The following is a 191494-nucleotide window of genomic DNA, read 5'->3' as shown; positions in this document are numbered from 1 at the left end:
GCAAAAGAGAGTAATAGATCAGAATGGCCGATCGCCGTCAAGCTTTGAAAAAGCCAAAATTAGGTGCGGAATGACGGCTGAAAATATAGAGCATTCTTTTAGAGATGTGATTGGACGCTTAGATGGTGCATTCGCATCAGATATTTTTGACTCAGAGAAAAAGAGTGGATTTTTATACAAATTAAATCAATTGATGTTAAATCTTGAACCGAGAGATGATTTGTCTTTGAGGTTTTCAGCACTTCACGATTTCAAAGGAAAGCTATTTAATTTTAATTCCGGAGATATTCTTGGTGAGAAAGTTGGAAAGCGCTTTATTGACTTTATGGCTCAGCAGCAACCACAGAAATTTGATGAACTAAACTTGTGGTTCCCTGATGATAAGTTAACAATAAAGTTCTTCGATGGGAAAAGATATAAAGATGTATCTCAAGGATCCGCCGGTCAAAAAGCATCTGCTATTCTTTCATTTCTTCTTTCATATGGAACTGAGCCTCTCATTTTGGATCAACCTGAAGATGACTTAGATAATGGTTTAATTACAAATCTGATAGTGTCGAAGCTACATGAAAGCAAATCAAAACGTCAAATAATAGTTGTAACTCACAATCCAAACATTGTTGTGAATGGTGATTCAGAATATGTCATCGCTTTAGCGGATAAGGGCCAGATAATACAAACTGCATCTGGCGCGCTGCAAGAAATTAATGTTAGGAAAAATGTATGTGAAATTATGGAAGGTGGAGAGTTAGCACTTCAAAAAAGATATAAAAGAATGCTAACTATCTAAAAATAAAAATATAATCGCAAGGTGCTATAGAAAATATTGCACCTTGCATTTCACATCGAGACACCCACATAAAGCATTGCACCTCTTGCCTCTTTTAATACTTGATGCAATTCACTTCGTTCATTGCATCATACCCTTTTCTCCTTTAGGAAATAAAGACTCCATTGATACCCAACCCTCTCCCCTTTGCCATCCTGCCAGCAATTAATTAGCGATTACTTTATCGTCTATTTATTATCCGTTTTGGAAAAAGATTTTAGCCAAACCACTTCGCTAGATAAAACAAACAGTTGCCTGCATTATCGCGTTATATTTCAATCGCCGGATAATTAATTCCCTTACTCAAATTGAACTTTTGATTATTTATAACTGAGCATAGTCCCGCAGAGTGTGTGTCATTATAAGCTTAATGACAGATGAACAGACTGTGTTCCATGACAAGCAGATCACTATTCCGTTAGCGCCCTTTCCCATCGCAATCCATTAATTCTCTCCCGATTAAATATCACGACTTTCCTGGTAGGTCGGGCAGCTGTGCGTTGGCAAACGTGTAAACATCAAACTGACAAGATGAACTCATGAACTGTGATAAACAACAAGCCACTCCCGGCATCATGCTGGCGGCGATTGGCGTAGTCTATGGCGATATCGGCACCAGCCCGCTCTATACCTTGCGCGAGTGCCTGTCAGGTCAATTCGGGTTCGGCGTCGAGCCGGCCTCCATTCTCGGCTTTCTCTCGCTGATCTTCTGGCTGCTGATCCTGGTGGTGTCGGTCAAGTATCTCTCCTTTGTGATGCGGGCCGACAACGCCGGCGAGGGTGGCATTCTCACCCTGATGTCGCTGGCGACCCGCAACGCCTCCACCCGCTGGACGCCGCTGCTGATCATCCTCGGCCTGATTGGCGGCAGCTTCTTCTATGGCGAGGTGGTGATCACCCCGGCGATGTCGGTGATGTCGGCCATCGAGGGTCTGAGCATTCTCACCCCCACCCTCGACCCCTATATCGTCACCCTCTCGGTGCTGGTGCTGACCCTGCTGTTCGCCATCCAGAAACATGGCACCGCCATGGTGGGCAAGCTGTTTGCCCCCATCATGCTGATCTGGTTTATGACGCTGGCGGTGCTGGGGCTGCGCGGCATCATCCATAACCCCGAGGTGCTGGGAGCGCTTAACCCCATCTGGGCGGTGCGCTTCTTTATCCAGTATCAGACTACCTCCTTCTTTGCCCTCGGCGCCGTGGTGCTGGCCATCACAGGGGTGGAGGCGCTCTACGCGGATATGGGCCACTTTGGCAAGAATCCAATTCGCCTCGCCTGGTTTATCGTGGTGTTGCCCTCTCTGGTGCTCAACTACTTCGGTCAGGGTGCGCTGCTGCTAAGCAATCCGGCAGCCATTGCCAACCCCTTCTTCCTGCTCGCCCCGAAATGGGCGCTGGTGCCGCTGCTGCTCTTGGCGACCATGGCGACGGTGATCGCCTCGCAGGCGGTGATCTCCGGGGTCTTTTCACTGACCCGTCAGGCAGTGCGGCTCGGTTATCTCTCACCCATTCGCATCGTTCACACCTCCGAGCAGGAGTCTGGCCAGATCTATATTCCGGTCATCAACTGGATGCTCTATATCTCGGTGGTGATCGTCATCATGAGCTTCGAGCACTCCAGCAATCTGGCGGCGGCCTACGGCATCGCGGTGACCGGCACCATGGTGCTCACCTCCATCCTCTCCTGCTCGGTGGCCAAGAACAGCTGGCACTGGAACAAGTATCTGGTGGCCATCCTGTTTGCCGCGCTGCTCTGTATCGACGTGCCGCTGTTTGCCGCCAACCTCGCCAAGATCTTCTCCGGCGGCTGGCTGCCGCTCACCCTGGGCGCGGTGATGTTCACCGTGATGACCAGCTGGAAGAGCGAGCGTTTCCAGCTTATTCGTCGCCTGAACGAGCACGGCAACTCCCTTGAGCCGATGATCGCCTCGCTGGAGAAATCCCCGCCGACCCGGGTGGCTGGCACCGCCGTCTATATGTCGCGGGTGGTCAATGTGATCCCCCATGCGCTGCTGCACAACCTCAAGCACAACAAGGTGCTGCACGAGCGGATCATCCTGCTCACCCTGCGGGTGGAAGAGGTGCCCTACGTCCACAATGTGCGCCGGGTCTGCATCGAGCAGCTCTCCCCCACCTTCTGGCGGGTGGTGGCAAGCTACGGCTGGCGCGAGACCCCGAACGTGGAGGAGATCTTCCACCGCTGCAACGCCGAGGGGCTCAGCTGCCGGATGATGGAAACCTCGTTCTTTATGGCCCACGAGTCGCTCATCATGAAAGACCGCCCCTGGTATCTCTATCTGCGCGGCAAGCTCTTTATGCTGCTGCAGCGCAACGCCCTGCGGGCGCCGGATCAGTTCGAGATCCCGCCCAACCGGGTTATCGAGCTGGGATCCCAGGTGGATATCTGATGGCGGGTTGATGGCCTCTTAAAGGCATAGAAAACCTCAGCAAGAGAGAGGGAGGCATTGGCCTCCCTCTGTTGTTTGCATTACCCCCGATTACCTCCCCCCTCATCCCCAGCCCTTCTCCCGCGAGGGGAGAAGGGGGCAAACCACCGTGGCCATATGCTGCAAACGGTGCAATTCACTGCGTTCTTTGCACCCTGCTCCCGGCATGCTGCCGATATATTTGCGTTCTCGTGCGTCCGATTACGCTTCGCTAATCGAACCTACGGTTTCAAGACAGGCGGTCTCTATCCGAACAGGCCACCACCGTAGGGTGCAACAAGCGCAGCGCCGTGCACCGCGAAAATATGTTGGAGAGCGGTGCAATTCACTGCGTTCATTGCACCCTACTCATACTGCTTTTTCCATGGTGACGAACCCACTTGGCGGCTTCGTCACAAGTGACGAACGTCACAGTTCGACAGCCACATCAGCGCGTTCATCCAACCACACGAATATTTTTATTTATTTAAAAACAGCCACTTAAAACCAATTTCGCTGCAAAAACCATTCTGGCCCGTATCTTGCCAACCTGCCCCTACTTTCTCCGTTCGCGACACGACAAGGTAGGCTATGAACCGCTTCGTTATCGCTGACCCCAAGCTTTGTATCGGCTGTGGCACCTGTATGGCGGCCTGCAGCGAGGTACACAAGGCGCAAGGTTTGCAGCAAGCTCCCCGTTTAACCGTTATGCGACACGAGCAGGCGACCATGCCGGTTCAGTGCCGTCACTGTGACGATGCCCCCTGCATCAAGGTGTGCCCGGTCGAGGCAATTGCCCAGACCGGCGATTGTGTGCAACTAAACGAGTCGCTCTGCATCGGCTGCAATCTCTGCGCCGTGGCTTGCCCGTTTGGCGCCATCCAGAGCGGCGGTAGCCGTCCCGTGGCCGTGGCCACCAGTTACGACACCTATATCCCCTGCTCCATCCGCTCCAGCAACCCCTCTACCTCCGCTGGCCTGCGCTGCTTTGGCGAGGATCTGCTGAGCTGGGAGCCGGGGGTGCGCAGCATCGCGGTCAAGTGCGATCTGTGCGAGTTTCGCGCCGATGGCCCGGCCTGTGTCGGTGCCTGCCCCTCCCAGGCACTGAAGCTGGTCAATGACGGCGACACCGAACGCGCCGCCCGTATCCGTCGCCAGCAAGCGGCCGACACCAACCCGCAAGGGGCCTCTGCCTTCTCGGCGCCTGCCACGGCGATCCCTGCATCCGATTTATCTACCACAGAGGGAGTTCGCTGATGTTGTCCCCCCTTGTTATGGCCACGCTCCTGCTCTTTTTGCTGGGCGCTGCCGCCGGTTTGCTGCTGCAAAAGCTGCCCGCACTGGCCAACCGCCTCAACAGCGGCCTTGCCCTGCTGGGCTCGCTCGCGGGCCTGGTTGCCGCCATCCAGATCTTTGCCCAAGGCGCCCCCGTCGATGGCCTGCTCTGGCTGCTGGGCTCGGTGCACCTCGACATGCTCTCCGCGCTGATGCTGCTGGTGATTAGCACCGTCGGCGTCGCCGTCGCCCTCTACTCCTTTGCCTATATCCGCGAATATCAGGGCAAGGGCGATGTAGCCATCGGCGCGCTGATGAACCTCTTCCTCTTTGCCATGGTGGGCATGGTGCTGGCCGACAACGCGCTCGGTTTCTTGCTCTGCTACGAGCTGGTGACCCTCACCACCTACTGGCTGGTCAAGACCAACCCGGATGCCGCCAAACAGAGCCGGCTTTACTTGGTGATGAACCATATCGGCATGGCGCTGGTGCTGATCGCCTTCTGGCTGCTCTGCCGTGAAAGCGGCTCGCTGGAGTTCGCTGCGCTGCGCGAGCACCATCTGGCGGGCGGTTTGGCCTCGCTAGTGTTTCTGCTCAGCTTCTGCGGCTTTGGCCTGCGCGCCGGTTTCGTGCCGCTGCACGGCTGGCTGCCGGTGGCCGAGCCCGTTGCACCTTCCCATATCTCGGCGCTGATGTCCGGCGTCATGGTAAAGCTCGGTCTCTTTGGCATCTTGCGGGTCAGCATCGATTTTCTCGGCGCCAGCCAGCTCTGGTGGGGCTATGTGGTGCTGATCTTCGGTGCCTGCTCGGCGGTGCTCGGGGTGCTGTTTGCGCTGGCCGAGCACGATCTCAAGCGGCTGCTCGCCTACCACACGGTCGAGAACATCGGCATCATCCTGATGGGGATGGGCATCGGCATGATCGGCATCGCCAACCAGCAACCGGCACTGGTGGTGCTGGGGCTGCTCGGTGCGCTTTATCACCTGCTCAACCACGCCATCTTCAAGAGCCTGCTCTTTATGGGTACCGGCTCTGTGATGTTCCGCCTGCACACCCGTGACATGGACAAGATGGGTGGTCTTGCCAAGCTGATGCCCTGGACTGCGCTGGCGTTCCTCATCGGTGCCATGGCCATCTCGGCGCTGCCGCCGCTGAACGGCTTTGTCAGCGAGTGGTTTATCTACCAATCCCTGCTCTCCATGACCAAACTCGGCACCTCCGTCGTCGCGCCGCTCGCGGTAGTGATGCTGGCGGTAACCGGCGCCATGGCGGTGATGTGTTTCGTCAAGGTGTATGGCATCTGCTTCTGCGGCGCACCGCACAGCGAGAAAGCGAGCCACGCCCGCGAAGTGCCGGGGGCCATGGTGGCAGGCACCCTGCTGCTGGCTGCGGTCTGTCTGGTGCTGGGTCTGGGTGCCCCCTGGATTGCCCCCCATATCGCCAGCTATGGTCAGGCACTCGTTTCCAGCCAGATGAGTGTCGCCACCGGCGCCACCCTGCTGCCACTCGATAGCAGCCAGGCGATCCTCTCCCCGCCCGTTATCGCCATCACCTTGCTGGGGCTGTTCCTCATTCCGCTGCTGGTACTGGCCATCTTCAAGGGCCCCAAGCTGGGTCGTCGTCACGCTGGCACTCCGTGGGCCTGTGGTTACGCCTATGAGGAGCGCATGAGCCTCACCTCTGGCGGTGTCACCCACACCTTGCGCCAGCTCTGCGCGCCGCTCTATCGCAAGCAGCCGCAGCTCGATCTGGCCAGCGCCCTGCACGGGGTGAGCAATACCAGCGGGACGACCGGCTGGTTGCTGCATGGCGTTGTGCTGGCGCTCTTTATCCTGATGGCAGTAGGAGTCTGATATGCCTGTTCTTGAAATGCCGAGCTGGGGCATGGTTGCCCTCGCCCTGACCCAGGCCATCGCCATGCTGGCGCTGGCGCCGCTCGCCACCGGTTTCAACCGGGTGCTGCGGGCCAAGATGCACTCCCGCCAAGGGCCGGGCCTGCTGCAGGATTACCGAGATATCGCCAAGCTCCTTCGCCGTCAGGAGGTGACCCCCGAGCCTGCCGGCATCATCTTCAACCTGATGCCTGCGCTGCTGATCGCCGCCCTCTTGCTGGTGGGGATGGCGCTGCCGACCCTGACTCATGAGTCCCCCTTCCCTATCGCCGGGGATCTCATCACCGACATCTATCTGTTCGCCATCTTCCGCTTCTTCTTTTCGCTGGCTGGGCTCGACAGCGGCAGCATGTTTGCAGGGATCGGTGCCCGCCGCGAGTTGACGCTGGGCATTCTGGTGGAGCCCATTCTGGTGCTCGCCTGCTTCATCATGGCGATGATGGTGGGCAGCTCGGATCTGGGCAATATCAGCAGCTATGTAGCGACCCAGCCGCTGGCCGCGCCGGTTGCCACCCTGCTGGCTGGCGCCGCCTGCGCCTTCGCGGTGTTTGTCGAGATGGGCAAGCTGCCCTTTGACTGCGCCGAAGCCGAGCAGGAGCTGCAGGAGGGGCCGCTCACCGAGTACTCCGGTGCGGGCCTGGCCCTGCTCAAGCTCTCCATCGGCCTCAAGCAGCTGGTGGTGGTGCAGCTCTTTCTGGTGATTTTCCTGCCCTTCGGCAAGGCGGCCAACTGGAGTCTGCCTGCGCTCATCGGCGCAGCGCTGATCCTCGCCTGCAAGCTGCTGGTGGCCTTTTTGCTGGCCGGCATCATCGAAAACGCCATGGCCCGTACTCAGTTCGTGCGCACCCACAAGCTCACCCGCTACGGCTTGGGGCTGGCCCTGCTGGCGCTGCTCGCCTATCTGGTCGGGATCTGAATCATGCCCGCCAGCACAGCAACTTTTTCCGATTTCATCATTTGTGAATGCTCATTCCCGAACATTAAAGTGAGAACTGCATGACCATCGCCATTTCGGATCGCATCGGCTGCGACTACATCCAGCAGGTGCGAGCACAACTGCCCCACGCCATCGTCGACGAGGAGTGGCAAACCGCCGATCAGGCCACCATCACCGTCAAACCTACCAGTCTGGTCGAGACCGCCAGCCTGATCTTCCATCAGCTGGGGGGCTGGCTTCCTCTCTCCTTTGCCAATGACGAGCGCAGCCTCAACGGCCACTTCGCCGTCTACCACGTCTTCTCCATGGAGGGCGACACCAAGTGCTGGATCACCGTCAAGGTGCTGGTAGATGCCGATACCCAGGAGTACCCCTCCATCACCCCGACCATTCCGGCGGCGGTGTGGGGCGAGCGGGAGATCCGCGACATGTACGGCCTGCGCGCCATCGGTCTGCCGGATGAACGCCGTCTGGTGCTGCCGGACGACTGGCCGGAGGATATCCATCCCCTGCGCAAGGACGCCATGGATTATCGCCAGCGCCCGATGCCCACCACTGACACCGAGACCTACCCCTTCGTCAACGAGCTGGGCAGTGATGCCAACCGCATCGTGCCGGTCGGCCCGCTGCACATCACCTCGGACGAGCCGGGCCACTTTCGTCTGTTCGTCGATGGCGAAGACATCATCGATGCCGACTACCGCCTCTTCTATGTCCATCGCGGCATGGAGAAGCTGGCGGAAACCCGCATGGGCTACAACGAAGTGGCGTTTCTGACCGACCGGGTCTGCGGCATCTGCGGCTTTACCCACAGCGTCGCCTACACCACCTCGGTGGAGAACGCCATGGGCATTCCGGTGCCGGAGCGGGCCAAGATGATCCGCGCCGTGCTACTGGAGGTGGAGCGTCTGCACAGCCATATCCTCAACATCGGCCTGTCGAGCCACTTCACCGGTTTCGACACCGGCTTTATGCAGTTCTTCCGGGTGCGGGAAAAATCCATGACCCTGGCCGAGCTGCTGACCGGCGCACGCAAGACCTACGGTCTCAACCTGATTGGCGGAGTACGCCGCGACATCTTCAAAGAAGATCGCATCAAGGGTGCCCAGCTGGTGCGGGAGCTCCGTGATGAGCTCAAACCGCTGGTGGCCATGCTGCTTGATACCGCCAATATCTCCTCCCGCCTCATCGGCATCGGCAAGCTCGACCCGCAAATTGCCCGCGATTTCAGCTGCGTCGGCCCCATGGTGCGGGCGAGCGGCTTCAAGCGCGACGTGCGCCGGGTCCACGACTTTGCCGGCTACCGCGAGCTGCCGATGGAGATCCAGACCAAGGCGGGTTGCGACGTGCAATCCCGGGTGCTGGTGCGCATCCACGAGCTCTACGACTCCCTCGACATGATTGAGTTTGGTCTTGAGCATCTGCCGGAAGGGCCGCTTTTGACCGAAGGGTTCACCTACCAGCCGGGCAAGTTTGCACTGGGCTTTACCGAAGCGCCCCGCGGCGAGAACGTCCACTGGAGCATGACCGGAGATAACCAGAAGCTGTTCCGCTGGCGCTGCCGCGCCGCCACCTACGCTAACTGGCCCGCCCTGCGCTACATGCTGCGCGGCAATACCGTGGCGGATGCACCGCTCATCATCGGCAGTCTGGATCCCTGCTACTCCTGTACCGACCGGGTCACCCTGGTCGACCCCAAGAAGGGCAAATCCACCGTGGTCTCCTACAAGGAGATCGAGCGCTACGGCATCGATCGCAAAAACTCTCCGCTGAAATAAGGGGTCATCATGATCAAGCTGTTCAAGACCATCCTCAAGGCTGGCACCCCGACCGCCAAGTACCCCTTCGCCCCTTACGAGGTGAACCGGGATTTTCGCGGCAAACCGAAATATCAGGCGGATCAGTGCATCGCCTGCGCCGCCTGCACCAAGGCCTGCCCGGCCAATGCGCTGGTGATGGAAGTGGACATGGAGACCGGCGAACGGCGCTGGGAGATCTCCATGGCACGCTGCATCTTCTGCGGCCGCTGCGAGGAGGTCTGCCCGACTCGCGCCATCGCCCTCTCCCCCGAGTTCGAGCTGGCGGTGACCAACAAGGCGGATCTCTATGAGGAGGCCCGCTTCGCGCTGGCCCCCTGCACCCTTTGCGGCACCTACTTTGCCCCGAGCAAGCTGGTGGCGCTGGTGGAGGACACCTTGGTACAAGCGGGCACACCACTCGCGACCCCGGAGCGGCTGCACCACTGCCCCGACTGCAAACGAAAACAGAGCATGCTGAGCCAGCCTGACTCGGCCCTGATCACACCGATAGCCACACCGATGGCCGCACAAAAGGAGTGGATGTGATGAGCAAGATCAAAGGCATAGAACCGGTTGTCGGCCATGCCCATACCCGCGCCGTGCCGCTGGCACAGGATCCCGAGATCACCAAACTCAAGAAGACCCTGCTCAAAGACATTCGCCGCTCGGCCTATGTCTACCGGGTCGATTGCGGCGGCTGCAACGCCTGCGAAATCGAGATCTTCGCCACCATCACCCCGCTGTTCGATGCCGAGCGTTTCGGCATCAAGGTGGTCGCCTCCCCCCGCCACGCCGACATCCTGCTCTTTACCGGCGCGGTGACCCGGGCGATGCGGGTGCCGGCCCTGCGCGCCTACGAGGCGGCGCCCGATCCCAAGATCTGCATCGCCTACGGCGCCTGCGGCTGTGACGGCGGCATCTTCCACGACCTCTACTGCGTCTGGGGCGGCACCGACAAGATCGTACCGGTGGATGTCTATATTCCCGGCTGCCCCCCCACACCGGCGGCCACCATCTACGGCTTTGCCGTGGCGCTCGGTCTGCTTGAGCAGAAACTCAAAGCCACCAGCCACGAGGTGCAACCGGGTGAACGGGTCGAGCTGCGCCACACCGGCATCCCCAATGAAATCCGGGTGATGATCGAACGCGAAGCGCGCCGCATGGCCGGTTATCGTCAGGGGCGGATCATCGCCGACGAGTTCATGGCCCTGCTCGAAGGGGCGACCCAGCAGGATGTGGATCTGCGCATCCAGAGCTACCTCGATCAGCACGACGATCCGCGCCTCTCGGAGATCGTCAACAACCTCGCAAACGCCTGCCTCAACCGGGCAGCCGGCAAGGGAGAGGCGGTACATGGCTGACGAGGTTTTTTTCTACCGCCTCTCGCGCAAGTTCGTCGACGAGCAATTCGACGTGCCGGAAGAGGCCAGGGAGGTGATGTACTACAGCCTCGCCATCGGCCATCACCTCGGCATTGTCGATTGCCTGCGAGCAGACCTGGTCTGCTCGCTGATCGGTTATCGCGACTGGGTAGCCAAGCTGCCAGAGGGGAGCGAAGCGCGCCGCAAGATGGAGGGATTTCTCACCTTTGGCGAGATCACCATCTATCGCGAGCACTGCCATATGCTGGCCTGCGCCTTCGACCGACTGCTCAAAGCCGACAATCTACTCGATGAGCAGGAGCTGGGCTGGACCAACACCTTTATGGATCAGCTCACCGCCCTCTTTAACGACCCCCATATGTACCTGATGGTAAGGAGCCGCTGATGGGCTGTAATCTCGTGTTGACCGTGGGCAATGCCATGATGGGGGACGACGGTGCCGGCCCCTATCTTGCCGACAAGCTGCAGGCCGCCCCCCTGCCCTGCTGGATCCATATCGACGGCGGCATCGCGCCGGAAAATGTGGTCTACAAGGTGCGGGAGTTGCAACCGGAGCGGGTGGTGCTGGTGGATGCCGCCGAGATCGGCGAGAAGGCGGGAACCCTGCAGGTGATCCACCCTGAGACCATCGCCGAGATGTTTATCTTCTCGACCCACAATATGCCGCTCAATTTCCTGATCGACGAGCTCAAGACCTTTGTCCCCGAGGTGATCTTTGTCGGGGTACAACCGGCCATCGTGGCGTTCTCCTTCCCGATGACCGAGATGGTGAGCGAGGCGATGGATTATCTTTATCAGCATCTTGATGCAGCCAAAGATACCGACTTGTTAATAGAGAAACTGGAGCAGTGGAATATTAACAACGCCAACGGGTGATTATTTAGCGAGTTGTTAACGACCGTTATTGACCGACGGTTCCGACAATGTGATCGAGGCCCGATGTTAAATTAAAAACATCGGGCTAATTGTGCTGAACTTGATATAAAACAAGGTTCTTTGATTTTTTAAAAAATCGCTAACTCTCGCTTTTTTATGACAAAAAAAGCGTTGCCAGTCACAGAAATTTGCCACAAAATGGCGACCGTTATGGAAGTTGATGGGGTCTGGTGGCCTCCTCGGTCTTCAAAACCGATGTGAGCCGAGAAGGCTTTGGCAGGTTCGATTCCTGCCTCTTCCGCCAAATTCATCTATTGAACAAATACTCTCTCGCTGAATTTTTCGGCCTGGATGTTATTTCCATTGTTTGTTCAATATGTTTGAAGTAATACCTTAAAAAAGGTGCTTGCCGCTTGCCAATATAATCCGAACTCAGGTTATCTCGCTGGCCAAAAATTAATTTATCAGCATCGATGCAGCATTAATTTATACCCGCTCATTGATGCACCCAGTTTGCAGTCATCCGCAAATCGCCAGCAGTGCCATAACCCGTCAGCTCGGCCTCTCTATCGGCAAACCGGTGCGCATCCCGAACCCACGCACTGCACTGGTAATCCCATGCCGAACTCGTCTCACGCACCAGCCATCCTCCACCGCCAGCCCGCATCAGGTACGGCTGCCGACGATTCACTGCCAGATTCTCAGCAACAGCCCGGCCAGCAACCAACCCGCCGTCTGCCCCAAGTGGAACAACTGCTGCAGCAACCCTTTCTCGCCGGGTTTATCGAGGCGCTGAGCCGCCCGCTGGTGACCCAGGCGGTGCGCGACACCCTGAGTGAGCTGCGCCAGAGCGAAGATTTTCGCCAGCATGGCGTCGCCCCCTGGCAGATCGAGGCGCTGATTGCCAAACGCTGCCAACAGCAGTTGCGCCAGCGTCAAACCCGGGTGATCAACGCCACCGGCACCCTGGTGCATACCAATTTGGGGCGTTCGCCGTTAAGTGCCGATCTGTGGGACGAGGTGCGTGACCTCAACACCGGCTACAACAATCTGGAGCTGGATCTCGCCACCGGCAAACGCGGCGGGCGCAAGGGGCTGATCGCCCCCCTGCTCCGTTGCCTCACCCAGGCCGAGGATTCGCTGGTGGTCAACAACAACGCCGCCTCGCTCTTTTTGCTGCTGCAGGAGGTGGCCAAGGGGCGCGAGGTGATCGTCTCGCGCGGTGAGCAGATCCAGATTGGCGGCGGCTTTCGCATCCCCGACATTCTGGCCCTCTCCGGCGCCAAACTGGTGGAGGTGGGCACCACCAATATCACTACCGCCAAAGATTACCTCGATGCCATCACCGATCAGACCGCGCTGGTGCTGATGGTGCACAGATCCAATTTCGCCATTCGCGGCTTTACCGAATCACCCGATATCAACGAGGTGGCCCGCGCCCTGCCCGAACATGTAGTGCTGGCGGTGGATCAGGGCTCGGGCTTGACATGCGAAGAGTTTGCGCCGGATGAAACCTCGGTGCGCCAGTACATCAAGGCGGGGGCAGATCTGGTCTGCTACTCCGGCGACAAGCTCTTGGGGGGCCCGCAATCGGGCATCATCAGCGGCCGCAGCGACCTTATCAAGCGGCTGGAAAAACACCCCATGATGCGCACCTTCCGCCCGAGCCGCATCGTCTACTCCCTGCTCGAACGGCTGCTCATCCACAAGCTCAACAAGTCACCCATCGGCGAGGGCATCGCCCAGCGCACCTTGAGCAACCCGGCCGCCATGGAGGCGAGAGCCTCCCGGCTGATGGCCGCCCTGCCCGGCTGCTTTGTGCCGGTCCCCGCCCAGCTGGTGGTGGGCGGTGGCACCTTACCGGACGAGTTCTACCCGGCACCGGCGCTCGAATGCACCGACCCGCGTCCGGCCCAGCAGTTGCTAGATGCCCTGCGGGAACTGCCGGTGCCGGTCATCGCCACCGTGCGCCAGCAGAAGGTGCTGCTCAATATGGCGACCCTGCTGCCGACCGAGATGGAACTGCTGATTGCCCAACTCAGGGAGTTGCTGCTGCCCGCCCCGTTCAATGCAGCAAATGCGACCGAGGAGCCCTGATCCCATGACCCCCTATCGCGCCGTTATAGGTCTTGCCGGCCACGTGGATCACGGCAAGACCCTGCTGATCAAGGCCCTCACCGGCATCACCACGGCCCGCGCCCACGAGCAGGCCATCGGCATGACCCAGGATCTCGGCTTTGCCCACTTTGACGACGGTCAGGGCAACACCATAGGCGTCATCGACGTCCCCGGCCACGAGCGCTATATCCGCAACATGGTGGCGGGGCTCTGGAGTCTGGATCTGGTGCTGCTGGTGATTGCCGCCGACGAGGGGTGGATGCCGATGACCGGCGATCACCTGCGCCTGCTCAAGGCGATGGGGGTGCCGCGCCTCCTGGTCTGCATCAACAAGTGCGATCTGGTCTCCCCTGACGAGCTTTTGCTGTTGGAAGAGAGCCTGCTGGAGCGGGTGATGGACGAGAGCGGCATGGTGCCCGATATCGTCAGCGTCAGCGCAAAAACCGGCGAGAATATGACTGCCCTGCACACCGCCATCGTCTGCCAGCTGGGAGATATGGCTGAGCATCATGCTCCCCGCGAACAGGCCTCCCCGCGACTGTATGTAGACAGAGTCTTTACCGCCAACGGCACCGGTACCGTGCTCACCGGCACCTTGCAACAGGGCTGCCTCAAGGTGGGGGACAAGCTGCGCCTCTACCCCGCCGGTCGGGAGGTGCAGGTGCGATCCCTGCAGGCCTATCACCAGAGCGTCGACGAGATCGGCGCCGTCTGTAGGGTGGCGGTGGGCCTTAAAAAAGTGCCCCACAAGGAGGTGGCACGCGGCCACTGCCTTACCAGCGCCGCTGGCCAGTGCGAGGCGGCAACCCACCTTATCGTGCGACTCAACGCCGAGAGCCTGAGTAGCAAGACACTGCGCACGCAGGAGATCGAGGTGGCCCTTGGCAGCTGGCATGGCCGGGCCCGTTTTGTTCCCATCAAGGATACCCGGCTGGCGCGGCTGATCTTTGCCAGCCCCATTCCCTGCTTCTTTGGTCAGCCGCTCGCCATTATTCGCCACGGCAGCAGCGAACTGCTGCACGGCGCCCGCATCGTCTGGTGCGGCGACATCCATCCCGCCAGACGCAAGGCACTGCACACCCTGCTGGGCGAGCTGCCAGATGAGCTCGAGCACTACAACCCGGCCACCCTGCAACTGGGGCTCAACGGCTATGTGCTGGCCAGCCGCTTTGACCAGCAGCCAGAGCAGGTCACCCCCCTCGGTGACTGGCTGCTGGACAACCACTGGCTGGCCCAGAGCCGCGACCAGCTGCTCGCTACATTGGCCAGCGAACCGCTTAGCGCCGCAGAGCTTGCAACCCGCTTTGGCATCGCCCTGCCGGTCACTCAGGCCCTGCTCCAGCAGCTCAAGAGCGAGCAGCTTGTTCGCCTGCACCATGACAAGTGGCAGCAGGGCAGCGGCGAGTCGGAAGATGATCTGGGGGAAGAGGCACAGCTGGTGCTCAAGGTGGTGCGAGATCAAGGCAAGGAGGGTTACGAGCCCGGTAAACTGGGCCCCGGCGGCGTAGAGCTGGATCCCTTTATCACCCGCCAGCTGCCCGCCGCCCTGCAGCAGGGCTTACAGCAAAAAGGCGCGTTGCAAAAGCAGCTGCGCAATCTGGCACGACTCAAGTATCTGGTGCAGCTCGATGGCCCCATCTACTACGACGCCGAGCTTTACAACCAGATGGTCGCCGCCGTGCTGGCGGGCCAGCAGGTGGGAGATCTGATCGACATGGCATCCCTCAAGGAGATCACCGGCTTGTCGCGCAAATACGCCATTCCGTTCTGCCTGCGCATGGAGATGGATGGCTGGGTGCGGCGCGAGGAGAACGAGCGCCGGGTACTGCGTTTGCCGCAGACTCAAGATGAGATGGAGCCGGCATGAGCGCCACCATCGCCCCCTCTGTCTCTGCCAATCCGGTCGCCAACCGGCTGCGCCGCGAATTTCATATCGACGGCATCGTGCAGGGGGTCGGCTTTCGCCCCTTCGTTTATGGGCTGGCACTGCGCCACGGCCTTGCCGGCTATGTACTGAACGATGCCAACGGCGTCACCATCGGCGCCGAAGGATCGCCCGAGCAGCTGGCCAGCTTTGCCCGCGAACTGCGGGAACTGGCGCCGCCCTTAAGCCGAATCGATCATTTCAGCGAGCGGGAACTGCCCCTCGCTCATGATCCCGACTTCGATGGCCAATTTCATGGCCAGTTTCGAATTAAAGCGAGCCAGCAGCAGAGCGCGGCCACGGTCGCCATCTCGCCGGATCAGGGGATGTGCGAGGCGTGTGCCACGGATGTGGCCAACCCCAACGATCGCCACCACCACTACCCCTTTACCAACTGCACCCACTGCGGCCCGCGCTACACCATCATCCGCAGCCTCCCCTACGACCGCCCCCACACCGCCATGGCCGACTTTGCCATGTGCCCGCGCTGTGCGGCGGCCTATGAAAACCCGCTGGACAGACGCTACCACGCCCAGCCGGTGAGCTGCCCCGAGTGCGGGCCCCATCTCAGCTGGCGCAGCGGCTATGGCGATGCGCTGGCCGAGCGCGAGGATGCCCTGCAGGCCGCTGCAAGCGCCCTGCAAGCGGGGGCGCTGATTGCGGTCAAGGGGATGGGGGGTTATCACCTGATGTGTGATGCCCGCAATGAACAGAGTGTGGCCAGATTACGAATGCTCAAACGGCGCGCGCGCAAACCACTGGCGGTGATGATGGGCTCCCTTGCCGAGGCCAAATTGCATGTCACCGGCTGCGAGGCAGAGTGGACGCTGCTCACCTCTCAGGCCAGACCCATCACCTTGCTGCGCAAGCGCAAAAACGATGATCGGCACTCAGAATCCCTACTGACAACCGCGCCGCTGGCCGAGGGGATCGCCCCCGGCATCCCCTACCTTGGCGTCATGCTCCCCTATACCCCGCTCCATCAGCTGCTGTTGGATGCCTGCGCCATGCCGCTGGTGGCCACCAGCGCCAATGGTCGCGGCAGCCCAATCCTTATCGAGTGTGAGGCGGTGGTCAGGGAACTCGGCAGCGAGATTGACGGCATCCTGGATCACAACCGCCCAATCCTGCACCCGTGCGACGACAGTCTGGTGCAGTGGGCAGGCGGGCGACGCCAGACGTTGCGGCTGGCCCGGGGCTATGCCCCCTGCACTCCCAGCCTGAAAGAGGCGGTAAAGGTACCGCTCTTGGCTGTCGGGGCGCAACAGAAGAACCAGCTGGCGCTCGCCTTCGGCCGCCAGCGCATCTACAGCCCCTATATCGGCGATCTGCACAGCCTGCCGATGCAGGAGCACTTCGAGCAGACCCTGGCGACCTTTCGCGATCTCTACAATCTCAAACCCGAAGTTCTGGTCTCGGATCGCCACCCAGGCTACCTCAGCCACCAGTGGGCCAGGGACTACTGCCGCGATCAGGATGCAACCCATCTCGAGGTACAGCACCATCACGCCCACCTGCTGGCAGTGATGGCCGAACATGACATCACGGGCCCGGTACTGGGTGTTGCCTTCGATGGCACCGGCCTTGGCGATGACGGCACCCTCTGGGGTGGCGAGCTGCTGCTGGCCGATGTGAAGGACTTTACGCGGGTTGCCCACCTCCAGCCTTTCAAGCTGATCGGCGGCGAAGCGGCCATCCGCGAGCCGGTACGTCAGCTGCTGGGGCTGCTGTTTGAATCGCATAGCCCTGAGCAGATCAGCGCCCTCGATATTCCGTTGATCAAGCAACTGCCCCTTGAGCGGATCAGCAATCTGCACCAGCTCTGGCAGCTGGGTCGCAACACTCCCGACACCAGTTCCATCGGCCGGCTGTTCGATGCGGTGGCGGCGCTCTTGGGGGTGATCGATACCCCGGATTATGAGGGCGAGACCGGACTCTTGCTGGAGGCAGCCGCCTTGCAGCTGGCCCCCGATGAACAGCCCTTCCCCCTCGCCTTTGATCTCAGCCAATCAACAGAGGGGCCACTGCATATCGAGTGGGCCAAGCTGATCCATACCCTTGTCAGCGAGCGGCGCCAAGGCACCGCCACTGCCAGCCTGGCTGCCGGTTTTATCCGCGCCATCAGCAATCTGATCATCGCCCTTGCCGAGCGCTTCCCCGGCTATCCGGTGGCGCTCGGGGGCGGTGTCTTTCAAAACCGGGTGCTGATGGATCAGCTGGTTCCCGCGCTCGAAGCGGCCGGTCGGCAGGTATTGACCTGCGAAACCCTGCCACTCAATGACGGTGGCATCGCCGCCGGTCAGCTATGGTTTGCCATCCACCATCTTGCCACGCATCAGCCTGTCACCACCGGTTGTGCCACCTTGTCGGAGTCCTGAAATCCATGTGTCTATCCATCCCCTCTCAGGTGGTGCAGCTGCACCCCGAAGATAACTGCGTCACCGTCGATACCCTGGGGGTGCAACGGCGCGTCAGCTGCATGCTGCTCGAGGAGCCCCTCCAGGTGGGCGACTATGTGCTGCTCCATATCGGCTTTGTGATGAGCAAGATTGACGAAGAGGAGGCGCAGGCCAGCCTCGAGAGCTTCCGCCAGATGGTGGCCCTGATGCCCAAACAGGATATCTTGCCATGCTGACCTTGAATGATCTGTTTCAGGGCTTTCGCCAGCCCGAGGTGATCCGCGCCCTCGCCGCCCAGATCACCGAACTGGCCAAATTACTCCCCGAACCGCTGCGGGTGATGGAGGTGTGCGGTGGCCATACCCATACCATCATGAAGTACGGCCTGCACCAGTTGCTGCCGGCCAGCATCGAGTTCGTTCACGGCCCCGGCTGCCCGGTCTGCATCATGCCCAAAGAGCGCATCGATCAGGCCATCGAGCTGGCCCGCCAGCCCAGCGTCATTCTGGTCACCCTGGGGGACATGATCCGGGTACCGGGCTCCAAAGGCACGTTAGCCCAGCAACGGGCCAAGGGGAGCGATATCCGCCCGGTTTATGACCCCCTCGACGCCCTGCGTATCGCCCGTGAGAACCCTGAGAAAACCGTGGTCTTCTTCGCCATCGGTTTCGAGACCTCTACCCCGATGACAGCGGCGCTGCTGGCTGCCGCTGAAGAACAAGGGGCCCTGAACCTGCTGTTTCATATCAACCATGTGCTGGTGCCCCCCGCCATTCATGCGGTGATGGCCGACGGGGTGGCCAAGGTGAACGCCTTTATCGGCCCCTCCCACGTCAGCGTCATCACCGGCGCCGATATCTACCTGCCCATCGTCGATCGTTATCAGGTGCCTGTGGTGGTGAGTGGCTTCGAACCGGTGGATGTGATGGAGGCGCTCTTGATGATGGTGCGCCAGAAGGTGGAGGGTCGCTACGCGCTGGAGGTGCAGTACAGCCGCGCCGTCACCGCCAGCGGCAATAAAGCCGCCCAGCGGCTGGTTGAGCGCTTTTTCGAAACCCGCGAGCACTTTCGCTGGCGAGGCCTCGGCGATATCAACGCCTCCGCCCTGCGCCTGCGCGATGCGTTTGCCAAACGCGATGCAGAGCGTCACTTTGCGCTCAATCAGACTCCCATCGATGACCACAAGGCGTGCCAGTGCGCCGATATCCTGCGCGGCCTGGCCAAGCCAAACCAGTGCAAGGTCTTTGGCCGGGGCTGCACCCCGACCCAGCCCATGGGCAGCTGCATGGTCAGCTCCGAAGGGGCCTGCAATGCCTACTACCGATATATGGGGATCCAATGAGAGAAATTCAGTTAAGCCACGGCGGTCGGGTGATGAGGAGAGATGAACCAGCCTGTTTCTGCAATCTTGTGGAGAACCAGACCCTATGAGAGAAATCCAACTTAGCCACGGCGGCGGCGGTGTCGAGATGAACCAGCTGATCAACCAGCTCTTCTTTCGCCACTTTGGCAACGAGATCCTGCTGCGCGGTGAAGATGCTGCCCTGCTGCCGGTAGAGGGCCCCGTCGCCTTCACCACCGACAGCTTTACCGTCTCGCCGCTCTTCTTCGAGGGGGGGGATATCGGCAAGCTGGCCATCGCCGGCACGGTCAACGATCTGGCCATGATGGGGGCCAAACCCGAGTATCTGAGCTGCAGCTTTATCATCGAGGAGGGCTTCCCCTACGCAGATCTGACCCGCATCGTCGAGTCGATGGCCGCGGAACTTGCCAAGAGCGGCGCCCGCATCGTCTGCGGCGACACCAAGGTGGTGCCCAAGGGGGCGGCCGATAAGATCTTTATCAACACCAGCGGGGTCGGCACATTCCCGCTGCCTGAACAGAGCCGGGACATCTCGGTACGCAACCTCAAGGCCGGTGACGCCATTCTGGTGTCGCGGGATATCGGCAGCCACGGCGCCTGCATCCTAATGGCCCGTGACGCCCTGCAGCTGGGATCTGATCTCAAGAGCGACTGCACCACCCTCTGGCCACAGGTAGAAGCACTGCTAAAAGCGGGTATTACCCCTCACGCCCTGCGCGATGCCACTCGCGGTGGCCTTGCCGCCGTGCTCAACGAGTGGAGCTGCGCCTCCGGCGTTGCCATCGAGCTGGAGGAGTCCGCCATTCCGGTGTGCGATCCGGTGCGTGGCCTGTGCGAGCTCTACGGTTTCGAGCCCCATGATCTCGCCAACGAGGGGACCATGGTGCTGGCCCTGCCTGCCGAACAGGCGCAGGACGCGCTGGGCATCTTGCGGCAATTCAACCTCGCGGCAAGCCAGATCGGCGTGGTGCAGGCGAGCGATCGCCACAAGGTGATCCTGAACAACCCCTGGGGTAGCCGCCGCTATCTGGAGCTGCCGCAGGGGGAGCTGCTACCGCGGATCTGTTGAGCGGCCATGCCGTCTAGTCAATTACAGGGAGGAGTCACTGCTCCTCCCCATATCGGTTAAGGAGCCTCCATGCACGAAATGTCTCTGGCCATGGCCGCCATCGATCTGGCGGCCGAACAGGCCACCCAGCGGGGCTTTAGCAAGGTGACCGCCCTCTGGCTCGAGGTCGGCAGTTTCTCCTGCGTCGACCCGGACACCATTGCCTTCTGTTTCGAGGCGGCCGCCAAAGGCACCGCCGTCGAAGGGGCCCAGCTGCACTTTCAGCGCCAGGAGGCAGAGGCCTGGTGTTACGACTGCAACCAGACGGTCACCCTCACCGAGCGCGGGCAGGCCTGCCCCGGGTGTGGTGGGTACAAATTACGAGTCGCGCAGGGTGATAGCCTGCGCATCACCGACATCGAGGTAAGTTGATATGTGTAGCGTATGCGGATGCGGCCAGGCGCGGATCGCTGGCCATGAGCACGATCATGAGCATCATCACGAACATGAACATCACCATGAACATGGTCATGAACACGGTCATGAACACGACCATCATCATGCTCATGACGCCCATCACCATCATGATCACGAGCAGAGCGCGCCGCGCACCCTGATCATTCACCACCACTATCACCATCAGGGGGATGTCCATCACCACTACCACGGGGTACGGGCTCCCATAAGCCATGAGGGGCATGATCAGCCCTATGAGCACCACCATGATCATCCCCGCGACCATCATCATGCCCAATCTCATGAGCACGGCCATTCCCACACGCATCCCCATGATCACTGCCATGACCATGACCATGACCATGACCATGACCATGACCATGACCATGACCATGACCATCAGCAGGGTGATCTGCACTATGGCAAAGGGGAAGCGGGATTGTCGGTGCCCGGTATGGGGCAGCGCCAGCTGATCGCCATCGAGATGGATGTGCTGGCCAAGAACAACGCGCTGGCGGCCCACAACCGCGAACACTTCACTGCCGCAGACCAGCTGGTGCTTAACCTGGTCTCTAGCCCGGGTTCAGGCAAAACCACTTTGCTTTGCGAAACTCTGCGCCAACTGGCCGACAAACGCCCCTGCGCGGTGATCGAAGGGGATCAGCAGACCAGCGCCGATGCGGATCGCATCCGTGCCACCGGTGTCCCTGCCGTGCAGATCAACACCGGCAAGGGCTGCCATCTGGACGCCAAAATGGTTCACGACGCCTGTCACCAGCTACCCGCCAATGAAGGGGGCATCCTCTTTATCGAGAACGTCGGCAATCTGGTCTGCCCCGCCAGCTTCGATCTCGGCGAGAAGTACAAGGTGGCGATCCTCTCTGTCACCGAGGGGGAAGAGAAGCCGCTGAAATACCCGGACATGTTTGCCGCCGCCCAGCTGATGGTGATCAACAAGATCGATCTGCTGCCCTACGTCAGCTTTGACGTGGCCCGCTGCATCGAGAACGCCAAACGGGTCAACCCCTATATTCAGGTGATCCAGGTCAGCGCCACTACCGGTGAAGGGATGGATGCCTGGCTCAACTGGCTGGCCAGTGCTTGAAATCAACCGGTTAAACGCCGCTGATAACGGTAGAAAACAAAAGAGGGAGGCTGATGCCTCCCTCTCTTTTATCTGCGCGCCTTGCCAACGGTTCTCTCTGTACAGAATGGCCAGCGACTCATACTCACGTCCCCTCACCCTGGCCCTCTCCCCAGGGAGAGGGAATCGGTTTGTGGATGCCGCGACTATACGACGCCCTCAAACCCCTCAGGGGAGCTTCGAGCATAACAACCAGCCATATTTTCAAGCCCCAAGGTTCTCCAAACCCTAAACCCCGAGCCTGGCGAAATGGCGCCTTCTGCTCCCTTCTCCCCTTGCGGGAGAAGGGCTGGGGATGAGGGGGAACTAACCTTCAAGCCGCGCTTTCGGTCAGCGCCCCAGATTCGGGCTGCACCTCACCAAAGCGCAGCACCCGATGGCAGATCTGGCGCAGCAGCGCCTGTTGGTGACTAAAAATCAGGGTGCCAAGCCCGCGCTGCTCGCATTCAACCATCAACTCCCGCCAGAGATGACGCTGAATCTGCGGATCCAGCTGGGCGGTCACCTCATCGGCAATCAGCAGACGAGTGCGAGGATCGAGGGCGCGCAGCAGCGCGATGCGGGCCAACTCGCCACCGGAGAGCTGACCCGGCTTGCGACTTAGCCACTCGGGCTTGACCATAAAGCGGGCCAGCATGGCCTCATCGGGGCGCCATACATCCCACAGCGCCTGCCCGGTGGTACGATAGGGATTGAAGGTGAGCTCCGGATGCTGGGGCACCAGCTGGATGGGGTTATAACCTTTTACCTGTTCAGACATCGGCTGCCCATCCAGCAGGATCTGCCCGCCAACCCGAACCGGTTGCCAACCGGCCAATACCCGCCCCAGCGTGGTCTTGCCATAACCGCTCGGGGCAGAGATGCCGAGCCGCTCGCCCGCTTTGACTGCCAGCGATAGCCCCTGCCACAGAGAGCGTTCCCCCTTGGCGATAGTAAGATTTCGTACTTCCAACATCAGGAAACCTCCGGCACAGAGAAGAGCGCGTTGAACTCCGGCAGCGCCTGCCAGTGGGCGCGGAGCATCTCGCTCCCCTGCCCCTGGCGCAGATGGTGGCTGCTCAAGGTATCGCTCACCTGGCCCTGATGAAGGGCCACGATGCGATCGGCAAAGCGGGCCGCCAGCGCCAGATCGTGGGTCACCCAGAGGATACCGCTACCCTGATTGGCCAATTCACGCAACTGGCCGAGCAGCAGACAGGCCAGCTCCTCGTCGAGCCAGGCGGTGATCTCGTCTGCCAGAATGTAGCGGGCACAGCCGAGCGCCGCGGTGCAGGCCAGAATGCGCTTGGCCATGCCGCCGGAGAGCTGGCGCGGATAGCGATCCAGGGTGGCAGCAGGCAACTGGTAGCGCAGCAACTGCTCGCCGAGCCGCTCGCGAGAACCGTTCTGGCCACACAGACGTGCCGCCCGCCCCAGCTGGCGCTCCACCGTCAGCAGCGGATTGAGGGCGCTTACCCCCTGCGGCACATAGCAGAGGGTGTGGCCGCGCAGGCTGGCCCGGCTGGCATCGCACAGTGGCGTGCCATCGAGGGAGATGGTGCCGCGCATTCGCAGATTGTCCGGCAGAAGGGTCAGGGCGCTTTGCAGCAGCAGGCTCTTGCCCTCGCCGCTCCCCCCCACCAGCGCCACGATTTCCCCCGGCGCCAGTTGCAGGCTGATATCGGTCAGCAAAGGCTGCCAACTGCGTCGCCCCAGCCAGGAGTAGTGGGCTGCCTCTATGGTCACATGGTCAAAACTCAGCATGGTTCACTCCTGTGCCACAACAGCTGTTGCAAGGCGCGGGTAGCCTGATCAAACAGCAGAACCAGCAGCAGCAACATCAGCCCCGGGAAGAGGGCCAGCCACCAACCGCCACCGGCCAGATAACGCAGGGCATCGGCCAGCAGCAGACCCAGCGAGGCCTCGTGGGCCGCCAGACCAAAGCCGAGAAAGCTCAAGGCCGCGCTGTGCAGTACCGCATGGGGAAACATCAGCAGAGTGCCGATAAACCACTGGGGCAACAGGCCCGGTAGCAGGTGGGTGCGCCAGCGACGCAGCGCCCCCATCCCCTGACAGCGGGCCAGCACCACATAGTCGCTGCAGGCGATCCGCCGCGCTTCTGCGCAGAGAATGAGCGCCAGCTTGGGCCAGTGGGTGAGCGCCACCGCCAGGATCACCCCGCGCATGCCGCCCCCCGCAGTAAAGCAGATCAGTATCAAGAGCAGCATATGGGGCAGCGCCAGCATGGCGTCGATCACCATTCGTACCGCCGCATCACATCTGGGGTGAATGAGCGACACGCTTGCCGCCACCATGGCCAGCAGGCCACTGCAGAGCGCCGTGCTGATGCCGAGCTCCAGACTGGTGAGGGTACCCTGAAAGGCGCGCAACCAGAGATCCCGCCCCATCTGATCGGTGCCGAACCAGTGGGCCAGCGAGGGGGGTTGCTGGCGCGCCAGCAGATCCATCGGCACATCCTGATGAGAGAGGCTCCAGCCGTAAGCAGCCAGCAGCGTCAATCCGAGCAGGGCAAAACCCAGCCGCAGGATGGAGGGTAACGGATTAAACAGCATGCTCACCCTCCCAGCCACGATTGATGCGCGCCAGCAGCAAACTGGCCACCGTGTTGCCAATAAAGACCAGCAGAGTGCAAAAGAGCACTATGCCCATCAGCAAGGGAATATCGCCCCGCAGCCCTGCATCCACGGTGGCCTGGCCGAGCCCCGGATAGGAGAAGACCTTTTCGGCCAAGAGCGATCCGCCAATCAGCTCACCAAGGGAGGCAAACTGCAGGCAGAGCGCCGGGGTCAGGGCGTGGCGCAGCACATGAAAACGCAACATGGGCCAGCCGCCATCCCCCTGAGCGCGGGCGTAGCGGATAAAGTCGCTCTCCAGCACCTCGGCCACCCGCCCCCGGGTATGCAGGGCAATATTGCCCAGCCCCAGCAGGGCGAGCGTGGTGACCGGCAGCAACAGATGGCGTGCTCGCATAACCCAATCTGCCTCATCGGCAGCAAGCCCCGGCGTCCAGGCGCAGCAGACCGGCAGTAGCGGCCAGTGCACCGCAAACAGGGCGAGCAGCAACAGGCCGACCCAGAAGGTGGGCAGGGAGGCAAGCAGGTAGGCAAAGCGGCAAATAAAGCGATCGGGCCAGCGGTTGAGATAGCGACCGGCGCACAGCCCCAGCAAAATCCCGAAAAAGCCGGAGAGCAGCCAGGCGCCCGCCAGCAGCAGGAAGGAGGCGGCAAAGCGCTGGCCTATGACTTCACCCACAGGCGCGTTGTAGAGCATGGAGTAACCGAGATTCCCCTGCAGCACCTGAGTAAACCAGTGCCAGTAGCGCAGCCAGAGCGGTTGATCCAGCCCCCAGCGGGCGGCGATGCGGGCGTACTGCTCCGGCGGCACATGGAGCAGATCGTTTCCGATATAGGCCTTGATGGGGTCGATGGGGGAGTAACTCAGCAGCACAAAGGTGGCGACAGAGACCAGACATAACAGCCCTGCCAGACGCAGCAGGGCTTTTAGCAACAGATAACCTGAATGACTCAAGGGCGAACTTAACGGCACGTCCACCGCCAATCCTGCAGGTTGTTGAGGAGAGACCAGCTACCGTGGACTTCCGGCGCCCCCTTGCCAAGATCGATGCAACGGTTGGCGAGATAGGTGTGCTGCACATTGAGCAGCCAGGCCCAGGCGGCATCCCCCTGCACTCCGGCACCGGTCTTGCCATCCCACTCCACCTGCTGCCAGAACGGCACGGCCGCCTGCCAGTTCGGGGCATCCAGCGCCTGCTTGAGGTGGCCATCCACCACAGGGTTGCTGTAGTAGCCCGGGTTGTAGAACTCCACGCCACCGGAGCCGCTCTGGTAGTGGTGATAGAGCTCCATGGGATCCAGACTCCCCCACCCCATCAGCACCGGATTGGCATGCATCTCCCGCTCCACCTGCTCCCAGCTGCCGGACTTGAGGCTCACCTCAAGACCGATGGGTTTGAGCATGGCCCGCACCGCTTCCGCCAGATCCCGGCGGGTGCTGTCGCCACTGGTGTACCAGAGGGTAAAGGCGCCTCTCAGGTCGCCCTTGTGGCGAATACCGTCACTGCCCATCTTCCAACCCGCCTCGTCGAGCAGGGCGTTGGCGTGGGCCGCATCGCCATCCTTGAAGGCGGTGTCTTTGTTCAGCCAGGGCAAGCCTTCTACCGCGCTGTAGGCGGGGATGGCGTGCCCTTCCAGCAGCTGGTCGGCCAGCAACTTGCGGTCAATGGCGTAGTTGATGGCGCGGCGCACCGCTACATCCGAGGTCACGTCGTTGCCGATGGGATAGCCCTTGGCATCCTTGCCGCCCGCAGGCGGAATGGGGAAGACGATGCCGCGGTTCTCGACACTCGGCCGCACCCACAGCTTGAGGGAAGCAGGCACGGTAGGCGCCAGCGACGGGGCGATACGCACCACATCGAGCTGGCTGCTCTGGGCCGCGGCATAGGCGCTCTCTTCATCGATAAAGACAAAGACCAGCCGTTTGAAGTCATTGTTGCCACCGGCGTAATAGGGGTTCGCCTCCACCACCAGCTGTTGACCGGGCAGGAAGCTCACCAGCCGGTAAGGGCCGGCACCGACCGGCTTTTGGGCATATTCTTTTGCGTCGTAATCCTTCTTCGACACTATCCCCAAGGATCCCAGCACGTTGACGAAGGTGCTCTGGGGGGCACTCAAGGTAATGGCCACCTCAGTGGGCGAGAGCACCTTGGCCGAGACAAAGTTGCCCATGTCGATCTTGCCGCCACCCTTGGCCGCGCTGTTGAAGGTAAAGGCCACATCCTCGGCGGTGAGCGGCGCGCCATTGGAGAATTTCAGGTCAGGCTTGAGGGTAATAAGCCACCCCTTGCCATCCTTGCTCGGGGTCACCGCTTGGGTGAGCAGATCCTGCCAGCTGAGATCGGCGTTTTGCTTGAGCAGCGGGCTGTGCAGCAGCAGATAGCTGCCGTGGCTCCAGCCAAGCAGAGGGTCAAACCCTTCGGTGGGTTCGGCTCCGATGGCGAGCTTGAGCTCGGCAGGCACAGGTTGGGCTGCGGCCAGCGCCGCGTGAGAGGCAGAGCCCAGCAGCAGAGTCAACAGAGCGGCAGCACTGGTGCCACAGTAATGGCGAAGGGAATTGCGCGGAACAGTCATGGGGATCCTTCTTGTTTTGTACCACTCACGGATCATCACTCAAAAAAGAGGTGGAATGCGTGTCTGAACATGGGAGTGAGGGGCCAAAATGGCCCCCTATTCTAAACTTGATTTCGCGTGAAACCTAGCGACTATACCGGCTGACCGCGCCGGGCACCGAATAGCCGTCTGCGGCCCAGATCCACGCCGCCAGCCCCTTGCTGCACCGGCAAGGAGAGCAGCATCTTGAGGGTGCTGCTCACCAGTGAGCGCCCCTCCCCGGCACCGAGATGGGGATCGAGCGGCGACATCAGGGAGCAGGCCAGCAGCTGACCACTTTCGGGCAATTCACCCACCATAAAGGTCATGTTGCCGCAAGGGAGCTGCAGGGCGAGCCGATCGCTGCTGCTGCGCACCGGCCAGAGTTGATCTGGCCCCGGCAGCACCACCACGCTCAACATCCAGGGGGTGAGCACGCAGCCGAGCCACTGGTCTTCAAACAACGTGCACTCCGCCACTATGGGCATGGTGGCGTGATAGAAGGGCAACGCCTGCATCTCTTCGCGAGCGATCCGCTCATACTGGGCTACCAGCAGAGGAGCGGGATTGATGGCAAAACCGGCAAACTCCTGTGCCGTCTCCGGTACTCTCTCCAGCACTCTCTCAGCCTCGCTTAAATGGGACTGCGCCATAGGCCCTCCCGCGCTTGTTCAGCTTTCTCCTGCTCAGAGAGCGGGATGGCGGGGGCACCGACACTGGCCAACAGGGTCAAAATCCGATCCGTCGCCTCCCCCATGGCCGCCGCCACCACAGGGGTAAGGCCGATACGCGGTTCGAGGGATTCGGGCTCGACCCCGATCAGGGTGAGCCGCTTGGGCGACTCCCCCGTCATATGCAGCGCCGAGAGCACATCCGCCAGCCCCAGCTGATGGGGGGAGATCTTGCGGCCAAACAGGGTCGGGATCTCCTCATCTTTCAGAGTCACTACGGTGCCCGGCGGATTACCGCTGCTCACCGCATCCGCCAAAATGATGTGATCGCGACTGGCCATCGCTTCGAGCAATTCCATGCCGGCTGTACCGCCGTCGAGCAGCTCGATGCCGGGGGCGAAACGGTAGTTGCGCCCCAGCGCCTCGACGATGCGAACCCCCACCGCCTCATCGCTCAAGAGCAGGTTGCCCACGCCCAGGATCAGGATGTTCATCACAACACCTTCACCTGAGTCGTTTCGCCATTTTGGGTATCCACCACGTGCACCGCGCAGGACATGCAGGGGTCGAACGAGTGGACGGTGCGCACCACTTCCAGCGGCTTGGCGGGATCCGCCACCGGGGTGCCCACCAGCGATTGCTCGTAGGGGCCGGGTTCATCGTTGAAGTTGCGCGGGCCCGAGTTCCAGGTCGATGGCACCACCGCCTGATAGTTCTCGATCTTGCCATCCTTGATGACGATCCAGTGGGAGAGCATGCCACGCGGTGCCTCTTCAAAGCCCACTCCGCGAAACTCTTTATCCGCCGGGATCTCCGCCTTGATGTAGGCGGTAGTGTCCCCCTTGCCGATGTTGTCCACCAGGGCCTTCCACTGGTGCGCCAGGGTATCTTTCAGCACGCAGCAGCGCACCGCGCGGCCGATGATGCGGCCCATGGTGGAGTGCAGCTGCTCGGTCTTGATGGCAGAGCCGGTGAGCGCCTTGTAGATGCCATTCAGCTGATCGAAGTGCGCTACCGTCTCCGGATGTTTGGCGGCCAGTTTCACCAAGAGGTCTGCGAGCGGCCCCACCTCTACCACCTTGCCGTAGAAGGTGGGGGATTTGACCCAGGAGTACTTGCCGTCATCCTGCCAGCCGGTGTAGTTGGGCTCGGTCTTGCCCTCCCAGGGTTTGAGAGGCTCGTCATCCTTGTACCAGGCGTGCTTGTTGCTCTCGGCGATGCCATCCATCAGCCAGCCATCCTGATGGCTCTCGATGGGGCGATAACCCGCCAGATTGCCATTCTCGATATAGCCGCCCGGCATCAGGAAGCTGCCACCGTTGGCGTCGGTGGGGAGCTCCGGCACGCTCAGGTAGTGCTTGGCACCCTGCCCCAGGTTCAGCCACTCGGGGTAGTGTGCGGCGATGATGGCGGCATCCACCTTGTAGACCTGCTCGATAAACTCGCCGAGCCGGTCGATAAAGCTCTTCACATAGAGCAGCCGCTCCAGGTTGAGCACGCTAGGTGCATCCAGATTGATGGGGTTGGCCACGCCGCCCACCGCCAGATTCTGGATGTGCGGGCTCTTGCCGCCGAGAATGGCGACTATGCGGTTGGCATCGCGCTGGCACTCCAGCGCCTGCAGGTAGTGGGCCACGGCGATGAGGTTCACCTCCGGGCTCAGTTTCATCGCCTTGTGGCCCCAATAGCCGTTGGCAAAGATGCCGAGCTGGCCGCTCGCCACCAGGGCGCGGATCTTCTCCTGCACCTTGGTCAGCTCGTCGGCGCTGTTGAGGGACCAGGTCGATACCCCCTTGAGCATGTCGGCCGCCTTCTGCGGGTTGGCCTCAAGGGCCGCCGTGATGTCCACCCAGTCCAGCGCGGAGAGCTGATAGAAGTGGACGATGTGATCGTGGATGTTATGAGCCGCGATGATGAGGTTGCGGATGTACTGGGCGTTGACCGGCACCTTGGCGCCGATGGCGTTCTCCACCGCCCGCACCGAGGCGATGGCGTGAATGGAGGTACATACCCCGCAGATGCGCTGCACTATCATCCAGGCATCGCGCGGGTCGTTGCCCTTGACGATCTCCTCCATGCCACGCCACATGGTGCCGGACGACCAGGCTTTGGTCACTTTTCCGCCTTCGATTTCGCAGTCGATACGCAGGTGCCCCTCAATGCGGGTGATGGGGTCTATGGTGATACGTTGGCTCATACGTTGGCTTTCCCTCGGGCCTGATAATCTTGGTGAACACGTTCAAGTGATGGCAGTACCGGCAGCAGCCGGATCAACAGCAAATAGGCACACACCTCGATGGCAACAAAGCCCAGAGAGATCAGCACCTCCTCCGCGGAGGGGAAGTAGTGGTAGCCATTGCCGGGGTTGAAGGCGAGCAGGGAGTAATCCAGTCGCCAGAGGGCGGCGCCCAGCAGCATGCTGAGGGCCCCCAGGAACAACATGCGCGAATCCCGGCGGCTCTTGTCCCAGTGGAACACCAGCAGCGGGAAGATCATCAGCGCAATCTCGCTCCAGAACATGATGGAGAAGCGATTGAACTCGGAGAGATACTCCGACTTGTCATGGATGACGATCTCGGCAAAGCGCAGCGCCACAAACAGGATCAGGAAGATATCGATCACCTGGGTCAGTTTGTAGAAGAGCGACTTCTCGTTGGGGCCCCGCCCCGCCAGTCCCGCCTGCACCAGAGATCCCTCGAACACCACGATGGAAAAACCCATGATAAAAGCGGTCAGCAGCGAAAAGACCGGCAGCAGCTCGTAGCTTTGCCAGAGCGGATGGATCTTCTCCCCCGCCACTATCATCAAGGATCCCATGGAGGATTGGTGCATAGTGGGCAACAGAGCCCCCAGCGCCAGCACGAAGAACATGATCTTGTTGAGGCGAATGAGTGACGCCTTCCAGCCGAACTTCTCCAGCAGCACGGGCGCAAACTCCAGCGCCATCACCCCGATATAGATGGTCATGCAGACCGCCGTCTCGAACAGCACCGAGGAGGTGTTGAAGTGACCGGGCAGGTAGAAGTACGGCAGGTTCCAGTAACGCCCCACGTCGATGGTGATGGAGAGGCCGCCCAGCGAGTAGCCAAACAGGCTCGCCAGCAGGGCCGGTCGCACCAGCGGGTGATACTCGCCCCGGTTAAACACATAGACAGCCCAGGCCAGCGCCCAGCCGCCACAGGCGAAACCGGTGCCGATCAAGAGATCGAACGAGATCCAGAGTCCCCAGGGATAACCGCCATTCAGATCGGTGACCGAGCCCAGCCCGAAGACGAGGCGTTTTAAAATCAACATGCCGCACAGCACGGCAAAGGGGGCCAGCACCAGCACCGGCCAGCTGACCAGCTTGCCGCCGAGGGGATACGCCTTGTGGTTACTCATGATCCTTGCCTCCCTTTGTGGTGCCCTGATCCTTGATCTGCGTACTCACCTGATCATGGCCATCATCATGATGGTGATCGTGACCATGCTTGGTGTTGCGGCGAATGAGCACCGAGAGGCCGGTCAGTACCACCATGGGCAGCACCATCCCCTTGTAGAGGGTGTGCTGGATATGCTCGGAGCGGGCACCAGAGGAGAGCTCCGGCAAGGCGGGCATGTCGAGCTTGGTATAGGGCACCCCGGCCAGCACCAGCACCTGGGTGCCGCCCCCCTCCTTCTCGCCATAGACGTATGGCTGGTAGCTGGGCACCTCGTGCAGGTAAGGGTCGTTGGCAGAGAGGGTCTGGCGCGGATAGGCATATTCACTGCCAGGGGTCGCCAGCAGACGACGCTTGGCCTCGGCCATCAGCTCCTCGCGGGTGCCGAAAATGACGGCGCCGGTAGGGCACACCTCGACACAGCCGGGCAACTTGCCCTGATCGATCCGCTCAAGCCCCTGCTGGTTGCAGAGCTCGCACTTGTGGATCGCCCCCAGCGGGTTGTCATAGTCATATTTGGGCACATCGAACGGGCAGCCCACCATGCAGTAGCGACAGCCGGTGCAGACGCTCGGGTCGTAGTGAACGATGCCGGTCTTGGGATCTTTTTTAAGAGCCTGCACCGGACAGACCGAGACGCAGTTGGGATCGACACAGTGCATGCACTGCTTCTTGATGTAGGCGTAGCCATCCACCAGCTGATCCTTGTGCTCGCCAGTGCCGCTCTTCCACACCTGAATGATGTTGTTGGTGTAAGGGGTCAGCTTGTCGTTGTTGGACCAGGTTTGCGCCCCGGCTGGGTTGGTCGGGTTGCCGTTGAGGCGCTGACACTCCGCCACACAGGCCTGACAGCCGACGCAAAGGGTAGAGTCATACAACATACCGAGCGCGCCGGGAATGGGCGGCTTGTTCTTGGCCGCCGCCAGTGCGGTGCCGGGTACGGCTGTGCCCGCCGCCAGTGCACCGACGGAGGCAAATTTGAGGAAGTTTCGTCTGTTCACGGTTACTCCTCCCGTGATGGGTGCTGCCCGGCTTCGTGGCGTTTTTGCTGGCGACCGAGTTCACGCACCGTCATCAGACTCACCCCTACCAGCACCCCGAGGGCACCACCGATAAGGCCGGTCGCGGTGGGCGAGGTATAGCCCCCCTCCTGGATCTTCACATCTGGTTTATCCACCCTCGGAGTCGGGTTCTCTACCTTGGCAAGCTGGAAGATCCCCTTGCTAAAACCGACCCCCTGCTCGTTGCAGCCATAACAGGGGTGACCGATGCCGACCGGCCAGATGCCGCCGCCCACATCGCAGAACTCCAGAGTTGAACAGTTGCCATAGGTCTCCGGCCCTTTGCAGCCAAGATGGTAGAGACACCAACCCTGACGGTGACCCTCATCACCAAACTCCTTGGCAAAACGCCCTGCGTCGAAGTGCGGACGACGCTCGCAGTTCTCGTGGATCAGCCGCTCATAGGCAAACAGCGGACGCTTCTTGCTATCCAGCGCCGGCAGCTTGCCGTAGGTGATGTAGTAGGCAACCGTGGTGAGGAAGTTGTGGGGATTGGGCGGGCAGCCCGGGATATTGATGATGGGAGTGCCGATATTGCCGAGCGCCTCTTCCAGGCTGACCGCGCCGGTCGGGTTGCCACCGCTGGCAGGCACACCGCCCCAGGCGGCGCAGGAGCCGATGGCGATCACCGCAGCCGCGTCGGCGGCAGCACGGCGAATATGGTCGACGATGGGCTCACCTGCCACCATGCAGTAGACGCCGCCATCCTTGAGCGGAATGGAGCCATCCACCACCAGCACATACTTACCTTTATAACGCTTGATGGCGTTGTGCTTGTTCTCTTCCGCCTGATGACCAAAGGCAGCCGAGAGTACCTCGTGGTACTCCAGCGAAATGGTATTGAGGATCAGGTTCTCGATGGTGGGGTGCGTGGCGCGCAGCAGCGATTCGGTACAACCGGTGCACTCCTGCGCCCCAATCCAGATCACCGGCGGCCGTTCGGGGCTGGTGAGCGCAGTGGCCATCTTGGCGACGGCATGCTGACTTAATCCCAGGGTTGCGGCCATCCCGGCACACAATTTCATAAAATCACGGCGATTAATCCCATGAGCCGATAAAAAATTATCCTCGACCATTCTACTTATTCCCGTAGTGAGCACTTGTTTGATAAATGCTTAATAGCGGAAATGCTAAGGACTCACCCACCCTGCAGTATTGATCTCTATCAATTTCGACCGGCTTACCCCTATTTTCATAGCGAGCCACATCACAAATGAAATTAATTACCCCCAAAGAGATATTTAGCATTCCCGTAAATTTTATGAACTTAATTGGATATTAAATAATTAATCGCGGTATATCCTCTCTTTCACTGTGAGCCAAATTAACATGATTGAAATCTTGGCTATACCGCTCATTTCACAATACAGATGCCCACCAATAAATGATCCATTGAATATATCTTTACTCATTCCATTGCATATTCCATACAGTCATCCACGGGACAACCTCCTGACTTGCCTCCCCACACCAGAACGGTCTCACGGCCAGCTGCCACCGGTAGCAAGCACGGCACGATTTACCTGCATGTCGCTTGGTTTCAGTTTGCATTTTACCTGCGCTTCAGTGCGACACGTTCTACTGCGAGCCCACACAGCACAACCCCGCTTGGCCTCCCTGCCGTTTAACACCGCTTAATGAAAAGATGCCGCCGAGGTATGCATATCAATACGCTCCCCCCACTCTTTATTGTCTTGGATGCTGGTGAGTAAATATCGCACTCACGGATATGTTTACGCATCATCGTGAATCTGCATTCAAATTAATGGAGAGAGAAAAGGCAAGGTGGAAGGCTGCCTTCAACATAGTGATCATATTTAACTCGCGATACATTCGCTCATCCGGTTACAGATGTTACCGCACGCATTCACACTATTTACCTTCACGTCACCCTGCGTAATTAACCATAGCGTAAATATCCATATCTATCGATATAGATGATAATTATTCTTGTTCAATGGCAACCCTAAAAAATGAGTTGGGATGACGATGAACATGACAAGCGATAAGGGTGTTAACCATCACCCAAGCAGTGGTGCCAGCAACTGCAGCGCCTTATCGAACTCGAACTCGTTGACCGCCCGGCTCACCTCTTGAAATGCAGCACGCAGCGGCAATGCACTGCCAGCCAGATCAGCCTCAATCTGCTGACAAAGCGCCAACGCCTGGGCATCGCTCTGTGCCAGCAAGGCCCCCAACTGCTGGAGTTGCGCCGCCAGCATCCCGGCATCGATGCCTCGGGAAGCGCCCATCGTCACAGGGGACACTGCCAGCGCGGCTTCCAGCCCAGACAGCAGGGGCTTCAGCTCGGCCATCAGGGATGGCAAGCGGGTTGCGACCCCTGCATCATCCCCCTCTTCACAGGCTTGCTCGAGCAGCGCCGCCTGATCCGCCACACCGGTCGCCCCTATGGTGCTGGCACTGCCCTTGAGGGTGTGAGCCAGACGTCGGGCCGTGACGTTGTCATCCGATACCCACACCGAGTGGAAACTGGCTTCAAACCCCTGCTGCCCGTTACAGAAGCGCTGCAACATATTGCGGTAGAGCGCACTGTCGCCCCCCATCACGGCCATGCCCCGCTGCACGTCAAGGCCGGGCACGCCTTGCCAAGGGGTCGCATCGTCAGTCACCTGCAACTTGCTGGCGGCAGCCAGAGGTCTGGCGGGTGTGATCCAGTGCGAGAGGGTCGCCAGCAACAGCGGCATATTCAAGGGTTTGGCGATGTGGTCATTCATGCCTGCCGCCAGCGCCTTCTCTTTATCCCCGACCATGGTGCTGGCTGTCATGGCGATAATGGGGATCCGGGCCAGCGCCGGATCGGCGCGGATCAACCGGGTCGCGGTGTACCCGTCCATCACCGGCATCTGGCAATCCATCAGGATGCCGTCAAACCCGCGATCTTGCGCCAACAGGGCGAGCGCCTGTGCCCCATCGCCAGCACAGACCAGGGAAATCTGCTCCTTGCCCAGCAGGGCCAGCGCCACCTCCCGGTTCATGTCGTTATCATCCACCAACAGCAGACGAGCCCCCGCCAACCCATGAGCGGGCAGCGCAACCTGATGATGGGGGCTTGCATCCGATAACGCCTCTCGTCCCACGGCATCGCCCCCCTGCGCCTTACACAATGCCTGACACAGTGCCTGCGGGGTAAACGGATGGGCCAGCACATCACACGGCGCCAACCCCAGCGCAGCAACATTGCTGGCAAGCGGTGCGGGATCGCCCGAGGTGATCAGCAAGATCGCGGGCGGCGCTGCCAGCGTGCCAACCTCCTGCAGCACCTCTGACAACCAGCTCTCCCCCTCCTGCCAGCCCAGCACAACTCGATCACAGGGTTTGCCCGCCGCGATGCCTTGATGCAGCAGTGCCAGCAGCGCGGCGGGCTCGTCCGCGCAGACAAGCTCAACAGGCAGCGCCGCCAGCTGGTGGATAATGGCTACACGCGAAGCTGGGTGAGGTTCCAGCAACAGCAGACGCTGCGGCGCCAGCGGCATGGCCACACGTTGCTCTTTCTCCTTACCCTGATCCGCCAGGGTGGCGAGACAGATACGGAAGTGGAACTCGCTGCCCTGCCCCGGGGCGCTCTCCACCCGGATCTCACCGTCCATCAGTTGCACCAGATTGTGCGTGATGGCCAAACCAAGACCGGTGCCACCATATTTGCGGGTGGTCGAGCTGTCAGCCTGTTCAAAAGAGTGGAAGAGACGCTGGCACTGCTCGGCTGTCATCCCGATACCGCTATCCTGCACACTGCCCTGCAGCCAGATCTTGCCATCTCGCTCGTTACTGCGTGCCAGCCGGACAATCACCTCTCCCTGCTCGGTGAACTTGATGGCATTGCTGGTCAGGTTGAGCAGGATCTGGCCAAGCCGCAGGGGATCGCCGCACAAACGGTCAGGCAGATCAGCGGCCAGATCGAACAGCAGCGCCAGCCCCTTTTCCCGCGCCCGAAACGCCGTAAGGTCCGCCAGCCACTCGAACACCTCGTTGAGCTGGAAATCCACCTTCTCCAGTTGCAGCTTGCCCGCCTCCATCTTGGAGAAGTCAAGGATGTCGTTGAGGATCCCGAGCAGGTTGTTCGCCGCTCTGTCTATCTTGCTCACATAGTTGTGCTGCTCGGGGGAGAGGTTGGTTTGCAGCACCAGATGGGCCATGCCGATGATGGCATTCATTGGCGTGCGGATCTCATGGCTCATGTTGGCCAAAAATTCGCTCTTGGTTCGGGTGGCATCTTCGGCGATCTGCCTAGCTTCTAGCATGGCGGCCTCAGCCTGCTTACGGTCGCTGAAATCGAAGATGATTCCGTCCAGATAGATGGCCTTACCCTCGGCATCATAGGTGGCGAGTCCGATGGAGTAGACCCAGCGGAGCTGACCCCAGCGATCGAAGATGCGATACTCGTTGATGTATTGCCGATGTTCGGCAATGGCATCGATGGTGTTGCGGTTGCTCAGTTCGAGGTCATCAGGATGGATCAAGTCACCAAAATCGCGGCTGTTATCGACAAAATCGCTGGCGGGATAGCCGGTTAATTTTTCCGCCTCGTCGCTGACGAACAACATGGTCCAGGGATGATGAGGCAAGCAGCGATAGACCATACCCGGTACGTTGCGCACCATGGACTGGATCCGCTGCTCGCTCTCGTGCAGCCGCTGGCGATCTGCCGCTATCCGGTCATGAGCCTCCCGCATGGCCTGCTCGGCGGCACGGATCGGGGTGATGTCGACCAAGCTGCCGACCGCACCGCTTCGCTCGCTCTCGGCAAGCTCGATCCCCGAGAGAAAATAGAGCATGTCCAGAGGACGGCCATCCGGCGAAAACAGGCGCACCTCATGCTGCGTTCTGGCCTGGCTGCCAGCCACCCTCAACAAGGTGTTGTCCTCATCCGCCGAGTCCAACCCGGCAAGTTGGGGCAACTCCGCCAACCGCTTGCCCTCGAGCGGGCGGGCACCACCAAATGAGCTGGTAAAGGCGCGATTTACCCCCAGCAGGCGACCCTGATTATCGGTATAGAAGAGAGGATGTGGCAGGGTATCGATCAATGCCTGCTGGAAGGCAAACTGCTCGTTGCGCTCGCGGATACTGCGGCGACGCAACATCCGCCCCTGCCAGAGCAGGGCCGAGCTCAGACATATCAACAGGGCGGTGCCGAACAAGGCCACTCGCCGCCATCCTGACACGGCCTGTTCCACATTGCCCAACAGCAGCAGCGTCCACTGCCCTTTGGCATCGTGCCACTCGATAGGCATGCGGCTCACCAGATAGCTATCTTTCCCTATCCGAACTTCACTGCCATCGAGTGCAGGCAGGATCACCGGTTTGCGATCCGGGGCAAAGTAGTGTCCATATAGGCGAGAGGCAAAGAGCTGCTGTTGCCTGGCGGCAGAGTTCGGTCCCACCACCGCCATTTGCCAGTCGCTCTTGTTGCTGGCCATCACCACTCCATCTGGCGAGACCAGCAAACCGATGGTATCGCCCCACCCGGCCAGAAAGGTATCGAGCAGCGCCATCTCGTAGCGCGCTACCACCACCCCGGTAATGTCGCTTCCTTGCGCCCGATCGTGAGAGACTGGCGCCGCCACATAGATCATCCGCTTGCCGGTATTGAGGCTAACCCCGGCATCTACTGTTTCCAGCCCCTTGAGCCCTTGCCTGAAGTAGGAGCGAAACGACACATCCTGCCCGACGACATGGCGGCCAAGCGCATCCCAATCACGGACAATCACCCCTGCTTTATTGGTAACAAAGGCATGATTGGCCTTCACCCCCTGCGCCAACACCTGCAGAGCTTCGCTCGGGCTCAGCTCCCCCCGCTCGAGCAGTGACGATTGCTGGATCTCGCGGTTGAGGCGGCCAGCCAGTTGCACCGCCCCCATCCCCTTGCTTGAGAGGGTCAGTTGCTGCAGATTGTCGCCCTCGCGCTGAATGCGGGTATCCAGCGACTGGCGATACTCCTGCCGCTCCAGCTCCAGATAGAAGGCGTCGACCAGCGTGGCCAACATCAGGGAGAGCAACAGCACGGCAGCAATGTGCCAGAGACGCGATTTCATGGTTGACAGCATGCTCCATCGTTCTGCCTGGCCATCATCAGCACCGCCTCACAGGAGAAGACGTGCAATAAAAGGCACTCACCGAGCAGCGCATTCATCAACTTGTGGCAGCCACTCTTATCATCAACCAGCAGCACCATAGGATGAGCCGCGCTCGGGGCAAGATGTTCCATATCTCGTGATTCTCCCTGCCAAGATGGAGGATGGCGACCCCTGCCAACCTTTCTCACACCATAACGGATCCCCCGACAGGCAGCCATGACAACCCGGTTGAAATGTGCGCACAACCCGACAGGAGCCAGCAACTCACAAGGGATAAATCGGATACAAGAAAAAAGTGGATATGGGGTAATGGCGGTTGTACACCATCAGAAGATGGGTCAGCACCAACGGTATGATGATATCGGATTGCTCTCTTTATCACGTTGGGTGATGAGCCAGCTTGCAGATTTATATTTCCAGCGCAAGGTTGCAGAGGTATCGGTTGACCGGGGTCATGCACCCTATATTATCATGCTCAAAATGAGCTGGCAGGATACAGCGACAGATGGGCACATCAGATAGCCATATGGACATAGCAAAAATAATTTCCGGGCCCACGCTGGTACTGGAAAAAGATAATGTGCACAGCGATGCGCTATGCAATCAGTTACGAGCCATTGGCATAAGCCAGATTACGGTGGTGGAGAGTGTCGAGGCGCTGGAACGTTGCGTGGCTGATGGCCCTGCCGCCATGATCATCTGCAATATCGATCTCGATTCGGCAAACTTGCTCACGCTGCTGAAAAATATTCGCAGTAGGGCACCTCATCACACACTGCCATTTTTGACCCTGACCTCAGGGACAGATCGCCCATTGATCGAACAATTTGTCCAGGCGAAAGTCTCTGACATTATCTTGACCCCGCTCAAGCCCGATACCCTTAAAACCAGGATCACTCGGCTGCTGTTGGCAACCAGCCAGTCGCAGCCCCCACTTTCACAATTTGAATTCGGTCGTTTGCACCGTTTTTCCAACAGCGATCTGGTCGCCAGCAATCAGGATAGTCCAACCATTCTGGTGGTTGACGATGTTCCAGATAATTTGATGCTGATCACCTCGGTATTTCGCAAAGAGTTTCATCTCAAGTTGGTCAAGGATGGCGAAAAAGCGATCAGGATCTGCCAATCGGATAATCCACCCGATCTGGTGCTGCTCGATATCATGATGCCCAACCTGAACGGATTCGATGTCGCCAGAATTTTGCGTGAACATCCCCACTCTGAGCACATCCCCATCGTCTTTATGACGGCACTGGATGATATCTATTCCCGTAAACGGGCGATGAAACTGGGGGCCGTCGATTTTATCACCAAGCCGATCGACATCGAGATGCTGCGTTTTCGCATTGCCAATCTGATGCGGCTGGTGCATGCCAGAAGAGATCTGCAAAAAGAGTTCGATCAGATGCTTGAGCTCAATGCGCTCAAAGAGAGCCTCGAGTTCAATATCCGCTATGAAATTCGGGAGCCCCTGCTCAACGCGCTACACCTGCTGGAAGAGCTAGCGGCCGACTCATCGCTCAACATGCTCCAAAAAACCCAGCTATCCATCACCAGAAAATCTGTAGGCGATGCACTGGCATTGACCCGGCTGGCCAGCGAGATTTACCAGATTGAAACCGGCACCTTTGTTTTGAAAGCGGGTAAAGTCCAGCTCTTTAATATTTTCAACCGGCTTTCGGTGCAATTCAAAAATCTCTATGCCGGGAAAAAGCTCGATATCAAGCTGACCAAACCCAAAAATTACCTCTATGACGAGCTATTCATCGCAGGTGACGAATTTCTCTGTTATTCCGCGTTTCAAATATTGACACGGCTCGCTTGTGAGCATGCGACGCCCTCCTCCTGCGTGGAAATTGTATGTCTGAAATATCCCGACAGCATTATTTTAAATATTGATAGCTCGACCTTGCTGGATATCAACAATGTCCTCTCTCTGTTCGACAGATTCCCATCATCTAATAACAACAAAGAAGCACACAGTCACAATGGCTATCATGGCAAAATCATGCTGGAAGCTCATGGCGCCACCGTTACTGTGTCGCTGGATGAAGAAACCAGGCTGCTGAATATCTCGGCGTCCTTCCCGCAAAAAGAGGGTTTCAATCCATCTCCAGAGTGAAAAGAATCACGATCACAGAACTCTGCGGTAACATCGCCGTGGATCATTTTTGGCTACTGCGATGGGTGAATAAACAAAAGGATTTATCACCCCTTTCCATTTATCGTCATCTGGTGGTTTACGCAACGGGGTCTCTTTAATGCAAGCAGCAAGGGCGAACACCATGAAGCTACCTATTATCCTGTTGGGCTATCTCATTTATACCCCACTCAACAAACCCATCCATTTACGGAGATAACATGAATCTCATTCGCCGCGTTATCCCCTTGTATGTTCATATTGCCCATCTGTTTCTGGGTTTATTGCTGGTGTTTGCCTTGATCACTCTTGGTCACCAATATCGGCAAACCAAAACCATGCTGATGAAAGAGGCTGAAGAGAGATTCACCCTGATTGGCCAAATCACCACTCAGGCTTTAGAAGGGCTGTTCAGCACCTCAGCTTTAAGCGTCAATCTGCTCGCCCAACAGCGCCTGACCGAAGCCAAGACCCTGTCAGAGCGAATGGCCAGCCTTCCCTACATGACAACCCTGCTCAAAGGACAACCTTCTGCCAACGCGGTGTATGCCGGTTACAACAACGGCGATCTATTCTGGCTCATGCGCTGGCCTGCCGACACCGAGGTACAACACCTAACGCCGCCCGCCAATACCCGCTGGATCGTGAAGAGCATCCGGCATCAAGAGGCAACCACTCTTACGGAGACCTTCGCGCTGGCCGACAATCTCACCATCATTGAACGGCAAGAGGAATCAGGACAATTTTTTGATCCAATAGAGCATCCATGGTTTATTCAGGCCAAGCAGAGTGGACAGCTGGTGCAATCTCCTCTCTATATCTCGCACGATACTCAGGAGATGTACCTGAGTTTTGCCGAACCAATGCAAAATGGGGCTGGCGTCATAGGGATGAGCCTGAACCTCCGAGCTATCGAGCGCCTGCTCAAATCCGCCAAGATAACCCCCAATATGCGTCTAGCCATCGTCAATGAGCAGGGCGAGCTAATGACAAGTCATAAAGGTGGGATGGTGATTCATGAAAATGGCGCTTATCGACTTGCAAGAGTGACCGAAGCCGACCTGCCTATGATCCAACACTTGATGAATGCTAGTCAGAATCAGAAGGCAGATAGTCTTTCCTTTAAATCAGAGGGCAATGATTGGCAAGGAATGCGTATCACTTTACCGGAAGCCGATGGGTCAAAATTAACCCTCTGGATTGCAGCACCTGTCGATGAGTTGCTGGCCACCGCCTTCACCATTCGCAATCAGACCTTCCTTCTGTCGGGCATCTTCCTGATCTTTGCCCTGTTCGCGGCCATCAAGCTGGCCAGAACCGCCGCCAGGCCCCTTGATGACCTGACTCAAGAAGCAGGAAAAATCGCCCACTTCGACTTCAACGATCCGATCCGAGTCAACTCCTATATTGCTGAAATCATCGATCTCTCCCAGGCCATGGGCGACATGAAATCGACCATCCAGCGCTTTTTGCAGCTTTCCACCTCCCTCTCCAGCGAGACCAGTTTCCCCCGCTTGCTGGTGCGGCTGCTCACCGAAATGCAGCAACTGACCGGTGCAACAGGCTGCATGCTCTACCTCTCCGATAGCGGCAACAAGAAGCTGGATCTGGCAGGGTTGTGCTGGAATGGCGAGGTGCAGGAGCAAACGCCGATCCACAGTATCGGAACCCTCAATCAGCCAAAACATCCACTGTTCCAGAGCTTGCAAGGAGTAGAACTGGAACCCGTTGCGTTGGTCACCAGCGAATTGCAGATCCTGTTTCCCTACATTGAGGAGAGCGACACGCCGCTGACCTTCTGGCCGATTGCCCTGAAAAACCGTGATGGCCAACTGCTCGGCACCCTGGTGTTTCTGATCGATGAACGGAAGAAGTCCCTGACCCCGCAGCGGATGGCATTTGTCAACGCGCTCTCTTCCACCGCCGCCGTGGCACTCACCACCCAGCGGCTGCTGGAGGAGCAGCGCAATCTGCTGGAAGCCTTTATCCAGCTCATCGCAGGGGCCATCGATGCCAAGAGCCCCTATACCGGTGGCCACTGTCAACGAGTCCCCGAACTGACCAAGATGCTGGCAGAAGCGGCATGTGAGGCCAAGGAGGGCCCCTTCCAACACTTCTCGCTCGATGAAAAACAGTGGGAAGCAATACATATCGCGGCTTGGCTGCACGACTGCGGCAAAGTCACCACTCCGGAGTTTGTGGTCGACAAGGCTACCAAGCTGGAAACCCTGTGCGATCGCATTCACGAGGTCAGGATGCGCTTTGAAGTGCTGAAACGGGATGCCGAGATTGCCTACTGGCAGGCACGTCTCCATGGGGGTGATGAGGCCACGTTACAGGCCACGCTGCAACAGCAGTGGCAACAGCTGGATGAGGAGTTTGCCTTTATCGCCCGTTGCAACGAAGGGGGCGAATTTATGGCCACAGAGGATATTGCAAGGCTGCAGCAGATCGCGGGCCGCACCTGGCAGCGCACGCTCTCCGATCGGATTGGGATCTCTCAGGATGAACTGGCGCGCAAACAGCGGGCCGCGGAGTCACCGCTGCCGGTCACCGAACCCTTGTTGGCCGATCGCCCGGATCACCTCTTCACCCGCAGCAACCGCGACCGCCTTGCCCCTGACAACCCTTGGGGATTTCAGGTCAACACCCCTGAATACCTCTATAACCGCGGCGAGCTCTACAATCTCGCCATCCGCCGGGGCACCCTCACAGATGAGGAGCGCTACAAGATCAACGAGCACATGATCCAGACCATCATCATGCTCGAAAAACTCCCCTTCCCCGCCAACCTGAAACAGGTGCCGGAAATCGCAGGGGGACACCATGAGAAGATGGATGGCACTGGTTATCCCAAGCGGCTGAAACGGGACGAGATGAGCATCCCTGCCCGGATGATGGCCATCGCCGATATCTTCGAGGCGCTGACCGCCGGCGATCGCCCCTACAAGAAAGCCAAATCTCTTTCGGAGGCCATCCGCATCATGGGATTCATGCAACAGGATCACCATATCGACCCCGAGCTGTTTGCGCTCTTTCTCCGCTCTGGCGTCTACCTGCGCTATGCCAAGCGTTACATGAGCCCGGAGCTCATTGACGAGGTGGATATCAGCCCCTATCTCGCCAGCCATTGATCGCCGCGAGGCACTCTGGGTTACCTGATGCCTGCAGTCTGGGGATCTGCATGCAGACCCGCCGTCTTGTCACCGGTGGTCACCCCGATGCGTAATAGAGATGGGGAGGATATGCACCGGACAGCCATGCTAATCCTCTCCATGGCACCTTGTTCTGACTGACCTTACGGACACTTGCCAATAACGGTAATCGAACAAAAAAACGATAAAAATCAAGATAGATAGCCAATTAAAACGACATAATTGACTATAGTTCAATCGAACGTTTTAAAAACGTGACCACTTCACATGGGCCCAGCGCAATGACCACTGAACGGGAACCGTTGATCCGCTCACTGTTTGATGAGTACATCGAGATGTATTCATCACGGGATGATCGGCTCACCACGCGGTTTAGCGACAATTTCAGCGGTTTTGCCGGCAGCAGTGATGTTCTGGTTACCGATAAAGATGAGTGGGTCCGGATAACCCGCCGCGATTTTACCCAGATCCCGGGCAGGATCCGCCTGGAAATACTCGATGTGACCCTGCAAGATCTGGCCGCGGATGTGGTGGCTGTCACCGCCTTCTTCCATATCCATCTACCGAAATCCGAACCTATCCTCTCCCGCAGAACCGCTAGGCTGGTGCTGATTTTTCGACACGAAGCCATGGCGTGGAAAATTGCTCACAGCAGTATCTCCATCCCTTACAGTGCGGCTCGGGAAAGCGAAATTTACCCGATGACCAGTCTGGAGGAGCGCCAACATGAGCTGGAGCTCATTATCGAGATCAGAACCAGGGAGCTGGCGGAAGCGAACCGGAAACTGGAAGCGCTCAGCAATACCGACGGGCTAACCAATATCGGCAACCGTCGTCTGTTCGACAACTCATTGAACCAGGCCTGGGAGCACTGTATTCAGACAGAGATGCCGATTGCGCTCATCATGCTCGACATCGATCATTTCAAGCAGTTCAACGACCTCTATGGCCACGTTGCCGGTGACGAGTGCCTTCGATTGCTGGCCCATACCCTGGCGCTATCCGGGCGCCGCTCGGGGGAGTTGGTGGCTCGCTACGGTGGAGAGGAATTTGTCATCCTGTTGCCACATGTCGAGCGTCAATCCGCCTATGAAATTGCCCAACATATCCAGCGGCTGATTTTTGCACTCGCGCAGCCACACGCACAAAATGCCACCGGTCTGGTGACCGTTAGCATGGGTGTTGCCTGCCTCAGACCATCGAGTTACTGGCAGCCCTCTGAACTGGTCAAACTGGCTGATGCTGCGCTCTACACCGCCAAATCATCCGGCCGTAACTGCATCAGAGTGGCGGAGTCACCCAGCCTCCCGCAACCAGTCTGCCCATAAGTCCCTCATCCCCCCCCATCCTCCCCACGGGGAACCACTGCGCGCTAACCATGCACGGCAAGGCTCAACGCATCCCATCGCAACATACTTTCCCACTGATCCACTGTGCTTTGATAGGTATCTGCCGCGTTGTAATGGACCATGGCATGCAGGCGGGCATGATGGCCAAGTCGCTTGACCACGTCGGGCATGGCATTGAGGCTGGCCAGCACCCGCGCCAGATCGCCGGGATCGTTTGGCTGATATTTGCGGCAATTCACGTCATCGATGAGGTGTCGATCCCACCAGGCGCCATCGGCCGGGATCACTACGCATAATCCCGCCGCCATGGCCTCCAGAATGGAGAGACCAAACGGTTCCTGATGGCTGGTGGAGACAAAAATGCCGCATCGAGATCGGATCTCGTCAAGATTGGCGGGGTTGGCATACCAATAGGTGTCTGGCAGTTGTGGCTGGGGCTGGCTGCAGGGTTGCAGCGTGCCCTTGGGCTGCAGATAGCACACCATCAGCTCGGGGCGAGCGTCAGGGATCAGTTGATGGGCGGCCAGCATGGTCTCCAGCCCCTTCCAGCGTAGCAACGAGGCCGCCCACAAAATACGAGGCCCCCCCAGGGTCGCTTTGGGCCAATCAATCTCGCTCAAGCCGTTGGTAAATGGCTGCCAGTGTGACGGGAACTCGGTCTCGCCAAGCCGGGCCAGCAATGCCGCCAGGGAGCTGCGGGTTGATTCGAGATAAAACACAAAATTCGCCCGTTGCAAGGCCCTGGCAGAGAGCCCCGAGCACCCCACAGGGCCATGGATCAGCTGAACCACCCGGCACCGCAACCAGCGGGCCGCCCAGTAACAGCAGAGATCCACCCCCGGCCCGGACGCCGCCACCAGGCACTTCACCTGCCCCAAGCGCAGCACAAGCCAGAGGATCAGCAGGGTCTGCCACCCCTGTTTGAGCAGATAGCCGATGCCGGACTCCCGCCCCTTCAATATGTGGGGCAGCCAAAGAGGATGATGCTGACAACGGGGCCAGGAGTCGGGATCCTGGGTCAACACATGGCATGTGAGCCCGGGCATCCGTTTGGCCAACTCATCGAGCAGCACTTCGGTCGCAACCTTGGAGCCACCGCGAAACGGGATAGGATCCACAACGATGACCTTTCCGAACACCGGCTCAGTTTGCATGCTCATCTTGCTGCTCCCTTACTCTGGCACCTTGCGGCGGCCAAACCCCAGTTGCACTCTTTGCGCCACTCTTGCCATCCCACTCGCCAGCATATTGCGCCCTCTGGCAAGGAGTCGTTGCCCCGCCCAGTGAATGAATGGTCGGAAGGGTGTGGAGGCCGTGGCGTGCCAACGACCAGCCAGTGCGGCGTCCCACACCGCCGTGACCCCGTCGACATAGCGCGCCACCGTAAACAACTGTGCGGCACGCAGCTGAGCAGCCCGCCCCATTTCACATCGGCGCTGCGGATTGCTCAATTGCCGCCAGTGATCAGCCATCTCGGCCCAATCCCCCGGGGTTGCCAGCAAACCGGTCACCCCCTCCTCCACCACTTCGGGGATGCCGCCCACTCGGTAGGCACTGACCGGGAGCCCCAACATGCCCGCCTCCGCCAACGTCAGACCAAACACCTCCTCACGGGCGCCGGAGACCAGCAGATCCACCCCGCCCCGCAAGATAGCCGCGCTGTCCGGTCGCTCGCCGAGAAAGTGGACCCGCTCGGCCACCCCGAGCTCGACAGCCAACGCCATCAATGCTTCCCGCTCCGGACCGCTGCCAATAATCAGCAACTGGGCCTCCTCCCCCGATGCCATCAGGGCAGCCAGCGAGCGGATCAGCAGATCAATCCCCTTGCGTTTGATCAGGGAGCCAACGGTTGCGATGATCATATCCCCCGGGGGCAAGCCCAGCATGCCGACGACCGGCCAGTGAGCTCCGCCATTCAGGCGAGCGGCATCCACCCCGTTGGGTACCCGGATCAACCGCTCGGCCGCGCAGCCATCCTGGCGCCAACCGGTCAACACCGGCTCGCTCACCCCGATCAGCACGCTTGCCTGATGAACCCGCAGGCTGAATCTGTCTCTTGGCTGGTAACGGGCATGGAGGTGGCACACCAGCGGTACCTGCAACGCCCGACAGACCCCCGCCAGCCACTGACAAGGAGCCGCGCTGTTGGCGTGCACCAGCCCAATCTGCCGTTCGGTGATGAGCTCTCTGGCTCGCCGGGAGAGGCGCCGATGGGCCGCAAGATCAAAACGGGGCGCCTGCCATCCCAGCAGCAGGCTGAACGGCTCGACCATGGTTTCTACCCCGAGGGTGGCCACCTCTGCCGCCAGCGTCGGGCTATTGCACCAGAGCAACGGCGTAAAGCGGCTGCGATCGAGGTGGGCCAGCAGATCCAGCAGGCAGCGTTCGCTGCCGCGGATCCAGTCCTCTCCGTAGTGAACCAGCAAAACAGGGGTTGCGTTCATCCTCTTGCTCCCTTTGGTGGCACTGCCGGCAACCGGGTTGCCTCCTGATGCTCCTCAGCGGTGGCCTTCACCTCTGTGGCCGCCTGCTGCACGTACTTGATGGCGGCGACGGCCAGCGCCAATTCCAGATAGATGGGCCAGGTAAACCCCTGGGTCAGGAAGGATCCCGAAATCACAAACCCTACCATGCTGGCCATCACCCCCTGCATCGCCGTGATCACTGCAGGAGGCATGCCAGCAAGCTGACAACGCCAGCAACTGCGCAGGGTCACCGTCACCATGCCGATAAACAGCGCCAACCCGACAAAGCCGGTTTCAGCCAGCACCCCGAACCAGGTGGAGTGCACCGCATGATTAAGCCCATCCCAATGGGGGCTGTAGAAGAAGTAGTTGTAATAGAAATTGGACAAGCCCACCCCCACCAGCGGGTGGCCCAGCGCCATCCCCCAGGCCGCTTGCCAGGTGTAGATCCGCCCCATGGCCGAGGCATCGACCCCGCTCTCGGCGGCGCCGCCAGATGCCCGGTCGCTGATCCCGGCGGCGGCAAACAGCACCACCAGCGCGACCATCCCCAGCGAGATCAACAGGGTTTTCGACTTCACCCGCTGCCAGGCAAACAGGCCACCAACGGCGCAGATACCCAGCAGACCACCCCGGCTCTGGGTGGCGATAATGGCGGCCGCAGTCAGCGCAAAGCCAAGCCCCCCCAGCAAACGCCCCCCCACCCCATTGCCCTGATTGAGCAGCAAGCTCAGCGAAAAGCCGGCAGGAAAGAGCAGCACCAGCGCCAGATCGTTGGGATCCCCCAGCACAGAGCCCAGCTCGCGCCCTATGGTCACCCGGGTCCCCTCCACCAGCCCAATTCCGCTCGCCTTGTTGTAGAGGGCCACCAGCGCCACCAGACAGCCCGCCACCACAAAGGTGCGCACCGCCAGCGCAAAATCCCCCGGGGTGCGCACCAGCCAGGCGGTGGCCAGGGTCATCAGATAGATCTTGCTGTAGCTGCCGGTCCAGGTGGCGATCGCCTCGCCCCGGTTGCTGGCAAACAGCACACCGATGGAGACCATCACAAAGAAGGCCGTCAGCCAGCTCAGGGCTGGACTCCAGTAGGGCTTGATCCGGCCGGTCAGCAAAATGTGCCAGACCAGCGCACCGATGGCGGCCAGCGAGAAGAGCAGCGGGATCTTGAGGGGATAGAGCTGAGGGAATACCTCATGCAGCCGGAAAAAGGAGAAAGTGACAAACCCCAGCACCATCAAGAAGGGCCAGCGCAGGGCAAACCAGATGGCGGGAATGGCAAGGCCGAGCACCGGCAGCAGCAAGGGATGGGGCAGCCGCCACCAGAGCAGAGCCAGCACCAGACAGATGGTGCTTGCCCAGATGGCCGACGTTAGACGAGCCATGATCCTGCCCACCATTGGCCGAGCCAGACCATCGCCAGCGCCCCGAGGGAACTGGCCCAGAGGGTGGAGAGGCGATACGGCAGCGGCAGCAACCGCTGGCTCACCAGATAAAAGGCCAGCGCCCGCACCAGATAGACCAGCAGTAGGGTCCAGATCACCCCGGCGACCCCGAAGGGGGGGATGGCGAGCAGAAAGCCTGCGACCCCAAGGGCGCTGCAGCCCAGATTGATCACCATCTGGGCATTGCTCTTCTCGCCGCTAAAGCAGCCGACATTGAGCAAGTCCGAAACATTGCGCACCGCCATGCCCAGCACCAGCAGCGGAATATAGGCGATCGCCCCGTGATAGCTCTCCGGGGTCAGCCAGCGAATAAGCAAGGGGGCGGTAAGCCCGACAATCCCCGCGGTGACAAACCCCAGTACCGACCCCATCACGCTGTAGTGGGCATTGAGTCGCAGTCCATCCGGCTCGCGCAGCAGCATGAAACGACGGGGATACCACCAGAGGGCAAAGGGTTGCAGCAACAACCCCACCGCCAGCGCGAGCTTGCCCGCTACGGCGTAGTAGGCAAGCAGCGCCTCCCCCACCACATCGGCCAGCAGCCAGCGATCCAGTCCGCTCAGGGCAAAACCTGCCAACCCGCTCACCACCAGGGGCAATCCATAGCGCAGCAGCGGCCGGTAGTGTTGCCAGTCAAAGCGGATCCCGCTATCTCGCCACTGCCAGAGGCTCAGCAGCAGCGCCAGTGCAACGCAGGTCAGGGTGCCGGAGGCCAGCACCCCGCTTACTCCCCAACCGAGCCAGAGCCACCAGCCGGTCAGCACCGACTGGATCACCGCCTTGCCTGCGGTCGCCACGAAAAAGAGCCGCGCCTGATTGCGCATCCGCAGCCATGCCAGCGGCACGCCGATCACCCCTTCAAACGGCAGGGCGCAGAGCACCCAGCGCACATCCGCAAGGCGGGTTTCAACTGGCAGCCAGGCTTGCACCACAGGCGCCAGCAGCCAGAGCAGCACCAGACTGGCCAGGGCGATCAGCCAGACCAGACCAAACATGCGGGCCACCACCTGCTGGCGCTCCTGCTCATCTTTCGCCAATCCGGCAAAGCGGTAGAGGGCATCCACCAGCCCGAAGCCCAAAATAAGGGAACCCAGATTGATGAGAGTCAGCAGCACCTCCAGCTGGCCGTATTCACGAGGCAGCAGCTGATGGGTCAACACCGGAAGCATCAGCAGGGAGATCCCCTTCATCAGGAGCAAGCCGCCGGCGTAATAGAGCATGGCAATCTGGTTTACACCAAGTTTCATAGGGCCTCCCAGCCACCCGACGCATCCTGCTCCGGGTCAGCTACCGCTAATGCAAAGCCCACGCCACTCACTCCAGCCCTGAAGCGATAGCCCCTCTGTGCGGCTGAACCGGCCTGAACAAGCCCAGAATGAGACTAGCATTTGCGTTTTGCACAACGCTGGCTGCAAATTGCACCGACCGGCGCAATCTGCCCCTCCTCTTAGCCCCATTTGGCCCGATCTAGCTGGGGCCGTCCTGTTGGCCCGATCCCTGCTTTCTGCTTAGCGAGCAACGGACTGCACCAGAGGGAGAGGTCGCCATGAATACCATCAACCTGCACCGGATGAAAAGCTGGGCCAAACAGGGGGAAACGCCACTGGCTCGCCGGGTATGGCGACTGGCCAAAAGTGCCCGCCACTGGTCATTCCCCGTGATCCCACCCCTGCATCGGCTGCTTTATCGGCTCTATCTGCTGGGCAGCAACGCGCTGGAAACCCTGACCCGCACCCTCTGGTGGACCCCCTTGTTTCAATCTCGCCTCACAGCCCCCGCGCCACGCCTCTATCTCTATGGCGGCATCCCCTATATCAGCGGTCCGGTCACCATCGAAATTGGTGCCGACTGCCGCCTCAGCGCCGCCATGACCATCAGCGGCCGGGCATCGAGCCAGACGCCAAAGCTGGTGATTGGCCGCAATGTCGGCATTGGCTGGCAGACCACCCTGGCGGTGGGTAGCAAGATAGTGCTGGGGGATAACGTCCGGATTGCAGGGCGTGCCTTTCTGGCGGGCTACCCGGGGCACCCGGTCAACGCCCGCGATCGCGCCCGGGGCCTGCCGGATCGCGATGAACAGGTGGGGGCCATTGTGCTGGAGCAGGATGTCTGGCTTGGCACCGGGGTGATGGTGATGGCCGGTGTCACCATAGGCGCGGGCACCATTGTCGCCGCTGGCAGCATCGTCACCCGGGATCTGCCCGCTGGCGTGCTGGCAGCGGGTGTACCGGCCACCGTACTGCGCCCCTTGCTGCCACAGGATCACAGCGACCTCGCACACGCTTCGGAGACCTTGGCATGAAACCACACTCACTGCCGCAACTGGTGGTGCTGGGCGAGGATTGGGGCCAGCACCCCTCCAGCACCCAGCACCTGATCAAGCGTCTGTTGCCCGATTATCAAGTGCTCTGGGTCAACTCCATCGGCATGCGTTGCCCCCGCTTTACCCTTCATGATCTCACCCGCATCGTCCGCAAACTGGGGGCGGTGCTGCGCGGCGCGCGCCATGCTGGCAGCCAGTCGGTTGCGCCAATCGACGCCAGCAGCCCCCGGGTTCTGCCGCCGCTCGCCTTGCCGCTGCCGGGCAGTCGGCTGGCGGGCAAGATCAATGGCCACTGGCTGGCGGCGCAGATCCGGCGCCAGTTGCCCGAGCTGGATCGCCCCTTGCTCTGGATCTCCCTGCCCAGCGCCGTCGATCTGATTGGCAAGCTCGAAGAGCGGGCGGTGATCTACTACTGCGGCGATGACTTCTCGGCGCTGGCGGGGGTGGATCATCAGGCCATCGCTCACTGCGAAGCCCGACTGGTGGAAAAAGCGGATCTCATTCTGGCCGCCAGCCCCGCACTGGCCAGCCGCTTCCCCCCCCATAAAACCCGGCTCCTCAGCCACGGGGTGGATCTCGAGCTGTTTATGCCCCCCAGAGAGCGGCCGGCGGATCTTCCCTCCGGCCGCCCCATTGCCGGATTTTACGGCAGCCTGAGCGACTGGATTGATATCCCCCTGCTGGCAGAGACGGCGGCCGCCCTGCCCCACTGGGATCTGGTGCTGATTGGCCCGGTCCAGACCGATATCTCCCCCCTCAAGGGGCTCCCCAATATCCATCTGCTGGGGCCCCGACCCCACCACACGCTGGCGGCCTATGCCCAGCACTGGCAGGTGAGTTTGCTGCCCTTTGTCGACAACGCCCAGATCCGTGCCTGCAATCCATTGAAATTGCGCGAGTATCTGGCCGCAGGGCGCCCCATCGTCAGCACCGATTTTCCGGCTCTCGATGGCTATCGGGATCAGATCCAGCTCCCCCACGATGGTGAGAGCCTGGCCCAGGCCATCAACCGGGCCGCCTTTGATCAACCCAATCCGGGCTGGTTTCAGGAGAGTGGCTGGGAGGGGCTCACCCGCAGCGAAGGGCGCCACACACGCCAACAGCAGGTGGCCCTGCAAAGCTGGGATCACAAGGCTGCCGAGCTGAACAACTGGTTGAAGGGGCTGGCCGGATGAGCAGAGGGCTTTGGCTGGTTATCCTGCTCTGCGCCAATGCAGCGATGGGCGCTACCCGGCTGGAGGGGCTGACCCCGCTGCCCCTGACAGGCAACCAGACACCCCAGCGGCTCGATCTGAGCACCCACAGCTGGCCAATAGGCAGCGATGATGAACTGGTGATCGAGGGCCATAATCCCAGCGCCCACCCGCAAACCCTGATCCTGCGTATCGACGATGAGGCCTCGGTCAACTACCGAAGCCGGGTCAATCTGGAGCGGATTGTCGCACCCGGCCCCTTCACCCAGCGCTTTGCCTTGAGTGAGTGGCGCACCAGCCAACCCAGAGCGCTGGCGCTGGACAAACTCACCAAGCTCTATCTCTTTATGGCCGATAACGCCCCCTCGCTGACCATTCACCGCTGGTACTGGGTGCCCGGTCTGACCCTGCCTGAGGGCACCATTGCGCTGGATCTGGGGGCGGCGGCTGCGCCCCGCTTTACCGGCTTTGAGGCCCTGAGCCCGGGGGATCCCCGGCTGATTGGCCACCCCACCGCCATCTTGCGCCCCTCCGGCGATGCCCTGGTGCGCGATGGGCTGCGCAATCTCGACGGAGTGCGACTGGACTTGGCCAAAGGGCGCTACCAGCTCACCCTCTGGCTCGATGATCCCGGTGAATGGGAGTATCTGCCCCACCCCTTCGAGCGCAGCGTGCTGGTCAATGGCGAGCCCATCTGGGCCGAACAGTGGCAACCGCAGGAGTGGCTAACGCAGCGCTATCTGGCGGGACAATCCCGCGAGGCACTGCCAAATCCGGATCCCTGGCAGCTGTTCGGGGCTCGTCAAGGCGGCCCGGTCCATGTCACCCTGAACCACCCCGGCGGCCCGCTCACTATTACACTGGTGGGCCACTCACCGGATGCCAAATACCTGGCAGGGCTGCTGCTTGCCCCCTATCCGGCCAGCACCAGCAAAGAGGCTCTCCCGAATAGCGGAAAAGATCGCGCCGTATTGGCTGACGCTACCGCAAGCGTGCTGACCAAGCAGCGCCAGCTGTTTTTGGAGAAGTGGACTCTGGCCCCCTATTCCCCAACCCCAGCCCCAGCTTCGCAGCAGCTCAGCCTCACGCCGATTACGGATGCCGCCCCAACCCTGCAGATCGCCCCGGCATCTGCGGCCGATGCGTTGCAGCAGGCTTCACAACCCGTGCTGGCCGCCCGTGGCAGCCAGCTGTTGCTGGAGTTTGCCATCCACGCTGCCACCGACGATCCGGCCCCCTTGCTGGTGATCCAGCCCCCCGAACAGGCAGGATCACCGCTGGCGCTGACCCACTATTACGGCAAGTGGCATCTGGTTCGCCCGCAGGCGAGCGGCACCCTGTTGGCCCCCTCGGATCAGGAGCTGGTCGAGGGGATCGCCGGGCTCACCCTGCTGGCAGGCGTACCTCGGCGTCTGGTGCTGCAGATCACCGTCCCTCGCGATGCGCCTGCCGGTCGCTATCTGGGCAATATTCAGCTGCTGAGCCAACAACAACTGGTGCAATTGCCGCTAACTATCGAGGTGCTGCCGCTGACCCTGCCCGCAGCCAGCAAGCCGGTCGGCATCTATGTCGAAGCACCCCCTTATCTGAATTGGCTGAGCCCCAATCCCGAGGCGTTAAAAGAGCAGATCGCCGCGGCCAGTCGCTGCGATCTGGCGCGGCTCGCCAAACTCGGGATCAGCGGCCTCTCGCCCGCCCTGCCACAGGATGAAGCGGGGATGCGGGAGATCATGGGAGAGGCGGCCGGGCTCGGCTTTGTGCCGCCCCTGCTGGCCTATACCCCGCTCAAACGCTGGGGGGGAGACCCTGCCAGCCAGCTTGATCAGTGGCAGGCCCGGCAACAGGGGCTGACCGCCAGCGGCTTGCCCCCGCTGGCATGGAGCCTCTTTGATGAGCCCGATCTTGCCACCCTGCCCGCCATCACCACCCTGGCGCGGGAGATGAAACGGCTGGATCCGGCGGTGATCCGTGCGGGTCACTTCAATCATCCGGGTCAGGTTGGTCTGCTGGCAGAGGTGGAGATTGCCCTGATCAACGCAGGCTTTGGCGCCGACAAGAGCGATGTGGCGCGAGTGCGCCAGCACAAGGTCACCCCCTGGTTTTACAATCTGGGCACCCCGAGAGCCGCCGGGTTTTACCTGTGGCAAAGCGGCGCCGAAGGCTATTTGCAGTGGCATGGCCGCATGCCGACCGCCCTGCCTTATGACCCCACCGACGGGCGGGAGAGCGACTTTATGCTGCTCGGCCCGCAAGCCTGCGAGGCGCACCGCCTCTCCCACGATCTGCTGCTGTTGCAGCAAGCCATCGAAGATCTGCGCTGGCTTGCCTGGCTAGAACAGGAGGCCCGCTATCAAGTAGAGGCCGCCGTGCTGCTGGAGCGCCTGCGGGATCAGCTGCCGACCCGCTGGCAGGTGGCAGAGCAACTGCCCTCTGCCGCCTGGATCCAGTGGCGCCGCGAAATTGAACAACTGGCCAAGGGATTGAAAACATTGCAAACTGGTGCCCACTCATCCTCCTGAAGTGACTGCGTATGGCCAACCAGACTCCCCGCTCCACAGCCAAAGACAGCGCCCTGCGCCGCCTGTTGCCCCTGATGCTGCCGTTGCTGATCCTCACCGGTTGCGCCCGTCAGGAGCCGGTCAATGAGACCCTGCCAATCCTCAACCAGTTGCGGGAACAGCAGCTGGCCGAACAGCCCCAATTGCAACTGCAGTACCAGAAAGCGGAGACGCAACTTGCGGCGGATCAGGAGCAGCAGTTGCATCAGTTTTTGGGACGCAAGGATCCGGCCCGGATTGCGCTGATAAGCGGCCCCGGGCTGCAAACCGACATGCTGGAGAGTGCGCGGATGGCGAGCGTGCGCCTGACCGCCCTCACCCGCTTGCTGGGAGCTCGCGCCATTGAGCTGGAGCCCCGCTATGACCCCATGCTGGCCCCCAATACCTTGCTGATCCGCATTCTGCCAAACGGCGAATCGGGGGCGGTCACGCCAGCGGCGGCGCAATAAGGCCGAGGCAGGTGGTCGGCAAGGCCACCCGATAGAGGGGATAAGGGGCCAGCCCCCACAATTTGCGCCAACCCTGGGTAAGACGGTACGAGAGCAGCGGCGGGCTCTGGTGTAGCTCGCCTAAAAACATCACCCCCTGACTCATCCCTTCACCCGCCAGCGTCACTGACATCGCCTCCCGATCCGGCGCCACCAGCATGGCCTGCAGCAGACCATCACAACGAGGATGGGCCAGCTGATAGCTGACATAGGTGCCGCCCAGTACCGGCGTAGCCACCCGCAAGCGCCATCCCAGCTGGACCAGCTCCATCAGCATGGGCTTGGCCCCCTCATTGATCGTCCGGTTCTGATAACGCCAGCCCATGGCGGCAGCACTGCTCAGCGCCACCAGCAACAGCAGCAGATATCCCCTAGATAGACGCATCATGGCGCCCCCTTAGAAACAGGATGGTCATCACCAGCAACATGATGGCCCACTGGTAGAGCTGGGCCAGCGAGCCGGTATGCAGCCAGCCATACCAGCGCAGATCCAGGCTCATCAGCACCAACCGCAGCTGATTGGCCCCGATATAGAGCAGGCAGACCAGCAGCAACATGGGCCACTGCCGGTAGAGGGGGCGCTCCGGCGCCAGCCAGCAGCAGGAGACCAGCCAGGAGAGCACCACCAGATAGAGTTGAGAAAACGAGGAGCACCCCTTGAGCACAATCAGGGCATGGCCCCCCAACCGCTCGATGCGATTGCCATCAAGGCGAGTCTCCCAGCCCAGCAGCTGCAACCACTGGCCTACCCCCCAGGCATCGAGGGCCAGCACAGGGCCAGAGAGCAGGGCAAACACCTGCTGCCCCCACAACACCGCCACGGTAAAGGCGAGCACAATCTGCAACACCGCCCGCTCATCGCCACTCTGATGACGGCGCCATAGCGAGGCCACCAGCAACAGACAGGCCAGCGCCTTGCAACTGGCGCTGGGGATCAGGATCAGCAGGATAAACAGGGCGAGCGCCAGTGGATGCGGGCGCCAGCTCGGCGCAACCCGCGATGCAATTTGCCACCAGATAGCAATCAGCAACACCACCAGCAAGTTGAAGTGGCCCATATTGAGCCACACCATGCCCCACTGATTGGCCAAACCAAGTAGCAGCCAGTTGGGTGCCCACTGCCAGGGACGGATCTCCATCGCAACTCCTGCCGGTTATCAGCGCTTTTGAGTGCTGTCGCAAGTTCCATGCCTGCCCGGCCTCACCCGGATCAAGCCAAGTCAGAGGATGCAACAAAGCTGGCACGCTTTATTCATTCCCCCTGCTGGCACTAGCGCCAGGGAGAAGGAGTGAGCAATGAAACTCAAACCGTTGGTAGGGCTGCTGGGGATGTTGTTGGTAACCTCCCCCGCATACGCCTTGACCGAAGTCGATACCGAACTGCAACTGCTGATGGATGTGTCGGGCAGCGTCAGTTCATCGGAATTCAATTTGCAGTTACAGGGCTATGTGGACGCCTTTTACAGTCAGGATGTACAGAGCGCCATCCTCGACACCAGCGGCGGCAAACTCGGGTCCATCGCCGTACAGATGATCATGTGGAGCAGCAGCAACCAGCAAAGTCTGATGACCGACTGGTTCCACCTCTACGACATGACCTCCATCAACAACTTCGCCGCCACCCTGGATGCCCTGGTGCGTCCCTATGCGGGGATGACGGCCCCCGGTTCGGCCATGGCCTTTGGTGCCCAGCAGTTTGATACCAACAACTTCACCGCTGCCCGCCAGGTGATGGATGTGTCGGGTGACGGCATCCAGAACAACGGGCTGGATACCTCTACCGTGCGGGATCAACTGCTCGCCTCCGGCATCGATACCATCAACGGCATCACCATAGGTCAGGACTACGCCGATGGGGTGCTGCAAGAGTGGTATGTGGAGAACGTGGCGGGAGGTCAGGATGCGTTTGTGATCAATGCCACCACCTTCGCCGACTTTGGCAATGCGCTGGAGCTCAAACTGGCAGCCGAAATTGAGGGGGGCATTATCCCGGAAGGGGCACTGGCCGCCCCCATCGAGGAGATCCCGCTGGCCGCCCAGCTGCTGCTCGGTATGCCGCTACTGCTGGCCTGGCGCTATCAGCGCCGATCTCAAGGCCGTCCGCAGCAAGCCAACTGGCAACAAACGCCAGCTATCGGCTAGCTAATCATCCCGTGTGTCGCGATTAGGGAGCCATGGCTCCCTGATTTTTTTGTGGCGGTGATGACCTGAATACAGCGCGAAAAGGCTAGTCGCCCTGACGAAATTCGCCCGATTGACCAATATGCCAAGTCTGACCATATGGATGATGCGCCGCTTGTTTTTCTGAGGGCAACAACGATAACGCCTTCAGAGTGGATGCGATAAGTTCACTCTTGCCAAGAGCCTGGCGTAGAGAGAGCGCCTCTGACAGCACGGCGCGAGCGTTATCATAGGCGCCGGTCTGTACGAGAGCCTTGCCAAGATGATGCAGTGCGAAATGCCGCATAAGGGATTTTGGTTGCAACCGACAAACTACTTGGGTGGCCAAGCTGACAGCTTCATCTGCACGATCGAGCCGCTGCAAAACCTGTACCAGGCGTAGTTCTGAGCTAACGCGAGCAGCATCGTCCTCTGAAACCATCTGCGCGGAGATCACCTCTCGGAGAATGGCTTCTGCCTGCGCGGCTCGCCCCACACATAGCAACATAAAGGCGGCAGCGCTCCGAGCTCTTGAAGCATCTTTTGATAATGCAGCACAGGGATGTAGGTCTAGGGACTGATTGGCAACAGCCAGCATGGCTACTGGGTCTACCGCTTCGGGGAGCAGAAAAGGAGCGCACAAGCGGTATTCCGTACCGGTGCCTGCGACGCAAAACGTGTAGCCATCAGTGAGCGCCATGGGTTGATTCATCGATCCTCACGTTTGAAATAAGCTGCCTTGCAGCATTCGATACTTGCAGCAAGCAAGGGCTGTAGGTTCGATTAGCACAGCGTAATCGGACGTTCGCGGCCTTTCTGCAATATTTCTATTCAACTCGCTAAAACCCTCCCATCTTGCCACTTCTCCCCTCCCACCAAAAATCACCCTCGAACTGGCACCAGTTGGGACGTTATTGCCACATTGACGTGAAGTTTCACTGCGAGCGTCCGATTACGTTTCGCTAATCGAACCTACGAGCTACTTAAACCAATCAGACCGGCCGTAATCCCAAAAACAAACCGAACGAAAAGTGGCACATGTTTTTGTCCCATTGAGCAGATTGTTAGGCTTATGTCCAACATATACTCATAAAATCATTAAGCTCTCTAACATGTTCAGGGGATACATAGATAGAAATTTTTTCAGATCCTATAGCTTTAGCCACAGCGTAGCGGTGATGTCCACCTTGAAAAATCACTTCGTTATTCTCGACAGGTTTAATGATTGGTGGAGTAATGGGATTACCCTCAGATAAATACACGATCATCTCAGCTAGTTTCGATTGACAGCCCAGCTCCCATAATTCATCACCATCTCGTCGACTATAATGACACAAATGTTTATCGAATTCCAATAAAGGCATGTGGCCAAGAACAAGTCCTTTAGGGTACATTTTTTCAAAATCAGTTTGTGTTACACCATCAAAGCAAAACCTTTGAGATTTCAACCGGTAGTCCCAGTTGAATTCGATTGCTGGCCACTCTTCCGGTGGTTTATTGTAGAATTCTTTTGATTTGTTAGAAATCCGCTCATTTTCATCGACTTCACGTCTATAGTGTTGAGCACTGTCATATCCCAATATTTGAGCTAATTCATCATGAATTTTGTTCATATGCTCCTCTGATAATCCTAACAGCAATTACATGGAATGCGTTATTGACATGTTGACAACTTGTTCCACCTAACTGTATCCACCACTCGTAATTATAATCAAAAAATCATTTTAAAATGATTTTACACTAACACCTCACACCTACTTCACGCCCACTCAACTTGTACTTCCGAGTAAAACCACCGTCAAGAATCGTAAACAGAAAATGAAGCCTATCTCCTCTTTTATTGGCTTGCCGCGATGTTTACTCCACCATCCGTACAATATAAAAAAGGCCTTATCACAAGGCCTTTTCAGAAATATCCAGATTCAGACTGGCAGCCCGCTTTTACGGCTATCAACCCGGTTCCGGTGACAAGGGCAACACCTGCCCATCCAGCGCATGATCACTATTGGATGGATAGTCCGGCACTGGCTCGCAGTAGGGAATGCGGCTTAGCACCGGCGCCTTGACCAGGGCGGCCAGTTGATCGGAGCGGCGCAGGCTGGCATCCGCCAATTCGGCCACCAGCGCCAGACCGCAGCCCAGCCCCAACCCGCCAACAATGCCCGCCAGCAGAAACAGCCAGAGCGGGTAGTTGCTCGGCTTGCTGGGGGCAAAGGGTTTGTCGATCACCTTGATCCGCTCCCCCTGCTCGAAGTTGCCCAGATCGCCGGTCACCTTGGCCTTCTCATAGCGCAGCAGCAAATCCTGATAGAGGGTGCGCTTGACCGCCAGATCCCGCTCCAGCTCGGCGAGCTGGCGCTCGGTATCTCCCTGGGAGTCGACCACCTTGTCCAGTCCATCCAGCTGGCTCTTCAGGCCGGCGGCGTTTTGCTCCGCCTCCGTCAACTGCGTCTGGGCCAACTGCCACTCGGGCCCGCGCGCCATATCCGGTTGGGATTTGAGCTGCTCGAACTCCTGCTGCAACTGGTCAATCTGATAGCGCAGACTCTGTACCTTGCTGTGCTCGTCGCTGTAGCGGGCCCGCAGCAACACCAGCTCGGTGCGCATCAGCTGCAGCTTCTCATCCAGCTGGCGGGCCAGCTGGCTCTCCTGCCCCAGCGATAGCTGATCGACCCGGGCCTTGGCCTGCTGCAAGGTGATCAGGCTCTCGGCGTAACGCTCCTGCAAGCCATAGAGACGGGCGACGTTGGTACTCTGCTGCTGGGGCAAGGCGCTGGCATGCTCCCGTTTAAAATCGGCGAGCAGCTGCTCGGCCGCTTGCAGTTCGCTGCGGCGGCTGTCGAGCTGGCTTTGCAGGAAACGTTCGGACGATTCCGCCGACTCACGCCCCTTGCTGAGCAGGTTGAAGAAAAAGCGCCGCGAAATGGCTTCGAGCAAACCGGCGCTGTTGGCCGCCGAATCCGCTTTTACCTTTATCTCGATCACCTCATCGCCGATCAGCCGCAAAGAGACGGCACTCGAGAGCCAGTCCATGATGGCATCGCGCTGAGCTGGCGGGGTCTCGTCATTGACCAGACCGCGATCCCGCGCCACCCCGTCCAGCACATAACGGCTGCGCAGCAGGGCTTCGAGCACCGCAAAGCGATCCTTGAGACTCTCCTGAGTGATCAGATCCTTGAGGGTCGGGGTCTGGTTGGCATCTTGCGGCACCATAAAGGTGGTGCGGCTCTCATACTCCTTGGGGGTGAGCAGGCCGACCGTCACACCCACCAGCGGCATCACCAGCACCGGGATAACCAGCAGATAGCGACGGCGCCAGGCGGCAAAGAGAATGATGTAGAGGTTGTAATAGAACTGGACAGGCATGGCATCACTCCCTGAGAAAAGCCCTCCCCCCGTACGATGCAAAGGCAGTGCCACCAGAGGTGGCTGATCCCCTCTGTGAGCAGATCGCAAGAGTGGTACAAGATTCGCATTCTCCCGCTATCCGGGGTGTCACCCCTTCCCTTGCCGGAGCGCGAACCATGTTGTCATCAACCCCGTCGCACAGACCCCATCCCCGCGGGAGCGCCAGCGCCCAGCCCGTCGTACAACCTGTTCTGCAACCTGTCGTTCAAATCGTGCAGCACCTGCAGCCCGGCGGGCTGGAGACCATGGTGCTCAACCTCACGCAGGCGAGCCCTGCCGAGCAGCCGGTGCATATCATCTCCCTCGAAGGGCGCAAAGGGGATGTGCTAAGGGCATGGCCCGCCCTGCATCCCTTTGCTGGCAATATTCACTGTCTGGAAAAGCCCGCAGGCTGGTCGCTGGCAACCCTCTGGCGGCTCACCCGACTGCTGCGCCAACTCAAGCCAGCCGCGGTACATACCCACCATCTTGGGCCCATGCTCTATGGCGGCCTCGCCAGTCGGCTGGCCCGGGTGCCCACCCTGGTACACACAGAGCACGATGCCTGGTATCTCGATGATCCCCATCAGCGCACGCTGGCCCTCTGGGGACTGCGCGCCTTCAAACCCATTCTGGTGGCCGATGCCACGCCAGTGGCCAACCAGCTGCTGGTCAAGCTGGGCCAGCTGTCGCCAACCGTGATCCCCAACGGCATCGATGAGCTGCGCTTTGCCCCGGGCGTCGCCGCCCTCGCCCGTCAGGAGATGGGGCTGCCGCAAGGGGTCAAGTTGATTGGCTGCGCCGCTCGCCTTGAGTCGGTCAAGGGACATACCTTGCTGCTGGAGGCGATCCGCGCCCTGCCACAGGAGGTGCATCTTGCGTTGGCTGGGGTCGGCAGTTTGCAAAATGCGTTGCAACAACAGTGTCAGCAACTGGGGATCGCCCATCGGGTCCATTTTCTGGGGCTGGTCGAAAACATGCCGCGCTTCTATCAGGGGCTGGATCTCTTCTGCCTTCCCTCGCTGGCGGAGGGGATGCCGCTTTGTGTGCTGGAAGCACAGGCGTGCGGGGTGCCGGTGGTGATGAGCGACGTGGGGGCGGCCAGAGAGATCGTCTGTCAGGCCAGCGGCCATATCCTGTCGGAGCGGGATCCCGGCCGCCTTGCCCAGCTTCTGGCACAAGGGTTGCTGCAGTGCCATAGCCTGCGTGCCGTCACCCGTGAGTTTGTGTGCCAGCAAAGCAGCTTGAGCCGGATGGCTCAGGCCTATCAGCAGCTTTACAGCCGCTGATCAAGCGACCCGATGACCAGAGGAGCATCCCATGGAATGGATCATGATCGTGTTCTGGCTGTGCGCTGTACTGGTGGTCTACCACCATGTCGGCTATCCCCTGCTGCTCAAATTTGGTGGTCGGCAGGCGCGCAAGGTAGCCAATCCACCCCGCCCTCTGGATCGGGGATTCAAAACAGAGGCCGCCGATGAGGCGCTGCCGACCATCACCCTGCTGATGCCGGTCTACAACGAGGCGGCGACCATCGCGGCCAAGCTGCAAAACCTCGCCAGCCTCGATTACCCCGCCGACAAGCTGTGGGTGCATGTGCATTTCGACGGCTGCAGCGACAACAGCTACCCCATTGCGCTCAGCCAGCTCGGTGATCCCGCCCTGCAGCAGTTGCAGATCAGGCTGTTTGATCACCCCCGCAATCGCGGCAAGGTCGCCGTGCTCAACGAGGCCATGACCCGGGTGCACAGCGATCTGGTGGCCCTCACCGATGTCTCGGCCCTGCTGCCCATCGACAGCCTGCTGCTGGCGGTCGCCCATTTTGCCGATCCCAAGGTAGGGGTGGTCGGGGAAGCGTACCGCTTCTGGCAACCGGGCTCACAGGGCGAGGAGAGTTACTGGCACTATCAAAGCCAGATCAAGCTCTGCGAATCGGCCCTTGGCGGCATGCTGGGAGCCCACGGGGCCTTTTACATGATGCGCCGGGAGTGCCTCACCCCGCTGGCTGCCGATACCATCAACGACGATTTCATCCTGCCGATGCAGGCCATCGCCAAGGGGTATCGGGCTGTCTATGACAATCGCTGCGCCGCACTGGAGCTGGAAGTTTCCAATGCCGCGCTGGAGGCAACACGGCGCAAGCGGATCGGGGCCGGCAACACCCAGCAGCTGCTGCGGTTGCTGCCCCTGCTGCACCCCAAGTTCGGCTGGGTTGCCTTCAACTTTGCCAGTGGCAAGGGGCTGCGAGTATTGATGCCGCTCTGCCTGACCCTGCTGTGGCTCTGCGCCATCCCGCTGGCCACCCAATCCCTGCTGTTTCAGCTGTTGCTGGGGCTGCAACTGCTGGGGTATCTGCTGGTCATCCTGATCCAGCTGACCCCTGTGCACCCCTGGCCCAATCTGTTTCGCAAGATCCACTATCTGGTACTCGGACACTGGTACAACGGCATGGGCACCCTGCGCTACTGCCTGCGCGCCCCCATACGTTTCATGTCACAGGAGAAAGCCGTATGACACACCCCATTCCAAGATTGACCCTGGTGGTCAAACGCAGCATGGATCTGCTCGGTGCCACTCTTGGCCTGCTGCTGACGCTGCCACTGTGGCCGCTGATCATGCTGGCCATCCGGCTCGATAGCCCGGGGCCTGTGTTCTTTCGTCAGTTGCGGATCGGGCGCAGCCATGCCACCCATACCGAGCTCTTTTTCATGATCAAGTTTCGCACCATGCGCGCCGACGCCGAGGCGGCCACCGGGCCGGTCTGGTGTGGCAAGGGGGACAGCCGGATCACCCGCAGCGGCGACTTTCTGCGCAAAACCCGGCTCGATGAGCTGCCGCAGTTTATCAATGTGCTCAAGGGGGAGATGTCGCTGATCGGCCCCCGTCCGGAGCGACCCGGGATCGCCAACCGGCTGGAAGATGCGGTGCCGTACTTTATCGAACGCACCTATGAAGTGGCCCCCGGCATTACCGGTCTGGCACAGGTCAATCAGGGTTACGACGAGTCGCTCGATGATGTGCGCAGCAAGCTGGCGTTCGATCTGGCCTACTCGGTTGCCCTGCTCCACCCCTGGCGCTGGCTGGTGCAGGATGTGCATATCATCGGCAAGACGATCGCCATCATGGTTGGCAAGAAGGGGCGCTAATTCTGCCAATCTCAGCAACGCCTCAACCCCACAAGGCCATTGCTACTGCAATGGCCTTTTTTATGGCGCATCCTTGTGGCACGTCCGCGGTGATCACCGAGAAGTCAGCGACCTGATCGCCATCATCTGGCCCCATCCACAGGCCTGATGTCCGCTTGCCCCACCGCAGAAATCCTAGCGTTGCGTGATCACCGAAGCAATCCGCCCCCTGCAACCCCTAACACCGGCACATAAAAAAACGAGTGGCCAGCGGCCACTCGTTTTTGGCGGGTTTCCCCTTGGGGATTCAGGCGCCGTAGACAGCCAGAATATCGGTCACTCTGTTGCTCACGCTGTACCCGCGGGCGATGGTGTTGCGGGCCGCCTGACTCATTTTGCTGCGCACCACCCCATCGCTGCGCAGCCAGTAGTTGACCAGCTCCGCCATATCCCGCACATGGCCGGGCTCCACCAGCCAGCCATTGGATTTATGGTCGATCAGATTGACCAGCCCCCCCACCGCAAAGGTACAGACAGGTATGCCGTGAGCCATCGCCTCCAGGGCCACCAGCGGCAACCCTTCAAAGCGGGAAGTGATGCAGAGCAGGTCGATGTTGTGCCACTCATTGGCCATGTTCTGGAAACCATGAAGCTGGACGCGATCACCATACTGCTGCAACAAGGCGCTTTTCATGGGACCATCCCCGTAGAGATGAAACGCCCCGTCCGGGCAGAAGGCGGCCAGCTGGCAGAACACCTCCGGCCCCTTTTCCGGCGAGAGGCGGCCGACAAAGGCAATCCGGTTGCCAGTTACCGATGCCGGTGTCGCAGGCATGGGGACAAAGTTGCTGATCACCGTGCTTGGCACAGGCAATTTGCGAGCGATGGGCTCGCTTACTGCAATACACTTCGCAAAACGCGCTGTGGTGCGATCCAGCCAGCTGTAAAACTTCAGCAACCCTTCCCCGTCATCCCCACTGTGAAAAGTCGAGACCACCGATTTACCGGTAAACCAGGCTGTAAGCCGCCCCAGCACCCCGGCCTTGTAGCCGTGGGTATGGATCAGCACAGAAGCCGGCTGGCGGGCCAGACGGCGCATAAAGTCGCGGCTGTTGTGGCACACCTCGTAGGGCAAGCCCTGTTGTTTGAGCAGGGTCGTAAAGGGGGTCATACCGTGGTTGCTCACCAGCACTATGGTGGGGCGAAATCCTCTGGCCAGCAGATCGTTGGCCAAGTGGATAATGTGAACTTCTATTCCACCGACCTGACGCGCATCGATGGCCAGCCAGATCTGCTGCATGGGTAACATAAGGCCCTCCTCCCGTGGCTCCATGCCACCTGAAATGAGGCGCTGCATAGAGCGGGCCAGTCAGGCAAAGAGGGGCAGGATCAGGCGCCGGGACAGGCGACCAGCAGGAGGGTCATGTCATCGAGGGCGGCATCATTGATGCGTTCATCAAACCAGCGGGCAATGCGATGAGCCAGTTGCTCAAGACCGGGCCCCGAAGTCAGGCAGATCTCTTTTAGCTGCGACTCCCAGCGCTGGCGCTCTTCTGCGTCACGGCTATCGAGCAGGCCGTCGGTCCAGAACAGCAGGATCTCGCCGGGCTTGAGCTGACGCTCATTGGTCACGAAGTGGGGATCTGGGCGCAAACCGGGCAAGGGGCCGGTCACGCCGACCTGACGAATGGTGCCGGGCCCGACCAGCCAGGGCGCCGGGTGGCCCGCGCTGGCCCACTGCACCCGCCCCTCGTTGCCGAGCTCAATACAGAGGGTGGTGAGCAGGGTAGCCCCGAGGAGCGGATCACTGTGAACCGCATTGGACAAGATGGTCAGCAAGCGGGCGGGGGCGCGCTCCAGATCGTGGGCGGTCAGCAAACCGCGCAGATAACCGGCATAGGCATGGGCGAAGAACTTGGCTTCCGCATCGTGGCCCATCACATCCCCGAGCCACAGCACCCGATCCTTGACCAGCAGAAAGTCCCCGCCCCCCACGGTGGCCGCGCGGGTTTGCAACGCCAGCTGGTATCCCCCTATGGAGGTGGCGGGCAATAACGGGCGCAGCGCCGAGGTCATGCGCTGATCCAGCTGTTCGCCCCATTGCGACTTGAGCTGCTCCGAGCGTTGCAGCACCCGCGAAACCGCCAGCAACAGGTCCTGCTTGGTGATGGGCTTGACCAGAAAGTCATCGATCCCCAGCGCCCCCGCCCGACTCTGGGTCCACTGATCCTGATGCCCGGTCAGGAAGATAAAGGGCACCCCCTTCATCTTGGGATCCTTCATCAACTGCTGGCGCAGCCCAAAGCCATCGATCCCCTCCATCTCGATATCGGAGAGCACCAGCGCGGGAGGTTGCTTCCCGAGCGCCAGCAGGGCGGCATGGGAGTCGGCATAACTTTCAACCCGGTAGTGCTCATGGAGATAGGCGGTGAGCAGGGCACGCATCACCTTGTCATCGTCGATCACCGCGATCACCGGCTGTTGGTTGACCGGGCCCTGCTGGCGAAGGGTCACACGATTGCGCTCACCGTCGCGAGAGAAGTGCACCTCGGCAAACAGCTGGTGCACCAGCGCCAGCCCGTATCCCCCCTCCTGCAGTTCATCGGGTAACGGCGCACTGGCAAGACCGGGTTGCGGGCCGCCATCATCCTCCAGTATCAGACTCAAGCCGGTTTCATCCTCTTTCAGCGTGAGCCAGAGCCGGGTCGCGGGAGGAGCTGTGTGTTTGACGCTATTGGTGGCCAGCTCACTGAAACAGAGCAGCCAGTTGGCTTGATCCTTTGGGGAGACCTGAAACAGGGAGAGTCCCTGCGCCAGCCGGTTGCGCAGTTCGCGCACCGCCTGCAGGGTTGCCGGAGCAGATCGCAACCAGTCATCCATATCGGGCCTCCATCAGCGGGCGATCAGATCCGGAAATTGAGCAAGGCACTGCGCCGGCACCAGCGCTTGAGCCATTCGGTCACCCGGTTACTGGGCAGCCGGTTGAGTTCGCGCAGGATCTCGCTGGCCAGCCCCGGGTTGAGTTTGTCGTTATAGACAGCGCCAATCAGATTGGCCTCGGCACGGGTCAGTTTATCCACCGCACTTTGTACCACGGTCGTCGGCGTCACTCCCGCCAGCACCACCAGCAGCGCCCCTTCACAGGCCCCACAGACCTGATCGGCCGGAATATTGCCCCGATTGAGAGCAGTGAGCGGTGAGCGGTGAGGTATCGAAGATCACCACATCGTAATGCTCCAGCCAGCGAACCAGCAGTTGACGCAAGGTATCCTTGTTGCGAAAAGCCATCAGATCCTTGCCCGGCGCCGGGAGCAAGGACAAGGAGCGGCCAGTGGCCACTGGCTCGGGCACATCATTGGGCCCCCAGGCAACCGCCGTGGCGCGGCCGGGATGATAGAGGTTGAGATCCACCAGCAGGGTGCGCTGCCCATCCGCCTCCGAGCGCCTTGCCAGCGCATCGCAGATGGAGCTCACCCCCTCTCTCCCTTCTGACGAGGTGACAGCCAGCGAGCGGATCCCGCGGGCGACCGTCGCCGCGTAGAGGGATTCGAGCTCCAGATATTGAATGGGGATGCTCATATCAAAGCGTCCCGACCAGGGCCACCACCGAGATCGTGGTCAAAATGTCGCGCATGCCATCCATGAAGATGGCCCAGTTGCTGCTTTTGCTATCAGGGATAAAGACGGTGTCCCCTGCACGCAGCACCGGCAACTGGCTAAAGTCGGGCTCTTTGGCAAAGCCGTCGAGATCGAAGCTGCGGGCCTGATCCCCCTGACCACTGGTAGCCATGTTGATCACCACAATCTTCTTGATATAGGCGCTGCTGGTCGGGCCCCCCGCCTCTGCCAGCAGATCCAGCAGGGTCATGGAGGAGTCAAAGCGGTAGCGACCGGGACGGGCAATCGCCCCCAACACCCGAATGGTGTTCTCCTTGGGCTCGTCGAGCCAAGGGCGATTCTTCTCCGGCAGGTAGATGGAGTCGCCGGGCAGCACCTTGGGCAGCAAGGTTTCATCGCCAGTTTCAAAGTAGAGGGCAAGGTCGAGCTTGCTGACCCGCGCCGTGCTGCCACTGCGATGGGCGATACGCACATTGCGCAGATCCGCCGCCGCAGTCGGACCATCGGCGGCCGACAGGATGTCGATAAAGCCCATCTGCTCATTGAAGGCATAGCGACCGGGGGCCCCGACCTGACCGAAGATATAGATGGAACTGTCCGGTGACTGGCGCACCCACTGGGACTTGTTGTCACTGGGATCGGTGGGCAACTCGGGGATCATGATGGTGAATCCGGCCCGGATCTTCGGCAGGCTGGCCAGCGCCCCCCCCTGATGAAGGAACTTGTCGAGATCAAACAGGGTTGGCGTGGCCTGCCCCCCTTCGGCGGTCAGGATCTGCACCTTGGCGATATCGGCCCGCTCGTTGGGGCCACCGGCGTGGGCGATCAGATCCAGCAACGACATTTCGTCAGACCATTCATAGCGGCCCGGGATCCGCACCGCCCCCATCACCATCACCGCCCGCCCGGGGGCCACCTTCAACCAGGACTTCTCGTTGATATCGGTCTTTTCCGGCACAAAGATGGCATCACCGGGTTTGACTTGGGGCAGCGCCTTTTGCATCCCCTCGGTATAGGCCTGCAAGTCGATGGGTTCGATCGTGCCATCGGTGCGCAGCAAACGGATCTGGCGACTCTCGGCATAGCGGGTCGGGCCACCGGCATTGGCCAGAATATCGAGGAAGGAGTCCCCTTCCCGCCCCTCATAGGCGCCGGGTTTGAACACCTCGCCCATGATGTAGATGGTGCGCGCTCCCCGTTTTATCTGCTCTTCATCCTTGGGCACGAAGATGGTGGCGCCCGGCGCCAGATTGGGCAGCAGCTTGTTGTTGCCGGAGTCGAGATAGGCTTTGAGATCGAACAGTTCGGGGGCATCACCATTGATCACCCGGATCCGCTCCACCCCGGCAAAGCGGGTCACCCCACCGGCCCGCATCAGCAGATCCACGATGGAGTTGCCGCTCTTGAAACTGAAGGCGCCGGGGCTGTTGACCTCGCCAAATACCTTGATCGCCTTGCCGGTATCGCCATCCCCGCCTGCCGCCAGGGTTGCCGCATCAAAATCTATTTGCACGTTGCCGATCAGCGGAGAGGCGGGTACGAACACCACATCAAGGGATTGCAATGGCGGCAACACGCTGGCATCGCCGGTATCGAGATAACGCTTATAGTCGAAGCTCGAGACCGTGCTGCCACGCCGCACCTGCATATTGTTGAGCTGGGCACCGGGCACCAGACCGCCAGCGGCATCGAGGGCCATCTGCACGTTGCCATCGGGCGCCAGATCATAACTGCCGGGTTTTTTGACATAGCCCATCACGCTGATCAGCAGCCGCTTCTCCAACAAGGTGACGGTCAATTGAGAGAGGTTGTTGTAGACAGGTTTGAGGGCGGTGCGGATCAGTTCATCCGCCTGTTGCAGGGTCTTCCCCCCCACCACGACGTTGCCGACCTCAGGCAATGCAATCTCCCCCTGCTTGTTGATCTGGAAAGGCTGATCAAAAGCAGGCTCACCAGGTTGCACTATGGCCAACCGATCACCGGGAGCCAACAAGGTGGAGGCCAATAACGGGCAGGTGAACAACAGCAAGAGAACACAGATCAATCCTTCGAGAGCGCCCCGTTTCATAGACATCCTTTTCGTCTGTTACGTCTGCCCCCATTGGCGTAAGGGGAGCCCTGACCAATCAGCACGACAGCCATCCGCTGTTGTCTGTTGCAGCCGCAAACGTACTTGTTGTAGTGATTGTGCCAACACGGTCTGACGCCAGGCTACATCCGACCAGAGCCGTCCGTGCATATCCCGTTCGATATCAATACGTTGAGATTGTAGTCGTTTCAACTCGGCAGGCATACACCCCTGCAGACTCGCTTGCTTTAATTCCGTCAGCTGCAAGTCGAGTTCCTTCTGACGCTCATCATAACGAGACCAGACCCGCCGTTCATCCTCATTGACCGGAATACGGGTGGGTCTTGCCTCGGCCATGCCACCATATCCCTCCGGCGGCCACTGCGCGCAACCCGACAGCAGAATGGACGATAGCAGGATACCAAAGCGTTTCATGATGCAGCGGCCATCATGCCACGGGAACGCATATAGGCCTTGATGCTCTCATGGCAGGGGATCACCCGGTCGATATGCAGCATCTCCAGCAGATCATGAGGTTGACCGGGTCCGCAGACAAGGGCCATCTGATGCCCGTTCATAATCAATCTTTTATAGAGAAATACCAAGGCTCCGATCCCCGACGAGTCGATAAAATGAACATCGCTGATATCGGCCAGGATATCTCCCGGGTGGGTCGAGAGGGTTTCAAACAACGGGCGGAGCTCACTGACGGCCATCGCGTCAAACTCATTTTCCAGTACCACTACCTGGATATCATTAAGGGTGTAAGTCATGCTTTCCATCGCTAGCTCCTTGTCGATTCTAAGACTATTTGCTGTCACGGCATTCAGCACGCTGCAAATGTTATGCCGGGCAGTGCCACGGCACTTGTTCTCCAAATGATACTCTTTGCGCCTTATTCGCCGACACCCACTCCTCGTTTTGATTGCCAAATTGCAATTAACCTCCCCCGCACGTTGCAAACTGCAATTCACCTTGGCCGAGATCGCCTGATAACAGGCTAAATGGCTGATAATTCAAGCCCATTAGACTGGGCCCGATTATTGCTTGCCTTTGCACACAGCTCACAAGCCACCGTTGGCTCGGCCCCCATGTCGCCATATTCCAGGAAGGAGAGATCATGAAAGCAGGCCTTTACATCGCACCACTGTTGGCAGCCCTTTGCGGCACCGCATACGCAGCCCCCTCCCCTGACAGCGCCGTGTTGAAGGTTGAAGGCGCCATCAGCAGCCCCACTCATCAGTCTCTGGCCCTGTGGGACAGCGCCATGCTGGATCAACTACCGGTACACGAAATCAAAACCCATACCCCCTGGTATGACGAAGCCAAGACCTTTCGCGGCCCGCTGCTGCAAGATGTATTGGCCAAGGTCGGGGCAACCGGCAAACAGCTCACCATTACCGCGCTCAATGACTACTCGGTACAGGTGCCGACAAGCGATGCCGAGCAGTATCGGGTCATCCTCGCCCGCACGATCAATGGCAAGCCACTGTCGGTGCGTGACAAAGGGCCGCTGTTCCTTGTCTATCCGTTTGATCAATATCCCGAACTGCAAAACAAGCTCTATTACGGTCGGGCTATCTGGCAGATCAGCGCGATAAAAGTGGAGTAGATCCCATCATGCGTTCCATGGCGGCCAGTCAACGTTTCTTGTTTGTGGTGCTTTGTGTGCTGCTCCTTGCCTTTGCCGGTACTGGTACCATCCAGTACCGGCAATTTCAGGATCTGCAGCGCAGTACCAGCCAGGGCGAAGACAACGTGATGTGGAACTATTTCCAGCTCTATAACGAAGCGCTGCGTTTTCAAAGCTCGCTGCTCCATGAGTCGCAACCGACCTTCCAGCTCAGATACGATATTCTGGTCAGCCGCATGGATCTGGTGTTGGAGAGCAAGGATCGCAGCCTGCTTCAGCAAACAGAGATCTACCAGCAGGCAAGCAAAGCCATTCGATCCTACATCTCTCTGGCGGATATCTGGCTCGGCCCGGAAGCCACCAAGCCGCTCGACAATCTTGCCCATCAGGAGCTGCGCCAACAGCTTGCCTCCCTGCTTCCCCTGCTCCATCAGCTGACTCTGGAGGTGAACCAGCAGGCGACCCTGTTTGATGTGGCACGTCGCGACAGCGTGAGGGAGCAGATCATCACGACGACACTCATCGCAACCCTGCAATTTGCGCTGCTCTTTGTGCTCGCCCTGCTGATCTGGCGGCAAATGAATATCTCGTTTCTGCAGCACAAACTGATGCAGCAGCTCAATGACAAACTGCTGCGGGCAAATCAGGCGGCAGAGGCCGGCACAAGAGCCAAAAGCAGCTTTTTGGCCAACATGAGCCATGAAATTCGCACCCCCATGAATGGTATTCTCGGCATGCTCTCACTGCTGGCCGACCGGGATATGGATCCGAGGGAGCGAGACTATCTGGAGACGGCGCGCGAATCGGCAAACCATCTGCTCGGTCTGCTTAACGACATTCTGGATGTATCCAAGCTGGAAGAGGGCAAGATCGAGCTGCAACTGGCCCCCCATCACTTGCCCCAGCTGCTGGAGGATATCCGGGCTCTGATGCAGAGCAACTGCGATGCAAAAGGGATCAAGCTGACCCTGACTGTTGCCCCCGATACGCCGGAGTGGTTGATGATCGACCCGCTGAGAGTGCGCCAGATCCTCTTCAATCTGGTGAGCAATGCCATCAAGTTCACCCATCAGGGGGAAGTAAAGATCCACGTTGATAGCACCCTGTTGGAGCAGGATCGCCACTCGATACGTATCTCGATCCAGGACACCGGGATCGGCATGAGCAAAAGTCAGTTAAAGAACCTGTTTCAACGTTTCGCTCAGGCGGATGTCTCGATCACCCGCCAATATGGCGGATCGGGCCTGGGACTTGAAATATCCCGTAACCTCGCACGCCTGATGGGCGGCGATATCTCGGTAGAGAGCAGCGAGGGGCATGGCAGTACTTTTACCTATATCTGGCCCGCCAGAGCCACGACCCCCTCGATTGTTTGCCTGCCGTCCAAGCCGCTGGATCAGGAGAGCTATCGCATCTTGCTGGTTGATGACAATGCCACCAACCGCAAGGTGATCGGCGCCATGCTCGACTCCGTGGGCCATCAGGTCACATTGGCCGTTCAGGGAGAAGAGGCGCTGGAGAAACTGGGTCACACCGAATTTGATCTGGTGTTGATGGATGTCCAGATGCCAGTGATGGATGGCCTGGTGGCCACCACCCGGATCCGCACCTCCCAGATGCCTTGGGCAGATATCCCCATCATCGCCCTGACGGCGGATGCGATGCCGGAATCCAAGCAATACTATCTTTCCCATGGCATGAACGGGTATATCACCAAGCCCATCAATAAAGAGACGCTACTGAGCGAGATAAACAGACATATTTCCCATGGTCGGCTCAAATACAACGCCACCCTGCGTGTCACCAAGCAATAAACCCCCCTCCCTGATTCCGGGCTACTGATTGCTCATGTGGGGCAACATTGACCTCTGCAGGCAACTGAATGGGCTTGGGTCTGGAACCCACGCAGGCAAGCCGCTTCGCAACAGCAGCACGGGCCGTCGGCTTGTCTCGGGTATGCAGGGATTTTTTGATCTGTACAGATCTAGTAATCCCCTCCCTACAACGTCCAGACCAGAGTGAATGACTATATTTATGTTTTTAATGCATCAATAACCACTCTTAATGCGGGTGAAACATTCCGGTGGGGATAATAGAGGTACAGACCAGCCAAACGGTGACTATAGGGTTTCAATACCTGGATTAAGATGCCGCGCTCAAGTTCATCGCTCACCAATTCCTCTGGCACATAGGCCAGTCCCAGCCCCATTTTGGCAGCAGCCGCCTCCATATAACTGTCAGAGAAGACCCACTGCCCCTGTGGTCGATGCTTAATCGCCTTCCCCTCTTGCCACAGTTCCCATTGATAGAGGTTGCCATCGGCAAATTGGTAAGCGATACAGGGATGTCCCGCCAGATCGGCAGGCGCCTGGGGAAATCCGTATTGAAGAAAATGATCTGGTGTGGCTACCATCACCATCTCCAGATCGGGCGTAATGCGCACGGCCACCATCCCCTCATCCACCTCGTCACCCAGCCGCACGCCAGCATCAAAGCGCTCATCGATGATGTTCACGAAGCGGCTTTCACTGATGAGTTCCAGCCGAATATCGGGATAACGCTGCCTGAAGATGGTCAGCTTGGGAAGCAGCACCTTGTCGATGGCATGTTGGCTGGCGTTGATCCGTACCGTGCCTGAAGGGGTATCACGATAGTGGGCGAGCGTGGCCAGACCCGCATCAAGGGACTGAAAACAGCCCTGCGCCGTGCGGTACAACTGCTCACCCGCTTGGGTTAAGGAGAGGCTGCGGGTAGTGCGCATCAGAAGCTGCACCCCGAGCCGGGCCTCGAGATCCCGAATCGTTCGGCTGACCCCGGACTGGGCAAGCCCCAACCTAGCTGCGGCCTTGGTAAAACTCCCTTCCCGAGCGACCAGCATAAAGACATGGAGATCGTTGTAATTCTCGCGGCCTGTCATTTTGTTCACCCCCTATGTTCCTGTCCGCCACGACCTGAGTCAGGTGCGCGTCAGACGTCTTAATTTAGAACAAATAAGCATTAATGTTATCAAAAAACCGCCACTAATCATCACTATTCGTTCTAACTAGACTGTGTGTCGTGGTTCACAAAACCAGCCCTCCACCACCAGGACCACGCATCAGAAATCCGATTTCGAGGAACTTTGCCATGAATGTTCTCCCCAAGAAACTGACAGCTATCGCGTCTACCCTGCTGCTGGGCGCCGCATTAACCGGAGTCTCTACATTGAGTCATGCCCAAACAACCAACCCCACTGAACCTGTCTCCATGGTCACCCAATGGGACAAGACCTTCACCCAAAGCGACAAGGTCGATCATCGCAAGGTCACCTTCAAGAACCGTTACGGCATCACTCTCGTGGCTGACCTCTATCTGCCGAAAAACCGGGGAGACGCCAAGCTGGCGGCCATTGCTCTGAGCGGCCCATTTGGTGCCGTAAAAGAGCAGTCGAGCGGCCTCTATGCCCAGACCCTGGCTGAGCGTGGTTTTGTCACGCTGGCGTTTGACCCCTCTTACACCGGTGAGAGTGGCGGCCAGCCACGTGATGTGGCCTCGCCAGACATCAACACCGAAGATTTCAGCGCCGCCGTCGATTTTCTCGGCCTGCAAAAAGAGGTCGACCGCAACCGTATCGGTCTACTGGGGATTTGCGGCTGGGGTGGCATGGCCCTCAATGCCGCCGCTGGCGACACCCGCATCAAGGCGGTGGCAACCAGCGTGATGTATGACATGAGCCGGGCCATGGGGCATGGGGTGGGCGATGGCAAGGATCGATTTTCCACCGCCGATCGCCGCGCCGTGCTGGCATACCTGAATGAACAACGCTGGAAAGATGCGGAAAGTGGCACCTATGCCCATAGCAATCACGACCTCTATGTCGATGACAAGGGAAATGTCACCGCTGCCGCCCGCACCCTGCCAGAGGTTCTGCCGGAAAACCCGCACCCGGTACTCAAGGAGTTCTTCGATTACTACCGTGTACCGCGTGGTTTCCATGCCCGTTCTGTCAACGCCAACGGGGCCTGGACCACTACCATGCCGCTGTCATTCATGAATATGCCGCTGCTGAGCTATGCAAGCGAAATATCCATTCCCACCCTGATCGTGACCGGTGAGCAGGCTCACTCTCGTTACTTTGCCGAAGATGCCTTCAAGGCCGTTGGCAGCAAGCAAAAAGAGCTGGTCGTTGTGCCTGGCGCCAATCATGTCGACCTGTATGACAACCAGGCTGGCAAGATCCCGTTCGCCAAGTTCGAGCAGTTCTTCAAGACCAACATGAAGTAAACGTCGAAAACGCGGCGGCCTCTTCGCCGCGTTTTCTCACTGGTTTCGACGCCACCTTTCACGCCGCATTGGGAAAAGAACAATGACCAGAGGAGTGTTTGTCAGCGCGATGGCTCTGTTGCTGGGGGTGACCAGCACAGCAACCGCTACAAGTGCTAAGGCTCAGAACAAGGCAGATAGTATGAACATCACGATGACGATAGCCAGCCAGATCATCACGGCCACCCTGGAAGATAGTCACAGCGCCCGGGACTTTTTTGCCATGCTCCCCCTGACACTGCCCCTCGAGGATTACGCCGACACCGAGAAGATTGCTTATCTGCCCCGCAAATTGACCACACAGGGCGCCCCAAAAGGCATTGACCCGAACGTGGGGGATCTCACCTATTACGCCCCGTGGGGCAATCTGGCGATCTTCTATCGGGACTTTGGCTATTCGACCGGACTGATTAAGTTAGGGCGCATTGAATCGGGTCTCTCCCACCTGACCACAACCTCGGCCGCCAGCATCACGATCGAAGCAATCGAATAAGCCCATATTTCACTTTCAGGTCATGCCATGAACGTAACATCGTTATCATCACATACACCCGCTGTCGTCAACGAACACTGGTCTGCGGTTGCTGCCATGTCCCTGTGTGTGGCACTGCTCATTGCCGCCGAGTTTATGCCGGTCAGCCTGCTGACGCCGATCGCCACCGATCTAGGTGCCAGCAATGGCATGGCCGGTCTTGCTATTGCCATCTCCGGCCTGTTTGCCGTCCCGACCAGTTTGCTGATCGCACCTCTATCTCACAGGCTGGACCGACGTCATGTGCTCATGGGGCTAGCCGTCGTGATGCTGACCTCTTTAATCGTGATCGCCCTAAGCCCCAACTTTACCGTGCTGATGGTGGCACGCGCTCTGCTCGGGATCGTTATCGGCGGTTTTTGGGCGCTGGCAACCGCCACCATCATGCGGTTGGTCTCCAGCCAATCCGTCCCCAAAGCGTTGGGCATCCTGTATACCGGCAATGCGGTCGCGACCGCCTTTGCGGCCCCCATTGGCAGTTACTTGGGTGGACTGATCGGCTGGCGAGGCGTGTTCTGGCTGCTGGTACCATTGGTAGTGATCAACCTGCTGTGGATGGTACTTTGCCTGCCTTCCATGCACTCCCAAGCACGCCCGCGCAGCGCATTTCGCCTGATGCGCAGACCCAACGTCGCCATTGCCATCATGGGCGTGACGCTGACCTTTGCCGGCGCCTTCAGTGCCTTTACCTATTTTCGTCCCTTCCTGGAGACACGCACCCAGGTCGACCTGCCACAACTCTCGGCGCTGCTGCTGGCTTTGGGGCTGGCCGGTTTTGTTGGCACCACAGCGGTAAGCATGCTGCTGCGCCATCATCTTTACCGGATGCTGCGCTGGTTGCCACTGGTGCTCGGCGTTATCACCCTGGCGCTGCTGGCGGTGGAGCATCACTTCTGGAGTGTGGCCCTGATGCTGATCCTCTGGGGCGCCCTTAACTCCGCCATTCCGGTCGCCTGGTCAGCCTGGATCACCCAGGGCATCTCAGATTCACCCGAGAGCGGTGGAGGCCTGATGGTGGCAGCTATTCAGCTGGCGATCACGTTGGGGGCTGCCGTGGGGGGTGGTTACTGGATTCCCTCTCTATCAGGGCCACCTTTATGGGCAGTGCCCTGTTACTGACCGCCGCCTCCATGGTGGTCGGCAATGGCAGCCGACTAAGGCCCGTCACGCTTGACCAGTAAGTTGACCCATCCGTTAGCAAATCCATTCGCCATCGCACAGTGCAATTTCACCCAGCGCCTTGATGAAGCAGCCGATGTAGTTCTTCTGGTTGCTGAGCTCTTTCGGTGCCCAGGAGAAGGCCTTCTCTTTTTGATAGCGGTCACACGAGACCGACAACAGCGGAGCAAGCGGTTTGGCCGCCAGAACAGCAGGCTTGATATTCGGCTGAGGTTGAGGGTTATCTGGCTCGCTTGTGGGTTGCAGAACTGGCTTAGCTTTAGAACGCACACAGGCAAACCGCTTCGCAACAGTTGCACGGGTCGTCAGCTTGTCTCGGGTATGCAGGGATTTTTTGATCTCTTTACGACGACCACAGGGGAGCGTGGTGACTTTCCGGTAATACCAGATGCCGTGGGGACTGAGCCAGAGATTCATCGATGAGCTCCTCGTCGTCCACACAAAGTGGATGACCAAGGGCTTTAGGAAGCTAACTTATTGAATTGCAGAAACAAGTGGTGGCCCTACCAGCCACATCCCGGCACTCGAGTCCCCCGCCTTGGCTGCTACCTTCCGGTCCTGACCAGGTCGACGGGTTATCAATGCGAGAGGACCAATAGGACCACCGGCGAGGAGAATAGGCAAACTGGGCGTTCAATGCAACGGCTTTCTACCCTCCAACAGATCGTTTGCCTTATTTTTCAACAATCTGCCGAATGAATCAGCTAAACAGCATAAATTTCGCCCCCACCAGCAGCATCAGCAGGGCAAAGGCCTGCTTGAGGCGTGTGGGTGACAGGCGGTGTGCCAGCTTGGCGCCAAGGCGTGCGAACTGGGTACTGGTCAGCACAATGCCCAGCAGGGCGGGCAGATAGATGTAGCCCACACTCCACTCGGGCAGATCGGCATGACCCCAACCCGCATAGAGGTAGCTGAGGCTCCCCGCCAGCGCGATGGGCATGCTGCAGGCTGCAGAGGCCGCTACCGCATTGCGCATTGGCACCGAGTTCCAGCTCAGATAAGGGACGGTCAGCGAGCCACCGCCAATACCAAACAGGGCTGACATCCAGCCAATGATGGTACCGGCAATGCCTGTGCCGAGCGGCCCCGGCATATGGCGCTCCGCTTTGGGTTTAAGGTTAAGCCCCATCTGTAGCGCCATGCTCCAGGCGAAACAACCGATGATGATATTGAGGGTGCTGGTGCTGAGCAGATTGGCGGTCATGCCGCCAAGCCAGCCCCCGATCAGCATGCCGGCGCCGAGTCGGCGGATCATCACCCAATCGACGGCGCCCGCCTCCCGGTGGGCCCGCAGCGAACTGAATCCGGTAAAGATCATGGTGGGCAACGAGGTGCCGAGGGCCAGATGGGTAATGATTTCAGGGTCGATGCCCTGGGCGCGAAAGGTCATGACCAGCACGGGGACAATGATAAGACCGCCGCCGATCCCGAACAGTCCCGCCAGCATACCGGCAAAGGCGCCCAGCAGGAGGTAACCCATAAACAGCATAAAAATTCCTGTGTTAAACAAAAACTGGCCAACACGGCCGGGCAACAGTGGATATCTGCATGAAAAAAAAGAGATGGCGCGAGGGCCATCTCTTCATTGTGCCGGTTAGTGCAGTGGAATGGTACCGTCCATCACCTTGTAGAAGGCCAGCACGGCACAGCCGAGCAGGGCCGCCGTCATCCCCTGCTCCAACCGGTTAAGGCCGCGCAGACCGTGATGCTGACGCGCCTTCCAGTAGATGAAGATGCCCGGGCTGTAGAGCAGCGCCACCAGCAACAGGTACTCCACACCGGCTGCGTAGACCAGCCAGCAGCCGTAAACCGTCGCCACCAGGGCCAGCAGCAGGTCACGTTTGCGCTGATGGGGTTGACCCTGATAGGTCTCCCCTTTCAATGCCAGCTTCAGGCCATAAGCGCCCGAAAAGACGTAAGGCACCAGCGCCGCCGAGGTTGCGATGTTGACCAGCGCCAGATAGGTGCTGCTCTGGAAGTAGATGATGATCAGGAAGATCTGCACCAGACAGGTGGAGCACCAGAGGGACACCTGCGGCGAGCCGTTCTTGTTCTCCTTGGCAAACCAGCCCGGGAACACGCCGGTCTTGCCTGCGATGTAGGGCACTTCAGCGGCCAGCACGGTCCAGCTGAGCAGCGCCCCCATCACCGACACCACCAGACCGATGTTGATAAGCCAGGCGCCCCAGGGGCCGACTACGGCTTCGAGGATCATGGCGGTCGAAGGGTTCTTGAGCGCCGCCAGTTGCGGCTGGCTCATGACACCCAGCGAGAACAGGGTCACCATCACGTAAAGCGTCAGGGCGCCGAGCAACGCCAGCACGGTAGCTCGGCCCACATCCTTGCGATGACGGGCACGGGCAGAGACCACCACGGCCCCTTCAATCCCGATAAAGACCCAGAGGGTCACCTTCATGGTGGACTTGACCTGATCCATCACGGAGCCCAGCTCCATGTTGTTCTGGCCCCAGATATCCAGAGTGAAGGTATCCATGTTGAAGGCCAGCAGGATCGCGACACAGAAGACGATGAGCGGCACCATCTTGGCGATGGTAGTGACGATATTCACCAGTGCAGCAACTTGTACCCCGCGCAGCACCAGCGCATGCACCGACCAGATCAGGATGGAGGCCAGCGTGATAGCCACCGGCGTATTGCCGTCACCGAAGATGACGTTGTCAGGTGTATCGAAGAAGTAGCTCAGGGCGCTAAACACTACGATGGCGTAGGAGACGTTGGCCAGCAGTTGGCAGAGCCAGTAACCCCACGCGGCGTTGAAGCCGATGAAATCGCCGAAACCGGCTTTGGCATAGCTGAAGATACCGCCATCGAGATCGGGGCGGCGCATGGAGAGGTTCTGATAAACCAGCGCGAGACAGATCATGCCCAGACCGGTGATGGCCCAACCCAGGGCGACCGCCCCGGCACTGGCATGCGCAGCAATGTTTTGTGGCAGACTGAAGACCCCGGCGCCGACCATGGAGCCGATCACCAGCGAAATGAGGGCGCCCAGCCCTAGTTTCTTGTCCATTTCAATCCTGTTTATTTAGGCGGCGGCAGAGCGTCCGTATTCATACTGCGCGCAATATGGGAGGGGCTGGGAATCCTGACCCCGTGAAAAAGGCGGCAACTATATTGCATGACTATTCCGACCGCAATCCCTCGTCCCGTCAATCATGCACCGCCTTGACCGCGCGCAATTTTACAGCACTGACCCATATGGCCTGTGAGCTGGCTCAAATTAACCAAGACCCATTGATATTTCTCATTTTTCTGCCAACACAACCTGACTCGCATGGTTCCTATGCATCGCCATTCAGGCACTCTCTGTATAAATAATCTGCATAAAAAAGCCCCGGTGGAAACACCGGGGCCCATTATGTAAATCCCTATAAACGCAAACCGCCATCCAGTTCTATCATCCTTCCCGACAGATAGTCGTTGGCAAAAATAAAGCTCACCGTCTCGGCCAGCTGTTGCGCCTCGCCAAGGGTGCCGACCGGAATGGCCTGCTGCATCCGCGCCATCGCCTCCGGCTTCATCGCCGCCGTCATGTCGGTGGCAAACACCCCGGGGGCAATCCCCATCACCCGAATGCCATGGCGCGCCAACTCCCGCGCCCAGGTCACCACCAGCGAGGCAACCCCCGCCTTGCTGGCGGCATAGTTGCTCTGGCCAATATTGCCAGCGCGGGCGATGGAGGAGATGTTGATGATGACGCCCCCCTGCCCCCCTTGGGCCATCAGCGCCGCCCCTTCGCGACCACAGAGGAAGGTACCGGTGAGGTTGACGTCAATCACGCTCTGCCACTGGGCCAGCGTCATCTTCTCCACCAGCTCACCCTCTTTCACCTTGATCAGCATGCCATCGCGCAAAATGCCGGCGCAGTTGATAAGACCGTGCAGCACGCCAAAACGCTCCTTGATGCCAGCAAAAACCGACTCAACCTCGGCTTCGCTCGCCACATTGCAGACAAACAGCTCGCACTGACTATCTTGATCGCACTGATCATTCTGACTGCGCACCAGGGCTGCGGTCGCCTCCAGATCGGCGCGATTGATGTCGAGCAGCGCCAGCGTCGCCCCCTGTGCGCCCAGGGCCAGCGCAATGGCCCGTCCCAAGCCACGTCCAGCGCCGGTAATAACGATGACCTTATCTTTGATATCCATCAATGCTCCTTGTAGCTGGTCGAAGAGAGATGCCTTAAAGAGAGGTGGCCCGTCAGGCGGGATCCTGTTTATCCAGATAGAGTTCGACGATGCTGGAGAAATCGCGGCTCCCCTGCCCCTGAGCGGCATGCAGGTTGAACAGGTTGCGGGCCAGCGCCCCCATCGGCACAGCGCTGTGGCCATGCTCGGCCAGCGCCATGGCCAATCCCAAATCTTTCACCATCAAACGGGTCATAAAGCCCCCCTGATAGTTGCGGGCGGCTGGGACATTCTCCATCACCCCGGGCCAAGGGTTGTAGCGCTCCAGACTCCAGTTGTTGCCCGAGCACTTGCCCATGATGGTGGAGAGCACAGCGGGATCCAGTCCCTCCTTCACCCCGAGGGCCAGCGCCTCGGCAGTGCCCGCCATATGGATCGCAAGCAGCATGTTGTTGCACATCTTGGCGATCTGCCCAGCACCCAGCGCCCCGGCGTGAAACAGATTCTGCCCCATGCAGGCGAGCAGGGGTTTCGCCGCCTCGAAATCCGCCGCGTCGCCGCCAACGATAAAGGTGAGCGTCCCGGCGGCCGCACCGGCGACACCGCCCGATACGGGGGCATCGATAAAGCGCAAACCGCGTGCGCGGGCCGCCTCCCCGACCTGACGGGCAGAGTCGACATCGATAGTTGAGCAGTCGATCACCAGTGCGCCAACCGGCAGGGCTGCCAGCAGATCCTGCCCCTCAGACAACCAAAGATCGCGCACATGCTCCCCCGCAGGGAGCATGCTGATCACCACCTCGCAGCCGGTCACCGCCTCACGGGCATCCCCAGCTGCGATGCAGCCAGCGGCGATAGCGTGCTCAATGTTTTGGGCAACCAGATCAAACACCTGCACCGTCTGCCCGGCCCTGGCCAATTTGGCCGCCATGGGGCCGCCCATGTTGCCGAGCCCGATAAACCCTATCCTTGTCATCCCGCTTGCTCCTTGCGTTGCTGATGGCGGCGTCCGCCGGTTGCCAACCTGTTATTCCTTGCAGGCCAACGGATTGCGCCCCTGCGGCCAGCGATAGAACTCGTCCAGCCACTCCCCCTCCGGTGGCAACAGTTGCCAGCGGGGATCTTTATCCTTGTCGATCAGCAGTGCCCGTACCCCTTCCACAAAATCCCCCTTCAGCACGCAGTTGACCGAGAGGGTCAGCTCCTCGGCAAATACCTCTGCCAGTGAGTTGCGGCGAGCCTGCCAATATTGGCGCCACAAAATGGCACGGCTGATGGGGCTGCCGGTGCGGCAGAGCTGCTGCGCCTGCTGGAGTACCGCCTCCTGTTCATCGAACTGAGCCTCGAACAACCGCGCCAATACCCCTTGCAGCGTGCGCCCCGCCAGCAGGGCATCGATCCTCTGTTGATGGGGCAACAATACTGGCGCAGGCAAGCGGGCCGCCACCTCACCATGCAACCCCGTGAGCAGCAGATCGATCTGCTCACGGGGCTCACCACTGCCAGCCCAGTCGAGCACGGCGAGGCGTGACAACAGCGCACTGCGCTCGCCACTGGCGATGGCGTGATCCGCCAGCCCAAGACCGATGGCATCACTCCCGTTGAAGCGGGCACCTGTCAGACCGAGCCAGAGCCCGAGTCGCCCCGGCATCCGGCTTAAAAACCAGCTCGCCCCCACGTCGGGGTAGAGGCCGATGGTCACCTCCGGCATGGCGAACAGGCTTCTTTCGGTCACCACCCGAAAATCGGCTCCGGCAAACAGGCCAATACCGCCCCCCATGCAGATACCGTCCGCCACGCAGATAAGGGGCTTGCGGTAAGAGTGGATGTGGTGGTCGAGCCGGTACTCCTGCTCGAAAAAGTCGCGGGCATATTCGAACAGTTCCGATCCGCTTGCCTCCTGTTTGCGGTAGTAGAAGGAGCGGATATCGCCACCGGCACAAAATGCCTTCTCACCCGCCCCCTGCAGCAGTACACAGACGATGGCGGGATCCTGCTCCCAACGGGTCAGCGTCTGTTGCAGGATCTGGATCATCGGCAGGCTCAATGCGTTGAGAGACGCAGGGCTGTCGAGGGTCAACACCCCGATCTGATGGCCATCTTCGGTGGGATAACAGCTAACCTTGACCGGCTCACTCATAAACGGCTCCGTATGGATTTATTCTGTTGGGCCATATTGCCAGCGCGGTAAGCGTTTCTCCAGGAAGGCGGCCACCCCTTCACGCTGATTGGCATCGCTAAAGAGATCGAGAAACAGCGACCGCTCAAGGGGCAAGGCGGCATCCCGCGGGCCACTGCGGCCCTGATTGATCAGGGTTTTGCAGGCGCGCAGGGCGCTCGGGCTCTGGCGCTCCACCAGATGGGCCATCTGGTGCGCCGCCTCCCATGCCTGACCGGTTTTCACCACCTCCTCCACCAGCCCCATCTCGTAGGCCAGCGAGGCACTCACCTTCTCGCCGCAGAGGATCATCCGCTTGGCCCAGCCCGGCCCCACCAGCTCGGTCAGACGCTGGGTACCACCGGCACAGGGAAGCAAGCCCACCGAGGCTTCCGGCAGTCCCAGCAACGCCTGCTGCTCGGCGATGCGGATATCACAGGCCAGCGCCACTTCCAGGCCACCACCCATGGCATAACCATTGATGGCGGCGATACTGACGCCGTGAAAACGGGCCAGCGCCTCGAAGGCCTTGCCAAAGGCCTCGGCTACTTCGCGGGCCAGCTCGACATTCCCCTCGACAAACATATTGAGGTCGGCACCGGCGCAGAAAAATTTGTCGCCCGCACCACGGATCACCAGCGCCACCACATCGGGACGACTGTCGAGCTCCACCATCATCTGCAAAAAGGCCTGCAGGCTGGCGAGGGTCCAGGTGTTGGCAGGGGGATGGTCGAGGGTGATATAGGCCACATGGCCATGATATTCGAGTCTGATCCTTGTCATAACATTGTCCTTGTCGATGAAGCTGCCGCCATGATGACAGGCTTGAATGACACCAACCTGTGGCTGGCTCACAAAGCCGAAACCGGCATGGTGCAATCGGGTGGCAGGCAACACACCCTTGATGCGACCACCGGTTAGCCCAGCGACAAACCGGGATCGGCCAGCAGGCGGCGCGCGATGATGAGTCGCATCACCTCGTTGGTGCCCTCCAGAATGCGGTGTACCCGGGTATCGCGCAGATAGCGCTCGAGCGGATACTCGCGGATATAACCATAGCCGCCAAAGAGTTGCAGAGCCTCATCACAGATTCGATAACCCACATCGGTAGCAAACCGTTTGGCCATAGCACACCAGGCACTCTTGTCCGGTGCCCCGCGCTCCAGCTTGTCGGCGGCCTGACGCACCAGCAAACGGGCTGCAGCCAGCTCGGTCGCCATATCGGCCAGGCGAAACTGCACGCTCTGGAATTCGCTGATCGGGTGACCAAATTGCTGGCGCTGCTGCACATAAGCTAGCGCATCGTCCAGCGCCTGCTGGGCGGTGCCCACCGAACAGGTGGCAATATTGATGCGCCCCCCATCGAGGGCCTGCATGGCGAACTTGAATCCTTCCCCCTCTTCGCCCAGCCGGTAGCAGGCAGGAATGCGAACCCCGTTGAAAACAACCTCCCGAGTCGGCTGGCTGTTCCAGCCCATCTTCTCTTCTGCCTTGCCATAGCTCACGCCGGGGGCATTAGCCGGCACCATAAAGGCAGAGATCCCCTTCGCACCTTCACCACCGGTACGGGCCATCACCACCAGCACATCGCTGCTGCCTGCTCCCGAGATAAAGACCTTGGTCCCCTCGATGAGGTAGCTGTCACCCTCGCGCACCGCCCGGGTCTTGAGTGCCGCCGCATCGGAACCCGCCCCCGGCTCGGTGAGGCAATAGGAGCCCAGCAATTCGCCGCTAGCCAGTTTGGGCACCCACTCCTTGGCAACCTCGGTGGGCAACCAGCTACCCAGCATCCAGCTCACCATGTTGTGGATAGTCAGATACGCCGTGGTCGAGGTACAGCCCATGGCGAGGCGCTCGAAGATGAGGCTCGCATCGAGGCGAGGCAATCCCAATCCGCCAAACTGCTCCGGGGTATAGAGACCGCAAAAACCTAGCCCGGCCGCCTGCTTGATGGTCGGGATCGGAAACTCATGCTCCTTGTCCCAGCGCGCGGCATGGGGTTTGAGCGCCTCATCGGCAAAGGCGGCGGCCGCCTCCACATACGCCTGTTGATCATCTGTCAGGGTAAAATCCATCTCGTCTTTCTCTCCCTTGTTGCCCCGCGCTTATTTTCCTGAGTTAGCGCTTTATGACGCGGCGCCCACACACTGGTCATTCGGATCTGCCACTATGGCGCTGTTGTCGTGGTAGCTGCTGACTCTTTCACTACCACCGCTTTATCGACACACAACAGATTAACAATTGATTTACGTTTACGCTAACGTAAACTTGTGGCAAAAGTGAAGTACAAAAATGGACCGACCACTACCAGCCGTAACGCCGAGTCAGCCGGTCGAGCCAACCTTCCTACCCGACTGTCATATCCGCAAGGAGAGCATGGATGCAGATGGATGAGACCCTGAATGCCCTGACCGAACAGGTTGCGGCCTTCTGCCAGAAAGTGATCGCCCCGCGCGCCAGCGAGATCGATCAGAGCAACGCCTTTCCCCGTGATCTCTGGCCCCGGATGGGTGAACTGGGGCTGCACGGCATCACGGTGGTGGAGGAGTATGACGGGGTGAATCTCGGCTATCTGGCCCACGTGCTGGTGATGGAACAGATAAGCCGCGCCAGCGCCTCGGTCGGCCTCTCCTACGGCGCCCACTCCAATCTCTGTATCAATCAGATCCACCGCCACGGCACGGCGGAGCAAAAAGCACGCTATCTCCCCCCGCTGGTGAGCGGCGAGCATGTGGGGGCGCTGGCCATGAGCGAACCGGGAGCCGGGTCCGATGTGGTCAGCATGCGCCTCACCGCGGAGCGCGAGGGCGATCACTTCGTGCTGAACGGCAACAAGATGTGGATAACCAACGGACCCGATGCCGACACCTTCGTCATCTATGCCAAGACAGATACCAGTGCGGGCCCCAAAGGGATTTCTGCCTTTATCGTTGAAGCCGGCACTCCCGGTTTTTCTACCGCCCAGAAGCTCGACAAGCTCGGGATGCGCGGCTCCAGCACCTGCGAGCTGGTGTTCGACAACTGCCGAGTGCCGCAGGAAAACCTGCTGGGCCCCCTGCACGGCGGGGTCAAGGTGCTGATGAGCGGGCTCGATTACGAGCGGGTGGTGCTGGCTGCGGGCCCCCTTGGCATCATGCAGGCCTGCATGGATGTAGTGCTGCCCTATGTGCGTGAGCGCAAGCAGTTTGGTCAAGCCATCGGCGAGTTCCAGCTGGTGCAGGGCAAGCTCGCCGACATGTATACCCGCCTCGCCAGCAGCCGGGCGCTGGTCTACTCGGTGGCGAGCGCCTGCGATCAGGGGCGCACCAGCCGTAAAGATTGCGCCGCAGCCATCCTGTTTGCCGCCGAAAACGCCACCCAGATGGCCCTCGACGCTATCCAGCTGCTCGGCGGCAACGGTTACATCAACGAATACCCCACTGGCCGCCTACTGCGGGACGCCAAACTCTACGAGATCGGCGCCGGCACCTCGGAGATCCGCCGCTGGCTCATCGGCCGCGAGCTGATGGGAGAAAATGCATGAGTCGTATCCACTCCCGCCTCGACACGGCGAGCCCGGAATATGCGGCCAATCGGGCCGCCATGCAGGGGCTGGTCGACGATCTCCACGCCCGCATTGCCGAGATCGCGCTAGGGGGCGGCGCGGCCAACAACGCCCGCCATCAGGCCCGTGGCAAGCTGCTGCCCCGCGAGCGCATCAATCAGCTGCTGGACCCGGGCTCCCCGTTTCTCGAACTGTCGGCGCTGGCTGGCTGGCAGGTCTATGACGAGCCGGTACCCGCCGCCGGTATCATCACCGGCATCGGCCGGGTCTCGGGCAGGCTCTGCATGCTGGTGGTGAACGACGCCACCGTGAAGGGTGGTACCTACTACCCGCTCACCGTGAAAAAACACCTGCGTGCCCAGACCATCGCTGAGCGGCTGCGTCTCCCCTGCCTCTATCTGGTGGATTCCGGCGGCGCCTTTCTGCCGATGCAGGATGAGGTGTTCCCCGACCGGGATCACTTTGGTCGCATCTTCTACAACCAGGCCCGCATGTCGGCCCAGAATATCCCGCAGCTGGCGGTGGTGATGGGGCTCTGCACCGCAGGCGGCGCCTACGTGCCTGCCATGGCGGATGAATCCATCATGGTCAGGGAGCAGGCCACCATCTTTCTGGCGGGTCCGCCGCTGGTCAAGGCCGCCACCGGCGAGGAGATCAGCGCCGAGGCCCTGGGCGGCGCTGAAGTGCACTGTGCCCACTCCGGCGTTGCTGATCATATGGCCCGTGACGATGCCCATGCGCTGGCCATCGCCCGCACGCTGGTTACTCATCTGGGTAACGAGCCGATAGAGAGCAGCCCCGGCTACGAGCCCCCCTGCTACCCGATCGAGGAGCTCTACGGTCTGGTGGGCACCAGTCTCAAACGCCCTTACGACGCCCGCGAACTGATTGCCCGACTGGTGGATGGCTCTGACTTTGACGAGTTCAAGGCGCTGTTCGGCACCACACTGGTGACCGGCTTTGCCCGTATTTGCGGCATGGAAGTGGGTATCCTCGCCAACAACGGCGTGCTGCACAGCGACAGTGCCCAGAAGGGGGCCCACTTTATCCAACTCTGTAACCGGCGTGCCATCCCGCTGCTCTTTTTGCAGAACATCACCGGCTTTATGGTGGGGAGTAGCGCAGAAAAAGAGGGGATCGCCAAGCACGGCGCCAAGCTGGTCACCGCAGTAGCCTGCAGCCGGGTGCCCAAGATCACCCTGATCGTCGGCGGCAGCTTTGGCGCTGGCAACTACGGCATGTGCGGCCGCGCTTATGAGCCCGATTTTCTCTTTAGCTGGCCCAACAGCCGTATCTCTGTCATGGGTGGCGAACAAGCTGCCGGAGTGCTGGTGCAGGTGCGTCGCGACAAGCTGACTGCCGAGGGCAAAGATTTGAGCGAGCAGGAAGCGGCCGCCATCCGTGCCCCGGTGATCGAACAGTATGAGCGCCAGGGTCACCCCTACTACGCCAGCGCCCGCCTGTGGGATGATGGCGTCATTGACCCGGCCCAGAGCCGCACCGTGCTGGCGCTGGCGCTCGCCGCCTGTCAGGGTGCCCACATTGAACCCGAGCAGTACGGCATCTTTCGGATGTAAGGAGCAAACCCATGTCAGATCCACTTACTTCCTCAGCACTTGGCTCTTCAACACAGGGCCCGTTTCGGCTGGAGCGGCACGGCCCGCTGGCCGAGCTGGTGCTGTCGCGCCCGGCCCGCCACAACGCCTTTGATGCCGACCTGATGCTGGGGCTACTCGACTGCCTCGATGATCTGGCCCATCTCCATGGTCACTCACTTGCCGAACGCCCCCACGCCCTGCTGCTGCGGGCAGAGGGCAAACACTTTTGCGCGGGCGCCGACCTCAACTGGATGCGCAATCTGGCCCACGCCGATTTCGAGCACAATCGCGAAGACGCCCGGGTACTGGCGCGGCTGATGCAGACCCTCGACGAGCTCCCCTTCCCCACGGTAGCGCTGGTGCAAGGGGCCGCCTACGGCGGGGCGCTGGGGCTGATCTGTGCCTGCGATCTGGTGCTGGCCAGCGATGATGCCCGCTTCTGTCTCTCCGAGGTGAGCCTGGGCCTGGTACCTGCGGTGATCAGCCCTTACGTGGTGCGTTCCATGGGAATGCGTCAGGCGCGCCGCTACATGCTCACTGCCGAGCCGTTCGATGCCATCACCGCTTGTCGGCTCAACGTGGCACATCAACTCTGCAAGCAGGATCAACTGCTGGCGGAGGGACGGGCGCAGGCCCTTCGTCTGTGCCGCAACGGGCCGGAGGCAATGAAAGAGACCAAACGACTGCTGGCGGCGATAGAAGCCCATCCTTCCCGCCTGCACGAAGAGAAAACCGTCGAGACCATCGCCCGGGTTCGGGTGGGGCTCGAAGCCCAGGAGGGGATGCAAGCCTTCTTCGACAAACGTCCTCCCGCCTGGCGTCCCCGTTTCAAGGATGAGACATGACCCATCACACTCAGATTAAGCGCCTGCTGATTGCCAATCGTGGCGAGATTGCCGTGCGCATCATCAAGACGGCGAAACGCCTCGGCATTCACACCATCGCCCTCTACTCCGATGCCGACGCCCACGCCATGCACACCCGTCTGGCCGATGAGGCCTGGCATCTGGGGCCCGCACCGGCCAGAGAGAGCTATCTCGACACCGGCAAGGTGCTGAAGATTGCCAAAGAGGCGCGCGCCGATGCCATCCATCCCGGTTACGGCTTTCTGTCGGAAAACAGCGATTTTGCCACCGCCTGCGAACAGCGCGGCCTGCGCTTTGTCGGCCCAAGCGGCGCCGCCATTCTCGCCATGGGCGACAAATCGGGCGCCAAGGCGCTGATGCAGTCCGCCGGCGTACCTGTACTGCCTGGCTATCACGGCACGGATCAACGACCGGACTTCTTGCGCGATCAGGCGAGCCAGATTGGCTTCCCGCTACTTATCAAGGCGGCCAGCGGCGGCGGTGGCAAGGGGATGCGCCGGGTCGATCAGCTGGCCGACTTTGACGAGTCGCTGGCGGCAGTCAAACGGGAAGCCAAGGCCGCCTTTGGCGACGATCTGGTGCTGCTGGAGCGCTATCTGCCCCAGGCTCGCCATGTGGAAGTACAGGTCTTTGCCGATAGCCTCGGCAACGCCATCTATCTGGGGGACAGGGACTGCTCCTTGCAGCGACGCCACCAGAAGGTGATCGAAGAGGCGCCCGCCCCCGACATCCCTCCGGCTCTGCGCCGCGCCATGGGGGAGGCAGCCGTGGCCGCAGCCAAAGCCATCCATTATCAGGGGGCTGGCACCATCGAGTTCCTGCTCTGCAAAGATGAGTTCTTCTTTATGGAGATGAACACCCGGCTGCAGGTGGAGCATCCGGTCACCGAAGCGGTGACCGGGCAGGATCTGGTGGCCTGGCAACTGGCCGTGGCAGAAGGCAAGCCGCTGCCACTCACTCAGGAGGAAGTTGTGCTGCGCGGCCATGCGGTGGAAGCGCGCCTCTACGCCGAGGATGTGGCGGCCGGTTTTCTGCCTGCCAGCGGGCCTATCCACTGGCTCCACTGGCCCGTTGGCGTGCGCATCGACACCGGCGTCACCGCTGGCGATGAGGTGAGCCCCTATTACGATCCCATGATCGCCAAGCTGATCGCCCACGGCCAGAGCCGCACCGAGGCGTTCGCCAAACTGGCCGATGCGCTGGCGGCACTGGATCTCGGCCCGCTGGTACACAACGGCACGCTCTTGCTGCGCCTTTGTGAAGAGCCTGACGTCCTGGCCATGGGCCACCATACCCAGTGGCCCATACCCACCACAGCACGGCCCATTCCTGAGCTCGCCTGGCCGCTGGCCACCCTCTGGCTGGCGAGCCGCCCTGCGGGCACCTCCCCCTGGCAGCAAGCCTGCGGATTTCGGCTGGGGCCGGATCGCTGCTGGAAAGCGGCGGTGCGCATCGGTGATGAGCACCGGGTATTGACCCTTAACGATCATGGCGGCCAGTTTGAGTGGCAAGGGGAGACTCATTGCTACCAGAGAGGTGACGATAATATCCGGCTGCAGCAGGGTGGCTGCTGGCAACAGATCCCCATTCAGACGGTCACAGGCCCGGAGGCAACCTTCATCATGACCCTGGCGGGCCAGCGCATCCGTTTCGCGGCCGATGATCGGCAGCACAGCCACCATCATGATCAGACAAACGAGAAGGCGCAGGGCGCCATCGCCCCCATGCACGGCATAGTGGTAGCCGTGCTGATCGAGCAGGGGCAAACAGTCAGCAAGGGGCAACCCCTGCTGGTGCTGGAGGCGATGAAGATGGAACACCAGTTGCGTGCAGAGCGTGACGGGGTAATTGAAGCCCTGCAGTGCAAACAGGGCGAGCAGGTAAGCCAGGGAACCGTGCTGGTGCGCTTTGCCGAAGAGATTGCCACACAGGAGGATCACCCATGAACCGATCACAGGACGTCCGTGACGACAGGGTCAGTCTGGTGGAGATGGGGCCGCGAGATGGCCTGCAAAATGAAGCTGCGCCCCTCTCCCTGGTACAGCGGCTGGAGCTGATCCAGCGCCTTACCGACAGCGGCCTGCAACGCATCGAGGTGGGTGCCTTTGTATCGCCCAAAAAAGTGCCGCAGATGGCGGACTCCGCTGCGCTGTTCGAGGCACTGCCGCGCAAGGGCTCAACCCGTTACGGCGCTCTGGTGCCCAATCTGCAAGGCTTGCAGGCAGCCATTGCCGCCCGCGCCGATGAGATTGGCCTCTTCACCGCCTGCTCCGACGGTTTTACCCGCGCCAATATCGGCATCAGCGTGGAGGAGTCGCTGGTGCGCTTCGCCCCGCTGGTGCAGGAGGCACGCCGCCTCGGCATCAAGGTGCGCGGCTACCTCTCCACCGTCATCGCCTGCCCGTTCGATGGCCCGACCAGCCCGAAACGGGTCGCTGCCATGGCCGAGCAACTGCTGGATCTCGGTTGCCACGAAATTTCGCTGGGGGACACCATAGGCGTCGGCACTCCGGGCACCGTGGCCCCCATGCTGGATGCGGTACTGCACGAGATCCCGGCGGGGCGACTCGCGGTCCATTTTCACGACACCTACGGCCAGGGGTTGGCCAACCTGCTACCCGCGCTGGAGCGCGGCATTCGCACCATCGACTGCTCGGTGGCGGGGCTTGGCGGCTGCCCCTATGCGCCGGGCGCCTCCGGCAATGTGGCGTCAGAAGAGGTGGTCTACCTGCTGCACGGCCTTGGCATGACGACGGGGGTGGATCTCGACAAACTGGCGGCCACCGGCCAGTGGGTGAGCGAGCAGCTCGCTCGCCCCAACGGCTCGCGGGTCGGTCAGGCCCTGCACGCCAATGCCGAGCGGCTGCGTGCCCGCCTCTGCCAGCCACACGCCCAGCAACAGGAGTCATGACCATGTCCCGTTCCCTGCCCGGCAAGGAGATCACCTACAGCATTTCGGAGCTGGCCCACGAGTTCGATGTCACGCCGCGCACCATCCGCTACTACGAGGATGAGGGGCTGCTCACCCCGCTGCGGGAGGGGCAAACCCGCATCTACAGCCATCGGGACAAGATCCGGCTCAAGTTGACCCTGCGCGGCAAACGGCTGGGGTTTAGCCTGGCCGAGATCCGCGAGCTGTTCGATATGTACGACACCGACAAATCGAGCAAAACCCAGCTCCACTCCATGATCCAGCTGATCGAGGCAAAACGCGGCGCCCTGCGCCAGCAACTGGAGGATATCCAGATGGTGATGGCCGAGCTGGAAGCCGCCGAACAGCGCTGTGTTAATTCCCTTAACAGCTTGAAAACTGGCGCAGATTAACCGAATCTGGGAGCATGCTTTTGCCTTGGGGATCCCATGAGATATTGGTGCTGGTTTTTGCTCTTGTTCAGCCTCTCTGGCTGGAGCCATCCCCTCATCAAGGTTGGTGGATACCCCTATGCCCCCTTTGTGGTCAAACTCCCCGATTCCCGCTATGAAGGGCTGACTCTGGAGCTTATCGACCAGCTCAATGCCGTGCAGAAAGAGGTGACCTTCGTCTTTGTTCCCACCTCGGCCGCCAACCGTTACAAGGCGCTCGATCTGGGCCGTTTCTCGCTGATGCTGTTTGAAGACACCAAGTGGGGCTGGGACACCGATAAATTCAAGATGACAACCCCCTTCCTCGGTGGTGGCGAGGTCTATGTGGCCCTGAACAAAGCGGGCCGGGATCAGCGCTTTTTTGACGATCCTGCCAGCCATCACCTCATCGGGGTGACCGGCTATCACTACGGTGTCGGCCAGTTCAATGCCGATCCCCTCTACCTGCAGCGCAAGCTCAATATCACCCTGGTCAAAGACAACGTCAGCGCCCTGCAAGCGCTACTCAAAGGGCGCGGCGAGGTAGCCATTCTCAACGTTTCGTACCTTAACCAGTATCTGCAGGCCAATCCCGACACAGCCGACCAGCTGCTGATCTCGCAAAAATGGGATCAACAGTATCAACACCGCGCCATCCTTCACCCTGCGGCCCCCATTACCCCTGCCCAGCTGGAACAGTGGCTGGCAGTGCTACAACAAAAGGGTGAACTGGATCGCCTTTGGACAAAGTACGGCGTACAACAGCACGCAACCCCATGATTACTATCCAGCTTTTCTGTACCATGGCGGGAACCAAATGGGAGTGCACCAAATGAACACCACCGAGCCCGCGTCCCCCAAGCTCCGCTTGCTGCGCTACCTTGCCTACGCTTTCCTGCTGTTTCTTATCCTGATCACTCTGCTGCTGTGGCAAACCCCCCGTCTAGTCCAGCGCTATCTGCCCGGCTGGCTGGCTGAGCACTATGGCCTGCAACTGACGCTGGGGGAGATTGACGTAGGAGTCCGCACCCCATCTCTCACCCTCGGCGCGACTACCCTGCTCGATGCCAAACAGCAGCCTATCGTCCGTTTTGAGCAGCTCTTTATCACCCCCGACCTGCAAGCCAGCTGGCAGCAGAAAGGGGTCGTGCTTTCCGCCGTCACCCTGACCAAACCCGTGGTGCTGCTGCAACGGCTGGCAGACAAAAAGGGGGAGGTTCGACTCAATCTGACCGATGCGCTGGCGACCCTGCTCGCCCCTTCGCCCTCCCCCGAGCCCGAAACAGCCAGAGCCCCGCTGCTGGTCGACATTGCAAGTGTCAATGTCACTGACGGGCATGTGCGCTATCAGGATCAGCGCAAGGAGAGCGAACCCGGCTGGTTGCCGCTCCTCAATCTGGAGAAAGTGACCCTCAAGCTCGATAACCTGCGCACCGAGGCAAATCACCCGACCGCCTATCAGCTGAACGCCGCCATCAACGGCAAAAGCAGCCTCGCCGCTCACGGCAAACTCGATGTGATGAGCGGCATGGGTCAGGGCAAGGTGAGCCTCAAGCAGGTCGAGCTGAAACCCTTCGCCCCGCTCTGGGCACCCTATCTCAAGCTGGATCTGGCCAAGGGCCACGCCAATGCAGAGGTGGAGTACCAGCTTAAAGAGGGCAAGCAAGGAGTGCTGTGGCAATTGTCCAAAGGCAAGCTGACGCTAGACAACTGGCAGCTTAAAAAACACAAGGGCGACGAATTTGCCCGCTTCGGCCAGTTGGCCCTTAGCGAGCTGGCAGTCGATGGCCAGAAACAGTCGCTCCAGATCGGCAAGGTGACCCTGCAACAGCCCCTGCTCAAGGCCACCCTCAACCCACAGCAGGAGCTGGATCTGGCTGACTTGCTGATTGAACAGGCCCCCGCCAAGCCCGTCAAAGGGGCCCACGCCGCAAACGAGGTGGCCAACAATGCGGCGCCCAAGTCGGCACAACAAGCAAAGACAGCCGGTAACGGCAAGAAGCATGCGCCAGACAAACCCTGGCAGTGGCAGATCAAGCAGATCCTTATCGACAAGGGCGATCTCACCCTCACCGAATCGAGCAGCGGCAAACCGCAGGCACGCCAGCTCTCCGGCCTCAAGCTGGCGTTGGGGCCACTGGGCAGCAAGGGGGAGCAACCGAGCAAACTGACTCTGGCCACCCAGTTCAACCAGAGCAGCCCCCTCGCCTTTGATGGCCAACTGACCCTGACTCCTTTCACCTTAAGTGGCGACATCAACCAGCAGGGGCTGCCCCTGACGCTGGCACAGCCCTATCTAGCCGATCTGGTACGCATTAAGGTGCAAAACGGGCTGCTGAGCAGCAAGACCCGCCTTGATCTCGCCACCACCGCCCAGGGAGATCTGAGCAAGCTGACCCTGCAAGGGGGGCTCGATATCAACGGGCTCAAAGTAGTCGATCGGGCAGACAATCAGCGGCTGCTGGAGTTCAACACCCTGGCTCTCACCGGTCTGACGTACGACGGCATCAGCCAGCAGATGCGGATCAAGGACATTGCTCTGAACAAGCCCTTCGCCCGCATCGAGATCAACGAAGATGGCACCACCAACCTGCAACAGCTGCTGTTGCCGCAACCAGCGGCAGCAAAAAGTACTGAAGCAAAGGCAGGCAGCAAGGCTCCCGACTTTCGTTTCACCATCGACCAGCTGCGCACCGAGCAGGGCAACCTGCGCTTTGCCGATCGCAGCCTGAGCCAAGATTTTGTGGCCGATATCGCCTCGCTGGGCGGCCAAAGTCGCCATATCAGCAATATTCCGGGGCAACGCTCCGATCTCGCCTTCAACGGCAAGGTGGATCGCTATGCGCCAGTGACCATTCGCGGCGGTACCAACCTGCTGGTGGCCAACCCGATCCTCGACATCGCGGTCGCTTTCCACAATCTGGAGCTCACCACCTTCACCCCCTATTCGGGCACCTATGCCGGTTATGCCATCGACAAGGGGCAGCTCTCCATGAAGCTGCACTACAAGCTGGAGGGCAATCGGCTGGAGGGGGATAACGACATCACCATCAAGAAGCTGCAACTGGGCGAGAAGATCAAGAGCGATCAGGCCAAGGATCTGCCGCTGGGGCTAGCCATCGCCCTGCTAAGCGATGCCAACGGGGTGATACAGATGAACCTCAAGGTGAAGGGCGATCTCGATCAACCGGACTTCAGCATCGGCAATATCTTCTGGGATGTGCTGGGCAACACCCTGAGCAAGGCGATCACCTCCCCCTTCTCCCTGCTCGCCTCGCTGGCCGATGGCACCGAAGATCTCGACGAACTTCCCTTCCTGCCGGGGGATCCCGATCTCACCCCCACCCAGCAGGAGAAACTGGTCAAGCTGGCGCAGGCCCTTAAGGATAGACCCAAGCTCAGCATGAACATTCGCGGCAAGGTCAACTTCAACGAGGAGCGCCCCATCCTGCAACGGCAAAAGCTGGAGCGGGTACTGGCCAAGCTCACCGGCAATCAGGCGGATCTCGACCTGCTGGAGCAGGACTCAGCCCTGCAAGAGGCGCTGGCCCAGGCCTATGAAGAGCGCTTTGGCGAAGATCTGGATGATCTGGCGGACCGCCTCCATCTGGATGAAGAGAGCGCGGCACTGCGGGCCCAGGCGGTGATCCTGCTGCGGGATCAGCAGCTCATCACCGCCAAATCCCTGCGCAATCTCGCCATGCGCCGGGCGCAAAATACCAAGGAGTTTCTGGTCGACAGCCAGGGGATCGCCCCGGAGCGGCTGTTCGTGCTCGACAGCCAGGTCAAGGAAGAGGACAAGGAAGCCAAAGTGATCCTGACACTGGATCAGTGACGCCGCCGCACTTCGTAAAAGCGTAATAAAAATACAACCCCTCAACTATTTTGACACTTTTTGCTCACCAAACAGCCTGCCTTGGTGAGCATTTGGCCTCTGATGCAAATAATCACGTAGTTTTTTTACGATTTATCCCCCTTGCCCCCTTGCGGGCGCGCCGCAGCCTGCCTAAAATCGCGCGTCTTTTGTTAACCCCCACCTCTATTTTTGGAGAACGCCACGTGAGCGAAAAATTGGCCAACCCTGCCCCTCTGGGTCTGATGGGTTTCGGTATGACCACCATCCTGCTGAACATCCATAACGCAGGTTTCTTCCCCATCAGCGCCATGATCCTGGCCATGGGCCTGTGCTACGGCGGCATCGCCCAGATCATCGCTGGCATCATGGAGTACAAGCGTGGCAACACCTTCGGTGTGACCGCGTTCACCTCCTACGGCCTGTTCTGGCTGAGCCTGGTGTTCCTGCTGATCATGCCGACCATGGGTCTGGCCGAAGCCACTCCGCACGCCTACATGGGTTGGTATCTGCTGATGTGGGGCATGTTCACCCTGTTCATGCTGGTTGGTACCATCAACTACCCGCGCGCCAAGCAGTTCGTGTTCGCCTCCCTGACCGTGCTGTTCTTCCTGCTGGCCGCCCGTGACTTCACCGGCAGCACCCTGATCGGCACCATCGCCGGTTTCGAAGGCATCATCTGTGGCGCCAGCGCCATCTACCTGGCCATGGCCACCGTGATCAACGAGCAGTTCGGCCGCACCGTGATGCCAATCGGCGATCACAAGAAAGCCGCCGCAGTACAGCTGAAAGCCGCTGCCTGATAGGCAAGCCACTCAGATTGTGAAAAAGGCACCCTCGGGTGCCTTTTTGCTATTTCGCAAAGCTGACGTTCCTGCGCACACATTTTCCCTTTTCAGCCCTACATCCGGATATCCGTCTCTAGCTATTCGGCACTCCTGACACACCCATTTGTGGATATATCCATCAACTAAATAAGGCTCTCACGGGCCACCACAAGGGATGCAGTTTGTTATTCGGTATGAAGCCGTATGACCACTCCCTTTTGTTGGCAACTGTCAGGTGAATACCATCTCCATACAAGTAATTTAAATCAAAGTGCCGACCAAGTTATCGGTACTTTTATCTCCCTATGTAAGTTAAAAATTCACTGCGGCGTTAAATCTAATATCCCAGAGGTCAAGGTCCTGACGCCCGATACTGTAATAACCGGTGATAACTTCAAAACGCTGATGACGCTGAGGGGCTACCGCCAGTGCAATCCGTACAGATCCACTCCACGGAGTCGTACTTTCCATTGTCAGATTTTCATTCAGGATCTGACCATCATTGGGACGCTCAATATCATAACGAACCCCAAGACGCAGGGCCGGTATAATTTGAACACCATCGGTTGTGGTGAAAATACGACTGATATCCCCTGATGCTTCACTGGTGGCATATTCAAAAGAGTTTTCATTAACCCGCAATGTCACGTTATAAATCTGGTTTGCATAAGGCAATGAGCCTGTGTAATCAAACGCATCGGATTTATTGTGACTGTAAAAGAGGGCAAGCTTGGGCCGCAGCAGATATTCACCAACATCGTAGCCACCGGTCAGGTTGGCTGAGATCAACCCGGTCGTTGTCTTGAAACTCCCTTTAAGGACATCGAGTTCGGTATCGTTATCAGTTCGTCCCCATGCAGCCCAGCCATCCAGCAGCCAGTGCGTATCTAGCCTATAGCCGCCATATGGCCCAACAAAGAAGCTGTCCCCCTCATTTCGTACCGAACTGCCAAACGTGCCAAGAGAGGTTTTGCTATTGGCAAATGCAATACCGCCCAGCCCGTCTTTACCAAGGGATCTGTGTATACCGATCAAAAAGCTGTTGGCATGTCCGGATGTGTCTATCTCGTTACGATCATCGGAGACTCCGGTATGGCGTACATCAGTCCATACCTGCCACAACCCCTTTTGACCGGCAATATCTTCAAATTGGTCAAGCCCGACAACGACACGATCTGAAATACTGAGGGAGCCGCTCAAATAGCCCATCAAGGCATCTGCACTGATACTGGTCACAATATTGCGGATCGGGTCACTCCCACCACCGGTGCCACCACCACTACCACCATTGCTGCCATCCCCCCCGCCGGTTCCGCCACCAGTTCCACCATTGCCGCCATCCCCACCTCCAGTTCCGCCACCAGTGCCACCGTTACTATCTCCCCCATCGATCGGGGGAATATTTGGAAATACCGGATTGTTCTGGTTTCTCGAATCGAGGAAGCAGTTGAAAGAACCATCCGCATTGAGGAGATCCAGTTTGTGAGTCCCGTTAAGGTCATCAAGTACTACAGGTGAGACACTCAGGTGCAACGACGAGCGGTTTGCATTCCAACTATCGATTTCAGATACCCCGGGAGCAGAGAGGCGAAAATTACCCCCGGAACCTGGACTTGAAAGCCATAGTGATACCGAATTGTCAGCCGAACGCCCAAGAAACTCTAGATGCTGCCCCGGTTGCCTGTTCGGGCAATCCGCCGCCCATGCTGTTGGCAAGCAGATACTGGTAAGGCAGCCAATTCCCAAAATACGTGAAATCATTATGTCCTCCTGACACTACGTTATCTCACTGACATCCTTGCATAACTTTTAGCATTACCCACTAACAGGTCACTCGATGCAATGGGTAAAGGAACAAATCAATCTGACAAGTTCAAATCGCAGACTATTTTAGTATCCACACTGTTTCTGATCTCCTGTAATAAAATTTGTTTAGCGCCTGAATCGCGATGATTGATTAAATCAAACCACTTTAAAACCCATAAAAAATGCCGCCCATCGGGCGGCACTTTTATTAGAGATAACGGGCTAACAGGAATTACCAGCCGGTTACTTCGCGCAGGGCCTTGCCGATATCGGCCAGGGAGCGGACGGTTTTCACGCCAGCATCTTCCAGCGCGGCAAACTTCTCGGCGGCGGTACCCTTGCCACCGGAGATGATGGCGCCAGCGTGGCCCATCCGCTTGCCGGGAGGGGCAGTAACACCCGCGATATAGGAGACCACCGGCTTGGTGACGTGGGCCTTGATATAGGCGGCCGCGTCTTCCTCGGCGTTGCCGCCGATCTCGCCGATCATCACGATCGCTTCGGTCTGCGGGTCGTTCTGGAACATCTCCAGAATGTCGATAAAATTGGAGCCCGGGATGGGGTCGCCACCGATACCGACACAGGTGGACTGGCCAAAGCCCTCGTCAGTGGTCTGCTTGACCGCTTCGTAGGTCAGGGTGCCGGAGCGGGAGACGATGCCCACCTTGCCCGGCTTGTGAATGTGGCCCGGCATGATGCCGATCTTGCATTCACCTGGGGTGATAACGCCCGGGCAGTTGGGGCCGATCATCCGCACGCCGGTCTCTTGCAGCTTCACTTTGACATCCAGCATATCCAGCGTCGGGATGCCTTCGGTGATGGTGACGATGAGCTTGATACCCGCGTCGATCGCTTCCAGGATGGCATCCTTGCAGAACGGCGCCGGCACATAGATGACGGAGGCGGTGGCGCCGGTAGCTTCGACCGCGTCACGGACGGTGTTGAACACCGGCAGGCCCAGATGGGTGGTGCCGCCCTTACCCGGAGAGACGCCGCCCACCAGCTGGGTGCCATAGGAGAGCGCCTGCTCGGAGTGGAAAGTACCCTGACCGCCGGTAAAGCCCTGGCAGATGACTCGGGTGTCCTTGTTGATCAGTACGCTCATCAGTTGGCCTCCGCTGCTTTGACGACTTGCTGCGCGGCATCGGTCAGACTCTTGGCCGCAATGATGTTGAGGCCGCTCTCGGCCAGCTTGATACCACCCAGCTCGGCGTTGTTGCCTTCCAGACGGACCACGACGGGCACCTTGACCCCCACTTCCTTGACCGCACCTATGATGCCTTCCGCGATCATGTCGCAGCGCACGATGCCGCCAAAGATGTTGACCAGCACCGCTTTGACGTTGCTGTCGGAGAGGATGATCTTGAACGCCTCGGTTACGCGTTCCTTGGTGGCGCCACCGCCGACGTCAAGGAAGTTGGCCGGCTTGCCGCCGTGCAGGTTGACGATGTCCATGGTGCCCATGGCCAGACCCGCGCCGTTGACCATGCAGCCGATGTTGCCATCGAGGGCCACATAGTTGAGCTCCCACTGGGCGGCGTGCGCTTCGCGGGGGTCATCTTGTGACGGGTCGTGCATCTCGCGCAGCTTGGGCTGACGATACAGTGCGTTGGCATCGATATTGATCTTGCCATCCAGGCAGTGCAGGTTGCCCTGCGCGGTGATCACCAGCGGGTTGATCTCCAGCAGCGCGAAATCGCAATCCAGGAACATCTGGCCCAGACCCATGAAGATCTTGGTGAACTGTTTGATCTGATCGCCGACCAGACCCAGTTTGAAGGCCAGTTCGCGGGCCTGATAGGCCTGCGGACCCACCAACGGATCAATGGCCGCCTTGTGGATCAGATGGGGGGTTTCGTGGGCGATCTTCTCGATGTCCACGCCACCTTCAGTCGAGGCCATGAAGACCACGCGGCGCGAACCACGGTCAACCACGGCGCCCAGGTAGAGCTCTTTGGCGATGTCGGTGCAAGATTCCACCAGGATCTTGGTGACCGGCTGGCCGTTGGCATCGGTCTGGTAGGTCACCAGATTTTTGCCAAGCCAGTTCTGGGCAAAAGCACGGATCTCATCCTTGCTCTTGGCCACTTTCACGCCGCCCGCTTTACCGCGGCCACCGGCGTGTACCTGGCATTTGACGACCCAGGTATTGCCGCCAATCTTGTCGGCCGCTTCGGCTGCTTCTTGTGGGGTAGCACAGGCATAACCTTCGGAGACCGGCAGGCCATACTCGGCAAACAGCTGTTTTGCCTGATATTCATGCAGATTCATAGATGCTCTATCCGTGTTGTAGGTATTTCCGTCCGGGGCTGGTGTTTCTCAATCCCCTGTGAATGGGGGCCTGGGCGGCCCCTCGTTATCTTTCAATCGCTCGGGTATTACTCAAACGTCCAGCAGCACATTCGGCTCGGGGCGCAAACCCCTTGCCCGGGTGCCACGGGCTTAGACGTCCAGCAACAGACGGGTCGGATCTTCCAGCAGCTCCTTGACGGAGACCAGGAAGCCTACCGATTCGCGTCCGTCGATGAGACGGTGATCGTAGGAGAGCGCCAGATACATCATCGGCAGGATCTCGACCTTGCCGTCAACGGCCATCGGGCGATCCTGGATCTTGTGCATCCCCAGAATGGCGCTCTGGGGCGGGTTGATGATCGGGGTGGACATCAGGGAGCCGAACACGCCACCGTTGGTGATGGTGAAGTTGCCGCCTGTCAGTTCATCCACGGTCAGCTTGCCGTCACGGCCCTTGCCCGCCAGATCCTTGATGGCCTTCTCGATGTCCGCCAGGCTCATGTTGTCGCAGTCGCGCAGCACCGGCGTCACCAGACCACGGGGGGTAGAGACGGCGATGCTGACGTCGAAGTAGTTGTGGTAAACCACGTCATCGCCATCGAGCGCCGCGTTCACTTCCGGATAGCGCTTGAGGGACTCCACCACCGCCTTCACGTAGAAGGACATAAAGCCGAGCTTGATGCCGTGCTTCTTCTCGAAGATCTCGCCGTACTGCTTGCGCAGATCCATGATGGGCTTCATGTTGACCTCGTTGAAGGTGGTCAGCATGGCGGTGGTGTTTTTCGCTTCCAGCAGACGCTCGGCAATGCGCTTGCGCAGACGGGTCATCGGTACCCGCTTGTCGGTACGACCACCCAGCGGGGCAACCTTGGCTGCCGGGGCTGCAGTTGCGACCGGTGCGGCTGCCGCAGGCTGGCTCTTGGCCTTGATGAAGGCTTCCACATCATCCTTGGTGATGCGACCGCCCTTGCCGGTACCGGTCAGCTTGGTCACGTCGATGTCGTGCTCGCCAATCAGGCGGCGCACCGAGGGGCTCAAGCCATCGGCACCATCATCGGCCACCGCTTCAGCGGGTTTCTCTTTGGTCTCTTCACCGGCCACCGGGGCGGCGGTGAGGATGGCAATCAGTTGACGGGACAACACGGTCGCCCCTTCCCCTTGCAGAATATCCCCCAGCACACCGGCTTGCGGTGCCGGCACTTCCAGCACCACCTTGTCGGTCTCGATGTCGACCAGCACTTCGTCACGGGCGACCAGATCGCCCGGTTTTTTGTGCCAGGTGGCGATAGTGGCATCGGCCACTGATTCCGGCAGATCCGGTACCTTGATTTCGATAGTCATCCAATCAGTTCCTTTTTACTTCTATGCCAGAGGCTTTACAGGGTAAGGGCATCTTCCACCAAGGCTTTTTGCTGCTTGGCGTGGACAGACATGTAACCGACGGCCGGTGAGGCGGACGCCGGACGACCGGCATAACGCAGGGTGGCTCCGGCTGGCAGCACGCCATCGTAGTGGTGACGGGTGCAGTACCAGGCGCCCTGGTTCTGCGGCTCTTCCTGACACCAGACAAAGTCGGTGACATGGCTGTACTCGGCCAGAATGGCGCGCACTTCCTCTTCCGGGAAGGGGTAGAGCTGCTCAATTCGCACCAGTGCCACATCTTGCTGCTCGGCCTTGCGACGGGCATCGAGCAGGTCGTAGTAGACCTTGCCGGAGCAGAAGACCACCCGCTTGACCGCTTTCGGATCCAGCGCATCGATCTCGCCGATGGCGTTCTGGAAGGTACCTTCCGCCAGCTCTTCAAGCTTGCTCACCGCCAGCGGATGGCGCAGCAGGGATTTGGGCGTCATGACGATGAGCGGACGGCGCATCGGGCGCACAACCTGACGACGCAGCATATGGAACACCTGCGCCGGGGTTGAGGGCACGCACACCTGCATGTTGTGCTGGGCGCACATCTGCAGATAACGCTCCAGACGGGCGGAGGAGTGCTCCGGGCCCTGCCCTTCGTAACCGTGCGGCAGCAGCATGGTCAGGCCGCACATCCGGCCCCACTTCTGCTCGCCTGAGGAGAGGAACTGGTCGACCACAACCTGGGCACAGTTGGCGAAGTCGCCGAACTGGGCTTCCCAGATGGTGAGGCCAGCCGGCTCGGCGCTGGCGTAACCATATTCAAAGGCCAGTACCGCGTTCTCGGTCAGCACAGAGTCATACACCTCGAACGGGCCCTGCTCATCGTGCAGGTTGCACAGCGGTGTATAGGTGCTGGCATCGGTCTGGCTGTGCAGCACGGCGTGGCGGTGGAAGAAGGTGCCACGGCCGGAGTCTTCACCGGTAAAGCGGATGCGGGACCCCTTGTCCACCAGAGTGGCGTAGGCCAGGGTCTCGGCAAAGCCCCAATCCACCAGCTTCTCGCCAGCGGCCATCAGACGTCGGTCTTCGTAAATCTTCTCGACCTGACGCTGCAGCACGTGGGTCGCCGGATACTGGCTCACCCGTTCGCCGAGGCTCTTGAGGTGATCCATCGGCACGGCACTCTCATAGGCCATGTTCCAGTCGTGGCCCAGATAAGGGGTCCAGTCGACGGAGTGCAGCTCCATCGGCCGCCACTCCTTGCTCACCCGCTCGCCGCGATCCAGCGCTTCACGATACTCGTTGACCAGTTCGGTCGCCCGCTCCTGAGCGAGGCTCCCCTCGGCCACCAGCTGATCGGCGTAGATCTTGCGCGGGGTCGGGTGCTGCTTGATCTTCTGGTACATCAGCGGCTGGGTGGCGCTCGGCTCGTCCGCTTCGTTGTGACCGTGACGACGGTAGCAGACCAGTTCGATCACCACGTCGCGTTTGAAGGTGTTGCGGTAATCCAGTGCAATCTGGGTCACCAGCACCACAGCCTCCGGATCATCCCCGTTGACGTGCAGCACCGGCGCCTGCACCGCCTTGGCGATGTCGGTGCAATATTCGGTAGAACGCAGGTCACGAATATAGGAGGTGGTGAAACCAACCTGGTTGTTGATGACGATGCGCACCGTCCCGCCGACACCATAGGCGCGGGTCTGGGACATGTTGAAGGTCTCGGCCACCACGCCCTGACCGGCCATGGCCGAGTCACCGTGAATGGTGATGGGCAGCACGCTGGAGCCATCCTTGTCACCGCGACGATCCATACGGGCACGGACCGAGCCGATGACCACAGGGTTGACGATCTCGAGGTGGGAGGGGTTGAAGGCGAGCGCCAGATGGACGTTGCCACCCGGGGTGGCGAAGTCGGAGGAGAAGCCCATGTGGTACTTCACATCACCGGTACCCCAGGATTCGCCATGCTTGCCGGCAAACTCGTCGAACAGATCCTGAGCGCGCTTGCCCAGTACGTTGATCAGCACGTTGAGACGACCGCGGTGGGCCATACCGATAACGGCCTCTTTGCAGCCCTGCTCACCGGCGCGACGGATCAACTCCTTGAGCATGGGGATCATGGCGTCGCCACCTTCCAGCGAGAAGCGCTTGGCTCCCGGGAACTTGGCGCCCAGATATTTCTCCAGCCCTTCGGCGGCAGTCAGGCTCTCGAGGAAACGGGTCTTCTCTTCGAGGGTGTAGCTCCCCTTCCCCTCAATGGATTCGAGACGCTGTTGCAGCCAGCGCTTCTCTTCCGTGGAGGTGAGGTGCATGTAGTCGGCGCCGATGGAGCCGCAGTAGGTCTTCTTCAGCGAGGCGTAGAGGTCGGAGAGCACCATGGTCTCGCGACCGATGGCGTAGGAGCCCACATTGAAGGTGGCCTCCATGTCTGCGCCCTGCAGGTTGTGGAACGCAGGATCCAGTTCGGCAACGGTTTCACGCTGCCACAGGCCCAGCGGGTCCAGATTGGCATTCTGGTGACCACGGAAACGGAAGGCGTTGATCAGCTGCAATACCCGCACCTGCTTGGCATCCACTTGCGGATCAGAGACGGGGGCACTGTAGCGAGAGGGATCCTTGGCCAGACGACGGAAATAATCGCGGACCTGGGAGTGGGGTTGTTCAACCGCATGGCCATTGACCTGGGGCAGCTCGCTAAACAGGCTGCGCCACTCGTCGGACACGGAGTCAGGATTTTCCAGGAAGGATTCGTACAAATCCTCGATATAGCTTGCATTCGCACCAGCCAGGTGAGATGACTCCAACCAGGCCTTCATCACGCCGTTATGCATTTCTATCCCTTGTACTTCTTGTTACTGCTGCGCAGCTTGTAGGGGTCAAATAGCCATCCTGCCACGGGTGGGATGGCTATCCAGAGGTCGGGCCAGCACCTGGCCGGCCCTGATACTAAACAGCCCGATTGAGCAACATCGACTTGATCTGACCAATCGCCTTGGTCGGGTTCAAGCCTTTCGGACAGACGTTCACGCAGTTCATGATGCCATGGCAGCGGAACACGCTGAATGCGTCGTCCAGATTCCCCAGTCGTTCGGTGGTCGCGGTATCGCGGCTGTCAGCCAGCCAGCGGTAGGCGGCGAGCAGCCCGGCCGGACCGATGAACTTGTCGGGATTCCACCAGAAGGAGGGGCACGAAGTGGAGCAGCAGGCACAGAGAATGCACTCGTACAGGCCGTCAAGCTTGGCGCGCTCTTCGGGGGATTGCAGGTGCTCACGCACCGGCGGCAACTTGTCATCATTGATGAGGAAGGGTTTGACCTTCTCCCACTGGGTGTAGAACTGGGTCATGTCGATCACCAGATCACGGATCACCGGCAGGCCGGGCAAGGGGCGGATAACGACGTTATTGCCCTTCTTCAGCAGGTCGGAGAGCGGGGTGATACAGGCAAGACCATTCTTGCCATTCATGTTGAGACCGTCTGATCCACAGACCCCTTCGCGGCAAGAGCGGCGGAAGGCGAGCGTGGGATCCAGCTCTTTCAACTGGATCAGTGCGTCGAGCACCATCATGTCGGAACCTTCAGGAATATCAAGACGATATTCCTTCATATGGGGGACGTTATCAACATCCGGATTGTATCTGTAGACAGAGAATGTGACGTTCATTGGGCTGGCTCCGCAATCAGTAAGTCCGGACCTTGGGCGGGAACGCCTCACGGGTCTTGGGTGACATGTTGACAGCGCGACGGGTCATGGACTCGGTGTCCGGATGATAGAGGCTGTGGCACAGCCAGTTCTCATCGTCGCGATCCGGGAAGTCGAAGCGGCAGTGAGCACCGCGACTCTCGGTACGGAAGTTGGCGGCAACCGCCGTGGCAAACGCCGTTTCCATCAGGTTGTCCAGCTCCAGGCACTCGATGCGCTGGGTGTTGAACTCTTTGGAGGTGTCATCCAGACGGGCTGACTTGAGGCGTTCGCGGATAACCTTGAGCTCGGCCAACCCTTCTGCCATCGCCGCACCTTCGCGGAATACGGAGAAGTTGTTCTGCATGCAGCGCTGCAGGTCTTTGCGGATCTGCACCGGGTCTTCACCGTCACTGCAATTTTCCCAGCGGTTGAAGCGGGCCAGTGCTGCATCCAGATCCGACTCGGAAGCATCACGACCGTGCTCCATCTCGCCCAGAGTGTTGACCAGATGCATGCCAGCAGCGCGGCCGAACACCACCAGATCCAGCAGGGAGTTGCCGCCCAGACGGTTGGCGCCGTGCACCGAGACGCAGGCAATCTCGCCCACCGCAAACAGACCGACCACCGGCACGTCGTTGCCGTTCTTGTCCTGGGTCAGGCACTGGCCATTCACGTTGGTCGGCACGCCGCCCATCATGTAGTGGCAGGTCGGAATGATCGGGATCGGCTCTTTGACCGGATCCACGTGGGCGAAGGTGCGAGAGAGCTCGCAGATGCCCGGCAGACGGGATTCCAGCACCTCTTTGCCGAGGTGATCCAGCTTGAGCTTGATGTGCGGACCCCAGGGACCGTCGCAACCACGTCCTTCGCGGATCTCGATCATAATGGAGCGGGCCACCACGTCACGACCGGCCAAGTCCTTGGCGTTCGGGGCGTAACGCTCCATGAAGCGCTCGCCATCTTTATTGAGCAGATAGCCGCCTTCACCACGGCAGCCTTCAGTTACCAGCACCCCTGCCCCGGCGATGCCGGTCGGGTGGAACTGCCACATCTCCATGTCCTGCACGCCGACGCCGGCACGCAGCGCCATGCCGACGCCGTCACCGGTGTTGATGTGGGCGTTGGTGGTGGACTGGTAGATGCGACCGGCACCGCCGGTGGCCAGCACGGTCGCCTTGGCCTTGAAGTAGACCACTTCACCGCTCTCCATGTCGATGGCGGTACAACCCACCACGTGGCCATCCTGGTTCTTCACCAGATCCAGCGCATACCACTCGGAGAAGACAGTGGTCTTGTTCTTGACGTTCTGTTGGTAGAGGGTGTGCAGCAGGGCGTGACCGGTACGGTCGGCGGCCGCTGCGGTACGAGCAGCCTGCTCGCCACCGAAATTCTTGGACTGACCACCAAACGGACGCTGGTAGACAGACCCGTTGTCGAAACGGGAGAAGGGCAAGCCCATGTTCTCCAGCTCATAGATAGCCTCGGGGCCGGTTTTGCACATGTACTCGATGGCTTCCTGATCACCGATGTAATCGGAACCTTTTACCGTGTCATACATATGCCACTGCCAGTTGTCGTCGTGGGCATTGCCCAGCGCAACCGTGATCCCGCCTTGGGCGGAGACAGTGTGAGAACGGGTTGGAAAAACCTTGGACAACAGAGCGCAGCTCTTGCCGGACTGGGCAATCTGCAGCGCGGCGCGCATACCGGCACCACCGGCACCAATCACCACCGCATCAAATTCACGAGTTGGAATAGTCACCTTACACACCCCACAGCACGACGAAACCCGTCATCAGATAGACAAACAGCACCACGACCAGGGCAAATTGCAGCGCCCCGCGCAGCCCTACCGGCTTGATATAGTCAGTCAGCACCTGCCACAGACCAATCCAGGCGTGGATCAGTACGCAGAGCAGGGTCAACAGGGTGAATACTTTGGTGAATGTTTTGGCGAAGAAGCCTGCCCACACCTCGTAGGTGATGTCGTTGAACGCGACAAAGCCCACCAGATAGAGGACATAACAGGTCATGATGAGGGCGGTGGCGCGGATCAGGATGTAATCGTGAACGCCGCTGCGCCCGAAGGTTGCAGAATTGGTTACCATACAAGCACTCCCGCCAATACAGCCAGGATCGCGGTGATCACGAAGGCCACGCGGGCGCTCTGATTGCCGGATTCCAGCTCTTCCCAATAGCCCATATCCATGACCAGATGACGCAAGCCGCCCACAATGTGGTATGCCAGCGCAGTCAGGATCCCCCACAGCACGAGTTTGACCAAGAAGTTGTCCATGATGGCAACCACGGTTTCAAACCCTTCGGGAGAGGCGAGTGAAGTACCAAGCATCCACAGCAAGATGCCCAGTGCAACAAAGGTAATGACCCCTGAAACACGGTGCAGGATGGATGCAATGGCAGTGACAGGAAAGCTGATCGTCTGTAGGTCGAGGTTGACCGGTCTCTGTTTGTTTTTCACGCTTGCCCACTCAGCTCCATTGAGCACGTTAGTTATTGTTTTAACTCACACTTGAGGGCACGGAATGGTGATTGTTGGTTTTTTGTTACCAAAACACTCTGAAAAAGCCAAAACGCGAGTTTTCGGTTTCACATCAGGCTTTGCCAAAGCGTTTCAAACACCCGCAGCCATGACCCACGTGGCGCAGTATATCGGCGGCCTTAACCGAAGACAATCAATTAGCTACAAAGAAAACACAAAACCGCAAACTCGATCGCATATTTAATTTAACATTTCATTAATGCCATTAATGGGGTTCCAGCAAAATTGACATTGATAAGGAACTCTGTTTCAAATAAGGCGCTCCAGCCACTTCGGTATGGGTAACAACCTTTGCCAGCGTCATAAAAGTCGTAATAGAGTAGGACTGGAACCAAATTATAAAGAGCAAAGGAGACGTGCTATGGCTGATAAGATAGCCACCCTACACCTGCCCGGAAAAGATCCGGTCGAACTGCCGATCCTCTCCGGCACCATCGGCCCGGATGTCATCGATGTCAGAAAATTGGGATCACAGGGGTATTTCACCTTTGACCCCGGTTTTATGGCGACCGGTTCTTGCAAATCTGCCATTACCTACATTGACGGGGATCAGGGTGTCTTGCTGCACCGTGGTTACCCCATCGCCCAGTTGGCCACTCAGGCCACCTATCTGGAAGTCTGCTATATCCTGCTGTACGGCGAAGCGCCGACCAAGGCCCAATATGCCGAATTCGAACGCCTGGTCACCCGCCACACCATGGTGCACGAGCAGATAGCCTTCTTCTTCCGCGGCTTCCGTCGTGACTCCCACCCCATGGCCATCATGTGCGGTGTGGTCAGCGCCCTCTCCGCCTTCTATCACGATGCCCTCGACATCAATAACGAGCAGCATCGCGAGATCTGTGCCTTCCGTCTGCTCTCCAAGATGCCGACTCTGGCCGCCATGTGTTACAAGTACTCCATCGGCCAGCCGTTCATGCAGCCGCGTAACGCCCTCTCCTATGCCGGTAACTTCCTGCACATGATGTTTGGCGTGCCGACCGAAGAGTACAAGGTCAACCCCATCGTTGAACGTGCCATGGATCGTATCTTTACCCTCCATGCAGATCACGAGCAGAACGCCTCCACCTCCACCGTTCGTCTGGCTGGCTCCTCCGGTGCCAACCCGTTCGCCTGTATCGCCGCGGGGATCGCCTCCCTGTGGGGACCGGCCCACGGTGGTGCCAACGAAGCCTGCCTGCGCATGCTGGAAGAGATCGGCTCGGTGGATCGCATCCCCGAGTACATCGCCAAGGCCAAGGACAAGAATGATCCGTTCCGCCTGATGGGCTTCGGTCACCGTGTCTACAAGAACCACGACCCCCGTGCCACCGTGATGCGCGAAACCTGCCACGAAGTACTGACCGAGCTGCAGATCAAGGATCCGCTGCTGGATGTGGCCATGGAGCTGGAGCGTATTGCGCTCTCCGACCCCTACTTCGTCGAGAAGAAACTCTACCCGAACGTAGACTTCTACTCCGGCATCATCATGAAGGCGATCGGCATCCCGATGAGCATGTTCACCGTGATCTTCGCCATCTCCCGCACCATTGGCTGGATTGCCCACTGGAACGAGTTCCACTCAGACCCGGACAGCAAGATTGGTCGCCCACGCCAGCTCTACGTGGGCCACCCGCTGCGCGAGTTCACTCCACTCGAGCAGCGCTAACCACTGCGCTGATATGGTTTGTTACAAAGGCGGTCATTGACCGCCTTTTTGTTTGCCGCTCTAATGCCCCCTTTCGCGTTAAGGAGTCCATTATGAAACCACTGTTTATCAGCGCAGCCTTGCTGCTGACCGCCTGCCAGAGCGCCCCTGCATCGTCACAGGGGGAGACCCTCTATATCAACAGCCAGCTGGTCGATTGCGTCGGAGTTGGCCCGATGCAGTGCATGCAGGTTCGCAGTGATGAGCAGCAGCCCTGGACGCTGTTCTACCAGAATATTGAAGGTTTCCAGTTCGAGCCGGGCTATCGCTATCAGCTCACAGTCAGCAAGGAGCAGCTCACCGATGTGCCGGCCGATGCCCCCTCCGTGCGCTATCAGCTGATCAAGGTAGTGAACAAGGTCGCCAGCAAGTAACAAACACGATCAAAAAAACGGGGGATGGCTGATGCCATCCCCCGTTGGTTTATGGGTACTGCGCCTCATCAGGCACGATCAGGTCGGCGCCAGCGCCATATGCAGCAGCGGATAGGGCTTGCCCTGACCATCCAGCGGCGAGCGACCCGTCACGGTGAATCCCATCTTCAGATAGAAGCCCACCGCCTGTTCGTTCTGCTCGTCGACGTCAACCTGCGTCGCGCCGCCCTGCGTGATGGCATGGGCCACCAGCAAACGTCCCACGCCACTGCCTCGCGCCCCGGGAGCCACAAACAGCATCTCCAGCTTGCCCTCGTACACTCCGCTAAAACCCGTAATCTGCCCCTCTTCTGTGCGGGCACTGTGCAGTGTCACCGCATCGAAGTAGTGCTCCAGAATAAGCGGTTTGAGAGCCAGGATCTCGGCCTCGGGCAGGAAGTGGTGGGTCGCCCGAACAGAGGCCTCCCACAGATCGATCAGGGCCGGATAATCGGCCCGGGATACCGGAACAATCGTCATGGAATGACTCGATATGATAACCAGCGGGAAGAGACACCTTCCCGCTGGCAACGGTGATTAGCGCGCCTGCACCGCCTGCAGCAGCACCGACATATCAGCGCCAAAGTTGCGGCTGCGGATCGCCTCGCGAATATCCGCTTCGCTATAACGGCTGCCCGGATAGACCACCACGCAGGAAGTGTCGCCCGGTTTGAGGAAGTGGGTCTCGCCAAACGGGGTATAGCGGGTGGCACCGATACTGATGAGCGCATGGGGAGGATGTCCCGCCTGCGCCAGCAGTCCCTGAATGTGCTCCGCCGGCCCTTCATCCTGCTGATGATTGAACTTGTCGATGGCCCAGTCGAGCAGCTTGCCGTGGAAGTAGCTGTAGTCGATGGCGGCGCTGTCTACCCCGTAGGCGTGCAGCTCGCCATCGCGCTCCAGATAGCAGGCGATACGATAGTCATCGAGCTCGCAACCGGCGGCAAAACCGGAAAGCGGCAGCAGGTTGGCCGCCAACCCCTTGCTCTCTTCGCCCCAGTTCTTCTTCTCGCTGATCTTCTTGGCGTTGGGACGGCGGATGGAGCAGTCGTTATAGGCACCAAAGGCACGGGGATGGATCGCCACCACCTGCTTGCCCGCATACTCCAGCTCGCACCAGAGGGCTACTTCCGGCTCGATCTGCACCTTCTCGTCACCGCTGACCGCCGCTTCCGGCAGGAAGATCGCCTTGTCGCTCAACGGGAATACCCCGAGCTGACCCGGATGGCCCGGCACGAAGAAGGGGAACAGCGCCTTGGGCGCTGTGGTGTCACGCACGACTACGGCTACGAAGTCCGATGCTTCACCCGCCTGCTCCAGATGACCGGCGAAATTGCCCGCGACCCCGAGTCCGATAAACTTGCTCTCTGCTGCTATCTGCATCTTGCTCACCTGCATCTTGCCCACGCAAGGTAGCAGGCTCGTCGCCTACTACCGCTAAAGTGGCAAGATTAAACCACAAGGGCCCCGCCTTCGCCCAGTCCGGTCCTGTCGTGGTGTGCGCCAGTCCACTTTTTTAGGGACGAGAAGGCTGTGGCGAACCAGCCATTGCGCACTCATTCAGCTACGCAGTCACCGCGCTGGAAACAGTGCGTTTCCGGCCTATCCCCTCTTTCTACTTGGGACTCAACTTCATCTTTGTTAGGCTGCCGGCATGCAAAACAACTGTGCGCTTGAGTGCGCCAGTGCTCATCACGGCAACCCCATTGGAGAGAAAACAGATGATCGACAAACTCGCCTGGCTCACCTTTAAAGATCAGCAACTGCTCTGCGCCCGCTCCCACGGCAAGGGCATCTATTACATCCCGGGCGGCAAGCGGGAACCGGGCGAGAGCGACGAGGCGGCGCTGATCCGCGAGATTGAGGAGGAGCTGGCTGTCACCCTGCAACCCGACACCCTGCGCTTTGCCTGCGAATTCAACGCCCAGGCCGATGGCAAACCGGCAGGTGTCGAGGTGAGATTGCGCTGCTACACCGGCGAAGCTAGCGGCACCCCAATCGCCTCGGCCGAAATTGCCGAGCTGCGCTGGCTCGATAGCTCTCACCTCGATGAGCTCTCCCCCGTCTCCCGCCTGCTGTTTACCTGGCTGGTTGAGCAGGAGCTGATCCGCTGACTAGCCGTACTCGCGGCGAGCATAAGTACCTACCGCATATGAACCAACGGTGGCAATCAGCCACATAACATCGCAACGACAAGGATGTCAGATGGATATTGTGGAAGTTAAAAGCGCAGCGACCTACCAAAGTGCGCTCATCACCCTGCTGCAAGATTGTGTCGATAGCGGCGCCTCGGTCGGTTTTTTACCGCCGCTGACCATGGAGGAATCTGCCCGCTACTGGCAAGGAGTTGAAGCAGATCTTGTGGCAGGTCACCGAAAGCTGTGGCTTGCCCTTGAGCAACAACAGCTCGTGGGAGCGATTCAGCTCGCGCTCTGTGGCAAGGCCAACGGTCGCCACCGAGCCGAAGTGGAAAAACTGATGGTACTGCAAACGGCGAGAGGAAAAGGTGTCGGTCGTGCGCTGATGCAGGCCTTGGAACAAGGCGCCCATGCCGCGAGCCGTTCACTGCTGGTGCTGGATACTCGCGCCGGTGATGTGGCCTCCCACCTTTATCGTCAACTCGGCTATCTGGAGGCGGGCCAGATCCCGAGCTTTGCGCGCAACGCAGATGGCACTCTTGCTGCAACCGTCATCTTCTACAAACCGCTCTGACCATCCCCTATGCCTTATCCACATACAGCAGGGCCGCACCAAGCGGCCTTGCTTGTTGCCCGCGTGACAGCTTGTTGCAGCAATATGGCTTGCGACGGATTGCCACGATAGAGCCATTGATCCTGCATGTCTCAACACCGCCAATCGCTCGCCCCAAAATACAACCAAACAAACAGAAAGATTAATTAATGATTAAAACGCCCCTCTTTTCTTCTTCATCTATTGCCTCATCCGGCGTATCGTGAGAGACCCATTTGATAATCAAATCTATGTTGTTCACTGCCTTGAGGAATAATGGATGCCCACTTTGCCCCGTACAGTTACCTCCCCCAAAAAGTTCATCATCGGTCAACACCTTCTCCCGCAACTCCATGAGCACGTTAAAGATTTTGGTGACTATGCGTTGCTCATCAGCGATGAGTTCATTCTGGAGCGGGTACGGGAAGAAGCTTTGGCAGGGCTCCTGCAGGCAGGCCTCAGGGGAGTGGTCGACAAGTTTCGCTACGAATGCACCGAACAGGAGATCCACCGCCTGACCCACCTTGCAGAGCAATATGGTGCAAACGTGATTGTCGGGATCGGCGGCGGCAAGACGCTGGATGTCGCCAAGGCCGTGGCCTTCTATCTGCGCCGTCCGGTTGTGCTGTTCCCGACGATTGCCTCCACAGATGCTCCCTGCACGGCACTGGCGGTGATCTACAACCAGGCGGGGGAATTTGAGCGCTATCTCTTCCTGCCGCAAAATCCGGACGTGGTGCTGGCTGACACGGCCATCATTGCCGCCGCCCCTCCCCGCTTCTTTTCCGCAGGCGTTGGCGATGCCCTGGCCACCTATTTCGAGGCGCGCGCCTGCTATCGGTCGGACGGACTCAATCTGGTCGGCAAGCGTCCTTCACGCACTGGCCTTGGTCTGGCACAGCTCTGTTACGAGCTGCTTGGTGAGAACATCGAGCTGGCCATGGATGCGATACGCCACCATGTCTCGACCCCGGCGCTGGAGCAGGTCATCGAGGCCACCATCTACCTCAGCGGGGTCGGCGCCGAAGCCGGTGGACTGGCCGCCGCTCATGCCGTCAACAATGGCATGTCACTGATCCCGGAGCTCCATCGTGCCCAGCATGGCGAGAAGGTGGTCTTCGGCCTGCTGACCCAACTCGTGCTTGAGCGCGCCCCACAACATGAGCTTGATGAGGTGTTTCGCATCATCGACTGCGCAGGCCTGCCCATGACACTGCAAGAGCTGGGGCTCACCCACTTTGATGAAAGCGAGTGGCGTAAGGTAGCGCAGCTGGCCTGCGATCCCCTCGATACCATGGGCAACATGCCGATGACAGTGAGTGAACAGGATGTCTACGCCGCCATGGTAGCGGCCAATGCCATGGCAGAGCGTTATCGCCTCCGCCATCCCCGCCCCTGATTGCTTGCCGCACTAAACAGTGCAAACAGTAAAAAGGCTTGCCCATTGGCAAGCCTTTTTCATCTGCATCCCATCGCTTGTCTAGATAGACGAACGCCTGCGCAGTATCAGGGCAGTTTCACCGCTCGCACTGCAACCTCTGGCAGGGCGAAGGCATCTTGCGCGGCGATGAGTTGCAGCTCGTAAGCCTGCTGGCGCCAGGTCTCCTGCAGCACCGCATCCACCGAGGCGTTGGTGCGCTCGAACGCGCTGACCGCATCGTGACCGGCCAGCAGATTCGCCAGCATCAGGGCGCTGATAAGATCGCCCACCCCTACCGGCTGGCGGGCAAAGTCATAGAGCGGACGGGCAATCAAGTAATCCCCTTGCGGGGTGGCCAGCAGCATCTCGAAGCGGCTGGAGTCCTGCGCCGCACGACCGAGATGCTTGACCAGCACCAGCTTGACGCCGCGGGCCAGCAGCTGATGGGCAGCCGCGCGGGTCTGATCCAGATCTGCCAGATGGGTATCACAGAGGGTCTCCAGCTCCAGCAGGTTGGGGGCAATCATGTCGGCCACCGGCAACGCCTGCTCGGTCAGGAAACGGGTGACGCCGGGAGCGACGATACACCCCTTCTCCGGGTGACCCATCACCGGATCGCAGAAGTAGATGGCATCGGGGTTGGCCGCCTTGACGGCGTTGACCACGGTCAGGATCTCGTCCCCCTGCTCGGCGGAGCCAAGGTAGCCGCTCAGCACGGCGTCACACTGGCTCAACACCTCGATATTGCCCAATCCTTTCACCAGCGCACTGATATGACCCGCCGGCATCGCCATTCCCTGCCACCCCTGGGCATATTGGGTGTGGTTGGAAAACTGCACCGTGTTGATGGGCCATACATCCATACCGAGGCGGCGCATGGGGAAGACGGCCGCGCTGTTGCCGGCACAACCAAAGACCACGTGGGACTGAATAGAGAGAACGGATTTCATCGGGAATACCACAGCAAAGGATCAGCAAGGTGGGCAATATATCGGATGAAGATAACGATGCGCCACCTTGGCGCGGGATGAACAGGCAATTTCCTGACTAAAGACAGGTTTTTTGCGCCATTTGGCCCGCATCGACAGGATGAGCGGCGCCATGATGCGCCGCGTCACCGTCCATCACATGCCGTTGTGCTCAACGCCATGACGGGCAAAGTGATAGACCCATCCCTCATCACACGGCATGTCACTGGGTGGCGAAATCAGCTCAGGCAATACCGTCACCTTGCCACCAGCGGCATATTGCAGCGCCATCAGGGCGCACAGCGCCGCATCGTAGCGATCCGTATCCGTCACCACATCGGCAGGCAGCAGCGCCGCCAGCTCGGGTCTGGCAGGGGATGCCTTGCCGCCCACTTTGGCCAATGCCGGATAGACCTCCAGCACGGCACGACTGGCCTTCGGGGCAACGGTCGGCACCAGTTGCAGATCCGAGAGCCGCGGCAGCATGGAGAGCGCCAGGGTAGCGTTGTTGCCGAGCCGGTCGAAGATAGCCGAGAGCGGCTTCTTGCCGTATTGCTGATACAGCCAGCGCTCGCAGTCGCGGTAGGCGTAGGGGTTGTCTATCTCCCGCTCGGGCACTGCGCAGCTGTGTGGCTGGCCGTTGAGCAGATCCCGCAAGGCGCGGGAAAAGGCAAGCGGCGCATCGATACCGAGCGCCAGTTGCGGGCAGGCTTCTACCTGCATCAGGGTCAGCTCGTTTTGCAGGGCCGGACGCAGCAGAGCGGCCAGATCCGGCGCCACCCGCGAGCTCAAGCGAAACAGCGGCGACACCCCGAGCCAGTGCAGGCGGTTGGATTCGGCCTGCCAGCCCACCACGGCCACCGCCTGGGCACTGCCCTGCCAGCCACGCACATCCCAGCCGATCCCGATTGCACTCATCTGCCCTGCCGTCATCAATTACCTCTGTTCGCCTGTCACAAGTTGCAAGAGGCACAGGGTAATCAGCAGATGCCTTTAACGCAAAGCGAACTGCCTTGGTCAGAACGATTTCTGGAAGTTCACCAGTGGCAGAATGGGGAACACGCCGTTGGCGGCATAGTTGGCCAGCCCGATCTGCAAGCCATCGAGGTGCTTGGTGGCATTGATAAAGCCAATCTGGAAGGTGGTACGCTCGGCATAGTTGACAAAGCCAACGTTGGCCAGCGCATTGCCCTTGGCGATATTGACCGCCCCCCAGTTGAGCCCCTGCACATTGTTGGTCAGATTGACCAGCCCCAGATTGACGCCGGTATCCTGCCCTTCGTGCCAGTTGATGGCGTTGATGGCGACCCCGCCAAACTGGTGGCGCACCCGGCCAGCACCCAGGAATACCCCGAGCTGCAGGCCGCTGAACTGATCCACATCTGAGAGGGCGAAGATCGGCAGATCAATACCCTTCACCTGACCGGTCCGACCGTAGAGCAGCGAGGCGCGCGCCCCTTCCACCTGATGGGACGCGGGCAAATTGACCCCGGGCAGCGAGACCTGCACCGGAGTACTGGCCTGCGCGACACCGCACAGAGTAAGGGCGCTGCATGCCAGCAGCAGGCGGGAGAGTGTCATGGGAAGTTCCTTGGGCCATTGAGAGTGGCCCGATCCTAACAGTCAGGGGAGAGTGTGGGCACACCAGCAGGGACGAGGTGCGTCACGATACGTCACGGGTGGCCCTCTCACCTCTCCATCAGGACTTGCGAAAGCGCCACCTCAAGGACAATCGGCCACTTTTTCACAGCGAGTGGTTCCTCTTCCTTTCTTTGCCTGAGCGAACTGCCTAAAATAGTCGCCCTGCTGTATCCGGCATTCATCCATCTAGAGGATTTCCCATGGAGACGTTTCTGCTCGAAGGTCACCCCTTCGTTGCCTTGTGTGACCTTATCAAACATCAGGGGTGGGCCGATTGTGGCGGCGCCGCCAAAGCCCTCGTTGCCGAAGGGCTGGTCGAGGTGGACGGTCAGGTGGAGACCCGCAAGCGCTGCAAGATCGTGGCCGAACAGGTGGTCAACTTCAACGGCATGAAGGTCGTGGTGAAAGAGGGCGTCAGCCCGGAGATTGGCTAACCCCGTCTCGGGGGGCCACTCTCCGGCAACCCGCTAGCTGGCCTTGATCGACAGGGTCAGCACAAAACGCGCCATCGCCTCATCCCCGTTCAATGACGGACAGGTTGCCACCACCCGGATGGGGCGATTAATGCGCTGACCGCTTGCCAACGACTCGTCGATCATGGCATCGATCTCCTCCCCCGCTGCGCAGTCGAACTGCACATCCCCCTCCGGTCGTTTCAAAAACTCCCCCTGCACATCTTTGAAGGCGAAGTGCACCTTCTTGCGCCGCTGCCGCCCCTTCTCCATCACCAGTAGACCACCTACCAGATCGGCGCCGGTCGCCAGCGCGCCAAAATACATGCTGCCCAGGTGGTTGCGGGTACGCCAGCCAAGGGGAATGCGGATGCGCAGCGCCTTGGCGTTCATCTCTTCGATGATCGGGGCACAAAACCCGATGACGGGAATATAGCGCCAGGCAAACAGCCGGAGCGCCAGATTGGCTTTGAAGCGTTGCAAATCCATATGCGAACTGATCCGATGAGTTAATGTAAACAACATGTTGCCTGCATCTGCGCCATTCGACAAGCACAGGGATCACGGTTACGACCTTTTGCCCAACCCAAAAAAACAGAGGGAACCGCACCGGTTCCCTCTTTTCGCTCATGTCGCTGTTACAGCAAATGTGCCGATCAGGCGCGCTTCTCTTCCAGCCAGGCCCCCTGACTCTGCATCTCGAACAGCTGGGCATAGTGACCGCCGAGGGCCATCAACTCACCATGGGTACCCCGCTCGCTCACCTGACCGCGGGAGAGCAGCAGGATCTCGTCCGCATCGACGATGGTCGAGAGGCGGTGGGCGATGGCGATGGTGGTGCGGCCACGACGGGCGGCAGAGATCGCCTGCGACAGCGCCAGCTCGGTCTGAGAGTCCACACTCGCCGTTGCTTCATCCAGAATGAGGATACGCGGATCCCCCACCAGCGCGCGGGCAAAGGAGAGCAGTTGCCGCTGACCGGCGGAGAGGTTCTTGCCCCCCTCCTCCATCAAGGTGTTGATCCCCTGTGGCAAGCTGCGCACAAACTCGGCCAACTGCACCTCGCTCAACGCCTGCCAGAGCCGCGCTTCGTCTATTCCGGCGCGGCCGAGACGCAGGTTCTCCGCCAGGGTGCCGACGAAGATAAAAGGATCTTGCTGCACCAGCCCGATGCTGCGGCGCACAGCCGCCAGCGACAGGGTATCCAGTGCGTGCTCATCGAAGCGGATCTGCCCCTGATCCAGCGGATAGAAGCCCATCAGCAAGCTGATGATGGTGGACTTGCCGCTGCCGGTATGGCCCACCAGCGCCAGCATCTGGCCCGGTTTTGCGGCAAAGCTGACCTCCCGCAGCACCTGTTGCTCACCATCGTAGGAGAAGCTCACCCGCTCGAAACTGACCCGCCCTTCCAGCGCGATCATCTCGCCATCGGTGCTCTCGCGGGTTTCATCGAGCAGAGCAAAGACACGCTCCCCCGCCACCATCGCCTGCTGCAGCTGGTTAAGCTGGTTGGTCATCTCGATGAGCGGCTCGATCATCCGCCCCAGATAGCTGATAAAGGCGTAGAGCACCCCCACCTGAATGGCACCAGCGTGGCTCACCCCCTCGTGGGCGAACAGCGCCAACAGGCCAATCAGCACCATCATGTAGAAGAGATCGATGAGCGGACGCAGCAAAATGCCGTTGATCTTGAGGCTCTTGATCCGTGCCGACCAGTGCTGCTGGTTCACCTCGGCAAAGGCGTTGGCAAAGTGTCGCTCCTGCACCATAGCCTGAATGACCGGCATCCCCTGCAGCGACTCGTTGAGGCGGCTGTTAATGTCGGAGAGCAGACTGCGGGTTGCTCGCACCACCGGCACACTCAGTTTCTGGTAGAGCCACATCACCCCGCCCACAGCGGGCAGCAACAGGGAGCAGACCAGCATCAGCCGCAGATCCAGCAGCGCCATGGAGATGAGGATGCCGCACAACAGCACCACCTTTTGCACCAGCAAGCCGATCACCTGCACATAGAGGTTCATGATCGCTTCGGTGTCGTTGGTGATGCGGGAAATCAGCGAGCCGGAGCGATGCTTGTCAAAATAGCGGGCTGGCAACCGGATGGCGGTGGCAAATACCTGCTCGCGCAGGGTTTGCACCACCGCCTGAGCGATGCGATTGAAGCTCAAGGATTGCAAATAGAAACCCGCCGCCGAGAGTACCTGTAAGCCCAGATAGCCCGCTGCGATCAGAGCTATGGTAGGCAGCACGATATTGCGAGGCGCCAGATAGTCATCGATAAAGAGCTTGATCAGCAGCGGCCCGGCCACTTCGGCGCCGGTGGCAAGCAGCAAACAGATCCCCGCCTGAATAAGCCAGCGGGGATACTGGGCGCAGTAGGCGAGCAGTCGTTTAATGGTCGGATTCACAGGCTCTCCTCCACCGCTTCTTCGAGACGCTGGTAACGCACCATATCTGCATACCAGCCATTGTGCGCCATCAGGGTACCGTGATGACCCCGCTCGCTAACGGCCCCCTGCTCCAGCACCAGGATCTCGTCGGCCTGCTCCACCGCCGTCATGCGATGGCTGACCAGGATCAGGGTGCGACGATGGGCCTTGAGGGCATGCAGAATTTGCTGCTCGGTGTGGGCATCTACCGCCGAGAGCGCATCATCGAGCACCAGAATGGGCGCCTCCAGCAGCAGGGCGCGGGCAATGGCCAGCCGCTGTTTCTGGCCGCCGGAGAGGGTCACCCCTTTCTCCCCCACCTCGGTCTCATAGCCCTTGGGGAAACGCACAATATCATCGTGGACACAGGCAATGCGCGCCACCCGTTCGACCTCCTCGCGGCTCGCATCGGGTTTGCCGAGGGCGATATTGGCGGCGATAGTGGTGGAAAACAGGAATGGCTCCTGCGGCACATAGGCAAACTGGCTGCGCAGTGTGGCGAGCGGCAGCTGGTCAATCGGAACGCCACACATGACAATCGAACCGTGAGTCGGATTGGCAAGGCGCATCAACAGCTTGAGCAGGGAGCTCTTGCCTGCCCCGGTGCGCCCCACCACCCCGAGCATCCCCCCTTGCTTGAGGGTAACGTCGATATCCGCAAGCAGGGTGCGCTGCTCAAGTTGATAACTCACCCCCTTGATCTGCAAAGGAAAGGCAGAGGTAAACACCGCCGGCTGGGCGGGCTCTTCGATATCGCTGCGCTCCCCAAGCAGGCTTTCGATACGGGAGTAGGCGGCGCTGCCCCGCTCGATGATGTTGAACAGCCAGGCGATGGCAAACATCGGCCAGATCAGCTGGCCGAGGTACATGGTGAAGCTGGTGAGCTCACCCAGGGTCAGCTCATCGCGCAGCACCAGCACACTGCCCCCCGCCACCGCGAGGAAGTAGGAGCAACCGATACAGAGATAGATGACCGGATCGAATTTGGCATCGATGCGGGCCACCGCCATATTGCGCTCCCCCGCCTGTTTGGTCAGCTCAGCAAAGCCTTCATCTTCCAGCGATTCAACCGCATAGGATTTCAACACCCGTACGCCGGAAAGGGCCTCCTGGGTCTTGTTGTTGAGCCTGGAGAAGGCCCCTTGCGCCGCCTTGAACTGGGTGTAGATCTGGGTGCCGAAGCGGTTCATGAAATAGGCCATCACCGGCAGCGGCAGCAAGGAGACCAGCGTCAACTGCCAGGAGTACTGGCTGCACATGATGGAGAGCACCAATACCCCGACCATGATGGAGTCCACCAGAGTCAGCACCCCTTCGCCAGCGGTCATCTCCACAGCCTGAATGTCATTGGTGGCATGGGCCATCAAATCGCCAGTACGGTGGCGCTGATAAAAATCGGGGCTCATCCGGGTGAAATGGCTGAAAAGGCGATTGCGCAACACATAGGCCAGACGGTAAGAGGCACCAAACAGCATCACCCGCCAGACGTAGCGCAGCAGATAAATCAGCACACCCAGACCAAACAGCCCCGCCAGATAGCGCATCAGGGTACCATTGTCGAGACCGCCCTTGGTGATGCCATCCACCACCCAGCCCACCACTTTGGGCGGAATAACGGTCAACAGGGCCACCATCAGCAGCAGGGAGATAGCAGCCAGATAACGGGGCCACTGCTCCTTGAAAAACCAGCTCAATCGTAGAAATACGCTCACACCACCAACCTTTAGCGCTATCTGCCCGTGACCGCTCCAAGGAGCGGCCATCAGAGAAGCCACGCAGAAATAGAAGAATGAAAACAATCGCCTCCGGCTGGAGGCGATTCGAACGAAAGCTCATCATATCCCGAACCGGGATGGTTGAGAATAATTACTATTTAATTCACTGTGACATGCGATCATCCCCTGATGAATAGGGATTATACGAATTTTCATGCTGCTCACCGGTCAACAGGAAGTGTGACACCTCTTCCCGGGTCTGGCTGAACACCTGTTGCAACTGCTCCAGATCCGTCTCGCTTAGCACCTCGTTTTGCCGCAAGCGCCACTCCAGCTCGCCAGCCACCAATTGCAGACGGGCCGCCGAGATATTGGCAGACACCCCCTTGAGGGTGTGCAGCAGCTTGCTGGCCACCTCGGGCTGCTGACGGCGCAGGGCGGAGCGGATCTCCCACAGATCGTCCTTGTGCTCCGACATGAACAGCTTGAACAGGATCTGCAACGCCTCCTTGTCCTGCTCCAGCCGCTTGAGGGCATCCTGCAGATCGAGGATCCCGATCATATCCGGCGGTTTCACCTCCATGATCCCCGCCTGCTCCACCCCTTGCGGCTTTACCCACTGCAGCAGGTTGTTGTAGAGATCCAGCTTGCTCACCGGCTTGGTGACATAGCCATTCATCCCCACCCCCAGGCAACGCTCCTTGTCACCGGGCATTGCACTGGCGGTGAGGGCAATGATGGGCACATCGTGTTTGTCGACCATCTTGCGGATCTGGCGGGTGGCATCGAGTCCGTCCAGCACCGGCATCTGCAAATCCATCAGGATCACGTCAAAAGGCTGCTCGGCGACCCGCTCCACCGCCTCCCGACCATTGCTGACCACACACACTACCGCATCGACGCGCCGCAGATACTCGATGATGAGCTGCTGATTGACCCGGTTATCTTCCGCCAACAGCACTCGGGTACCCTGCAACAGGGATTTGAAGTGTTGCTGATCCCCCTGTGCCTCTGCCTTGCGCAGGTTGAGTTCGTAGGAGCTGCCGTTAAGCAGCTCGTCCACCTTGGCCAGCAGGGCATTTTCGGTCATCGGTTTGGGCAGAAAATGGGTCAACCCCATGCTGTCCATCCTAGCGTGTAGCCCCTCTCTGGCCCAGGCGCTGATCATCAGGATGGGGATCCGCCGCCACTGGCTGTGCTGATACATCTCCAGCGCCAGATCGAGCCCATCCTCCTGACCCATGCGCCAGTCGAGGATCGCCAACCGCAGATTCGGTCCCTCTTCACGGAGCAGTTGACGGGCACGGGAAAGGGAGTTGACCGGCAGCACCCGCACACCAGCCCGAGTCAGAATGTCCCGGGCCAGATCCAGCACCAGTTCGTTGTCATCCATCACCATCACCAGCGGCTGGTTCTCGAAGAATACTTTCCGTCCAGCCACGCCGTAGACCGCCTGCGCCATCGGGATATCGAACTTGAACAGAGAGCCGACGCCAGGCTTGCTCTCTACGGTGATCCGCCCCCCCATCAGCTCCACCAGCCGCTGGGAGATGTTGAGCCCAAGACCCGAGCCGCCATATTTGCGGGTATTGCCCGCCTCCAGCTGGGTAAACGCCTGAAACAGTTGGGTCTGCTTCTCTTCGGCAATGCCGATGCCGGTATCGCGCACACTGAAGCGGATCCGCATTGGGTGAGGATTGGCCAGCTCGATGCAGACTTCGACTTCACCGCGTTCGGTAAACTTGATGGCGTTGTTCACCAGATTGACCAGTACTTGCCCCAATCGTAGGGGATCTCCACGCAAGAAGACCGGTACCTCCGGTGACTTGCGAATAACCACCTCCACGTGCTTGCGCTCCGCCAGATCGGCAAACATGCCCGCCAGCGAATCGAGCTGCTCGCTGAGATCGAAGTCGATCTCCTCCAACGTCAGCTTGCCGGACTCCACCTTGGTCAAATCAAGGATGTCGTTGATCAGCAGCAGCAGGGTATCGGATGAGGATTTGATCTTGCCCAGATAGTCCCGCTGTTGTTGATCCAGTTCAGTCTGCAGTGCCAGCGAGCTAAAACCTATGATGGCATTCATGGGGGTGCGGATCTCGTGGCTCATGTTGGCCAGAAAATCGCTTTTGGCCTGGGCCAGCAAGCCGGTCTGGCGCGACAGTTCGCTCAGCTTCTGGTTACGGCGCCACAGGGTGAAGGCCACCAGCGCAAAGCAGATCAAAGCTCCGCACAGCACCATCAGATAAAAGCGATTCATCAAAGAGGAGGCGCGCTCCAGCTTGTCGAGTTTCCAGCGCACCAAACTCTCGATCACATGCATGTCGATGAGCTGGTAACGCAAGGTGTGATAGGCCATCACCTGCTGGCTCATCTCCTTGCTCAGGCGGATCAGGGTCGCGATCTCCGGCAAGTTGCCATAACGGGATTGCAACTGCTGTTGCAGCAGATCCAGCGTAGTCTGTTCACGTTTGTCCCAACTGCGCTGCAGATAGTTGCTCAGTTGCGCCAGCTCCTCCAGGTCGCGATGAAGCGCACTGTCTGACGGGCTTATCCCCCGCACCTTTTGAATCTGGGCCTGCAGGGGCGCATTGAGATACTCGATAGCCATCTCAATGGCATGAAGCCTGGCCAGCGCCATCAGATAGGTGTCCATGTCCTCAAGCAGTGCCTGGGAGAGATCGTCTTGCACCAGCTCGGGATCGCTTCTGACTTCCCGTACAAAACCGTCAAGGGTGATGGATAACTGGTTCAGGCGCTGCTGGACATTGCTGTCATTGGCCTGCTCCCGCCCAAGCAGATAGACGGTATCGGCGTTGATCCGGTTCAGTACCACCTCGGCCGCGTCGTTCAGGTCGTGGGCCTGTTGCTGCTGACTGAGCGACTGCCAGCAGTAGCCCGAAAAGGCGAGCAGCAAGGCAACGATCAGCCCTGGCACAGCACGGTTTTTCCGTGATCCTTTATTCATCCCGTCTCGACTCTCATCTGGTGGTCGCTGAATTATCCGGTCAGGCAATGAACCCTGGGGGAATTATCCACTCCCGCTGGGCACTGTGTTACCGTTATTGCTCTGATATTTCGCTATTGTTTCGCGATTGCTTCATTCTGGCTTCTCATCATATCCCCGGCCAGAGCTGATTTAGAAGGAACCAATTATGTCATTTATCACTACTTATTGTAGCCACTGCTTTACCAGGAACCGCCTGCCCGTTACCCATATCGATACATCTGCCAAATGCGGGCGCTGCAAAGCCCTCCTGTTCAGCCAGACCCCTTGCCTCGGGAAGGCGGATAACTTCGATACCCTGATCAACTCAGATATCCCGGTCGTGGTCGATTTCTGGGCCAGCTGGTGCGGCCCCTGCCAGCAGTTTGCTCCGGTATTTCATGAGGTTGCCCATGAACTCGAACCACGGATGCGCTTTGCCAAAGTCGATACCGAGCAACAGAGCACCATTGCCGCCCGTTACGCCATTCGCAGCATCCCCACCCTGATGGTCTTCAAACAGGGCAAACTGGTGAACCAGATAAATGGATCCTTGCCCAAGAACATGTTCAAGCAGTGGCTGGAACAGTTCATGGATGTTTGATTTATATTTCGCACATGTTTTATTTATGTGTTCATTTCCTCATTTTTATCAATGAGTATGTGAGTAGAGGCTGATTTTCAACATGTGAGTCTGTTTCAAACAAGTGAATGGATGTAATCTCGGCAACACAAAAACAACCATAAATTAACCGAGAGAACATTATGCACACATCAGCTGTACCCTCTGCTCCATCTCGCTGGCTGGACATCAAATCAGGGATCGTCATCCTGGATGTTTTGCTACTTTGTGCCATGCTCGCCTGGCTCCCGTTTGACCCCATGGTCAACAAGGGGCTGGGCATTCTGGTCTTTATCGCCATCCTCTGGCTGACCGAAGCACTGCACGTCACCATCACCGCGCTGCTGGTACCCCTGCTGGCTACCGTGCTCGGGGTGTTTGACATGAGCAAATCCCTCACCGATTTTGCCAACCCGATCCTGTTCCTCTTTTTTGGCGGTTTCGCCCTCGCGGCAGCCCTCTCCAAACAGGGACTGGATACCCTGATGGCAGGCAAGGTGATGCACCTGGCCAATGGTCATCTGGGTTGGGGCGTCATCCTGCTCTTTACCATCACAGCCGCCATGTCGATGTGGATCAGCAACACCGCTACCACCGCCATGATGCTGCCACTGGCGATCGGTATGCTGGCACGCCTCGATAGCAAAAAAGAGCGCGCCACCTTCGTCTTCGTATTGCTGGGGATCGCCTACAGCGCCAGTATCGGCGGCATCGGTACCCTGGTGGGTAGCCCACCCAACGCCATCGCAGCCGCCCAGATGGGGATTGGCTTCACTGACTGGATGAAATTCGGTGTTCCAGTAGTGCTGATCCTGATGCCCTGCGGCATTGCCCTGCTCTATCTGGTAACCCGCCCGCGTCTCAGCCACCGCGTCGAGATCCAGGATGTCACCATCAACTGGACCCGCGAGCGTAAAGTGACGCTGGCAATCTTCCTGACCACAGTTGTGCTCTGGATCGGCTCACAACCCATCTCCAACGCCTTTGGCGGTATTCCGCAACTCGATACCCTGATTGCCATGGGCGCCATCGTAGCCATCGTGGTTAGCCGTGTCGCCAGCTGGGATGACGTCAACCAGAACACCGACTGGGGCGTGCTGATGCTGTTTGGCGGCGGTCTGACCCTGAGCGCCATTCTCAAGGCCACCGGTACCAGTGCCTTCCTGGCCAGCCATCTGTCGGCCGTGCTCTCCAACGCTAACATTTTTGTCGTGTTGCTTATGCTGGCCGCCTTCGTGGTATTCCTGACCGAACTGGTCTCCAACACCGCCACCGCCGCACTGTTGGTTCCCCTGTTTGCCGGTGTCGCCGAGGCGCTTGGTGTATCACCTGTGGTGATGTCTGTGTTAATCGCTATCGGTGCCTCCTGTGCCTTTATGCTGCCAGTCGCCACGCCGCCAAATGCCATCGTCTTCGCCAGTGGCCACATCCGCCAAAGGGAGATGATGAAAGCCGGTATGGCTCTGAACGTGGTCTTTACCGTGCTGCTCGCCCTGCTGGCCTACTTCGTTGGCGATATCCTCTGATCCAACTCCCCCCAATAAACAAAAACCCCCGCATTGCGGGGGTTTTCTCATTTATGAATCCGATTAGCCGATGCTGCAGGCCTTCAGATCCCAGATCCGATCCACATAGTCCTGAATAGAGCGGTCGGAGTTGAACTTGCCCATGGTGGCCGAGTTGATGATGGCCTTCTTCGCCCACAGTGCCGGATCCCGATACCAGGTATCGATCAGCTTGTGTGCATCCGAGTAGGACTGGAAGTCCGCCAGGGTCAGGTAAGGGTCTCCCCCTTCCAGCAAGGAGCGCTTGATGGAGGCCAGCTCACCCGGACGACCAGGCGTGAAGTAGTCGGTATCAAACCAGTCCAGCACGGCTTTGAGCTCGGAGTTGGCATAGTAGAAGTCGTACGGGTTGTAACCGCGCGCCTTCAGCGACTTCACTTCGTCCACGTTCAGACCGAAGATGGCACAGTTTTCGGCACCCGCCTCTTCAGCGATCTCGATGTTGGCTCCATCCAGCGTCCCGATGGTGATTGCACCGTTGAGTGCCATCTTCATGTTGCCGGTACCGGATGCTTCGTAACCTGCAGTGGAAATCTGCTCGGAGACATCTGCCGCCGGGATCAGCTTCTCGGCCAGACTCACGCGATAGTTCGGCATGAACACCACTTTCAGCTTGCCCTGGATACGAGCATCGTTATTGACCCGATCCGCCAGCTTGTTGATGGCATAGATGATGTCTTTGGCCAGCTTGTAACCGGGCGCCGCTTTGGAGCCGAAGATAAACACGCGTGGGTGCATGTCATAGTCCGGGTTGGCCAGCAGACGACGATAGAGTGCCATGATGTGAATGAGGTTCAGCTGCTGGCGCTTGTACTCGTGCAGACGCTTGATCTGAACGTCAAAGATCGCCTCGGCACTGACATCGATACCGGTTTCGTCTTTTATGACCTTGACCAGCTTCTCTTTGTTGTGACGCTTGATGGTCATGAACTGCTGCTGGAACGCCTTGTCGTCGGCAAACTTCACCACGCCACGCAGTTTGTCCAGTTGCAGCGGCCACTCCTTGCCCACTACTTCGTTGTAGAGGCCAGCCAGTTCCGGGTTGCACGCCAGCAGCCAGCGACGCGGGGTCACCCCGTTGGTCACGTTGCACATTTTTTCCGGCCACAGCTCGGCATACTCGGGGAAGAGATCTTCCTTCACCAGCTTGGAGTGGATCTCGGCCACACCGTTCACTTTGGACGAACCGATCACGCACAGGTTGCCCATGCGAACCTTGCGCACATCTCCCTCTTCGATGATGGAGAGCTTGGCCTTGATGGCATCGTTGCCCGGCCACTTGGGCTCCACCAACTCGTTCAGGAAGCGGGCGTTGATCTCGTAAATCACCTCCAGATGGCGAGGCAGTACTTTCTCGAACAGGCTGACCGACCACTTCTCCAGCGCTTCCGGCAGCAGAGTGTGGTTGGTGTAAGAGAATACCTGATAGCAGATAGCCCAAGCGGCATCCCAGTTCAGATCTTCCTCGTCAACCAGCACCCGCATCAGTTCCGGGATGGCGACAGTCGGGTGAGTATCGTTGAGCTGAATGGCAATTTGCGCGGCAAAGTTGCTGAAGTCACTGCCATGGACCCGCTTGTAGCGGCGCATGATGTCCTTGATGGAGCAAGCACAGAAGAAGTACTGCTGGATCAGACGCAGCTCTTTACCTGCATCGGTCTCATCGTTCGGATACAGCACCTTGGAGATGGTCTCGGCCTGGGCTTTCTCAGCCTGGGAGTCAATGTAACCACCGGCGTTGAACACGTTCCAGTCGAAAAACTCGGAGGCGCGGGATTCCCACAAACGCAGGATGTTGACGGTGTGACCGCCAAAACCGACCACCGGAATATCCCAAGGCACCCCTTTAATCTTGCGACCGGCGTGCCATACCTTCTTCAGGCCGCCATTGTCACCAAACACGGTCTCGACGTAGCCATAGAGCGGCACTTCTTGCACCGACTCGGGGCGGCAGATCTCCCAGGGGTTGCCATATTCACGCCAGGAGTCCGGACGCTCGATCTGGCGGCCATCCTGGATTTCCTGACGGAACAGACCGTGTTCGTAGTGGATACCGTAACCAACCGCCGGATAGTTCAGAGTGGCCAGCGAGTCGATAAAGCAGGCAGCCAGACGACCCAGGCCGCCGTTGCCAAGTGCCATGTCCGGCTCTTGTTCGCACAGGTCGGTCAGTTCCAGACCGAGTTCGCCCAGCGCCTCTTCGCAAGTCTTGTAGAGGGAGAGGTTGTGCAGGTTGTTAGAAGTCAATCGTCCCATCAGGAATTCAGCAGAGAGATAGTGAATCGCACGAGTATCTTTCTTGAAATGAGTCTGCTGAGTGCGGGTCAGGCGCTCGTACACCTGTTCATTGACAGCCGCAGCAGTGGCTTTCCACCACGCTTCGGGAGAGGCTTTCTGTTCGCTTGTTCCCAAGGTAGAACGCAGGTGACGCACGATACTCGCCTTGAGCTGATCTTTATCCAGTTGGAGATCCTGGTCTGTCTTCTTCTTGGTAGCCATAAACCATATTCCTTCGTTACAAATAAAATTGTTATCCCGCTTGCGGGACCGGCGCTGTTGTTATCTCAAAATATGTACCGGCGTGAGAATACTAACTAAAGCGGCAGAATTAAAAGTTAACGCAAGTCACACTTTAACCGATAAAAACAGCCTGAAAAGCTTGAAAACCCTTTCCTTAAATTGATCGCACAAAAACAAACATTCCCTTTATTATCATAAACTTAATGAAACAATAAAAATATTCTGGCATGAATAGGTTTTCAGAGATTGCCAAGCCTTGAAAATCCCTGAAAATAGGCAGCAAGACGGCACATTGAAACCGGTTTCAATGTGCCTGAAAAATTACCGTATAAATATGAAGCAATCATTGCACCCTTAAAGATGTGCCTTGAACTGATTACTCAATGGATCGTAATGGTACCCAATCTGATCCAGACGTCCTGCCAACTGCTCTTCACTCATATCGTAATAGGCCAGCAGCTCCTCCAACCCGTCACACTCAAGCCTTAGCTTCTCATTGATGATGCCCAGCAAGATGTTGGCATCAAGACGTTGCAAGGTACTGATATCCATGGCGGCACCTCCTGTAAATGACCTGTATAACCATGGGCGGTTACGCAAGGTTTGTCCATAGTACGAAAAACACCCAACCAGCTTTATATTAAATAGTGTTTAAAAACATAACCTTACTAACGACACATGCCAACACCATCACATTTTTCAGCAAAAACACCTTGTCACTGCCACAGGATAGAACTACTGTATGCACATACAGCTTGGATATTCATACAGGAAGCCCATATATGAACCAGCCCCTGCACTCACTGCCCTTTGCGATGAATCGTGTCATGAGCAAGCCCTGGCCAACCAGAACCGCCTGCAAAGCGGAGTTGGCTCATTATGGTGTGACTATCCAGTCTGATGATCAGTTTCTGAGCGAGCTGACAAAGCTTGGGGAGGCTCATACCGGCTGGATCTTGTTGATCGCCCCGCCGGGACGCCCCACAGTCAGCCGTCTGGAAGAGCGAGGTATCGATCCCAAGAGAGTGCTGGTGGTACATAGCCCCAAAATCAAGAACTGGCAGCAAACCCTGGAGCGCAGTCTGGGCAATGGTCACTGCGCCGCCGTATTTACCTGGCTACCCGAGCAGATCGAGCTGGATCACGTCAAGCTGCAGCGACTGGGACAGCAATCTGGCGTACTCACCCGCTTCTTTGGCGCGAAACGGACTAACCTCGGCACACCTCTGCTGGCCTATGCAGAGCAAGATATCTATCTCAATCATTAAGACAAAAAACGAACGCCTACGCAGGCTCTCCCGCGGGTCGCAGTGACAGAAGGGCGCAAACAATATGTGACCAGCGGCTTTATTTGAAAGACAAGCGTGCAACAGCCTGACGGTAGGCATCGGAGATCATTTGACCCTGCTTGCTGCAAGCAGACAAACATCAAAAGATGTAACGGATAAAGAAGCAGAAAATAAAACCTGAACTGGACAATCATGCAGCCCAAGTATTCAAACCTGCGGGACTTCCTGCCCACCAGCGAACCCGTTTGAGTAATATGATGAGGCTAAAAGTCATTGCATTCATTTGAGCTGATCACGACAATTTGCCCACCGGAGTGACCCTCTCCTTGAAATACCGGGTAACAAGGGGTATAACCACGCGTTTTATCAGGTGTAATAAGTGAGCGGTATGATGCAAACCCCCTTTTGGCAGACCAAGAGTCTGCAGCAGATGACTGAATCCGAATGGGAATCCCTCTGCGATGGTTGCGGAAAATGCTGCCTCAACAAGCTGATCGATGAAGATACCGACGAACTGGTTTTCACCAATGTCGCCTGCAATTTGCTTAACACCAAGACCTGTCAGTGCTCTGATTACGCCAATCGTTTCAAAAAAGAGCCTGACTGTCTGCAGATCACCCATGACAAGATCGCCGAATATGACTGGCTCCCCTCAACCTGCGCATATCGCCTGCTGTCTGAAGGTGACGCTCTTCCAGAGTGGCATCCTCTGCTGACCGGCAGTCGTTCCGCTATGCATCAGGCTGGTCAATCCGTCCGTGGCAAAGTCATTCACGAGGATCAGGCGGGTGAATGGATCGATCACATCATCACCTGGGCCAGCTGACACGCTCAACCCGCTATTCTCCAGAGGCAAGGGCTGCACAATGTGCAGCCCTTGTTGTTTCTGTAAGCAGGGTTTGTAGCTTCACACATATCTGGCTGGCTAAACCAGACCCCCTCCCAGCTGCGCATTGAGAGAGATAGAGGCAGAGGCAGAGGCAGAGGCAGAGGCAGAGGCAGAGGCAGAGGCAGAGAATGATTCCATAGTCACAGGCTTATGGGTATTGCTTGATACCCGCGATGGCGCCTCTGTTCACCCCTTAAACCTGATCAGCTGTTCCACGAGCCATAGCAACACTGATGCAATGGCAGGCAGAGCAACCGCCTATCCCCTTAGAGCGCGAATAAAGCATAATCGCATTACAGACGGTGCCTAGGTCAATCCTGGTGAGCCCCTCCCCTTGATCCTCTTCAAATCCCCAGTAATAACTGTTGTGGTTGCGATGGAACTGGGGGCGATTCACAGGGGATGATTACTCCCCCTGAATCGCACGCATAAAAAAACCGGCGCCTTGGCGCCGGTTTTTGCTCACTATCTCTCGATTACAGAGAAGCAGTGAAGGTACGGGTGATGACGTCTTGCTGTTGCTCTTTGGTCAAAGAGTTGAAGCGAACGGCATAACCGGATACGCGGATGGTCAACTGCGGATATTTCTCCGGGTTTTCCATGGCGTCCAGCAGCATTTCACGGTTCATCACGTTAACGTTCAGGTGCTGACCACCCTCTACGTTGGATTCGTGGTGGAAGTAACCGTCCATCAGGCCAGCCAGGTTGGCTTTCTGGGCTTCCATATCTTTACCCAGTGCGTTCGGAACGATGGAGAAGGTATAGGAGATACCATCTTTAGCGTAAGCGAACGGCAGCTTGGCTACGGAAGTCAGGGAAGCAACAGCACCTTTCTGGTCACGACCGTGCATCGGGTTTGCACCCGGGCCGAACGGAGCACCAGCACGACGGCCATCCGGGGTGTTACCGGTCTTCTTGCCATATACCACGTTGGAGGTGATGGTCAGAACAGACTGGGTAGCAACAGCACCACGGTAGGTGTTCAGCTTCTGAATCTTCTTCATGAAGCGCTCAACCAGGTCACAGGCGATATCATCGACGCGAGCGTCGTTGTTACCGAACTGCGGGTATTCGCCTTCGATTTCGAAGTCGATAGCAACGCCATCTTCGTCACGAATCGGCTTGACCTTGGCGTACTTGATGGCAGACAGGGAGTCAGCGGCTACGGACAGACCCGCGATACCACACGCCATGGTGCGATATACGTCACGGTCGTGCAGCGCCATCAGAGAGGCTTCGTAGCTGTACTTGTCGTGCATGTAGTGGATGATGTTCAGCGCAGCAACGTATTGCTTGGCCAGCCAATCCATGAAGTGGTCCAGACGATCCATTACGTCGTTGTAGTCGAGGTACTCAGACTTGACCATCTCGGTTTTCGGACCGACCTGGATCTTGAGCTTCTCGTCCATACCACCGTTGATTGCATACAGCATGGTCTTGGCCAGGTTGGCACGAGCACCGAAGAACTGCATCTGCTTACCAACGATCATCGGGGATACACAGCAAGCGATGGCGTAGTCATCGTTGTTGAAATCCGGACGCATCAGATCGTCGTTCTCGTACTGAACGGAAGAGGTCTCGATGGATACCTTGGCACAGTACTTCTTGAAACCGACCGGCAGCTTCTCGGACCACAGGATGGTCAAGTTCGGCTCAGGGGACGGGCCCATGGTGTACAGGGTGTTCAGCATACGGAAGCTGTTCTTGGTGACCAGAGTACGGCCATCAACGCCCATACCAGCCAGGGTCTCGGTCGCCCACATCGGGTCGCCGGAGAACAGTGAATCGTATTCCGGAGTACGCAGGAAGCGAACCATACGCAGCTTCATGACCATGTGGTCCATCAGCTCCTGGGCTTCTTGCTCGGTGATCAGGCCTTTCTGCAGGTCACGCTCGATGTAGATGTCCAGGAAGCTGGAGGTACGACCGAAGGACATGGCTGCACCGTTCTGGGACTTGACTGCCGCCAGGTAGGCGAAGTAGGTCCACTGTACGGCTTCTTTAGCGTTCTTGGCCGGTACGGAGATATCGCAACCGTACTTGGCAGCCATCACCTTCATCTGTGCCAGGGCACGGTGCTGCTCGGAGATCTCTTCGCGCAGACGGATGGTGGCTTCCAGGTTGACGCCGTTTTCCAGGTCAGCTTGCAGGGACTTGAACTGGGCCAGTTTGTCGGCCATCAGGAAGTCAACACCGTACAGAGCAACACGACGGTAGTCACCGATGATACGGCCACGGCCGTAGGCATCCGGCAGACCGGTGATAACACCAGACTTGCGGCAGTTCAGGATGTCTTTGGTGTAAACGTCAAACACGCCCTGGTTGTGAGTCTTGCGGTATTCAGTGAAGATCTTCTCGACCATCGGGTCCAGTTGACGACCGTACACTTCGCAAGAAGTTTTAACCATCTTGATACCGCCGTTGGCGATGATGGCGCGCTTCAGCGGCTTGTCAGTCTGCAGACCAACGATCTGCTCCAGGCTCTGATCGATATAACCGGCATCGTGTGCGGTAATGGTGGAGGGCAGGTCAGTATCAAAATCAACCGGCGCATGAGTGCGGTTCTCGATTTTGATCCCTTCCATGACCTTGTCCCACAGCTTGGTGGTCGCTTCGGTCGCGCCAGCCAGGAAGGACTCGTCACCTTCATACGGGGTGTAGTTCTTCTGGATGAAGTCACGGGTGTTGACAGAGGTCTGCCATTCACCGGCCGCGAAGCCTTCCCATGCTTTTTGGAACTGTTCGTTAAGTTCTGCCATTTTTCATTACCTCACACGGTATTGATGTAGTATCCCGCAATCATCCTTAATGATGACGACGGAAGATAAACCAGTAAGTCAGACCAACCATCACGCCACCACCGATGATATTGCCGATGGTCACGGGGATGAGGTTGTGTAGGACGAAGTTGGATACGGTCAGGTCAGCAAAGGTTGCCGGATCCTGGCCGATGGCCTGCCAAAATTCCGGACTAGCCACGCTGTGGATAGCGATACCAACCGGAATCATAAACATGTTTGCGATGCTGTGCTCGAAACCTGAGGCAACGAACATGGCAACCGGCAGCAGCATAACCACTACCTTGTCAGTCGCGCTGCGGGCACCAAAGGCCATCCAGGCAGCAAGACATACCATCAGGTTACAGAGGATACCCAGCGCCACCGCTTCAAAGAAGGTGTGGTGAATTTTGTGTTGGGCCACTTTGAGGGCGTTAAGGCCCCACTGGCCGTCTGCTGCCGTGTACTCGGCAGAAACGATGATCAGCGCCACCATCAGCAGACCGCCAATCAGGTTGCCGAAGTAGACCAGACCCCAGTTCTTGAGCAGCTGAGCCCAGCTGATGCGATTGGCAGCCTTGGCCACCAGTGTCAGGGTGGTGGAGGTGAACAGCTCGGCACCGAGCAGCACACAGAGAATAAGTCCGAGAGAGAAGCAGAGACCGCCCACCAACTTGGCCATACCCCAAGGCATGGTACCGGTTCCGGTCGTCACTGTGATGTAGAAGATAAATGCGATGGCGATGAAAGCGCCTGCGGTAATGGCCAGTGGAATGACCTTGTATGCCGGCTTGGTAGCCTTGGCATAGGTGATGTCTTCAGCCAGTGCAGCGATGGCTTCGGGCTTGAGACAATCGAATGGAGATTCAGCTTTCAATTATTTTCTACCTGAATGTTTTGCCTGTTGAAATCATAACAAAGGGCCAAATAGCCAAAATTGACATTGATCAAGTTTATCAGAGTGCGATTGTAATTTTACTACAAATATTTTAGTGCGATGGCTACGCCACTTTACACCAGGTATCAGCTGAAACAGAAATATCACATTTTTAATGCAATGATTTTAAAGAATTTATTCTAGAGCATGGAAATGTGGCATTGGCAAGATATCTTTGCAGATCGACAGCACATCCCCTGCCCTGCCATCAACCCCCTTAGGGGTATTTTTTGTTTTTTATTTCATCTTTGAATAACAATCCCGTGCCTTGCCGCACGATAAACAGAAGGGGCCACACGGCCCCTTCCTTTACAGCAACAATCACGCCCAGTGATGGGCTCGCTTGGCCTTCTGCAGCTTCTCGTAGGCCGCCAGCAGCTTCTGGTGCAGCGGGAACTGGGAGAGCGACAGGTCGGCCGCCTCCAGACCGTGGAAGCGAGCTTCGCCACTGGCGTTGGCCCATGCCTGTGCCAGCGTCTCTTCACCATACATGCGGGTGAAGACGGCGCGATACTGCTCCGGATCCCGCTCCTCGTCGAGGAACAACTCGACGCAGGCACGCAGGGCGCGGTAGTAGCTGGCACGCTCGGCAGTAAACACCGACTGGTTGAACTCCATGGTCCAGTCGATGAGATCCAGTGCGGTCTCCAGCTCACCGGCGGCCAGCGCCAGCATGGCTTTCAGCTCGCCAACGCGCAGGGTGTGCAGCGCGGTACCCTTGGCAGCGGCGATGCCCAGCAGCTCGCGTACACGGGTACGCTCGTCGTGCCCCTCTTCATCCAGTTGATCAAACAACGCCATGTACTGCTCGGCATCCCAATCAAGTGATGGCAGTGCCAGGATCACTTCGCGCAGGTTGGCGCCCATGTTGTTGTTGGCCAGCAGCAGATCTTCGGCCGGATAGATGTCGGACATGCCCGGCACCAGAATGCGGCAGGCGTAGACACCCAGATGCTCGTAGTCGGCGATATAGACCGGCTGTTCCAGCTCGTGGAAGATGCCGATCAGGTGCTCAAACTCCTCCTGCGAGGTGCCACGGAAATCCCAGTCGGCAAACTCGAAGTCCGCATCCTGCTTGAACAGGTCCCAGCTGATAAGGCCGGAGGAGTCGATGAAGTGGGTCTCGAGGTTGTGGTGATCCGCCACCTGTTCGTTATCGAATGACGGTGGCACGAATACGTCGAGCTCCTTGAGACCGCGGCCCTGCAGCAACTCGGTGACGGTCCGCTCGAAGGCCACTTCGAAGCGCGGGTGGGCGCCGAAGGAGGCAAAGCAGGTGCCATTGCTCGGGTTGAGCAGCACCACGCAGATGACCGGATAACGGCCACCGAGGGAGGCATCGAAGCTGTAAATGGGGAAGCCTTCCGCTTCGAGGGCGGCGATGGAGGCGGCAATCCCCGGATAACGGGCAATCACCTCGTCCGGGATCAGCGGCAAGCTGATGGCCTCGGCGATGATCTTGTTCTTCACGTGGCGCTCGAACACCTCGGAGAGCGCCTGGGTGCGCGCTTCGGTCTTGGTGTTGCCAGCGCTCATGCCGTTGGAGACATAGAGGTTGCCGATGATGTTCATCGGGATGTAGACGGTCTCGTGATCGGACTGACGCTCGAACGGCAGGGCGACGATACCGCGCTCTTCGTTGTTTGACTGCAGATCCACCAGCATGTCGGCGGTCACTTCACCGTCCGGGTTGTAGAACTTGCGAGTGAAGCTGTCGAGCAGACCGGCCGGGAACTGGTCACCCTCGATGGGGAACCACTTTTCGTTCGGGTAGTGAACGAAATCGCCGTTGGCGACCTGCTCGCCCAGATAGAAGTCGGCGAAGAAGTAGTTGGTGGAGAGACGCTCGAAATATTCGCCAAGGGCAGACGCGAGGGCCGCCTTCTTGCTGGCACCCTTGCCGTTGGTGAAGCAGAGGGCGCACTCTTTGTCGCGAATATGCACCGACCAGACGTTCGGCACGGGGTTGAGCCAGGAGGCCTCTTCAATATCAAAGCCCAAGGCTTGCAGCTTGGTCTGGAAGCGTTCGATGGAGTCTTCCAGCGCCGCGTCCTTGCCGGGAATAAAAGTGTGGTCAGTCATCACGATATCCTGATTTTTATTGGCTCATGTTCGGCCGCAGATAATAGCAGGGGTCGGCGGCTTTGGCAGGACAAAAATCAGCAAACAGGGATGAGTCGCACGGTGAGAAACCGGCTTGCCCCCTCTCCCCCACCACAAACAGCGCGGGCCCGGGGATTGCCCGGGCCCGCTGGTTACGCGACGCGATACATCGTCAGAGCTGCTTGCCCTGGCTCGCAATCACCTGGCTGTACCAGTGGAAGCTCGCTTTCTTGATCCGGCGAAGGGATCCCCCCTGCTCGTCACGCTCCACATAGACGAAGCCGTAACGCTTCTGGTAGCCGTTGAGCCAGCTCAGGATGTCGGTGAACGACCAGGCGCAGTAGCCGAGCAATTCCACCCCATCCTGCATCGCCTCCTGGCACGCCTTGACGTGGCTGCGCAGGTAATCGATGCGGTACTCATCGTTCACCTTGTCGCCCGCCTCCAGCTTGTCGAACTCGCCAAGACCGTTCTCGGTGATCATCAGCGGCAGGCCATAGCGGGAAGAGAGGCGACGCAGGGCGATGCGCATACCAGTCGGGTCGATGGCCCAATCCCAGTTGCTGGTCTCAAGGTGCGGATTGGGCGCTGTCTTGTAGAGGCCGGGGATGCCGCTCGATGGCGTAGTGCCTTTCTTGCCGGTGGTGTTGATCCGCTGCAGGGTCTGACCGCCCAAGGGGTTATCAGTGTAGGTCAGGGTGTAGTAGTAGTTGACGCCGATGTAGTCGGGCGTCCCCTCGCGCAGCAGCTCCATATCGCCCGGCAGGATCTCGGGTGCCTCGCCGTTTTCCCGCAAGTAAGCGAGCGCCGCCTGCGGATAGCGGCCAAAGCAGTAGGCATCCAGCCACCAGAGGTTGTTGAACTCCTCGGCGTTCTCATAGGCCAGCATATCTTTCGGATCGCACGACGCCGGATAGGCAGGGGAGTAGGCAAAGCTCGGGCCGATGAGGCCATTTGGCACATGCTGGCGAAACGCCTTGATCACCCGGGCATTGGCCAGAAACGCGATGTGGTTGGCGGCAAAGAAGCGCTTGCGATCCTGCACGGCCGGCGGATGGGTGCCGAGCTGATAGGCGTTGGTCAGGTTGTAGTTCTGCTCGTTGAGAGAGACCCAGTACTTCACCTTGCCGGCAAAGCGCTGATAGAGGGTCACGCAGTAGCGCTCGAAATCCTCGATAATGCGTCGGTCTTCCCAACCGCCGTACTCATCCTGCAGCGCCTGCGGCAGATCCCAGTGATAAAGGGTCAGCACCGGTTCGATCTGGTGGGCCAAGAGGGTGTCGATCAGCTTCTCGTAGAAGGCCAGCCCCGCCTCGTTCACCTCCCCCCGACCGGTGGGATAGATGCGCGGCCAGCTCACCGAGAAGCGGTAAGCCTTGAGCCCCATCTCGGCCATCAGCGCCACGTCCTCTTCCATGCGGTGGTAGTGATCCACCGCCACATCGCCGTTGCTCCCCTCAAAGGTCTTGCCCGGCAGCTTGGTGAAGAGATCCCACACCGAGGGCCCCTTGCCATCGGCATTCCAGCCCCCCTCCACCTGATAGGCGGCGGAGGCGGCGCCCCACAGAAAATCGCTCGGGAAGTCGTTGAACTTGTGGTGATGCATCTGGTGTTGCTCCTTCTGCGCTGATGGTGTCAACCATCTCTGATAACTCGGCGCCCCCTGTCTGGGCACCCGAAATGAATTGGCATAAGCATCCAACACTTCTAAAATTCCGTCCAATGACATATATGACCACTCAACATTCCCAACAGGAATGAAAGGAGCCCTGATGGAGCTACGGGATCTGAAAGCCTTCGTCACTCTGGGGGAGGTACTGCACTTCGGCCAGGCGGCGGTACGCCAGCACGTTACCCAGTCGGCCCTGAGCAAACAGATAAGGCGGCTGGAGGAGGAGCTGGGCGGCGAGCTGTTCGAGCGCAACGCCAGTACCACTCGCCTCACCGGACTGGGCAGGGCGCTGTATGAAGATGCCCGCGCTGTGGTCATCCAGAGCGAGCAACTCTCGCGCACCGCCCGCGACGTGCTGGCGGGCAATGTCGGCACCCTGCGCATCGGCTTTGGCGTGGCCACCAAGATCCTGGTGCCCGCCGCCATCGCCCGCTTTCGCGCCGAGCGGCCGCAGGTGACCATCGAGCTCAACGATCTCTCCACCCACCACCAGTTGCTGGCGCTGAGTGAAGGCAAGCTGGATCTCGGCTTTTGCCGCCTGCCCGCCCCCAAGGGGTGGCACGCCCTGCCGGTAGTCGAAGCCCACTTTGTCGCCGTACTGCCCGCCAGCTACCGCGATGTGAGGGAGTTGGCGGATCTGGTGGACAAACCGCTGGCGATCCTGCGTCGGGACAAGGCCCCATCCTTTTACGATCACCTGATGAACTATCTGGCCCAGAGCGGGCTGCGTTTTCGCGATATCCAGTACGTCAACGACTTCGCCGCTGGCGTCGCCACCGCGGCAGCCGAGATCGCCTGGACCCTGGTCCCCTCCTCCACCACCATAGAGCACCCGGATGTACTCACCCTGTCCCTTAGAGATGGGGAAGCCTGCTGGACCATTGGCCTTATTCGTCCGCCCCACAGCAAGGGGCCCTTGATCGATGCCTTCTGGGCAACCATCGCCGATATGGCGCCAAGATAGACACGCCGTTGGCAAACAGCAGATGGCGGCCGCGCATCAACGATAGCGTTCGACGATACGCGCCAACTCGCCGCTTTGTCGCAGCTGTTGCAGGGCATGGTTGAACTCGGTTATCCGGGTATTGAAGCGGGAGTGCTTGCCGATGCAGAGATTGAACGGGGTAGAGGCAAGCTGCAGCGGCACCTCGACCACCTGCCCGGACAATCCCAGCTGGTTGAGTTTGAAACGAGCCACCAGTGGGTCGGTCACCATCAGATCCCCCCGCCCCGCCGCCAGCATTTTGAAGACATTATCGACATTGATGGTGTGATGAACGGCGAAGCCCGCCAGGTTCTCCTTGCCCCAGCCGTTACCGAAATAGTCGAGAAAGGTAAGCGATTTGAAGTCGCTCAAGCGGCTGGCACGCTGAAACTCCGCCATGCGGGGATGGGCACGCTGGGTAAAAATGGTTAGCACAGTGGTGGTGACCGGCTCTTCCACAATCAGGGTATAGCTGCGCCGCTCCTGAGTGGCGATGGTGACAAAACCATCGGCCTGCGCCATCCGCACCAGTTTTTGCGCCCGTTGCCACGGATAACCTTCATGGTGCACCAGCAGCCCCATCTGTGCCGCCACCCGATCCATCACGTCGATCATCAGCCCGCGCATCTTGCCCTGTTCATCACGCCACGAATATGGGGCAAAGTCGTCAAAGTAGACCATCTTCAACTCGGCCGCTGGCGCCGCCCATGCACTCTGCCACATCAGCAATCCCCACAGGATTGCGCTCCCCAGACTGACTCTCATGGCCGCGACTCCATCCACTTCTGCCAACTCTGAGCCTAGTGCAAAGCGGGCTGCGGCAAGGTTCAGGATCCAGTGGAAAAAGTGGCCAACGAAAAAAGAGAGAGGAAGCAGTGGCTTCCCCTCTCTTATTCGTTTGTCAGCAAGCCACCTTACCGATGGCGGTCACGGCTTGCCGGTTACGCCAGCTCGGCCCGCAGCGCCTTGGTGGCATCGACCATCACCTTGAGGGCGGCCTCTGTCTCTTCCCAGCCGCGGGTCTTGAGGCCGCAATCCGGGTTGACCCAGAGCCGCTCGGCCGGGATCTGTTTGGCGGCCTTGCGCAGCAACCCCTCAATCCAGCTCTGGCTCGGCACGTTCGGCGAGTGGATGTCGTAGACGCCCGGGCCAATCTCGTTGGGGTAGTTGAAGCGTTCGAACGCTTCGAGCAGCTGCATCTGGCTGCGGCTGGTCTCGATGGTGATCACGTCCGCATCCAGCGCCGCCACCGCCTCGATGATGAGGTTGAAATCGCTGTAACACATGTGGGTGTGGATCTGGGTGCGGTCCGCCACCGGGCTTGCGCTCAGACGGAAGGCGCGCACCGCCCAGTCGAGATAGGCCTGATGATCCTGCTTGCGCAGGGGCAAGCCTTCGCGGATCGCCGGTTCGTCGATCTGGATGATCTTGATGCCGGCGGATTCCAGATCTGCCACCTCGTCACGAATGGCCAGCCCGATTTGCAGGGCAGATTGCTCGCGGCTCACGTCTTCCCGCGGGAAGGACCAGCAGAGGATGGTCACAGGGCCAGTCAGCATCCCCTTCACCGGCTTGTCGGTCAGGCTCTGGGCAAATCGGGTCCATTCGAGCGTCATGGGGGTCGGGCGGTCGATGTCACGGGTGATCACCGGCGGCTTGACGCAGCGTGAGCCATAGCTCTGTACCCAGCCGAAGCGGGTGATGGCAAAGCCATCCAGCAGCTCACCGAAATACTCCACCATGTCATTGCGCTCGGCCTCGCCATGTACCAGCACATCCAGCCCGATGGCCTCCTGACGCGCGATGGCATCGCGGATCTCGGCCTTAATGCCAGCCTCGTAGGCGCTGTCGTCGATGCGACCGGCGCGCCAATCCTGCCGCAATACCCGGATCTGCGAGGTCTGCGGGAAAGAGCCGATGGTAGTGGTGGGCAGCAGCGGCAGCTTGAGATCCGAGCGCTGCAGCTCGGCCCTGACCGGATAGGGGCTGTGGCGATCAAAATCGCTGTTGGTGAGGCTGGCGAGCCGTGACTGCACCACTTTTTTGTGCACCCGGCTGTCGGACTCCCGATCCACGATGGGCTGGCTGTAGGCGGTGATTTTGTCGAGCTCGCCCCCATCCAGATACTCTCTGAGCAGTCCCAGCTCGAAACATTTTTGCAAGGCGAAGGCGAACCAGCTGCGGGTCTGGGGATCCAGCTCCTGCTCCAGGGTCAAATCCACCGGGCTATGCAGCAATGAGCAGGATGAGGCCACCCAGAGCCGCTCGCCGAGTTTGGCTTTCAGTGCCTTCAGAGTCGGCGCCAGCTTGGCCAGATTGGCACGCCAGACGTTGCGGCCGTTGATCACCCCGGCGGAGATGACCCACTGGGCGGGCAGATGCGGCACCAGGGTCTCCAGCTGCTCGGGGGCGGCAACCAGATCCAGATGCAGGCCATCCACTTTCAGGCTGGTGATAATGTCGCGCTGATGGGCAACCGAACCGAAATAGGTGGTGAGCAGCAGCTTGCAGGAGCCCGCGAGGCGCTCGTAGGCGTTGAGGTAGGCCAGCCGCCACTCGTCTGGCAAGTCCAGCGTCAGCGCAGGTTCGTCGATCTGCACCCACTCCACTCCTTGGGCGGCCAGTTTGGCCAGGATCTCCTGATAGACGATGAGCAGGCGATCGAGCAGTTCAAGGCGGGAGAAGCCGCTCTCTTTCTCCTTGCCGAGCCACAGATAAGAGACCGGTCCCAGCAGTACTGCCTTGACCGGCAGCCCCAGTGCTTTGGCCTCTTCTACCTCGTCAAACAGCTGGCTCCAGCCCAGCTTGAAGCGCTGATCACGGCTGAATTCCGGCACCAGATAGTGATAGTTGGTGTTGAACCATTTGGTCATCTCGGCGGCGGCCGCCGCCGGGCCGGTCGGCGCACGGCCGCGGGCCACCCGGAACAGGGTGTCGAGATCGGTCTCGCCATGGCGGTGGCGGGCAGGCACTGCATCCACCAGCAGGCTGGTACCGAGCACCTGATCGTACCAGGCAAAGTCGCCCACCGGCAGCAGATTGACCCCAGCGCCGTGCTGGGCCTGCCAATGGCGCTCACGCAGCGTCTTGCCCACGGCAACGAGTTCGGCCTGAGTGGTCTCGCCACGCCAGTAGGATTCGAGGGCAAATTTCAGCTCGCGCTTGGCGCCGATACGGGGGAAGCCCAGGGTGTGTGCTCGTGTCATAGGTTCATTTCCTTATGCTCATTCATCTGATGGGAAACTGGATGATTTAGCCATCCAGATGTTTACACATCCAAAATGACAAGATAAGGTGACGCTGGCTATTGAATCCTCTTCAAGTGGCTCTCAAATAATCCTCAACTGACCGCCAATCAGGTTCACCGCGAGGATACAGAGGCCGATGTTTACAGGTGCAAGAGGTGCCGGAGTCAAGAAGCGCAACAGGCCACCGCCGACCGCATCCTCAGCGCCATACGCAATCTCACAAGGAGCCATCTTATGGCAGTGCCAAGCAATGCAGGGATAGAGATCAAACACTTGAAAACATTGACCGCGCTGGCCGAGCAGGGCTCGCTGGCCGGTGCGGCGCTGACCCTCAACCTTACCCAGTCCGCCCTCTCCCACCAGCTCAAAGAGCTGGAGACCCGCCTCAATCTGGAGCTCTACCTGCGCAAAAGCCGCCCGCTGGTGCTGACCGCAGCCGGCAGCCAACTGCTCGCCCTCGCCCGTCAGGTACTGCCCGCCCTGGCCCAGACCGAGAAGCAGTTGCAGGCCTTGCAGAGCGGCGATGCGGGCAGGCTGCATCTGGCGCTCGATTGCCACAGCTGCATCCAGTGGCTGCTGCCGCTATTGCCAGATTTTCGCCGCCAGTGGCCTGGGGTGGATCTGGAGGTGGAGTCGGTGCCGGGCTTTGATGCCATCAATGCCCTGCTAGGCGGCCAGCTCGATCTGCTGCTCACCTCGGATGTGCAGGCCCGCGGCGATCTCCACTTCGAGCCGCTGTTTGCCTTCGATCTGACTCTGGTGATGGCGCCGGATCATCCCCTCTGCCACCAGAGTCGCATCGAGCCGGGCGATCTGGGGGCGGAGGTGCTGCTGGTCTATCCGGTGGAGCGCAGCCGCATGGATATCTTCAGCCGCTTTTTGCAACCCGCCGGGGTGGAGCCCGCCCGCTGCAAGCCGGTGGACAACACCTCGGTGATGCTGCAGATGGCCGCCGCCGGCCTCGGCGTCGCCGCCTTGCCACGCTGGGCCAGCGACGAGTTTGTCAGACAGGGGATGCTCTGCGCCCGCCCCCTCGGCAGCGGTATCCGTCGCCATATGTACGGCGCGGTGCGGGCCGCCGATCGGGATCAAGCCTGCCTGCAGAGCCTGTTCGAGCGCATTCGCCGCAAGATGGAGGGATAGCCCTCCTCAGCGTGGCTGACCGACCTCTGCCAGCAGTGCAGGCAACTGCGCCTTGATAAAGTCGATGAGGGCCCTGACCGCCGGTGACAGACCGCGCCGCGCGGGATAGAGCATCACCAGCTTGCCATCTTTGGGACGCCACTCGGGCAGCAGTTGTTGCAGCCGCCCATCCGCCAACTCACTCACGCAGGCGTAAAGTGGCAAGCCCACCATCCCGAGCCCCGCCAGCGCCGCCTGTTTGAGGGTTTGCACATTGTCGCTGCGCAGCAGCACATTGACCGCCACCTCCTCACTCTCCCCACTGTCGTGCCGCAGCCGCAACAGATCGGCCTGACGCTCCAGCGAGCTGAAGAGCAGGGCATCCTCTCCTTCCAGCTGGCGTGGATGCGCCAGCGCATTGTGGCGCGAGAGCCACGCCGGGGTCGCCAGCACGCCCCACTGCACCGTACAGAGCGGCACCTGCACCAAACTGGAGGGGGGCTGCTCAAAGGCCACCCCGCGGATCACCACATCCAGCCCCTCCTCCAGGAGATCCACCTGCCGATTGCTGGCTTGCACGGCGAGCCTCACCTTGGGGTATTGGGCCATGAAAGCGGGCAGCAAGCGGGCAAGCAGCGCATCGGCCATGGTAATGGGCACGCTGATCCGCACCAGACCGCTCGGCTCCTGCTGCCGTTGCAGCACAGCCGCCTCTCCCGCCTGCGCCTCGGCCAGCATCGCCTGACAGTGGCGATAGAGCACCTCACCGGCATCGGTCAGGCTGAGTTGGCGCGAGGTACGTTGCAGCAGCCGGGTATCCAGCCGCTCCTCCAGCAGCCGGATCCGGCGCGAGATCCGCGACTTGGGCACGCCAAGCGCCCGCGCGGCGGCAGTGAATCCCTGTCGCTGCACCACATGGGTGAAGAGATAGAGATCATTCAAATCAAGTTCCAGTGGTGTCATCGGGCAGCCTTGGTCAGGGTGAGGTGCATTCACATCGTTCCAGCAATAGAACGATAAGAACCTATTTCACCAGATTGTCGCCATTTTTGCAGCCATCATAATGGCCCTGTCCCCATCAGACGGTTGCTGCACGGGCAATCCGCCCCACCAGCAAGGTCCGTTTGACTGTTCCGATATCACAAGGAGTTCACCATGAAACTGCGACAAATCTGCTCTGCCACCCTGCTCGGTCTGGCGACCCTGACCGCCACGCTGGCCACCACAGCGGCACCGGCCATGGCCGCCGAGGCTGCCAGCCATCCGACCGTATCACCCAACCGCTATCTGGAGATGCTCTCCCGAGACAATGCAGTACTGCTGCTGGTCGACCATCAGGTCGGCTTGCTCAGCGGCGTGCGCGACACCACGGTGGGCGAGCTCAAGCACAACGTGGTGGCGCTGGCCAACGCCGCCCGCGCCCTCGGCGTGCCGGTGATCGTGACCGCTACCATGCCCGATGGCATGTGGGGCCCCACCATGCCCGAACTGACCAGTGCCCTGCCGGATGTGAAAGTGATCAACCGCACCGTCATCAACGCCTGGGACGATCCCGCCGTGCGCGCCGCCATTGAGAAGACCGGCCGCAAACAGCTGATCATCGCCGGGGTATCCCTCGAGATCTGCGCCAGCTTCCCGGCCCTCTCTGCCAAGGCTGCTGGCTATGATGCCCGGGTGGTGCTCGATGCCTCCGGCACCTTCAACGAAGCCAAGCGCACCACTGGGCTGCAACGCTTGCTGGGGGCCGGTATCCCGGTCACCGACTACGCCTCCGCTGCGGTCGAGATGCTGCGCAGCAACGTCGACCCCAAGGCGCACGATGTCTACAGCGCCCTCGACATGCCTTTCGCCACCCTGGTGTGGCAGATGCAAGAGGGTGCCAAGAAGTCGTAACTCGCCCCGCCTTCGGTCAGATGACCGAAGGCATCTTTTGTCTTCAAGAGGTTATATCGATGACCAGACGCCTGACTCTCTCCACCCCCGTCAAGGGCCAACCGCTGCGCATTGGCAGCGGCTTTGCAGCCAGCCATTTTGGCGAACACTTTTTCAACGGTCTGATAGACCCCGTGGTGATGGTGGATCACTTCCAGATGACCGCCCCCACCTTCGAGCCCCATCCCCACGCCGGGATCTCTGCCGTCACCTATCTGTTCGAGGATTCGACGAGCCCCCACGTCAACTACGACTCCCTCGGCAATCAGGGCCCCATCGAACCGGGCGCGATCCACTGGCTGGCGGCCGGGCGCGGGGCCGTGCATACCGAGCAGCCGGAGGGGGAATCGCCCTATGTCCACGCCCTGCAGATCTTCGTCAACCTGCCTGCCCGTCAAAAGATGATGTCGCCTTTTGCCGTCCACGCAGCCGCAGCCACCATCCCCGAGTTTCATGGCGAAGGGGTGCGAGTACGGGTGGTCGCAGGCCACAGCAACTGGATAACGGCACCACACTCGGCAGAACTACCCCAACCCTTTACCCTGCTCGATGGCCATTGCGCGCCCGGCAGCCGCTTCACCCATCTGCTGGCGGCAGGCTGGAATGCCATGATCTATCCCCTGACCGGATCGCTGACCCTGCTGGCGGAGGGAGAGCGGCACCTCATCCCGGCAGGTCACGGGATGGGTGTCAGCCTGCCTGCCGATGGCGGCGAGGCGGTGGCTCTGCAGCTTGAGGCCACCGAGCCCTGCCACTTCGTGCTGCTCTCAGGCCAGGCGCTCAATGAACCCCTGGTCAAACATGGCCCCTTCGTCATGAACAGCCACGACGCCATTGCAGATCGGCTGCATGCCTATCAGCGCGGCGAATTTGGTCAGCTCAACGATGAGTGGCTGCGCAACGGCCAATATCGGCCATGAGCACGCTCGCTGGCCACCAGCCACAAAGCACGCGCTGGCCTCTGGTCTTCCTCGCCATTTTTGCCGGTGCCAGCGGCGCTCTCTGCCTTGGCAAAGTGCCCGCCGTACTCGGCATACTGCGCAGCGAGCTGGGGCTGACACTGGTCGAAGCCAGCTATCTCGCCTCAGCTTTCAATACGCTGGCGATCCTCTTCAGCCTCTTTCTCGGCCTGCTGCTGACTCGCTGGAGTGGACGGCAAACCGGGGTTGTCGGGCTACTGGTTATCGTCACAGGCGGGGCGTTGGCACTACCCGCCACCGGGCTGGCCATGATGCTGCTGTCGCGCATTGTCGAGGGGATTGGCTTTTTGCTGGTCTCGGTGGCTATGCCCGCCTTTATCGTGGCGGTGACCCGGGAGGAGGATAAACGGCTGGCCTTGAGCCTGTGGGCGGTCAACCTGCCTCTCGGGGCGGCGGCGGGTATGCTGCTCACCCCCTGGCTCACGGCGCAAGGTGGCTGGCGACTTGCCTGGCTGATCCTGATGATCCCGCAACTCTCTGCCCTGCTGCTTCTGCTCGCCAGTCGCTCGGCAGATAAACTGCGGGTCTGGGCATCCCAAAACTCGATCAACTCGGGCCACCCGCTACGCCAACTGACGGTGCTCCGGCAGAAGGCACTCTGGCGCTACGGGTTGGCGTTCACGCTCTACAGCCTGATGCTCTGGGCGCTCTTTGTCTGGCTGCCAACCATGTTGCAAGGCAGCCCCGGGATTGGCCAAAGCCAGATCGCCCTGCTTTCGGCGCTGGCGGTGGTCGCCAATATTCCCGGCAACCTGATGGGGGCATGGCTGCTGCGCCGGGGCGTGGCACGAGATCGGCTCATCAGCTGGGCACTGGGCCTGATGGCACTGTGCGGCATGCTCGCCTTCTGGCCCGGCCTGTCGCCGTGGTGGGCCTATGGACTCTGCCTCGTCCTCTCCCTTTCGGGTGGCATGGCGCCGCCGGCGATCCTCTCGTCCGCGCAGGGAGTGAGTCAGGGGCCGGTGCAACTGGCCATCGTGCAGGGCTTTTTTGTCCAGCTCGCCAACTTCGGTCAGCTGCTTGGCCCCCTGTTGCTGGCGGCCCTGATGACGGACAGCGGCCATTGGGGAAGCGCTCGCTGGCTCTTTCTGGGCGGCTTGCTGCTGGTCGCGCTACTCTATGCCGCGGGCCACCTGCCGGGCTCAAGCATGGCTGCAAAACAGGCTCGATCGCATTCGCGGCAAGATGAAAGGTGACGAATAGAGAGGGAAACATCACAGTTATCGCAGGGAATACTGGCCGGACAAGAGGCTGTTCAGTATGTTAACTGTTTAATCATGCTTAACGGTAGCCACCATGTCTCAAGTCGATCTCAATCTCTTTCGCGTCCTCGATGCGGTGATCCGCTATGGTGGTGTCACCACGGCCGCCGAGATGATGGAGATGACCCCCTCGGCCATCAGCCAGGCCATCAGCCGCCTGACCACCCTGGTGGGCGAGCCGCTGTTTGTCCGCCAGGGACGCGGCATCACCCCCACGGCGCGAGCGCTCAGTCTGCACCACGAGATCATGGTGCCGCTGCACGACATGGAGCGCAGCCTGCAGCGCACCGATCTCTTTGATCCCCAGACCAGTCGGCGCACCTTTCGCATCGCGGGGGTGCCCGATATCGATATCTTCTTCCTGCCGGAGCTCAACAACCTGTTGCAGACCCAAGCCCCCAACTGTCAGCTGGAGTGGAACACCCAGGTGCAGGACGAAGCCCTGCGCCAGAACAGCCTCTATCTGCACAGCGTTGATCTGGTGCTGGCCACCAAGCCGATGGCAGAGCAGGGGATCGAAAACGAGCAGATCATGTCCCAGGCCCTGCGCATCGCCTGCCGCAAGGATCACCCCAGGATCCGCCAAGCCCCCGACATGGCCACCTTCTTCAACGAAAAGCATGTGGTATTGCAAACCAGGCGGCTCGACAGCTTGCTGCTCAACACCCTGACCAAGGCGCCGCTGCCGCCGCGCCAGATTGCCTACGAGAGCGACTCCCTGCTCACCGCCCTTCATCTGGTGAGTCGTACCGACTGGCTCTGCGTCGCCAGCCAGTGGCATATGGAGAAGCTGGGGCAAGCGCTGGATCTGGCCAGCTATCCCCTCCCCTGGCTCTCGGAGGATTGCCCCGTCTACATGAGTTGGCACAAGAGCTCCGGTCAGGATACCGGGCTTAATTGGCTCAAAGATCAGGTGCGGGCCGTCAGTTCGTTTTAAGTATGCTTAACAGTCAAGCATGCCCATCTCCTCATCCGGGCTATCGCTCTTCTCGACAAACCGCCTTATGGATAATTCCCCTTCAGGATAATCGGGGGCCTTTTCTCAACCATTAAGGCGCAGCTCATGACGACATCGTCGTGCCGAAGTAGCTGCGCAGCGCCTCCACCACCCGTCGCACCTTCTCCGGGATCTCCCGCTGCGGCGTGATGGCGTGGATCTCCATCGGCGCCACCCGAAAACCGGGCAACAGTTCGAGCAGACGCCCCTGCGCCAGATCCTCGCCAATTTCTCCCTCCGGTTGCAGCGAGATCCCCTGCCCCGCCAGCGCAAACTGGCGCAGGGGCAACACGTTATTGCAGAGCACCTTGGCCTTGAACCTCACCCTGTGCTCGCCCCCCTTCTCGTCAAGCAGCAGCAAACCGTTGCCCAGCATGTCGCCGCAGAGCCAGTCGTGGGTGGCCAGATCGGCGGGTGTGCGCGGCGTCCCCTTGCGCGCCAGATAGGCGGGCGCAGCGCAGAGCAGCATCCGGGTCTGCCCCAGTTTGCGGGCCACCAGGGTCGAGTCAGGCAAGGTGCCGACCCGCAGCGCCACGTCGATCCGCTCGGCAATGAGATCCCGTTTCTCGTCGTCGGCGATGATCTGGATGGTGAGGCCGGGATGGGCCTGCAACAGCGGCGAGAGGGCCAGCGCCAGCGGCTGGCCCGCCATCCCCACCGGGGCGGTGATCCGCACTTCCCCGAGCAGGGCGTCGCGCACCTCCGAGAGGCGCAGCTCGGTCTCGCTCAGAGTCTGCTGCAACGCCCGACACCCTTGCCACACCACCTCTCCCGCCTCGGTCAGACTGAGACGACGGGTGGAGCGATGGAGCAGGGGCAGTCCGAGCAGGCTTTCGAGCTGGCTGATATGCTGACTGACGGCGGAGGGGGTCATGCCAAGGGATTTGGCCGCCCCTGTCATGCTGCCCGCTTCCACCACGGCGGCGAAGATGGCGTAACGTCTGAGCTGTTCCATTATTAAATCCAGCTTATAAGTGAATGCATTTTTGAGGTGATTATTAAATCATAAATGGCGGCGTAGGATAGCCCCATTCCAACAGTGAAGGAGAGTTCCCCATGAAGATTGCCCTGATCGGTGCCAGCGGTTTTGTCGGTTCAGCCATCCTGAACGAGGCCATCAGCCGCGGCCATCACGTCACCGCCATCGTCCGCGATATCAGCAAGGTGGCCGCCCATCCGCAGGTCACAGCCGTGGCGGTGGATGCCCAAAACCCGCAGGCATTGGCCGAGGTGCTCAAGGGGCACGATCGGGTGATCAGCGCCTACAACCCGGGCTGGACCACACCGGATATCTACGACCAGTACCTCAAGGGCGCCAACGCGATCGTCGCAGCAGCCAAAGCGGCCAACAGCTGGCTGCTGGTAGTAGGTGGCGCCGGCAGTCTGGAGGTTGCCCCCGGCGTGCAACTGGTGGATACCCCTGAGTTTCCGGCCGAGTGGAAACAGGGGGCGCTGGCGGCCCGCGACGGTCTCACCGCCCTGCGTCGTGAAACCACCCTCGACTGGCGCTTTGTCTCTCCCCCGGTGTTCCTCGAACCGGGCGAGAAGCGCGGCGGCTATCGGATTGGTGGCGATCAGGTGCTGTTCAGCGGCGAACAGCCTGCCGGGATCACCGCCGGTGATCTGGCTGACGGTGTGCTGAACGAGGCGGAAAAACCGGCTCACCAGCGCCAGCGTTTTACCCTGGGTTACTGAGAGCCCGCAACCGGTTAAGGCCAGAATGCGCGGTCACTCGCCTGCGCACCCGGTCAGGTGAACACCCGCTCAACCAGAAGGGAGGCATCCGCCTCCCTGCTGTTTTGGCCATTTTCTGTTTTGGTCATTTTTACCGCTTGCAGCATGCCTCTGGTTATCACTCTCCTTCCCATCATTCCCCATTCCGCCCTTAATGGCTGAGCAAAAAGCAGCCAGCCCATTACACACCGAATTCCATTTCGAATTTTGTATATAACTAAGAATAATTTGTTGTTTCCGTCTTATAACACCGAACAGTAGCATCCCCTTCATTCCAGATCGCGCCACACCGCAAGCGCATACCGCCACACTGTCGCGCCATCCCGTTTGCCGCTCATCAAGCCTGCCCGCACCAGAGGCAGCAGAAGAGATGGCGCCAGAGATAACGAAAGAGTGAGGAGGTGCACATGGAACATTCACCACTGCCGATCATCGATCTGGCTGCCCTCAACGGGGCACCCGAGGTGCGTCGCCCTATGCTGGCCCGGCTGGCCGCGGCCGCCCGCGATGTGGGCTTTTTCTATCTGGTCGGCCACGGCTTGAGCAAGATTGAGATGCTAGAGACTCTGGCGCTGGCAGAGCGCTTCTTTGCTCTGCCGGAGCAGGAGAAGATGGCGGTGCAGATGGTCAACAGCCCCCACTTTCGCGGCTATAACCGGGTCGGTGCCGAGCTCACCCGAGCGCGGCCGGACCTGCGGGAGCAGTTCGATATCATGAACGAGGCGCAGGCTCTGCCTGCAGCCCTGATCCGTGAACCCTGGCAGCGGCTGATCGGCCCCAACCAGTGGCCAATCGCCCTGCCAGAGATGAAAGACCATCTGTTGGCGTGGCAGGATCGGCTGAGCGACATCACCCTCACCCTGCTGGCCGCTTTTGCCGAAGTGCTGGAGCAACCGGCCAACGTGTTTGACGACAGCATCCGCGGCGCACCCTACCAGCACATGAAGCTGATTCACTACCCGGGGCAAGAGGCGGGCGGCAGCAGTCAGGGGGTCGGCGCCCACAAGGATCCCGGCTACCTGACGCTGGTGATGCAGGACAATCATTCGGGGCTTGAGGTCGAGACGGCCAACGGCTGGATCTCCGCGCTGCCCCTGCCGGGAGCACTGGTGGTCAATATCGGCGAGCTGCTGGAACTGGCCTCCAACGGCTATCTCAAGGCGACCCTGCATCGGGTAGTAAGCCCGCCGCCCGGCGTATCGCGCCTCTCCTGCGCCTTCTTTATGGCGGCGCGGCTCGATGCCACCGTGCCACTGCTCACCCTCTCCCCCGCGCTGGCAGCGCAGGCGCAAGGGCCGGAGAGTGACCCGACCAATCCGCTCTTCTATCAGGTGGGGGAGAACGTGCTGAAAGGGCGGCTGCGCTCCCACCCGGATGTGGCGGCCCGTCACTATGGGGAACCCGCTCGCCTCCCGCGCACTGAAAGCGAAGCGATACCGGCCTGAGCAACGCAAAGATGCGCAGGCGGGTATATGCATAAGCCACAAGCAGCATGCACATACCCGCACTGACAAAAACAACAAGCAACGAACAACAAAACAAGTCATGGCCAGAGCCTGGCCATCACGGAGCAACACGATGAAATTCAAGACCATGAGCGTACATAGCGGCCAGCGGATCGACCCACAGACCGGCGCCCTCACCACCCCGCTCTACCAGAGCAGCACCTTCAGCTACTTCAACGCTCAAGCGGGCAAGGATCGTTTCGCAGGTCAGGCCCCCGGCTTTATCTACAGCCGCTTTGGCAACCCCACCACCGCCGAGCTGGAGCAGAAGCTGGCGGCGCTGGAAGGGGCTGACGAAGCGCTGGTGGTGGCGAGCGGCATGGCGGCGGTAAGCGCCATCATGTATGCCCTGGCCGACAGCGGCGATGAGGTGGCTTATATCGGCCCGCTCTACGGCGGCACCGATGCGTTCCTCAAGCAGACCTTCAGCCGCGCCGGTATCAAGATCACCGCTTACGAGAGCGATCGGGATCTGCTGGCCAACATCCGCCCTGCTACCAAGGTGGTACTGTTCGAAACCCTGACCAACCCCACCCTCAAGGTGGTGGATCCGCGGCTGGTGGTGGAAGCGGCCCGCAAGGTGGGCGCCATTACGGTATGTGACAACACCTTCCTCACCCCCTACCTACTGCGTCCGCTGGAACTCGGGGTCGATGTGGTGATGCACAGCGGCACCAAATATCTGGGCGGCCACGGCGACATCATCGCCGGGGTGGTGGCGGGCTCTCACGCCCTGATGAAGTCGATCCGCACCGTGGCCCTCAAGCATATCGGCTCCCCCATCGGCCCGCAGGAGGCCTACCTGCTGCAACGCGGGGTCAAGACCCTGCCGCTGCGGATGGATGCCCACCTGCACAATGCCCAGAAAGTGGCCGAGTTTCTGGCGGCACATCCGGCGGTGAAGAGGGTGATCTACCCGGGGCTTGCCAACCATCCGGGCCACGATGCTCTCAGCGCCTTCGCCAGCGGCTTTGGCGGCATGGTGAGTATTGAACTTGAAGGCGGGTTTGAGCGCTGCGCCACCCTGCTCGATAACCTGCAACTGTTCGTGCAGGCGGTGAGTCTGGGGGATCTCGAGAGTCTCGCTTGCCATCCAGCCAGCACCACCCACGCCGCCATGGACGAGGCGAGCCGCCTCGCCGCCGGGGTCAACGACGACCTCATCCGCTTCAGCATCGGGGTGGAAGATGCGGACGATCTGATCGCCGATCTGGCCACCGCGCTGGCGCAGATCTAACCGGGCGCGCTTTTACTCGCCGACAAAACAGCGGCGAGTGATATGCCTCAAACACAACAACGGCCCATCAAGGGCCGTTGTTGTTTGTTGCGCTATGGAAAGACGGGATTTACTCCTCCCACACCACCACCTGGGATGAGGGCCAGCGATCCCCGACCTGGGCGTACTTTTGCTCCAGCAGGTGACGCTTGATCTTCATGGTGGGGGTCAGCACGCCGTTCTCGATATTCCAAGGGGTTTTCACCACCAGAATGCCGCGAATTTTGGCATGAGATTCCAGCTGATCGTTGACCCGAACCCGCGCCGCTTCCAGCCTGGCGTTGACCTCCTCCCGATTGCCCTTCATGGCGCTCTCGGCCAGTTGCACCAGCGCAATGGGCTGGGGCATGCCGTAACCAATCACGCAGAGCTGTTCGATAATGGGCTCCTGCCCCAGCAGTCCCTCGATGGGCACCGGCGCCACATACTTGCCCTTGGCGGTCTTGAACACATCCTTCATCCGGCCGGTGATGGTGAGGTAACCCTCCCGGTCCAGCTTGCCCATGTCGCCGGTGTGGAGCCACCCCTCGGCATCGATGGCCTCGGCGCTGTGCTCGGGATCCTTGTAGTAACCCAGCATCATCCCTTCGCAGCGGCAGAGGATCTCCCCCTCCTCGGAGATCTTGATGGTCACCCCGATCCCCGCCTTGCCGACGGTGCCGATCTTGTCGGCGCGGAACGGGTAATTGATGGTGGAGTAGGCGTGGTTCTCGGTCATACCCCAGGCTTCAGTCACCTTGAGGCCGATGCTCAGATACCACTCAAGCAGCGCAGGGGAGACAGGCGCAGAACCGCAGCCCAACACCCGGGCCTGATCCAGCCCAAGCCCCTTTTGCAGCTTGCGTTTGATCAGGCCGGAGATAAGCGGGATCTTGAGCAGCAACTCCAGTTTGTTCTGGGGCAGCTTCTCGTGGATCTTGATGCGGAACATGGCCCACAGCCGTGGCACCGAGATAAAGACGGTGGGACGGCAGCGTTTGACATCTTCGATAAAGGTGTCGAGGGATTCGGGAAAGGCGATGGTAGCGCCGCCATAGAGGCTGCCGCCGTAGATGTAGACCCGCTCTGTAATGTGGGCCAGCGGCAGGTAGGAGAAGCCCCGATCGGCCTGGCTCAGGCTCACCGTCTCCACCAGCTTCTCGCACGACCAGGCGTAACGCTCAACGCTCAGCATGGCCCCTTTCGGCTTGCCGGTACTGCCGGAGGTGTAGACCAGACTCAGCAGGGAGTCAGGGGCCTGCACCGGGCTGTCAGGGATCGGCTCATGCGCCTCCAGCAGGTCATCCCACTGGTGGCTGGCCGGCATGGTGTCGTAGGGGAAGGCGATGCGCAGCAGATCGGCAGGTACGCCAGGCTCCTGACTCTTCCAGTCATCCAGCTTGCCGACGAAGATCGCCTTGGCCTCGCTGTGGCGCAGCACATATTCGATGGTGTCGACGTTGGCAGTCGGGTAGATGGGCACGCTCACATACTGCCCCATCTGCATCGCCAGATCGGCGATAAACCACTGGGCGCAGTTCTTGGAGAGCAGCGCCACCTTGTCACCGGCCACCAGACCGAGGTGACGCAAGGCCGTCACCATCCGCCGCGCTTCATCGGCCACTTCACCCCAGGTGAAATCGACATATTCGCGGTTGATGGTTTGACGCAGGTAGGTTCGATCAGGACACTGCCGCTCCCAGTGATAGAGCATCTCGAGCGGCAGTTTATTGGCAATGCGTGAGGAGGAGGCCATAGTTTAATCCCTGAAACAAAAGGCGAAACTTATTATTAACCTTTCACTAACTTCAGGGGAAGAATAAACTCAAACTTCAGTTTGAATTGTGTATCCGATCAAGCTTCTGCGTCTTGTTGCAAACGACTCCACATCGCCTGCACCAGTTTTTCATCCTCTTCAGATAGCTCACCTTGCAAGATCGCCTCGTTGAGGCTGCGCAGCACATAGCTCTTGACGTCCCGCACCAGGGTCTTGCCTTCCAGCTCGGCCCGGGCAACGGCCAATGAGATATGACCTCGCAGGTAACCCCCCGCAAACAGCTCATCGTCGGTCGCGGTGGCAACCATGCTGTCGATCAGTCCCAACAACTTGTGCTCAAAATCGTGAATCGTCATGTAACGCAGCCTCATTTGCGGCAAAAAATTCGGGGGTATGGAACCGCAATCCGGTTGATTGCAGCTCTCTGGCGCCAGGCCAGCAGCGTCCTTGGCGTCCTATTCCGGGTTGGCCACCGGGTAGATGACCTGATCCTTGTATCCCGTGGTTATTCGCAGATAACCACGCAACGCCCGGTTTAATTCGGGATCATCGGTGTCCACCAGCAGCGGCCTGCCCGCAAGGGCGGCAAGCTTGGCTTTGGTTGCCAGCACCTGGATATTCTCCAGCCCGACACACCGAATCACCTCAGGACTCAATTGCTGATTTCCGCGCCCGAACAGATGTCCCTGTCCGCCGATCAGGGTAATGATCAGTCGGCAGCGACGGCCGCGGATCCGGGTCAGGATCTCGGCGGCGCTGAGATCCTGCCCGATAAGTCGGCCATTTTCCACCAGATCCACACCGAGCAAAGTATTTTCCAGACCGAGCTCTGCCATACAGGCTGCCACCGTGCTGCCGGAGCCCATCAGATAGAGGGTATCGGGCTCCATCTGCTCCACCACACCGGCGGCGAGATCCGCCAACACCAGCTCTTCGGACTCCTTTCCCCCCTGCTTGACCGCCTGCACATAACGCAGATCACCGGGCACCTTCAGCTGGCCGTAGTGGCGGGCCCGCACCTTGCCCGCGCGAAACGCCTCCTCGTCGATGTCGCGCACCTCGGCATCGATCAGGCTGAGCAATTCCCCAGCAATCATCCGCGCCACCACCCGCCCGCTGGCTGCGGGCGTCACCCCGTAGACGCCGGAGTGGATCTTGCACCCCGCGGGAATGCCGAGCACATGGCAGGACTCCCCCACCGCGGCGCAGATATCCCGCGCCGTGCCATCGCCACCGGCAAACAGCAGCAGATCGACCCCGGCTTCGCGCATCAGCCCGGCGGCGTGGCGGGTATCATCGGCCGAGGAGCTCTCCCCGGCCGGTTGATAGATGACTCGACAGGGTAGTCCCAGAGATCGGGCCACCGCCTCCCCCATCTCTCCCGCTACCGTCAGCAGTTCAAACGGGACGCTCAGCTCGCACAGTGGCAACAGAGCTTGCCGCGCCCGATCCTGCGCCTTGGGCACGGCACCACGAGCAAGCGCCTCATCCACCACGCCGTCACTGCCCTTGAGCCCCACTGCGCCACCAATCCCGGCAACCGGATTAATAATGAACCCTAATCGAAACATGCCAGCCTCCCTTGCGATGGTCACCATTTTTATCTTTTCCCCCCTCTGGGACAAGCAGTGGCGCCCCTGCTAGAATGCGCTGCTTCAATTTTCCAACCAATTTTCAACCAAGGTTCAATCATGCTGGAATGGGTTCTTGATCCCTCTGCCTGGGTCGCACTCGCCACCCTTACCCTGCTCGAGATCGTGCTGGGCATCGACAACATCATCTTTATCTCCATCCTGGTAGGTCGCCTGCCGGAGGCGCAGCGTCAAAAAGCGCGCATTCTGGGTCTGGGGCTCGCCATGGGTACCCGGATCCTGCTGCTGCTCTCGCTGGCCTGGGTGATGCGCCTCACCGATCCGCTCTTCACCGTGCTGGGTGAAGCCATCTCCGGCCGTGATCTGATCCTGCTGCTGGGGGGCCTGTTCCTCATCGGCAAGAGTGCTCACGAGATCCACGTCACCCTGGAAGGGGCGGCCGAGCCGGAGAGCGTCAGCAAAGCGGCCTCGGGCTTTATCAGCACCCTGATCCAGATCGCCATCCTCGATATCGTCTTCAGCCTCGACTCGGTGATCACCGCAGTCGGTATGGCCGATCACGTGCCGGTGATGGTGCTGGCCATCATGATCGCCGTCTTCATCATGATGTTTGCCGCCAAATCCATCGGTGATTTCGTCGACAGCCACCCCACCATCAAGATGCTGGCCCTCTCCTTCCTCACCCTGGTCGGTTTCGCCCTGATGGCCGAGGGGATGGACCTGCATATTCCGAAGGGCTACATCTACTTCGCCATGGCCTTCTCGCTGGTGGTGGAGATGATCAACATCCGCCTGCGCAGCCATCACGACAATAACGGGCAAAATAGCGCGCAGTAACCCTGCCCCACATGCCCTCGCGACCCCAGCTGTCGCGATCAAAAAGAGCGCCGATCGGGCGCTCTTTTTTTTTATGGGTAACGAAACGATGAAAGGGTTATTGATCGCTGATGACGATGGCAACCCGGCGGTTGGCGGCCCGGCCCTCTCTGGTCTTGTTATCCGCCAGCGGCATGGTCTCGCCACGGCCATGGATCTCCAGATTGGCTGGCTTCATGCCGACCGAGACCAGCACATCGGCCACCGACTGGGCCCGCTTCAGGGAGAGCTGCTGGTTGTAGCTGCTCTCGCCGGTATTATCGGTGTGGCCATCCACCCGCGCCTTGTCCAACCCTACGCCAAGCAGTGTTTTACCCAGTTTTTCAACGGATTGGCGAGTCTGGGGATTGAGCGCCCCCACGTTGTTGGCAAACAGCACCCGGTTGGCCAGATCCAGCGTCCACCCCTCATCGGTCAGATAAAAGCCCTGCTCCTTGAGCACGGCGATCTGCTCCGGGGTCAACCCCTTGGGGGCACTCTGGCAACCGGCCAGCAGTGACAACATCAACCCCAGCAGGGTCACTTTCAACAGGTGGGTGATCTTCATGGTTTGCTCCTTGTTTATGTTGTTATGCTTGCCAGTCAGGCGATGGTTTGCTGTTCGCTGCGGCGCGCCCGTTTCGCCAGATACATGGCTGCATCGGCCTGATCACACAGCACGCTGGCACTCATGCCCGCCTGATAGACGGCAAAGCCGACACTCACCTCTGCCACCAGCTGACGACCGTCACGCAGCGCCACCGGTTCGCTCATCGCCTGCTGGATGCGGCCAATCACCTCTTCCACCTCATGCTGTCGCTGGAGTGGACCAACCAGCACCGCAAACTCGTCACCACCGAGGCGAAACACCAGATCATCCGGACGCAACTGATGTTGCACCCGTCTTGAGAGCGCGATCAGCACATCGTCACCGGCGTTGTGCCCCAACGTGTCATTAATTTGCTTGAAACGATCGCAGTCGAGATAGAGCAGCGCAAACCCCTCTTGCTCGCCGAGGGAGATGGCCTGCGCGAGCCGCGCTTCAAACAGGGCGCGATTGGGCAGTCCGGTGAGGGCATCGTGAGTCGCCTGATGGAGCAGGCTGGCATTTTCGCGGGCCTGCTGGGCCTGCCAGGCTTGCAGCTCGTCCAGCAGGGAGTTGAAGTCATCCCCCAGCTCGTTAATCTCGACGATATCGGCCGGTGGCGCCCGCATCCCCAGGGTGCGCTGTCGGCGTACCGAGTGGGCGACAAGTGCCAGTTTGCGCAGCGGTGCGGTGATGGAGACCTGCATCCGGTCGGCCACATAGAGTGCCACCATGGCGCTCAGCATCAGGCAAACCACCATCACTAGCAGCGCCGAGAGCAAAAACAGCAACAGATATTCACCGTGGCCACGCAGCTCGATGGTGGCGATCTGCTCACCACCCCGCAGCATGGGGAGCTTGACAGGCCCTGGCATCAGCAGTTGGGCCAGATAGTCTTCGAGCGTCACCAGCGGGTTGCTTCTGGGGCGTTCCCAACTGGCAAGCAGCTGACCATTGGTCAGCACGATAGTGGCTTCGGCCACCTCTTCCTTGGCAACGATACCACTGAGCGCCTCGCTCGCCGCCTCCTCATCGTGGAACACCACCGCCGCCTCGGCGCTGTAGCTGATGGCGCGGGCTACCAGCTCCAAATTGTGGTCGGCGTAAAAACGCACTACCAGTAGGGCCACCAGTGTAAAAAAGAGTCCCGCCACGCTGACGGCTGTGATGGCGGCCACCAGATGGGTTCGCCCCAGGCTCTGACGCAGGGTCAGACGGCGGGGAGCCGCGCTCACCTGTCGTCTCATGGGACCCCCTTGTCGGCATGAGCCAGCTTGAGCACCGCGGGATGCACCCGCACGCCGCTCAGGGCCAGGGCATCGAGGTTCACTTTAAACCGCACCCGCACGCTGTCCGGCGAGGTCTGCAGGCAGAACACCGAGCTGGTGGAACAGTCGTGGTTGTATTCGCTGATGCTGAGCACTGGGTGTCCCTGCAGGCGGGCAAACAGCGCAATCCGGGTCGGCTCGTCGAGTACCCCCAGATAGAGCACATCGCAGTGATCGCTGATGGCCGGATCGCTCGCCTCGTAACGATGGACCTGCACGGTACGGCCATTGGCCTGACGATCGATGGTAAAGAGGGCGCCGGCATATTCGGTCGGCGCCGCCACGCACATGCGCAGTACCGCAGGCTCGGTGGGCCAGCGGGTGTAACTCATGATATCGAGCACCAGCTCCCTGACCGCCGTCGCCCGGCTCTCTGCGGCCGTTTCCGCCAGCGCGCGGGGCAACAGCAGGCCAAACGCAACCAACAGGAGCGCCAGACGGGCAGTTAAACGGGGGGAAAAGAGTAACAGCATGATCGGGAGGTAGTCGCCTTGACAATACCGCTGCTATGGCATTGCGGTTCGGGTACATGAATCCAGATAGTAAGTTGGCTGACACTGGCCTGACAAGTCTCACCCCGCCATCAACTACAGAGTTCGTGTAAAGAAAACGCAGAGCCCGTCTGGTAACGGGCTCTCTGGTGGCAGGCAGCAAGGTGGAAATCACTTCTTGCTGATGCCGTATTCCCGCAGCTTGTTGGCGATGGCGGTATGCGACACGCCCAGGCGTTTGGCCAGCTGGCGCGTCGACGGGAAGGCGGGATAGAGCCGGGCCAGCAGCTGGCTCTCGAAGCGCTTCACCGCATCGTCGAGATTCCCCTCAAACCACTCGTCGATCAGCGGCATGGTATCGGCCGCCACCGGCAGGTCGATCTGCTCGGGCCCCAGCTCATCCCCTTCCAGCAGGGTCATGGCACGGTAGAGACAGTTGCGCAGCTGGCGCACGTTGCCCGGCCAGCGGTAGGCGGTCAGGTAGTCGGCCATGTTGCGGGTAAAGCGCGGACGGGGTCGCTGCAACTCGCTGGCAAAGCGGGAGACAAACTGCTGGGCCAGCACCATGATGTCCGCCTTGCGCTCGCGCAGGGGGGGCAACGCCAGACTGAGCACGTTGAGACGGTAGTAGAGATCCTCGCGGAAGGTTCCTTCGTGCACCAGATCCAGCAACTGCTTCTGGGTAGTGCAGATGAAACGCACGTTGACCTTCACCTCCTGCTCGTCACCGACCCGGCGGAATACCCCATCCTGCAACACCCGCAAAAACTTGGTTTGCAGATGGGGAGACATGTCGCCGATCTCGTCCAGCATCAGGGTGCCGCCGCTCGCCAGCTCCAGCACGCCGCGCTTGCCCTCGGTGTTGTTGCCAAAGGCGCCGGGGGCATAACCAAACAGCTCGCTCTCGGCCACGTTATCGGGCATGGCAGCGCAGTTGAGGGCCATAAAGGGGTGGCTGGAGCGCAGGCTGGCCCCGTGACAGGCACGGGCCAGCAGCTCCTTGCCGGTACCGGTCTCACCGACAATCAACAGCGGCGCGTCCTGCATCGCCAGTTTGCGCGCTTGCGACAGCACCTCTTTCATCTTGGGGCTCTCGGCCTGCAGATGCTCGAAGCCCCCCACTTCCACCGCATGAAGCGCGCTGAAGTGCAGGCCGACCCGACGGGCAGATTTGAGCACCACCACGGCCCCGGCCAGCGCCTGCTTGCCGCGGGCTTCTGCCACGAACAGCGGCATCAGATCTGCCAGATACTCTTCGCCATTGAAACTGAGCTTGCAGGTCTGCGGCTTGATCTCGCTCGCCTCCAGCCAGCGGGTGAAGGAGAAACCCTTGACCAGCGAACCGAGCGCCACGCCGCGTACCTCCTCCACCGGCAAGCCGAGGGTGGTGAGGGCAGACTGGTTGGCCTGGGTCACCTTGCCCTTGCTGTCGAGGGAGAAGACCAGATCCGGCAGCGCCTTGAGCAACGCCTCAATCTCGTGATGCTCTCGCTCGGAAGGCATGTAGGGGATGGTCTTGACGTCGTAGACGCCGGGAATGCGGCGGATCTCCGGCATCAAATGCTGAAAATCACTGAACTCCAGCTCGGGAAAGTTGAGATAGATGATGCCTGAGGTATCGATTTCGATGCCGCGCAGATCGATATTGTGCTCCACCAGGCGGTCGAGCAGTTCCCGGGTCAGGCCCAGGCGGTCTTCACAGCTGACTTCAAGACGCATTCGGGACACACTTCCTAGCTAACTCTATGAATGAGCGGATAATACAGTCTCGATCCCCCCAGTGCGAGCGCCAGCCCATAAAAATGCGGGCCCGCCCCGCTTTCGCAGGCAGGCCCGGGTCAACCGATGACGCTGGTGTGGGGCGCCATTACCGGAGCAACTGATCGGTACGCGCCGCCATGATGAAGTCGTTGCGATGCAAACCGCCGATCTTATGCATCCACCAGCTGACGGTCACCTTCCCCCATTCGGTCAGAAATGCAGGAAGGGGGATACTCCGCCTCAACCTGTTCTCAGATTATCTGGGCAATTGGTCTGTACGCGCAGCCATGATGAAGTCGTTGCGGTGTAATCCGCCGATCTTGTGGGTCCACCAGCTGACGGTCACCTTCCCCCACTCGGTCAGGATGGCCGGATGATGGAACTCCGCTTCCGCCAGCTCCCCCAGGCGGTTGGTAAACGCCAGCGCCTCCTTGAAGTTGCGAAATGTAAATTCTCGCCGCAGTTGCAGCGCCCCCTCCTCCACCAGCGGCTGCCAGTCGGGAATAAGCTGCATCAGCTCGCGCAGCTCCTCATCGCTCACCTTGGGGGCATCGGCGCGACACGCTTCACACTGCTGGCTGGCCAGTTCGGACATGGGTTACTCCTGCTTGAATTAATGAAAATGAAATAGGGTTGTTTGCTTTTGGTCAGCTCGCCTGTTTGCCAACGGGAACCTCAAAGCGCGGCGGATAGAGGCCAAGCCGACTGGCCTCGGCCAGAGCAGCCATGATCTCCTCCCCGGTCAGCTGGTAGAGATGATCGAGACTCGGCAGCACAAAATAGGTGGGCTGCATGATGTCGATGCGATAGGGGGTGCGCAGCACAGTCAGTAGATCGAAGGGTTGCAGCAGCGGCTTGCCGGAAAGGGCATAGGCGGTCTCGCCAATGGAGGAGAGAATGCCGCCACCGTAGATACGCAGCCCGTCCGGCGTCGCCAAGAGGCCAAACTCCACGGTGAACCAGTAGAGCCGCGCCAGAAAAACTCGCTGCTCCTTGCTCGCCTGCTGCCCCAACTGACCGTAGAGGTGGGTGAAGTGGGCAAAGGCCGGATTGGTCAGCATGGCGCAGTGGCCGAAGATCTCGTGAAAGATATCCGGCTCTTGCAGGTAGTCGAGCTCGTCCCGGCGCCGGATAAAGGTCGCTACCGGAAACTGGCGGTTGGCTAGCAGGGCGAAGAAGCGATCGAACGAAATAAGCGCAGGCACCGCCGCCACCGACCAGCCGGTCGCAGGCTGCAAGACGGCATTGATCTCGGCCAGCTGGGGGATGCGATCACGGGGCAGCCCCAGTCTGTCGAGACCGGCCAGATACTCGTTACACCCCTTGCCATCGAGAGCGGCGAACTGACGTTCGATCAGGATCTGCCAGGTACCATGCTCCTCGTTGCTGTAGTGGATCACCCCGTCAGCATCCGGCTGGTGGGCGGTGTAGAAGGTTGCCATAGCGGTTCCATCCTCTGGCGCCACATCAGGCGCCTTGCCGTTTCATCACGGTTTCACTGTAACGAAATGGCAACAAAAAAAGCAGCCGACCCATGAGTCGACTGCCTGAAACAGTTGTAAATAAATTGTGACAAGCCGCTAACCAATCCCCACTACAACTTGACCATGATATGGCGCGGCACAGTGTAATCCTCCAGCGCATAGAGGGAGAGATCCTTGCCGTAGCCCGACATCTTCATGCCGCCGTGGGGCATCTCGGAGGTGAGCATGAAGTGGGTGTTGATCCAGGTGCAGCCATATTGCAAGTGGCTGGCCACCTTGCTGGCGAGGCTCAAATCCTTGGTCCAGACCGACGAGGCGAGGCCATAGTCCGAGTCGTTGGCCCACTGCACCACCTGCTCGGCATCGTTGAAACGGGTCACCGACACCACGGGGCCAAACACCTCGCGGCGCACGATCTCATCCTCCTGCCGGGCCCCGACAATCAGGGTCGGCTCGAAGAAGAAGCCGTTGCCGGGACGGATCTTGCCCCCCGCCGTCACCTCCACATGACCGCTGCTCTGGGCCCGCTCGACAAAGCTGGCGACCCGGTTGCGCTGTCTGTCCGAGATAAGCGGCCCCATCTCCACACCCTCCTCGTACTGACTTCCCACCTTGATGGAGGCCACCGCATCGGTCATGGCGGCGACAAACTTGTCGTAGATCTTGCCCTGGGCATAGATACGGCAGGCGGCGGTGCAATCTTGCCCTGCATTGTAGAAGCCGAAGGTGCGAATGCCCGCTACCACCGCCTCCAGATCAGCATCGTCGAAGATGATCACCGGTGCCTTGCCCCCCAGCTCAAGGTGGGTGCGCTTCATGGTGCGGGCGGCGCTTTGCAGGATCTTCTGGCCGGTGGCGATATCGCCGGTGAGCGACACCATCCGTACCAGCGGGTGCTCCACCAGCGGTGCCCCCACGCTTTCCCCCCGCCCGCAGATGACGTTGATAACGCCGCGGGGGAAGATCTCGCTGGCCAGTTCGGCAAGACGCAAGGCGGTGAGCGGGGTCTGCTCGGAGGGTTTGAGCACCACCGTATTGCCCGCCGCCAGCACCGGCGCCATCTTCCAGGCCGCCATCATCAGCGGGTAGTTCCAGGGGGCGATACTGCCCACAACACCTATGGGGTCGCGGCGGATCATGCTGGTGTGCCCCTCGAGATACTCCCCCGCCAGCGGCCCTTGCAGACAGCGGGCCGCCCCGGCAAAGAAGCGGAAGCAGTCCACCACCGCAGGCAGCTCGTCATTGAGCACAGCCAGATAGGGTTTGCCGCAGTTGAGGGATTCGAGCGCCGCAAACTCCTCGGCGTGGCGCTCGACGAGATCCGCCAGACGCAGCAGCAGGTTGCTGCGGCTTGCCGGGGTGGTGCGGCTCCACTGGGCGAAGGCGCGCTGGGCACCGTTCACCGCCCGGTTCACCTGTTCGAACGAGGCTTCGGGTACGGCGGCGATCTGCTCGCCATTGGCCGGGTTGAGAATGGGTTCGGCCTGCCCCTCGCCGGTCACAAACTGGCCATCAATCAAGAGTTGGGTAGAGAGTTTCATGGTTGCATCCTTGCGCACGCGTTGAGTCATCATTTACCACTGCCAGCGACATCATGGGTGTCGCGAGTGAGGTAGTAGGCAAGCAAAATAGGGATAGTGGTGAAGGCCACTATGATGAGGGCCACCACGTTGGTGACCGGCCTGTCACGGGGACGGATCAGCTCCTGATACATCCAGATGGGCAGGGTGGTCTGCTGGCCCGCCGTAAAGGTGGTGACGATCACTTCGTCAAAACTCAGGGCAAAGGCCAGCATGCCCCCCGCCAGCAGCGCCGTGGCCAGATTGGGCAGGATCACGTAGCGCAGGGTCTGGAAGCCGTCGGCCCCGAGATCCATCGACGCCTCGATGAGGCTCTGGTTGGTGCGGCGAAAACGGGCCAGCGCATTGTTGTAGACCACCACCACACAAAATGTGGCGTGGCCGATAACGATGGTCCAGAAGCTGAACGGGATCTCCATCAAGCCGTAGGCCGAGCGCAGCGCGATACCGGTGACGATACCGGGCAGCGCGATGGGCAACACCAGCAACAGCGACACCACCTCCTGACCGAAGAAGCGGCTGCGGGCAATGGCCCCTGCCGCCAAGGTGCCGAGGATCATGGCCGCCAGCGTCGCCAGCCCCGCTACCTCCAGCGACAACTGGATAGCACGCCACACATCGGGGCGATTGAGGGTCACCTCGAACCATTTGAGGGTGAGCCCGGGGGGCGGAAACTGGTAACTCTTGCTCTCGCTGGTGAAGGCGTAGAGGAAGATAAACAGAATGGGAAAGTGCAGGAACAGAAGCCCGCCGATGGCGGCGTACTTGAGCAGGCCCGAAGGGCGCTCTCCCTGACGGCTCATTGAGCTAGCTGACATGACGGCCTCCTTGCTGCCGGTTCAAAGCGATAGGGTCAAAGCGCATCAAAAGCCCCCAGTCGTTTCGCAATCGCCAGATAGATGGCGATGATAAGGATCGGCACCAGCGAGAAGGCGGCGGCAAAGGGCAGATTGCCCGCCGTTCCCTGCTGCATGTAGACCACCTGACCTATATACATGGTCGAGTTGCCGATGATGCCGGGGATGATGTAATCACCTAGGGTCAGCGAGAAGGTGAAAATGGAGCCCGCCACCACACCGGGCAACGCCAGCGGCAGGATCAGGTTGCGAAAGGTCTGGGCGGGTGTCGCCCCCAGATCGCTGCTCGCCTCCAGCAGGGATCGCGGAATACGCTCCACCGCCGCCTGAATGGGCAGGATCATGAAGGGCAGCCAGACATAGACGAACACGATAAAGGTGCCGAGCCGCGAGAAGGAGAGCGACGGGCCACCGATCACCGGCAGGGAGAGGATGGCATCGAGCAGCCACTCCAACCCCATGCTGTCCGCCAGCCAGCTCACTACCCCCTCCTTGGCCAAGATCAGCTTCCAGGCGTAGACCCGCACCAGATAGCTGGACCAGAGCGGCAGCATGATCCCCACATAGAACAGCGCCCGGGTCTTGCCACTGGTGTAGCGTGCCATGTAGTAGGCAACCGGAAAACCGAGCAGGGCGCAGGCCAGGGTCACCAGCAGCGACATGCCGACGGTGCGGCCGATCACATCCAGATTCTCCGGTCGCAGCAGGGCGACGAAGTTTTGCAGCCCCAGCTCGTGGCGCACCTGACCGCTGAACTCGTCCAGCCCGAACAGGGAGTTGGAAAGCAGCATCAGCAAGGAGCCGACATAGATGATGCCGAGCCACATCAGCGGCGGCCCCAGCAGGATCGCCAGCAGCAGGCCGGGCCGACCATAGAGCAGGGTCGAGAGGCGCCGCAGCGGCCTGAAACGGGCAGGTTCGGGCTGATGGTTCATGGCAAGACTCGCACTGTGAGGGGCACTCATGGCTGCGCCCCCTGATGGGCGCCGCTCAGGCGATGGATGGCCTGCTCCGGCCAGCTGAGGCTGACCCTGCTGCCACGGGCCAGACGGGCCTGCCCCTCATTGGGGTGGTTGACGATGATCTCGAGCTGCTCCCCGAGATCAACCCGATAACGGACGAAGGGACCCAGATACTCCACCTCGCGGATCTCTCCCGACCAGCCCGGCGCACCCGCCTCAGCGAGCCGGATCCGCTCCGGGCGCACCATCATCTGGCTGCCGTCGCCGCACAGCCGTCTGGCCTGCTCCCCTTCGAACAGATTGACGGTGCCAACGAAGCGGGCCACAAACGGCGTCGCCGGAGCGTCGTAGATGGTATCGGGGGCGGCAATCTGCTCGATCTTGCCCTGACTGAAGATGCAGATCCGGTCGCTCATTGAGAGCGCCTCCTGCTGATCGTGGGTGACGAAGATAAAGGTGATGCCCAACTGGCGTTGCAACGCCTTGAGCTCAAGCTGCATCTGCTCGCGCAACTTGAGATCGAGGGCCCCCAGCGGCTCGTCCAGCAGCAGGATGCGTGGCTGGTTGATAAGCGCCCGGGCGATGGCGATGCGCTGGCGCTGGCCGCCGGAGAGCTGGCTTGGGCGGCGCTTGCCGACCCCAGGCAGTCGCACCAGCTCCAGCATCTCGTCCACCTTGCGGTAACGCTGTGCCTTGGCGACCCCCTTGAGCATCAGGCCATAGCCGATGTTGTCGCGCACATCCATGTTGGGAAACAGGGCGTAGTCCTGAAACACGGTATTGAGGTTGCGATCGTAGGGGGGCACGGTGGAGCAGGGTTCGCCAAACAGGCGGATCTCCCCCTCGCTCGGGTACTCAAAGCCCGCGATCATCCGCAGGCAGGTGGTCTTGCCGGAACCGCTCGGCCCCAGCAGGGTAAAGAATTCCCCGGAAGGGATCTGGAAAGAGATGTCGTCAACCGCCTTCACCTCGCCATAGTGGCGACTGACCCGGTCAAATTGTACGGCGTTCATGGGGCGTCCTTGTCTGTACTGGGATTGGCCGGACTCCTGTCCGGCCCGCTTGATTATCCGCTCTCGGCAGTCGTGCAGAGGAGGCGCAGCTCCCCTGCCGTTGGCAAGGTGGCAACGGTTCCGACCACCTTGCTCACCCCACCTTAGCGGCCGCCCAGAATGGCGATATAGTCGGAAACCCAGCGGTAATAGGGCACGCAAGTTCCCTGGCTCTTGCACTGGGAGACCGGAGTGCGCCAGAAGCGAACCCGATCGAAGTTGTCGATACCGTTGGTTTTGCACCCGGTCGGGCCCAGCAGGGCATTGCCCTCACAGGCGGCAGGCACCACAGGCACCGAGCCAAACCAGGCGGCGAGATCCCCCTGCAGCTTGTTGCTCAGGGAGTGTTCCAGCCACTTGTAAGCGCAGGTGAGGTTCTTGGCATCGCTGTGCACCATGCTGGTATCGGCCCAACCGGTCACTCCCTCTTTCGGCACAGTGGTGGCGATGGGCTGCTTGTCGGCGATCAGGGCATTGGCCTGGAACGGCCAGGAGCCTGACGCAACCACCCCTTCGTTCTTGAAGTCATCGATCTGGACGAAGGCATCATGCCAGTAGCGTCCCACCAGCTGGCGCTGCTTGCGCAGCAGATCGAGGGAGGCCTTGTACTGATCCTCGTTCAGCTCGTAAGGATCCTTGATGCCCAGGGCGGGCTGATGGGTCATCAGATAGAGGGCGGCATCGGCGATGTGGATCGGGCCGTCAAAGGCCTGCACCCGCCCCTTGTTGGACTTGCCATCCGCCAGGGTCTGCTCCTCGAACACCACGTTCCAGGAGTCCGGTGCCTTGGGGAACACCTTGGTGTTGTACATCAGGATATTGCCGCCCCACTGGTAGGGCACGCCGTAGTGCTTGCCATCCACAGTGTGCCAAGGGGCATTTTGCAGCCGGGGATCAATCTTGCTGTAGCTCGGGATGAGCGCCAGATTGAGCGCCTGCACCTTGCCACCGGCAATCAGACGCAGACTGGCATCGCCGGAGGCGGTCACCAGATCGAAGCCCCCCTCGTTCATCAACGCCACCATCTCGTCCGAGGTGGCCGCCGTCTTGACGCTCACCTTGCAACCGGTCTCTTTCTCGAATCCGGTCACCCAGTCGTAGTTCTTGTCGGTCTCGCCACGCTCAACGTAGCCAGCCCAGGCCACGATATTGAGCTGGCCTTCACCCTTGCCGAGCTCGGTCGGGGCAGCCTGGGTCTGGCCTGCCAGCAGCGCCGGAACAAGAGCCAGCATCAGAGGGGTCAATTTCATCATGCACTCCTTGCATTGTGTTGACTTGCATCAGGTGAAGGAACGCCACCATGGGCGTTAACATCCTGTTAACCAGCAATGAGCTTAGGGGAGTGGCAATACGATGAATATTTCAATTTTTGATGGCTCAGGTATCAGCTAAATCGATATCGAGTGCAGATGAATCTGATTTTTGGTGGCTACCCCGCAAGAGATGGCTAGCGAGGGAGCGCCTGACGGGCCCGCAACCGGCTCTGATCCCGCGCAATATCGATAAATTCCCGCGCCGTCCAATCCAGCCGAGAACCACGGCGCCACACCAGCCCGATATCGATGGCGGGAATGGGCTCCTTGATGGGGCGCGCCTCGACCCGCTCCTGCTCCAGCGACCAGGGGCGATAGGCAAAATCGGGCAACAGGGCGACCCCGAGCTGGCTGGCGACCAGACTGCGCACAGCCTCCACCGACGCGGTGCGCAGCACGATACGGGGGGAGATGCCGTAGCGGCGCAGGCCGCCACCGATGATCTGATCGAGCTGATCGGCGGTCAGCGAGATCATCGGCTCCTCCCCCAGCGCGGTGAGCGAGAGGGTCGACTCGGCGCAGAGCGGGTGGTTGGCGGCCAGCCAGAGCCGCAGCGGCGAACGGGTCAGCAATTCGGTATCAAACGCCTCTTGTCGGATGGTACGGTTGGTCATCAGGATCCCCACATCCACCTCGCCATTGACGATCTGGTGCTCCAGAAAAGGCTGTTCATCCTCCTTCACCTCGATCTGTACCGCCGGAAAGGCACGGCGAAAGCGGCCAAGCGCCTCTGAGAGGTAGTAACCCGCCACCAAGGTGGTCACGCCGATGGTGAGTCGCCCCTGATCCTGCTGGGCCACCGCTTTGAGGGAGTGGCTCGCCTCGGTCATGGCGCCGAGAATACGGCGGGCGTGGAGCAAAAACTGGTGGCCCTGAGTGGTGAGGGTGACGCCACGCGGGTTGCGCTCGAATAGCGGGGCGCCGAGCTCGGTCTCCAGCTCGCGAATGGCGCTGGTGACCGCCGACTGGGAGATATGCAGCTCGGCGGCGGCGCGGCTCACTGAAAAACTGTCGGCCACGGCAACGAAATAGCGGATCTGGCGAAAGGTAAAGTTCATCGGGCATCCTTGCCGATTGGTTCGATGAGTGTGATTGGTAAGATTGACTGCCAGCTTAACCGTAAACGGGCGTCTCGCCAAAACCGGGCACTGCTGCCAACTCAATGATCTGCCGATTAAAACCATGCCCCTGCGGCTTGGCGAGCACGACAGGGGCATGGGTCATCGCAGCAAGGTGCAGACAGGGCTATCAGGATTTGTTGAGATACCCCGCCAGCTGGCCGATCAGCCGCTTGCGCAGCTCGCCGAGTTTGGGTTTTTCGTCCGCACACCAGGGCAGCGGACGGCACGCTTCGATGGTGCGCAGGCCAAGACGGGCGGTGAGCAGCCCGGCCCCCACCCCTTGCGCCGCGCGGGCAGAGAGCTTGGCGGCAAACTCGGCGCCCAGCAAGTCCATCCCCACCTCGGTCACCAGCTCGGTAGCACCGGCGTAGAGCATGTTGCGAAACACCTGACGGATCAGACGTATGCGGCTCCAGTAGCCGAGCTCGATGGCGTAGACATCGGCGATATCCTCGATCATCCGCAGGTTGCGCCACAGCATCAGCATCATGTCGACGGTAGCGAGCGGGCTGAGCGCCACCAGCACAGCGGCCTCCCCCGACCATTTGGCCACCCGCGCCTGGGCCAGCTTGTCGCGTTCGCTCAATACCAGCTGGCTGTAGAGGGTCAGCACCTCCCGATCGCTGTGGCTCTCATCGAGCTGGGCCAGCCAGGTTTGATACCCCTCGCGCCCCTTGTCGCCACTTTTGACCGCCAACCCTTCGCAAAAGGCCAGCCCCTGCCCGACTCCCTGATGAGCCAGCAGATCTTCTGCTCGCGAGCGCACATCCTGACGCCGCTTGAGGGTGCGCAGCCGCAGCCACTCGCGCCCCACCACGCTGGCGGTCCCCGCAGCGACCAGCGCCGAGGCCGCCAGCCAGGCGCTGCCCCAGAGCGGGGTGGTGAGAAATTGATCGTAAAGAAAGGCACCATACTGGCCCAACGAGAGCAGACCGACTGCCCCCAGCCCCCACGCCAGCAGCCGATGGCGGCGGCGCGGTTTGCTGACGAGGGCGCTCTCCACCTCGGTGAACTCATCCAGCTCATCTAGACGCTCGAAACTCGCCTCCTCCAGCCGCTGGGCTGGTGCGGGCGGTCGCTCGCCACTGGCCACCGTCAAGGCAGGCTCAAGGATCACCTTGCCCTGCAGCGGCGGCCGCTCTTTTATCTGATCGTTCATCGCATTGTTCTCCTGTGCGCAGCCTTCGGCTCAGGTGCCAAGACCGCACACCGTTATTCGAGGTGATCCCCGAGCAGAAACTCCAGCGCCGCATCGAGCCGGATATGGGGCAGCGCCTGATGGGGGCTCATGGGCATGGGGCGAAACGCCTGAAAATCAAAGCCCTGATTGTTCCACCACTGCGCGGGTGGAATATGGGGCGGCACCTCCCCGGGGAACAGCAGCAGCGGCTCACCGCTCAGGCTGGTGCCACGGATGGCGGGGAACTCGCGGCCATTGGCCACCCCCTTGCCCACCTCGGTCGCCTTGATGGCGGCGAGCGCCAGACACTCGGTGGTGATCCCCTCAAAACGGGCCTGACCGCGGCCGCTGCGTACCAGATGCTGGAGCAGGGAGACCATGGGCGCATGCTGTTCGGGGGTGACGTGATCGGCCTTGCTCGCCACAAACAGCAGCTTGTCGATACGGGGCGAGAAGAGTCGCCGCCACCAGTTGCTCTTGCCGTAGGCAAAGCTCTCCATGATGCGGGCGATGGCCTGCTGCATGTCGCCAAAGCTGGCCGCCCCGGCGTTGAGAGGCTGCAGGCAATCCACCAGCACGATCTGGCGATCAAAGCCGGCAAAGTGCTGCTCATAAAAACCCTGCACCAGATGCTGTTTGTACTGCTCGAAGCGCTGCCTGAGAGTGGCGTAGAGGGTACCATCGGCGGGCTCGCTGTCAGGCATCTCCCACACCCAGGGGACAAATTGCAGCATGGGGGCACCGGCATACTCCCCCGGCAACACGAAGCGACCGGGTTGAATAAGGTGCAATCCCAGCTCCTGTTTGCAGGCATGCAGATAGGCGGTGTAGCGCTCGGCAAGCTCAGCCACCGGCCGCTCTTCGAAGCGCTGATCGACCTGCCACCCGGGTGTCAGCCAGCTGGCGGCAAGAGCCTGCAGCTCTGGGCGACGAAGCTGCTCGCGCACCTGTTCGCTCCACTGCTCGTAGCTCATCTCAAGGAGCGGCAAGTCGAGCAGCCACTCCCCGGGGTAGTCCACCAGATCCACGTAGAGGGTGGAGATCTCCCCCAGATGCTTGCGCAGAGGGTGACGGGTGCGATAGCGGATTTCGAGGCGCACCTCGGCCACGCCGCGGGTGGGCTCGGGCCAGGCAGGTGGATCGCCAAACAGGGAGTCGAGGCCACGCTCGTAGGCAAAGGTGGGGATGTGGGCATTGAGCTGCGGCACCCGGCGGGCGCCGAGGATGCGCCCTTGACGCAGGGCATCCCACAACGGCAAACGGCCATCGATGGCCGCGTGTTCCAGCTGGTTGACCAGCGCCGTGATAAAGGCGGTTTTACCGCTGCGAGAGAGGCCGGTCACCGCCAGCCGAATATGGCGATCCCGCACCCGGTTCACCACGTCATTCGCCTTGTGTTGCAGGCGAGTCAACTTCTGTTCCAGTTTATTGAGTATCAAGGCTTGACCCGTTCTCCCTTGGTGGTTGCATCTGGATAGCTGGTGTCGATGGTGGCGCATCACGGGAGGCGCCGCCATCGACATGGGGGCTTCAGCAAGAACTACAGCTTGCGAAATTCCCGCTGCAGGGTGAACTCCCTGGAGGTCACCAGCTTCTCGATCCGCTGAACTCTGGGCTCCAGCGCGTCAAGTTCCTGCGCGATACGGCCCAGCGCCTGATGAGGGGTGATCCCCGCCTGCCAGCTGCGCGCTTTCATCCGCACCTCGGCAAAGTCGGCATCCTCTTGCGAATAGAGTGTGACCGGCTTTTTATCGAGCAAGAACCAGGCAGCGATATAGGCGGTGAAGGTAATAAAACCGGCGAAGATAAGGCCACTGATGGCGAGCAGCCGCACGATCCAGGTCTCCACCCCGAAATACTCAGCCAAACCGGCACAGATCCCGGCTATCTTGCCACGCTGGGGATCGCGATAAAGGTTACGCCCTTCACGACTGACACTGCTCATACCTTGTTTCTCCAACCGGGTACTTCCGCATCCAGAATCGACTCCAGCGCCCCTACTCGCTCCTGCATCTTCTCGGTGCGAGCCAGCAGCCCTTGCAGCTGTTCCCGCTCGCTATCGGCAAGACCGGCGCCAATCCGCCCCTTGGCACGATAGTGCAGCACCAGCCAGATGGGAGCCACCACCACCATGAAGACCACCATGGGAACCATCAATACGCCCAGCAGATCTTCCATCTGTTACTCCCCCTGTTTGCCTTCGCTTTTGCTGTCGCCCTGACCCAGCTTCTGGCGCATGGCTTCCAACTCGCGGCTTATCTGATCGTCCACTTCCAGCTCGGCAAACTGCTGCGCCAGCGCCTTGTCGGACTGACCCAGATCGGCGCGCGCTTCCATTTCGTCGATGCGACGCTCCATCCGCTCAAACTTGCTCACCACCGCCTGGCTCTCGCCACGGGCTACCTGGCTCTGCACATTGAGACGGCTGCTGGCCGCTTCAGTGCGAATGGCCATCGCCTTTTGACGGGCGCGGGCATCTTCCAGCTTGGCTTCGAGCTGGCGGATCTCCTCACCCAGCTTCTCGATACCGCTGTCTACCGCCTGCTGCTCGCGGTAGAGGGTCTCTGACAACTCGGTCTGTTTCTTCTTCTCGATAAGGGCGGCGCGGGCCAGATCTTCACGCCCTTTGGTCAGGGCCAGCTCGGCCTTGGCTTGCCACTCGTCGACCCGCTCCTGATGACGGGCGACCTGACGGCCAATCTCTTTCTGGCTGGCGAGGAAGCGAGCCAGATTGGAGCGCTCCTTGACCAGCTCGTCCTCCATCTCCTGGATGATCAGGCGCACCATCTTCTGGGGATCTTCTGCCTTGTCGAGCAGGGCCGTCAGGTTGGAATTGATGATGTCGGCCAGACGGGAAAAAATACTCATGATTGCACTCCTGTTATTGGCATGGCTGGCATGGCGTTGTTTCTCCATTGACAATGGCAACTTGTGTGCCAATCTGGAACAAAATTTAACTTGTTGATTTATATGGGGCAGAATAGCCGAATTGCAAGATGTCTCGCGCAAGAGATGATTAAAATCACCAACTTTTGGTAAGATTGACCAGCTTTTACAACTGACAGGGATCACTATGACCACGGCCACGGAAAGCCTGCTGGGGGAATCCAACGCATTTCTCGAGATCATTGAGCAGGCCTCACGGCTCGCCCCGCTGCGCAAACCCGTGCTGATCATCGGTGAGCGGGGGACGGGCAAGGAGCTGATCGCCCACCGCCTACATTATCTCTCGGCGCGCTGGGATCAAAGCTTTGTCACCATCAACTGCGCCACCCTGAGCGAGAGCCTGCTGGAAACCGAGCTGTTCGGTCACGAAGCGGGATCGTTTACAGGCGCGGCCAAGCGCCATCAGGGCCGCTTCGAGCGGGCCGATGACGGCACCCTGTTCCTTGACGAGCTGGCCACCACCAGCGCCCGGGTGCAGGAGAAGCTGCTGCGAGTCATCGAGTATGGCGAGTTCGAGCGGGTGGGTGGGGCCAAGCCCCTCAAGGTGGATGTGCGACTGGTCTGCGCCACCAACGAGGATCTCCCTGCGTTGGCCGACAAGGGGCAGTTTCGCCACGATCTGCTCGACCGGCTCGCGTTTGATGTGATCACCCTCCCCCCCTTGCGGGAGCGGCGGGAAGATATCCTGATGCTGGCGGAGCACTTCGCCCACAGCATGACCCGGGAGCTGGGCTATCCGCTGTTTGCCGGTTTCTCGCGCAAGGCGACCCAGTTGCTGCTGGATTACCACTGGCCGGGCAATGTGAGAGAGCTGAAGAACGTGGTGGAGCGCAGCATCTATCGTCAGGGCAATCCCCAGCTGCCGCTCTCGACCCTGGTGCTCAACCCGTTTGATTCCCCCTGGCGACCACAGGTCACGCAACCTGCGCAAGAGGACCGAAGCGAGGTACAATCTGCATCCCCCCTCGCCTTGCCGCTCGATCTCAAGCAGGCGGTGGCGGAGTACGAGATTAATTTACTCAAGCAAGCGATGCAGCAATCCCAGTATAATCAGCGCAAAGCCGCTCAACTGCTGGCCTTAAGCTATCACCAGTTCCGTGGCATGCTACGCAAATATCAGCTGCTGGATGGCGATAACGATGCAGAACAAGAATGAAGGAGCGCGGTTGATGCCGACTCCAGCAACACGCCAGCCTTCGCGCTGGCACATTTGTATCAAAACGTGCGTACAAAACCCCTATAAGAACATGGTTCAACAATGAGAATGCTCACACCCTTGCTGCTGGGTCTGCTGGTGCTGGTCACCGGCTGCCAGAAGCAACCCGAGGCCTCCAAAACCGGACTCATCTATTGTGCTGAGGGATCCCCCCTCTCCTTCAATCCCCATGTTTCCAACTCCGGGGTGACACTGGATGCCAGTGCCCGTCCGCTCTACGACCGCCTGCTGGAGGTGAACCCCAACACCCTGGCGCTGGAACCAGCGCTCGCCACCAACTGGCATGTCAGCGAGGATGGCCTCACCTATACCCTGACCCTGCGCAAGGGGGTGACGTTTCACCATACCCCCTGGTTCAAGCCCACCCGCACTTTCAATGCCGATGACGTGGTCTTCACCTATGCCCGCCAGCTGGACGAGCAGCACCCCTATCACAATGTGTCCGGGGGCGATTACCCCTACTTCTACAGCCTGGGGCAAGATCTGCTGATCAAGCGGGTGAGCAAGAAGGGGCCGCAGACGGTAGTGTTCGAGCTGAACCAGCCGAACGCCTCCTTCCTCGCCACTCTGGCCAGCGACTATGCGGTGATCCTCTCCGCCGAATACGCCGAGCAGATGTTGCAGGCGGGCACGCCAGCCCTGCTGGATAGCCGCCCCATCGGCACCGGGCCGTTCAGCTTCAAGGAGTATCGCCACAACGAGTTCATTCGCTATCTGCGCCATCCCGGCTACTGGGGTGGCGATGCCAAGATTGAACAGCTGGTCTACGACATCACCCCCAAATCCGCCAAACGGCTGGCCAAGCTGCTGACCGGCGAGTGCGACGTGATGAGCACCCCTTCCGCCAGCCAGCTCTCGGTGATCAAGCAAAATCCGGCGCTGAGCCTCTCGGTCCAGTCGGGGATGAACGTCGCCTTTTTGGCCCTCAATACCCGCAAGCCGCCGTTCAACAACGTCAAGGTGCGTCAGGCCATTGCCAGCGCCATCAACATCGACAACCTGTTGCAGGCGGTCTATTTCGATACCGGCCTGCCCGCCAACAGCCTGCTGCCGACTCTCTCATGGGGGTACAACCCCAGCCTGCCCGAGCGCAAACCCGATCTGAAACGGGCGCGCCAGCTGCTCAAGGAGGCGGGTCTGGAGAAAGGGTTCGAGATGCAGGTGCTGGTGCAACCGGACGCCCGCCCCTACAACCCGGATGCGGTCAAGACCGCCCAGCTGATCCGCAGCGATCTGGCCAAGGTCGGGATCAAGCTCAAGATCGTGCAACGGGAGTGGCCGGTGATCGAAGGCCGCCTCACCAAGGGGCAGTACGACAGTCTGCTCTCCGGCTGGATTGCCGATAACGCCGATCCGGACAACTTCTTCCGCCAGCTGCTGAGCTGCTCGGCAGTGGAGCGCGGCAACAACTACAGCCGCTGGTGTAGCCCGGCCTTCGATCAGTTGCTGGATGATGCGGTCACCACGCCCCAGCTCTCGTTCCGGCTGCGTAACTACTACTATGCCCAGACCCTGCTCAACGAACAGCTGCCGCTGATCCCGCTGGCGCACGCCTTGCGTACCCAGGTCAGCCGCAGCGACATCGAGGGGCTGACGCTGATGCCCTTTGGCGGCACCTCCTTCAACCAGGCTCACAGGGAGTAAGCATGCTTCTATACACCTTGCGCCGCATCAACCTGCTGCTTATCACCCTGCTGGCGCTGACCTTTGTCGCCTATCTGCTGGACTATCGGCTGATCGGCCATCAGCTCAGCTTCTGGAGCGGCTATCCCGACTTCCTGCGCCGCATTTTCGCAGGTGACCTGGGGCTCTCCAGCGTCTCCGGGCTGCCGGTGCTGGACGAGATCCGCCACTACTTCCCGGCAACCCTGATCCTCTGTCTGGCGGCGTTCGCCATCTCGCTGCTGGTGGGCATTCCCCTCGGCACCCTGGCGGCCCTGTCCCAGGGAAAGACGCTGGATCTCTCCATCATGACTGCCGGTCTTATCGGCTATGCGGTGCCGGTGTTCTGGCTGGCACTGCTGGTAGTGATGCTCTTTTCGCTGGATCTCGGCTGGTTGCCAGCCTCCGGGCAGATCAGCCTGCTCTACGACGTGCCCCCCATAACCGGCATCGCGGTGCTCGATGTGCTGCTCAGCAACGAGCCCTGGCGGCAAGCGGCGCTGCATGATGCCCTGCGCCACCTGATCCTTCCGTCACTGGTGCTGGCGGTGGTGCCCACTACCGAGGTGATCCGCCATGTGCGCAGCTCCCTCATCGACGTGATGAAGCAGAACTACATCAAGGCGGCGGCGAGCCGGGGCCTTTCCAAGGCGCAGATCGTTTGGCGCCATGGTCTGAAGAACGCCCTGCCGCCGGTACTGCCGCTGCTGGGTCTGCAACTGGGTAGCGTGCTCACCTCCGCCATGATCACCGAGGTGGTGTTCGAGTGGCACGGGATCGGCCGCTGGCTCATCAGCAGCATCGCCCTGCAGGATTACGCCGCCATTCGCGGCGCGACCCTGGTGGTGGCCAGTTTCGTGATCCTGACCAGCGTCAGCACCGAGTTGCTGACCACCCTTATCTATCCGGCACGGCGCAAAGAGTTGTATGCCAAACAAGATTGAACGCGCTCATGGCGTGACCAGGAGCCAGGTATCCTATGCAAGATAAATCGAACATCTATCCCGAGCTCAAGATCCTCTCGCCCCTTGAGCAGACGTGGGCCTCCTACAGCCGCAATCCGCTGGCGATGGCAGGGCTTTGGTGCTTTTTGCTGTTGCTGCTCATCACGCTGGTGGGGCCGCTGGTCGTCCCCTACGGCATCGATGAACAGCACACCGACAAGCTGCTGCTCGCCCCCTCCTGGGCGGCAACCGGCAACATCGACTACTTCCTCGGCACCGACGATCTGGGGCGCGACATGCTCTCCCGGCTGGTAGTGGGGGCGCGCCTCACCTTCGGCTATGCGCTGGTCGTGGTGGTGATCGCCATGGTGGTGGGCTCCGCCATCGGTATCCTCGGCGGGATGAGCAAGGGGCTTAAATCGAGCGTGCTGCACCACCTGCTCGATACCCTGCTCTCCATCCCCTCCCTGCTGATGGCCATCATCATGGTCGCCATCATGGGGCCGGGTTTTGGCAATACCCTGATTGCCATTACGCTCGCTTTGATCCCGCCCTTTATCCGGGCCACCTATAACGCAGTGCATGCCGAGATGCAGAAGGAGTACATCACCGCCAGCCGCCTCGATGGCTCGCCTCCCTTCCGGATCATGCGGCTGGCTATTTTGCCCAACATCGTCGAAACCCTGGTGGCCCAGACCACCCGCACCTTGTCGGCGGCCATTCTCGATATCTCGGCGGTCGGTTTTCTTGGCCTCGGCGCCCAATCTCCCCAACCGGAGTGGGGCACCATGCTGGCCGATTCGAGCGACCTTATCTATCTCGCCCCATGGACCGTCACCCTGCCCGGCATCGCCATCCTGTTCAGCGTGCTGGTGACCAATTTAGTTGGTGAAGGCATTCGTGAAGCACTCAAAGAGGGGAATGACTGATGCCGCTGCTCGATATTCGCAATCTCACCATCGAGATCGACACCCCGCAAGGCAAGGTCAAGGCGGTGGACAAGGTGAGCCTGACCCTGACCGAGGGGGAGATCCGCGGTCTGGTGGGTGAATCCGGCTCCGGAAAAAGTCTGATCGCCAAGGTGATCGTCGGCATCGAGAAAGACAACTGGACGGTTCGTGCCGACCGGATGCGTTTCAACGACATGGATCTGCTGACCATGGCACCCAAGGAGCGCCGTCGCATCATGGGCCGCGAGATCGCCATGATCTTCCAGGACCCCATCAGCTGTCTCGACCCCTCCGAGGAGATCGGCACCCAGCTGGAAGAGGCGATCCCGACCGATTCGTTCGAGGGACAATTCTGGCAGCGCTTCCAGTGGCGCAAGAAAAAGGCCATCGCCCTGCTGCACCGGGTAGGCGTCAAGGATCACCGCAAGGTGATGCGCGCCTATCCCCACGAGCTGTCGGATGGCATGTGCCAGAAGGTGATGATCGCCATGGCCATTGCCAACCAGCCGCGTCTGCTGGTAGCCGACGAGCCCACCAGCGCCATGGAGTCCACCACCCACTCCCAGATCCTGCGACTGCTGGACAAGATGAACAAGCTGGGCAATACCACCATCCTGATCATCAGTAACGATATCGCCGCCATCGCCAACCTGACCGATACCATCAACGTGATGTACTGCGGCCAGATGGTGGAAGTGGGCACACGGGAGCAGATCCTCGAGACCCCGCATCACCCCTACACCGATGCGCTGCTCAAATCGATCCCCGACTTTGACAAGCTGGTGCGCCACAAGTCGCGCCTAGAGACATTGCCCGGCGTCATCCCGCCGCTGCAACACCTGCCCATCGGTTGCCGTCTGGGGCCGCGCTGCCCCTACGCCCAGAAGCAGTGCGTGCAGACCCCCCTGATGAACAAGATCAAGGGCCATCAGTTCAGCTGTCACTTCCCGCTGAACATGGAGGAGCCAAAAAAATGATGACCGTTAATGCCCCCATGAAGGAGCCCCGCTTGTGATCGAGCCATCCCTGTTGCAGGTCAGAGGCCTTAGCAAAACCTACCAGAACCGCACCGGTCTGTTCCGTCGTCAGGCTGTGGAGGCGATCAAGCCCCTCTCGTTCGACCTCGAAGTGGGCCAGACCCTCGCCATCGTCGGCGAGGCAGGCTCCGGCAAGAGTACCCTCGCCCGCATTCTGGCTGGCATGATCGAACCCACCAGCGGCGACATCGCCATCGACGGCCAACTGATGGTGCATGGCGATTACCAGACTCGCTGCAAACTGCTGCGGATGATTTTTCAGGATCCCAACACCTCGCTGAACCGCAAGATCCGGGTCGGCCAGATCCTGGAAACCCCACTGCGCCTCAACACCGAGATGACTGAAGAGGAGCGCCGTGAGAAGGTGGTGCAGACCCTGCGTATGGTGGGGATGCTGCCGGATCACGCCCTGTTCTATCCGCAGATGCTCTCCTCCGGTCAGCAGCAGCGGGTGGCGCTGGCGCGGGCACTGATCCTCAACCCCAAGATCGTGGTGGCCGATGAGGCGCTCTCCACCCTGGATATCTCGGTACGCTCCCAGATCATCAACCTGCTGCTGGAGATGCAGGAGACCATGGGACTGAGCTATGTGCTGGTAGCCAACGATCTGGGCATCGTCAGCCATATCAGCGACGAAGTGCTGGTGATGCACGAAGGTCGGGTGGTGGAGCGCGGCAAGACCCTTAAAGTGTTTGCCGATCCCCAGCATGAGGTGACTCGCCGTCTCATCCAGAACTACAACAACGAATACCGCAAATAGAGAGGCGCTGGCCACCTCCCTCACCGCTGTGTTTTGCCGAGCTCACACGGCGGGATCAAAAAAGCCCACTGCATGCAGTGGGCTTTCTGTTACCGGCGTTGCTGCTTAGGCTTGCAGCAGCAGACGGTTGATACGGGAGACGAAGCTCGCCGGATCGTTCAGTCCGCCCTGCTCGGCCAGCTGGGCCTGTTCGTGCAGCAGGGTGACCCACTCACCGAACAGTGCCTCGTCTTCAATGGTGTCGAGTTTCTTCACCAGCGCATGGTCAGGGTTGAGCTCCAGAATGTACTTCTGCTCCGGTACCGGCTGGCCGGCCGCGCGCATCAGCTTGATCATCTGGGTGCTCATACCGTAGGCGTCGGTGACGATGCATGAGGGGGAGTCGGTCAGACGGTGGGTGACCCGCACCTCTTTCACTGCATCGCCCAGGCTCTTCTTGACCCGCTCCACCAGACCGGCGTTGGCCTTTTCGGCCTCTTCCTGGGCCTGCTTGGAGGCTTCGTCTTCCAGATCGCCGAGATCCAGTTCGCCACGGGTGACGGAGATAAGCTGCTTGCCGTCGAACTCGGTCAGGTGGCTCATCAGCCACTCGTCCACGCGCTCCCACATCAGCAGCACTTCGACACCCTTCTTGCGGAAGATCTCGAGGTGCGGGCTGTTCTTGGCAGCGGCATAGGAGTCAGCAGTGATGTAGTAGATCTTCTGCTGGCCTTCCTTCATGCGACCAACGTAATCCTCGAGAGAGACGGTCTGGGCTTCGCCCTCGCCAGCGGTGCTGGCAAAACGCAGGAGCTTGGCGATCTCTTCGCGGTTGGCGTAATCCTCGGCCGGGCCCTCTTTGAGCACGTTACCGAACTCTTTCCAGAACTTGGCGTACTTCTCGGCATCGTCTTTCGCCAGCTTGGAGAGCATGGTCAGCACGCGCTTTGAGCAAGCCTTGCGCAGAGAGGCAGTCACCTTGTTGTCCTGCAGGATCTCGCGGCTGACGTTGAGCGGCAGATCGTTGGAGTCCAGCACCCCTTTGACGAAGCGCAGGTAGGTCGGCATAAACTGCTCGGCGTCATCCATGATGAAGACGCGCTGCACATAGAGCTTCAGACCGTGCTTCTGCTCGCGGTTGTAGAGGTCGAACGGTGCGCGGGCCGGTACGTAGAGCAGGCTGGTGTACTCCTGCGCCCCTTCCACCCGGTTGTGACCCCAGAGCAGCGGATCTTCAAAGTCGTGAGCAACGTGCTTGTAGAACTCCTGATACTCCTCGTCCTTGATATCTTTCGGGTTGCGGGTCCAAAGTGCCGTGGCGCGGTTGACCTGCTCCCACTCGCCCGGGGTGCCGACGATGGTCTCGCCATCCTCTTCCCGATCCGGGGTACCCTCTTTGAACATCTCGACCGGTACGCTGATGTGGTCGGAATATTTGCCCACCACGGAGCGCAGACGCCAGTCGTCGAGGAACTCGTCCTCTTCGGCACGCAGGTGCAGGATGACGTCGGTACCGCGACCAGCTTTGGTTACGTCAGCGACGGTGAAGGAGCCTTCCCCTTCCGATTCCCACTGTACGCCCTGCTCCGGAGCAGTACCGGCGGCGCGGGAGACCACGGTCACCTTGTCGGCCACGATAAAGGCGGAGTAGAAACCGACCCCGAACTGACCGATCAGCTGAGAATCCTTGCCCTGATCGCCGGAGAGGTTTTTGAAGAATTCTGCGGTGCCGGACTTGGCGATGGTACCCAGATGCTCAATCACCTGATCACGGGTCATACCGATCCCGTTATCGGAGATGGTCAGGGTACGCTTCTCTTTGTCCACCACCAGACGCACACGCAACTGGCCGTCGTTTTCGAACAAAGAGGCATCGGAAAGCGCCTTGAAGCGCAGCTTGTCCGCCGCATCGGAGGCGTTGGAGATCAGCTCGCGCAGGAATACTTCTTTGTTGGAGTAGAGGCTGTGAGCCATCAGGCTCAGCAGTTGTTTGACTTCAGTCTGAAAGCCGTGGGTTTCGGCATGAACACTTTGGGTCATGGACCAATCCTCAGAAACATCGGGTTGAACATATGCCCAACCTAGATGGGGACAGCGATCCAAATATCAAGGGGGCGAATGTGCAATCCTGCTCATTCGCCCCCTGTTGGCGTGTAACCGCCGATTTTATGTTCAGTTTTTCGCGACTTACCGCCACCCGCCCCTTACTTGAGGCGCTGGCGCCCCATCAGGGAGTGGGAAAGCGTAGTGCCATCCACCAGTTCCAGCTCGCCCCCCACCGGCACCCCGTGGGCGATGCGGCTCACCTCCACCCCGGCCGCACGGGCCATGTCGGCGATATACCAGGCGGTGGCATCCCCCTCGATGGTGGGATTGGTGGCGAGGATCAGTTCGCTGATGTGCTCTTCCTTCAACCGGCGCTCGAGAATATCGAGCCCCAGCTCCTCCGGGCCGATGCCGTCCAGCGGCGACAGATGACCCATCAGCACAAAGTAGCGACCGGAGAACTGGCCGGTCTGCTCGATGGCCGCCACGTCCGCCGGGCTCTCCACCACGCAGAGCAGGCCATTCTCTTCCCGCTTGGGATTGGCGCAGATATCGCAGCGGTCGTTCTCGGTAAAGGTGCGGCAGTGGCTGCAGTGGCCAATCTCGGTCAGGGCGCGAGAGAGCAGCTGGGCCAGCCGCAAACCGCCGCTGCGCTCACGCTCGAGCAGGGTAAAGGCCATCCGCTGGGCAGACTTGGGCCCCACCCCCGGCAATACCTGCAGGGCTTTCATCATCTCATCGAGCAGGGGACTGAACTTCATAACACTCCTTACACGGGCCTGCCCTCGCCACCACCAAGGCCACGACGGGTCAGCAAAACAGGATAACGCCATTGGCGCAGGACTATACCCGAGCCCGCCGCCCATCGCCATCGGCTTGCCCACAGCGCCCGCAAAAAACCCAGATAGCAAAAAGCCCTGATGTTTCCATCAGGGCTTTGCAATGTGGCGGTGAGGGAGGGATTCGAACCCTCGATACGTTGCCGTATACACACTTTCCAGGCGTGCTCCTTCAGCCACTCGGACACCTCACCAAATTTTGGTCTGTGGTTTAACGTGTTCAGCCAACACGATGTTCGCTGCGCTGTTGCGCTGGAACGGGGCGTAATTTAGGGGAAAGCCCCGCCCGCGTCAACGGCTTTTTTCACCTGGCGAACCGTTCGAACACTTAATGCACAGATTCCGGTGCAACCTGGATTTCCGGCAGGTTGAGGAAGCCGGAACGTTCGCATTCGGCAACCAGTTCGTGGGTGGCAGCGATGGTGCTTTGCACGAACAGCAGGAACTGCTCGACGCTGAGTCCGGCCTTGGTAAAGACGGTGTGGCCGACCACCAGCCGCGGCAGGTTGTCATCGATGATATCGAGAAACACCTTGAGGGAGGGGTACTGCATATTGAGTCGGCCCAGTTCGGCAACCAGCGGCAGCATTGCGGAGGGGCGCACTTCCAGCTCGGAGGAGAACAGCAGGCCTTCCTCTTCCACGAAGATCCGGCTCTCCTGAATACCATCGACCGACTGCAAAGAGACAATGTGGATACCGTGACACTGGTCGCAGACATAGTGCTCGATTCGAGCCTGTTGCAACCAACGCATTATCATTTCGGAGCTGGGGATATTCATCATTTCCACGACAAGATTGGGATCAAGGGGCGCAGTCTAAACCAATTTGCTATCAACAAAAAGCACGCCAACCCGATAACCCTGCGGCTCGCTTCTTTTTGGCAAGCGCTATGCATATACTCAGCCAAATCCACGATGACGCTTGCCCCACAGGGGGCCCCATGACTATCCAAGAAAAGTATCGCCTTCATCTGAAATCACTCTCGGATGAGCTGCTCACCCTGCAAAAACCCATCCGCATTCTGGATGCCATCAAATGGCCACGCCATCTGCAGGATCGCTTTCTGGCAAGCGGTGGCAGGGAGCTGCCCGCTATCGACAGGCACTTCTATGATGCCCTCCCCCTCGGCTTCGATCCGCGCAACAAGTATCTGGAGCTCAAGGAGCTGCGGGACCGGATCCGCAGAAAACTGGGGCCACAGGACGATCTTGGCCGGATCCTGCAAGAGACGGTCGATCAGTACATGGTAGTGATCGAGATGCTGCGCCAGCGGGGCCAACCCGATTTTCAGCGTTACAGCCAGCTGCTTTATGGCTCTGCCAGCGATCACCTGCGCGGGGATCGCAAGACTCTCAAGGAGCTGGGCGCCCGCCTGTGCGATATCTTCTCCCTGCCCGGCGCGCGCCATCTGGTGCGCCCCTACCCCAAGGAGTTCGAAGGAGAGGCCGCGGTCGCCAAACTGCAGGGCAAGCTGTCGAGCTACTTCAGTGACGGCACTGTGCAGGTGAAGCTGAGCGATGGCATCGTCTCCGATGCCGCGGCCGGTGGCGACTACATCAAGCTCAACTCCCACGCCCGCTTCTCCGAGCTGGACTTGCAGGTGCTGGAGGTACACGAGGGGTGGGTCCATGTCGGCACCACCCTCAACGGTCGCCAGCAGCCTTATGCCACCTGGCTGAGCGCCGGTTCACCGCGGATCACCGCCTGTCAGGAGGGGCTGGCCGTCCTGATAGAGACCCTCACCTTCAGCTCCTTCCCGGATCGGGCCAAGCGCATCTCCGATCGGGTGATGGCCATCGACATGGCCGAGCGCGGCGCCGATTTTATCGAGGTGTTTCAGCACTTTGTACAGCAGGGCACCAGCGAGCACGACGCCTACAAGATCACCCAGCGGGTCTTTCGTGGCGGCATGGTGGACGGCGGCGCCTGCTTTACCAAGGATCTCTCCTACGTGCGTGGCTATGTGGAAACGGTCAACTTTATCCGCAGCGCCGTGCTGGAAGGGGTGCCCGAAATCCTGCCGATGCTGTTTGTCGGCAAGGTGACACTGGATGACATTCCGGTGCTCTATCAGCACTATCTGGAGGGGCTGATCGCCGCTCCCCGCTATTTGCCGCCGATGTTTCGCGATCTCACCGGCCTCTATGTCTGGTTCGGTTTTGCCTCCGGCATGTCACTGGTCGATATCGGCCGGGTACAGCACCATTTTCGCCAGCTGTTTCAACGCCTGCCGGTGGCCGACCCCATCATTGCGCCGGTGGATATCGAGATCGACTAAACCACAGCGATACAAGTTGGGGAAAATAAAAAGGGCGCCAGATTGGCGCCCTTCTCGACGATTCAAACTGTCGCAGCCGACTTACTTGTAGGCCCGACCTTCGAGATAGTGTTTGCGACAGAGCGACACATAGCGATCGTTGCCGCCGATCTCCACCTGTTCGCCATCACGCATCACCTGACCCGCTTCGTTGACCCGGGAGTTCATGTGGGCCTTGTTGCCACACCAGCAGATGCTCTTCAGCTCTTCAAACTTGTCGGCCAGACAGAGCAGATGGTAGGAGCCCGGGAACAGCTCGCCGCGAAAATCGGTCTTGAGGCCATAGGCCATCACCGGAATATCCTGCTCATCGACGATGCGGGCCAACTGGTAGACCTGCTCACGGGTCAGGAACTGGGCCTCGTCCACGATAAAAACATCGATATGTTTCTTCGCATGGCGCGCTTTCACCATTTCAAACAGATCGCAGCTGTCGCTGAACACGTCCACCTTCAGCTCAAGGCCAACCCGGGCACTGATCACCCCGACCCCGAAACGGTCATCGATGGCTGGCGTCATCGCCAGAGGATGCATGCCCCGCTCCAGATAGTTGAAGTGCGCCTGAATGAGCTGGGTGGATTTGCCTGAATTCATGGTGGCAAATTTGTAGTGCAGTGAAGCCATGATACTGTTCCGAAACTGAATTTATGGGGCGCATGCTAACCAAAGCCCCTGACAAAACCAAGGGGCCCGCGGGCCCCTTGCTCTATAAATGTTACGCGGTGGCCAGCATTGGCCGCGCTTTGGCCTTTTTCAGGTGATAGCCGGTAAAGAGCACGAACCAGAGGGCACTGACACTGAAACCGGCCAGGCTGGAGTGCATCAAGCCCATCGCCAGGTAACCGATGGCCGCACCGAAGGCGATGGCCAGTGCATAGGGCAGCTGGGTCATCACGTGATCGATGTGATGGCAACCGGCGCCGGTGGCAGAGAGGATGCTGGTGCTGGAGATGGGCGAGCTGTGATCCCCGAATACCGAACCTGCCAGTACCGCGGCCAGCATCGGCAGCATCAGGCTGATGTCGCTGGCGGCGGCCATGTCACCGGCCAGCGGCAGCATGATGCCGAAGGTACCCCAGCTGGTACCGGTAGCAAACGCCATGGCACAGGAGAGGATAAAGACCACAGCAGGCAGCACTTCGATCGGCAGGTTACCGTTAGCCAGCGAAGCCAGATACTTGCCGGTCTCAACGTCACGCACCACGGCACCTATGGTCCAGGCAAACAGCAGGATGTTGATGGCTGGCAGCATGGCCATGACGCCTTGCGGAGCGGCCTTGATCCAGTTCTTGGCTCCCAGCTTCAGGCGCATCGCCAGACCGATGGAGACCACCAGACTGCACAGGGCACCGTAGACCAGCGAAGAGCCGACGTTGGTATTTTCGAACGAGCCGAGCACGCTGAATGGCAGCCCTTTCTCGCTCAGCACCGCAGCACCGGAATCAATCATGAAATAGATGGTGGCGGCGGTCAGGGTCAGGATCGGCAGAACCATGTCGATCATGCCGCCGTTGCTCTCTTCCGGGCTCTCCATATCCAGACCGATGGGGCGGCCCTTGGACTCATCCCACAGCTTGCCTTCCAGCGCCCACGCTTCGTGTTGACGCATCGGGCCGATATCGAGTTGGAATGCAATCACCACCAACACCATGATCAGGGTGAAGACGGCGTAGAGGTTCATCGGGATCATCTCGACAAACGCAGCGATGGGGCTCTGTTCAGTCAGACCGTGGGCCGCCATGATGCCGCCAACCAGGGCGATGATATAAGCCCCCCAGGAGGAGATGGGCATCAGCACGCAGACCGGCGCCGCGGTGGAGTCCAGCAGATATGCCAGTTTGGCACGGGAGATCTGGAAGCGGTCGGTGACCGGACGGCAGATTGCCCCCACCGACAGGCTGTGGAAGAAGTCATCGATAAAGAAGGCAAACACCATCATGCCAGTCAGGGCTTTGGCGCCCTTGCGGGTCTTGGCACGACGCTCGGCCCACTCGGCAAAGGCACGGGTCGCCCCGGAGACGCTCATCAGGCTGATGAGGCCACCCAGCAGCAGCATAAACAGGATCATGTTGACATTGTCACGATTGAGCGCGCCATCGACCCAGAAGATCTTGAGCACGGTATTCAACATGTAATGCAGGGATTCGAGGGGCGAAAACTGATTGAGCAGCAAACTGCCGGTGACGATGCCCACACCAAGGGACAGCAGCACGCGGCGGGTCATGATAGCCAGCGCGACAGCCAACAGGGGGGGAAGAACGGACCAACCGGAGTCGGCGAAATGACTAATATCCATGATCTCTTTGCACCTAAAGATTACAGGTGGAGATCTACCGAGAGGATCTAAAGAAACAAAACCTATGGGGAGGTCATACTCCTCAGCCCCTTCAGGTAGCGCTCCATAGTGGATGACTATGGCAGTCCTGCACCTATTAGATGCAGAACCAGCAGCCCGGTATGATGGCCTGGCCACTTCGGCGCTGACTCCTTTCCTTGTGCATCACAGGCATCACCCTCCGCACAAATACTCATAGGCAGCGCGCCTCTACTTAAAGGTATTCGCCGCACATTTTATCGAGATGGCAGCTTATAGCAAGTTTTTTGATTAAATAGTCACGATAAACATATCAAGGTCGAAAAATGGTAGTCAAATGATGCAACAACGCCTGTTTTGACGCTATTTTCACCTACTGCGGTTTCATTGGCATCCAATCTCCAAGCCTATTGCAGGCCATATTAAATATCTGTATTGATGTTCCCCACGGATATTATATTTAACCCGGCTTGACTTATTTAAATCGCCAAGCAAGAATCAGCTAGAACATAATATTTTTCTCTGACTCGACGTGGTAACTCCTATGAATGAATTTTTAAAGGTACTGCTTAATATCCGCAGTCTGCGTGCGACCTGCCGCGAACTTTCTCTGGAACAACTGGAAGAGGCACTGGAAAAACTCTCTGCGATCGTTGCTGAGCGTCAGCAGGATGAAGCTGCCGAGCGTCAGGCCCGTGAAGAGCATCTGCGGAAAATTAACGAATATAGCGAAATGCTGAAAGCCGCCGGTATTGACCCGGCAGAATTGGTAAGCGCTGTCGCTACCAACCCCGGCAAATCAGAAAAAGCCAAGCGGGCGCCACGTCCAGCCAAATATCGCTATCAGGATAATGGCGTAGAGAAAACCTGGACCGGCCAGGGCCGTATGCCTTCGGCTATTGCCAGCGCAGTGGCAGCAGGCAAATCACTGGAAGATTTTGCTATCTGACAGCGCTTGCGTTGCCAATAAAAAACCTCGCTAGGGCGAGGTTTTTTATTGCCGCTTAAACGTGAAATATCAGATAGCCGATTGCGGGCGATCTGCTGCCTTGACCCTTAACCATCCCCTCATATGAGCGAGGCGTGGCGCGGCTTCTGAGGTATGATCGCCATCCTTGACCAGCTAATACCCAACAGACTATCCCCATGTTTAACCACGAACTAATCCTCAACCACATCGACGATATATTTGGACAGGACATGCATGCTAAGCGTGTTCTTTCCCTCGCCAATGCTACCCTCGGGGTTATCGAGTCAGGTTCACTGGCCATCCACGCCATCGGT

Annotated in this window: 163 protein-coding genes, 2 tRNA genes, 1 other RNA gene, 3 pseudogenes and 1 riboswitch; of the genes and pseudogenes, 74 read left to right on the top strand and 95 right to left on the bottom strand. The window is 59.7% G+C overall.

From position 1 onward, the window contains the following. The 18 genes and pseudogenes from OKC42_RS09415 to hypA all read left to right on the top strand — a co-directional run. Positions 1–790: pseudogene (locus OKC42_RS09415) on the top strand (TrlF family ATPase); the annotation flags it as partial. A gap of 578 nt (positions 791–1368) precedes the next feature. Then, a complete protein-coding gene (gene kup, locus OKC42_RS09410) occupies positions 1369–3237 on the top strand; it encodes a low affinity potassium transporter Kup (protein ID WP_270819538.1) in 1869 nt (622 codons plus the stop codon). Between the two features lie 609 nt (positions 3238–3846). Continuing rightward, on the top strand, positions 3847–4512 hold the full coding sequence (locus OKC42_RS09405) for a 4Fe-4S dicluster domain-containing protein (protein ID WP_195878468.1): 666 nt from the start codon (positions 3847–3849) through the stop codon (positions 4510–4512). Then, positions 4512–6383, top strand: coding sequence for a hydrogenase 4 subunit B (gene hyfB / locus OKC42_RS09400; RefSeq protein ID WP_270819533.1), 1872 nt, complete (start codon positions 4512–4514; stop codon positions 6381–6383). The genes OKC42_RS09405 and hyfB overlap by 1 nt, the downstream gene beginning before the upstream one ends. A gap of 1 nt (position 6384) precedes the next feature. Further along, positions 6385–7338, top strand: a complete 954-nt coding sequence (locus tag OKC42_RS09395; RefSeq protein WP_139459172.1) for a respiratory chain complex I subunit 1 family protein — start codon at positions 6385–6387, stop codon at positions 7336–7338. An 80-nt stretch (positions 7339–7418) separates the two neighbouring features. Further along, complete coding sequence (locus OKC42_RS09390) at positions 7419–9137, top strand: hydrogenase large subunit (protein ID WP_017784116.1); 1719 nt, start codon at positions 7419–7421, stop codon at positions 9135–9137. A gap of 9 nt (positions 9138–9146) precedes the next feature. Beyond that, positions 9147–9704: a formate hydrogenlyase complex iron-sulfur subunit gene (locus tag OKC42_RS09385; RefSeq protein WP_270819532.1), complete on the top strand. Its 558-nt coding sequence runs from the start codon at positions 9147–9149 to the stop codon at positions 9702–9704. Then, positions 9704–10519, top strand: a complete 816-nt coding sequence (locus OKC42_RS09380; RefSeq protein WP_005333324.1) for an NADH-quinone oxidoreductase subunit B family protein — start codon at positions 9704–9706, stop codon at positions 10517–10519. The genes OKC42_RS09385 and OKC42_RS09380 overlap by 1 nt, the downstream gene beginning before the upstream one ends. Beyond that, positions 10512–10925: a formate hydrogenlyase maturation HycH family protein gene (locus OKC42_RS09375; protein WP_270819531.1), complete on the top strand. Its 414-nt coding sequence runs from the start codon at positions 10512–10514 to the stop codon at positions 10923–10925. Before OKC42_RS09380 ends, OKC42_RS09375 begins: the two co-directional genes overlap by 8 nt. Further along, positions 10925–11416 carry a hydrogenase maturation peptidase HycI gene (hycI, locus tag OKC42_RS09370; RefSeq protein WP_270819530.1) on the top strand — a complete coding sequence of 164 codons (492 nt, stop codon included), beginning with the start codon at positions 10925–10927 and terminating at the stop codon, positions 11414–11416. Before OKC42_RS09375 ends, hycI begins: the two co-directional genes overlap by 1 nt. Positions 11417–11628: 212 nt before the next feature. After that, a tRNA-Sec gene (locus tag OKC42_RS09365) sits at positions 11629–11720 on the top strand. Between the two features lie 314 nt (positions 11721–12034). After that, positions 12035–13513 (top strand): L-seryl-tRNA(Sec) selenium transferase, encoded by a 1479-nt coding sequence (gene selA / locus OKC42_RS09360; protein WP_270819529.1) that lies wholly within the window; start codon positions 12035–12037, stop codon positions 13511–13513. A 4-nt stretch (positions 13514–13517) separates the two neighbouring features. Then, positions 13518–15401: a selenocysteine-specific translation elongation factor gene (gene selB, locus OKC42_RS09355; protein WP_270819528.1), complete on the top strand. Its 1884-nt coding sequence runs from the start codon at positions 13518–13520 to the stop codon at positions 15399–15401. Continuing rightward, positions 15398–17836: a carbamoyltransferase HypF gene (gene hypF, locus OKC42_RS09350; protein ID WP_270819527.1), complete on the top strand. Its 2439-nt coding sequence runs from the start codon at positions 15398–15400 to the stop codon at positions 17834–17836. The genes selB and hypF overlap by 4 nt, the downstream gene beginning before the upstream one ends. 5 nt (positions 17837–17841) lie before the next feature. Beyond that, positions 17842–18093 (top strand): HypC/HybG/HupF family hydrogenase formation chaperone, encoded by a 252-nt coding sequence (locus OKC42_RS09345; RefSeq protein ID WP_040065728.1) that lies wholly within the window; start codon positions 17842–17844, stop codon positions 18091–18093. Next, a complete protein-coding gene (gene hypD / locus OKC42_RS09340) occupies positions 18087–19199 on the top strand; it encodes a hydrogenase formation protein HypD (protein ID WP_040065729.1) in 1113 nt (370 codons plus the stop codon). The genes OKC42_RS09345 and hypD overlap by 7 nt, the downstream gene beginning before the upstream one ends. 85 nt (positions 19200–19284) lie before the next feature. Next, on the top strand, positions 19285–20289 hold the full coding sequence (gene hypE / locus OKC42_RS09335; protein WP_040065731.1) for a hydrogenase expression/formation protein HypE: 1005 nt from the start codon (positions 19285–19287) through the stop codon (positions 20287–20289). Between the two features lie 69 nt (positions 20290–20358). Continuing rightward, positions 20359–20700: a hydrogenase maturation nickel metallochaperone HypA gene (gene hypA / locus OKC42_RS09330; RefSeq protein ID WP_040065733.1), complete on the top strand. Its 342-nt coding sequence runs from the start codon at positions 20359–20361 to the stop codon at positions 20698–20700. On the opposite strand, the gene OKC42_RS09325 is transcribed toward hypA, so the two are convergent. Continuing rightward, a complete protein-coding gene (locus OKC42_RS09325; protein WP_270819540.1) occupies positions 20678–21070 on the bottom strand; it encodes a hypothetical protein in 393 nt (130 codons plus the stop codon). The genes hypA and OKC42_RS09325 overlap by 23 nt on opposite strands. Here OKC42_RS09325 and hypB point away from each other — a divergent pair. Next, positions 20951–21829: a hydrogenase nickel incorporation protein HypB gene (hypB, locus tag OKC42_RS09320; RefSeq protein WP_270819539.1), complete on the top strand. Its 879-nt coding sequence runs from the start codon at positions 20951–20953 to the stop codon at positions 21827–21829. The genes OKC42_RS09325 and hypB overlap by 120 nt on opposite strands. Before the next feature lie 352 nt (positions 21830–22181). Here the strand turns inward: hypB and OKC42_RS09315 are convergent, their stop codons facing one another. From OKC42_RS09315 to OKC42_RS09255, 13 genes are all read right to left on the bottom strand, one after another. Next, on the bottom strand, positions 22182–22823 hold the full coding sequence (locus tag OKC42_RS09315) for an ATP-binding cassette domain-containing protein (protein WP_270819524.1): 642 nt from the start codon (positions 22821–22823) through the stop codon (positions 22182–22184). Further along, the gene (locus OKC42_RS09310; protein ID WP_270819523.1) at positions 22823–23611 is read right to left on the bottom strand and encodes an ATP-binding cassette domain-containing protein; all 789 of its coding nucleotides are present in this window, start codon (positions 23609–23611) and stop codon (positions 22823–22825) included. Before OKC42_RS09310 ends, OKC42_RS09315 begins: the two co-directional genes overlap by 1 nt. Continuing rightward, entirely contained in the window at positions 23605–24420 is an 816-nt protein-coding gene (locus tag OKC42_RS09305) for an ABC transporter permease (protein WP_270819521.1), read from the bottom strand. The genes OKC42_RS09310 and OKC42_RS09305 overlap by 7 nt, the downstream gene beginning before the upstream one ends. Beyond that, on the bottom strand, positions 24410–25420 hold the full coding sequence (locus OKC42_RS09300; protein WP_270819520.1) for an ABC transporter permease: 1011 nt from the start codon (positions 25418–25420) through the stop codon (positions 24410–24412). The genes OKC42_RS09305 and OKC42_RS09300 overlap by 11 nt, the downstream gene beginning before the upstream one ends. After that, positions 25405–27015 (bottom strand): ABC transporter substrate-binding protein, encoded by a 1611-nt coding sequence (locus OKC42_RS09295; protein ID WP_270819518.1) that lies wholly within the window; start codon positions 27013–27015, stop codon positions 25405–25407. Before OKC42_RS09295 ends, OKC42_RS09300 begins: the two co-directional genes overlap by 16 nt. A gap of 131 nt (positions 27016–27146) precedes the next feature. Further along, positions 27147–27686, bottom strand: a complete 540-nt coding sequence (hybE, locus tag OKC42_RS09290) for a hydrogenase-2 assembly chaperone (RefSeq protein WP_270819516.1) — start codon at positions 27684–27686, stop codon at positions 27147–27149. Further along, positions 27668–28198, bottom strand: coding sequence for a HyaD/HybD family hydrogenase maturation endopeptidase (locus tag OKC42_RS09285; protein ID WP_270819514.1), 531 nt, complete (start codon positions 28196–28198; stop codon positions 27668–27670). The genes hybE and OKC42_RS09285 overlap by 19 nt, the downstream gene beginning before the upstream one ends. Continuing rightward, the gene (hybC, locus tag OKC42_RS09280; RefSeq protein ID WP_270819513.1) at positions 28198–29901 is read right to left on the bottom strand and encodes a hydrogenase 2 large subunit; all 1704 of its coding nucleotides are present in this window, start codon (positions 29899–29901) and stop codon (positions 28198–28200) included. The genes OKC42_RS09285 and hybC overlap by 1 nt, the downstream gene beginning before the upstream one ends. Continuing rightward, the gene (gene hybB, locus OKC42_RS09275; protein ID WP_021230238.1) at positions 29898–31085 is read right to left on the bottom strand and encodes a Ni/Fe-hydrogenase cytochrome b subunit; all 1188 of its coding nucleotides are present in this window, start codon (positions 31083–31085) and stop codon (positions 29898–29900) included. The genes hybC and hybB overlap by 4 nt, the downstream gene beginning before the upstream one ends. Then, positions 31078–32124 (bottom strand): hydrogenase 2 operon protein HybA, encoded by a 1047-nt coding sequence (gene hybA, locus OKC42_RS09270; RefSeq protein WP_270819512.1) that lies wholly within the window; start codon positions 32122–32124, stop codon positions 31078–31080. The genes hybB and hybA overlap by 8 nt, the downstream gene beginning before the upstream one ends. 2 nt (positions 32125–32126) lie before the next feature. After that, the gene (gene hybO, locus OKC42_RS09265) at positions 32127–33260 is read right to left on the bottom strand and encodes a hydrogenase 2 small subunit (RefSeq protein ID WP_005345182.1); all 1134 of its coding nucleotides are present in this window, start codon (positions 33258–33260) and stop codon (positions 32127–32129) included. 945 nt (positions 33261–34205) lie between these two features. After that, complete coding sequence (locus tag OKC42_RS09260; RefSeq protein ID WP_270819511.1) at positions 34206–38234, bottom strand: ATP-binding protein; 4029 nt, start codon at positions 38232–38234, stop codon at positions 34206–34208. Continuing rightward, positions 38231–38407: a hypothetical protein gene (locus tag OKC42_RS09255; RefSeq protein WP_158113075.1), complete on the bottom strand. Its 177-nt coding sequence runs from the start codon at positions 38405–38407 to the stop codon at positions 38231–38233. Before OKC42_RS09255 ends, OKC42_RS09260 begins: the two co-directional genes overlap by 4 nt. Before the next feature lie 374 nt (positions 38408–38781). On the opposite strand from OKC42_RS09255, the gene OKC42_RS09250 reads away from it, so the two are divergent. The 3 genes from OKC42_RS09250 (at position 38782) to OKC42_RS09240 (ending at position 44899) form a co-directional block, all read left to right on the top strand. Continuing rightward, on the top strand, positions 38782–40398 hold the full coding sequence (locus OKC42_RS09250) for a response regulator (protein WP_270819510.1): 1617 nt from the start codon (positions 38782–38784) through the stop codon (positions 40396–40398). A 239-nt stretch (positions 40399–40637) separates the two neighbouring features. After that, positions 40638–43550, top strand: coding sequence for an HD domain-containing phosphohydrolase (locus OKC42_RS09245; protein ID WP_270819509.1), 2913 nt, complete (start codon positions 40638–40640; stop codon positions 43548–43550). 302 nt (positions 43551–43852) lie between these two features. Continuing rightward, positions 43853–44899 (top strand): GGDEF domain-containing protein, encoded by a 1047-nt coding sequence (locus OKC42_RS09240; protein WP_270819507.1) that lies wholly within the window; start codon positions 43853–43855, stop codon positions 44897–44899. 44 nt (positions 44900–44943) lie between these two features. Here the strand turns inward: OKC42_RS09240 and OKC42_RS09235 are convergent, their stop codons facing one another. Genes OKC42_RS09235 through OKC42_RS09220 form a run of 4 tightly spaced genes read right to left on the bottom strand, consistent with a single transcriptional unit; the run spans position 44944 to position 50074 of the window. Further along, the gene (locus OKC42_RS09235) at positions 44944–46080 is read right to left on the bottom strand and encodes a glycosyltransferase family 4 protein (RefSeq protein ID WP_270819506.1); all 1137 of its coding nucleotides are present in this window, start codon (positions 46078–46080) and stop codon (positions 44944–44946) included. Positions 46081–46092: 12 nt separating this feature from the next. Beyond that, the gene (locus tag OKC42_RS09230) at positions 46093–47364 is read right to left on the bottom strand and encodes a glycosyltransferase family 4 protein (protein ID WP_270658772.1); all 1272 of its coding nucleotides are present in this window, start codon (positions 47362–47364) and stop codon (positions 46093–46095) included. Beyond that, positions 47361–48767 carry an O-antigen ligase family protein gene (locus OKC42_RS09225; RefSeq protein ID WP_270819505.1) on the bottom strand — a complete coding sequence of 469 codons (1407 nt, stop codon included), beginning with the start codon at positions 48765–48767 and terminating at the stop codon, positions 47361–47363. Before OKC42_RS09225 ends, OKC42_RS09230 begins: the two co-directional genes overlap by 4 nt. Continuing rightward, complete coding sequence (locus OKC42_RS09220) at positions 48755–50074, bottom strand: lipopolysaccharide biosynthesis protein (protein WP_043819779.1); 1320 nt, start codon at positions 50072–50074, stop codon at positions 48755–48757. The genes OKC42_RS09225 and OKC42_RS09220 overlap by 13 nt, the downstream gene beginning before the upstream one ends. A 299-nt stretch (positions 50075–50373) precedes the next feature. Here OKC42_RS09220 and OKC42_RS09215 point away from each other — a divergent pair, with 299 nt between their 5' ends. From OKC42_RS09215 to OKC42_RS09200, 4 genes are read left to right on the top strand one after another with little or no spacing between them, the layout of a single operon-like run. Beyond that, the gene (locus OKC42_RS09215) at positions 50374–51129 is read left to right on the top strand and encodes an acyltransferase (RefSeq protein WP_270658770.1); all 756 of its coding nucleotides are present in this window, start codon (positions 50374–50376) and stop codon (positions 51127–51129) included. Beyond that, positions 51126–52325 carry a glycosyltransferase gene (locus OKC42_RS09210; protein WP_270658769.1) on the top strand — a complete coding sequence of 400 codons (1200 nt, stop codon included), beginning with the start codon at positions 51126–51128 and terminating at the stop codon, positions 52323–52325. The genes OKC42_RS09215 and OKC42_RS09210 overlap by 4 nt, the downstream gene beginning before the upstream one ends. After that, positions 52322–54862 (top strand): hypothetical protein, encoded by a 2541-nt coding sequence (locus OKC42_RS09205; protein WP_270658768.1) that lies wholly within the window; start codon positions 52322–52324, stop codon positions 54860–54862. The genes OKC42_RS09210 and OKC42_RS09205 overlap by 4 nt, the downstream gene beginning before the upstream one ends. An 11-nt stretch (positions 54863–54873) precedes the next feature. Beyond that, on the top strand, positions 54874–55350 hold the full coding sequence (locus tag OKC42_RS09200) for a hypothetical protein (protein ID WP_270658767.1): 477 nt from the start codon (positions 54874–54876) through the stop codon (positions 55348–55350). Here the strand turns inward: OKC42_RS09200 and OKC42_RS09195 are convergent. Next, positions 55328–55774 (bottom strand): hypothetical protein, encoded by a 447-nt coding sequence (locus OKC42_RS09195; protein ID WP_270658838.1) that lies wholly within the window; start codon positions 55772–55774, stop codon positions 55328–55330. The genes OKC42_RS09200 and OKC42_RS09195 overlap by 23 nt on opposite strands. Further along, positions 55761–56528, bottom strand: coding sequence for a hypothetical protein (locus OKC42_RS09190; RefSeq protein WP_270658766.1), 768 nt, complete (start codon positions 56526–56528; stop codon positions 55761–55763). The genes OKC42_RS09195 and OKC42_RS09190 overlap by 14 nt, the downstream gene beginning before the upstream one ends. A gap of 157 nt (positions 56529–56685) precedes the next feature. On the opposite strand from OKC42_RS09190, the gene OKC42_RS09185 reads away from it, so the two are divergent. Continuing rightward, positions 56686–57531, top strand: coding sequence for a DUF1194 domain-containing protein (locus tag OKC42_RS09185; protein WP_270658765.1), 846 nt, complete (start codon positions 56686–56688; stop codon positions 57529–57531). A gap of 85 nt (positions 57532–57616) precedes the next feature. On the opposite strand, the gene OKC42_RS09180 is transcribed toward OKC42_RS09185, so the two are convergent. The 3 genes from OKC42_RS09180 to OKC42_RS09170 form a co-directional block, all read right to left on the bottom strand. Further along, positions 57617–58261, bottom strand: a complete 645-nt coding sequence (locus OKC42_RS09180; protein ID WP_270658764.1) for a hypothetical protein — start codon at positions 58259–58261, stop codon at positions 57617–57619. A 358-nt stretch (positions 58262–58619) separates the two neighbouring features. Further along, positions 58620–59162, bottom strand: a complete 543-nt coding sequence (locus OKC42_RS09175) for a transcriptional regulator (RefSeq protein ID WP_270658762.1) — start codon at positions 59160–59162, stop codon at positions 58620–58622. Between the two features lie 337 nt (positions 59163–59499). Then, positions 59500–60915 (bottom strand): GumC family protein, encoded by a 1416-nt coding sequence (locus OKC42_RS09170; RefSeq protein WP_270658761.1) that lies wholly within the window; start codon positions 60913–60915, stop codon positions 59500–59502. 158 nt (positions 60916–61073) lie between these two features. Between OKC42_RS09170 and OKC42_RS09165 the strand changes: the two genes are divergently transcribed. From OKC42_RS09165 to OKC42_RS09155, 3 genes are read left to right on the top strand one after another with little or no spacing between them, the layout of a single operon-like run. After that, complete coding sequence (locus tag OKC42_RS09165; RefSeq protein WP_270658760.1) at positions 61074–62225, top strand: glycosyltransferase; 1152 nt, start codon at positions 61074–61076, stop codon at positions 62223–62225. A 31-nt stretch (positions 62226–62256) separates the two neighbouring features. Then, a complete protein-coding gene (locus OKC42_RS09160; protein WP_042083499.1) occupies positions 62257–63450 on the top strand; it encodes a glycosyltransferase family 2 protein in 1194 nt (397 codons plus the stop codon). Beyond that, positions 63447–64082 (top strand): sugar transferase, encoded by a 636-nt coding sequence (locus OKC42_RS09155; protein ID WP_005333398.1) that lies wholly within the window; start codon positions 63447–63449, stop codon positions 64080–64082. Before OKC42_RS09160 ends, OKC42_RS09155 begins: the two co-directional genes overlap by 4 nt. Positions 64083–64368: 286 nt before the next feature. On the opposite strand, the gene OKC42_RS09150 is transcribed toward OKC42_RS09155, so the two are convergent. From OKC42_RS09150 to OKC42_RS09120, 7 genes are all read right to left on the bottom strand, one after another. Beyond that, positions 64369–65370: a glycosyltransferase family 4 protein gene (locus tag OKC42_RS09150; protein WP_128816445.1), complete on the bottom strand. Its 1002-nt coding sequence runs from the start codon at positions 65368–65370 to the stop codon at positions 64369–64371. Positions 65371–65450: 80 nt separating this feature from the next. Beyond that, complete coding sequence (locus OKC42_RS09145) at positions 65451–66941, bottom strand: SpoIIE family protein phosphatase (protein ID WP_270658759.1); 1491 nt, start codon at positions 66939–66941, stop codon at positions 65451–65453. A gap of 23 nt (positions 66942–66964) precedes the next feature. Then, entirely contained in the window at positions 66965–67186 is a 222-nt protein-coding gene (locus OKC42_RS09140; RefSeq protein WP_270819504.1) for a hypothetical protein, read from the bottom strand. A gap of 13 nt (positions 67187–67199) precedes the next feature. Beyond that, positions 67200–67640 carry a hypothetical protein gene (locus OKC42_RS09135; RefSeq protein WP_270819503.1) on the bottom strand — a complete coding sequence of 147 codons (441 nt, stop codon included), beginning with the start codon at positions 67638–67640 and terminating at the stop codon, positions 67200–67202. Between the two features lies 1 nt (position 67641). Further along, positions 67642–69747 carry an SLBB domain-containing protein gene (locus tag OKC42_RS09130; RefSeq protein ID WP_005360128.1) on the bottom strand — a complete coding sequence of 702 codons (2106 nt, stop codon included), beginning with the start codon at positions 69745–69747 and terminating at the stop codon, positions 67642–67644. A gap of 18 nt (positions 69748–69765) precedes the next feature. Next, on the bottom strand, positions 69766–70182 hold the full coding sequence (locus OKC42_RS09125) for a hypothetical protein (RefSeq protein ID WP_005351415.1): 417 nt from the start codon (positions 70180–70182) through the stop codon (positions 69766–69768). Next, entirely contained in the window at positions 70179–70529 is a 351-nt protein-coding gene (locus OKC42_RS09120) for an STAS domain-containing protein (RefSeq protein ID WP_005333409.1), read from the bottom strand. The genes OKC42_RS09125 and OKC42_RS09120 overlap by 4 nt, the downstream gene beginning before the upstream one ends. Positions 70530–70867: 338 nt before the next feature. Between OKC42_RS09120 and OKC42_RS09115 the strand changes: the two genes are divergently transcribed. Further along, positions 70868–71359 carry a molybdopterin-dependent oxidoreductase gene (locus OKC42_RS09115; protein WP_043819743.1) on the top strand — a complete coding sequence of 164 codons (492 nt, stop codon included), beginning with the start codon at positions 70868–70870 and terminating at the stop codon, positions 71357–71359. 8 nt (positions 71360–71367) lie between these two features. Beyond that, positions 71368–73194 carry an ATP-binding protein gene (locus OKC42_RS09110; RefSeq protein ID WP_270658756.1) on the top strand — a complete coding sequence of 609 codons (1827 nt, stop codon included), beginning with the start codon at positions 71368–71370 and terminating at the stop codon, positions 73192–73194. Positions 73195–73412: 218 nt separating this feature from the next. Here the strand turns inward: OKC42_RS09110 and OKC42_RS09105 are convergent, their stop codons facing one another. Continuing rightward, positions 73413–74297, bottom strand: a complete 885-nt coding sequence (locus tag OKC42_RS09105; protein ID WP_270658837.1) for a LysR family transcriptional regulator — start codon at positions 74295–74297, stop codon at positions 73413–73415. A gap of 209 nt (positions 74298–74506) precedes the next feature. On the opposite strand from OKC42_RS09105, the gene OKC42_RS09100 reads away from it, so the two are divergent. The 3 genes from OKC42_RS09100 (at position 74507) to OKC42_RS09090 (ending at position 77333) form a co-directional block, all read left to right on the top strand. Then, positions 74507–75643 (top strand): alpha/beta hydrolase, encoded by a 1137-nt coding sequence (locus tag OKC42_RS09100; RefSeq protein WP_270658755.1) that lies wholly within the window; start codon positions 74507–74509, stop codon positions 75641–75643. A gap of 181 nt (positions 75644–75824) precedes the next feature. Beyond that, on the top strand, positions 75825–76175 hold the full coding sequence (locus OKC42_RS09095) for a cyclophilin-like fold protein (protein WP_270819502.1): 351 nt from the start codon (positions 75825–75827) through the stop codon (positions 76173–76175). A gap of 96 nt (positions 76176–76271) precedes the next feature. Then, positions 76272–77333 carry an MFS transporter gene (locus OKC42_RS09090; protein ID WP_270658753.1) on the top strand — a complete coding sequence of 354 codons (1062 nt, stop codon included), beginning with the start codon at positions 76272–76274 and terminating at the stop codon, positions 77331–77333. 75 nt (positions 77334–77408) lie between these two features. Here the strand turns inward: OKC42_RS09090 and OKC42_RS09085 are convergent, their stop codons facing one another. The 9 genes from OKC42_RS09085 to OKC42_RS09045 form a co-directional block, all read right to left on the bottom strand. Beyond that, positions 77409–77810 carry a hypothetical protein gene (locus OKC42_RS09085; RefSeq protein WP_270658752.1) on the bottom strand — a complete coding sequence of 134 codons (402 nt, stop codon included), beginning with the start codon at positions 77808–77810 and terminating at the stop codon, positions 77409–77411. A gap of 84 nt (positions 77811–77894) precedes the next feature. Then, positions 77895–77991: signal recognition particle sRNA small type (gene ffs / locus OKC42_RS09080), an RNA gene on the bottom strand. Positions 77992–78093: 102 nt separating this feature from the next. Then, on the bottom strand, positions 78094–78882 hold the full coding sequence (locus OKC42_RS09075) for a sulfite exporter TauE/SafE family protein (RefSeq protein ID WP_216948502.1): 789 nt from the start codon (positions 78880–78882) through the stop codon (positions 78094–78096). A 105-nt stretch (positions 78883–78987) separates the two neighbouring features. Further along, positions 78988–80424, bottom strand: a complete 1437-nt coding sequence (gene arcD / locus OKC42_RS09070; protein ID WP_005336921.1) for an arginine-ornithine antiporter — start codon at positions 80422–80424, stop codon at positions 78988–78990. Positions 80425–80782: 358 nt separating this feature from the next. Then, entirely contained in the window at positions 80783–81562 is a 780-nt protein-coding gene (locus tag OKC42_RS09065; RefSeq protein WP_123172940.1) for an SDR family oxidoreductase, read from the bottom strand. Positions 81563–81614: 52 nt separating this feature from the next. After that, positions 81615–82517 (bottom strand): 3-hydroxyisobutyrate dehydrogenase, encoded by a 903-nt coding sequence (mmsB, locus tag OKC42_RS09060; protein ID WP_270658751.1) that lies wholly within the window; start codon positions 82515–82517, stop codon positions 81615–81617. Between the two features lie 51 nt (positions 82518–82568). Next, entirely contained in the window at positions 82569–83681 is a 1113-nt protein-coding gene (locus tag OKC42_RS09055) for an enoyl-CoA hydratase/isomerase family protein (protein ID WP_139442698.1), read from the bottom strand. Between the two features lie 18 nt (positions 83682–83699). Then, positions 83700–84482 (bottom strand): enoyl-CoA hydratase, encoded by a 783-nt coding sequence (locus OKC42_RS09050; protein ID WP_005336930.1) that lies wholly within the window; start codon positions 84480–84482, stop codon positions 83700–83702. Positions 84483–84616: 134 nt separating this feature from the next. Beyond that, on the bottom strand, positions 84617–85774 hold the full coding sequence (locus OKC42_RS09045; protein WP_270658750.1) for an acyl-CoA dehydrogenase family protein: 1158 nt from the start codon (positions 85772–85774) through the stop codon (positions 84617–84619). A gap of 305 nt (positions 85775–86079) precedes the next feature. Here OKC42_RS09045 and OKC42_RS09040 point away from each other — a divergent pair, with 305 nt between their 5' ends. The 9 genes from OKC42_RS09040 to OKC42_RS09000 all read left to right on the top strand — a co-directional run bounded on the left by OKC42_RS09040 (position 86080) and on the right by OKC42_RS09000 (position 97705). Beyond that, a complete protein-coding gene (locus OKC42_RS09040) occupies positions 86080–87222 on the top strand; it encodes an isovaleryl-CoA dehydrogenase (RefSeq protein ID WP_144712818.1) in 1143 nt (380 codons plus the stop codon). Continuing rightward, entirely contained in the window at positions 87219–88820 is a 1602-nt protein-coding gene (locus tag OKC42_RS09035) for a carboxyl transferase domain-containing protein (RefSeq protein ID WP_270658749.1), read from the top strand. Before OKC42_RS09040 ends, OKC42_RS09035 begins: the two co-directional genes overlap by 4 nt. Positions 88821–88831: 11 nt before the next feature. Next, positions 88832–89686 carry an enoyl-CoA hydratase-related protein gene (locus tag OKC42_RS09030; RefSeq protein WP_270658748.1) on the top strand — a complete coding sequence of 285 codons (855 nt, stop codon included), beginning with the start codon at positions 88832–88834 and terminating at the stop codon, positions 89684–89686. After that, positions 89683–91653: an acetyl/propionyl/methylcrotonyl-CoA carboxylase subunit alpha gene (locus tag OKC42_RS09025; RefSeq protein ID WP_270658747.1), complete on the top strand. Its 1971-nt coding sequence runs from the start codon at positions 89683–89685 to the stop codon at positions 91651–91653. Before OKC42_RS09030 ends, OKC42_RS09025 begins: the two co-directional genes overlap by 4 nt. Then, positions 91650–92618, top strand: coding sequence for a hydroxymethylglutaryl-CoA lyase (locus tag OKC42_RS09020; RefSeq protein ID WP_270658746.1), 969 nt, complete (start codon positions 91650–91652; stop codon positions 92616–92618). The genes OKC42_RS09025 and OKC42_RS09020 overlap by 4 nt, the downstream gene beginning before the upstream one ends. Before the next feature lie 2 nt (positions 92619–92620). Further along, positions 92621–93031 carry a MerR family transcriptional regulator gene (locus OKC42_RS09015; RefSeq protein ID WP_005336945.1) on the top strand — a complete coding sequence of 137 codons (411 nt, stop codon included), beginning with the start codon at positions 92621–92623 and terminating at the stop codon, positions 93029–93031. Positions 93032–93067: 36 nt separating this feature from the next. Beyond that, the gene (locus OKC42_RS09010; protein ID WP_270658744.1) at positions 93068–93829 is read left to right on the top strand and encodes a substrate-binding periplasmic protein; all 762 of its coding nucleotides are present in this window, start codon (positions 93068–93070) and stop codon (positions 93827–93829) included. Positions 93830–93881: 52 nt separating this feature from the next. Continuing rightward, positions 93882–96884, top strand: a complete 3003-nt coding sequence (locus tag OKC42_RS09005) for a DUF748 domain-containing protein (RefSeq protein ID WP_270658743.1) — start codon at positions 93882–93884, stop codon at positions 96882–96884. Positions 96885–97108: 224 nt separating this feature from the next. Next, positions 97109–97705, top strand: a complete 597-nt coding sequence (locus tag OKC42_RS09000) for an acetate uptake transporter (protein ID WP_005336948.1) — start codon at positions 97109–97111, stop codon at positions 97703–97705. A gap of 336 nt (positions 97706–98041) precedes the next feature. On the opposite strand, the gene OKC42_RS08995 is transcribed toward OKC42_RS09000, so the two are convergent. The 9 genes from OKC42_RS08995 to sdhC all read right to left on the bottom strand — a co-directional run bounded on the left by OKC42_RS08995 (position 98042) and on the right by sdhC (position 109343). Continuing rightward, the gene (locus tag OKC42_RS08995) at positions 98042–99490 is read right to left on the bottom strand and encodes an autotransporter outer membrane beta-barrel domain-containing protein (RefSeq protein ID WP_270658742.1); all 1449 of its coding nucleotides are present in this window, start codon (positions 99488–99490) and stop codon (positions 98042–98044) included. A gap of 277 nt (positions 99491–99767) precedes the next feature. Beyond that, a complete protein-coding gene (gene sucD / locus OKC42_RS08990; protein ID WP_005333542.1) occupies positions 99768–100640 on the bottom strand; it encodes a succinate--CoA ligase subunit alpha in 873 nt (290 codons plus the stop codon). After that, entirely contained in the window at positions 100640–101806 is a 1167-nt protein-coding gene (gene sucC, locus OKC42_RS08985; protein ID WP_005361097.1) for an ADP-forming succinate--CoA ligase subunit beta, read from the bottom strand. Before sucC ends, sucD begins: the two co-directional genes overlap by 1 nt. 171 nt (positions 101807–101977) lie before the next feature. Next, positions 101978–103168: a 2-oxoglutarate dehydrogenase complex dihydrolipoyllysine-residue succinyltransferase gene (gene odhB, locus OKC42_RS08980; RefSeq protein ID WP_005333546.1), complete on the bottom strand. Its 1191-nt coding sequence runs from the start codon at positions 103166–103168 to the stop codon at positions 101978–101980. 35 nt (positions 103169–103203) lie between these two features. Further along, positions 103204–106011, bottom strand: a complete 2808-nt coding sequence (sucA, locus tag OKC42_RS08975) for a 2-oxoglutarate dehydrogenase E1 component (RefSeq protein ID WP_270658741.1) — start codon at positions 106009–106011, stop codon at positions 103204–103206. Positions 106012–106126: 115 nt separating this feature from the next. Continuing rightward, positions 106127–106843 carry a succinate dehydrogenase iron-sulfur subunit gene (locus OKC42_RS08970; RefSeq protein ID WP_005333549.1) on the bottom strand — a complete coding sequence of 239 codons (717 nt, stop codon included), beginning with the start codon at positions 106841–106843 and terminating at the stop codon, positions 106127–106129. Between the two features lie 16 nt (positions 106844–106859). Further along, complete coding sequence (sdhA, locus tag OKC42_RS08965; protein ID WP_270658740.1) at positions 106860–108626, bottom strand: succinate dehydrogenase flavoprotein subunit; 1767 nt, start codon at positions 108624–108626, stop codon at positions 106860–106862. Position 108627: 1 nt separating this feature from the next. Then, complete coding sequence (gene sdhD / locus OKC42_RS08960) at positions 108628–108972, bottom strand: succinate dehydrogenase, hydrophobic membrane anchor protein (RefSeq protein WP_005333558.1); 345 nt, start codon at positions 108970–108972, stop codon at positions 108628–108630. Continuing rightward, the gene (sdhC, locus tag OKC42_RS08955; RefSeq protein WP_005333571.1) at positions 108966–109343 is read right to left on the bottom strand and encodes a succinate dehydrogenase cytochrome b556 subunit; all 378 of its coding nucleotides are present in this window, start codon (positions 109341–109343) and stop codon (positions 108966–108968) included. Before sdhC ends, sdhD begins: the two co-directional genes overlap by 7 nt. Positions 109344–109407: 64 nt before the next feature. On the opposite strand from sdhC, the gene OKC42_RS08950 reads away from it, so the two are divergent. The 3 genes from OKC42_RS08950 to OKC42_RS08940 all read left to right on the top strand — a co-directional run bounded on the left by OKC42_RS08950 (position 109408) and on the right by OKC42_RS08940 (position 111485). Continuing rightward, positions 109408–109608 (top strand): hypothetical protein, encoded by a 201-nt coding sequence (locus tag OKC42_RS08950; protein ID WP_124929313.1) that lies wholly within the window; start codon positions 109408–109410, stop codon positions 109606–109608. Between the two features lie 177 nt (positions 109609–109785). Then, positions 109786–111072: a citrate synthase gene (locus tag OKC42_RS08945; protein ID WP_005333572.1), complete on the top strand. Its 1287-nt coding sequence runs from the start codon at positions 109786–109788 to the stop codon at positions 111070–111072. Positions 111073–111164: 92 nt separating this feature from the next. Then, positions 111165–111485, top strand: coding sequence for a DUF4377 domain-containing protein (locus tag OKC42_RS08940; protein ID WP_019446103.1), 321 nt, complete (start codon positions 111165–111167; stop codon positions 111483–111485). A gap of 78 nt (positions 111486–111563) precedes the next feature. Here the strand turns inward: OKC42_RS08940 and OKC42_RS08935 are convergent, their stop codons facing one another. Together OKC42_RS08935 and OKC42_RS08930 are read right to left on the bottom strand one after the other, a co-directional pair. Further along, a complete protein-coding gene (locus OKC42_RS08935) occupies positions 111564–112004 on the bottom strand; it encodes an acetyltransferase (RefSeq protein ID WP_270658738.1) in 441 nt (146 codons plus the stop codon). Between the two features lie 57 nt (positions 112005–112061). Beyond that, a complete protein-coding gene (locus OKC42_RS08930) occupies positions 112062–112907 on the bottom strand; it encodes a DUF5718 family protein (RefSeq protein ID WP_047438856.1) in 846 nt (281 codons plus the stop codon). A gap of 338 nt (positions 112908–113245) precedes the next feature. On the opposite strand from OKC42_RS08930, the gene OKC42_RS08925 reads away from it, so the two are divergent. The 3 genes from OKC42_RS08925 (at position 113246) to OKC42_RS08915 (ending at position 115653) form a co-directional block, all read left to right on the top strand. Continuing rightward, positions 113246–113638: an NUDIX hydrolase gene (locus tag OKC42_RS08925; RefSeq protein ID WP_069529935.1), complete on the top strand. Its 393-nt coding sequence runs from the start codon at positions 113246–113248 to the stop codon at positions 113636–113638. Positions 113639–113729: 91 nt separating this feature from the next. Further along, positions 113730–114236, top strand: a complete 507-nt coding sequence (locus OKC42_RS08920; RefSeq protein ID WP_270819500.1) for a GNAT family N-acetyltransferase — start codon at positions 113730–113732, stop codon at positions 114234–114236. 298 nt (positions 114237–114534) lie between these two features. Then, the gene (locus tag OKC42_RS08915; RefSeq protein WP_129503907.1) at positions 114535–115653 is read left to right on the top strand and encodes a glycerol dehydrogenase; all 1119 of its coding nucleotides are present in this window, start codon (positions 114535–114537) and stop codon (positions 115651–115653) included. A gap of 107 nt (positions 115654–115760) precedes the next feature. Here OKC42_RS08915 and pdxY read toward each other — a convergent pair whose 3' ends face one another. The 3 genes from pdxY to OKC42_RS08900 form a co-directional block, all read right to left on the bottom strand. Continuing rightward, positions 115761–116624, bottom strand: a complete 864-nt coding sequence (gene pdxY / locus OKC42_RS08910; protein ID WP_129503906.1) for a pyridoxal kinase PdxY — start codon at positions 116622–116624, stop codon at positions 115761–115763. A 174-nt stretch (positions 116625–116798) separates the two neighbouring features. After that, complete coding sequence (locus OKC42_RS08905) at positions 116799–117575, bottom strand: DUF429 domain-containing protein (protein ID WP_270658735.1); 777 nt, start codon at positions 117573–117575, stop codon at positions 116799–116801. A gap of 84 nt (positions 117576–117659) precedes the next feature. Further along, complete coding sequence (locus tag OKC42_RS08900; protein WP_005352548.1) at positions 117660–118223, bottom strand: VC2662 family protein; 564 nt, start codon at positions 118221–118223, stop codon at positions 117660–117662. Positions 118224–118483: 260 nt separating this feature from the next. Here OKC42_RS08900 and ybcJ point away from each other — a divergent pair, with 260 nt between their 5' ends. Next, entirely contained in the window at positions 118484–118717 is a 234-nt protein-coding gene (gene ybcJ, locus OKC42_RS08895; protein ID WP_005361116.1) for a ribosome-associated protein YbcJ, read from the top strand. Between the two features lie 33 nt (positions 118718–118750). On the opposite strand, the gene OKC42_RS08890 is transcribed toward ybcJ, so the two are convergent. From OKC42_RS08890 to OKC42_RS08875, 4 genes are all read right to left on the bottom strand, one after another. Further along, complete coding sequence (locus OKC42_RS08890; RefSeq protein WP_005352552.1) at positions 118751–119224, bottom strand: DUF4442 domain-containing protein; 474 nt, start codon at positions 119222–119224, stop codon at positions 118751–118753. 167 nt (positions 119225–119391) lie between these two features. Next, positions 119392–121143 carry an ABC transporter transmembrane domain-containing protein gene (locus OKC42_RS08885; protein ID WP_270658734.1) on the bottom strand — a complete coding sequence of 584 codons (1752 nt, stop codon included), beginning with the start codon at positions 121141–121143 and terminating at the stop codon, positions 119392–119394. Beyond that, positions 121140–122876: an ABC transporter transmembrane domain-containing protein gene (locus OKC42_RS08880; RefSeq protein ID WP_270658733.1), complete on the bottom strand. Its 1737-nt coding sequence runs from the start codon at positions 122874–122876 to the stop codon at positions 121140–121142. Before OKC42_RS08880 ends, OKC42_RS08885 begins: the two co-directional genes overlap by 4 nt. A 166-nt stretch (positions 122877–123042) precedes the next feature. Next, positions 123043–125847 (bottom strand): hybrid sensor histidine kinase/response regulator, encoded by a 2805-nt coding sequence (locus OKC42_RS08875; protein ID WP_129503902.1) that lies wholly within the window; start codon positions 125845–125847, stop codon positions 123043–123045. Positions 125848–126034: 187 nt separating this feature from the next. On the opposite strand from OKC42_RS08875, the gene trxC reads away from it, so the two are divergent. Next, positions 126035–126469, top strand: a complete 435-nt coding sequence (trxC, locus tag OKC42_RS08870; RefSeq protein ID WP_123172917.1) for a thioredoxin TrxC — start codon at positions 126035–126037, stop codon at positions 126467–126469. Positions 126470–126630: 161 nt separating this feature from the next. Continuing rightward, positions 126631–128013 (top strand): SLC13 family permease, encoded by a 1383-nt coding sequence (locus OKC42_RS08865; protein ID WP_005333606.1) that lies wholly within the window; start codon positions 126631–126633, stop codon positions 128011–128013. A 63-nt stretch (positions 128014–128076) separates the two neighbouring features. On the opposite strand, the gene OKC42_RS08860 is transcribed toward OKC42_RS08865, so the two are convergent. Together OKC42_RS08860 and OKC42_RS08855 are read right to left on the bottom strand one after the other, a co-directional pair. Then, positions 128077–130551, bottom strand: a complete 2475-nt coding sequence (locus OKC42_RS08860) for a glycogen/starch/alpha-glucan phosphorylase (RefSeq protein WP_270819499.1) — start codon at positions 130549–130551, stop codon at positions 128077–128079. A 375-nt stretch (positions 130552–130926) separates the two neighbouring features. Further along, positions 130927–131124, bottom strand: a complete 198-nt coding sequence (locus OKC42_RS08855) for a DUF4250 domain-containing protein (RefSeq protein ID WP_005333612.1) — start codon at positions 131122–131124, stop codon at positions 130927–130929. Positions 131125–131354: 230 nt separating this feature from the next. Here OKC42_RS08855 and OKC42_RS08850 point away from each other — a divergent pair, with 230 nt between their 5' ends. Together OKC42_RS08850 and OKC42_RS08845 are read left to right on the top strand one after the other, a co-directional pair. Then, on the top strand, positions 131355–131840 hold the full coding sequence (locus tag OKC42_RS08850; RefSeq protein ID WP_005333614.1) for a cell division inhibitor: 486 nt from the start codon (positions 131355–131357) through the stop codon (positions 131838–131840). 412 nt (positions 131841–132252) lie between these two features. Further along, positions 132253–132687, top strand: coding sequence for a YcgN family cysteine cluster protein (locus OKC42_RS08845; RefSeq protein ID WP_164979952.1), 435 nt, complete (start codon positions 132253–132255; stop codon positions 132685–132687). A gap of 539 nt (positions 132688–133226) precedes the next feature. On the opposite strand, the gene pflB is transcribed toward OKC42_RS08845, so the two are convergent. The 4 genes from pflB to OKC42_RS08825 form a co-directional block, all read right to left on the bottom strand. Then, a complete protein-coding gene (gene pflB, locus OKC42_RS08840) occupies positions 133227–135509 on the bottom strand; it encodes a formate C-acetyltransferase (RefSeq protein WP_005352571.1) in 2283 nt (760 codons plus the stop codon). 46 nt (positions 135510–135555) lie between these two features. Further along, positions 135556–136404: a formate transporter FocA gene (gene focA, locus OKC42_RS08835; RefSeq protein WP_258720672.1), complete on the bottom strand. Its 849-nt coding sequence runs from the start codon at positions 136402–136404 to the stop codon at positions 135556–135558. A gap of 381 nt (positions 136405–136785) precedes the next feature. Further along, positions 136786–138546 carry a 30S ribosomal protein S12 methylthiotransferase accessory factor YcaO gene (gene ycaO / locus OKC42_RS08830; RefSeq protein WP_270658731.1) on the bottom strand — a complete coding sequence of 587 codons (1761 nt, stop codon included), beginning with the start codon at positions 138544–138546 and terminating at the stop codon, positions 136786–136788. A 193-nt stretch (positions 138547–138739) separates the two neighbouring features. After that, positions 138740–140173, bottom strand: coding sequence for a glycoside hydrolase family 1 protein (locus tag OKC42_RS08825; protein ID WP_021231363.1), 1434 nt, complete (start codon positions 140171–140173; stop codon positions 138740–138742). A 166-nt stretch (positions 140174–140339) separates the two neighbouring features. Between OKC42_RS08825 and OKC42_RS08820 the strand changes: the two genes are divergently transcribed. Continuing rightward, positions 140340–141203 carry a LysR family transcriptional regulator gene (locus OKC42_RS08820; RefSeq protein ID WP_123172914.1) on the top strand — a complete coding sequence of 288 codons (864 nt, stop codon included), beginning with the start codon at positions 140340–140342 and terminating at the stop codon, positions 141201–141203. A gap of 36 nt (positions 141204–141239) precedes the next feature. Here OKC42_RS08820 and OKC42_RS08815 read toward each other — a convergent pair whose 3' ends face one another. Together OKC42_RS08815 and metE are read right to left on the bottom strand one after the other, a co-directional pair. Beyond that, a complete protein-coding gene (locus tag OKC42_RS08815) occupies positions 141240–141989 on the bottom strand; it encodes a substrate-binding periplasmic protein (protein ID WP_270658729.1) in 750 nt (249 codons plus the stop codon). A gap of 176 nt (positions 141990–142165) precedes the next feature. After that, positions 142166–144430 carry a 5-methyltetrahydropteroyltriglutamate--homocysteine S-methyltransferase gene (metE, locus tag OKC42_RS08810; RefSeq protein ID WP_270658728.1) on the bottom strand — a complete coding sequence of 755 codons (2265 nt, stop codon included), beginning with the start codon at positions 144428–144430 and terminating at the stop codon, positions 142166–142168. Positions 144431–144706: 276 nt separating this feature from the next. On the opposite strand from metE, the gene OKC42_RS08805 reads away from it, so the two are divergent. After that, positions 144707–145615 (top strand): LysR substrate-binding domain-containing protein, encoded by a 909-nt coding sequence (locus OKC42_RS08805; protein WP_270803706.1) that lies wholly within the window; start codon positions 144707–144709, stop codon positions 145613–145615. A 6-nt stretch (positions 145616–145621) separates the two neighbouring features. Here OKC42_RS08805 and OKC42_RS08800 read toward each other — a convergent pair whose 3' ends face one another. Beyond that, positions 145622–146557, bottom strand: a complete 936-nt coding sequence (locus tag OKC42_RS08800) for a LysR substrate-binding domain-containing protein (protein ID WP_270803707.1) — start codon at positions 146555–146557, stop codon at positions 145622–145624. Positions 146558–146749: 192 nt separating this feature from the next. Between OKC42_RS08800 and OKC42_RS08795 the strand changes: the two genes are divergently transcribed. From OKC42_RS08795 to OKC42_RS08780, 4 genes are all read left to right on the top strand, one after another. Continuing rightward, positions 146750–147487 (top strand): isochorismatase family protein, encoded by a 738-nt coding sequence (locus OKC42_RS08795; protein WP_270819498.1) that lies wholly within the window; start codon positions 146750–146752, stop codon positions 147485–147487. Between the two features lie 59 nt (positions 147488–147546). Further along, positions 147547–148446, top strand: coding sequence for a pirin family protein (locus tag OKC42_RS08790; RefSeq protein WP_270803708.1), 900 nt, complete (start codon positions 147547–147549; stop codon positions 148444–148446). Then, on the top strand, positions 148443–149702 hold the full coding sequence (locus OKC42_RS08785) for an MFS transporter (RefSeq protein ID WP_270803709.1): 1260 nt from the start codon (positions 148443–148445) through the stop codon (positions 149700–149702). The genes OKC42_RS08790 and OKC42_RS08785 overlap by 4 nt, the downstream gene beginning before the upstream one ends. Before the next feature lie 100 nt (positions 149703–149802). Continuing rightward, positions 149803–150705, top strand: coding sequence for a LysR family transcriptional regulator (locus OKC42_RS08780; protein WP_005352600.1), 903 nt, complete (start codon positions 149803–149805; stop codon positions 150703–150705). 124 nt (positions 150706–150829) lie between these two features. On the opposite strand, the gene OKC42_RS08775 is transcribed toward OKC42_RS08780, so the two are convergent. Next, positions 150830–151720 carry a LysR family transcriptional regulator gene (locus OKC42_RS08775; protein WP_043824627.1) on the bottom strand — a complete coding sequence of 297 codons (891 nt, stop codon included), beginning with the start codon at positions 151718–151720 and terminating at the stop codon, positions 150830–150832. A gap of 101 nt (positions 151721–151821) precedes the next feature. Between OKC42_RS08775 and OKC42_RS08770 the strand changes: the two genes are divergently transcribed. Beyond that, positions 151822–152460 carry an NAD(P)-dependent oxidoreductase gene (locus OKC42_RS08770; protein ID WP_270803710.1) on the top strand — a complete coding sequence of 213 codons (639 nt, stop codon included), beginning with the start codon at positions 151822–151824 and terminating at the stop codon, positions 152458–152460. A 53-nt stretch (positions 152461–152513) separates the two neighbouring features. Here OKC42_RS08770 and OKC42_RS08765 read toward each other — a convergent pair whose 3' ends face one another. Continuing rightward, entirely contained in the window at positions 152514–152681 is a 168-nt protein-coding gene (locus OKC42_RS08765; protein WP_270803711.1) for a hypothetical protein, read from the bottom strand. A gap of 225 nt (positions 152682–152906) precedes the next feature. Here OKC42_RS08765 and OKC42_RS08760 point away from each other — a divergent pair, with 225 nt between their 5' ends. Both OKC42_RS08760 and OKC42_RS08755 read left to right on the top strand, forming a co-directional pair. Further along, complete coding sequence (locus OKC42_RS08760) at positions 152907–153944, top strand: isopenicillin N synthase family dioxygenase (RefSeq protein ID WP_270803712.1); 1038 nt, start codon at positions 152907–152909, stop codon at positions 153942–153944. 133 nt (positions 153945–154077) lie between these two features. Continuing rightward, positions 154078–155241 carry a trans-sulfuration enzyme family protein gene (locus OKC42_RS08755; protein WP_270803713.1) on the top strand — a complete coding sequence of 388 codons (1164 nt, stop codon included), beginning with the start codon at positions 154078–154080 and terminating at the stop codon, positions 155239–155241. A gap of 109 nt (positions 155242–155350) precedes the next feature. Here OKC42_RS08755 and OKC42_RS08750 read toward each other — a convergent pair whose 3' ends face one another. From OKC42_RS08750 to OKC42_RS08740, 3 genes are all read right to left on the bottom strand, one after another. Continuing rightward, positions 155351–157015 carry an AMP-binding protein gene (locus OKC42_RS08750; protein WP_129503876.1) on the bottom strand — a complete coding sequence of 555 codons (1665 nt, stop codon included), beginning with the start codon at positions 157013–157015 and terminating at the stop codon, positions 155351–155353. A 98-nt stretch (positions 157016–157113) separates the two neighbouring features. Then, on the bottom strand, positions 157114–157392 hold the full coding sequence (locus OKC42_RS08745) for a YfcL family protein (protein ID WP_005333639.1): 279 nt from the start codon (positions 157390–157392) through the stop codon (positions 157114–157116). A gap of 99 nt (positions 157393–157491) precedes the next feature. Next, the gene (locus OKC42_RS08740) at positions 157492–158607 is read right to left on the bottom strand and encodes an ATP-NAD kinase family protein (protein ID WP_270803714.1); all 1116 of its coding nucleotides are present in this window, start codon (positions 158605–158607) and stop codon (positions 157492–157494) included. 120 nt (positions 158608–158727) lie between these two features. Here OKC42_RS08740 and OKC42_RS08735 point away from each other — a divergent pair, with 120 nt between their 5' ends. After that, positions 158728–159465, top strand: a complete 738-nt coding sequence (locus tag OKC42_RS08735; protein ID WP_005333641.1) for a TerC family protein — start codon at positions 158728–158730, stop codon at positions 159463–159465. A gap of 97 nt (positions 159466–159562) precedes the next feature. Here the strand turns inward: OKC42_RS08735 and OKC42_RS08730 are convergent, their stop codons facing one another. The 17 genes and pseudogenes from OKC42_RS08730 to pspA form a co-directional block, all read right to left on the bottom strand. Then, entirely contained in the window at positions 159563–160051 is a 489-nt protein-coding gene (locus tag OKC42_RS08730) for an OmpA family protein (RefSeq protein WP_005333642.1), read from the bottom strand. 35 nt (positions 160052–160086) lie between these two features. After that, positions 160087–161316, bottom strand: coding sequence for a diguanylate cyclase domain-containing protein (locus OKC42_RS08725; protein WP_058056947.1), 1230 nt, complete (start codon positions 161314–161316; stop codon positions 160087–160089). Further along, positions 161313–161870, bottom strand: a complete 558-nt coding sequence (locus tag OKC42_RS08720) for a YfiR family protein (RefSeq protein ID WP_005333646.1) — start codon at positions 161868–161870, stop codon at positions 161313–161315. Before OKC42_RS08720 ends, OKC42_RS08725 begins: the two co-directional genes overlap by 4 nt. Before the next feature lie 189 nt (positions 161871–162059). Next, the gene (gene tyrR / locus OKC42_RS08715) at positions 162060–163607 is read right to left on the bottom strand and encodes a transcriptional regulator TyrR (RefSeq protein WP_005333656.1); all 1548 of its coding nucleotides are present in this window, start codon (positions 163605–163607) and stop codon (positions 162060–162062) included. 154 nt (positions 163608–163761) lie between these two features. Beyond that, positions 163762–164244: pseudogene (locus tag OKC42_RS08710) on the bottom strand (4a-hydroxytetrahydrobiopterin dehydratase); the annotation flags it as partial. Between the two features lie 52 nt (positions 164245–164296). Then, positions 164297–165091, bottom strand: a complete 795-nt coding sequence (gene phhA / locus OKC42_RS08705; RefSeq protein WP_129503874.1) for a phenylalanine 4-monooxygenase — start codon at positions 165089–165091, stop codon at positions 164297–164299. A gap of 152 nt (positions 165092–165243) precedes the next feature. Further along, a complete protein-coding gene (locus OKC42_RS08700; protein WP_040069353.1) occupies positions 165244–166674 on the bottom strand; it encodes a gamma-aminobutyraldehyde dehydrogenase in 1431 nt (476 codons plus the stop codon). A gap of 29 nt (positions 166675–166703) precedes the next feature. Continuing rightward, positions 166704–167531 (bottom strand): ABC transporter permease, encoded by an 828-nt coding sequence (locus OKC42_RS08695; protein ID WP_019444920.1) that lies wholly within the window; start codon positions 167529–167531, stop codon positions 166704–166706. Between the two features lie 35 nt (positions 167532–167566). Then, entirely contained in the window at positions 167567–168535 is a 969-nt protein-coding gene (locus OKC42_RS08690) for an ABC transporter permease (RefSeq protein WP_129503873.1), read from the bottom strand. Next, positions 168532–169545, bottom strand: a complete 1014-nt coding sequence (locus OKC42_RS08685) for an ABC transporter ATP-binding protein (RefSeq protein ID WP_129503872.1) — start codon at positions 169543–169545, stop codon at positions 168532–168534. Before OKC42_RS08685 ends, OKC42_RS08690 begins: the two co-directional genes overlap by 4 nt. Before the next feature lie 143 nt (positions 169546–169688). Beyond that, complete coding sequence (locus OKC42_RS08680; RefSeq protein WP_019444922.1) at positions 169689–170834, bottom strand: ABC transporter substrate-binding protein; 1146 nt, start codon at positions 170832–170834, stop codon at positions 169689–169691. 197 nt (positions 170835–171031) lie between these two features. Next, complete coding sequence (locus OKC42_RS08675) at positions 171032–171955, bottom strand: LysR family transcriptional regulator (RefSeq protein WP_005346246.1); 924 nt, start codon at positions 171953–171955, stop codon at positions 171032–171034. A 190-nt stretch (positions 171956–172145) separates the two neighbouring features. Continuing rightward, complete coding sequence (locus OKC42_RS08670; RefSeq protein ID WP_129503871.1) at positions 172146–173177, bottom strand: YcjF family protein; 1032 nt, start codon at positions 173175–173177, stop codon at positions 172146–172148. Positions 173178–173230: 53 nt separating this feature from the next. After that, positions 173231–174637 carry a YcjX family protein gene (locus OKC42_RS08665; protein ID WP_164979951.1) on the bottom strand — a complete coding sequence of 469 codons (1407 nt, stop codon included), beginning with the start codon at positions 174635–174637 and terminating at the stop codon, positions 173231–173233. Positions 174638–174738: 101 nt separating this feature from the next. Beyond that, complete coding sequence (pspC, locus tag OKC42_RS08660; protein ID WP_005333670.1) at positions 174739–175143, bottom strand: envelope stress response membrane protein PspC; 405 nt, start codon at positions 175141–175143, stop codon at positions 174739–174741. After that, a complete protein-coding gene (pspB, locus tag OKC42_RS08655; RefSeq protein WP_005333672.1) occupies positions 175140–175376 on the bottom strand; it encodes an envelope stress response membrane protein PspB in 237 nt (78 codons plus the stop codon). The genes pspC and pspB overlap by 4 nt, the downstream gene beginning before the upstream one ends. A 3-nt stretch (positions 175377–175379) precedes the next feature. Next, entirely contained in the window at positions 175380–176066 is a 687-nt protein-coding gene (pspA, locus tag OKC42_RS08650) for a phage shock protein PspA (RefSeq protein WP_005361184.1), read from the bottom strand. A gap of 205 nt (positions 176067–176271) precedes the next feature. Between pspA and pspF the strand changes: the two genes are divergently transcribed. From pspF to OKC42_RS08620, 6 genes are all read left to right on the top strand, one after another. Beyond that, positions 176272–177300 (top strand): phage shock protein operon transcriptional activator, encoded by a 1029-nt coding sequence (gene pspF, locus OKC42_RS08645; RefSeq protein ID WP_270803715.1) that lies wholly within the window; start codon positions 176272–176274, stop codon positions 177298–177300. A 108-nt stretch (positions 177301–177408) separates the two neighbouring features. After that, on the top strand, positions 177409–179004 hold the full coding sequence (gene sapA / locus OKC42_RS08640; RefSeq protein ID WP_041202111.1) for an ABC transporter substrate-binding protein SapA: 1596 nt from the start codon (positions 177409–177411) through the stop codon (positions 179002–179004). A 2-nt stretch (positions 179005–179006) separates the two neighbouring features. Then, positions 179007–179966: an ABC transporter permease gene (locus tag OKC42_RS08635; RefSeq protein ID WP_129503868.1), complete on the top strand. Its 960-nt coding sequence runs from the start codon at positions 179007–179009 to the stop codon at positions 179964–179966. Positions 179967–180001: 35 nt separating this feature from the next. Beyond that, on the top strand, positions 180002–180895 hold the full coding sequence (locus OKC42_RS08630) for an ABC transporter permease subunit (protein ID WP_005333677.1): 894 nt from the start codon (positions 180002–180004) through the stop codon (positions 180893–180895). Then, positions 180895–181893 carry a peptide ABC transporter ATP-binding protein gene (locus tag OKC42_RS08625; protein ID WP_005333679.1) on the top strand — a complete coding sequence of 333 codons (999 nt, stop codon included), beginning with the start codon at positions 180895–180897 and terminating at the stop codon, positions 181891–181893. Before OKC42_RS08630 ends, OKC42_RS08625 begins: the two co-directional genes overlap by 1 nt. A 34-nt stretch (positions 181894–181927) precedes the next feature. Then, positions 181928–182713, top strand: a complete 786-nt coding sequence (locus tag OKC42_RS08620; RefSeq protein ID WP_005333681.1) for a peptide ABC transporter ATP-binding protein — start codon at positions 181928–181930, stop codon at positions 182711–182713. A 105-nt stretch (positions 182714–182818) separates the two neighbouring features. On the opposite strand, the gene htpG is transcribed toward OKC42_RS08620, so the two are convergent. The 4 genes from htpG to OKC42_RS08600 form a co-directional block, all read right to left on the bottom strand. Next, complete coding sequence (gene htpG, locus OKC42_RS08615) at positions 182819–184732, bottom strand: molecular chaperone HtpG (protein WP_040097518.1); 1914 nt, start codon at positions 184730–184732, stop codon at positions 182819–182821. Positions 184733–184896: 164 nt separating this feature from the next. Further along, entirely contained in the window at positions 184897–185499 is a 603-nt protein-coding gene (gene recR / locus OKC42_RS08610) for a recombination mediator RecR (RefSeq protein ID WP_019444931.1), read from the bottom strand. A 184-nt stretch (positions 185500–185683) separates the two neighbouring features. Continuing rightward, positions 185684–185771: transfer RNA gene (locus tag OKC42_RS08605), tRNA-Ser, on the bottom strand. 134 nt (positions 185772–185905) lie between these two features. Then, positions 185906–186361 (bottom strand): YbjN domain-containing protein, encoded by a 456-nt coding sequence (locus OKC42_RS08600; protein ID WP_005337119.1) that lies wholly within the window; start codon positions 186359–186361, stop codon positions 185906–185908. Between the two features lie 158 nt (positions 186362–186519). On the opposite strand from OKC42_RS08600, the gene OKC42_RS08595 reads away from it, so the two are divergent. Beyond that, entirely contained in the window at positions 186520–187857 is a 1338-nt protein-coding gene (locus tag OKC42_RS08595) for a flavohemoglobin expression-modulating QEGLA motif protein (protein WP_129503867.1), read from the top strand. An 81-nt stretch (positions 187858–187938) separates the two neighbouring features. Here the strand turns inward: OKC42_RS08595 and OKC42_RS08590 are convergent, their stop codons facing one another. Continuing rightward, entirely contained in the window at positions 187939–188520 is a 582-nt protein-coding gene (locus tag OKC42_RS08590) for a thymidine kinase (protein WP_005351181.1), read from the bottom strand. A 91-nt stretch (positions 188521–188611) separates the two neighbouring features. After that, positions 188612–190192 carry a Na+/H+ antiporter NhaC family protein gene (locus tag OKC42_RS08585; RefSeq protein ID WP_270803716.1) on the bottom strand — a complete coding sequence of 527 codons (1581 nt, stop codon included), beginning with the start codon at positions 190190–190192 and terminating at the stop codon, positions 188612–188614. An 88-nt stretch (positions 190193–190280) separates the two neighbouring features. Next, positions 190281–190452, bottom strand: a riboswitch (Lysine riboswitch). 302 nt (positions 190453–190754) lie between these two features. On the opposite strand from OKC42_RS08585, the gene OKC42_RS08580 reads away from it, so the two are divergent. After that, entirely contained in the window at positions 190755–191159 is a 405-nt protein-coding gene (locus OKC42_RS08580; RefSeq protein WP_005337123.1) for an H-NS family histone-like protein, read from the top strand. A gap of 197 nt (positions 191160–191356) precedes the next feature. Beyond that, positions 191357–191494: pseudogene (locus OKC42_RS08575) on the top strand (IS4-like element ISAs18 family transposase); the annotation flags it as partial.

The sequence above is a fragment of the Aeromonas sp. Y311-2 genome (assembly GCF_027706025.1).
Taxonomy (GTDB): Bacteria; Pseudomonadota; Gammaproteobacteria; order Enterobacterales; family Aeromonadaceae; genus Aeromonas; species Aeromonas veronii.
The sequence above is the reverse complement of the archived record's forward strand: the minus strand, read 5'-3'. Positions and strand labels throughout refer to the sequence as shown.

What these genes read in the sequence shown, in the direction of transcription:
- OKC42_RS09020 (WP_270658746.1), top strand. Translation starts at nt 91,650, where the DNA reads ATGAACCGATCACAGGACGTCCGTGACGACAGGGTCAGTCTGGTGGAG.
- OKC42_RS08695 (WP_019444920.1), bottom strand. Translation starts at nt 167,531, where the DNA reads ATGTCAGCTAGCTCAATGAGCCGTCAGGGAGAGCGCCCTTCGGGCCTG.
- OKC42_RS09120 (WP_005333409.1), bottom strand. Translation starts at nt 70,529, where the DNA reads ATGGAAAGCATGACTTACACCCTTAATGATATCCAGGTAGTGGTACTG.
- OKC42_RS09010 (WP_270658744.1), top strand. Translation starts at nt 93,068, where the DNA reads ATGAGATATTGGTGCTGGTTTTTGCTCTTGTTCAGCCTCTCTGGCTGG.
- OKC42_RS08740 (WP_270803714.1), bottom strand. Translation starts at nt 158,607, where the DNA reads ATGTTTCGATTAGGGTTCATTATTAATCCGGTTGCCGGGATTGGTGGC.
- OKC42_RS08845 (WP_164979952.1), top strand. Translation starts at nt 132,253, where the DNA reads ATGCAAACCCCCTTTTGGCAGACCAAGAGTCTGCAGCAGATGACTGAA.
- OKC42_RS09220 (WP_043819779.1), bottom strand. Translation starts at nt 50,074, where the DNA reads ATGAAACTTGGTGTAAACCAGATTGCCATGCTCTATTACGCCGGCGGC.
- OKC42_RS08865 (WP_005333606.1), top strand. Translation starts at nt 126,631, where the DNA reads ATGCACACATCAGCTGTACCCTCTGCTCCATCTCGCTGGCTGGACATC.
- OKC42_RS08935 (WP_270658738.1), bottom strand. Translation starts at nt 112,004, where the DNA reads ATGACGATTGTTCCGGTATCCCGGGCCGATTATCCGGCCCTGATCGAT.
- OKC42_RS09165 (WP_270658760.1), top strand. Translation starts at nt 61,074, where the DNA reads ATGTTGTCATCAACCCCGTCGCACAGACCCCATCCCCGCGGGAGCGCC.
- OKC42_RS09095 (WP_270819502.1), top strand. Translation starts at nt 75,825, where the DNA reads ATGAACATCACGATGACGATAGCCAGCCAGATCATCACGGCCACCCTG.
- OKC42_RS08790 (WP_270803708.1), top strand. Translation starts at nt 147,547, where the DNA reads ATGACCAGACGCCTGACTCTCTCCACCCCCGTCAAGGGCCAACCGCTG.
- OKC42_RS08750 (WP_129503876.1), bottom strand. Translation starts at nt 157,015, where the DNA reads ATGGCCTCCTCCTCACGCATTGCCAATAAACTGCCGCTCGAGATGCTC.
- OKC42_RS08970 (WP_005333549.1), bottom strand. Translation starts at nt 106,843, where the DNA reads ATGAACGTCACATTCTCTGTCTACAGATACAATCCGGATGTTGATAAC.
- OKC42_RS09155 (WP_005333398.1), top strand. Translation starts at nt 63,447, where the DNA reads ATGACACACCCCATTCCAAGATTGACCCTGGTGGTCAAACGCAGCATG.
- OKC42_RS08915 (WP_129503907.1), top strand. Translation starts at nt 114,535, where the DNA reads ATGCCCACTTTGCCCCGTACAGTTACCTCCCCCAAAAAGTTCATCATC.
- OKC42_RS08770 (WP_270803710.1), top strand. Translation starts at nt 151,822, where the DNA reads ATGAAGATTGCCCTGATCGGTGCCAGCGGTTTTGTCGGTTCAGCCATC.
- OKC42_RS09405 (WP_195878468.1), top strand. Translation starts at nt 3,847, where the DNA reads ATGAACCGCTTCGTTATCGCTGACCCCAAGCTTTGTATCGGCTGTGGC.
- OKC42_RS09170 (WP_270658761.1), bottom strand. Translation starts at nt 60,915, where the DNA reads ATGCCTGTCCAGTTCTATTACAACCTCTACATCATTCTCTTTGCCGCC.
- OKC42_RS09240 (WP_270819507.1), top strand. Translation starts at nt 43,853, where the DNA reads ATGACCACTGAACGGGAACCGTTGATCCGCTCACTGTTTGATGAGTAC.
- hybO (WP_005345182.1), bottom strand. Translation starts at nt 33,260, where the DNA reads ATGGTCGAGGATAATTTTTTATCGGCTCATGGGATTAATCGCCGTGAT.
- OKC42_RS08815 (WP_270658729.1), bottom strand. Translation starts at nt 141,989, where the DNA reads ATGAGAGTCAGTCTGGGGAGCGCAATCCTGTGGGGATTGCTGATGTGG.
- mmsB (WP_270658751.1), bottom strand. Translation starts at nt 82,517, where the DNA reads ATGACAAGGATAGGGTTTATCGGGCTCGGCAACATGGGCGGCCCCATG.
- OKC42_RS09375 (WP_270819531.1), top strand. Translation starts at nt 10,512, where the DNA reads ATGGCTGACGAGGTTTTTTTCTACCGCCTCTCGCGCAAGTTCGTCGAC.
- hypD (WP_040065729.1), top strand. Translation starts at nt 18,087, where the DNA reads ATGCTGACCTTGAATGATCTGTTTCAGGGCTTTCGCCAGCCCGAGGTG.
- OKC42_RS09005 (WP_270658743.1), top strand. Translation starts at nt 93,882, where the DNA reads ATGAACACCACCGAGCCCGCGTCCCCCAAGCTCCGCTTGCTGCGCTAC.
- OKC42_RS08630 (WP_005333677.1), top strand. Translation starts at nt 180,002, where the DNA reads ATGCAAGATAAATCGAACATCTATCCCGAGCTCAAGATCCTCTCGCCC.
- OKC42_RS09200 (WP_270658767.1), top strand. Translation starts at nt 54,874, where the DNA reads ATGGCCAACCAGACTCCCCGCTCCACAGCCAAAGACAGCGCCCTGCGC.
- OKC42_RS09100 (WP_270658755.1), top strand. Translation starts at nt 74,507, where the DNA reads ATGAATGTTCTCCCCAAGAAACTGACAGCTATCGCGTCTACCCTGCTG.
- hycI (WP_270819530.1), top strand. Translation starts at nt 10,925, where the DNA reads ATGGGCTGTAATCTCGTGTTGACCGTGGGCAATGCCATGATGGGGGAC.
- OKC42_RS09055 (WP_139442698.1), bottom strand. Translation starts at nt 83,681, where the DNA reads ATGAGTGAGCCGGTCAAGGTTAGCTGTTATCCCACCGAAGATGGCCAT.
- OKC42_RS08785 (WP_270803709.1), top strand. Translation starts at nt 148,443, where the DNA reads ATGAGCACGCTCGCTGGCCACCAGCCACAAAGCACGCGCTGGCCTCTG.
- pdxY (WP_129503906.1), bottom strand. Translation starts at nt 116,624, where the DNA reads ATGAAATCCGTTCTCTCTATTCAGTCCCACGTGGTCTTTGGTTGTGCC.
- OKC42_RS09255 (WP_158113075.1), bottom strand. Translation starts at nt 38,407, where the DNA reads ATGGAACATCTTGCCCCGAGCGCGGCTCATCCTATGGTGCTGCTGGTT.
- OKC42_RS09295 (WP_270819518.1), bottom strand. Translation starts at nt 27,015, where the DNA reads ATGACTGTTCCGCGCAATTCCCTTCGCCATTACTGTGGCACCAGTGCT.
- OKC42_RS08900 (WP_005352548.1), bottom strand. Translation starts at nt 118,223, where the DNA reads ATGACACTCTCCCGCCTGCTGCTGGCATGCAGCGCCCTTACTCTGTGC.
- OKC42_RS08700 (WP_040069353.1), bottom strand. Translation starts at nt 166,674, where the DNA reads ATGAAACTCTCTACCCAACTCTTGATTGATGGCCAGTTTGTGACCGGC.
- OKC42_RS09305 (WP_270819521.1), bottom strand. Translation starts at nt 24,420, where the DNA reads ATGCTGTTTAATCCGTTACCCTCCATCCTGCGGCTGGGTTTTGCCCTG.
- OKC42_RS09160 (WP_042083499.1), top strand. Translation starts at nt 62,257, where the DNA reads ATGGAATGGATCATGATCGTGTTCTGGCTGTGCGCTGTACTGGTGGTC.
- OKC42_RS08755 (WP_270803713.1), top strand. Translation starts at nt 154,078, where the DNA reads ATGAAATTCAAGACCATGAGCGTACATAGCGGCCAGCGGATCGACCCA.
- OKC42_RS09065 (WP_123172940.1), bottom strand. Translation starts at nt 81,562, where the DNA reads ATGGATATCAAAGATAAGGTCATCGTTATTACCGGCGCTGGACGTGGC.
- OKC42_RS09395 (WP_139459172.1), top strand. Translation starts at nt 6,385, where the DNA reads ATGCCTGTTCTTGAAATGCCGAGCTGGGGCATGGTTGCCCTCGCCCTG.
- metE (WP_270658728.1), bottom strand. Translation starts at nt 144,430, where the DNA reads ATGACACGAGCACACACCCTGGGCTTCCCCCGTATCGGCGCCAAGCGC.
- OKC42_RS08890 (WP_005352552.1), bottom strand. Translation starts at nt 119,224, where the DNA reads ATGGATTTGCAACGCTTCAAAGCCAATCTGGCGCTCCGGCTGTTTGCC.
- OKC42_RS08765 (WP_270803711.1), bottom strand. Translation starts at nt 152,681, where the DNA reads ATGGGCTGGCTGCTTTTTGCTCAGCCATTAAGGGCGGAATGGGGAATG.
- OKC42_RS09345 (WP_040065728.1), top strand. Translation starts at nt 17,842, where the DNA reads ATGTGTCTATCCATCCCCTCTCAGGTGGTGCAGCTGCACCCCGAAGAT.
- arcD (WP_005336921.1), bottom strand. Translation starts at nt 80,424, where the DNA reads ATGGACAAGAAACTAGGGCTGGGCGCCCTCATTTCGCTGGTGATCGGC.
- OKC42_RS08860 (WP_270819499.1), bottom strand. Translation starts at nt 130,551, where the DNA reads ATGGCTACCAAGAAGAAGACAGACCAGGATCTCCAACTGGATAAAGAT.
- OKC42_RS08725 (WP_058056947.1), bottom strand. Translation starts at nt 161,316, where the DNA reads ATGAGACGACAGGTGAGCGCGGCTCCCCGCCGTCTGACCCTGCGTCAG.
- OKC42_RS08730 (WP_005333642.1), bottom strand. Translation starts at nt 160,051, where the DNA reads ATGAAGATCACCCACCTGTTGAAAGTGACCCTGCTGGGGTTGATGTTG.
- pspC (WP_005333670.1), bottom strand. Translation starts at nt 175,143, where the DNA reads ATGAGCAGTGTCAGTCGTGAAGGGCGTAACCTTTATCGCGATCCCCAG.
- OKC42_RS09045 (WP_270658750.1), bottom strand. Translation starts at nt 85,774, where the DNA reads ATGGATTTTACCCTGACAGATGATCAACAGGCGTATGTGGAGGCGGCC.
- OKC42_RS09115 (WP_043819743.1), top strand. Translation starts at nt 70,868, where the DNA reads ATGAAAGCAGGCCTTTACATCGCACCACTGTTGGCAGCCCTTTGCGGC.
- OKC42_RS08635 (WP_129503868.1), top strand. Translation starts at nt 179,007, where the DNA reads ATGCTTCTATACACCTTGCGCCGCATCAACCTGCTGCTTATCACCCTG.
- recR (WP_019444931.1), bottom strand. Translation starts at nt 185,499, where the DNA reads ATGAAGTTCAGTCCCCTGCTCGATGAGATGATGAAAGCCCTGCAGGTA.
- OKC42_RS09205 (WP_270658768.1), top strand. Translation starts at nt 52,322, where the DNA reads ATGAGCAGAGGGCTTTGGCTGGTTATCCTGCTCTGCGCCAATGCAGCG.
- kup (WP_270819538.1), top strand. Translation starts at nt 1,369, where the DNA reads ATGAACTGTGATAAACAACAAGCCACTCCCGGCATCATGCTGGCGGCG.
- OKC42_RS09260 (WP_270819511.1), bottom strand. Translation starts at nt 38,234, where the DNA reads ATGAAATCGCGTCTCTGGCACATTGCTGCCGTGCTGTTGCTCTCCCTG.
- OKC42_RS09325 (WP_270819540.1), bottom strand. Translation starts at nt 21,070, where the DNA reads ATGGCAGTGATCATGGGGATGCGTGTGGGAATGGCCGTGCTCATGAGA.
- OKC42_RS09180 (WP_270658764.1), bottom strand. Translation starts at nt 58,261, where the DNA reads ATGAATCAACCCATGGCGCTCACTGATGGCTACACGTTTTGCGTCGCA.
- OKC42_RS09190 (WP_270658766.1), bottom strand. Translation starts at nt 56,528, where the DNA reads ATGGAGATCCGTCCCTGGCAGTGGGCACCCAACTGGCTGCTACTTGGT.
- OKC42_RS09130 (WP_005360128.1), bottom strand. Translation starts at nt 69,747, where the DNA reads ATGAAACGGGGCGCTCTCGAAGGATTGATCTGTGTTCTCTTGCTGTTG.
- OKC42_RS09235 (WP_270819506.1), bottom strand. Translation starts at nt 46,080, where the DNA reads ATGAGCATGCAAACTGAGCCGGTGTTCGGAAAGGTCATCGTTGTGGAT.
- hybE (WP_270819516.1), bottom strand. Translation starts at nt 27,686, where the DNA reads ATGGCGCAGTCCCATTTAAGCGAGGCTGAGAGAGTGCTGGAGAGAGTA.
- OKC42_RS08690 (WP_129503873.1), bottom strand. Translation starts at nt 168,535, where the DNA reads ATGAGTGCCCCTCACAGTGCGAGTCTTGCCATGAACCATCAGCCCGAA.
- OKC42_RS08625 (WP_005333679.1), top strand. Translation starts at nt 180,895, where the DNA reads ATGCCGCTGCTCGATATTCGCAATCTCACCATCGAGATCGACACCCCG.
- hybC (WP_270819513.1), bottom strand. Translation starts at nt 29,901, where the DNA reads ATGAGCCAACGTATCACCATAGACCCCATCACCCGCATTGAGGGGCAC.
- OKC42_RS09285 (WP_270819514.1), bottom strand. Translation starts at nt 28,198, where the DNA reads ATGAACATCCTGATCCTGGGCGTGGGCAACCTGCTCTTGAGCGATGAG.
- OKC42_RS08595 (WP_129503867.1), top strand. Translation starts at nt 186,520, where the DNA reads ATGACTATCCAAGAAAAGTATCGCCTTCATCTGAAATCACTCTCGGAT.
- OKC42_RS09110 (WP_270658756.1), top strand. Translation starts at nt 71,368, where the DNA reads ATGCGTTCCATGGCGGCCAGTCAACGTTTCTTGTTTGTGGTGCTTTGT.
- pflB (WP_005352571.1), bottom strand. Translation starts at nt 135,509, where the DNA reads ATGGCAGAACTTAACGAACAGTTCCAAAAAGCATGGGAAGGCTTCGCG.
- OKC42_RS09245 (WP_270819509.1), top strand. Translation starts at nt 40,638, where the DNA reads ATGAATCTCATTCGCCGCGTTATCCCCTTGTATGTTCATATTGCCCAT.
- OKC42_RS08925 (WP_069529935.1), top strand. Translation starts at nt 113,246, where the DNA reads ATGATCGACAAACTCGCCTGGCTCACCTTTAAAGATCAGCAACTGCTC.
- OKC42_RS08775 (WP_043824627.1), bottom strand. Translation starts at nt 151,720, where the DNA reads ATGGAACAGCTCAGACGTTACGCCATCTTCGCCGCCGTGGTGGAAGCG.
- hybB (WP_021230238.1), bottom strand. Translation starts at nt 31,085, where the DNA reads ATGAGTAACCACAAGGCGTATCCCCTCGGCGGCAAGCTGGTCAGCTGG.
- OKC42_RS09125 (WP_005351415.1), bottom strand. Translation starts at nt 70,182, where the DNA reads ATGAAACGCTTTGGTATCCTGCTATCGTCCATTCTGCTGTCGGGTTGC.
- OKC42_RS08670 (WP_129503871.1), bottom strand. Translation starts at nt 173,177, where the DNA reads ATGAACGATCAGATAAAAGAGCGGCCGCCGCTGCAGGGCAAGGTGATC.
- OKC42_RS09150 (WP_128816445.1), bottom strand. Translation starts at nt 65,370, where the DNA reads ATGTTACCCATGCAGCAGATCTGGCTGGCCATCGATGCGCGTCAGGTC.
- OKC42_RS08585 (WP_270803716.1), bottom strand. Translation starts at nt 190,192, where the DNA reads ATGGATATTAGTCATTTCGCCGACTCCGGTTGGTCCGTTCTTCCCCCC.
- hypA (WP_040065733.1), top strand. Translation starts at nt 20,359, where the DNA reads ATGCACGAAATGTCTCTGGCCATGGCCGCCATCGATCTGGCGGCCGAA.
- OKC42_RS08820 (WP_123172914.1), top strand. Translation starts at nt 140,340, where the DNA reads ATGGAGCTACGGGATCTGAAAGCCTTCGTCACTCTGGGGGAGGTACTG.
- phhA (WP_129503874.1), bottom strand. Translation starts at nt 165,091, where the DNA reads ATGGCAACCTTCTACACCGCCCACCAGCCGGATGCTGACGGGGTGATC.
- OKC42_RS08580 (WP_005337123.1), top strand. Translation starts at nt 190,755, where the DNA reads ATGAATGAATTTTTAAAGGTACTGCTTAATATCCGCAGTCTGCGTGCG.
- OKC42_RS08930 (WP_047438856.1), bottom strand. Translation starts at nt 112,907, where the DNA reads ATGCAGATAGCAGCAGAGAGCAAGTTTATCGGACTCGGGGTCGCGGGC.
- sapA (WP_041202111.1), top strand. Translation starts at nt 177,409, where the DNA reads ATGCTCACACCCTTGCTGCTGGGTCTGCTGGTGCTGGTCACCGGCTGC.
- pspB (WP_005333672.1), bottom strand. Translation starts at nt 175,376, where the DNA reads ATGGAAGATCTGCTGGGCGTATTGATGGTTCCCATGGTGGTCTTCATG.
- OKC42_RS08940 (WP_019446103.1), top strand. Translation starts at nt 111,165, where the DNA reads ATGAAACCACTGTTTATCAGCGCAGCCTTGCTGCTGACCGCCTGCCAG.
- tyrR (WP_005333656.1), bottom strand. Translation starts at nt 163,607, where the DNA reads ATGCGTCTTGAAGTCAGCTGTGAAGACCGCCTGGGCCTGACCCGGGAA.
- OKC42_RS09315 (WP_270819524.1), bottom strand. Translation starts at nt 22,823, where the DNA reads ATGTTGGAAGTACGAAATCTTACTATCGCCAAGGGGGAACGCTCTCTG.
- OKC42_RS09015 (WP_005336945.1), top strand. Translation starts at nt 92,621, where the DNA reads ATGTCCCGTTCCCTGCCCGGCAAGGAGATCACCTACAGCATTTCGGAG.
- OKC42_RS08685 (WP_129503872.1), bottom strand. Translation starts at nt 169,545, where the DNA reads ATGAACGCCGTACAATTTGACCGGGTCAGTCGCCACTATGGCGAGGTG.
- OKC42_RS08735 (WP_005333641.1), top strand. Translation starts at nt 158,728, where the DNA reads ATGCTGGAATGGGTTCTTGATCCCTCTGCCTGGGTCGCACTCGCCACC.
- selB (WP_270819528.1), top strand. Translation starts at nt 13,518, where the DNA reads ATGACCCCCTATCGCGCCGTTATAGGTCTTGCCGGCCACGTGGATCAC.
- OKC42_RS09050 (WP_005336930.1), bottom strand. Translation starts at nt 84,482, where the DNA reads ATGACAAGGATCAGACTCGAATATCATGGCCATGTGGCCTATATCACC.
- OKC42_RS09225 (WP_270819505.1), bottom strand. Translation starts at nt 48,767, where the DNA reads ATGGCTCGTCTAACGTCGGCCATCTGGGCAAGCACCATCTGTCTGGTG.
- OKC42_RS08995 (WP_270658742.1), bottom strand. Translation starts at nt 99,490, where the DNA reads ATGATTTCACGTATTTTGGGAATTGGCTGCCTTACCAGTATCTGCTTG.
- OKC42_RS09175 (WP_270658762.1), bottom strand. Translation starts at nt 59,162, where the DNA reads ATGAACAAAATTCATGATGAATTAGCTCAAATATTGGGATATGACAGT.
- ybcJ (WP_005361116.1), top strand. Translation starts at nt 118,484, where the DNA reads ATGGAGACGTTTCTGCTCGAAGGTCACCCCTTCGTTGCCTTGTGTGAC.
- OKC42_RS08825 (WP_021231363.1), bottom strand. Translation starts at nt 140,173, where the DNA reads ATGCATCACCACAAGTTCAACGACTTCCCGAGCGATTTTCTGTGGGGC.
- OKC42_RS08590 (WP_005351181.1), bottom strand. Translation starts at nt 188,520, where the DNA reads ATGGCTTCACTGCACTACAAATTTGCCACCATGAATTCAGGCAAATCC.
- hyfB (WP_270819533.1), top strand. Translation starts at nt 4,512, where the DNA reads ATGTTGTCCCCCCTTGTTATGGCCACGCTCCTGCTCTTTTTGCTGGGC.
- sdhD (WP_005333558.1), bottom strand. Translation starts at nt 108,972, where the DNA reads ATGGTAACCAATTCTGCAACCTTCGGGCGCAGCGGCGTTCACGATTAC.
- OKC42_RS09390 (WP_017784116.1), top strand. Translation starts at nt 7,419, where the DNA reads ATGACCATCGCCATTTCGGATCGCATCGGCTGCGACTACATCCAGCAG.
- OKC42_RS09215 (WP_270658770.1), top strand. Translation starts at nt 50,374, where the DNA reads ATGAATACCATCAACCTGCACCGGATGAAAAGCTGGGCCAAACAGGGG.
- hypE (WP_040065731.1), top strand. Translation starts at nt 19,285, where the DNA reads ATGAGAGAAATCCAACTTAGCCACGGCGGCGGCGGTGTCGAGATGAAC.
- OKC42_RS08805 (WP_270803706.1), top strand. Translation starts at nt 144,707, where the DNA reads ATGGCAGTGCCAAGCAATGCAGGGATAGAGATCAAACACTTGAAAACA.
- OKC42_RS09310 (WP_270819523.1), bottom strand. Translation starts at nt 23,611, where the DNA reads ATGCTGAGTTTTGACCATGTGACCATAGAGGCAGCCCACTACTCCTGG.
- OKC42_RS09090 (WP_270658753.1), top strand. Translation starts at nt 76,272, where the DNA reads ATGTCCCTGTGTGTGGCACTGCTCATTGCCGCCGAGTTTATGCCGGTC.
- OKC42_RS09135 (WP_270819503.1), bottom strand. Translation starts at nt 67,640, where the DNA reads ATGAGCATCCCCATTCAATATCTGGAGCTCGAATCCCTCTACGCGGCG.
- OKC42_RS08945 (WP_005333572.1), top strand. Translation starts at nt 109,786, where the DNA reads ATGGCTGATAAGATAGCCACCCTACACCTGCCCGGAAAAGATCCGGTC.
- OKC42_RS08855 (WP_005333612.1), bottom strand. Translation starts at nt 131,124, where the DNA reads ATGGATATCAGTACCTTGCAACGTCTTGATGCCAACATCTTGCTGGGC.
- odhB (WP_005333546.1), bottom strand. Translation starts at nt 103,168, where the DNA reads ATGACTATCGAAATCAAGGTACCGGATCTGCCGGAATCAGTGGCCGAT.
- OKC42_RS08905 (WP_270658735.1), bottom strand. Translation starts at nt 117,575, where the DNA reads ATGACGGCAGGGCAGATGAGTGCAATCGGGATCGGCTGGGATGTGCGT.
- OKC42_RS09145 (WP_270658759.1), bottom strand. Translation starts at nt 66,941, where the DNA reads ATGGATGACTGGTTGCGATCTGCTCCGGCAACCCTGCAGGCGGTGCGC.
- OKC42_RS09025 (WP_270658747.1), top strand. Translation starts at nt 89,683, where the DNA reads ATGACCCATCACACTCAGATTAAGCGCCTGCTGATTGCCAATCGTGGC.
- trxC (WP_123172917.1), top strand. Translation starts at nt 126,035, where the DNA reads ATGTCATTTATCACTACTTATTGTAGCCACTGCTTTACCAGGAACCGC.
- hypF (WP_270819527.1), top strand. Translation starts at nt 15,398, where the DNA reads ATGAGCGCCACCATCGCCCCCTCTGTCTCTGCCAATCCGGTCGCCAAC.
- ycaO (WP_270658731.1), bottom strand. Translation starts at nt 138,546, where the DNA reads ATGACTGACCACACTTTTATTCCCGGCAAGGACGCGGCGCTGGAAGAC.
- OKC42_RS09230 (WP_270658772.1), bottom strand. Translation starts at nt 47,364, where the DNA reads ATGAACGCAACCCCTGTTTTGCTGGTTCACTACGGAGAGGACTGGATC.
- pspF (WP_270803715.1), top strand. Translation starts at nt 176,272, where the DNA reads ATGACCACGGCCACGGAAAGCCTGCTGGGGGAATCCAACGCATTTCTC.
- OKC42_RS08675 (WP_005346246.1), bottom strand. Translation starts at nt 171,955, where the DNA reads ATGAACTTTACCTTTCGCCAGATCCGCTATTTCGTTGCCGTGGCCGAC.
- OKC42_RS08950 (WP_124929313.1), top strand. Translation starts at nt 109,408, where the DNA reads ATGGTGATTGTTGGTTTTTTGTTACCAAAACACTCTGAAAAAGCCAAA.
- OKC42_RS09250 (WP_270819510.1), top strand. Translation starts at nt 38,782, where the DNA reads ATGGGCACATCAGATAGCCATATGGACATAGCAAAAATAATTTCCGGG.
- OKC42_RS09035 (WP_270658749.1), top strand. Translation starts at nt 87,219, where the DNA reads ATGAGTCGTATCCACTCCCGCCTCGACACGGCGAGCCCGGAATATGCG.
- OKC42_RS08680 (WP_019444922.1), bottom strand. Translation starts at nt 170,834, where the DNA reads ATGAAATTGACCCCTCTGATGCTGGCTCTTGTTCCGGCGCTGCTGGCA.
- OKC42_RS09195 (WP_270658838.1), bottom strand. Translation starts at nt 55,774, where the DNA reads ATGCGTCTATCTAGGGGATATCTGCTGCTGTTGCTGGTGGCGCTGAGC.
- OKC42_RS09210 (WP_270658769.1), top strand. Translation starts at nt 51,126, where the DNA reads ATGAAACCACACTCACTGCCGCAACTGGTGGTGCTGGGCGAGGATTGG.
- sucC (WP_005361097.1), bottom strand. Translation starts at nt 101,806, where the DNA reads ATGAATCTGCATGAATATCAGGCAAAACAGCTGTTTGCCGAGTATGGC.
- OKC42_RS09075 (WP_216948502.1), bottom strand. Translation starts at nt 78,882, where the DNA reads ATGCTGTTTATGGGTTACCTCCTGCTGGGCGCCTTTGCCGGTATGCTG.
- OKC42_RS08600 (WP_005337119.1), bottom strand. Translation starts at nt 186,361, where the DNA reads ATGATGAATATCCCCAGCTCCGAAATGATAATGCGTTGGTTGCAACAG.
- OKC42_RS09185 (WP_270658765.1), top strand. Translation starts at nt 56,686, where the DNA reads ATGAAACTCAAACCGTTGGTAGGGCTGCTGGGGATGTTGTTGGTAACC.
- OKC42_RS08745 (WP_005333639.1), bottom strand. Translation starts at nt 157,392, where the DNA reads ATGACGATTCACGATTTTGAGCACAAGTTGTTGGGACTGATCGACAGC.
- OKC42_RS08800 (WP_270803707.1), bottom strand. Translation starts at nt 146,557, where the DNA reads ATGACACCACTGGAACTTGATTTGAATGATCTCTATCTCTTCACCCAT.
- OKC42_RS09030 (WP_270658748.1), top strand. Translation starts at nt 88,832, where the DNA reads ATGTCAGATCCACTTACTTCCTCAGCACTTGGCTCTTCAACACAGGGC.
- OKC42_RS09385 (WP_270819532.1), top strand. Translation starts at nt 9,147, where the DNA reads ATGATCAAGCTGTTCAAGACCATCCTCAAGGCTGGCACCCCGACCGCC.
- sucA (WP_270658741.1), bottom strand. Translation starts at nt 106,011, where the DNA reads ATGCATAACGGCGTGATGAAGGCCTGGTTGGAGTCATCTCACCTGGCT.
- OKC42_RS09040 (WP_144712818.1), top strand. Translation starts at nt 86,080, where the DNA reads ATGCAGATGGATGAGACCCTGAATGCCCTGACCGAACAGGTTGCGGCC.
- OKC42_RS08795 (WP_270819498.1), top strand. Translation starts at nt 146,750, where the DNA reads ATGAAACTGCGACAAATCTGCTCTGCCACCCTGCTCGGTCTGGCGACC.
- OKC42_RS08720 (WP_005333646.1), bottom strand. Translation starts at nt 161,870, where the DNA reads ATGCTGTTACTCTTTTCCCCCCGTTTAACTGCCCGTCTGGCGCTCCTG.
- OKC42_RS09105 (WP_270658837.1), bottom strand. Translation starts at nt 74,297, where the DNA reads ATGACAGGCCGCGAGAATTACAACGATCTCCATGTCTTTATGCTGGTC.
- pspA (WP_005361184.1), bottom strand. Translation starts at nt 176,066, where the DNA reads ATGAGTATTTTTTCCCGTCTGGCCGACATCATCAATTCCAACCTGACG.
- OKC42_RS08780 (WP_005352600.1), top strand. Translation starts at nt 149,803, where the DNA reads ATGTCTCAAGTCGATCTCAATCTCTTTCGCGTCCTCGATGCGGTGATC.
- sucD (WP_005333542.1), bottom strand. Translation starts at nt 100,640, where the DNA reads ATGAGCGTACTGATCAACAAGGACACCCGAGTCATCTGCCAGGGCTTT.
- selA (WP_270819529.1), top strand. Translation starts at nt 12,035, where the DNA reads ATGCCGAACTCGTCTCACGCACCAGCCATCCTCCACCGCCAGCCCGCA.
- OKC42_RS08850 (WP_005333614.1), top strand. Translation starts at nt 131,355, where the DNA reads ATGAACCAGCCCCTGCACTCACTGCCCTTTGCGATGAATCGTGTCATG.
- OKC42_RS08875 (WP_129503902.1), bottom strand. Translation starts at nt 125,847, where the DNA reads ATGAATAAAGGATCACGGAAAAACCGTGCTGTGCCAGGGCTGATCGTT.
- OKC42_RS09085 (WP_270658752.1), bottom strand. Translation starts at nt 77,810, where the DNA reads ATGAATCTCTGGCTCAGTCCCCACGGCATCTGGTATTACCGGAAAGTC.
- OKC42_RS09380 (WP_005333324.1), top strand. Translation starts at nt 9,704, where the DNA reads ATGAGCAAGATCAAAGGCATAGAACCGGTTGTCGGCCATGCCCATACC.
- OKC42_RS08920 (WP_270819500.1), top strand. Translation starts at nt 113,730, where the DNA reads ATGGATATTGTGGAAGTTAAAAGCGCAGCGACCTACCAAAGTGCGCTC.
- htpG (WP_040097518.1), bottom strand. Translation starts at nt 184,732, where the DNA reads ATGACCCAAAGTGTTCATGCCGAAACCCACGGCTTTCAGACTGAAGTC.
- OKC42_RS08760 (WP_270803712.1), top strand. Translation starts at nt 152,907, where the DNA reads ATGGAACATTCACCACTGCCGATCATCGATCTGGCTGCCCTCAACGGG.